The 230686-nt window shown below is 35.6% G+C and carries 225 protein-coding genes, 1 other RNA gene, 2 riboswitches and 1 other annotated feature (1 of these 229 cut by a window edge); of the genes, 175 read left to right on the top strand and 51 right to left on the bottom strand.

Features of this window, described 5'->3' with window-relative positions; translation table 11 throughout:
* From BN3107_RS11820 to BN3107_RS11365, 91 genes are all read left to right on the top strand, one after another.
* A protein-coding gene (locus BN3107_RS11820) for a magnesium transporter CorA family protein (RefSeq protein ID WP_058307831.1) crosses the window boundary here: on the top strand, positions 1–40 show its end. 2009 nt of this gene lie to the left of the window's left edge; only the last 40 of its 2049 coding nucleotides appear in the window; its start codon lies beyond the left edge, outside the window; its stop codon occupies positions 38–40.
* Positions 37–324 carry an EscU/YscU/HrcU family type III secretion system export apparatus switch protein gene (locus tag BN3107_RS11815; protein WP_058307830.1) on the top strand — a complete coding sequence of 96 codons (288 nt, stop codon included), beginning with the start codon at positions 37–39 and terminating at the stop codon, positions 322–324. The genes BN3107_RS11820 and BN3107_RS11815 overlap by 4 nt, the downstream gene beginning before the upstream one ends.
* Positions 325–968: 644 nt before the next feature.
* Positions 969–2135, top strand: a complete 1167-nt coding sequence (sucC, locus tag BN3107_RS11810; RefSeq protein ID WP_058307829.1) for an ADP-forming succinate--CoA ligase subunit beta — start codon at positions 969–971, stop codon at positions 2133–2135.
* A 39-nt stretch (positions 2136–2174) separates the two neighbouring features.
* Positions 2175–3077: a succinate--CoA ligase subunit alpha gene (gene sucD / locus BN3107_RS11805; RefSeq protein WP_058307828.1), complete on the top strand. Its 903-nt coding sequence runs from the start codon at positions 2175–2177 to the stop codon at positions 3075–3077.
* Between the two features lie 69 nt (positions 3078–3146).
* Entirely contained in the window at positions 3147–4043 is an 897-nt protein-coding gene (gene dprA / locus BN3107_RS11800) for a DNA-processing protein DprA (RefSeq protein WP_058307827.1), read from the top strand.
* A gap of 147 nt (positions 4044–4190) precedes the next feature.
* A complete protein-coding gene (gene topA / locus BN3107_RS11795; RefSeq protein ID WP_058307826.1) occupies positions 4191–6269 on the top strand; it encodes a type I DNA topoisomerase in 2079 nt (692 codons plus the stop codon).
* A 968-nt stretch (positions 6270–7237) separates the two neighbouring features.
* Complete coding sequence (xerC, locus tag BN3107_RS11790) at positions 7238–8143, top strand: tyrosine recombinase XerC (RefSeq protein WP_058307825.1); 906 nt, start codon at positions 7238–7240, stop codon at positions 8141–8143.
* A 19-nt stretch (positions 8144–8162) separates the two neighbouring features.
* Positions 8163–8705 (top strand): ATP-dependent protease subunit HslV, encoded by a 543-nt coding sequence (gene hslV / locus BN3107_RS11785; RefSeq protein WP_058307824.1) that lies wholly within the window; start codon positions 8163–8165, stop codon positions 8703–8705.
* 14 nt (positions 8706–8719) lie between these two features.
* Positions 8720–10120 (top strand): HslU--HslV peptidase ATPase subunit, encoded by a 1401-nt coding sequence (gene hslU / locus BN3107_RS11780; RefSeq protein ID WP_058307823.1) that lies wholly within the window; start codon positions 8720–8722, stop codon positions 10118–10120.
* A gap of 16 nt (positions 10121–10136) precedes the next feature.
* Positions 10137–10913, top strand: a complete 777-nt coding sequence (codY, locus tag BN3107_RS11775) for a GTP-sensing pleiotropic transcriptional regulator CodY (RefSeq protein ID WP_058307822.1) — start codon at positions 10137–10139, stop codon at positions 10911–10913.
* Positions 10914–11865: 952 nt separating this feature from the next.
* On the top strand, positions 11866–12258 hold the full coding sequence (flgB, locus tag BN3107_RS11770; protein WP_058307821.1) for a flagellar basal body rod protein FlgB: 393 nt from the start codon (positions 11866–11868) through the stop codon (positions 12256–12258).
* 2 nt (positions 12259–12260) lie between these two features.
* The gene (gene flgC / locus BN3107_RS11765) at positions 12261–12716 is read left to right on the top strand and encodes a flagellar basal body rod protein FlgC (RefSeq protein ID WP_058307820.1); all 456 of its coding nucleotides are present in this window, start codon (positions 12261–12263) and stop codon (positions 12714–12716) included.
* 26 nt (positions 12717–12742) lie between these two features.
* Positions 12743–13045: a flagellar hook-basal body complex protein FliE gene (gene fliE, locus BN3107_RS11760; RefSeq protein WP_058307819.1), complete on the top strand. Its 303-nt coding sequence runs from the start codon at positions 12743–12745 to the stop codon at positions 13043–13045.
* A gap of 43 nt (positions 13046–13088) precedes the next feature.
* A complete protein-coding gene (gene fliF / locus BN3107_RS11755; RefSeq protein WP_058307818.1) occupies positions 13089–14684 on the top strand; it encodes a flagellar basal-body MS-ring/collar protein FliF in 1596 nt (531 codons plus the stop codon).
* 15 nt (positions 14685–14699) lie between these two features.
* Positions 14700–15710 (top strand): flagellar motor switch protein FliG, encoded by a 1011-nt coding sequence (gene fliG, locus BN3107_RS11750; protein ID WP_058307817.1) that lies wholly within the window; start codon positions 14700–14702, stop codon positions 15708–15710.
* Positions 15685–16464 (top strand): flagellar assembly protein FliH, encoded by a 780-nt coding sequence (gene fliH, locus BN3107_RS11745; protein ID WP_231735307.1) that lies wholly within the window; start codon positions 15685–15687, stop codon positions 16462–16464. Before fliG ends, fliH begins: the two co-directional genes overlap by 26 nt.
* Positions 16439–17755, top strand: a complete 1317-nt coding sequence (fliI, locus tag BN3107_RS11740) for a flagellar protein export ATPase FliI (RefSeq protein WP_058307815.1) — start codon at positions 16439–16441, stop codon at positions 17753–17755. Before fliH ends, fliI begins: the two co-directional genes overlap by 26 nt.
* Entirely contained in the window at positions 17755–18201 is a 447-nt protein-coding gene (gene fliJ, locus BN3107_RS11735) for a flagellar export protein FliJ (RefSeq protein WP_058307814.1), read from the top strand. The genes fliI and fliJ overlap by 1 nt, the downstream gene beginning before the upstream one ends.
* 4 nt (positions 18202–18205) lie before the next feature.
* Positions 18206–18790, top strand: coding sequence for a MotE family protein (locus tag BN3107_RS11730; protein ID WP_058307813.1), 585 nt, complete (start codon positions 18206–18208; stop codon positions 18788–18790).
* A gap of 32 nt (positions 18791–18822) precedes the next feature.
* Positions 18823–20229, top strand: coding sequence for a flagellar hook-length control protein FliK (locus BN3107_RS11725; RefSeq protein ID WP_058307812.1), 1407 nt, complete (start codon positions 18823–18825; stop codon positions 20227–20229).
* Between the two features lie 14 nt (positions 20230–20243).
* Positions 20244–20699 carry a flagellar hook assembly protein FlgD gene (flgD, locus tag BN3107_RS11720; protein ID WP_058307811.1) on the top strand — a complete coding sequence of 152 codons (456 nt, stop codon included), beginning with the start codon at positions 20244–20246 and terminating at the stop codon, positions 20697–20699.
* Between the two features lie 10 nt (positions 20700–20709).
* Positions 20710–21072 carry a TIGR02530 family flagellar biosynthesis protein gene (locus BN3107_RS11715; protein ID WP_058307810.1) on the top strand — a complete coding sequence of 121 codons (363 nt, stop codon included), beginning with the start codon at positions 20710–20712 and terminating at the stop codon, positions 21070–21072.
* A 77-nt stretch (positions 21073–21149) separates the two neighbouring features.
* Positions 21150–22100: a flagellar basal body rod protein FlgG gene (gene flgG, locus BN3107_RS11710; RefSeq protein WP_058307809.1), complete on the top strand. Its 951-nt coding sequence runs from the start codon at positions 21150–21152 to the stop codon at positions 22098–22100.
* A gap of 44 nt (positions 22101–22144) precedes the next feature.
* Positions 22145–22369 (top strand): flagellar FlbD family protein, encoded by a 225-nt coding sequence (locus BN3107_RS11705; protein ID WP_058307808.1) that lies wholly within the window; start codon positions 22145–22147, stop codon positions 22367–22369.
* The gene (locus tag BN3107_RS11700) at positions 22359–22775 is read left to right on the top strand and encodes a flagellar basal body-associated FliL family protein (RefSeq protein ID WP_058307807.1); all 417 of its coding nucleotides are present in this window, start codon (positions 22359–22361) and stop codon (positions 22773–22775) included. The genes BN3107_RS11705 and BN3107_RS11700 overlap by 11 nt, the downstream gene beginning before the upstream one ends.
* A 27-nt stretch (positions 22776–22802) precedes the next feature.
* Positions 22803–23804 (top strand): flagellar motor switch protein FliM, encoded by a 1002-nt coding sequence (fliM, locus tag BN3107_RS11695; RefSeq protein WP_058307806.1) that lies wholly within the window; start codon positions 22803–22805, stop codon positions 23802–23804.
* Positions 23794–24987 (top strand): flagellar motor switch phosphatase FliY, encoded by a 1194-nt coding sequence (gene fliY / locus BN3107_RS11690; protein ID WP_058307805.1) that lies wholly within the window; start codon positions 23794–23796, stop codon positions 24985–24987. Before fliM ends, fliY begins: the two co-directional genes overlap by 11 nt.
* Before the next feature lie 24 nt (positions 24988–25011).
* Positions 25012–25374: a response regulator gene (locus tag BN3107_RS11685; protein WP_058307804.1), complete on the top strand. Its 363-nt coding sequence runs from the start codon at positions 25012–25014 to the stop codon at positions 25372–25374.
* A gap of 4 nt (positions 25375–25378) precedes the next feature.
* On the top strand, positions 25379–26038 hold the full coding sequence (locus BN3107_RS11680) for a flagellar biosynthetic protein FliO (protein ID WP_058307803.1): 660 nt from the start codon (positions 25379–25381) through the stop codon (positions 26036–26038).
* Positions 26031–26705, top strand: a complete 675-nt coding sequence (gene fliP / locus BN3107_RS11675) for a flagellar type III secretion system pore protein FliP (RefSeq protein ID WP_058307967.1) — start codon at positions 26031–26033, stop codon at positions 26703–26705. The genes BN3107_RS11680 and fliP overlap by 8 nt, the downstream gene beginning before the upstream one ends.
* Before the next feature lie 25 nt (positions 26706–26730).
* Positions 26731–27000, top strand: a complete 270-nt coding sequence (fliQ, locus tag BN3107_RS11670; RefSeq protein ID WP_058307802.1) for a flagellar biosynthesis protein FliQ — start codon at positions 26731–26733, stop codon at positions 26998–27000.
* Positions 27001–27003: 3 nt separating this feature from the next.
* A complete protein-coding gene (fliR, locus tag BN3107_RS11665) occupies positions 27004–27774 on the top strand; it encodes a flagellar biosynthetic protein FliR (RefSeq protein WP_058307801.1) in 771 nt (256 codons plus the stop codon).
* A gap of 2 nt (positions 27775–27776) precedes the next feature.
* Positions 27777–28856, top strand: a complete 1080-nt coding sequence (gene flhB, locus BN3107_RS11660; protein WP_058307800.1) for a flagellar biosynthesis protein FlhB — start codon at positions 27777–27779, stop codon at positions 28854–28856.
* Between the two features lie 92 nt (positions 28857–28948).
* Positions 28949–30982 (top strand): flagellar biosynthesis protein FlhA, encoded by a 2034-nt coding sequence (gene flhA, locus BN3107_RS11655; RefSeq protein WP_058307799.1) that lies wholly within the window; start codon positions 28949–28951, stop codon positions 30980–30982.
* Positions 30979–32088: a flagellar biosynthesis protein FlhF gene (gene flhF, locus BN3107_RS11650; RefSeq protein ID WP_058307798.1), complete on the top strand. Its 1110-nt coding sequence runs from the start codon at positions 30979–30981 to the stop codon at positions 32086–32088. The genes flhA and flhF overlap by 4 nt, the downstream gene beginning before the upstream one ends.
* Positions 32089–32091: 3 nt before the next feature.
* The gene (locus tag BN3107_RS11645; RefSeq protein ID WP_058307797.1) at positions 32092–32946 is read left to right on the top strand and encodes a MinD/ParA family protein; all 855 of its coding nucleotides are present in this window, start codon (positions 32092–32094) and stop codon (positions 32944–32946) included.
* 6 nt (positions 32947–32952) lie between these two features.
* A complete protein-coding gene (locus tag BN3107_RS11640) occupies positions 32953–34002 on the top strand; it encodes a protein-glutamate methylesterase/protein-glutamine glutaminase (protein ID WP_058307796.1) in 1050 nt (349 codons plus the stop codon).
* Positions 34003–34009: 7 nt separating this feature from the next.
* Entirely contained in the window at positions 34010–36043 is a 2034-nt protein-coding gene (locus BN3107_RS11635; RefSeq protein ID WP_058307795.1) for a chemotaxis protein CheA, read from the top strand.
* 10 nt (positions 36044–36053) lie between these two features.
* Positions 36054–36521: a chemotaxis protein CheW gene (locus BN3107_RS11630; RefSeq protein WP_058307794.1), complete on the top strand. Its 468-nt coding sequence runs from the start codon at positions 36054–36056 to the stop codon at positions 36519–36521.
* A gap of 3 nt (positions 36522–36524) precedes the next feature.
* Positions 36525–37148 (top strand): chemotaxis protein CheC, encoded by a 624-nt coding sequence (locus BN3107_RS11625; protein WP_058307793.1) that lies wholly within the window; start codon positions 36525–36527, stop codon positions 37146–37148.
* Positions 37148–37639 carry a chemotaxis protein CheD gene (locus BN3107_RS11620; RefSeq protein WP_058307792.1) on the top strand — a complete coding sequence of 164 codons (492 nt, stop codon included), beginning with the start codon at positions 37148–37150 and terminating at the stop codon, positions 37637–37639. Before BN3107_RS11625 ends, BN3107_RS11620 begins: the two co-directional genes overlap by 1 nt.
* Before the next feature lie 31 nt (positions 37640–37670).
* Positions 37671–38453, top strand: a complete 783-nt coding sequence (locus BN3107_RS11615) for a FliA/WhiG family RNA polymerase sigma factor (protein ID WP_058307791.1) — start codon at positions 37671–37673, stop codon at positions 38451–38453.
* A gap of 2 nt (positions 38454–38455) precedes the next feature.
* Positions 38456–39832: a FapA family protein gene (locus BN3107_RS11610; RefSeq protein WP_058307790.1), complete on the top strand. Its 1377-nt coding sequence runs from the start codon at positions 38456–38458 to the stop codon at positions 39830–39832.
* A gap of 135 nt (positions 39833–39967) precedes the next feature.
* The gene (locus BN3107_RS11605; RefSeq protein WP_058307789.1) at positions 39968–40273 is read left to right on the top strand and encodes a hypothetical protein; all 306 of its coding nucleotides are present in this window, start codon (positions 39968–39970) and stop codon (positions 40271–40273) included.
* A gap of 16 nt (positions 40274–40289) precedes the next feature.
* Positions 40290–40766 (top strand): DUF6115 domain-containing protein, encoded by a 477-nt coding sequence (locus BN3107_RS11600; RefSeq protein WP_058307788.1) that lies wholly within the window; start codon positions 40290–40292, stop codon positions 40764–40766.
* A 156-nt stretch (positions 40767–40922) separates the two neighbouring features.
* Entirely contained in the window at positions 40923–41672 is a 750-nt protein-coding gene (gene rpsB / locus BN3107_RS11595) for a 30S ribosomal protein S2 (RefSeq protein ID WP_058307787.1), read from the top strand.
* A gap of 78 nt (positions 41673–41750) precedes the next feature.
* Positions 41751–42638, top strand: coding sequence for a translation elongation factor Ts (tsf, locus tag BN3107_RS11590; RefSeq protein ID WP_058307786.1), 888 nt, complete (start codon positions 41751–41753; stop codon positions 42636–42638).
* A gap of 253 nt (positions 42639–42891) precedes the next feature.
* Complete coding sequence (gene pyrH, locus BN3107_RS11585; RefSeq protein WP_058307785.1) at positions 42892–43614, top strand: UMP kinase; 723 nt, start codon at positions 42892–42894, stop codon at positions 43612–43614.
* A gap of 2 nt (positions 43615–43616) precedes the next feature.
* On the top strand, positions 43617–44174 hold the full coding sequence (gene frr, locus BN3107_RS11580; protein WP_058307784.1) for a ribosome recycling factor: 558 nt from the start codon (positions 43617–43619) through the stop codon (positions 44172–44174).
* Positions 44175–44428: 254 nt separating this feature from the next.
* On the top strand, positions 44429–45196 hold the full coding sequence (locus tag BN3107_RS11575) for an isoprenyl transferase (protein ID WP_058307783.1): 768 nt from the start codon (positions 44429–44431) through the stop codon (positions 45194–45196).
* A 14-nt stretch (positions 45197–45210) separates the two neighbouring features.
* On the top strand, positions 45211–45993 hold the full coding sequence (locus BN3107_RS11570) for a phosphatidate cytidylyltransferase (RefSeq protein ID WP_058307782.1): 783 nt from the start codon (positions 45211–45213) through the stop codon (positions 45991–45993).
* Positions 45994–46019: 26 nt separating this feature from the next.
* Entirely contained in the window at positions 46020–47165 is a 1146-nt protein-coding gene (gene dxr, locus BN3107_RS11565) for a 1-deoxy-D-xylulose-5-phosphate reductoisomerase (RefSeq protein WP_058307781.1), read from the top strand.
* 26 nt (positions 47166–47191) lie between these two features.
* Positions 47192–48448 (top strand): RIP metalloprotease RseP, encoded by a 1257-nt coding sequence (gene rseP / locus BN3107_RS11560; protein ID WP_058307780.1) that lies wholly within the window; start codon positions 47192–47194, stop codon positions 48446–48448.
* 75 nt (positions 48449–48523) lie between these two features.
* Complete coding sequence (locus tag BN3107_RS11555) at positions 48524–50224, top strand: proline--tRNA ligase (protein WP_058307779.1); 1701 nt, start codon at positions 48524–48526, stop codon at positions 50222–50224.
* A gap of 150 nt (positions 50225–50374) precedes the next feature.
* Positions 50375–54661, top strand: a complete 4287-nt coding sequence (locus tag BN3107_RS11550) for a PolC-type DNA polymerase III (protein WP_058307778.1) — start codon at positions 50375–50377, stop codon at positions 54659–54661.
* Positions 54662–54936: 275 nt separating this feature from the next.
* Positions 54937–55410, top strand: coding sequence for a ribosome maturation factor RimP (gene rimP / locus BN3107_RS11545; protein ID WP_058307777.1), 474 nt, complete (start codon positions 54937–54939; stop codon positions 55408–55410).
* A gap of 14 nt (positions 55411–55424) precedes the next feature.
* On the top strand, positions 55425–56573 hold the full coding sequence (gene nusA / locus BN3107_RS11540) for a transcription termination factor NusA (protein ID WP_058307776.1): 1149 nt from the start codon (positions 55425–55427) through the stop codon (positions 56571–56573).
* 12 nt (positions 56574–56585) lie between these two features.
* Positions 56586–56855 (top strand): RNase P modulator RnpM, encoded by a 270-nt coding sequence (gene rnpM / locus BN3107_RS11535; RefSeq protein ID WP_058307775.1) that lies wholly within the window; start codon positions 56586–56588, stop codon positions 56853–56855.
* A gap of 1 nt (position 56856) precedes the next feature.
* A complete protein-coding gene (locus BN3107_RS11530; protein ID WP_058307774.1) occupies positions 56857–57177 on the top strand; it encodes a YlxQ family RNA-binding protein in 321 nt (106 codons plus the stop codon).
* Positions 57178–57181: 4 nt separating this feature from the next.
* Entirely contained in the window at positions 57182–59263 is a 2082-nt protein-coding gene (gene infB, locus BN3107_RS11525; protein WP_058307773.1) for a translation initiation factor IF-2, read from the top strand.
* Positions 59260–59538: a DUF503 domain-containing protein gene (locus BN3107_RS11520; protein WP_058307772.1), complete on the top strand. Its 279-nt coding sequence runs from the start codon at positions 59260–59262 to the stop codon at positions 59536–59538. Before infB ends, BN3107_RS11520 begins: the two co-directional genes overlap by 4 nt.
* A 21-nt stretch (positions 59539–59559) precedes the next feature.
* Positions 59560–59913 carry a 30S ribosome-binding factor RbfA gene (rbfA, locus tag BN3107_RS11515; RefSeq protein WP_058307771.1) on the top strand — a complete coding sequence of 118 codons (354 nt, stop codon included), beginning with the start codon at positions 59560–59562 and terminating at the stop codon, positions 59911–59913.
* A gap of 726 nt (positions 59914–60639) precedes the next feature.
* Complete coding sequence (truB, locus tag BN3107_RS11510; RefSeq protein ID WP_058307770.1) at positions 60640–61551, top strand: tRNA pseudouridine(55) synthase TruB; 912 nt, start codon at positions 60640–60642, stop codon at positions 61549–61551.
* Between the two features lie 11 nt (positions 61552–61562).
* Positions 61563–62507, top strand: coding sequence for a bifunctional riboflavin kinase/FAD synthetase (locus BN3107_RS11505; RefSeq protein WP_058307769.1), 945 nt, complete (start codon positions 61563–61565; stop codon positions 62505–62507).
* A gap of 124 nt (positions 62508–62631) precedes the next feature.
* Positions 62632–62901 (top strand): 30S ribosomal protein S15, encoded by a 270-nt coding sequence (gene rpsO, locus BN3107_RS11500; protein ID WP_058307768.1) that lies wholly within the window; start codon positions 62632–62634, stop codon positions 62899–62901.
* Positions 62902–63124: 223 nt separating this feature from the next.
* The gene (gene pnp, locus BN3107_RS11495; protein WP_058307767.1) at positions 63125–65236 is read left to right on the top strand and encodes a polyribonucleotide nucleotidyltransferase; all 2112 of its coding nucleotides are present in this window, start codon (positions 63125–63127) and stop codon (positions 65234–65236) included.
* Positions 65237–65409: 173 nt separating this feature from the next.
* Positions 65410–66630: a M16 family metallopeptidase gene (locus BN3107_RS11490; RefSeq protein ID WP_058307766.1), complete on the top strand. Its 1221-nt coding sequence runs from the start codon at positions 65410–65412 to the stop codon at positions 66628–66630.
* A 19-nt stretch (positions 66631–66649) separates the two neighbouring features.
* Positions 66650–66889: a YlmC/YmxH family sporulation protein gene (locus tag BN3107_RS11485; protein WP_082631288.1), complete on the top strand. Its 240-nt coding sequence runs from the start codon at positions 66650–66652 to the stop codon at positions 66887–66889.
* A gap of 650 nt (positions 66890–67539) precedes the next feature.
* Entirely contained in the window at positions 67540–68421 is an 882-nt protein-coding gene (gene dpaA / locus BN3107_RS11480) for a dipicolinic acid synthetase subunit A (protein ID WP_058307764.1), read from the top strand.
* 94 nt (positions 68422–68515) lie between these two features.
* On the top strand, positions 68516–69106 hold the full coding sequence (locus tag BN3107_RS11475; protein ID WP_058307763.1) for a dipicolinate synthase subunit B: 591 nt from the start codon (positions 68516–68518) through the stop codon (positions 69104–69106).
* Between the two features lie 97 nt (positions 69107–69203).
* The gene (locus BN3107_RS11470; protein WP_058307762.1) at positions 69204–70256 is read left to right on the top strand and encodes an aspartate-semialdehyde dehydrogenase; all 1053 of its coding nucleotides are present in this window, start codon (positions 69204–69206) and stop codon (positions 70254–70256) included.
* A gap of 13 nt (positions 70257–70269) precedes the next feature.
* Positions 70270–71484, top strand: coding sequence for an aspartate kinase (gene dapG / locus BN3107_RS11465; protein ID WP_058307761.1), 1215 nt, complete (start codon positions 70270–70272; stop codon positions 71482–71484).
* Between the two features lie 183 nt (positions 71485–71667).
* On the top strand, positions 71668–72543 hold the full coding sequence (dapA, locus tag BN3107_RS11460) for a 4-hydroxy-tetrahydrodipicolinate synthase (protein ID WP_058307760.1): 876 nt from the start codon (positions 71668–71670) through the stop codon (positions 72541–72543).
* A 620-nt stretch (positions 72544–73163) separates the two neighbouring features.
* The gene (locus BN3107_RS11455; RefSeq protein WP_058307759.1) at positions 73164–73883 is read left to right on the top strand and encodes a ClpP family protease; all 720 of its coding nucleotides are present in this window, start codon (positions 73164–73166) and stop codon (positions 73881–73883) included.
* Positions 73883–74101 carry a YlzJ-like family protein gene (locus tag BN3107_RS11450; RefSeq protein ID WP_231735296.1) on the top strand — a complete coding sequence of 73 codons (219 nt, stop codon included), beginning with the start codon at positions 73883–73885 and terminating at the stop codon, positions 74099–74101. The genes BN3107_RS11455 and BN3107_RS11450 overlap by 1 nt, the downstream gene beginning before the upstream one ends.
* 141 nt (positions 74102–74242) lie before the next feature.
* Positions 74243–76561: an FtsK/SpoIIIE family DNA translocase gene (locus BN3107_RS11445; RefSeq protein WP_058307757.1), complete on the top strand. Its 2319-nt coding sequence runs from the start codon at positions 74243–74245 to the stop codon at positions 76559–76561.
* Positions 76562–76703: 142 nt separating this feature from the next.
* Positions 76704–77426 (top strand): GntR family transcriptional regulator, encoded by a 723-nt coding sequence (locus tag BN3107_RS11440; protein WP_058307756.1) that lies wholly within the window; start codon positions 76704–76706, stop codon positions 77424–77426.
* A gap of 636 nt (positions 77427–78062) precedes the next feature.
* Entirely contained in the window at positions 78063–79349 is a 1287-nt protein-coding gene (yfmF, locus tag BN3107_RS11430; RefSeq protein WP_058307754.1) for an EF-P 5-aminopentanol modification-associated protein YfmF, read from the top strand.
* Positions 79339–80622: an EF-P 5-aminopentanol modification-associated protein YfmH gene (yfmH, locus tag BN3107_RS11425; RefSeq protein WP_058307753.1), complete on the top strand. Its 1284-nt coding sequence runs from the start codon at positions 79339–79341 to the stop codon at positions 80620–80622. The genes yfmF and yfmH overlap by 11 nt, the downstream gene beginning before the upstream one ends.
* Before the next feature lie 9 nt (positions 80623–80631).
* On the top strand, positions 80632–81351 hold the full coding sequence (gene ymfI / locus BN3107_RS11420) for an elongation factor P 5-aminopentanone reductase (RefSeq protein WP_058307752.1): 720 nt from the start codon (positions 80632–80634) through the stop codon (positions 81349–81351).
* Positions 81352–81436: 85 nt separating this feature from the next.
* Positions 81437–81694: a DUF3243 domain-containing protein gene (locus BN3107_RS11415; RefSeq protein ID WP_058307751.1), complete on the top strand. Its 258-nt coding sequence runs from the start codon at positions 81437–81439 to the stop codon at positions 81692–81694.
* Positions 81695–81973: 279 nt separating this feature from the next.
* Positions 81974–82867 (top strand): helix-turn-helix domain-containing protein, encoded by an 894-nt coding sequence (locus BN3107_RS11410; RefSeq protein ID WP_058307750.1) that lies wholly within the window; start codon positions 81974–81976, stop codon positions 82865–82867.
* Positions 82868–83063: 196 nt separating this feature from the next.
* Positions 83064–83642, top strand: coding sequence for a CDP-diacylglycerol--glycerol-3-phosphate 3-phosphatidyltransferase (gene pgsA / locus BN3107_RS11405; protein ID WP_058307749.1), 579 nt, complete (start codon positions 83064–83066; stop codon positions 83640–83642).
* Positions 83642–84889, top strand: coding sequence for a competence/damage-inducible protein A (locus BN3107_RS11400; protein WP_058307748.1), 1248 nt, complete (start codon positions 83642–83644; stop codon positions 84887–84889). The genes pgsA and BN3107_RS11400 overlap by 1 nt, the downstream gene beginning before the upstream one ends.
* Positions 84890–85082: 193 nt before the next feature.
* The gene (gene recA, locus BN3107_RS11395; protein WP_058307747.1) at positions 85083–86123 is read left to right on the top strand and encodes a recombinase RecA; all 1041 of its coding nucleotides are present in this window, start codon (positions 85083–85085) and stop codon (positions 86121–86123) included.
* Positions 86124–86326: 203 nt separating this feature from the next.
* Positions 86327–87889 carry a ribonuclease Y gene (gene rny / locus BN3107_RS11390; protein WP_058307746.1) on the top strand — a complete coding sequence of 521 codons (1563 nt, stop codon included), beginning with the start codon at positions 86327–86329 and terminating at the stop codon, positions 87887–87889.
* A gap of 176 nt (positions 87890–88065) precedes the next feature.
* Positions 88066–88863 (top strand): TIGR00282 family metallophosphoesterase, encoded by a 798-nt coding sequence (locus tag BN3107_RS11385; protein WP_058307745.1) that lies wholly within the window; start codon positions 88066–88068, stop codon positions 88861–88863.
* A gap of 125 nt (positions 88864–88988) precedes the next feature.
* Positions 88989–89249: a stage V sporulation protein S gene (locus tag BN3107_RS11380; RefSeq protein WP_058307744.1), complete on the top strand. Its 261-nt coding sequence runs from the start codon at positions 88989–88991 to the stop codon at positions 89247–89249.
* Positions 89250–89341: 92 nt separating this feature from the next.
* Positions 89342–90259 (top strand): dipeptidase, encoded by a 918-nt coding sequence (locus BN3107_RS11375; RefSeq protein WP_058307743.1) that lies wholly within the window; start codon positions 89342–89344, stop codon positions 90257–90259.
* Between the two features lie 110 nt (positions 90260–90369).
* Entirely contained in the window at positions 90370–91947 is a 1578-nt protein-coding gene (gene miaB, locus BN3107_RS11370) for a tRNA (N6-isopentenyl adenosine(37)-C2)-methylthiotransferase MiaB (protein WP_058307742.1), read from the top strand.
* On the top strand, positions 91948–92367 hold the full coding sequence (locus BN3107_RS11365) for a RicAFT regulatory complex protein RicA family protein (RefSeq protein ID WP_058307741.1): 420 nt from the start codon (positions 91948–91950) through the stop codon (positions 92365–92367).
* Positions 92368–92993: 626 nt separating this feature from the next.
* Here BN3107_RS11365 and ltrA read toward each other — a convergent pair.
* The gene (gene ltrA / locus BN3107_RS11360) at positions 92994–94322 is read right to left on the bottom strand and encodes a group II intron reverse transcriptase/maturase (RefSeq protein ID WP_058307430.1); all 1329 of its coding nucleotides are present in this window, start codon (positions 94320–94322) and stop codon (positions 92994–92996) included.
* Between the two features lie 877 nt (positions 94323–95199).
* Between ltrA and BN3107_RS11355 the strand changes: the two genes are divergently transcribed.
* From BN3107_RS11355 to BN3107_RS11310, 10 genes are all read left to right on the top strand, one after another.
* A complete protein-coding gene (locus tag BN3107_RS11355) occupies positions 95200–95763 on the top strand; it encodes an outer spore coat protein CotE (protein WP_058307740.1) in 564 nt (187 codons plus the stop codon).
* A gap of 109 nt (positions 95764–95872) precedes the next feature.
* On the top strand, positions 95873–98467 hold the full coding sequence (mutS, locus tag BN3107_RS11350) for a DNA mismatch repair protein MutS (RefSeq protein WP_058307739.1): 2595 nt from the start codon (positions 95873–95875) through the stop codon (positions 98465–98467).
* Between the two features lie 6 nt (positions 98468–98473).
* Positions 98474–100303, top strand: coding sequence for a DNA mismatch repair endonuclease MutL (mutL, locus tag BN3107_RS11345; protein ID WP_058307738.1), 1830 nt, complete (start codon positions 98474–98476; stop codon positions 100301–100303).
* 71 nt (positions 100304–100374) lie between these two features.
* Positions 100375–101310, top strand: a complete 936-nt coding sequence (miaA, locus tag BN3107_RS11340; RefSeq protein ID WP_058307737.1) for a tRNA (adenosine(37)-N6)-dimethylallyltransferase MiaA — start codon at positions 100375–100377, stop codon at positions 101308–101310.
* Positions 101311–101348: 38 nt separating this feature from the next.
* On the top strand, positions 101349–101573 hold the full coding sequence (gene hfq / locus BN3107_RS11335) for an RNA chaperone Hfq (RefSeq protein WP_058307736.1): 225 nt from the start codon (positions 101349–101351) through the stop codon (positions 101571–101573).
* Between the two features lie 91 nt (positions 101574–101664).
* Positions 101665–102918: a GTPase HflX gene (gene hflX, locus BN3107_RS11330; RefSeq protein WP_316245028.1), complete on the top strand. Its 1254-nt coding sequence runs from the start codon at positions 101665–101667 to the stop codon at positions 102916–102918.
* Positions 102915–104135: a methionine gamma-lyase family protein gene (locus tag BN3107_RS11325; protein WP_058307735.1), complete on the top strand. Its 1221-nt coding sequence runs from the start codon at positions 102915–102917 to the stop codon at positions 104133–104135. The genes hflX and BN3107_RS11325 overlap by 4 nt, the downstream gene beginning before the upstream one ends.
* 241 nt (positions 104136–104376) lie before the next feature.
* Complete coding sequence (locus BN3107_RS11320) at positions 104377–104772, top strand: MerR family transcriptional regulator (RefSeq protein WP_148434714.1); 396 nt, start codon at positions 104377–104379, stop codon at positions 104770–104772.
* 24 nt (positions 104773–104796) lie between these two features.
* The gene (gene glnA / locus BN3107_RS11315; protein WP_058307733.1) at positions 104797–106128 is read left to right on the top strand and encodes a type I glutamate--ammonia ligase; all 1332 of its coding nucleotides are present in this window, start codon (positions 104797–104799) and stop codon (positions 106126–106128) included.
* 165 nt (positions 106129–106293) lie between these two features.
* The gene (locus BN3107_RS11310; protein ID WP_058307732.1) at positions 106294–107712 is read left to right on the top strand and encodes an NAD(P)H-binding protein; all 1419 of its coding nucleotides are present in this window, start codon (positions 106294–106296) and stop codon (positions 107710–107712) included.
* Between the two features lie 38 nt (positions 107713–107750).
* Here BN3107_RS11310 and BN3107_RS11305 read toward each other — a convergent pair whose 3' ends face one another.
* Positions 107751–108683, bottom strand: a complete 933-nt coding sequence (locus BN3107_RS11305; RefSeq protein WP_058307731.1) for an aldo/keto reductase — start codon at positions 108681–108683, stop codon at positions 107751–107753.
* A 13-nt stretch (positions 108684–108696) separates the two neighbouring features.
* Positions 108697–109689, bottom strand: coding sequence for a Gfo/Idh/MocA family protein (locus BN3107_RS11300; RefSeq protein ID WP_058307730.1), 993 nt, complete (start codon positions 109687–109689; stop codon positions 108697–108699).
* A 111-nt stretch (positions 109690–109800) separates the two neighbouring features.
* Here BN3107_RS11300 and BN3107_RS11295 point away from each other — a divergent pair, with 111 nt between their 5' ends.
* The gene (locus tag BN3107_RS11295; RefSeq protein WP_058307729.1) at positions 109801–110634 is read left to right on the top strand and encodes a helix-turn-helix domain-containing protein; all 834 of its coding nucleotides are present in this window, start codon (positions 109801–109803) and stop codon (positions 110632–110634) included.
* A 91-nt stretch (positions 110635–110725) separates the two neighbouring features.
* On the opposite strand, the gene lexA is transcribed toward BN3107_RS11295, so the two are convergent.
* A complete protein-coding gene (gene lexA, locus BN3107_RS11290; protein WP_058307728.1) occupies positions 110726–111346 on the bottom strand; it encodes a transcriptional repressor LexA in 621 nt (206 codons plus the stop codon).
* Between the two features lie 261 nt (positions 111347–111607).
* On the opposite strand from lexA, the gene BN3107_RS11285 reads away from it, so the two are divergent.
* From BN3107_RS11285 to BN3107_RS11260, 6 genes are all read left to right on the top strand, one after another.
* A complete protein-coding gene (locus BN3107_RS11285) occupies positions 111608–112270 on the top strand; it encodes a YneB family resolvase-like protein (protein ID WP_187371023.1) in 663 nt (220 codons plus the stop codon).
* A 117-nt stretch (positions 112271–112387) separates the two neighbouring features.
* Entirely contained in the window at positions 112388–112615 is a 228-nt protein-coding gene (locus BN3107_RS11280; protein WP_058307726.1) for a DUF896 domain-containing protein, read from the top strand.
* A 163-nt stretch (positions 112616–112778) separates the two neighbouring features.
* Positions 112779–114779, top strand: coding sequence for a transketolase (gene tkt / locus BN3107_RS11275; RefSeq protein WP_058307725.1), 2001 nt, complete (start codon positions 112779–112781; stop codon positions 114777–114779).
* 128 nt (positions 114780–114907) lie between these two features.
* A complete protein-coding gene (locus tag BN3107_RS11270) occupies positions 114908–115132 on the top strand; it encodes a YneF family protein (protein WP_058307724.1) in 225 nt (74 codons plus the stop codon).
* Positions 115133–115241: 109 nt separating this feature from the next.
* Positions 115242–115946: a cytochrome c biogenesis CcdA family protein gene (locus BN3107_RS11265; RefSeq protein ID WP_058307723.1), complete on the top strand. Its 705-nt coding sequence runs from the start codon at positions 115242–115244 to the stop codon at positions 115944–115946.
* A 41-nt stretch (positions 115947–115987) separates the two neighbouring features.
* The gene (locus BN3107_RS11260; protein ID WP_058307722.1) at positions 115988–116413 is read left to right on the top strand and encodes a Na(+)/H(+) antiporter subunit B; all 426 of its coding nucleotides are present in this window, start codon (positions 115988–115990) and stop codon (positions 116411–116413) included.
* 22 nt (positions 116414–116435) lie between these two features.
* On the opposite strand, the gene BN3107_RS11255 is transcribed toward BN3107_RS11260, so the two are convergent.
* Positions 116436–116921 carry a DUF2621 family protein gene (locus BN3107_RS11255; RefSeq protein ID WP_058307721.1) on the bottom strand — a complete coding sequence of 162 codons (486 nt, stop codon included), beginning with the start codon at positions 116919–116921 and terminating at the stop codon, positions 116436–116438.
* 201 nt (positions 116922–117122) lie between these two features.
* Between BN3107_RS11255 and BN3107_RS11250 the strand changes: the two genes are divergently transcribed.
* From BN3107_RS11250 to BN3107_RS11220, 6 genes are all read left to right on the top strand, one after another.
* Positions 117123–118220 carry an ATP-binding protein gene (locus tag BN3107_RS11250; protein WP_058307720.1) on the top strand — a complete coding sequence of 366 codons (1098 nt, stop codon included), beginning with the start codon at positions 117123–117125 and terminating at the stop codon, positions 118218–118220.
* 158 nt (positions 118221–118378) lie between these two features.
* Positions 118379–121081, top strand: coding sequence for an aconitate hydratase AcnA (gene acnA, locus BN3107_RS11245; protein ID WP_058307719.1), 2703 nt, complete (start codon positions 118379–118381; stop codon positions 121079–121081).
* Between the two features lie 596 nt (positions 121082–121677).
* Positions 121678–122268, top strand: a complete 591-nt coding sequence (locus BN3107_RS11235) for a TlpA family protein disulfide reductase (RefSeq protein ID WP_058307717.1) — start codon at positions 121678–121680, stop codon at positions 122266–122268.
* A gap of 15 nt (positions 122269–122283) precedes the next feature.
* On the top strand, positions 122284–124566 hold the full coding sequence (locus tag BN3107_RS11230) for an AAA family ATPase (RefSeq protein WP_058307716.1): 2283 nt from the start codon (positions 122284–122286) through the stop codon (positions 124564–124566).
* A complete protein-coding gene (locus tag BN3107_RS11225; protein WP_058307715.1) occupies positions 124566–124991 on the top strand; it encodes an acyl-CoA thioesterase in 426 nt (141 codons plus the stop codon). The genes BN3107_RS11230 and BN3107_RS11225 overlap by 1 nt, the downstream gene beginning before the upstream one ends.
* Positions 124991–125290 (top strand): hypothetical protein, encoded by a 300-nt coding sequence (locus tag BN3107_RS11220; protein ID WP_058307714.1) that lies wholly within the window; start codon positions 124991–124993, stop codon positions 125288–125290. The genes BN3107_RS11225 and BN3107_RS11220 overlap by 1 nt, the downstream gene beginning before the upstream one ends.
* A gap of 194 nt (positions 125291–125484) precedes the next feature.
* Here the strand turns inward: BN3107_RS11220 and BN3107_RS11215 are convergent, their stop codons facing one another.
* The 4 genes from BN3107_RS11215 to plsY form a co-directional block, all read right to left on the bottom strand.
* Entirely contained in the window at positions 125485–126354 is an 870-nt protein-coding gene (locus BN3107_RS11215) for an AraC family transcriptional regulator (protein ID WP_058307713.1), read from the bottom strand.
* 499 nt (positions 126355–126853) lie between these two features.
* The gene (gene yidD / locus BN3107_RS11210) at positions 126854–127090 is read right to left on the bottom strand and encodes a membrane protein insertion efficiency factor YidD (RefSeq protein ID WP_058307712.1); all 237 of its coding nucleotides are present in this window, start codon (positions 127088–127090) and stop codon (positions 126854–126856) included.
* A gap of 8 nt (positions 127091–127098) precedes the next feature.
* Entirely contained in the window at positions 127099–128022 is a 924-nt protein-coding gene (gene folE2 / locus BN3107_RS11205) for a GTP cyclohydrolase FolE2 (RefSeq protein ID WP_058307711.1), read from the bottom strand.
* A 165-nt stretch (positions 128023–128187) separates the two neighbouring features.
* Positions 128188–128772 (bottom strand): glycerol-3-phosphate 1-O-acyltransferase PlsY, encoded by a 585-nt coding sequence (plsY, locus tag BN3107_RS11200; RefSeq protein ID WP_058307710.1) that lies wholly within the window; start codon positions 128770–128772, stop codon positions 128188–128190.
* Between the two features lie 221 nt (positions 128773–128993).
* On the opposite strand from plsY, the gene BN3107_RS11195 reads away from it, so the two are divergent.
* The 4 genes from BN3107_RS11195 (at position 128994) to BN3107_RS11180 (ending at position 137948) form a co-directional block, all read left to right on the top strand.
* Positions 128994–129407: a CoA-binding protein gene (locus BN3107_RS11195; RefSeq protein WP_082631286.1), complete on the top strand. Its 414-nt coding sequence runs from the start codon at positions 128994–128996 to the stop codon at positions 129405–129407.
* 74 nt (positions 129408–129481) lie between these two features.
* A complete protein-coding gene (gene parE / locus BN3107_RS11190) occupies positions 129482–131437 on the top strand; it encodes a DNA topoisomerase IV subunit B (RefSeq protein WP_058307708.1) in 1956 nt (651 codons plus the stop codon).
* A gap of 21 nt (positions 131438–131458) precedes the next feature.
* Positions 131459–133915, top strand: coding sequence for a DNA topoisomerase IV subunit A (gene parC / locus BN3107_RS11185; protein ID WP_058307707.1), 2457 nt, complete (start codon positions 131459–131461; stop codon positions 133913–133915).
* A gap of 448 nt (positions 133916–134363) precedes the next feature.
* A complete protein-coding gene (locus BN3107_RS11180) occupies positions 134364–137948 on the top strand; it encodes a dynamin family protein (RefSeq protein ID WP_058307706.1) in 3585 nt (1194 codons plus the stop codon).
* A 48-nt stretch (positions 137949–137996) separates the two neighbouring features.
* Here BN3107_RS11180 and hisJ read toward each other — a convergent pair whose 3' ends face one another.
* Entirely contained in the window at positions 137997–138803 is an 807-nt protein-coding gene (hisJ, locus tag BN3107_RS11175) for a histidinol-phosphatase HisJ (protein WP_058307705.1), read from the bottom strand.
* Positions 138804–138983: 180 nt separating this feature from the next.
* Here hisJ and BN3107_RS11170 point away from each other — a divergent pair, with 180 nt between their 5' ends.
* The 16 genes from BN3107_RS11170 (at position 138984) to BN3107_RS11095 (ending at position 149611) form a co-directional block, all read left to right on the top strand.
* Positions 138984–140108 carry an ATP phosphoribosyltransferase regulatory subunit gene (locus BN3107_RS11170; protein WP_058307704.1) on the top strand — a complete coding sequence of 375 codons (1125 nt, stop codon included), beginning with the start codon at positions 138984–138986 and terminating at the stop codon, positions 140106–140108.
* Positions 140105–140725, top strand: coding sequence for an ATP phosphoribosyltransferase (gene hisG / locus BN3107_RS11165; protein WP_058307703.1), 621 nt, complete (start codon positions 140105–140107; stop codon positions 140723–140725). Before BN3107_RS11170 ends, hisG begins: the two co-directional genes overlap by 4 nt.
* A complete protein-coding gene (gene hisD / locus BN3107_RS11160; protein WP_058307702.1) occupies positions 140722–142005 on the top strand; it encodes a histidinol dehydrogenase in 1284 nt (427 codons plus the stop codon). Before hisG ends, hisD begins: the two co-directional genes overlap by 4 nt.
* Entirely contained in the window at positions 142005–142592 is a 588-nt protein-coding gene (gene hisB / locus BN3107_RS11155) for an imidazoleglycerol-phosphate dehydratase HisB (protein ID WP_058307701.1), read from the top strand. The genes hisD and hisB overlap by 1 nt, the downstream gene beginning before the upstream one ends.
* The gene (hisH, locus tag BN3107_RS11150; RefSeq protein WP_058307700.1) at positions 142589–143206 is read left to right on the top strand and encodes an imidazole glycerol phosphate synthase subunit HisH; all 618 of its coding nucleotides are present in this window, start codon (positions 142589–142591) and stop codon (positions 143204–143206) included. Before hisB ends, hisH begins: the two co-directional genes overlap by 4 nt.
* Positions 143203–143961, top strand: coding sequence for an imidazole glycerol phosphate synthase subunit HisF (gene hisF, locus BN3107_RS11145; protein WP_058307699.1), 759 nt, complete (start codon positions 143203–143205; stop codon positions 143959–143961). The genes hisH and hisF overlap by 4 nt, the downstream gene beginning before the upstream one ends.
* The gene (gene hisIE, locus BN3107_RS11140) at positions 143951–144598 is read left to right on the top strand and encodes a bifunctional phosphoribosyl-AMP cyclohydrolase/phosphoribosyl-ATP diphosphatase HisIE (protein WP_058307698.1); all 648 of its coding nucleotides are present in this window, start codon (positions 143951–143953) and stop codon (positions 144596–144598) included. The genes hisF and hisIE overlap by 11 nt, the downstream gene beginning before the upstream one ends.
* 186 nt (positions 144599–144784) lie before the next feature.
* Positions 144785–144994, top strand: coding sequence for a hypothetical protein (locus tag BN3107_RS11135; protein WP_058307697.1), 210 nt, complete (start codon positions 144785–144787; stop codon positions 144992–144994).
* A gap of 47 nt (positions 144995–145041) precedes the next feature.
* Entirely contained in the window at positions 145042–145359 is a 318-nt protein-coding gene (locus BN3107_RS11130; RefSeq protein ID WP_058307696.1) for a hypothetical protein, read from the top strand.
* 134 nt (positions 145360–145493) lie between these two features.
* Complete coding sequence (locus tag BN3107_RS11125; protein WP_058307695.1) at positions 145494–146204, top strand: nucleotidyltransferase domain-containing protein; 711 nt, start codon at positions 145494–145496, stop codon at positions 146202–146204.
* Positions 146205–146244: 40 nt separating this feature from the next.
* Entirely contained in the window at positions 146245–146436 is a 192-nt protein-coding gene (locus BN3107_RS11120) for a hypothetical protein (RefSeq protein ID WP_058307694.1), read from the top strand.
* 33 nt (positions 146437–146469) lie between these two features.
* A complete protein-coding gene (locus BN3107_RS11115; protein WP_058307693.1) occupies positions 146470–147027 on the top strand; it encodes a GNAT family N-acetyltransferase in 558 nt (185 codons plus the stop codon).
* A 176-nt stretch (positions 147028–147203) separates the two neighbouring features.
* The gene (locus BN3107_RS11110) at positions 147204–147626 is read left to right on the top strand and encodes a hypothetical protein (RefSeq protein ID WP_058307692.1); all 423 of its coding nucleotides are present in this window, start codon (positions 147204–147206) and stop codon (positions 147624–147626) included.
* A 432-nt stretch (positions 147627–148058) separates the two neighbouring features.
* The gene (locus BN3107_RS11105) at positions 148059–148541 is read left to right on the top strand and encodes a DUF4825 domain-containing protein (RefSeq protein ID WP_058307691.1); all 483 of its coding nucleotides are present in this window, start codon (positions 148059–148061) and stop codon (positions 148539–148541) included.
* A 97-nt stretch (positions 148542–148638) separates the two neighbouring features.
* Positions 148639–148989 carry a hypothetical protein gene (locus BN3107_RS11100; protein ID WP_058307690.1) on the top strand — a complete coding sequence of 117 codons (351 nt, stop codon included), beginning with the start codon at positions 148639–148641 and terminating at the stop codon, positions 148987–148989.
* Positions 148990–149113: 124 nt separating this feature from the next.
* Entirely contained in the window at positions 149114–149611 is a 498-nt protein-coding gene (locus BN3107_RS11095; protein WP_058307689.1) for an AAA family ATPase, read from the top strand.
* A gap of 253 nt (positions 149612–149864) precedes the next feature.
* Here the strand turns inward: BN3107_RS11095 and msrA (BN3107_RS11090) are convergent, their stop codons facing one another.
* Positions 149865–150392, bottom strand: a complete 528-nt coding sequence (gene msrA, locus BN3107_RS11090; protein WP_058307688.1) for a peptide-methionine (S)-S-oxide reductase MsrA — start codon at positions 150390–150392, stop codon at positions 149865–149867.
* 97 nt (positions 150393–150489) lie between these two features.
* Here msrA (BN3107_RS11090) and BN3107_RS11085 point away from each other — a divergent pair, with 97 nt between their 5' ends.
* Entirely contained in the window at positions 150490–151389 is a 900-nt protein-coding gene (locus BN3107_RS11085) for a 5'-3' exonuclease (protein WP_058307687.1), read from the top strand.
* A gap of 521 nt (positions 151390–151910) precedes the next feature.
* On the opposite strand, the gene BN3107_RS11080 is transcribed toward BN3107_RS11085, so the two are convergent.
* A complete protein-coding gene (locus BN3107_RS11080) occupies positions 151911–152813 on the bottom strand; it encodes a LysR family transcriptional regulator (RefSeq protein WP_058307686.1) in 903 nt (300 codons plus the stop codon).
* Positions 152814–152940: 127 nt separating this feature from the next.
* Here BN3107_RS11080 and gltB point away from each other — a divergent pair, with 127 nt between their 5' ends.
* On the top strand, positions 152941–157494 hold the full coding sequence (gltB, locus tag BN3107_RS11075; RefSeq protein WP_058307685.1) for a glutamate synthase large subunit: 4554 nt from the start codon (positions 152941–152943) through the stop codon (positions 157492–157494).
* 16 nt (positions 157495–157510) lie between these two features.
* Positions 157511–159007, top strand: a complete 1497-nt coding sequence (locus BN3107_RS11070; protein ID WP_058307684.1) for a glutamate synthase subunit beta — start codon at positions 157511–157513, stop codon at positions 159005–159007.
* Between the two features lie 65 nt (positions 159008–159072).
* Here BN3107_RS11070 and BN3107_RS11065 read toward each other — a convergent pair whose 3' ends face one another.
* A complete protein-coding gene (locus BN3107_RS11065) occupies positions 159073–159807 on the bottom strand; it encodes a CBS domain-containing protein (protein ID WP_058307683.1) in 735 nt (244 codons plus the stop codon).
* 133 nt (positions 159808–159940) lie between these two features.
* Here BN3107_RS11065 and BN3107_RS11060 point away from each other — a divergent pair, with 133 nt between their 5' ends.
* The 5 genes from BN3107_RS11060 to BN3107_RS11040 all read left to right on the top strand — a co-directional run bounded on the left by BN3107_RS11060 (position 159941) and on the right by BN3107_RS11040 (position 165576).
* Complete coding sequence (locus BN3107_RS11060) at positions 159941–161017, top strand: branched-chain amino acid aminotransferase (RefSeq protein WP_058307682.1); 1077 nt, start codon at positions 159941–159943, stop codon at positions 161015–161017.
* 55 nt (positions 161018–161072) lie between these two features.
* Positions 161073–161293: a binding site (T-box leader), on the top strand.
* A 56-nt stretch (positions 161294–161349) separates the two neighbouring features.
* Positions 161350–162477, top strand: coding sequence for a glutamate 5-kinase (gene proB, locus BN3107_RS11055; protein ID WP_058307681.1), 1128 nt, complete (start codon positions 161350–161352; stop codon positions 162475–162477).
* Entirely contained in the window at positions 162470–163714 is a 1245-nt protein-coding gene (locus tag BN3107_RS11050) for a glutamate-5-semialdehyde dehydrogenase (RefSeq protein WP_058307680.1), read from the top strand. The genes proB and BN3107_RS11050 overlap by 8 nt, the downstream gene beginning before the upstream one ends.
* A gap of 74 nt (positions 163715–163788) precedes the next feature.
* Entirely contained in the window at positions 163789–164712 is a 924-nt protein-coding gene (locus BN3107_RS11045; RefSeq protein ID WP_058307679.1) for a manganese-dependent inorganic pyrophosphatase, read from the top strand.
* Between the two features lie 87 nt (positions 164713–164799).
* Positions 164800–165576: a class I SAM-dependent methyltransferase gene (locus BN3107_RS11040; RefSeq protein ID WP_058307678.1), complete on the top strand. Its 777-nt coding sequence runs from the start codon at positions 164800–164802 to the stop codon at positions 165574–165576.
* Here the strand turns inward: BN3107_RS11040 and BN3107_RS11035 are convergent.
* Entirely contained in the window at positions 165573–166097 is a 525-nt protein-coding gene (locus tag BN3107_RS11035; RefSeq protein WP_058307677.1) for a DUF6944 family repetitive protein, read from the bottom strand. The two genes, BN3107_RS11040 and BN3107_RS11035, sit on opposite strands and share 4 nt — an antisense overlap.
* Before the next feature lie 152 nt (positions 166098–166249).
* Between BN3107_RS11035 and BN3107_RS11030 the strand changes: the two genes are divergently transcribed.
* The 3 genes from BN3107_RS11030 to BN3107_RS11020 all read left to right on the top strand — a co-directional run bounded on the left by BN3107_RS11030 (position 166250) and on the right by BN3107_RS11020 (position 170779).
* The gene (locus tag BN3107_RS11030) at positions 166250–168259 is read left to right on the top strand and encodes a beta-galactosidase (protein ID WP_058307676.1); all 2010 of its coding nucleotides are present in this window, start codon (positions 166250–166252) and stop codon (positions 168257–168259) included.
* Positions 168260–168420: 161 nt separating this feature from the next.
* A complete protein-coding gene (gene ilvA, locus BN3107_RS11025; RefSeq protein WP_058307675.1) occupies positions 168421–169680 on the top strand; it encodes a threonine ammonia-lyase IlvA in 1260 nt (419 codons plus the stop codon).
* 118 nt (positions 169681–169798) lie between these two features.
* On the top strand, positions 169799–170779 hold the full coding sequence (locus BN3107_RS11020; protein WP_058307674.1) for an AraC family transcriptional regulator: 981 nt from the start codon (positions 169799–169801) through the stop codon (positions 170777–170779).
* Between the two features lie 455 nt (positions 170780–171234).
* On the opposite strand, the gene BN3107_RS11015 is transcribed toward BN3107_RS11020, so the two are convergent.
* The 3 genes from BN3107_RS11015 to cadC form a co-directional block, all read right to left on the bottom strand.
* A complete protein-coding gene (locus tag BN3107_RS11015) occupies positions 171235–171852 on the bottom strand; it encodes a CadD family cadmium resistance transporter (protein WP_058307673.1) in 618 nt (205 codons plus the stop codon).
* Positions 171853–171990: 138 nt separating this feature from the next.
* On the bottom strand, positions 171991–174402 hold the full coding sequence (locus BN3107_RS11010) for a heavy metal translocating P-type ATPase (protein ID WP_058307672.1): 2412 nt from the start codon (positions 174400–174402) through the stop codon (positions 171991–171993).
* The gene (gene cadC, locus BN3107_RS11005; RefSeq protein ID WP_058307671.1) at positions 174395–174763 is read right to left on the bottom strand and encodes a Cd(II)/Pb(II)/Zn(II)-sensing metalloregulatory transcriptional repressor CadC; all 369 of its coding nucleotides are present in this window, start codon (positions 174761–174763) and stop codon (positions 174395–174397) included. Before cadC ends, BN3107_RS11010 begins: the two co-directional genes overlap by 8 nt.
* 580 nt (positions 174764–175343) lie before the next feature.
* Here cadC and rhaB point away from each other — a divergent pair.
* The 7 genes from rhaB to cysK all read left to right on the top strand — a co-directional run bounded on the left by rhaB (position 175344) and on the right by cysK (position 184780).
* A complete protein-coding gene (gene rhaB, locus BN3107_RS11000) occupies positions 175344–176735 on the top strand; it encodes a rhamnulokinase (protein WP_058307670.1) in 1392 nt (463 codons plus the stop codon).
* A gap of 16 nt (positions 176736–176751) precedes the next feature.
* Entirely contained in the window at positions 176752–178011 is a 1260-nt protein-coding gene (gene rhaA, locus BN3107_RS10995) for an L-rhamnose isomerase (protein ID WP_058307669.1), read from the top strand.
* A 117-nt stretch (positions 178012–178128) separates the two neighbouring features.
* Positions 178129–180195 (top strand): bifunctional rhamnulose-1-phosphate aldolase/short-chain dehydrogenase, encoded by a 2067-nt coding sequence (locus BN3107_RS10990; RefSeq protein WP_058307668.1) that lies wholly within the window; start codon positions 178129–178131, stop codon positions 180193–180195.
* A gap of 293 nt (positions 180196–180488) precedes the next feature.
* Positions 180489–181214, top strand: coding sequence for a (Fe-S)-binding protein (locus tag BN3107_RS10985; protein WP_058307667.1), 726 nt, complete (start codon positions 180489–180491; stop codon positions 181212–181214).
* Entirely contained in the window at positions 181214–182653 is a 1440-nt protein-coding gene (locus BN3107_RS10980) for a LutB/LldF family L-lactate oxidation iron-sulfur protein (RefSeq protein ID WP_058307666.1), read from the top strand. The genes BN3107_RS10985 and BN3107_RS10980 overlap by 1 nt, the downstream gene beginning before the upstream one ends.
* Positions 182640–183344 (top strand): LutC/YkgG family protein, encoded by a 705-nt coding sequence (locus BN3107_RS10975; RefSeq protein ID WP_058307665.1) that lies wholly within the window; start codon positions 182640–182642, stop codon positions 183342–183344. The genes BN3107_RS10980 and BN3107_RS10975 overlap by 14 nt, the downstream gene beginning before the upstream one ends.
* A 521-nt stretch (positions 183345–183865) precedes the next feature.
* Entirely contained in the window at positions 183866–184780 is a 915-nt protein-coding gene (gene cysK, locus BN3107_RS10970; protein ID WP_058307664.1) for a cysteine synthase A, read from the top strand.
* A 133-nt stretch (positions 184781–184913) separates the two neighbouring features.
* Here cysK and BN3107_RS10965 read toward each other — a convergent pair whose 3' ends face one another.
* Complete coding sequence (locus BN3107_RS10965) at positions 184914–185249, bottom strand: DUF3221 domain-containing protein (RefSeq protein ID WP_058307663.1); 336 nt, start codon at positions 185247–185249, stop codon at positions 184914–184916.
* 177 nt (positions 185250–185426) lie between these two features.
* Here BN3107_RS10965 and BN3107_RS10960 point away from each other — a divergent pair, with 177 nt between their 5' ends.
* Together BN3107_RS10960 and BN3107_RS10955 are read left to right on the top strand one after the other, a co-directional pair.
* Positions 185427–185903, top strand: coding sequence for a hypothetical protein (locus tag BN3107_RS10960; protein WP_058307662.1), 477 nt, complete (start codon positions 185427–185429; stop codon positions 185901–185903).
* Positions 185900–186487 carry a hypothetical protein gene (locus BN3107_RS10955; protein ID WP_058307661.1) on the top strand — a complete coding sequence of 196 codons (588 nt, stop codon included), beginning with the start codon at positions 185900–185902 and terminating at the stop codon, positions 186485–186487. Before BN3107_RS10960 ends, BN3107_RS10955 begins: the two co-directional genes overlap by 4 nt.
* A gap of 44 nt (positions 186488–186531) precedes the next feature.
* Here the strand turns inward: BN3107_RS10955 and BN3107_RS10950 are convergent, their stop codons facing one another.
* Entirely contained in the window at positions 186532–186813 is a 282-nt protein-coding gene (locus tag BN3107_RS10950; RefSeq protein WP_058307660.1) for a hypothetical protein, read from the bottom strand.
* 179 nt (positions 186814–186992) lie between these two features.
* On the opposite strand from BN3107_RS10950, the gene BN3107_RS10945 reads away from it, so the two are divergent.
* Together BN3107_RS10945 and BN3107_RS20015 are read left to right on the top strand one after the other, a co-directional pair.
* Complete coding sequence (locus BN3107_RS10945) at positions 186993–187793, top strand: alpha/beta hydrolase (protein WP_058307659.1); 801 nt, start codon at positions 186993–186995, stop codon at positions 187791–187793.
* Positions 187793–187942 (top strand): hypothetical protein, encoded by a 150-nt coding sequence (locus BN3107_RS20015; RefSeq protein ID WP_187371022.1) that lies wholly within the window; start codon positions 187793–187795, stop codon positions 187940–187942. The genes BN3107_RS10945 and BN3107_RS20015 overlap by 1 nt, the downstream gene beginning before the upstream one ends.
* Here BN3107_RS20015 and BN3107_RS10940 read toward each other — a convergent pair.
* Entirely contained in the window at positions 187939–188382 is a 444-nt protein-coding gene (locus tag BN3107_RS10940; protein WP_058307658.1) for a YaiI/YqxD family protein, read from the bottom strand. The genes BN3107_RS20015 and BN3107_RS10940 overlap by 4 nt on opposite strands.
* Positions 188383–188488: 106 nt before the next feature.
* Between BN3107_RS10940 and BN3107_RS10935 the strand changes: the two genes are divergently transcribed.
* Positions 188489–189640 carry a M20 family metallopeptidase gene (locus BN3107_RS10935; protein ID WP_058307657.1) on the top strand — a complete coding sequence of 384 codons (1152 nt, stop codon included), beginning with the start codon at positions 188489–188491 and terminating at the stop codon, positions 189638–189640.
* A 55-nt stretch (positions 189641–189695) separates the two neighbouring features.
* Here BN3107_RS10935 and dapA (BN3107_RS10930) read toward each other — a convergent pair whose 3' ends face one another.
* Entirely contained in the window at positions 189696–190586 is an 891-nt protein-coding gene (gene dapA, locus BN3107_RS10930; RefSeq protein ID WP_058307656.1) for a 4-hydroxy-tetrahydrodipicolinate synthase, read from the bottom strand.
* A 137-nt stretch (positions 190587–190723) separates the two neighbouring features.
* Positions 190724–190906, bottom strand: a riboswitch (Lysine riboswitch).
* A gap of 188 nt (positions 190907–191094) precedes the next feature.
* On the opposite strand from dapA (BN3107_RS10930), the gene BN3107_RS10925 reads away from it, so the two are divergent.
* The 7 genes from BN3107_RS10925 (at position 191095) to BN3107_RS10895 (ending at position 198980) form a co-directional block, all read left to right on the top strand.
* Positions 191095–194019: an EAL domain-containing protein gene (locus tag BN3107_RS10925; protein WP_058307655.1), complete on the top strand. Its 2925-nt coding sequence runs from the start codon at positions 191095–191097 to the stop codon at positions 194017–194019.
* 48 nt (positions 194020–194067) lie between these two features.
* Positions 194068–194174: riboswitch (TPP riboswitch) on the top strand.
* Between the two features lie 78 nt (positions 194175–194252).
* Positions 194253–194936 carry a thiaminase II gene (tenA, locus tag BN3107_RS10920; RefSeq protein WP_058307654.1) on the top strand — a complete coding sequence of 228 codons (684 nt, stop codon included), beginning with the start codon at positions 194253–194255 and terminating at the stop codon, positions 194934–194936.
* Positions 194936–195526 (top strand): ECF transporter S component, encoded by a 591-nt coding sequence (locus BN3107_RS10915; protein WP_058307653.1) that lies wholly within the window; start codon positions 194936–194938, stop codon positions 195524–195526. The genes tenA and BN3107_RS10915 overlap by 1 nt, the downstream gene beginning before the upstream one ends.
* A 4-nt stretch (positions 195527–195530) precedes the next feature.
* Positions 195531–196976: an ABC transporter ATP-binding protein gene (locus BN3107_RS10910; protein ID WP_058307652.1), complete on the top strand. Its 1446-nt coding sequence runs from the start codon at positions 195531–195533 to the stop codon at positions 196974–196976.
* Positions 196966–197760: an energy-coupling factor transporter transmembrane component T family protein gene (locus BN3107_RS10905; RefSeq protein ID WP_058307651.1), complete on the top strand. Its 795-nt coding sequence runs from the start codon at positions 196966–196968 to the stop codon at positions 197758–197760. Before BN3107_RS10910 ends, BN3107_RS10905 begins: the two co-directional genes overlap by 11 nt.
* 93 nt (positions 197761–197853) lie before the next feature.
* Positions 197854–198585: a YkgJ family cysteine cluster protein gene (locus BN3107_RS10900; protein ID WP_058307650.1), complete on the top strand. Its 732-nt coding sequence runs from the start codon at positions 197854–197856 to the stop codon at positions 198583–198585.
* A 74-nt stretch (positions 198586–198659) separates the two neighbouring features.
* Positions 198660–198980: a DUF2680 domain-containing protein gene (locus BN3107_RS10895; RefSeq protein ID WP_058307649.1), complete on the top strand. Its 321-nt coding sequence runs from the start codon at positions 198660–198662 to the stop codon at positions 198978–198980.
* Between the two features lie 31 nt (positions 198981–199011).
* Here BN3107_RS10895 and BN3107_RS10890 read toward each other — a convergent pair whose 3' ends face one another.
* On the bottom strand, positions 199012–200136 hold the full coding sequence (locus BN3107_RS10890; RefSeq protein ID WP_058307648.1) for a CAP domain-containing protein: 1125 nt from the start codon (positions 200134–200136) through the stop codon (positions 199012–199014).
* A gap of 91 nt (positions 200137–200227) precedes the next feature.
* Positions 200228–200572, bottom strand: a complete 345-nt coding sequence (locus BN3107_RS10885; protein ID WP_058307647.1) for a hypothetical protein — start codon at positions 200570–200572, stop codon at positions 200228–200230.
* A 158-nt stretch (positions 200573–200730) separates the two neighbouring features.
* Here BN3107_RS10885 and BN3107_RS10880 point away from each other — a divergent pair, with 158 nt between their 5' ends.
* The 5 genes from BN3107_RS10880 (at position 200731) to BN3107_RS10860 (ending at position 204394) form a co-directional block, all read left to right on the top strand.
* A complete protein-coding gene (locus BN3107_RS10880) occupies positions 200731–201270 on the top strand; it encodes an RNA polymerase sigma factor (RefSeq protein ID WP_077065095.1) in 540 nt (179 codons plus the stop codon).
* A complete protein-coding gene (locus BN3107_RS10875) occupies positions 201270–201692 on the top strand; it encodes a hypothetical protein (RefSeq protein ID WP_058307645.1) in 423 nt (140 codons plus the stop codon). Before BN3107_RS10880 ends, BN3107_RS10875 begins: the two co-directional genes overlap by 1 nt.
* Entirely contained in the window at positions 201689–202765 is a 1077-nt protein-coding gene (locus BN3107_RS10870) for a hypothetical protein (protein WP_058307644.1), read from the top strand. Before BN3107_RS10875 ends, BN3107_RS10870 begins: the two co-directional genes overlap by 4 nt.
* A complete protein-coding gene (locus BN3107_RS10865) occupies positions 202762–203682 on the top strand; it encodes a hypothetical protein (protein ID WP_058307643.1) in 921 nt (306 codons plus the stop codon). Before BN3107_RS10870 ends, BN3107_RS10865 begins: the two co-directional genes overlap by 4 nt.
* Before the next feature lie 151 nt (positions 203683–203833).
* Positions 203834–204394 (top strand): DUF4256 domain-containing protein, encoded by a 561-nt coding sequence (locus BN3107_RS10860; protein ID WP_058307642.1) that lies wholly within the window; start codon positions 203834–203836, stop codon positions 204392–204394.
* 342 nt (positions 204395–204736) lie between these two features.
* On the opposite strand, the gene BN3107_RS10855 is transcribed toward BN3107_RS10860, so the two are convergent.
* Positions 204737–206233, bottom strand: coding sequence for an FAD-dependent oxidoreductase (locus tag BN3107_RS10855; protein WP_058307641.1), 1497 nt, complete (start codon positions 206231–206233; stop codon positions 204737–204739).
* A gap of 153 nt (positions 206234–206386) precedes the next feature.
* Here BN3107_RS10855 and BN3107_RS10850 point away from each other — a divergent pair, with 153 nt between their 5' ends.
* Positions 206387–206662 (top strand): acylphosphatase, encoded by a 276-nt coding sequence (locus BN3107_RS10850; protein WP_058307640.1) that lies wholly within the window; start codon positions 206387–206389, stop codon positions 206660–206662.
* 33 nt (positions 206663–206695) lie between these two features.
* On the opposite strand, the gene BN3107_RS10845 is transcribed toward BN3107_RS10850, so the two are convergent.
* From BN3107_RS10845 to BN3107_RS10790, 12 genes are all read right to left on the bottom strand, one after another.
* Positions 206696–206935: an indolepyruvate ferredoxin oxidoreductase subunit alpha gene (locus BN3107_RS10845; RefSeq protein ID WP_058307639.1), complete on the bottom strand. Its 240-nt coding sequence runs from the start codon at positions 206933–206935 to the stop codon at positions 206696–206698.
* A gap of 109 nt (positions 206936–207044) precedes the next feature.
* The gene (locus BN3107_RS10840; protein WP_058307638.1) at positions 207045–207620 is read right to left on the bottom strand and encodes a histidine phosphatase family protein; all 576 of its coding nucleotides are present in this window, start codon (positions 207618–207620) and stop codon (positions 207045–207047) included.
* A gap of 96 nt (positions 207621–207716) precedes the next feature.
* A complete protein-coding gene (locus BN3107_RS10835; protein WP_058307637.1) occupies positions 207717–207920 on the bottom strand; it encodes a DUF6501 family protein in 204 nt (67 codons plus the stop codon).
* 81 nt (positions 207921–208001) lie between these two features.
* Entirely contained in the window at positions 208002–209051 is a 1050-nt protein-coding gene (locus BN3107_RS10830; protein ID WP_058307636.1) for an AbrB family transcriptional regulator, read from the bottom strand.
* A gap of 64 nt (positions 209052–209115) precedes the next feature.
* Positions 209116–210078 (bottom strand): peptide-methionine (S)-S-oxide reductase MsrA, encoded by a 963-nt coding sequence (msrA, locus tag BN3107_RS10825; protein WP_058307635.1) that lies wholly within the window; start codon positions 210076–210078, stop codon positions 209116–209118.
* Between the two features lie 320 nt (positions 210079–210398).
* Positions 210399–210881: a VrrA/YqfQ family protein gene (gene vrrA, locus BN3107_RS10820; protein ID WP_058307634.1), complete on the bottom strand. Its 483-nt coding sequence runs from the start codon at positions 210879–210881 to the stop codon at positions 210399–210401.
* Between the two features lie 73 nt (positions 210882–210954).
* Entirely contained in the window at positions 210955–211308 is a 354-nt protein-coding gene (locus BN3107_RS10815) for a hypothetical protein (RefSeq protein ID WP_058307633.1), read from the bottom strand.
* Between the two features lie 81 nt (positions 211309–211389).
* Positions 211390–212139, bottom strand: a complete 750-nt coding sequence (locus BN3107_RS10810; protein ID WP_058307632.1) for a class I SAM-dependent methyltransferase — start codon at positions 212137–212139, stop codon at positions 211390–211392.
* Positions 212140–212191: 52 nt separating this feature from the next.
* Positions 212192–212668 carry an AAA family ATPase gene (locus BN3107_RS10805; RefSeq protein ID WP_058307631.1) on the bottom strand — a complete coding sequence of 159 codons (477 nt, stop codon included), beginning with the start codon at positions 212666–212668 and terminating at the stop codon, positions 212192–212194.
* Positions 212669–212899: 231 nt separating this feature from the next.
* Positions 212900–213724 (bottom strand): dihydrodipicolinate synthase family protein, encoded by an 825-nt coding sequence (locus BN3107_RS10800; RefSeq protein WP_058307630.1) that lies wholly within the window; start codon positions 213722–213724, stop codon positions 212900–212902.
* A gap of 393 nt (positions 213725–214117) precedes the next feature.
* A complete protein-coding gene (locus BN3107_RS10795) occupies positions 214118–217222 on the bottom strand; it encodes an AAA family ATPase (RefSeq protein WP_058307629.1) in 3105 nt (1034 codons plus the stop codon).
* A gap of 1 nt (position 217223) precedes the next feature.
* Entirely contained in the window at positions 217224–218375 is a 1152-nt protein-coding gene (locus BN3107_RS10790) for an exonuclease SbcCD subunit D (protein WP_058307628.1), read from the bottom strand.
* Between the two features lie 111 nt (positions 218376–218486).
* On the opposite strand from BN3107_RS10790, the gene BN3107_RS10785 reads away from it, so the two are divergent.
* On the top strand, positions 218487–218825 hold the full coding sequence (locus BN3107_RS10785; RefSeq protein ID WP_058307627.1) for a YolD-like family protein: 339 nt from the start codon (positions 218487–218489) through the stop codon (positions 218823–218825).
* 18 nt (positions 218826–218843) lie between these two features.
* Here the strand turns inward: BN3107_RS10785 and BN3107_RS10780 are convergent, their stop codons facing one another.
* The 6 genes from BN3107_RS10780 to BN3107_RS10755 all read right to left on the bottom strand — a co-directional run bounded on the left by BN3107_RS10780 (position 218844) and on the right by BN3107_RS10755 (position 221857).
* The gene (locus BN3107_RS10780; protein WP_058307626.1) at positions 218844–219065 is read right to left on the bottom strand and encodes a YozE family protein; all 222 of its coding nucleotides are present in this window, start codon (positions 219063–219065) and stop codon (positions 218844–218846) included.
* Positions 219066–219085: 20 nt separating this feature from the next.
* Entirely contained in the window at positions 219086–219841 is a 756-nt protein-coding gene (gene tatC / locus BN3107_RS10775) for a twin-arginine translocase subunit TatC (RefSeq protein WP_058307625.1), read from the bottom strand.
* A gap of 76 nt (positions 219842–219917) precedes the next feature.
* Positions 219918–220091 carry a twin-arginine translocase TatA/TatE family subunit gene (locus BN3107_RS10770; protein ID WP_058307624.1) on the bottom strand — a complete coding sequence of 58 codons (174 nt, stop codon included), beginning with the start codon at positions 220089–220091 and terminating at the stop codon, positions 219918–219920.
* A 32-nt stretch (positions 220092–220123) separates the two neighbouring features.
* The gene (locus BN3107_RS10765; RefSeq protein ID WP_058307623.1) at positions 220124–220303 is read right to left on the bottom strand and encodes a twin-arginine translocase TatA/TatE family subunit; all 180 of its coding nucleotides are present in this window, start codon (positions 220301–220303) and stop codon (positions 220124–220126) included.
* An 89-nt stretch (positions 220304–220392) separates the two neighbouring features.
* Positions 220393–220887 (bottom strand): dihydrofolate reductase, encoded by a 495-nt coding sequence (locus tag BN3107_RS10760; RefSeq protein ID WP_058307622.1) that lies wholly within the window; start codon positions 220885–220887, stop codon positions 220393–220395.
* 16 nt (positions 220888–220903) lie between these two features.
* A complete protein-coding gene (locus BN3107_RS10755) occupies positions 220904–221857 on the bottom strand; it encodes a thymidylate synthase (RefSeq protein ID WP_058307621.1) in 954 nt (317 codons plus the stop codon).
* A gap of 121 nt (positions 221858–221978) precedes the next feature.
* Here BN3107_RS10755 and BN3107_RS10750 point away from each other — a divergent pair, with 121 nt between their 5' ends.
* A complete protein-coding gene (locus BN3107_RS10750; RefSeq protein WP_058307620.1) occupies positions 221979–223028 on the top strand; it encodes a C40 family peptidase in 1050 nt (349 codons plus the stop codon).
* A 92-nt stretch (positions 223029–223120) separates the two neighbouring features.
* On the opposite strand, the gene BN3107_RS10745 is transcribed toward BN3107_RS10750, so the two are convergent.
* On the bottom strand, positions 223121–223969 hold the full coding sequence (locus tag BN3107_RS10745) for a DUF72 domain-containing protein (protein ID WP_058307619.1): 849 nt from the start codon (positions 223967–223969) through the stop codon (positions 223121–223123).
* A gap of 320 nt (positions 223970–224289) precedes the next feature.
* On the opposite strand from BN3107_RS10745, the gene BN3107_RS10740 reads away from it, so the two are divergent.
* The 3 genes from BN3107_RS10740 (at position 224290) to BN3107_RS10730 (ending at position 225775) form a co-directional block, all read left to right on the top strand.
* On the top strand, positions 224290–224490 hold the full coding sequence (locus BN3107_RS10740; protein ID WP_058307618.1) for a cold-shock protein: 201 nt from the start codon (positions 224290–224292) through the stop codon (positions 224488–224490).
* Between the two features lie 152 nt (positions 224491–224642).
* The gene (locus BN3107_RS10735) at positions 224643–225332 is read left to right on the top strand and encodes a queuosine precursor transporter (protein ID WP_058307965.1); all 690 of its coding nucleotides are present in this window, start codon (positions 224643–224645) and stop codon (positions 225330–225332) included.
* Positions 225333–225382: 50 nt separating this feature from the next.
* A complete protein-coding gene (locus tag BN3107_RS10730; protein ID WP_058307617.1) occupies positions 225383–225775 on the top strand; it encodes a ribonuclease HI family protein in 393 nt (130 codons plus the stop codon).
* Here BN3107_RS10730 and BN3107_RS10725 read toward each other — a convergent pair.
* From BN3107_RS10725 to BN3107_RS19825, 8 genes are all read right to left on the bottom strand, one after another.
* Positions 225772–226065 carry a DUF6123 family protein gene (locus BN3107_RS10725; RefSeq protein WP_262359950.1) on the bottom strand — a complete coding sequence of 98 codons (294 nt, stop codon included), beginning with the start codon at positions 226063–226065 and terminating at the stop codon, positions 225772–225774. The two genes, BN3107_RS10730 and BN3107_RS10725, sit on opposite strands and share 4 nt — an antisense overlap.
* Before the next feature lie 191 nt (positions 226066–226256).
* A complete protein-coding gene (locus tag BN3107_RS10720) occupies positions 226257–227396 on the bottom strand; it encodes a THUMP domain-containing class I SAM-dependent RNA methyltransferase (RefSeq protein WP_058307615.1) in 1140 nt (379 codons plus the stop codon).
* 147 nt (positions 227397–227543) lie between these two features.
* Positions 227544–227925: RNase P RNA component class B (gene rnpB / locus BN3107_RS19415), an RNA gene on the bottom strand.
* Between the two features lie 81 nt (positions 227926–228006).
* Entirely contained in the window at positions 228007–228294 is a 288-nt protein-coding gene (gpsB, locus tag BN3107_RS10715) for a cell division regulator GpsB (RefSeq protein ID WP_058307614.1), read from the bottom strand.
* Positions 228295–228356: 62 nt separating this feature from the next.
* Entirely contained in the window at positions 228357–228923 is a 567-nt protein-coding gene (locus BN3107_RS10710; protein WP_262359949.1) for a DUF1273 domain-containing protein, read from the bottom strand.
* Between the two features lie 746 nt (positions 228924–229669).
* On the bottom strand, positions 229670–229966 hold the full coding sequence (locus tag BN3107_RS19410; protein ID WP_077065094.1) for a CotD family spore coat protein: 297 nt from the start codon (positions 229964–229966) through the stop codon (positions 229670–229672).
* Between the two features lie 89 nt (positions 229967–230055).
* Complete coding sequence (locus BN3107_RS10700; RefSeq protein ID WP_082631283.1) at positions 230056–230409, bottom strand: DUF1798 family protein; 354 nt, start codon at positions 230407–230409, stop codon at positions 230056–230058.
* 70 nt (positions 230410–230479) lie between these two features.
* Positions 230480–230626, bottom strand: coding sequence for a hypothetical protein (locus BN3107_RS19825; RefSeq protein ID WP_156416116.1), 147 nt, complete (start codon positions 230624–230626; stop codon positions 230480–230482).
* Between the last annotated feature and the right edge of the window lie 60 nt (positions 230627–230686).

Raw genomic sequence — 230686 nt, 5'->3', positions numbered from 1 at the left:
TCCCGCAACGCCAAAAGAAGGGATTGATTTTAGAGTATGAATGAACAGGATAGATATCGAAAAAGAGCGGCAGCCTTACAGTATGATTTTGAAAGTGATGATGCGCCTAAAGTTACGGCAACAGGTAAAGGTTATGTAGCAGAAGAGATAATCGAAAAAGCGAAAGCAAACAATGTCCCGATTCAATCAGATCCTACGTTAGTAGAGTTGCTTTCACAGTTGAATATAAATGAGCACATTCCAGAAGAACTATACCAAGTGGTAGCAGAAGTCTTTGCCTATATCTATCAAGTCGATCAAAAAGTAGGCAAAAAAAACAGATAGCATTCCTTACCTCTTCACTAACATAACTTCAGCAAAGACACAAACTGCGAATTTGTGACAATTCGTTTAAAGGACTTAGATGAATGTAAATCCAGCGCTACGGAAAAACACTCCCTTTCCGGGGGCACGGCTTCAGCTAACTTTGGAAAGAAGAACACTTTCCAAAGTGGATCTTCAGCTCGTGCTGTTCCCCCAGGAGTGTCGCATTTTTCCTCCGCTTTGTATAGACGTCTGTTCAAGTACGATGAAATAATCTATCATATCAATATTCTTGCAGCTACTTTATTTGTAGAACATTACTAAAGCGTAGTCCATTTACATAGACTCCAGCGGGAACAGCGTCTTCAGAAGACCCCGCAAGAAAAGCGCTCTTTTGCTTTTCTGAGGAGGCTGAGGTGACGCCCGCGGAAAGCGAAGTAAATGGACGGAGCTTTTTGCATACCACTTATCATAATTTCAAAGTGAGCAGTAACTCTTACTTCGCAGTTTAGTTTTACAGTCCCTTAAATGACATTTTCTTTAAAAAAGTAGCGCTTTTATTGCTATCTCAAAAAAACATTGGAATAATCATAGTATTTTCTAGACAATTGTCGATAGTTTTCTTACAATGAGAATGCAGTGATTAATTGATGGGAGGATGAAAGATGAATATTCACGAGTATCAAGGCAAAGAGATTTTGCGTAGTTACGGTGTAGCTGTACCGAACGGAAAAGTAGCATATACAGTAGATGAAGCTGTAGAAGCTGCAAAAGAATTAGGTACAAAAGTATCGGTTGTAAAAGCTCAAATTCACGCTGGGGGTAGAGGAAAAGCAGGCGGTGTGAAGGTAGCGAAAAATATCGATGAAGTCCGTACATATGCAGATGAAATTCTAGGTAAAACACTAGTAACACATCAAACAGGTCCAGAGGGCAAAGAAGTAAAGCGTTTACTAATTGAAGAAGGTTGTGACATTCAAAGAGAATACTATGTCGGTCTTGTATTAGACCGAGCTACTTCAAAGGTGACAATGATGGCCTCTGAAGAAGGCGGAACAGAAATTGAAGAGGTGGCAGCTGAAACACCTGAAAAAATCTTTAAAGAAGTGATTGATCCTGTAACAGGCCTATTACCATATCAGGCAAGAAGACTAGCTTTCAACATCAATATTCCAGCTGAATATTTGTCGAAAGCCGTTAAATTCATGATGGGATTATACCAAGTATTTGTCGAAAAAGATTGTTCAATTGCCGAAATCAATCCATTAGTAACAACTGGTGATGGTAATGTTTTAGCATTAGATGCAAAAATGAATTTCGACGATAATGCTTTATTCCGTCAAAAAGATATTGTCGAGTATCGTGATCTCGATGAAGAAGATGAAAAAGAAATCGAAGCATCTAAATATGACCTAAGCTACATTGCATTAGATGGCAATATCGGCTGTATGGTTAACGGTGCTGGTCTTGCAATGGCTACAATGGATATTATCAAACACTATAATGGCGATCCGGCTAACTTCTTAGATGTTGGGGGCGGCGCTACTGCAGAGAAAGTAACAGAAGCATTTAAGATCATCTTATCCGACGACAACGTAAAAGGTATTTTTGTTAATATCTTTGGCGGTATTATGAAATGTGATGTTATTGCAGAAGGTGTCGTAACAGCAACGAAGGAAGTTGGTTTAACCATTCCTTTAGTAGTTCGTCTTGAGGGTACTAATGTTGATGCTGGAAAGAAAATTTTAGCGGATTCCGGTTTGAATATTACGCCAGCAGAATCAATGGCAGACGGTGCAGAAAAAATTGTTGCACTTGTTAATGAAAACTAAAAAAGTTTATCTCTAAAGGAAAAAGGAGGATCCATTTACATGAGTGTATTTATTAATAAAGATACAAAAGTGCTTGTACAAGGTATCACTGGTTCAACAGCACTTTTCCATACAAAGCAAATGTTAGATTATGGTACAAAAATTGTTGGTGGGGTAACACCTAAAAAAGGTGGTACAGAAGTGGAAGGTGTACCCGTTTTTAACACAGTTATCGAAGCTGTTAACGAAACAGGCGCAAATGCCTCCGTAATTTATGTACCTGCACCGTTCGCAGCAGATGCGATTATCGAAGCAGTAGATGCTGAATTAGATTTAGTTATTTGTATCACCGAGCATATTCCGGTTATGGATATGGTAAAAGTAAAACGTTATATGGAAGGCAAGAAAACGAGATTAGTAGGTCCAAACTGCCCGGGTGTCATTACACCTGAAGAATGTAAAATTGGTATTATGCCTGGCTACATTCATAAAAAAGGACATATTGGTGTTGTTTCACGTTCAGGTACCTTAACATATGAAGCGGTACATCAATTATCAGAGAACGGTTTTGGTCAGTCTACTGCGGTAGGTATTGGTGGAGACCCTGTTAATGGCACAGACTTTATCGATGCTTTAAAAGCGTTTAATGAAGACCCTGAGACAGAAGCAGTTATGATGATAGGTGAAATTGGTGGTACGGCAGAAGAAGAAGCTGCTGAATGGGTAAAAGCCAATATGACAAAACCAGTTGTTGGGTTTATTGGTGGCGCTACAGCACCTCCTGGGAAACGCATGGGACACGCTGGTGCGATTATCTCGGGTGGAAAAGGTACTGCTGAAGAAAAAATTAAAACAATGAATAATTGTGGCATTGAAGTGGCAGAAACACCATCGGTAATGGGTGAAACACTAATCGGTGTTTTAAAAGATAAAGGCTTATATGATAAATGTAAAACACATTAATTAATAAGTACATGGATAGGCTGGGATTGATCCTGGCTTATTCATGTTTTAAAAAAAGGAAGTGGATATATGGATAAAAGAGAGTGGCGACTGATACACCTTCATCACATTAAAGGAATGAGCAGGTCATTATTAAGAAAAGTAATCAATTATGATCCTAATTTAGAACAAATTTATCATTGGAAAAAAGAAAAGTGGCAAGATCTATTTAATATAAGTGACCAAAAGGCGAAATATATAGTAGAACAACTTAACAATAAGTCCATTCAAAGAAAAGTAGTTCGTCACGTTAAGACATACCAGGTCATCACTATTTTTAGTGAGAATTATCCCGCAAGTTTAAAAGTCATCCCAGACCCACCTCTCGTTTTATACCTCCATGGCAATCCGTCATTACTTACAAATTCACCTAACCTTAGTGTTGTTGGAACCAGATACCCTTCTAAATATGCTTTGTCTATTATGAATCAAATTCTAATCCCATTATTTAAATTCAATATTGTGATTACAAGTGGTATGGCAAAAGGGATTGATGGATTCGCACATCAACTAGCATTGCAACATAATAATCCTACAATTGCTGTATTAGGTGGTGGGTTTCAGCACATTTATCCAAAAGAAAATCTATCTTTATTTAATCAATTAGCAAAAGAAAATCTTATTATATCTGAATATCCACCAGACCAGCCCCCCAAAAAATATCATTTCCCAGAAAGAAATCGAATCATAAGTGGCTTAAGTTTTGGAACGCTTGTGATCGAGGCAAAAAAAAAGAGTGGTACACTTATAACGGTAGATCAAGCTTTAGAACAGGGGAAAGAAGTGTTTGCCATCCCAGGATCTATCCTTGCAGAAACAAGTTCAGGCTGTAATCAGCTTATTCAAGATGGGGCTAAACTGATTCAATCGAGCAATGATATATTAGAAGAATGTAATTTGACACAACCTTTTGAAATCAAAAATTAACCTTTTTATACATTTTTTCTGTTGCTTTGTTTGACAAACACTAACAAAGTATTTAATAATAGGGAAGATTTATCATATCTAATAACAAACTATTATAGTATAAGAGAATATGAACTTGAAACTACCTCTTGGGAGGGTTAAAAATTTATGGCACAATATCTAGTTATCGTTGAATCACCAGCAAAAGCAAAAACTATTGAAAGATATTTAGGCAAAAGGTATAAAGTAAAAGCATCTATGGGACATGTAAGGGATTTACCCAAAAGTCAAACAGGTGTGGACGTAAAAAATGATTATGAACCTAAATATATAACCATACGTGGAAAAGGTCCCGTTTTAAAAGAATTAAAAACTGCTGCAAAAAAAGCAGATAAAATCTACCTCGCAGCCGATCCCGATCGTGAGGGTGAAGCTATAGCATGGCATTTAGCACACAGTCTAAATATTGATTTGAATTCCGATTGTCGTGTTGTATTTAATGAAATTACCAAAGACGCGGTTAAGGATTCTTTTAAGCAGCCAAGAAAGATTAATATGGATTTAGTGGATGCTCAACAAGCGAGAAGAATTTTAGACCGCTTAGTAGGTTACAATATTAGTCCATTATTATGGCAAAAAATAAAAAAAGGTTTAAGTGCAGGTCGTGTGCAATCAGTAGCAGTTAAGATGATCATTGATCGAGAAAATGAAATTAAAAACTTCAAACCAGAAGAGTATTGGAGTATTGAATCGATATTTAAAAAAGGCAGACAATCTTTTGATGGAGCTTTTTATGGTATTGATGGTAAGAAAAAAGCCTTACATTCTAAAGCCGATGTAGAGCAAATTTTATCGACACTAAAAGGCAATGACTTTTTAGTAGATAAAGTAAACAAAAGAGAACGCAAAAGAAATCCTTCTCCAGCATTTACTACTTCATCATTGCAACAAGAAGCTGCCAGAAAATTGAATTTCCGAGCGCGTAAAACAATGATGGTAGCGCAACAACTTTACGAAGGTATTGATTTAGGAAAAAAAGATGGTGGAATCAATGGTTTGATCACATATATGCGTACAGATTCAACCAGAGTCTCCAACACAGCTAAAGATCAAGCAAAAGAGTATATTGAACATAAATATGGAAAAGAATACAGTGGTTCGAATAGAAAATCAAAAAATTCAGAAGGTGCTCAAGATGCTCACGAAGCAATTAGACCGACGAATGCTCTAAGGGATCCTCAATCATTAAAAACGGTGTTATCCAGGGATCAACTTAAATTATACAAATTAATTTGGGAGCGATTTATTGCGAGTCAAATGGCCCCAGCTGTTATGGATACAATGACGGTTCACCTAACCAATCAAGGTGTTGAATTTCGAGCGAATGGTTCGAAAATTAAATTTAAAGGATTTATGTCAGTCTATATCGAAAGCTCTGATGATCAACAAAAACACAAAGATAAATGGTTACCAGATTTAAAAGAAGGCGAAACTGTAAAATCAGAAAAAATTACACCAAATCAACACTTTACACAACCGCCACCAAGATATACGGAAGCAAGACTAGTAAAGACAATGGAAGAAAAGGGTATTGGTAGACCATCTACATATGCCCCGACATTAGACACGATTCAAAGAAGAGGTTATGTTGCTTTAGATAATCGTCGTTTTGTGCCAACCGAGTTAGGTGAAATTGTTACAGACGTGATGGAAGAATTTTTCCCAGAGATAATTGATGTAGCATTCACTGTTAAAATGGAAGGCGACTTAGATGCTGTAGAAGAAGGCAAAACAGAATGGATCAAGATCATTGACCAATTCTATCAAGGTTTTGATAAACGATTAGAAAAAGCAGAAAAAGAAATGGAAAAGGTAGAAATTCGCGACGAACCTGCTGGTATTGATTGTGAAAAATGTGGTCATGAAATGGTTTATAAAATGGGCAGGTACGGAAAATTTTTAGCTTGTTCTAATTTCCCTGATTGTCGTAACACAAAACCAATTTTAAAAGAGATTGGTGTTAATTGTCCTGATTGTAAGGATGGAAACATTGTAGAAAGAAAGACAAAGAAGCGCAGAACCTTTTATGGTTGCGATAATTATCCGAAATGTGAGTTTATTTCGTGGGATAAACCTGTTGGAAGAAGCTGTCCAAAATGTAATAAAATGCTCGTCGAGAAGAAATCAAAGAAAAAAGCACAAGTCCAATGTTCCTCTTGTGATTATAAAGAAGAAGAACAAGGCTAATAGTTGAATGAGTAAAAAACTATAGATCTTGCAATTAATAAAATCCAAACGATCGATCGAAATCCCATTCGATATCGCTTGGGTTTTTTTTATATATGATAGAAGGGAAAGTACGATATAAACTTGAGGTAATTATGAGATTTTGTATGTGCTATGAAACCGCTCCGGCTTGTCCGCTTTCCTTTCCGCAGGTTTTTCATCTCAGCTAACTTTTTAAAGCAAAGAACGCTTTAAAAAGTGGATCTTCGAAGAAAAACATCCTGCAGGAGAAAAAGCAGACGCCTGCGCTTTGTATACTCTACAACTCAAGAAAGAATAATCATGTTGGCTTTATTCACCATTATCTTTGAATTTTCTATTAGAGTACTTTTTATGGTTATCTTTATAATTTGAGCAATCATTTTAGTAATCATCCAAAATATTAGCATTTGCAAGCTTTGTACAGTTGTATTGAGCGTAGGCGGCCATTTCGACTCCTAAGGGATCAGCGCGATCTGAAGATCCACTTTGCAAAGTTAGCTGAAGACGCGCCCCTAGGAAAGCGAAGTGGGCAAGCCGTAGCGTTACTTCGCACATATAACATTTCAAAATTACCATATGTCTTGCTGAACATTATTCTTCTTTTGTACATTATATTATTTACGTTGTTTGTTTTTGTGGAAGAATGATATTTATCGTGGATTCTTTCTGTATTTTTCAAAATAACTTAGTGTTACATCTACATGCTGATTGATGATGTTAGATTTTTCTTGATTTTCATTTAATGTTACTATATATATAGATAGATTTAAATTATGTAAACTAAAACATATTGAAAGTTAAGATTGCAATACGAGCATTTGTTTAAGTATGCAAAATCCAGGGGAAAATTGTATTATTAAATAACTTTAAAAGCACATTTAATTAGTGTATGTAATTGCAGTGTTTAATCTGTTGTGTTACTATTTTAACGCATTTAGAGGTGGATAATGAATTTTTATAAAGATTGGTTGGCGTATTTAGATTATTTACAAATTGAAAAAAATGCTTCTAAAAGTACAATTGAAGCATATGAAAAAGATTTATCTCATTTTTTTCGTTTTTTAAGATCTGAAAATTTAGAAAGTTTAGATGCGGTAAATTATGCGATCATTCGGACCTATCTAACTACATTACATGAACAGGGACTAGCCAAAAAGTCAATTAATCGCCACATTTCAACTTTAAGAACTTTTTATAACTTTCTTGTTAGAGAGCAGACTGTGATAGAAAATCCGTTCGTTCATTTACATTTACCTAAAACAGCTACTACCATTCCAGAATTTTTATATCAAGAAGAGATCGAAAAACTTTTTGACTCAATTGATCGAAGTTCAAGCTTAGGTAAAAGAAATGCAGCATTATTAGAAGTTTTATATGGCACAGGGATTCGTGTAAGTGAGTGTGTCAATATAAAACTTGATCATATTGATTTTGATCTTCAAACTATATTAGTTTTAGGTAAAGGAAATAAAGAGAGATATGTTCCCTTTGGAGGGTTTGCGAGTCAAGCTTTGCAACTATATATTAAAGAGAGCAGGTCCTTGTTAATAACTGAAAAAAGTCAACCACAGCATTTCGTATTTTTAAATGCAAGAGGGAATCCGCTAACTGCTAGAGGTGTACGTTTAATTATTAATAAGCAAGTGAACGAAGCGGCATTGACATTACATATACACCCTCATAAATTAAGACATAGTTTTGCAACCCATTTATTAGACAATGGTGCCGATTTACGTGCCGTTCAGGAATTATTAGGTCATTCACATTTATCATCTACACAAATCTATACACATGTTTCTAAAGATCGTCTAAGACAGGTTTATCAAACAGCACATCCACGTGCTAAGCGGTAATAAGTGAGGAGGAATAAAAATGGATGGATTTCATGCAACAACAATATTTGCAGTTCAACATAATGGCAAATCTGCAATGTGTGGTGATGGTCAGGTAACTTTTGGAAACCAAGTCGTTATGAAACATACGGCTAAAAAGGTGAGGAGGCTATTCCAAAATCAAGTTCTAGCAGGATTTGCTGGATCTGTAGCTGATGCGTTTACCCTTTTTGAAAGTTTTGAAACAAAACTTGAAACATACGATGGTAATCTTTCACGAGCAGCAGTAGAACTAGCAAAAGATTGGAGAAATGACAAATATTTGCGAAAATTAGAAGCGATGTTGATAGTAATGGATAAAAAAGAAATATTACTTATTTCTGGTACTGGTGAAGTAATAGAACCTGATGATGGTATTTTAGCGATAGGTTCTGGTGGACACTATGCATTAAGTGCTGGAAGAGCATTAAAGAAACATGCATCTAATATGGAAGCCAAAGAAATTGCAAAAGCATCTTTAGAAATCGCTGGAGAGATATGCGTATTTACAAATGATCAATTAATTCTAGAAGAGCTAGAGTAAGAAAGGATGAGTTTATGTCAACGAATTTAACGCCTAAAGCAATAGTTGAGAAACTAAATGAGTATATAATAGGTCAAGAAAGTGCCAAAAAGTCAGTAGCTGTCGCGTTGAGAAACCGTTACCGAAGGATGCAATTACCTGAGAATTTAAAAAATGAAGTTGTACCAAAAAATATTTTAATGATCGGACCGACCGGTGTTGGAAAAACGGAAGTAGCTAGAAGGTTGGCAAAATTAGTGGGCGCACCATTTATAAAAGTGGAAGCGACTAAGTATACAGAAGTAGGATATGTAGGACGAGACGTCGAGTCAATGGTCAGAGACTTAGTTGAAACATCGATCCGAATGGTAAAAGAAGACGCGATGAAAGAAGTTCAAGGAAAAGCTGAAACCCTAGCTAATAAACGATTAGTTGAATTATTGGTACCTTCAAAAAAGAAGAATAATACAACAAAGAACCCCTTTGATATTTTCATGAATCCTAATCAACAACAAACAAGTAATGACCAGGCGAATGATTCAGAAGAAAAAGAAACGATTAGAGAACAAAGAAAACAGACGAAAAAATTATTAGATCTTGGTGAATTAGAAGATCGTGAAGTAACGATTGAAGTAGACGAACAAACGCCAAATATGTTTGATATGTTACAAGGCTCTGGTATGGAACAAATGGGAATGAATATGCAAGATGCTTTAGGTTCATTATTTCCTAAGAAGAAAAAGAAAAGAAGTCTCCCTGTAAAAGAAGCAAGAAAAGTGTTAAGAGAGCAGGAGGCAAATAAATTAATTGATATGGATCAAGTAACTCAACAGGCTATTGAGAAAGCTGAACAAACAGGTATTATTTTTATCGATGAGGTCGATAAGGTCGCAGTGAAACAAGAGCAATCTGCTGCTGTTTCAAGAGAAGGTGTTCAAAGAGATATTCTTCCAATTGTAGAAGGATCTTCTATTGCTACCAAATATGGTTCTGTGAAAACAGATTACATGTTGTTTATTGCAGCAGGTGCTTTTCATATGTCGAAACCATCAGATTTAATACCAGAATTACAAGGGAGGTTTCCGATTCGAGTAGAATTCGAGAAACTAACAATAGCCGATTTTAAGAGAATACTAAAGGAGCCTTCAAACGCACTTCTAACCCAATATAAAGCTTTATTAGAAACGGAAGGAATTACCATATCATTTACAGATGAAGCGATAAATCGTTTGGCAGAAATAGCTTATGAAGTGAATCAAGAGACAGATAATATAGGAGCAAGAAGATTGCATACCATTTTAGAAAAGTTACTTGAGGAACTGTCCTATGAAGCGTCAGATATAGGTGTTGGAAATATTGAAATTACTGAACACTATGTGGATGAAAAGCTAAAAACGATTGCAAAAAATAAGGATTTAAGTCAATTTATTTTATAACTTGGATGGTGAAAAAATGCAATTATTAGAAAAAACTAGAGAAATTAATGCTATGCTTCAAAAAACACAAGGAAAATCCGTTGATTTCACTGACATGTCTAAAACGTTACGAGATGTAATCGGAGCAAACATTTTTATTGTCAGTAGAAAAGGGAAACTATTAGGTTTTTCGATTAACCAACAGATTGAAAATGATCGGATGAAAAAAATGTTGGAAGAAAGACAATTTCCGGAAAACTATACCGAAAACTTATTTAATATTACGACAACTACAACTAATTTAACTATTGATAGCGAATATACAGCATTCCCGATAGAGAATCGTGACTTGTTTCAAAATGGCTTAACAACGATTGTGCCTATTATTGGTGGCGGACAACGTTTAGGAACACTAATATTAAGTCGGTTGTCTGATAGCTTTAAAGATGATGATCTAGTTCTTGGAGAATACGGTGCAACCGTGGTCGGTATGGAAATACTACACGAAAAAACAGAAGAAATAGAAAAAGAGGCAAGAAGTACTGCCGTTGTGCAAATGGCGATAAGTTCATTATCGTATAGTGAACTTGAAGCAATTGTGCATATTTTTGAAGAGCTAGATGGTAATGAAGGATTATTAGTAGCGAGCAAAATTGCTGATCGTGTAGGGATTACTCGTTCGGTTATCGTTAATGCATTAAGAAAATTAGAAAGTGCCGGTGTAATTGAATCTAGGTCATTAGGTATGAAGGGAACGTATATAAAAGTACTAAATGACAAATTTTTACACGAATTAAACCATCGCCAATTCTAAGTAAAAAAAGACCGGATTTACCCGGTCTTTTTTTATAAGCAAGTAAAGTATATAATCCGCGGTATCAAGGCATTTGTTATCAATGTAGTCATTTTGAATTGTAGTGTATATGAATCCACCGCTCCGGCTGTCCACTTCCCTTTTACCACAGGCACAAGTGCAACATCTACTCAATCAAGCTTTCGTAGTGTTTTCTATGCAGTGGCGTTTTCCCTTCAGCTAACTTTTTCGAGCAGAAACCGCTCAAAAAAGTGGATCTTCAGGGAAAACGGATGCCACAGGAGTGGAAGCGGACGGCCTACGCTATAAAGTGGTTCTACAACGTTTGTGACAGCTAACTTCTCGAGGTTTATAAACAATATGAGATAAAAGTCGCTATACCACTACTTATACCCATTGTAGCGAATTATTTAGCGCAGGCGGCCACTTCGACTCCTGAGGGATCAGCGTGATCTGAAGTTCACTTTACAAAAGTTAGCTGAAGACACGCCCCTTGGAAAGCGAAGTGGGCAAGCCGAAGCAGGTGTTAAATCTATTATCCATTTCAAAATTACTACTAAAAAGGAGCGGGTGGGCTTATCCCGGTTTTTCTTACTTTTCAAGATTATGAATCGATACGTAAGCTACCTTTAACTAATCCTCATTCAAATCAATTTTTAAAACCTTTACAATTTACATTATCCTATCATTATGTCATCTCTTCTTTTATGCATGTTTAATCACTAACAGATAGTTTTTCTCACACATAAGTCCTTCTTCGACATTTACTATCAAATTTTCACAAAAAACAAGCAAAAAACTAGACTTTAGACCTAAGTTCATAAAAAAATAACCCTACTTTAGTAAGAATATGACGATAAGTCATAGACAGTTCTTATTATTTATCATACAATATTCGATAGATAAGTAATTTTTGTGACGGTTAATTTTAAAAAAATGGAGGTTCTCTATAATGTCATTATTCTCAGGTACCATTCAAACGTTAGAGAATTCATTAAATTATGCAACTGTAAAAAATAGAGCTATTGCACATAATATTTCTAATGCAGATACACCAAATTATAAAGCTAAAAATGTTCAATTTAACGAAGTACTTAAAAATCAATTGTCGAATCAATTCGAAGCGAAACAAACAAACGAAAGACATCTTCCTTTTTCGACAAATAATTCTGGGATTAAAGTCACTACAGATCGTTCTACTATGTATAACCATAATGGTAATAACGTCGATATTGATAAAGAAATGTCAGAATTAGCTAAAAATCAAATTTATTACCAAGCACTAGTGGATCGTATCAATGGAAAATTTAATAGTTTACAAAGCGTCATAAGAGGGGGCAATTAAGTATGTCGATTTTTAATGGGATTAATACAAGCGCTAGTGGTCTGACCGCTCAAAGACTGAGAATGGATACCATTTCATCTAATATTGCAAATATGGATAGTACGAGAGCAACTATTAATGAAGATGGTGAATATGAACCATATCGTAGAAAAATGACTGTTTTTTCTCCGAAAGATCAAAGTTTTTCTTCAATTCTCCAACGATCGACCTACGGAAGTCAAGACGAAGGCTCTGGTGTCAAAGTCACAGAAATTGCAGAAGATGATGAACCATTTAAACTTGTATTTAATCCTAATCACCCTGATGCAAATGAGGATGGTTATGTGGAAATGCCTAATGTTGATCCATTGAAAGAAATGGTGGATATGATGAGCGCCACCCGATCTTATGAGGCAAATGTCACATCCTTAAATGCATCTAAGACAATGTTAATGAAGGCATTGGAAATCGGTAAGTAACTTAATGGAAAAGGAGGAAAACAGCAATGAACATCTATTCCTTACAAAATATTCAATCTAATCCTAATCAAATACATACAAATGAGCAACAAACAGTTGGTGAATCACAACAAGCTTTTGCAAATAACCTTAAAGAAGCAATTAACAATATCAACAGTGCACAAAAAGCTTCAGACCAAAAAACAGAAGCACTTGCAAAAGGTGAAATTGATGATCTCCATGATGTTATGGTTACTGCTCAAAAATCAAGTATTATGTTACAAACGGGTGTGCAAGTTCAGAAAAAAGTAGTCGATGCCTACAACGAAGTAATGAGAATGCAAGTATAATAGTTAAATAGTTGTAAGCAAGTAATGATTTTGGGGGCACAAAATGAACGAGAAATTCAAACGATACAAGGAAAAAGTAACTACATATTACGCATCGATGTCCAAATTGCAAAAAGGGTTACTTTTTGGCGGAATAGCTTTATTACTAGCTCTAATTATTCTTACGACGGTATTGACGACTTCAAAAGGTGCAATGGTAACATTGTACAATGATTTATCCTTACCGGAAGTTGGTCAAATCAAGCAAGAATTAGATGTTAGAGGTGTAGCTTATGATATCACAGCAAATGGAACTGCTGTACAAGTTCCTGAAGCAAGTGCAGATTCACTGTTAGTAGACTTAGCTGCTCAAGGAATACCTGATAGTGGTAGTATTGACTATTCCTTCTTTGCTGAAAATAGTTCCTGGGGTGTGACAGATAATGAATTTGATGTCATGAAACTCGATGCAATGCAAACTGAATTATCAACACTAATTACTCAAATCAATGGAATTCAGGCTGCAGAGGTTATGATAAACATGCCAGAAGATCCAGTTTTTATTAACGATCAACAACAGGAGGCAACTGCATCGATTGTGATTGAAACACAACCAGGTTATCAATTTGAACCTACACAAATCAGCACACTTTATCATTTGGTATCAAAATCAATACCTAATCTACCTACTGATAATATCGTCATTATGAATCAACATTTTGAGTATTTTGATTTAAATAATGAAAATTCTTTTGCGAGTGGAGATACATATACATCTCAACAACAAATTAAAAGTGATATTGAGAAAGATATCGAACGACGTGTTCAACGTATGTTAGGTTCAATGATAGGTATGAATAAAGTAGCTATTTCTGCGACAGCTGATATCGATTATACACAAGAGCAACGTACTGAACAGTTAGTGGAACCTGTGGATGAAGAAAATGATACGCTACCAGTCAGTGTCGAAACAATCACTGAATCGTTTACAGGGGCTCAACCAGAAGATGGTGCTGCGGGTGTTGAAGAGGGTGAAATTGCGAATTATCCGGCTGGACTCGATGGAAATGTTGGCGATTATGAATTGGTGAAAGAATCAGTTAATAATGAGTTTAATCGAATCCAACGAGATATTGTAGAAAGTCCATATAAAATTAGAGATTTAGGAATTCAGGTAGCGATCGATAATACGAGAGAATTAGAAAATGGTGAAGTGGAGGAATTAACTCCACAAGAACAAGCTCAAGTGGAAGAAAGTGTAGCGTCGATTTTAGATTCGATAATCACAACATCGATTGATAAATCTTATGGTGAAATTGCACCAGAAGAGAAAGTATCAATTGTTCTGCAACCATTTGAAGGAACAAATAAAACGCCTAACACAACGGTAACTCCAGCTATTCCAACATGGGTATATGTTGTTGGAGGAATTCTCTTAGTTGCTGTCATCGTTTTAATGATCATGCTAAGGAGAAAACGTCAAACAGAAGAAGTCGTGGAAGAAGTTGAGACAACAGAGGTTCAAGAACAAGATATTCCACCAATTACACATACAGATGACTCAGACTCATCTGTAAGGCGTAAACAACTTGAAAAATATGCTCAAGATAAACCAGAGGAGTTTGCTAAATTGTTAAGAAGTTGGATTTCAGAGGATTAAAGGAGGTTAATTAGCATGGCAAAGAGACAACAACTTACTGGAAAACAAAAAGCTGCTATTCTATTAATCTCTTTAGGTCCAGATGTTTCTGCACAAGTTTATAAACATTTAACACCCGAAGAGATCGAAAAATTAACATTAGAAATTTCATCCGTAAAAAAAGTAGAAGGATCACAAAAAGATGAAATTTTAGAACAATTTCATGAAATAGCTATGGCACAGGACTATATCTCACAAGGTGGGATTAGTTATGCAAAAACAGTTCTAGAAAAAGCATTAGGAGAAGAGAAGGCTGGAGAACTTCTTAATCGATTAACATCTTCTTTGCAGGTGAAACCATTCGACTTTGCAAGAAAAGCAGAACCAGGTCAAATTATTAATTTTATTCAAAATGAACACCCGCAAACAATTGCACTTGTTTTATCTTATTTGGATTCTGAACAGTCAGCACAAATCCTGTCAGAATTACCACAAGAAATGCAAGCAGATATTGCCAAAAGAATAGCTGTAATGGATTCGACTTCACCAGAAATTATTGCGGAAGTCGAGCAAATTCTAGAGAGAAAGTTATCTACTACCGTTTCACAAGATTATACACAAACTGGTGGAATTCAAGCTGTAGTGGAAGTCTTAAATGGTGTAGATCGCAGTACAGAAAGAACGATTTTAGACACCTTAGAAATCGACGATCCAGAACTTGCTGAAGAGATTAAGAAAAGAATGTTTGTATTTGAAGACATTGTTACGCTTGATAATCGTGCAATTCAGCGTGTGATTCGAGAAGTGGAAAATGATGATTTAAGGCTATCGCTTAAAGTTGGAAGTGATGAGGTTAAAGAAATTGTCTTTAATAACATGTCTACTCGAATGGCGGAAACCTTTAAAGAAGAAATGGAATTTATGGGACCTGTTCGCCTGCGTGATGTTGAAGAGGCACAGTCAAGAATTGTTTCTACGATTAGACGTTTAGAAGAAGTGGGAGAAATTGTCATTGCCAGAGGTGGAGGGGATGATATTATTGTTTGATAATACACTACCTAAAAGGCAAATTCAAATACGTAAGATAGATGTACCAACATATGACTATTCCGAAGAAGAAGCAGAAAATCAACTGCAAAAAATCTATAAACAAATAGAATCAGCTAAAACACAGCTTGATAAGGTAAAAGAAGAAACGCAGCAATTACAAGAAGCAACAAACAAAGAAATTACAGAAGCAAAAGAAAACTGGAAAGAAGAAAAATTACAATATATCGAACAAGCCCAGCAAGAAGGATATCAACAAGGGTTTGAACAAGGGCAAAAAGATAGCCTGGCCCAATACCAATCGATTATTACAGAAGCAACAGATGTATTAGACAACGCTAAGCAAGAGTATTACAAAATTGTCGCCGAGAGTGACGAGACAGTACTAGAAATTGCAATGGCAACATCGGAAAAAGTTCTTCATCAGACGTTAGAAGAAGACCCTACTAAATTCATAGGGATAGCTCAAACATTAATAAATCAAGTGAAAGATCATCCGCAAATAAAATTGTTGGTTTCAAGTAAATATTATGCTCTCTTGTTAGAAAATAAAGATGAACTTAGCTCGATTCTTCATAATCAAATGGAATTCATGATTTATCCTTCTGTAGATCTGACAGAAGAACAAATTTTAATTGAAACGCCTTACGGCAGAATTGAAGCTTCTCTTGATACGCAGTTGGAAGAAATAAGAACTAGACTTTTTCATGTAGTGGAGGAGATCACACGTGAAAACACAAATGATACTCAATGAAATTGAACGGGTAGATTCTTACAAACGGTATGGAAAAGTAGATCGAGTAGTCGGGTTACTAATTGAAGCAAGAGGCCCTGAAGCAAGAATCGGAGAAGTTTGTTATATCCATACTAAGATGGCTAATGAGAAAATCATGGCAGAAGTTATCGGTTTTTATGAAGAGAAAGTGTTATTAATGCCATACGCCTCATTGCAAAACATTGCTTCTGGTTGTTTAGTAGAGGCGACAAAGCACTCTTTACAAATTAAGATTGGTAGATCGTTAATCGGCAAAGTGATTGATTCTACCGGCAAAATGTTAGATGGAGCGAATTTACCAAAAGGGTTAAAAGAATATCCAACAGAACAATCACCACCTAATCCATTAGAGCGACCTAGAATAAATGAGCCAATCCAAATTGGAGTAAAGGCAATAGACTCGATGTTAACAGTTGGAAAAGGTCAAAGAATAGGGATTTTTGCAGGTAGTGGTGTCGGGAAAAGTACGTTGCTCGGTATGATAGCTCGAAATAGTAGTGCCGATATTAATGTCATTGCACTAATAGGTGAGCGAGGACGAGAAGTAAAGGAATTCATTGAACGTGATTTAGGTCCAGAAGGATTAAAGAAATCAATTGTTGTTGTGGCAACCTCAGACCAATCAGCGCTAATGAGGATAAAGGGTGCTTATACAGCAACAGCAATTAGTGAATATTTTCGTGATCTTGGATATAACGTTAATTTAATGATGGATTCAGTAACAAGAGTTGCTATGGCACAACGGGAAATTGGTCTTGCTATAGGAGAGCCACCAACAACCAAAGGGTACACACCTTCTGTTTTCGCCTTATTACCTTCGTTACTTGAAAGGACAGGTACTAGTAAGAATGGTTCAATTACAGCATTTTATACGGTGTTAGTTGATGGTGATGATTTTAATGAGCCAATAGCAGATACAACAAGAGGTATTTTAGACGGGCATTTTATTTTGGATCGAAAGTTGGCAGAAAAAGGTCAATTTCCAGCAATCAATGTCCTTCAGTCTGTAAGTAGGGTTATGCCAGAAATTGTATCAAAAAATAGGTTGAATATTGTTCAAAAAATAAGAACTATTTTAGCCACCTATCATGATAATGAAGAATTGATTCAGATCGGCGCCTACAAAAGAGGATCTAATAAAAGCGTGGATGAAGCAATCCAACTGCAACCACATATTATGAATGCTTTAAAACAAGATATGGATGAAAATGTTGAGGACCAAGCCGGCTTTACGCAATTAGAACAATTGATACAAAGGAGTACCTCCTAATGAAGCAACTTGAAGGTTATGAAAAAATAAGACTTTTAAAAGATAACCAAAAAAAAGAAATTCAATTGAAGTATCAAGAAGCTGCTGGTCAGTTTGAACAATATGCTACTAACTTATATGAATTGTTGAAAAAGAAAGAAAAAATAGAGGAGAGTTACAAACAATCCTTAGCTGATAGATCGCAGGTAGAGACATTACAATCCTATCATCAATATCTAGACTTTCTTACACCTAGTATATTAAACACACAACAAAAAGTGGAAAAGGCTAGAAAGAAAATGAATCAATTGCAAGAGCAAGTTACAGAACAATATATTGAAGTGAAAAAGATCGAAAAAATAATGGAAAATAAACAAAACGAATTTAACCAATACGAAAAAAGAAAAGACTTGATGTTTATGGATGAATTGTCCATTCGTAAGTATTCAGAGAGTAAGGATAGGTGAAGAAATGGCTCCCAATCCATCTAAGAACAAAGAAAAAAAAGCTGGAATTTTCCAATGGCTGATCGTGATTTTAGTCCCACTTTTATTTGCTAGTTTAATTACAGTCATTATCTTATATATGATGGGCATTGATATTAGCAAATATACGAGAGAAACTTTAAATAAAATTCCTTTTATCGAAGAAAGTGTAACAACCGACCAAGAAGAATTATATCAGAACAACATGGCAAAAAAAGAAGAAGAGATTGCAAGCCTAGAGGAACAATATGAAACAGTACAAGTTGAGGTGCAATCAAAAGATAGCACGATTGAAGAATTAGAGGAAGAAATAGAGAATCTTACTACTCAATTAGCGGAACTTGAGCAACAAAAAGCTGAAAATACAGATGATAGTAGTGCATATCAGGGTTTAACTGAATCATTTTCTGCAATGAAACCAAAGACAGCTGCACCAATTATTGAAAATATGGAAAATACAGTTGCATTACCACTGTTAAGAGAACTTGATCCAGAAATACGTGGTGAAATTTTAGGTGAAATGGATCCTGAAATTGCAGCAGATTATAGTGACTTGTTAGTAAATGAATAGTTTTCATTTTACTTTGAAAGGAGGTGAAAAATATGTTTGTCGCAGCCAATTTGTTAGCAAATGCGGTAACCCCGGATATGAAAGGCTCAATTAGGTCCGAGCTAAAGGGAAGTAATATATCCTTTCAACAGCAACTAATGAGTATTAGTAATAGTGAAACAGGTCAATTAAACAATAGTGAGTTAGCCACTCTATTATCTAATTTACCCGAAGGTTTTGATCTTGAAACATTAAAAGAAATAAAAGAGCTATTAAATAGTATCGATATAAATCTTGAAGAACTTGTGTCACTTCTTAAGGAGCTTGAACAAGAGAATCATTCAGCAACAGATTCAAAAGAATTATCTTCATTATTCTCAGATAAACAGTTGGCTTTACTAAAAGAATTCTCTTCCAATACTAGTGAAGGTAATAACTCTGCTAATGAACAATTAATTAATGACCAACAGCTTAGTATTCTTACTGAAATTATGAAACTAATTGAGACAAAAGAACTGCAAGCTAGTGATACTTTTATCAACCAGTTCTTGTTAGCTCCAATACAAGACAAGAATGCTGAAGTCGATTTAGAGAAAGTCGAGTCAATTGTGAAACAAGTTGAAGCACTTCTTACTAAATTAGAGCAAAATAAGCTCACTCACCAGGATTTTAAGCAAATACATGAAATGCTGAAGCAATGGTCACAATTAGACAGCAACGCTAAAGGGAATGCACAGGCTTTATTAGCAGCAATGACACCTACTAAAACAAACGATGTCTGGAACAAACTTTTAGAAAATTTCCAAAACAGAATAGCTATGGAAAAGAATTATGGACAGAGTCAAAAAGTAACACAACAAGATATTGCCAAATGGATTACTAGTGCGATGGAAAATCAAGGTGGAAACATCAATCAAGAACAAGGGCAATCTCAGACTAAAAGTGAGTTACAAACACTAATGAATCAACAGGTTAATTCCAAGGTACAGCAATTTGTGATCCACACACAACAAACGAACACAGATCAACAAATGGCACAAAAACAATTAATCGATCAATTTCAACAAGCGATGCAAAAAAGTAATTTCATGAAAATGCCAAATGGCACAAATCAGTTAATGTTGAGATTACAACCAGAACATTTAGGTGATGTTATGGTGAAATTGACACAAGTAAATGGTGAAATGGTCGTAAAAATGATGGTTGCTTCACAAGGTGCTAAAGAATTACTAGAAGGCAATTTAAGTCAACTTCGTCACATGTTCACTCCACAGCAAGTGGTAATCGAACGTCAAGAAACATTGACGCAAACAGGTCAAGAGAAATTAACAGACGAAAACCAGGAATCATTGGATGATAACAGTCAAAATGAAAATGACCAATATGATGGAGAACGCTCAGATTCAGAGGAACAAGACAAAAAAGATTTTCATGATTTATTAATGGATGCGAAAGTGTAGGTGACTAATCTAATATGACTACCATTGATCCAACTTATTATTTAGCAAATCAAAACAAATCAAGAGAAGCAAGTAGCAGTTTAGGTAAAGACGAGTTTTTAAAAATTCTAATGACACAGTTACAAAACCAGGACCCATTAAATCCGATGGAAGATAAAGAATTCATTTCACAGATGGCGACATTTTCTTCTTTGGAACAAATGATGTCAATGTCCAAATCAATTGATACATTAGTTCAGAACCAGACGGTTTCACCTGTGATTCAATACAGCCATCTGATAGGAAAAGAAGTAGAACATTATAAAATTGACGAAGAAACAGGAGAAATAGCTGAACCGAAAGAAGTTGTCACTGGTCAAGTGCAATCTATTTCACAGCAAGAAGGATATGCTGTCATCGAATTAAAAAATGATGTGAAAATTTACACGGATGAAGTTCTAAGAATCAAAGAAGCAAGTCAAAAAGAATAGGAGGGAGACAATGGATCACAGAATTCATGCCTTACACCCAAACATCCTTCCAAATCAACAAGTAGAACGGCAAAAAAACGTTGAAACGTCATTCAAAGAAGTATTAGGTCAACAACAATCAGTACAGATTAGCAAACATGCAGAGCAACGGATGGCTTCTCGTAATATCGAAATCACCGCTGACAAATGGCAACAGGTAGAAAGTAAGCTAGAAGAAGCGAGTAAAAAAGGTGTCAGAGAGTCATTAGTCATAACAGATCAAGCGGCATTTATCGTTAATGCCAAAAATAAAACTGTTATAACCGCAATGGAAAAATCAGAAATAAAAAGCAAAATCTTCACCAATATTAACGGAACGATATTAATAGATTAAGCTGGACTCAAACAGAGAGGCTTAATGTCGTGGACTGACAGAAGCGACATATTAATGAAAAAGAGGAGTGTATTCGTATGTTAAGATCAATGTATGCTGGGATTTCAGGGATGAAAGGCTTTCAAACGAAATTAGACGTAGTTGGTAACAACATCGCAAACGTAAATACAGCAGGTTTCAAAAAGGGAAGAGCTACTTTCCAAGACATGATGAGTCAACCAATTCAAGGAGCAAGTGCTCCAACAGATATTCGTGGTGGTATTAACCCTTCGCAAGTAGGTACTGGTGTACAACTAGGTTCCATTGATAATATTCATACACAAGGTAATCGCCAAACTACCGAAAGACCATTGGATCTTCAATTAGAAGGAGATGGAATGTTTGTGTTTGGATCAGGTTTTGATGTTGAAAATATGGGTGGGGCCAATCCCCAAGATCCTCCATTCAATTCAAATGGCATTTCTGTAAACGAAAATTTAGAACTGCAGTATTCTAGAGCAGGGAATATGTATTTAGATAATAATGGTTACATTGTAAATGCAAATGGGCAGTATCTAATGGGATTTCAATCTGATGGTGCTAATGAAAATATTGATAATAGTCAGGCTGGTCCTATTCAAATCCCTGCAAATGCCGAAAGTTTCAGTATTCAAGGGGATGGAGTAGTTAATTTTATAGAAGACGGTGTAACAAAGATTGCTGGTCAAATTTCCATATCGAAATTTTCTAATGCTGGTGGTTTGCAAAAAGTAGGATCTAATATGTTTCAGTCATCTGTGAATGATGGGCAAATTTATATGGATGGAAATGCTGATGAACAATATAATGCTGCAGATGATACAGTTCTTTTTGCTCCAGAGTCAGCTGGTACTGCTTCTATTGTCGCCGGTGCTCTCGAAATGTCTAATGTTGACCTTTCAGAAGAATTTACTGAGATGATTACGGCGCAACGTGGTTTCCAGGCAAATACTAGAATCATTACGACATCAGATGAAATTTTACAAGAACTCGTTAACTTAAAACGATAAAAGGGAGGCTGAGAGTTAAGGGATATCCTTAACTCTCCCAAACCATGATAACTTTAACTAAAATAAACAATGAACAAATTACAGTGAATGCGATATACATAGAGCGTATTGAATCATTTCCAGATACAACGATCACTCTAGTAAATCAAAAGAAACTGTTTGTCAAAGAGTCGGAAAAAGAAGTGAAAGAAATGATGATAGAATTTTATAAGCAGATTGGTCTTTATCAACTTCAAAAAGAAGTAGGTGAACAAACGAATGAATCCTAAATTAATTAAAATCCTGGTAGCCATTTTATTGATAATCACAATTGCTGGGGCTGTAACATTATATCTTGTATTAAATAATGCTTCGAATGATGGTGAGGCAATGACGATAGACGAGATGGTAGATTACTCTTATACAACCGAAGAAATCAGAACCGATTTAAATGATGGTAATTTCGTACTTATTCAGTTTCAATTTATAGCAAATAGTAAAGATGCATTAAGAGAAATTGAAAAACGAGAATTTCAAGTTAAAAATATTTTTATTAAGCAATCTGTCGATTTAACTGCAACAGATCTGCAAGAAAACTTAACAGAAATAGAAGATAATATGAAAAATGCAATAAACGATGAAATGACGGACGGTCAAATTGTGGATGTATTTATTACAAGTAAAGTAATTCAGTAATTTAAACTCCGGAATGGAGGTGGAAAAATGGCAGATGAGGTTCTTTCACAAAATGAGATTGACGCCCTTTTATCAGCACTATCTTCAGGTGAAATGGATGCGAATCAACTAAAAGAAGAAGAAAAAGAAAGAAAAGTGAAAGTATATGATTTTAAAAGAGCATTACGATTCTCAAAAGATCAAATTAGAAGTATATCGCGGATTCATGATAATTTTGCAAGAATGTTATCAACCTACTTTTCTGCACAATTAAGAACATACGTACATATTTCCGTTGCGTCAGTTGATCAAATACCATATGAAGAATTTATTAGGTCGATTCCGACTAAGACAATTCTAAATGTTTATAGTGTGGAACCATTAGATGGCAGAATCATTTTCGAATTTAACCCTAATATCGCTTATGCGATGTTGGATCGAATGCTTGGTGGTAAAGGAAGTAGTGTAAACAAGATTGATAGTTTAACAGAAATAGAAACTACATTAATGTCGCAATTATTTGAAAGAGCATTAGATAACTTGAAGGAAGCTTGGGGATCTATCGCAGATATCGACCCAATGCTTGAAGATTTTGAAGTGAACCCACAATTTTTACAATTAGTCTCACCAAATGAAACGGTGGTTGTTGTCTCATTGGATACAACAATAGGTGATAGCAGTGGCATGATCAATATCTGTATACCACATGTTGTACTCGAACCTATTATTCCAAAACTTTCGGTACACTATTGGATGCAAAATGAAAATACCAAAGAACGCAAACCAGAAGAGTACCAATCATTATCAAGAAATATAAAACAAACAAGCCTAGATTTGTCCGTTATATTGGGTGAAACTTCAATAACATTAGAAGAATTGTTGTTTCTGGGAAATAACGACACTATTGTACTTAATAAAAGTATAGATCAACCATTAGATTTAATGGTTGACCAAGAACCAAAGTTTTATGTGCAGCCAGGTAAGAAAAAACAAAAATTGGCTGTGCAAGTTTTAGAGGAAATTAAGGGAGGGGATCAAGATGATGAATGATGGAATGTTATCCCAAGATGAGATTGACGCACTATTAAACGGCTCAGATGATAGCGATGAAGAAGTTACTTCGAATGAGGCTCCTTCCTCGGAGGAATTTTTATCATCTATAGAAGAAGATGCGTTAGGTGAAATAGGAAATATCTCCTTTGGTAGTTCTGCAACAACTCTATCTACTATTTTGAATCAGAAAGTAGATATTACGACTCCGACTATTAGTGTTATCGATAAAGGAGAATTAAAAGAAGAATTCCCTGTACCTTATGTTGGAGTGGAAGTTAAATACACAGAAGGTTTTACTGGAGCTAATTTATTTATTTTAGAGTCAAAAGATGCCGCCATTATTGCAGATCTCATGTTAGGTGGAAATGGTGAACCAGATACCAATGAATTAACTGATATTCATTTGAGCGCAGTACAAGAAGCAATGAATCAAATGATGGGAACTGCGGCAACTAGTATGTCTACGGTTTTTAGTAAAAAGGTAGATATCTCACCGCCTACTACATCTGTCATGGATGTGACAGCAGAAGAAACTCAGTCTCTTACACCAGATGATGATGTTTTAATTAAAGTATCTTTTCAATTGAAAATAGGAACGTTAATTGATTCTAAAATTATGCAGTTATTACCTGTAACATTTGCGAAAGAGTTAGTTGATCAGCTCTTGAATGCCTCTGATGAACCAGAAATTGAAAATGCACCTGCAAGTCAAGTTAGTGAAGGTGAACAAGATAATAGTAATTCACCCGAAACTAGTGCAGTTGAACAATCAGGACAAACTGAGCAACAACCAATGCAACAAGCAAATCCACAGCCACACCAACCGAAACAACTTGGTGGTAATATGGCTGGAGCAAATTCTGAAGTGCAATCAGCAACATTTTCTAGTTTTGAAGATGTACCACTACAAAATAATGAAAAGCGCAATTTAGATTTATTAATGGATATACCTCTTCAGGTAACAGTTGAATTAGGAAGAACGAAACGAACGGTTAAAGATATTTTAGAATTGTCTTCAGGTTCGATTGTTGAATTAGATAAGTTAGCAGGTGAGCCTGTCGATATATTAGTAAATCAAAAATTGATAGCTAAAGGTGAAGTTGTCGTAATTGATGAAAACTTTGGAGTTAGAGTCACAGATATTGTAAGTAAAGAAGATCGATTAAAACAATTAAAATAGATAATTCGAAAGGGATGTATTGATATGGCTAAAACAGTATTAATTGTAGACGACGCAGCGTTCATGAGAATGATGATAAAGGATATTCTATCTAAGAATGGATATGATGTGGTAGGGGAAGCGCAAGACGGTCAGGATGCAGTAGAAAAATATAAAGAATTGCAACCAGATTTAGTAACTATGGATATTACAATGCCAGAAATGGACGGGATTGCTGCTTTAAAAGAAATTCAAAGTACTAATCCAGAAGCAAAAATTATTATGTGTTCAGCGATGGGGCAACAAGCAATGGTTATCGATGCGATTCAAGCAGGGGCAAAAGACTTTATTGTTAAACCGTTCCAAGCTGACCGAGTAATTGAAGCAATTTCTAAAGTAATAGGTTAATGATATGGTCAGCATTACCCGTAAATTAGTTGTTGTATTTGTAATAGCACTAATTTCGTTGGCGATTATTCCCCCTATTGGTGCTTTTGCTAGCGTATATGATGACTATGAAAATCAAACTGAGAAATCAGATGAAGAAGAAAATCAAACTGAGAATCCTGGTGAACCGATAGATAGTGGTATTGAGGATCCTGTAGTTGATTCCCCAAACCTATTTTTTAGTTTCTTACAATTGTTTATAGCATTAGCTTTTGTAATAGGACTAATTTTCATTATTTCCAAGTTTCTTCAGAAGAAAAATGGTTTTCTAAAGAGACATAAAGTGATAGAGAATTATGGTGGAATAACAGTAGGTTCTAATAAATCGATTCAAACTATTAAGATTGGTGATCGCTTCTATGTTGTCGGTGTGGCAGATAATATCGAGTTACTAATGGAAATTACAGATGAAAACACGATTGAACAACTTATTTCTCAGGAAGAAAATACGAATGACTCATTCAACAAAATAAAAGAAAAGTTAACAAAATCCAGTTCGGACTTTCAAGATCAAAATAAAAATAATTTCGAAAAGTTGTTTAGTAAGGAGCTTCATACTATGAAAGAAGGCCGAAAAAACGTATATAAAAAGCTGAAAGAGAGAAAACAGCATTATGATGATTAGTCTAATTGATGTCTTTTCAGGGTCTGATGCAGAAAGTGTATCGACTTCAGTCCGATTACTATTATTATTGACGGTACTTTCGTTGGCTCCTAGTATATTAATTCTAATGACTAGCTTTACTAGAATTTTGATAGTCTTATCATTCGTAAGAACATCATTAGCTACACAACAAATGCCACCGAATCAAGTGTTAATAGGCTTAGCGCTTTTCATGACTTTCTTTATTATGGCACCAACTTTTCAAGAAGTGAATGAAGAAGCATTACAGCCATTATTTGAAGAAGAAGTAACATTAGAAGAAGCATATGAAAATGCAAGTGTTCCAATAAAAGAGTTTATGTCAAAGCACACAAGAGAAAAAGATTTAGCATTGTTCATGAATTATGCAGAAATTGAACGTCCTGAAACTATTCAAGATATTCCTCTAACAGCCTTGGTTCCTGCCTTTGCTATTAGTGAGTTAAAAACAGCGTTTCAAATGGGTTTTATGATATTTGTTCCATTTCTCGTTATTGATATGGCTGTGGCAAGTGTTTTAATGTCAATGGGGATGATGATGTTGCCACCAGTAATGATTTCATTGCCATTTAAAATATTATTATTTGTTCTTGTAGATGGTTGGTATTTGATAACACATTCATTGCTCGATGGGTTTCTACCGCTATGACAGGTATTGAGAGGGGATAGATAGAGTGAGTGGAGAATTTGTCATTTCATTAGCTGAACAAGGAATATTTACAATTCTGTTAGTAACAGGACCACTCTTACTACTTGCTCTGGTAGTTGGTCTATTAGTTAGTATATTTCAGGCTACTACTCAAATACAAGAACAGACCCTTGCTTTTATTCCGAAAATTGTTGCTGTCTTATTAGGAATTTTAGTATTTGGACCGTGGATGTTGTCCACGATGGTCGAATTTGCAGCAAATTTATTTCAAAATTTAAATCAGTTTGTAGGATAGAATATGTTTGAATTAATAGATATCAATCGTTTTCCAGCATTTATATTAATTTTAGTACGAGTTTTAGCATTTTTTGCAACTGTACCGATTTTTTCATATCGAAATATACCTACGCATTTAAAAATTGGGATGGGTGTATTTATAGCATGGATTATGTTTTACACACTTGAGGTTCCGGAATTGGCTTTTGATGGTATGTATCTATTGTTTATCATGAAAGAAGCCATTATAGGATTGTTTCTCGGTTTAATTGCTTATCTCATTTTAAGCGCAATCCAAATCGCAGGTGGATTTATCGATTTTCAAATGGGTTTTGCGATTGCTAATGTTGTCGATCCGCAGACAGGTGCACAAAGTCCATTAATCGGTCAATATTTCTATACAATTGCGATTCTCTTTCTATTAACCGTAGATGGACATCATTTATTTATTAACGGTATTATGTATAGTTTTGAAGAAATACCGTTAGATCAGCTGATTGAGTTTAATAATATTGAGTTGATACTTCAAACATTTAGTAAAATGTTTTTAATGGCGTTTCAATTGGCATTACCGGTTGTTGGTTGTTTGTTTTTAGTCGATGTTGCCTTAGGGATTATCGCTAGAACGGTTCCACAACTTAATGTATTTGTAGTTGGTCTTCCTTTGAAAATTTTAGTATCTTTTCTTGTCTTATTTATGTTTGTAACGTTTTATATGATGATCGTTGAGAAATTATTTCAATTCACATTGGAAACTATGAGAAATCTAATGCAATTGTTCGGGGGTGCTTAACAATGAGGTTACAGTTGGATCTGCAATTTTTCGCTGGTGAAAAAACCGAAAAAGCAACTCCGAAAAAAAGACAAGACGCTAGAAAAAAAGGTCAAGTAGCTAAAAGTCAAGATGTTAACACTGCTATTCTACTATTTTTTGTTTTTATTATTTTATTGGTAACAGGTAGTTCATTAAAGGATACTATGACAAGCATGTATAGTAAATCTTTCACTGAATATATCCATCATGAAGTAACAGAAAAAGAAGTATTTAGCATGTTATTCGATGTTTTGACACAAATTAGTATAGCGATTGCACCAATTATGTTAATCGCAATCGTTGCTGGACTTGCTTCGAATTTTTTGCAGATTGGTTTTCTCTTTACAGCAGAACCGTTAAAAATGAAGCTAAATAAAATAGATCCAATTCAAGGTGCCAAAAGAATATTCTCAGCCAGAGCACTTGTAGAATTAGTTAAATCCTTACTGAAAATTACGTTGGTAGGGGCGATTACTTTTTCTATTATTTGGATGAATCGTGATGAAATGATGATGTTAGCAGATAAAGAGGTGAACAGTGCACTAGCTTTCTTTGGACAAATGACGATTCAAATGGGAATAGCTGCTGCCATTGGTTTATTAATTATTTCTGTTATCGATTATACTTATCAAAGATACGATTATGAAAAACAGAATAAAATGTCGAAAAATGATGTGAAAGATGAACATAAAAACATCGAGGGTGACCCTCTAATTAAATCAAAAATTAAAGAAAAGCAAAGGCAAATGGCGATGCAAAGGATGATGAGTGAGGTTCCAAATGCAGATGTGGTCATTACCAATCCTACCCACTATGCGATTGCTATTAAATATGATGAAAACAAAGCAGATGCGCCATATGTTGTTGCAAAAGGTGTTGATTTCGTCGCAATGAGAATAAAAGACATAGCAAAAAATCACGACATTGTAATGGTAGAAAATCGACCTTTGGCAAGAGCATTATATGACCAAGTAGAGATAAATGAAGTAATTCCGGAAGACTTTTTCAAAGCGGTTGCCGAAATACTTGCATATGTCTACAGAATCCAGAAGAAGATCTAAAAAGTAACAGATAATTTTTATTCGTAAGATAACAAAATATATTAAAATCGTTTGTGCAACCAGTGGTGTGACTGTAAAGGAGTTGTAAGAAAATGAAAGCTAGAGATTTTTCCGTTTTATTCGGTGTTATATCGATCATTATCATGTTAGTTATTCCCTTACCAGGGTGGTTATTAAGTATATTAATTTTAATCAATATATCTCTAGCATTAATTGTTATTCTAGTGTCAATGAATACAACGGAAGCTTTGCAGTTTTCCGTTTTTCCGTCCTTGTTATTATTATTAACATTATTCCGATTAGGTTTAAACGTATCGACTACTCGTTCGATTCTTTCTGAAGCAGATGCCGGTGGGGTTGTTGAAACATTTGGTACATTTGTTATCGGTGATAATCCATTAGTAGGTTTTGTAGTGTTTGTTATTTTAGTCATTATACAATTTTTAGTAATAACCAAAGGTAGTGAACGTGTATCAGAGGTTGCAGCACGTTTCACATTAGATGCGATGCCAGGTAAACAAATGAGCATTGATGCGGATTTAAATGCAGGTATGATTAATGAACAGCAAGCAAAAGACCGCCGGGAAAAAATAGAGCATGAAGCAGACTTTTATGGTGCAATGGATGGGGCAAGTAAATTTGTCAAAGGGGATGCCATTGCAGGTATTATTATCGTACTGATTAACATCATATTCGGGCTCATTATTGGGATGGCTCAATTAGGTTTAAGTTTTAATGAGGCAATTGATACTTATATGCGTCTTACAGTTGGTGATGGGTTGGTTAGTCAAATACCAGCATTACTAATTTCAACGGCAACTGGTATTGTTGTTACGAGAGTAGCATCTGAAGGAAATTTGAGTGCAGATGTATCCAAACAATTATTACGTTACCCTACCTTGTTATATATAGCTGGTGGTACGATATTTTTCCTAGGTCTTACACCGATTAACTTTATGTTAACAACAACAATTGCCCTTGTTTTAATTGGTAGTGCATATATGTTATCGAGAAAAGCAAAAGTGGAGGAACCACCAACACCAGATGAAGTGGATGAATCCGAGTCAGAAGAAATGAAATCACCAGAAAATGTGGTAGGGCTTATTAATATGGACCCCATTGAATTTGAGTTTGGCTATGGTCTAATTCCTCTAGCGGACTCTAATCAAGGAGGAGATTTGTTAGACCGAGTTGTTATGATTAGACGTCAGCTTGCTATTGAACTAGGTTTAGTCATACCAGTTGTAAGAATTAGGGACAATATTCAACTCAATCCAAATGAATACCGTTTAAAAATCAAAGGTAACGAAGTGGCACGGGGAGAATTGCTTTTAGATCACTACCTTGCGATGAGCCCTGGCATTGAAGATGATGAGTTGGAGGGTATTGATACAGTAGAACCAGCATTTGGACTGCCTGCAAAATGGATTACAGAAGAAGCTAAAGATGATGCCGAAATGTCTGGTTATACGGTTGTAGATCCACCATCAGTGGTATCGACACATATAACAGAGTTGATTAAGCGTTTTGCACATCAATTAATTGGCCGTCAAGAAACACAACAATTATTAGATCATTTGAAAGAAAGTAACCCGATTTTAGTAGAAGAGGTCACACCAGAACCATTAGCAGTTGGTGATGTGCAAAAAGTGTTGGCAAAATTATTACGTGAACATGTCTCCATCAAAAACTTACCAGTTATTTTTGAAACATTAGCAGACTTTGCAAAAATGACCACGGATACTGATCTATTAACAGAGTATGTTAGACAGTCTTTATCAGCACAAATAACCAATGATATTGTGCAAGGTAGACAGCAGTTAAAAGTAATAACTGTATCAGGAGAAGTGGAAAAGTTAATCGCTGAACATATACAACAAACAGAACATGGAAGTTACTTAGCAATGGATCCAGATACCCAACAAAAAGTGATTCAATCGGTATCTGAAAATGTAGAAAACATTAGCTTGCAAGAGGAAACACCAGTTATTTTATGTTCGCCGACGATCAGAATGTATTTCAAACAATTATTAGATCGCTTCTATCCGCAAGTTATCGTATTATCTTATAATGAAATTGAACCAACAGCAGAAATTCAAAGCATCGGGATGGTGAATGTAGCATGAAGGTAAAAAAATTTAAAGGAGCAACAATGCCCGAAGTCATGCAAGTTGTTCGAAAAGAATTAGGTTCAGATGCTGTTATTTTAAATTCTAAAGTGATACACGAAGGTGGGTTCCTCGGTTTATTTAAAAAAAGAAAGATCGAAGTATTAGCAGCTATCGATAAAACAACGTTACCTAAGAAGAAAACAGATCAACCAATAAAACCGGAAATGCAACAATCAAAGATACCGCCAAATATGTCATCATCAAATCACGATGCCGTGTTGAAAGAATTAAGAGATATGAAAAAGTGGATGCAACAAAATAACAATCAAACAGCTGAATTCCAACCAGTTTTTCAACTTGTATACGAAAAATTGTTAGATCAAGAGGTAGACCAAGAAATTGCTTATGATTTAATCGAGACCATCCAAGCGAGATCAAATAATGAAGAAATGGAAGAAACAAATATCTGGAGCCAATTATCTTTTGAGATCAAACATCGGTTATCTAATAAGGGTACATTTGGCATACCTACTTTTGATAGAAAATATATTCATTTAGTTGGACCAACAGGTGTTGGCAAAACAACGACGATAGCTAAGTTGGCTGCGCATTGTGTTTTAAAACAACAGAAAAAAGTTGCTTTTATCACGACAGATACCTATCGAATTGCAGCTATCGAACAATTAAAAACATACTCCAAGATTTTAGATGTTCCGATTGAGATAGCCTACAATTTAGAGGATTATCAAAAGGCAAAAGAAAAATTTGATGATTATGATTTTGTGTTTGTTGACACCGCTGGGAGAAACTTTAGAGACGAAAAATACATTAAAGAGCTTGGAAAAATTGTGGACCTAAACCATGAAGTTGACACTTTTCTTGTTTTATCTTTAACGACAAGAGGAAGTGACCTAGAGGATATTTATCAGCAATTTCGAAACATTCCTATCAAGCAATTAATATTTACAAAAAAGGATGAAACTAAGACATATGGATCAGTCTTGAATCTCTGTTTGAATCACAATATTGGGGTAGCATATATTACGAATGGTCAAGACGTACCAGATGACATCGAAGAACTCTCGATCGAAAAAATGGCAAAATTAATAGTTGGTGATTAAAAAATGTCCGATCAAGCAGCAAAGTTAAGACAAAAAATAACAGGACTACACAATCAGTATCATGCAAAAACAATTGCAATTGTAAGTGGTAAAGGTGGCGTAGGGAAATCGAATATTGCGCTGAATTTTTCGTTATCTCTTGCAAATAAAGGTAAGAAAGTACTTCTCTTTGATTTAGATATTGGTATGGGAAATATCGATATTTTATTAGGGAAATCTTCTAGGTATTCCATCATAAATATGTTCGAGAATAATTTGTCAATTTATGATATTATAGAACCAGGACCAAATTCACTATTTTATATTGCGGGTGGTAGTGGACAAGATCATATTTTTTATTTAGATCAAGATAGGTTGAACTATTTTCTTGAACAATTAGAACTATTATTTCGTCAATATGATTATATTATTTTTGATATGGGGGCAGGTGTTACCAGAGAAACAATTCACTATATATTGGCAGTTGACGAATGTATTCTTGTTACAACGCCAGAACCCACATCGATGACAGATGCTTATTCAATGGTGAAACATATTCTATCCCAACAGTCTATTCATTTTCATCTAATTATTAATCGTTCAAAAAACGAAAAGCAGGGAATCGATATCATGAATCGTATGTCGAGTGCAATAAAGCGTTTTTTGCATCATGATATAACACCACTTGGAACTATACCAGATGACGAGTCTGTTGTAGAAGCAGTGATTAACCAACAGCCATTTATACTACATAACCCTAAATCAAAAGCCTCAAAAGCAATTGAACAAGTGACCAAACAATTTTTAGGGGAAGCACCGAGACCAAAAGAAAATTCAGGATTTCTAAGCAAACTTAAAAGATTAATAACAGAAAGGTAGAAATCTATGAACAAAAAAAACGTTTTAGTTGTTGATGACTCAGCTTTCATGCGAAAAATGATATCAGATATTATTAATACTTCATCTACACTAGTGGTTATGGATACAGCTAGAAACGGACAAGATGCTTTAGCAAAAGTAAAGACACTAAAGCCTGATGTGATTACATTAGATGTTGAGATGCCTGTAATGGACGGGATTTCAACTTTACGAGCCGTTATGAAAGAAGTGCCTACTCCAGTTGTCATGTTATCAAGCTTAACTAAATCTGGGGCAGATAAAACAATGGAAGCAATGTCCTATGGAGCGGTTGATTTTATTGCCAAGCCGTCTGGATCGATTTCCTTAAATATAAAGGACATTCAAGCAGAAATAGTGAAGAAAGTTGAACATGCTACACAGTCTAATTATAATTTGGTCACTAAGCCAGTTCCAAAAGTAAACAATTTGACTTATAAACCTATTTTAAGTAGTCGACCAATTGTAGCTATCGGATCATCAACAGGAGGACCGCGTGCATTGCAACAAGTCATAACACAGCTTCCTTCCTCTTTTCAAGCACCGATTGTGATTGTTCAACACATGCCAAGAGGCTTTACCAAGTCATTAGCAGAGCGTTTGGACAAACTTTCTGAGGTTTCTGTTAAAGAAGTGGAAGATGGAGATATCATTGAAAAAGGAAAAGTTTATTTAGCACCAGGGGGCAAACAATTCAGGGTAAAGGAAGTAAATCAACAATTTGTGGCAGAAGTTAATCAAGAACAGCCTGTTAACGGGCACCAACCTGCAGTAGATGTATTATTTGAATCGATTTCACAATTGCGTAATTGTCATCCGCTCTCCGTTATATTAACAGGAATGGGTAGTGACGGGGCAAGAGGCATTATCGAACTGAAAAAAAAGCACCCAAGAACTATTACGATTTCACAATCAAAAGAAACATGTGTTGTATATGGAATGCCGCAGTCAGCTGAAAAGACTAGTTTAGTAGATTATGTAGAGGATTTAGAAAATATAAGTGAAGTATTAGTGCAAAAAATTCCTAAGAAGAGGTGAAGCAGTCATGGAAAATAATGAGTACCTAGAAGTGTTTATTGAGGAAAGTAAAGAACATATTCAATCGTTGAATGATCAATTATTAATCTTAGAAAAAGAGCCAGAAAACATGGACACTGTTGGAGAAATATTTCGGTCTGCTCATACATTAAAAGGTATGGCAGCAACAATGGGTTTTCAGGATTTAGCAGATTTAACACATAAAATGGAAAATGTTTTGGATTTAGTACGTAACGATCAATTAAAAATTACAACAGCAATTATCGATGTCATTTTTCAAGCCGTTGATCAATTAGAGGGTATGGTATTAGATGTTGCGGACGGTGGCGATGGTTCATCAGATGTTCAAGAATTGGTCAATAAATTGCAAGCAATAGAAAATAAAGAAAATCCAGATGAAATGACGACACAAGAACCATCAGCAAAAAGTGAAAAAGCGGGTCCAAGCTTAGACGGACATTTCGGACAGTTGGATCAATTCGAATCAGCAATCTTAGACCAATCATTAGAAAGTAGTCACAATAATTTAGAAATTAAAGTAAAACTCAATGAGAATTGCTTATTAAAAGCCGCTCGAGTTTATATGGTATTTGAGGTTTTAGAACAAGTTGGTGAAGTGATTAAATCAGATCCAAGCGTGCAAGAATTGGAAGAAGAAAATTTCGAATTAGAATTCCACGTACTACTAGTCACAAAAGATGATCCTGACGAAGTGAAAAAGAAAATATTAAAAGTTTCAGAGATTGAGGAAGTTGTAGTCGCTATTTTTGATCATCATAAAAATGAATCTGCTTCTGAAACTACTGAAATCAATAATGATGAATTAAATACAATTGAAATAACAGACAATAAACAACAAGAAGATAATAAGAAGAAATCTTCAAAGGCTGTAACAAGTAAAACGATAAGAGTAAATATTGATAGACTAGATGGATTGATGAATTTATTTGAAGAACTAGTCATCGATAGAGGTCGTTTGGAGCAAATTTCATCCAATTTAAAGCACGCGGAACTTCAAGAAACAGTAGAGCGCATGACTCGGATTTCAGGCGATTTACAGAATATTATCTTAAATATGCGCATGGTGCCAATTGAGCAAGTATTTAACCGGTTCCCAAGAATGGTAAGACAATTATCAAAAGATCTTGGTAAGAAAATTAACCTTGAAATTGTTGGTGCGGAAACGGAATTAGATCGAACCGTTATTGATGAAATCGGAGATCCTTTAGTGCACTTAATCCGTAATGCACTAGACCATGGAGTAGAAACACCTGAGAAGCGAAAAGCAAACGGTAAGGACGAAGAAGGACACCTCTTGCTAAAGGCTTATCATAGTGGTAACCACGTATTCATAGAAATATCAGATGATGGTGCAGGTATAAATCGCGATAAAGTAGTAAAAAAAGCGATAGCCAATAACGTTATAACGGAAGATGAAGCAAGTCAACTTTCCGATAAGCAAGTTTATCAGCTGATCATGTCCAGTGGCTTTTCTACAGCTGAAGTTATAAGCGATGTGTCTGGCCGTGGTGTTGGCTTAGATGTCGTAAAAAATACAATTGAATCATTAGGTGGCTCGATTACAATCGAATCCGAAGAAGGACGAGGTTCACTATTTTCAATCCAATTACCTTTAACACTATCGATTATTTCTGTGTTGCTAGTCGAAGTTGAAAAAGAAAAATATGCAGTTCCTTTATCTTCGATTATTGAAACAGCAATCATTAATAAATCGGACATATTAAATGCACATAATAAAAAAGTAATCGATTTTAGAGGGAAAGTAGTACCATTAATAGACTTGAAAAATGTTTTTGAAGTTCCGACAGAAGAAGATGATGATGAGCTTCAATCTGTAGTCATCATTCGCAAAGGTGACAAAATGGCAGGACTGGTTGTAGATACATTTATAGGCCAACAAGAAATCGTTTTAAAATCACTTGGCGATTATTTAGGTAATGTGTTTGCGATTTCTGGTGCTACAATTTTAGGTGATGGGCAAGTTGCTTTAATTGTTGATACCAATACATTAATAAATTAGGAGGGGTAGTATGGAAGAGGTAACAAGTAATCATAAATCGATTATTATCGAATTGGATAAAGAAGAATATGCCATTCCAGTCGAAGTGGTAGGTGCCATTGAGCGGATGCAGCACATTACAAGAGTTCCTAAAACCGCTTCTTTCGTCAAAGGTGTAATTAACCTTCGAGGGGTTGTAACACCGATCATTGATTTAAGAGAACGTTTTGGAATGCCAAGTATAGAACCAACAGATAGTACTAGAATTATCATTGTCCACATGGATAGCTTCGCTGTTGGATTTATTGTAGATGCTGCTTATGATGTACTAGATATTCCTGAAGAATCTATAGAGCCAGCCCCACAAGTGATCGGAACAGTCGATGCAGATTATATTGAAGGCGTGGCAAAGGTTGAAAAAAGGTTAATCATGTTATTGCAATTAGAAAAAGTGTTATCCCAAGAATCTTTTGCTGCTGCTAAAGGACAAGAAGGTTAAACAATGGTGGATATGGATAATTTATCACAACAACATTTAGATGTATTGAAAGAAGTGGGAAATATAGGTGCTGGAAATGCAGCAACTGCATTATCTGGCTTATTAAATAAAAAAATTGATATGTCTATTCCATCGATAAAAATTGTGGATTTTAATGAACTGATGGAATATGTTGGTGGACCAGATCAGGTAATTGTTAGTGTGTTTTTAAGAATACAAGGGGAAGCACCAGGAAGTATGTTTTTTGTATTATCACCAGAAGAATCTCATTCATTAGTAGAACAATTAATCGGTACATCAGCTGACAATATTGAAGAAAATGAATTAGCAATCTCGGCGATATCTGAAATCGGCAATATTTTATCTGGATCCTATTTATCAGCTTTATCCGATTTTACCTCGATTAATTTGCAGCCAACTGTACCAAATCTAACAATAGATATGGCAGCTGCAATATTAATGCAAGGTCTAATTGAGATTTCGCAAGAGAGTGACTATGCCATAATAATTGATACAATGATTGAAGAGGAAGATCAGTCAAACGAGTCAGTCAAAGGTCATTTTTTCTTATTACCAGATCCAGACTCTTTTGATAAAATTTTTAAAGCACTAGGGGTCGAAGATTAATGACAATCACAACAACTGTTGTAAAAGTTGGAATTGCTGATTTAAAAGTAACTAAAATTCCAAATACATTAAAGACATCTGGCTTAGGTTCATGTGTAGGTGTCGTCATTTTTGATCAAAAAGTGGCTGGACTTGCGCATGTGATGTTACCTGATTCAACTGCATCTAAGAAGAGTATACATAATGAAATGAAATACGCTGACACGGCGATTGATATGCTGATGGACTTACTACTAAACGAAGGTGCTAGAAAAAGCAGGTTAAAAGCGAAAATAGCTGGTGGGGCCCATATGTTTTCTTTTCAATCGGACAATAATATGTTAAAAATTGGAGATCGTAACGTCGAGGCAGTAAAAGCAAAATTAGCGGAATATAAGATTGCGATCGTTTCAGAGGATGTCGGAGGCAATAAAGGCAGAACAATCGAATTTGATATTGAAACAGGAATGTTGGAAGTAAGAACAGTCAATAGTGGAATTTGTGAAATATAATTTTAAAGAAATTTGGAACTGAGGTGATTCGATGGTCAAGGATAAGACAATAGAAGATAATTTGTGGAGAAAATGGTTAAACAACAAGAATGAGGACAACACTAACGAATTAATTGAAAACTATATGTATCTTGTTCATTATCATGTCCAACGAATTGCTATCAACTTACCGAAAAGTGTAAATAAAGATGATATAAAAAGTTTAGGTTTGTTTGGTCTATACGATGCAATATTAAAATTTGATCACAGTCGAGAACTCAAATTTGATACGTACGCTTCTTTTCGTATTAAAGGAGCAATCATTGATGGTTTGCGTAAAGAAGATTGGTTACCTCGAACAACTAGAGATAAAGTGAAAAGAATAGATCAAACTATTGAAATATTAGAACAGTCGTTGCAAAGAGAAGTATCTGTGCAAGACATTGCGACATATTTAGACTTAAAACCTGGAGAAGTTGAAGAAGTATTAAAAGATAGTTTTTTTGCTAACCTATTGTCAATGGAAGAAAAAAGTAAGCATAATACGGAGGATACTAAGGAAGGAATAGGCTATCTTATTCCTGATGAAAGAGAGCCACAACCTGAAGCTACTATTGTACAACAAGAGAATTATCAGGAATTGTCACAATGCATTAAAAAGTTAAATGAGAATGAACAAATGGTATTAAGCTTATTTTACGAGAAGGAATTAACCTTTACAGAGGTAGGAAAAATATTAGGCTTAACGACTTCAAGAATTTCACAGATCCATAAACAAGCCATAATGAAAGTTCGTCAGTTATATCAAAATTATAATAGTATAGGCGGGGCTTGATCATGAGTGAAATACAAGAATTAAAAGAAAAAATTGATATTAAAATCTCACAAGATAGATTGACTGCTACTATGGTAGTGAAAGATATTGAGAAATTAGAAGAAGTAGCAGAAGAAGAGATTGAAAGTCTACTTGATGACTATAAAATAACTTATGGTATTTTACCTTGGAATGAAATGGATTGGAAACAAAAATTACAGGAGAAAAATGAGCTAATCATTGCTGAAGGGAAGAAACCAAATAATGGTGAAAATGGAAGTTTAGTTGTGAAACAATCCATTAATAATGAAGTTAGCGAAGAAGAAAAAACGAACTTTAGAGATGTAGCTAAAATTCCGATGGTAGACGAGAATGATGTGTTAGCACAATTAATTCCTCCTACAAATGGTGAGGCAGGTATAGACGTTTTAAATCAAGCGATTAAGCAAAAAAAAGGAAGCATTTTTAAGTGTAAAGCGGGAGAAAATGTTTCGTTTAATGAGTCGGAACAAACCTTTATAGCAACTTCATCTGGTCAACTTTCAGTAGGTGATTCAATTATTAATGTTTACCCACTTTACGAAGTTAATAGTGATTTATCGCTTGAAACCGGTAACATTGATTTTAATGGGTCTGTTACGATTCGTGGTAACATACCAACTGGTTATAAAGTTAAAGCAAAAGGAGACGTTGCGGTATATGGTATCGTAGAGGCATCATTTATTGAAGCTGGAGGCAATGTATTAATTAGAGAAGGAATCGCAGGAATGGAAAAAGCTGTTATCTCTGCTGGTGAGGATTTAGAGGTAGGCTATATCAATCAGGCTGAAGTATATGCGGGCAATAATTTAAAAGTTAGAAAATCGATAATGCATTCAACCTGTGTAGCCCAAGGTGATATACTTTGTCAAAACGGAAGCATCATTGGTGGTAGTTGTTCGGCCGGTAAGGTTATAGAAGTAAAAACGATAGGAAATATGGCTAATTCAAAAACTGAGTTAGCTTTTGGAATCAGTAAAAAAACAGTAGATCGTATTAGCAACTTACAAAAGAAACAAAAAGAATTGAAAGAAAATAAAGCGAAATTAAAAGTGCTTGGTGATCAGCTACAACAAAAGAAAGATGCTGTGGGTGAGTTATTGGCTAAAGAACGTATCATGTTACTTAAGCAACGTAATATGTATGAAAAAACTGTTGAACAACTAAGTGAAATTCAAGAAGAATTAAAAGAACTACAATTTGAAATTGGCAATTTTCAAGACATGAAATTAATTGTAAAAAATAAAGCTTTTGAAAATGTTGAACTAATTTTCGGTAAATATAAGCGTGTTTTGCATCAAGAACATAAGCATTTCCAAGCATATTTAGACGAGAAAGAAGTAACGATACAACCTTTATAAAAAATCTGTGATCTTGGTAATGAATTTCGCGAATAATCTAGAAGGAATTTTAAACTTTCTTTGACCGCAGCCTCACGTTATAATATATATTATTAATGTAAAAAATTTCTTTCATTTCATATAGGAGGTTATCCTATGAGTTGGAAAGCTGTTGAGATGCAGGTGGCGTTACCACGAACACAAGATGCCGGAAAAATACAAGATCAAATGCAACAGCAAGGCCGAATTGATCAGAACCAATTAGCACAAACATTGGCAAAAGATGAGCTTAGAAAACGAAAACAGGTTTTAGAACAAGAAGCTAGTGAAAAATTAAAAAACGATAAAAAGAAAAGCGGATTCAAGGAACAAGAAACAAGTCGATTTACGGCTAAAACAAATCAACAACACCAACAATATAAACATCCTTATTTAGGAAATAGAGTGGATTTCAACGGATAAGAAGAGAAGGTTGATTATGCTATATTTATTATTACTTATTAGTTTTATGATTCATGTCATCACATTTATTATCATCAGGCAACTAAAGCAGAGACAGGATAACATAGAGACAATTGAAGACAACGTCAATCTGCAAGTGAAAAACTTGGAAGATACGCTTGCTATCTATTTAATCGAATTAAAAGAAGAGAACGAACATTTTATGAAACAAATAGAACGTGTTGATGTCCCTATACAAATGACAGAATCAAAACACCCTGTGAATGAAGAGATTGCAATTAAATCAGAGACAATGAAAGAAAAAGGGCAAGAAGTGAAAGAATACCAACCTATTTCACCGGTAGAGAGCCAAGAAGATGTTGTCGAAAACTCTACGACAGCTTCTATCTTACATTTAGATGCAAAGGGCTACACGATTGATGAAATTGCCAAAAAGTTAAATAAGGGTAAGACAGAGGTTGAACTTTTATTGAAATTTCAACAAAAAAATTGAATTATAGCTTGATTGCGCATTTTTGTTATGGTATATTTGTTTTTGGTGTTAAATACACACGTTTGTGGAAAGTACAAGTGGTGCTAAACAATTAGTCCTTGTACTATATGAAACAAATGGAGGAATAAAAAAACCAATTTATTAGGAGGAAACATCATGGCAGTTATTTCAATGAAACAACTACTTGAAGCTGGTGTTCATTTTGGACATCAAACACGCCGTTGGAACCCGAAAATGAAGAAATATATCTTCACGGAGCGTAACGGTATTTACATTATCGACTTGCAAAAAACAGTGAAAAAGGTCGAAGAAGCGTATAATTTCGTAAAAGAAATTGCAGAAAATGACGGAACTGTTTTATTTGTTGGTACAAAAAAACAAGCACAAGAATCTGTGAAAGACGAAGCAATTCGTTCTGGAATGTATTTTGTGAATCAGCGTTGGTTAGGTGGAACATTAACTAACTTTGAAACTATTCGTAAACGTATCAATCGTCTAAAACATATTGAAAAAATGGAAGAAGACGGAACTTTTGAAGTATTACCTAAAAAAGAAGTAGTAGGTCTTCTTAAAGAAAAAGAACGCTTAGTTAAATTCTTAGGCGGTATTAAAGAAATGAATAAAATTCCTGATGCTTTATTCATTATTGACCCAAGAAAAGAACGTATTGCTGTTGCAGAAGCACATAAATTACACATCCCAATCGTAGGTATTGTGGATACAAATTGTGATCCAGATGAAATTGATTATGTGATTCCAGCAAATGATGATGCAATTCGTGCTGTGAAACTTCTTACTGGTAAAATGGCAGATGCGATTTTAGAAGCGAAGCAAGGAGAAGTAACAGAAGAAGCTGCTGAACAAGTAGAGGATACAGAAGAGAAAGCTGAGTCTGTAGAAGAGTAATCAAAGGTTTTGGTGATAAGAGGGAGACCTTTTATCACCTTTTTTTCAGCAATACATGATATCTAAGGAGGAACTCTAATGGCAATTACAGCAAAATTAGTAAAAGAACTAAGAGAAAAAACTGGTGCAGGAATGATGGACTGTAAGAAAGCATTACAAGAAACAGATGGTAACATTGATCAAGCAATTGATTACCTACGTGAAAAAGGTATCTCTAAAGCTGCTAAGAAAGCAGATCGTATTGCTGCAGAAGGATCTGCATATGTAGAAATTTCTGGAAATGATGCAGTGCTTTTAGAAGTGAACTGTGAAACAGACTTCGTTACAAAAAATGATCAGTTCAAAACGTTAATGCAAGACCTTGCTAAACACATTCTTTCTGAAAAACCAGCATCAGTAGAAGCTGCACTAAAACAACCACTTCATGGTAACGGTGAATCTTTAGAAGAATTTATTAATAGTAATATTGCAAAGATTGGTGAAAAATTATCACTACGTCGTTTTACATTATTCACGAAAACAGATGCTGATGCATTTGGTGCATACATCCATATGGGTGGAAATATTGGTGTGGTAACTGTACTTGAAGGTACAACAGATGAGCAAGTTGCAAAAGATATTGCGATGCATGCTGCAGCTGTAAACCCTAAATATTTATCGCGCGATGCTGTGTCAGAAGAAGATGTAGAAAAAGAACGTGAAGTACTTAAAACACAAGCGTTGAACGAAGGAAAACCAGAGCACATTGTTGAAAAAATGGTAGAAGGTCGTCTTAATAAATTCTTTGAAGAAATTTGCTTGTTAGAACAAAGTTTTGTTAAAGACCCAGACCAAAAAGTGAAGCAAGTGGCTAAAAATGCTAACGCAGAAGTAACAACTTTTGTGCGCTATGAAGTTGGCGAAGGTATTGAAAAACGCGAAGATAACTTTGCTGAAGAAGTAATGAGCCAAGTAAACAAAAAATAAATGATAACCGCAAAGAAAAGGGGCACATGGTGTCCCTTTTCTTTGACAAAAATTGACATAAATGATCATTTTGATGCATATTTATTCGTGGTATGATAATAGACAAATCGTATTATAGCGCTAACCGATCGTTTATGTTTTAATAGATAAGATACGTCTATTAAAATGGATAGTTCATTTTTAAAAATATCATCATTATCATTGGCGTATAAAGGCATTTTATTTTATAATATTTACATATATGGAGGTAATTATGGCTACTGCTAACTACAGAAGAATTGTTTTGAAATTAAGTGGTGAAGCTTTGAGTGGTGAGCAAGGTTTTGGCCTTGAACCAACCATTATTCAATCTGTTGCCAAACAGGTGAAAGACATTGTTGAATTAGGTGTTGAAGTTGCAATAGTTGTTGGTGGTGGCAATATATGGCGAGGTAAAGTAGGAAGTGAAATGGGAATGGATCGTGCCAATGCTGATTACATGGGCATGCTAGCTACCGTTATGAATTCACTAGCACTACAGGATAGTCTTGAAAATGTCGGGATTCCAACAAGAGTTCAAACATCTATTGAAATGCGTCAGGTTGCAGAACCTTATATTCGACGTAAAGCGATACGTCATTTAGAAAAGAAGCGTGTTGTTATTTTTGCAGCAGGTACAGGAAATCCATATTTCTCAACAGATACTACCGCGGCACTGCGAGCGGCAGAAGTGGAAGCAGACGTTATTCTAATGGCTAAAAACAATGTTGATGGCGTCTATACCGCTGATCCGAAAATCGATAAAGATGCCAAAAAGTATCAGGAATTGTCCTATTTAGAAATATTAAATGAAGGTTTAGGTGTGATGGATTCAACTGCATCATCATTGTGCATGGATAACAATATTCCTTTACTCGTATTCTCCATTTCAGAAGAAGGAAATATTAAAAAAGCCGTAATCGGTGAAGATATCGGAACAATTATAAGGGGGAACTAAACATGTCAGAACAACTAATCAAAGATGCTAAAGCAAAAATGGATCAAGCTGTAAAAGCCTACTCAAAAAGTTTAGCAACTGTAAGAGCTGGTAGAGCAAATCCAGCAATATTAGACAGTGTGCAGGTTGAATATTATGGTGCTTTAACACCATTAAATCAATTAACATCTATTTCTGTTCCTGAAGCTAGATTGTTAGTGATTACACCTTTCGATAAATCATCTTTGTCTGATATTGAAAAAGCTATTCAAAAAGCAGACTTAGGATTATCACCTTCCAATGATGGAAATGTGATTCGTATTAGTATTCCACCATTAACGGAAGAACGTCGTAAAGAACTAGTCAAAGTTGTAGGTAAGTATGCGGAAGAATCTAAAGTACAGATTCGCAATATTCGTCGAGACGCCAACGATCAGTTGAAGAAAGATGAAAGAAATGGTGATCTTACAAAAGATGATTTAAAAGCTTATCAAGATGATGTTCAAGATGAAACAAATACACATATTAAGAAAATTGATGATTTAACCAAAGAAAAAGAACAAGAAATTATGGAAGTTTAAGCAAAAAAAAGGTAGAATATATGGTGAGTGTTAAAGCCCTCTTATTAGAAGAGGGTTTTTGCACTTTATACATTAAGAAAATGTAAAATTATAGCGATCAAGTAATTAGACGAAGTAAAGATTTTGAATGCACAAAATATAAGTGAAACTTCGCGACACACTAAAAGATAAGATGTATTTCCAGTTTTTAAAAAAAAGATAGATAAACTAAACTTAAATGAATAGAACGGTTTTTGAATGGTGGAGGATAATTTATGCGTTTGTTTAAGCTTCCTTTTAAAAATAAAAAAAATCATGCTAGACTTGAAAGTACAATTCAGCTAGATAATATTCCTAAACACATAGCAATTATTATGGATGGGAATGGACGTTGGGCTCAGAAACAAGGTCTTCCTAGAGTCGCAGGACACCGCGAAGGAATGGACAACGTTAAACGAATTGTAAAAGCAGCCAATCACTTCAAAGTAGAAGTTTTGACGTTATACGCTTTTTCAACAGAGAATTGGAAAAGACCAACGCAAGAAGTTGAATACATTATGAAACTGCCGATCGATTTTTTACAACATTATTTACCTGAATTAATAGAAGAAAATGTAAGAATTCAAACAATTGGAGAAGTTAATAATCTACCCAAGAAAACAAAATCAGCTATCATGAGGGCAATTGATGAAACGTCAAATAATACAGGTTTGATTTTAAATATTGCGATTAATTATGGTAGTCGTTTTGAGATGGTAAGAGCGATTCAGGATATTTGTAGAGATGTCACAGATGGAAAGTATGATATAGATGATATAACAGAAACTGCGCTAGCTGAACATTTATATACTTCTCATATTAAAGATCCTGACTTATTAATTCGAACAAGCGGAGAATTACGACTAAGTAATTTCTTGCTTTGGCAAACGGCCTACACAGAATTATGGTTTACAGATACATTATGGCCTGATTTTAGTTTTGAAGAATTCGAAAAAGCTATCAACGATTTTCAAAATAGAAAACGTCGTTATGGTGGAATATAAGGTGTGAAAATATAATGAAAACAAGAATTATCACTGCAATAGTTGCAATATTACTTTTCTTCCCATTTATATTTTTAAGTGGACTACCATTTCAAATTGTTATGTACTTTATTGCCACAGTGGGTTTCTTAGAACTATTACATATGAGAAATATGACCAAATATCCCATCCCTACAGTATTAGGTGTTATTTTAACTTGGTCATTATTATTCCAAAGTGATTATATCTTTTTCTCTACAAGATTAGAATTGCTTATGTTTTTTGTATTAGTCTTATTAGGTTACACGGTTTTAGTTAAAAATAAATTCACGTTTGAAGATGCTGGATTTCTCATCTTAGCAGCAATCTATGTCGGTTTAGGTTTTTATTACTTTATCCAAACTAGAGAAGTCGAAAATGGACTAGTTTATATTTTTTATGCTATTCTAGTGATATTGTCAACAGACACAGGAGCGTATTTCTTTGGAAGGGCATTTGGAAAACATAAATTATGGCCAAAGATTAGTCCAAAAAAGACAATCGAAGGAGCGTTAGGTGGTATTCTAGTAGCATCTATTGTTGCGATTATTTTCCATTATTTTTTCCCGGTACATGATTCACTAATATTAGTTGTTCTTGTTACCATTATTGCTTCCATATTTGCTCAGATTGGTGACCTTGTAGAGTCAGCAATCAAAAGACATTATCATGTAAAAGATTCTGGAAAATTATTGCCTGGCCACGGTGGGATATTAGATCGTTTCGATAGTTGGTTATTTGTTTTTCCATTGTTACATTTTATCCATTTTATATCATAGACTATTAGTAATTGGGGCGTTTAAAGATGAAAAACATAACACTGCTGGGAGCAACAGGCTCGATTGGTTTGCAAACATTAGATGTTTTAGCAGAACATCCTGATCAATTTCAATTGTATGCAATCGCATTTGGCAGGAATATTAAGAAAGCTCAAGAGATAATAAATAAATTTAATCCAGCTAAAGTGGTTGTACTTGACGATACAATTAGACAAGCTTTAAAAATACATAACAGTGATACTACTATCTTAGTTGGAAAAGAAGCGTTACAAGAGGTCAGCGCTGATCCGAAAACCGATGTCTTAGTTAACGCGGTAATGGGAAGTGTCGGATTAGAAGCAACCTTGACAGCGATTGAGCATCGAAAACAAATTGCTATTGCAAATAAAGAAACTTTGGTTACTGCCGGACATTTAGTTATGGACGCAGCTGCAAAATATGGTGTTGATTTGTTACCAGTGGACAGTGAGCATTCTGCTATTTTTCAAGCGTTAAATGGTGAAGCGTATCGAGATGTTAACAAAATTATTTTGACAGCTTCAGGTGGAAGTTTTCGTGATAAGTCCCGAGATGAATTACAAGGCGTAACAGTAGCAGATGCACTGAAACATCCTAATTGGAGTATGGGTGCAAAAATAACGATAGACTCTGCTTCCATGATGAATAAAGGCTTGGAAGTGATTGAAGCCCATTGGTTGTTTAATATTCCTTATGAAAAGATTGAAGTTATTCAACATAAAGAAAGTATTATTCATTCGATGGTGGAATATGCTGATAAAAGTGTGATTGCCCAGCTTGGAACGCCTGATATGCGTGTGCCTATTCAATATGCTTTAACATATCCTCATAGACTGCCTTTGTCATCTTCCAAAAGTCTTGACTTAGTTGAGATGGGCGAACTTCACTTTTCTAAAATGGATCTGAATCGTTTTCCGTGTTTAGATTTTGCCTATCAAGCTGGTAAAAAAGGTGGATCGATGCCTACCGTTTTAAATGCAGCAAACGAAACTGCCGTTGACTTATTTTTGCAAGAACAGATAACATTTTTAGAAATTGAAAATGTAATTGAACAAGCTATGTTAACACACTCTAATATTCAAAGTCCAAATTTGGATACTATTAATGCAATTGATTCGGAAATTCGAAGAAAAATAATGGAACGTTATCGTTAATTGGAATAGGGGAAGGAGTGCTTTATTTGAATACAGTAATTGCCTTTATATTAATGTTTGGCCTACTTGTATTTGTGCATGAATTTGGTCATTATTATGTAGCAAAAAAAACAGGGATGCTTGTTCGAGAATTTGCAATCGGATTTGGTCCAAAAGTATTTTCGACGGTAAAGAATGAAACACTTTATACAATAAGGCTTTTACCGATGGGGGGATATGTTCGTGTTGCAGGGGAAGATCCCGAGATAATCGATATCAAACCAGGACAGCATATCGGCTTGACTTTTAATGAAGCTGGTGAAGTTGACCAAATTATTGTAAACAATAAAGCGAAACACCCTGATGCACTAGTGATTGAAGTAGAAAGAATTGACCTTGATCATGATTTAATAATTGAGGGTTATGAAATCGATGAAGAAACAAAGTATTCCTTCCGTGTTCATGAGAAAGCTGACTTTATCATGGACGAAAAAGCTACACAAATTGCACCATATAATCGTCAATTTGCTTCGAAAACAGTTGGCCAAAGAGGTTTGCAATTGTTTGCTGGTCCTTTAATGAATTTTGTCTTAACCGTAGTTATTTTTCTTATCTTAGCCAATATTCAAGGTGTACCGGTAGACGATGTTCGAATAGGTTCGGTCGTGGATAACAGCCCAGCAGAAGAAGCTGGTTTTGAGCCAGATGATACCATAATAGAAATTGAAGGACAGTCGATTGGTGAATGGGATGAATTCCAAGAAATTGTACAAGCCAGTCCTGAGGAATCTTTAGAGATGACAGTTCTTAGGGACAATCAAGAAATTCCATTAGAAGTTACACCAGCATTGGTTGAAACTCCAGAGCAAAATATTGGTCAAGTAGGTGTCACTCTCGCATTAGAGAAGTCATTTATCCGATCTATTCCATATAGTTTAGAAGAAACGTACAGATGGTCAACATTGATTCTAACTAACTTAGGTAAACTCGTTACCGGTCAGTTTTCGATCGATATGTTATCAGGACCGGTAGGTATTTATGATGCTACCGATCAAGTAGTTAAAACAGGATTTCTTAACTTTTTAACATGGACAGCGGTTCTTAGTGTCAATTTAGGTATAATAAACCTAGTACCTTTACCAGCTTTGGATGGTGGAAGATTGATATTTGTCGGTTTGGAGGCAATACGTAGAAAACCAATTGATCCACAAAAAGAAGGTGTCGTTCATTTTATCGGTTTTGCATTATTGATGTTGCTGATGATTATTGTGACATGGAATGACATTCAACGATTATTTTTGTAGTATGATAAATCAAATGTAATATATTGTAGCAATTCGAAATATAACAATACCAAATCATTGGGGTGAAAATGTAAGATGAGACATAGTCAGACGTTAATTCCAACTTTAAAAGAAACCCCTGCAGATGCTGAAATTAGAAGTCATCAACTTTTATTACGAGCAGGGTTTATTAGACAAACCGTATCAGGTGTTTATAGTTTTTTACCATTAGGAAATAAAGTGTTAAAAAATGTAGAAAAAATTGTTCGGGAAGAGATGGAAAGAGCAGGAGCAGTAGAGATGCTGATGCCAGCCTTACAGTCATCTGATCTATGGAAAAAAACAGGACGCTGGTATAAGTTAGGCTCCGAGTTAATGCGACTACATGATCGTCATGATAGAGAATTTGCTTTAGGAGCGACTCATGAAGAGGTCATTACTAGTTTAATTGGGGAAGAGGTAAAAAGTTATAAAAAGTTACCACTTAGTATCTACCAAATCCAAACGAAATTCAGAGATGAACAACGTCCGCGCTTTGGTTTATTAAGAGGTAGAGAATTTGTTATGAAAGATGCTTACACGTTTCATACTTCTCAGGATAGCTTAGATGAAGCATATGATAAAATGTTCACGGCCTATAAAAATATATTTAGCCGATGTGGTTTGAATTTCAGAGCCGTAATTGCTGATTCTGGAGCTATGGGTGGTAAAGATACCCATGAATTTATGGTTCTATCTGAAATAGGAGAAGATACGATAGCCTATTCAGATCAATCTGATTTTGCTGCCAATATCGAGATGGCACCTGTAAATGTATCGTATGAAGAAAGTAATGAAAGCTTACAGGAATTAGAATTAGTTGATACACCTGGTTATAGAACAATGAAAGAAGTTTCTGAATTCTTAGATCAACCAATTGAAAAAGGTATTAAATCATTACTTTTTAAAGTAGATGATCGATTTGTTTTAGTATTAACTCGTGGTGACCATGAAGTAAATGATATTAAGCTTAAAAATGCGCTAGGTGCATCGGAAGTTGAATTAGCATCAGAAGAGGAAACAAAACAACAATTACAAGCAGAGGTTGGTTCTATTGGACCGGTTAATGTGCCAGAAGAAATCGAAGTAATAGCAGATCATGCAGTTGCAGTAATGCGAAATGTCTATTGTGGTGCAAATCAGACGGATAAACATTATCAAAATGCAAATATTGAACGTGACATTAAAGTAGCTTCTTATGAGGATTTACGATTTATTCAAGAAGGTGATCCATCACCAGATGGTAGTGGAACAATTCAGTTTGCAAAAGGTATTGAAGTTGGACATATCTTTAAATTAGGTAAGTTTTATGCTGAGAAATTAGGAGCTCAATACTTAAATGAGCAAGGCAAACAAGAAACAATGATCATGGGTTGTTATGGAATTGGCGTATCGAGAACACTTGCTGCTATCGTCGAACAATTCAATGATGAAAATGGTATAAAATGGCCACAAGAAATAACACCATATCAAGTACATTTGATTGCGGTAAATCCTAAAAACCAAGAGCAACTAGATCTGGCTGAGCAGATATATGAGCAATTACAACAAAATGATGTCACTGTATTATTTGATGATCGTAAAGAAAGACCTGGTGTTAAATTTGCGGATAGCGATTTAATTGGGTTACCTGTTCGGATAACGGTTGGTAAGAAAGCTTCAGAAGGTATAGTAGAATGTAAGCTAAGAGAAAGTGGAGAGCAAGATGACCTTCATGTTAGTGACTTAGTTGAGAAAATATCTTCATTGATTAAATAACAAAATTCCCTTGTCTCAACTAACAGGCAAGGGAATTCAATTTATATGCTAAGTTTCGCGAGCAATGCTTGACTATGAAACTCCAAATCATTTAAAAACTCACTTAATAAGTTGTTGATTATTCGAAAAACTGTGAAAAGGAGATCGAAAATGTGTATCTCTAATAAAGAAAAATTTCAATTACTCCTGAAGCAAATCGGAATAGCTGATGATATGAAAAATAAATACCTTCAGGAGGGTTCTATAGAAAAGTTAGAAGTTTATCGGTCGAACCAAAAGTGGCATTTTCATTTTAATCTAGATAAGACGATCCCTGCTGATGTTTATCAAGTATTTATTCTAAAATTAACTGAAGCATTCTCTTCAATTGCCAAAGTATCTTGGACGATAAAAGTCGATGAACCTACTATCGATGAGAAAGAGTCAAATCAGTATTGGCAAATTTTCCTGTCTGAGCTTACAACTGATTCACCTAAGTATCGAACATTTGAGAATAAAAAACCTTTATTTAACGATAATAATATTATGTTAACTGTAAGTAATCAGATCGAGGAACAAATGAATAAAGACATTCAGTTACGATATGATCAATTTTGTATAAAGGTAGGTATACCTAAACAAATCATTCATTTGGAAATAGGCAATCAGCAAGAAGAATTAGAAAAATTTCAACAAGAAAAAGCGTTAGAAGATCGAAAAAAAGTGGAAGAAGCTTTTAAAGCGCAAGCGCAAAAAGCCAAAGAAGCAAAACCAGAAAGTCCTACTGGTCCTGTACAATTAGGTTATCCGATTAAAGAGAATGCAATCAGTATGAAAGAAATAGTAGAAGAAGAGAAAAGTGTCGTTTTCCAAGGGTATTTATTTGATGCAGACATTCGTGAATTACGATCTGGAAGACATTTATTAATTATTAAAGTAACCGATTATACAGATTCCTTTCAAATTAAAATGTTCTCAAAAGGTGATCAAGATGTCGAAAAGTTCAAGCAGTTAAAAGAAGGCATGTGGGTAAAAGCCAAGGGTATGATTCAAACCGATAATTTTTCGAATGAATTGACAATGATGGCAAAAGATATTCAACAAGTGCCTTCTGTTACTCGAGAGGATCCTGGTTTCCATGACGAAAAACGGGTCGAATTACATGCACATACGTTAATGAGTCAAATGGACGCTGTTGTATCCGCATCAAAGCTGATTGAACAAGCTGGTAAATGGGGACATAAAGCAATTGCTATCACCGACCATGCGGTTGCTCAGGCTTATCCAGAAGCATATGCAGCAGGCCAAAAACATGGTGTGAAAATCCTTTATGGGGTAGAAGCGAATGTTGTCGATGATGGTGTGCCGATTGCTTATAATGACGCAGATCGGGACTTAGCGGACGCTACCTATGTTGTTTTTGATGTGGAAACCACAGGACTATCGGCAATTTATGACACGATAATTGAACTAGCGGCAGTTAAAGTACATAACGGCGAGATTATTGATCGATATGAATCATTTGCTAATCCACATCATCCTCTGTCAGAAACGACTACCAATTTAACTGGTATAACAGACGACATGGTGAGAGATGCTCCAGAAGTAGGAGATGTCCTAAAGGAATTCCATCAATGGATGGGAGATGCCATTCTTGTAGCACATAACGCAGATTTTGATATGGGCTTTTTGAATACCGGCTTTAAACGGATCGAGTATCAAGAAGCAAGTAATCCGGTAATCGACACGTTAGAATTAGCGCGTTTACTATTTCCTGAATTAAAAAATCATCGATTAAATACGTTATGTAAAAAATTAGATATCGAATTAACCCAGCATCACCGCGCCATTTATGATGCGGAAGCAACTGGTTATTTATTGTGGAAGTTTATCAAGCTTTCTTTAGAACGTTCTATTACAAATCATAATCAATTCAATCAACATATGGGCGAAGGCAATGCTTATCAACGTTCAAGGCCTTTTCATGTGACGTTACTTGCAGTGGATCAGGAAGGGTTAAAAAACATCTATAAACTTGTCTCGTTGGCACATATCGATTATTTCTACCGTGTTCCACGAATTCCTCGGTCAAAATTACAAGAGTACCGAGAAGGTATTCTCGTTGGTACAGCTTGTGATCAAGGGGAAGTTTTCGAAACGATGATGCAAAAATCGAAAGAACAAGCGGAAAACGTAGCAAAGTTTTATGATTACATTGAAGTGCAACCAACAAGTAATTTTGTTCATTTATATGATAGAGAATTAGTACAAAACGAAGCACAGCTAATGGATATTATTCGTAATATCGTCCAATTAGCCGATGATTTAGAAAAACCTTGTGTAGCAACCGGGAATGTTCATCATTTAGAGAAAAATGATCAATTATACCGACAAATCTTAATATCATCACAAAGTGGTAACCCACTAAATCGGCAAACCTTACCTAACACTTACTTTCGAACAACTGCTGAAATGATCGAGGCATTTTCCTTTTTAGGTGAAGAGAAGGCAAAAGAAATTGTCATCACTAATCCGAATCAATTAGCAGACCGAATCGAAGAATTGAAGCCAGTTAAAGAAGATTTATATACTCCAAATATTGATGGAGCAGAAGATGAAATCAGAGAATTGAGTTATAATTTCGCGAAATCAGTATATGGTGATCCTATTCCAGAAATTGTCGAAAAAAGAGTCGAAAAAGAATTGAAAAGTATTATTGGTCATGGATTTGCCGTTATCTATCTAATTTCTCAAAAATTAGTGAAAAAATCATTAGATGACGGTTACTTAGTAGGTTCGAGGGGCTCTGTTGGTTCCTCATTAATTGCAACTTTTACCGAAATAACGGAAGTGAATCCATTACCACCTCATTATGTTTGTCCATCTTGTAAATATAGCGAATTTTTTGATGATGGTTCAGTTGGTAGTGGTTTTGACTTACCTGATAAAAACTGTCCCGAATGTCAGGAAGCAATGAAAAAAGATGGACAAGATATTCCGTTTGAGACGTTCCTAGGCTTCAAAGGGGATAAGGTACCCGATATTGACTTGAACTTTTCTGGCGAGTATCAACCAAAAGCACACAACTATACGAAAGTGTTATTTGGTGAAGACAATGTATATCGAGCAGGAACCATTGGTACCGTTGCTGAAAAAACAGCATATGGTTATGCGAAGGGTTATGCTAGTGATAAAGAATTAACGATTAAACAAGCTGAAGTTGATCGACTTGTTAAAGGTTGTACTGGTGCTAAACGTACTACAGGTCAGCACCCTGGTGGGATTATAGTTGTACCAGATGATAAGGAAATTTATGACTTTACACCGATTCAATTTCCGGCAGATGACCGGAATTCTGAATGGAAGACGACCCATTTTGATTTCCATTCGATTCACGATAATTTATTAAAGCTAGATATACTTGGTCATGATGATCCGACAATGATTCGTATGCTTCAAGATTTAAGTGGGATCGATCCACAAACCGTTCCAACCGATGATGAAGAAGTCATGAAAATATTCTCAGGTCCTGACGTTTTAGGTGTATCTGCCGATCAAATTATGTGCAAAACGGGAACATTAGGGGTACCAGAGTTTGGTACAAGATTTGTTCGCCAAATGTTAGAGGATACCAAACCAAAAACATTTGCTGAATTAGTCATCATTTCGGGATTAAGTCACGGTACCGATGTATGGTTGGGAAATGCACAGGAATTGATTAATAATGGTATCTGTGGATTACCAGATGTTATTGGTTGTCGTGACGATATTATGGTTTATCTAATGCATAAAGGGCTAGATGCGTCATTAGCATTTAAAATTATGGAGTTTGTGCGAAAAGGGAAAGGTTTAGACCCAGAGTGGATTGAAGAGATGAAAAAACATGATGTCCCTGATTGGTATATCGATTCATGTAAAAAAATTAAATATATGTTCCCGAAAGCACACGCAGCTGCATATGTGTTAATGGCTATACGAATTGCTTATTTTAAAGTCCATTATCCACTTTATTTTTATGCTTCTTATTTCACTGTAAGAGCAGATGACTTTGAGTTAGATACGATGGTAAAAGGTTCTGAAGCAATTCGACTGCGCATTAAGGAAATCCTTGATAAAGGAAATGACGCACCACCGAAAGAAAAAAGTTTACTTACTGTTTTAGAGATTGCCTTAGAAATGAATGAACGCGGTTTTCATTTTCAAAAGGTTGATTTATACAGGTCGACCGCAACAGAGTTTTTAGTGGATGGGGATAGTTTAATACCGCCATTCAATGCTGTCGATGGTTTAGGTACTAACGCAGCGATTAACATCGAAAAGGCGCGGGAGGATGGAGAATTCCTTTCAAAAGAAGATTTAAGAGAACGAAGTAGAATCTCCAAAACGGTCTTAGAATATTTAGATCAGCATGGATGTTTAGAAGGAATGGCCGACAAAAACCAACTATCGTTGTTTTAATTTGTGAAGAATCCATTAAATTCCTTGCATTATTTCGTAATTCATGCTATATTTTATACAGATTTCATTTGATGCGGACGAAAAAAGAGTGGGGATACCCACTCTTTCTTCTTACCTATCAACGTTGCAACGATATAGGGTTTTGATAAATCCCTTGCCATTCATGGCAAGGGATTTATCATTCCATTTCCCAAGTACATAGTTATAGATGTGTATCAACCAGCAATTATGGGAAATATATCTTAAAGTGTGTAAGCAGTAGAGGAGGTATCAAGATGTCACACAAAGTCACAGAACAAACAGAAGAATTAGTCCGACCGATCTTAGATAAACTTTCATTAGAACTGGTTGATGTTGTTTTTGAAAAAGAAGGCCCTAATTGGTTTCTGAGAGTATATATCGATAAAGAAGGCGGAGTAGATATAGAGGAATGTGGTCAAGTCTCCGAGCAACTAAGTGCAAAATTAGACGAAGCAGACCCGGTAACTGATGCCTATTTTTTAGAAGTTTCTTCACCAGGAGTGGAAAGACCTCTCAAAAAGGAAACTGATTTTGAGTCTAATATCGGTAAACATGTTTATATCAAATTATATGAACCGATTAGTGGAGAAAAAGAATTTACAGGAGACTTAATCGATTTTAAGGACGGTTATGCGAATATCCGATATAAGGATAAAGCGAAACAGAAAGAAATTGAAATTCCGTTTAAGAAAATAGCGAAAGCTCGTTTAGCTGTTACTTTTGATTAAAGGGGGAAAAATTTGTGAACAGAGAATTGTTCGATGCAATGGATTATTTAGAAAAGGAAAAAGGAATCAATAAAGAAGTATTGATGGAAGCTTTAGAAGCTGCACTTATTTCCGCTTATAAGAAAAATTTTAAATCAGCGACAAATGTACGTGTTGATTTAAATGCCGAATCAGGTACGATGGGTGTATTTGCGCAAAAAGAAATAGTGGAAGAAGTAGATGATCATAATCAGCACATGTCAATCGAAGAAGCACATACCATCAATCCTGCTTATGAGATTGGTGACGTAGTGGAAATCGAAGTTACACCTAGAGATTTTGGGCGAATTGCCGCACAAGCAGCTAAACAAGTGGTGACTCAACGTGTACGTGAAGCAGAACGTGGTATTATTTTTAATGAGTATATTGATCGTGAAGAAGATATCATGAACGGAACGATCCAACGTATGGATGGCAGATTTATATATGTCAATCTAGGTAAAGTAGAAGCAAAATTACCTGAGTCTGAATGTATGCCCACTGAAACATATAACGTACATGATAGAATTAAAGTGTATGTAACGAAAGTAGAGAATACAAATAAAGGTCCGAATATTTTCGTCTCAAGAACACATCCAGGATTATTAAAGCGATTATTCGAAATGGAAGTTCCAGAAATTTATGACGGTACTGTGGAAGTAAAGTCTGTCGCTCGTGAAGCAGGAGACCGCTCGAAAATCTCTGTCCATGCTGAAGATCCAGAAATTGATCCAGTTGGTTCATGCGTTGGGCAAAAAGGTCAGCGTGTTCAAACCATAGTTGACGAATTAAAAGGTGAAAAAATAGACATTGTTGAATGGTCCGAAGATCCAGTAGTCTATGTGTCCAATGCACTTAGTCCTTCAAAAGTAGTTCAAGTAAAAGTCGATGAAGAAGAAAAAGCAACTACCGTCATTGTACCTGACTATCAGCTTTCACTTGCTATTGGTAAGCGTGGACAGAATGCCAGGCTAGCAGCCAAATTAACGGGTTGGAAAATAGACATTAAAAGTGAAACAGAAGCAAAAGAAGAAGGATTAATCACTGAAGAAGAAATACAAGACAGTTTAGAAGAGCTTGAATATGAGGATAACTTAGATTATGAAGATTCCTACGAAGATATGGATGAAGATCTGTTTAAGTAAGGAGGAATTCATATGACTAAAAAACGAAAAATCCCATTAAGAAAATGTATAGTAAGTCAAGAAATGATGCCAAAGCAATCTTTAATTCGAGTGGTGAAAACAAAAGAAGGCGAAATTTTTGTAGATCCTACTGGCAAAAAAAATGGTCGCGGTGCCTATGTTTCAAAAGACTTAAAGGTAGTCGACCAAGCTGAGAAGAATGGTGCATTAGAAAAACAGCTTGAAATGAAAATTCCAGAAACGATCTACCAGGATTTAAGAAAACAGATTGAAGGCGAATAATATGGCAAGTAATAAAGCCTATTTAAATATTATTGGATTAGCAAATCGTGCTGGAAAATGCACGTTCGGTGAAGAATTAATTGTAAAAGAAATTCAATCCAAAAAGTCTAAAGTAGTATTAATTGCTAGTGATATAGGCGATCAGACACGCAAGAAATTAACGGATAAATGTACGTATTATAATATTCCTTATTTCTTTGTGGATGAGCGTGAAACACTGTCACAAGCAGTTGGCAAGTCAGGTCGTGTAGCAGTATCAATTCATGAGCATGGATTTGCGAAGAAATTGATGACATTACTTGATGAAAATAATCGGGGGTGAACGTATGTCAAAAATACGAGTATATGAATATGCAAAGCAAGTTAACAAATCAAGTAAAGAAATTATCAATAAACTAAAAGAGTTGGAACTACCAGTATCTAATCACATGTCAACACTTTCAGATGATATGAAAGCGAAATTGGATCAATCTTTTCAACCTAAACAAAAGGAACAAACACAAAAAAATCAAGGATCTACTAACCAAAAAAATAAACCTAAACACAATCCTAAACAAAATAATAATCTGAAAAAGCAGAATAATAATAAACAACAAAATAAACCAAAAGAAAATCAGCAAGAAGCCAAAAAACCAGAAAAAGTACAACCAAAAGAGCCGAGTAAAATCACTTATTCAGGAACATTAACCGTAACTGAGTTAGCAGATAAATTAAACAAAGAAACAAATGAAATTATTAAAAAACTATTGTTCTTAGGTGTTATGGCAACCAAAAACCAAGACCTTGATGAGGATGCTTTGGAATTAATTTGTGGTGAGTACGGAGTAGAAGTAGAACAAGAAGTGGAAGTAGATAAAGCTGATCTTTCTACTTATATTGAAGAAGAAAATGCGGATAAATTGAAAGAACGCCCACCAGTTGTAACCATTATGGGTCATGTAGACCACGGTAAAACTACATTATTAGACTCAATTCGTCATACGAAGGTAACAGCAGGTGAAGCTGGAGGTATTACACAGCATATCGGCGCATATCAAGTAAGAGAAAATGACAAAAAAGTTACTTTCCTTGATACACCAGGTCACGCAGCATTTACTAGTATGCGTTCACGTGGTGCACAAGTAACAGATATTGCTATCTTAGTCGTTGCAGCGGATGATGGCGTTATGCCGCAAACGATTGAGGCTATTAATCATGCGAAAGCAGCTGAAGTACCAATCATCGTTGCAGTCAACAAAATGGATAAAGAAGGCGCTAATCCAGATCGTGTTATGCAAGAGCTAACAGAATATGAACTTGTACCTGAAGACTGGGGTGGCGAAACCATTTTCGTACAATTGTCTGCACTTAAAGGTGAAGGTATTGACGATTTATTAGAGATGATCTTGTTAGTAGCAGAAGTAGAAGAACTCAAGGCAAACGCAGACCGTCGTGCAAATGGTACCGTAATTGAAGCACAATTAGATAAAGGTCGCGGTTCTGTTGCATCATTATTAGTACAAAATGGTACACTAAAAGTAGGGGACCCAATTGTAGTTGGACATACGTTTGGTCGTGTCCGTGCAATGGTTAATGATTTAGGTAAACGTATTAAATCAGCTGGCCCTTCTACTCCTGTAGAGATTACAGGTCTAAATGATGTACCACAAGCAGGGGATCAGTTTGTTGTCTTTAAAGATGAGAAGCAAGCTCGCCAAATCGGTGAAATGAGACAACAAAAACAGATTGAAGAAAAACGTGGTAGTCAGTCACGTGTTAGTTTAGATGATTTATTCGAACAAATTAAACAAGGTGAAATTAAAGATATTAACGTCATTCTTAAAGCAGATGTACAAGGTTCAGTAGAAGCTTTAGCTGCATCCTTAAAGAAGATTGATGTAGAAGGTGTTAAAGTTAATATCATTCACACTGGCGCAGGTGCGATCAAAGAATCTGATATTATCTTAGCTTCTGCTTCTAATGCAGTTGTTATCGGATTTAATGTAAGACCTGACAACAATGCGAAAAAAGCAGCAGAATCTGAGAAAGTTGATATCCGCTTGCATCGTGTTATCTACAAAGCAATTGAAGAAGTAGAAGCAGCGATGAAAGGTATGTTAGATCCAGAATTTGAAGAAAAAGTAATCGGCCAAGTAGAAGTAAGAGAAATATTCAAAGTTTCCAAAATTGGTACAATTGCTGGTGCATATGTAACAGATGGTAAAGTAACCAGAGATGCAGGTATTCGTTTAATTCGTGATGGTGTTGTTATTTATGAGGGTGAGATTGACACACTAAAACGTTTCAAAGATGATGTGAAAGAAGTCGCGCAAAATTATGAATGTGGTATAACCATTAAAAATTATAATGATATTAAAGAAGGCGACGTAATTGAAGCGTATGTGATGCAGGAAATTGAAGTGAAATGATCACGTATGCCGAAGTAGAAATCTTTTTGTATGAATGTCATTCGTTAAAAGATAAGCGATCGATATTAAAAAGATTAAAAAATCTTCTAACAAAAGACTTAAATATTGCCATATCAGAATTAGATTTTCAAGATTTGTGGCAACGATCTAAATTAGGCATTGTAACGGTTTCTGAATCACGTGAGATTGCTGAGCAAGTGATCCAACAAGCACTTGAAGTGATCGATTCATTTACGGAAATAGAAAGAACAATCACAAATGTAGAGATAAGATAGCGTTGGAAAGAGGTGATATAGATGAGTGAATTACGCTCTAATCGAGTCGCCGAACAAATGAAAAAAGAGCTTGGTGATATTATTTCTCGTAAAATCAAGGATCCAAGGGTTGGTTTTGTTACGATCACGGATGTAGAGGTAACGGGAGATCTACAACAAGCAAAAGTATTTATTTCCGTTCTAGGTGATGAAAATAAAAGACAAGAGACATTAATTGGTCTGGCTAAAGCAAAAGGATTTATTCGTTCTGAGATTGGAAAACGAATCCGTTTAAGAAAAACACCGGAATTAATGTTTGATTTTGATGAAACAATTGAACGAGGAAATCGTATTGAGCATATTTTGAGAGATCTAAATGACACAAATGAGAAATAAGTATGGATAAGAGGCTGGAACAGATATATTTTGTAGTGACTAAAAATCCAAACGATTATTCGATTTAGACATCGATATGTCGTTTGGATTTTCATGCATATAAAGAGCATTGTACACAATAGCTGATGTGGTTATTTTGAAATTGATTTAACTGGTTAAAAACCGCTACGGCTGTCCACTTCCCTTTCCGCGGGTTTTTCTCCTCAGCTAACTTTGGTAAGCAAAGATCACTTACCAAAGTGGATCTTCGGATAAAAACATCCCGCAGGAGTGGAAGCGGACACCTTCGCTATGAATAGATGCTACAACGATTGTGAGATTTATCATTTTGAATTTTCTAATAGTATTTCATTTAAATGAAGAGAAAAAATCATTATATCAACTCTTGCATTCATTGTAGAACTATACTTAGCGTAGGCGTCCACTTCGACTCCTGGGGGATTAGCATGATCTGAAGATCCACTTTGAAAAGTGTTTTTCTTTTCAAAGTTAGCTGAAGAGCATGCCCCCCGGAAAGCGAAGTGGGCAAGCCGAAGCGGTTGTTAAGCCACATAGTTTCTGTCAAAATTGTCTCATAATTTAGTGCAGATTGTCCTTATATTGAGTAATGAAATATTCGTGTTTGAAGGTTTTTAAAATCGCATGTTTTGGTTCTTCTGAGGGGGAATAATGAAAAAAGTTTGTGGTTTATTTAATATGTAATGATTGGTGGAAGGAGGATGTTCGATGGATGGGATATTACCATTATGGAAAGAAAAAGGGATGACGTCACATGATTGTGTCTTTAAGGTGAGGAAAATGCTTCAGACAAAAAAGGTAGGTCACACTGGCACGTTAGATCCAGAAGTTGAAGGTGTTTTACCACTTTGTATTGGTGAAGCGACTAAAATCGTTCCATTTCTTACCGATACTTCTAAAACATATCGAGCAACTGCTTTATTAGGGTATTCTACCGATACAGAAGATCAAACAGGCATAAAAAAGGAAGAAACACCAATACAGTCAGCTTTTTCACCTGAAGAAATAAAAAAAGAACTAAAGAGTTTTGAAGGAGAGACTACTCAACAAGTCCCTCTATATTCAGCTGTAAAAGTAAATGGAAAAAAGCTTTATGAATATGCGCGTGCAAATGAACCGGTAACAAGACCTTTTCGACAAATTCAGATACACAATATTCGTTTTTTATCGACTACATATGATAAAGTAAATAAGACACAACGAATTGATTTTGATGTTTCGTGTTCAAAAGGGACATATATTCGCACGTTATGCTTAGATATTGGTAAAGCATTAGGGTATCCTGCGCATATGTCGGCATTAGTTCGAACAGCAACTGGAGATTTTTACGAAAATGATACAATTACACTTAATCAGTTGCAAGATATAATAGATAGAGAGCAATCGATACCACTTTTAGACATTGATCAGGGATTACCACATTTAGATAGCTTAGATGTTGACAATGAAACGATGCGCAAAGTTTCTTATGGGCAAAAGCTACCGTTACCTAATCCAATACCTAAAACAAAATTCTTTCGGATTCTTTTTCAAAAACAAGTTATTGCGATTTATCAAATGCATGATAATAGACAAGAAATAAAGCCAGCCCGTGTATTTAGATTTGATGACAGAAAGTAGGTGACTTACAGATGGAAGTACACTCACTTGTGTATCCGCACCATTTAACCAAAGAAAAACAACTTAATACAGCTGCTGCGATTGGTTTTTTTGATGGGGTCCACTTGGGACATCAAGCCGTTATTGAACGAGCCATTAGAATCGCTAAAAAGACTGAAAAAAAATCAGCAGTAATTACCTTTGATCCACATCCATCTGTCGTTTTACAAAACAAACAAGATACAGTTCGGTATATTACGCCAATTGAAGAAAAAATTAAACAGATTGAATCATTGGGAGTAGATTACCTTTATATAATTCGTTTTGATAAACAACTAGCTAATCTATCACCAAAAGCATTTATCGAGCATTTTATTGAAGCTATCCATATTACTCATATAGTGGCCGGCTTTGATTTTACTTTTGGTCATAAAGGTTCAGGAAATATGGATAATATTCATGATTTAATTAATGATGAAACAGAAGTGACTACTGTAGGTCGTTTAGATTTGAACAACGAAAAAATAAGTTCGACTAGAATTAGAAAAGCTTTAGGACAAGGTGAAATTGAAGAAGCTGAACGTTTACTTGGAAGGCCATACTCATTAACAGGCGAGGTTATCCACGGCGACAAGCGTGGGCGAACAATTGGTTATCCTACTGCAAATATCAAAATTGAAGACTACTATTACTTACCACGGATCGGTGTTTACGCTGTGGAGATTTTGGTTGGTACTAGTGTATATTATGGTATGGCTAATCTAGGATATAACCCAACGTTTTCAGATGATCGAGAAAACACGAAATTAGAAGTACACATTTTTAATTTTGATGAAAATATTTATGGTGAGAAAGTAATGGTCTATTGGAGAAAATATATCCGGGATGAAGAAAAATTTTCAGGGGTAGAGGAACTTATTGACAAATTAACAGAAGATGAAGTGAAATCACGACAATTTTTTTCAATAAATGATTAATACTACTTGCATTTCAACTCGAAAAGTTGTAATCTTTTATGTGGGAACCATCTACTTGGCAATTTGATTTCTCCGTCGATTGCTAGGGGATTGGTGTTTCACGATATTTTAGGAGGTGAACAGGATGGCTATCACTCAAGAGCGTAAAAATGAAATCATTGGTGAATACAAAACACATGAGAACGATACTGGTTCGCCAGAAGTTCAAATTGCTGTCCTTACAGAGGAAATCAATAATTTGAATAACCACTTACGTATTCATAAAAAAGATCACCATTCACGTCGTGGTCTGTTGAAAATGGTTGGTAAACGTCGTAACTTATTGAACTATTTACGTAACAATGACGTTGCACGTTACCGTACGTTAATTCAAAAATTAGGTTTACGTCGATAAACTACTTTAAAAGCGGGAGAGATCCCGCTTTTTCTGTATGTAAAAATCCGAATAATTCAGCAATAAAAACGTGTTAAATTGATTAATTCCATGCAAATTAGAAAATACTAATATTATCTAAAATTGTATTTAAATAAATGGAACTAGTTACATATGAGGAAACAACGTGCTAAAATAAGGAATAGTGATGGACAAGCACAGTTGTTTTGAGAGGAGTACTATAATGGTAGAAGAAAAAAAAGTATTTTCAACAGAAATTGCCGGCCAACCTTTCCGTGTTGAAATCGGTGAATTGGCAAAACAGGCAAATGGTGCATGTATGGTGCATTATGGTGACACTGCAGTATTAGCAACTGCAACAGCGTCAAAAGAACCAAAAGACTTACCGTTCTTTCCACTAACCGTTAATTATGAAGAACGATTATATGCGGTAGGTAAAATTCCTGGTGGTTTTATTAAAAGAGAAGGTAGACCAAGTGAAAAAGCGGTATTGACTTCTAGATTAATTGACCGTCCTATTCGCCCATTGTTCCCTGATGGCTTTCGTAACGAAGTTCAGGTTATAAGTACGGTAATGAGTGTCGATCAAAATTTACCTTCAGAAATTGCAGCAATGATTGGATCTTCTATTGCACTAAGTGTTTCTGATATTCCATTCGGTGGACCAATTGCTGGTGTAGTCGTGGGTAGAGTAGATGGCAAATTTGTAGTGAATCCAACATTAGAAGAACGTGAAAAAAGTGATATTGATTTAACAGTGGCAGGAACAAAAGACGCAATTAACATGGTGGAAGCAGGAGCGAACGAAGTTCCAGAAGAAATTATGTTAGAAGCTATTATGTTTGGTCACGAAGAAATTATACGCTTAATTGAATTTCAAGAAGAAATTATTCAAGCGGTTCAAGTAGAAAAAATGGACATTAAATTATTTGAATTAGATCAAGCTGTTGTTACGGAAGTGGAAAACGTAGCAAAAGAAGACTTAGTAAAAGCAATTCAAGTCTTTGAAAAAAGTGCTCGTGAAGAAGCGATCAATCAGGTTAAAAAAGATGTAATCGCGAAATATGAAGAAGCAGAAGCAGATGAGGACAAGCTTAAACAAGTAGCAAATGTTTTAGATAAGATTGTTAAAGAAGAAGTGCGTCGTCTGATTACGAAAGAGAAAGTTCGTCCAGATGGAAGAAAAATTGATGAAATCAGACCACTCTCATCTCGTATCGGTGTTTTACCACGTACACATGGTTCAGGATTATTTACTCGTGGACAAACACAAGCTTTAAGTATTTGTACCTTAGGTGCTCTCGGCGATGTGCAAATTTTAGATGGACTGGATGCAGAAGAATCAAAACGTTTTATGCACCACTATAACTTCCCATCCTTTAGTGTTGGGGAAACAGGACCAATAAGAGGACCTGGACGTCGTGAAATCGGACATGGGGCATTAGGAGAGCGTGCATTAGAAAAAGTAGTGCCAGACGAGAAGGAATTCCCTTACACGATTCGACTCGTTTCAGAAGTATTAGAATCAAACGGTTCTACCTCACAAGCTAGTATTTGTGCAAGTACGTTAGCAATGATGGATGCAGGTGTTCCAATTAAAGCACCGGTAGCGGGTATTGCAATGGGTCTTGTCAAATCAGGTGAAGATTATTCGATTCTAAGTGATATTCAAGGTATGGAAGATTTCTTAGGGGATATGGACTTTAAAGTAGCAGGTACTGAAAATGGTGTTACTGCCCTTCAAATGGATATAAAAATTGAAGGTTTATCACGTGAAATCTTAGAAGAAGCCTTATTACAAGCGAAAAAGGGAAGAATGCATATTCTTTCACACATGTTAGAAACGATAAAAGAACCGAAAGTAGAGCTTTCAAATTATGCTCCTAAAATTTTAACAATGGATATTAAACCTGATAAAATTCGTGATGTGATTGGACCAAGTGGTAAACAAATCAACCAAATCATCGAAGAAACAGGCGTTAAAATTGACATTGAGCAAGATGGACATGTCTTTATTTCTTCTATAGATAGTGAAATGAATAAAAAAGCACAAAAATTAATTGAAGAAATTGTTCGTGAAGTTGAACCAGGCCAAATGTATCTTGGTACAGTCAAACGAATTGAAAAATTTGGTGCTTTTGTTGAACTTTTCAAAGGAAAAGATGGACTTGTTCACATTTCTGAACTTGCGGAAGAAAGAACTAACAAGGTAGAAGATGTTGTTTCAATTGGTGATCAAATTATGGTTAAAGTAAAAGAAATTGATCGCCAGGGAAGAGTAAATCTTTCTCGAAAAGCTGTACTTCTTGACCAGAAAGAAAAAGAAAATAAGTAATTCAAAAAGAAGCTGGATACCCAGTTTCTTTTTTATACGTTAAGAAAGCATAAAATTTTAGAAATGAAATAGTTCGACGAAGGTAAAATGTTGAATGTTCAAAGTATAAGAAATTCTGCGGTGCAGTAAGAAGTTTTTTTAAAAAAGAAGTTATATACTAGGAGGACTGTTTTTTGTTACATCGTAAAGAATGTCAAAATGGAATGCGAATCGTATTAGAAGAAATCAATACAGTGCGCTCGGTAACGATTGGAATATGGATAAAAACCGGATCGCGGGACGAAACAGCAGAGCAAAACGGCATATCTCATTTTATCGAGCATATGTTATTTAAAGGAACCAAAAATCGCTCTCCTCAAGAAATAGCGGAAGCTTTTGACGGTATTGGAGGAGAGATTAATGCGTTCACTTCGAAAGAATATACCTGCTATTATGCCAAAGTGCTTGATTCCCATAAAGAACTTGCAATAGAAATACTTTCTGATATGTTACTACATTCCACCTTTGACCCAATAGAAATGGAACGAGAGAAAAATGTTGTGTTAGAAGAAATTAATATGACAGAAGATACACCTGACGATATTATTCATGATTTATTAGCGGAAGCAGCATATAAATCAAATACTTTAGCAAGGCCAATTTTGGGTTCGAAAACAACTGTTGCTCAATTGAAACAAGAAGATTTACTAAAATATCAAAAAGAACACTATATCCCTTCAAACATAGTTGTTTCCATTGCAGGTAATGTGCAAGACGACTTTATTAAGACAGTAGAACATTTTCTATCCATCAATACTCATAGTAGTCATCCGTCGAAGAATGAAGCTGAAAAGCCTATATTTTATTCAAATCACGTCTCACAAACCAAAGAAACGGAACAAGCTCATATTTGTTTAGGGTTTGAGGGAGTGGGTATTGAAGATGATCAGATTTATCCAATGATGATGGTTAATAATGTCTTAGGTGGTAGTATGAGTTCTCGTTTATTTCAAGAAGTTAGAGAGAAAGACGGTATGGCTTATTCTATTTTCTCCTACCATAGTTCGTTTTTAGATAGTGGAATATTAACCATTTATGCTGGTACATCGAAACATCAATTAGCGTCAGTTCGTGAAAAAATAGATAAAATTGTACAACAATTGCATTCTGAAGGATTTACGGAAAAAGAGTGGGAGAACAGCAAAGAACAATTAAAAGGTTTATATATGTTAAGTCTTGAAAGTACCAATAGTAAAATGAGCCGTAACGCTAGAAATGAGTTGCTTTTACATGAACATCCTTCACTAGATGATATTATGCAAAAAATAGATAAGGTAACTCCAAATGATATAAATAGTGTTTTAGAGTTATTAAATACGGATAAATCAGCATCAGCCATTATTGCCCCTAACTAAGAAAATGGAGGTGTTACTCTTGCGTTTTAATGATTTGAGTAGTAAAGAATTGATTGATTTAACAACAGGTTCGAGATTAGGAGTACTAGGACAAACGGATCTAGAAATTGATGAAAAAACAGGTCAAATTCTTTCATTTACAATTCCCCAGTATAGTATGTTCGGTTTAAGAAAGTCCGAAACCTATTCTCGAATCGAATGGAAGCAAATAAAGAAAGTAGGCGATGATATGATCATCGTCGAAACCGATCAAATCTAAAAGCCAGCAATTTTAAAGCTTTTATTTTACTATTTATCGTTCGTATAAAAACTAAACTGCGAAGTAACTGTCGTTGAATTATTGGCAAAAGTATTTTGTTGAATGCTAATCCAGCGCTACGGAAAAACACTCCCTTTCCGGGGGCACGGCTGAAGCTAACTTGGCAAAGAAAACCACTTTACCAAGTGGATCTTCAGCTCGTGCTGTTCCCCCAGGAGTGTCGCATTTTTCCTCCGCTTTGTGCAGATGTCTGTTCAAGTACAATGAAATATGAAATGAAATCAATAGTCTAGCAGTTACTTTATTTGTAGAATATTACTAAAGCGTAGTCCATTTACGTAGACTCCGGCGGGAACAGCGTCTTCCGAAGACCCCGCAGGCAGTGATTTTCTGCCGAGGAGGCTGAGGTGGCGCCCGCGGAAAGCGAAGTAAATGGACGGAGCTTTTGCTTAACCCTCATCATACTCTCAAAATCGCTACAAGTTCGCAGTTTGTGTCTAATATGTTTAATGGAGCCGGGCTTGTTTGCCTGGTTTTTCTTTTTTTGGAAGTGAAGACGAACCGTGATATTTGCCTCTTCACTTCTGTTCCCTGCTTACATAAGATAGCTTAGATAAATAAAATGTATTTGATTTTTGTGAGGTGAAAAGATGCAGAAAAAGAAAAATATTGCCATTATTGGGGGAGACGCTCGTTATTTACCCCTAATACATGCACTTAATAAAATGAGTGATTTCCGAATTCAAATATTAGGCTTTGAACAGGTTGAGCAAAGCTATACAGGCGTCATGCAATCAACTATAGATAATTTGGAAACATCTGAACTTGATGCGGTTATCTTACCGATTACCGGTATAGATAATCAAGGCTACGTAGAAACCATGTTTTCCAATCAGCCGATACAATTAACGAAAAAGTGGTTTCAATCTTTGCCGAAAAGATGTCTTGTGTTTACTGGGATATCTAATGATACGTTAAATGAATTTGTTTCATCAAGTAATGTATCTTTGGTTAAGCTAATGGAAAGAAATGATGTAGCGATATATAATTCGATACCAACAGCTGAAGGAGCTATTATGCTCGCTATTCAACATACAGATATTACAATACATCATGCTCATGTTTTTGTTTTTGGATACGGAAGGGTTGGAGAAACAACTGCACATAGTTTTGCCGGTCTAGGTGCCAATATCTCTGTTGTCTCCGATAGTGAATCAGACTTAGCTCGAATTTACGAGAGAGGCTGGAAAGGATATTCTCTTGATCAAATTGAACATGCTATTGATAAGTGTCAAATTTTAATCAATACGATACCAGCACGTGTGGTAGACAAATCTTTATTAGAGAAAATGAATAGTCAGGCGATCATCATCGATTTAGCCTCAAAACCTGGTGGTATTAATTTTGATTTTGCCGAAAAAAGAGGGATTCAAGCGATTCATGCACTAGGTCTCCCTGGAATGGTGGCACCAAAAACAGCAGGTGAAATTTTAGCTGATCGTATTGCCACTATACTTTTGAACGCACAGTAACACCTAAACAACTTAGGCATATACTGGGCATATAACTAGCCCAATGCTTAACCTGAAACGTATGGTAAGGCATGAAATGCTTAGGAGGGATTCTGTGGAACTCAAAGGTAAAAAAATTGGTTTTGGACTTACTGGCTCTCATTGTACGTATGCGGCTGTCTTTCCGCAAATGAAGAAATTAATTGAATTAGGTGCAGAGTTGGTCCCAGTTGTTTCACATACTTTTAAAGAAACCGATAGCAAGTTTGGTAAAGCAAAAGACCATATGGATCAAGTGAAAGAAATCACAGGTCGAGAACCGATATCGACGATAGTCGACGCAGAACCATTGGGTCCAATAGAACCATTAGATGTTATGGTCTTAGCACCATTGACAGGTAATTCGATGAGTCGATTAGCAAATGCAATTACAGATGGACCGGTTTTAATGGCTACGAAAGCTACGATACGGAATGGAAATCCAGTAGTTATTGGTGTCTCAACAAATGATGCTTTAGGTTTAAATGGGGTTAATTTAATGCGTTTAATGGCAACAAAGTTGATATATTTTGTACCATATGGTCAAGACGATCCGTACAAAAAACCAAACTCTTTAGTATCTGATATGACCCTTATTCCAGAGACCGTCAAAGAAGCTTTAGAATTTAAACAAATACAACCGGTAATCATTGAAAGAAATCGCTAAATATGATGAAATAATTAAAGAATGGCCATTAATATGTTATGATAAAAAAGATAATATAATAAATACTCATTGAATCAAATGGAAGGGGACAAATAACATGACAACAACACAACGATATAATGTAGCAGTAGTAGGTGCTACTGGTGCAGTAGGAGCAAAAATGCTAGAAACATTAGACAAAAAGAACTTTCCTATTAATGAACTACATCTTTTATCATCAAAACGCTCAGCTGGTAAAGAGCTAGAGTTCCAAGGCAAAACATATACTGTCCAAGAAACGACACCTGAGAGCTTTGAGGGTATCGATATTGCCTTATTTTCAGCTGGAGGATCTGTTTCCAAGAAATTTGCTCCAGAGGCAGTAAAACGCGGTGCTGTAGTAGTCGACAATACAAGCGCGTATCGTATGGATCCAGAAGTTCCATTAGTAGTACCTGAAGTAAATGAAGAAGATATAAAAACACATAACGGAATTATTGCAAATCCTAATTGCTCTACCATTCAGATGGTAGCAGCATTGAAACCAATTCAAGATCAATTTGGTATGTCTAGAGTAATTGTCTCTACGTATCAAGCTGTCTCTGGTGCAGGGAATGAAGCGCTGGATGAATTGCGTACTCAATCAAAAGCATTTTTAGAAGGTGAAGATTTAGAAGCTGAATTATTACCTGTATCAGGTGAGAAACATCATTATCCGATCGCGTTTAATGCCTTACCACAAATTGATGTATTTCAAGATAATGGCTACACTTTTGAAGAAATGAAAATGATCAACGAAACGAAAAAAATTATGCATGATGACACAGTTCACGTAGCCGCAACTTGTGTAAGGTTACCATTCTTTACTTCTCATGCAGAAAGTGTATATGTGGAAGTCGATAAAGAAGGAGTTACAGTAGACCAATTAAAAACAGCAATTAGCAATGCAGAAGGTATTGTATTAGAAGATGATCCAGAAAACCAAGTATATCCTACACCACTTTCTTCCGCTGGGAAATGTGATGTATTTGTAGGCCGTATTCGTAAAGACTTAGATAATCAAAAAGGATTCCATTTATGGGTAGTATCCGATAATTTATTAAAAGGTGCTGCATGGAATTCTGTTCAAATTGCTGAATCATTAATTAAAAATAATTGGTTACAAAAATAAATGAGGTGGAGTCATGCGGATTCTGGTTCAAAAATTTGGTGGCACTTCTGTAAAAAGTAAAGCATCAAGACAACATGCCATAAGCCATATTAAGGATGCTTTAGCAGATGACTATAAAGTTGTCGCAGTGGTTTCTGCAATGGGGCGTTATCCAGATCCATATGCAACAGATTCCTTATTATCATTGATTAATGGAAATCAATCCAAAATAAGTAATAGAGAAAAAGATTTACTCTTAGCTTGTGGCGAAACGATATCTGCAACCGTATTTTCGCATGATTTATTAGAACACCAAATAGATTCTGTTGCTATTAGTGGAGGAGAAGCTGGAATTATTACAACAAATAATTTCTCTAATGCTCAGATAAAAACAATTGATACGCAACATATTTATCATTTATTAACAAAGCATCAAGTCGTTATAGTAGCAGGTTTTCAAGGGAAAACAGAAAACAATGAAGTGACAACAATTGGCAGGGGTGGTAGTGATACCTCTGCCACAGCATTAGCAGCTGCATTACAAGCTGAGTTTGTTGATATTTTTACGGATGTAAATGGAATCATGACAGCTGATCCTAGAGTAGTATCAAATGCTAAGAAACTAGAAGCAATATCCTATACAGAGATCTGCAATTTAGCCTATCAAGGTGCCAAAGTGATTCATCCAAGAGCTGTCGAAATTGCAATGCAAGCAAATATTCCAATACGAGTGCGATCAACGATTTTAAAAGATAAAGGGACATTGATAACAAATATACCAGAAACAGATTATTCAGAAAGAATTCATGATAAACTTGTAACAGGTATTGCCTATGTAAATCATATTACACAAATCCGGATTCAAGAAGTAAAAAAACCACAACAATTACATGTCTTAGTGTTTAAAGCGATGGCTGAAGCTGGGATTTCAGTGGACTTTATCAATATTTCACCAAATGGTGTTGTATATACGATTTTTGAAAGAGATGAAACTCTAGCAAAGAAAGTGTTAAACGATTTAAAAGTTAATCCAACTTATACGGAAGATTGTGCTAAAATTTCGTTAGTGGGTGCAGGAATGTCAGGATTACCTGGTGTAACGTCGAAAATTGTTCAAACATTGACAAATAAACAGATTCCAATTTTGCAATCTGCTGATAGTCATCGTACCATTTGGGTACTAATCCAAAATAAGAATTTAGAAACTGCACTAAATGCACTGCACGTTGCTTTTCAATTAGAAAAATAATTTTAAATTATTTTTCTTTTTCCTATTGATGAATTTGATTATTCATGGCATAATTATGTTCGCCATTTTTCTATATAATAAGCCATTAATATGCAAAAATTGAAACAATAATTTTAGTGAATATATAAAAAAATGTTTACCGTTTTATAATAAGGTGAAGGAGATTGGAAAGGAGATGGTGACATTATGGATTTTGGAAGACTTTTAACAGCTATGGTAACACCTTTTGATGATAATAACCAAATGGATTTAAATATTACTACCGAATTAGTAGAACACTTGTTGGCAACAGGCTCGGAGGGTCTTGTTGTGGCAGGGACTACTGGTGAGTCTCCGACATTGAGTCACGAAGAGAAGATGCAATTGTTTGAACATGTAGTAAAAGTAGTAGATGGTAGAGTTCCCATTATCGCTGGTACTGGAAATAATGACACACAGGCCTCCATTGAATTGACAAAAGAGGCTGAACAAATTGGCATTGATGCAGCGTTGATCGTGACACCGTATTATAATAAGCCTAATCAGGAAGGTTTGTATCAACATTTTGCTGCAATTGCAGATCAAACAAAGCTCCCTATTATGTTATATAATATTCCATCTAGAGCAGTAGTGCGTCTAAATGTCGAGACAGTTGTTGCTCTTTCACAGATTGAAAATATAGTTTCTGTAAAAGATTCTACAGGTGATTTGGATGGTATTGCTTCGATATTAGAACAAGTAGAAGATGGGTTCACAGTATATAGTGGGGATGATTCTTTAACATTACCTATCCATTCTATCGGTGGATCTGGAGTAGTTTCGGTTGCTTCCCATATTATTGGAAAAGAAATGAGAGAAATGATTGCTTTATTTGAACAGGGCAAAGTTAGAGAAGCTGGACAAATGCATCGTAAACTATTACCAGTCATGCGTGCATTATTTATGGCACCATCTCCTTCGCCAGTTAAATCTGCATTAAAATATCAACAAATCGAAGTAGGGTCCGTACGATTACCACTAGTACCATTATCACCTTTCGAAGAACAAAACCTATTCAGAGTAATCGAACCCTTTCAATAAGTGACTACATAACCGTAGTCACTTTTTATTTTGTCAAAAAGCAGAGTTTAACTAAACAGCAAAGTAATTGACATAGGATTATTGGCAAAAGTATTGAAATGAGTGCTAATCCAACGCTACGGAAAAACACTCCCTTTCCGGGGGCACGGCTTCAGCTAACTTTGAAAAGAAGACCACTTTCCAAAGTGGATCTTCAGCTCGTGCTGTTCCCCCAGGAGTGTCGCATTTTTCCTCCGCTTTGATTAGATTTCTGTTTAAAAACGATGAAATATGCAGTGACATCAATATTCTTGTCGTTACTTTATTTGTAGAACTTTACTAAAGCGTAGTCTATTTACGAAGACTCCAGCGGGAACAGCGCGAGCTGAAGATCCCGCAGGAAAATTGTTCTTTGCTTTTCTGAGGAAGCAGACCGACGTGCCCGCAGAAAGCGAAGTAAATAGACGGAACTTTTGCTAGCACTCATCAAGCAGTCAAAATTGTCACTAGTTCGCAGTTTGTGTCTTATGTTTTTATTCTGAAAATTTATCTTAATGAATTGGTTATTTTTACGTGGTTCGGTATGAATTTTCTGTGGTAGTTCATACTAGGTAATAATATTGCGTAAAGGGGTGTAGGCCATGAACCAACAGAAACAAGAAACAAAGGAAAAAGAATCTCATTCATCATCGATCGTAGAAAAAATACAACAACTCGGTCAATCCACAATACCTAATGCACCAGATTCAAATATTCACGTTTTGTCAATAATTGGCCAAGTAGAAGGTCATGTTCAATTACCACCACAAAATAAAACAACAAAATATGAACATCTTATTCCTCAAATAGTAGCGATTGAACAAAATCCTAAAATAGAAGGATTAGTAGTAATCTTAAATACAGTAGGAGGCGATGTAGAAGCAGGACTAGCCTTATCAGAAATGATTGCTTCGTTATCAAAACCGTCTGTATCTGTTGTATTAGGTGGTGGCCATTCCATTGGTGTACCAATCGCAGTATCAACTGATTACTCTTTTATTGCCCCCTCTGCCACTATGACTATTCATCCAATACGTTTAACAGGACTAGTAATAGGTGTACCACAGACTTTTGAATACATTGATAAAATGCAAGAACGGGTGATTCAGTTTGTTACAGCACACTCTGATATCAAAGAAGAAAAATTTAAAGAGCTCATGTTTGAGAAAGGAAATCTAACTAGGGATATTGGTACAAATGTGGTGGGTAAAGATGCTGTTGAATACGGTTTGATCAATGAAGAGGGCGGTATAAGTGGTGCAATGGCTAAATTGAACGAACTAATCGAAGCACAAAAAGACTCACAGGAGCTGATCCAATAATGCTATATACACCATTAAGTTATCAAGATATAAACGGTTTTGGTGATGAATACCAGCGATATGAAGTTATCACGTACCAGAATAAACAATGTTGTATTGAACGAATGCAAAATGGTGATATCCGGTTAGTTCAATTATTATCTACAGATCCAAATGATTTTCTATTAAACGATTTTATTCCTGGTACTATCCTATCAAATCAAAGATCTGCTCAATAGAATGTTCGTTCTATTCGCTAAACTATGCTATAATAGCATGTAGAAATAACAGATGATGACGCCCTTGCTAACAATTGGCAAGGGTATTTCATACATATAATCAATCATTATATAGTTTAAAGTATTTGAGGAGTGTCCTTCATGGCTAAAAAGAAAAAAACAAGACGAAAAAAACAATCATTAAAATCTAATATAAAAATGGAGTTATTTGGGTTACTATTCATTTTTTTAGCTATATTCGGTAGTGGTGCGACAATGATCAGTGATGGAGCTGTATCTTCATTGTTAGAAAATGTTTTTCGTTTTTTCTTCGGTTCTTGGTACTTTCTAGTATCTCTACTTCTTTTGTTTATTGGTATTTATATGATGATAAAAAGGAAATTGCCCGTACTGAAAACGAGAAAATGGATCGCTACACTTCTTATTTTTTCGGGAGTGCTATTATGGACACATATCCGAACTTTTGAATTAGCTTATTCTTCATCTGATCAGTATCCATCTATTATCGGACAAAGCTATACCTTTTATGTAGAGTATTTACAAGAAATTCGAACTTCTGCCTATCTCGGTGGTGGAATGTATGCTGCTCTATTATTTGCGATTAGTAATTTTTTATTCTCTGAAAACGGGGCAAAGATTTTTGTTTTCTTTCTTCTCGTAATTGGGGCTATTATTTTTAGTAATCTATCAATGGGAGATTTGCTTTCAAAGTTGTTTCATAAAATACAAGAATTGATGAAAGCGAGCAAACAACGTATGGTAGATCGGAAAGACAATCGACTCACGCAGAAAAACAACAAAGCTGAGAGTGATTTATTGGTGGAAGAAACCAGTAGTAATGAAGAGGAAGATTTACCTGCAATTGCTTATGCTAATCAAGAACTGGAAGTGATCGAACCAATAGATGATCAACCGATGGAAAGAACAGAAACGGAAACAGAGAATAGCAGTACCGCTGAAGATGCTGGTCAAAATTGGGAAACTACCGAAACGGATCAATTGCCAACTACAGAATTTGAGAATCAAGATTACAAATTGCCACAAATGAGTATTTTAGAGTTACCTAAAAATCATGGTAAACAACAAGAAAAGTCGCATATTCAGCGAGTCGTTCGAAAATTAGAAAAGACCTTCCAAAGCTTTGGAGTTAAAGCTCGTGTAACCAAGGTTCATGTCGGTCCGTCTGTGACGAAGTATGAAGTATATCCAGAAGCTGGTGTTAAAGTAAGTAAAATCGTTAATTTACATGACGATTTAGCACTAGCATTAGCTGCAAAAGATATACGAATTGAAGCACCTATTCCCGGTAAGTCTGCTGTTGGTATAGAAGTGCCAAATGAAGAAACAGCGATGGTTACATTAAGAGAAGTATTAGAAACGAAAAAAAATCAAGTGCAGAACAAGTTATCTTTTGCGCTGGGTAAAGACATTTCAGGTGAATCTGTCATATCTGAACTGAACAAAATGCCCCACCTATTAGTAGCAGGGGCAACCGGAAGTGGTAAAAGTGTCTGTATTAACGGCATTATTACCAGTATTCTAATGCGTGCCAAACCTCATGAAGTCAAAATGATGATGATAGATCCTAAAAAAGTGGAGCTTAATGTATACAATGGTATCCCGCACTTATTAACTCCAGTAGTGACAGATCCAAAGAAAGCATCACGTGCGTTAAAAAAAGTAGTTGCTGAAATGGAAAGAAGATATGATTTATTTTCGGAAACTGGAACTAGAAATATTGAAGGATATAACGAATATATCAAACGACATAACAATGATTCAGAAGATCAACAACCACAATTACCATATGTTGTGGTAATTGTAGACGAATTAGCAGATTTAATGATGGTAGCATCGAACGAAGTGGAAGATGCTATTACAAGATTAGCGCAAATGGCTCGTGCGGCAGGTATTCATTTAATTATTGCTACACAACGTCCATCTGTAGATGTTATTACAGGGGTTATTAAAGCAAATATTCCGTCTCGGATTGCCTTTAGTGTTTCTTCGCAAACCGATTCAAGGACGATATTAGATTCGGGTGGTGCTGAGAAATTATTGGGTAGAGGTGATATGTTGTTTATTCCAGTAGGATTATCGAAACCAGTTCGAATCCAAGGTGCTTTTCTATCTGATGATGAAGTAGAACGAGTTGTAGATCATTGTATTGAACAACAAAAAGCACAATATCAAGAAGAAATGATTCCAGAAGAAGAAACAGAAGTCGTTCAGGAAGTAGATGATGATTTATATGATGATGCCGTTCAATTAATCCTGGAAATGCAAAGTGCTAGTGTATCGATGCTGCAGCGCCGATTTCGGATCGGTTATACACGTGCTGCACGATTAATAGATGCCATGGAAGCGCGCGGTGTAGTGGGGCCATATGAAGGCTCTAAACCAAGAACTGTCTTACAAAGTCAGACAACAGATGATATGGCAACAAATTCCTCGAATTAAATATATATATGACGGTGTTAACAAGCAAAGAGAGTTAAAAACTCCCTTTGCTTGAAGTCTCACTTTATTATTAGATATAAAAGTGTTATATTTGATTGTAATACTATTCTTACATTTGAATATAGATTGGTTGGGGGAAACTATGCTATCTAATTTAAATAATGGATCAACTATCACTGTGGTTCAATATATTAAAAAATTAATAGAAGAAGGGCATTTTAAAGAGAAAGACAAATTACCTACGGAATACGAATTAGCCAAAGAACTCGACGTAACAAGAAAAGAAATAAAGGATGCCTTTTCCATATTAGAAGAAGAAAATATTTTAATTCGTCGCCCAGGTGTAGGAGTTTTTGTGCACACAAAACCGATTCTTTCTTCAGGAATTGAACAATTAGGTAGTGTTACCGAAATGATTAGAAAATCTGGTAAGGTACCTGGTGTACAATACATATCAGCTGATATTACAGAACCAACCGACGAGGATAAGCGGCGGTTTGAGCCCTTGGAAATTGAACAGTTCGCTCAATTAGAGCGTGTCAGAACAGCGGATGGTGAACCTGTAGTATACTGTATTGATCGTGTAGATCATCGAGTTATGCCATTAGAGCTGATTCATAGTCAAGAATCTATTTTTCAGGCATTAAAAACATATGCTAAAAAAGAAATAGACTATGCGGTTGCATATATTGAACCCATTGGTTACCATGAACGAATTTCACCTATATTAAATTGTGAACCAGATCAAGCATTATTATTGTTACGACAGATGCATTACACAAAAGAGAACGAACCAGTCTTATATTCAGCAAATTTCTTCAGAGCAGACGTATTTAGTTTCTACGTGTTACGAAAAAGATTTTAATCAAAAAGATCTGGTACCTTACCAGGTCTTTTTCAAAACAAAAAAGTCTCAACAAAACTAAACTGCGAAGTACCTTTAACTACCTAATTTGAGAATTTGATGAGTGGAACGTAAAAGCTCCGTCCATTTACTTCGCTTTCTGCGGGCGTCACCTCAGCCTCCTCAAAAAAGCAAAGAGCGCTTTTTCTGCGGGGTCTTCGGAAGACGCTGATCCCGCCAGAGTCTACGTAAATGGACTGCGCTTAAGTAAGAGTTCTACACCTAAAGTAACAGTTACAATATTGATATTAAAGTTTATTTCATCGTACTTAAACAGAAATCTACTCAAAGCGGAGGAAAAATGCGACACTCCTGGGGGAACAGTGCGAGCTGAAGATCCACTTTGGAAAGTGGTTTTCTTTCCAAAGTTAGCTGAAGCCGTTCCCCCGGAAAGGGAGTATTTTTCCGTAGCGGTGGTAATCCTCTCATCATTATTCTTTAAGTATGAAGTATTCAATACTTCGCAGTTTGTGTATTTTGTGGACTATATTCTAATGATAAGAGTAAGTGTCTTTTTTGATGGGAAGCATAATATTTTGGGTTTTTTGATAGAATATAACAAGAATACTTAATTTCAAGTACAAAGGAGTAATGTTGATGGTAGACAAATTAGAGAAAATTATTGAACAAGACGGTTATGATGTACACCTTATACATACAAAGAAATTTAAGACCATTCATTTGTCATTAAAATTCACGACAACATTGACAAGAGAGAACGTCACCAAGAGAGCGCTGTTACCTTATATTTTGCAGCAAGGAACCAAAAATTATCCAACTGCGATAAAGTTAAGACAACATCTGGATGAATTATATGGAACGGTTTTATCGATAGATAGCAGCAAAAAAGGTGAAAATCATATTTTAACCATTCGACTTGAATTACCGAACGAACAATATATCGCTGGTGCTAAGGATTTATTAGATAATGGAATTGACTTTTTAAGAGAAGTGATTTATCAACCAAAAGTTGAAGATCAATCATTTGATTCAGCAATTGTTGCTCGCGAAAAGCAAACATTACAAAATAAAATAGAAGCACTAAAAGAAGATAAAATGAGTTTTGCTAACAACCGAATGATTGAAGAAATGTGTAAAGACGAAGCATATCGTTTACGAGTGCACGGTTACGAAGAGGATATAGATGAAATTACGGCAGTAGATTTGTATCAGTATTACACCGATATGTTAAAGAATGATCATCTGGATGTATTTGTATTAGGTGATATTGATGGTTTAGCGGTCGAAGAAAAAATTACCAATCTGATTGATGGTGACAGAAGACAACCAGCTATTCAAAAAGAAACGAAGGATATTGATCCGACCGAACAAACTATTATCGAAGAGGACGACATAAAGCAGGCCAAATTACACTTTGGTTATCGAACAAATATTAACTATGACGATCCGGCTTATGCTGCTCTTCATGTGTTTAACGGTTTATTTGGAGGATTTCCTAGTTCCAAATTATTTATGAACGTAAGAGAAAAACATAGTCTTGCCTATTATGCAGCGTCAAGAATCGAAAGTCATAAAGGTTTAATGTTTGTATTTAGCGGAATTGGTCCAGACCAATATGAAAAAGCAAGAGAGATTATTTTAGAGCAAATGGAGCAGATGCGACAGGGTAAATTTACGGATGATGATTTATCTGAAACCAAAGACATGACCATTAACCAATTAAGAGAAACGTTAGATAATCCACAAGGAATGATTGAGCTTCATTATCAAAGCGTTTTAGCTAAATCAACCTTATCGCCAAACGATTTATTAGAAAATGTAAAACATGTAACAAAAGAGCAAGTGATTGAAGTAGCCAATCAAATACAACTTGACACGGTTTACCTTTTGACTAGTAAGGAGGTTGCAGAAAATGAAGCATAATCATTATCAACAGATTGAAGAAAATATATATTCTGACACGCTTGCCAATGGATTACGTGTTTTTATTCTGCCAAAAAAAGAAATGGCTAAAACGTTCGCTATTTTCACAACGAATTACGGATCAATTGATCAAAGTTTTGTGCCACTTAATCAGCAGGATTTTCAAACAGTACCAGACGGTATTGCCCATTTCTTAGAACATAAGCTATTCGAAAAAGAAGATCGTGATGTATTTCAAGACTTCTCTAAAACAGGAGCGTCTGCGAATGCCTTTACATCATTCACTAAAACAGCTTATTTATTTTCTGCAACTTCAAAAATTAGGGAGAACTTAAAAACACTTGTAGATTTTGTGCAAGATCCATACTTCTCAGAGCAATCTGTTGAAAAAGAAAAAGGTATTATCGCACAGGAAATTCGCATGTATGACGATCAGCCTGATTGGAGAGCATTTTTCGGTACGATTAAAAGTTTATATCATCACCATCCGGTCCAAATTGATATTGCCGGAACAGTGGAGTCGATTAACGAAATTACTAAAGATGATTTATATACGTGCTACAATACTTTTTATCATCCAAATAATATGGTGTTATTTATTGCAGGTAACGTGGATCCAGAAGAAACAATGGATTTTATTAAAGAAAATCAGGAACAAAAACAATTTGAAGAGCCAAACCCAATTACTAGAAAATTTCCGGATGAACCTGATCATGTAGCGGAGAAAGAACTAACCATTAATATGCCGGTTTCTGTTCCTAAAGCTCTAATAGGAGTAAAGGAAAACCAGATTCCTAAAGATCCAAAAGTGTTTATGCTAAAGGAATGGATGATGGACATAGCATTAGATCATTTGTTCTCAAGAAGTGGTGTTGCTTATGAGAGGTTGTATGAAGCTGGACTGATCGATCAGTCTTTTAGTTGTGAGTCACATTTGGAACGCAATTTTGGTTTCAGTATTATCGGTGGCAATACAAAAGATCCAGAGAAATTAGCTCAATTAATAAAAGAAGAATTACTAAACTTAAAATCTTCCCCAATCGATCAAGATAGCTTCGAACGTATCAAACGGAAGAAAATTGGTCAATTGTTACGTGCGATGAATTCTCTTGAATTTATTGCAAATCAATATACACACTATCAACTATTAGGCATTGATTTCTTTGAAAGTGTGGAGTGGCTAGAACAATTGACGTATGAAGATATTACCTCATTTACGAAAACGTGGATTAGTGAGCAACAACTTTCAACGTGTTTTGTCACGAACGAATAGAGGTTGATCATGAAAAAAAGAACATTAATTACAGGGGCTAGTGGAGAAATAGGTAAAGCAATCGCAATACAATTAGCTAATGAAGGGCACTCTTTGGTATTGCATTATCATCAAAATAAGCATGCTATCAATGAAATTCTTGAAAAAATCCCTTCAGAACAAGTTATTGATATTATCCAGTCCAACCTAGCAACACCGGTTGGACTGGATCATTTTCTTGAACTGCTGCCATCTCAATTGAATCATTTTATTTATACTAGTGGTATGACCTATTATGGATTGTTACAAGATATGGACGATCAAACAATGGATGAGATGCTGCATCTTCATTTAAAAGCACCGTGGAAAATATCACAGCAATTAATTCCAAATATGATTCAACAGCACTTCGGCCGAATGATATTTATAACGTCTATTTGGGGCGAAGTTGGAGCAAGTTGTGAGGCGGCATATGCCTCTGTAAAAGGTGGTCAACAGGCTTACATTAAGTCATTAGCAAAAGAACTTGGCCCAAGTCATATATATGTCAATGGAGTAAGTCCAGGCTTTATTGATACTAAAATGAACGCTGCATTAACACTAGAAGAAAAAGCTGAACTTATTGAAGACATACCGTTACAACGAGCTGGAACTCCGATGGATGTAGCGGGAGCTGTCCAATTTCTGTGTAGTGACCGTGCAGCTTATATACAAGGAGAAGTGATTCGAGTGAATGGTGCCTGGTTGTAATGGAGAAATTCTCTGTTTGTTAGTATGCATATTTTTCAGGATTTATCGAAAGATAGTAATGTATGCTGATAAAGGAGGAATGAACATGTCTGTTATTGACAATTTTGAATCATGGAAAGACTTTTTAGGTGATCGATTACATGAGGCAGAGAATAACGGAATAAGTAACCAAGCAATTTCTGAACTTGCCTATGACATTGGTGGTTATTTATCAACAGAAGTGGAAGCGAAAAATGATCAAGAACAGATCTTACGAGACTTATGGAATGCAGCAGATCAAAAAGAACAGCATGCCATTGCTAATATAATGGTTAAGCTGGTCCAAAATGAAGGTACAAAATAGTATTCATGCCCTATAGAACTTTACGTTTTATAGGGTATTTCTTTTTTTTATTTTGCTAAAATTGTTATTATGTATCTTTAAAAGAAAAATTTATCATAATTTTCATGTTATCCATTAAAATATCACTTTTCATTCGTATTGTTTTAAGATATGATGAAGATATGCTATTTTTATGAAACAAAAAGCAATGATGAAACGTCATATAATATAGAAACAAAATTGCATTAATATGAACATTTGATTAAAACTATAGATTAATGATTGATGGATGGTGTTACTATGGGAATTGGAGAACGATTAAAGCAAGAGCGTGAACTTAAAAATATGTCTTTAGAAGAAGTTCAAAAAATGACTAAAATTCAAGCTAGGTATTTGGATGCTATTGAACAAGAACGGTTTAATGTGATGCCGGGTTCTTTTTATGTTCGAGCTTTTATTAAAGAATATGCTAATGTTTTAGGTTTAAATGCTGAAGAATTAATGGAAGAATATAAAGACGATTTACCTTTTGAGAAGGAAGAAAATATTGCTTTATCCCGTGTGAAAAGTAGTAAGAAAAATAAACCTACAGTAAATACACCGGTTATTTTTTCATTTTTACCTAGTGTTATTGTAGTATTGTTAATCATTGGTATTGTAGTACTTGTTTGGTTATTTAGACAAGGTTATTTCGGAAATGACAACGACGGTGATCCAACACCTGTGGACGATAATGATACTACAGCTGGTGAGTCTGTCCAACAACGACCACCATCTCAACAGGAAAATCCAGCAGAAGAAGAGGAAGATGAAGAAGAGGATTCAGATGAGGAAGAAGTGGAAGAGAAAGAATTAGAAGAACCAAAAACAGAAATAACGCTAGACAATTACGAAAATAATGAATCTAATTATACAGTGACTACATCAGAAGACGAATTGTCTATTGCTTTAAGTACAGAAGCTCAAAACTGGATAGCAATGGAAGATCAAAATGGAGAACGATTATATTATGAAACACTGACTACAGAGAAAAGTCCAGAAGAGATAGATATTTCAGAAGTAGACGAACTTTATATACGATTCGGTGCTCCGGAAAGTATTAGTATATCTATAAATGATGAAGAACTTACACTTTCCGATGAAATTGGAGCTAGTCAGGTTCAAGACGCATGGATCACCATTCAAAGACAATAGAACTAAAAAAACCCTCTTTGTTAAAAGAAAGAGGGTTTGTTTTTAGCTTCTATATTCAACAAAAAAAGTTAAACAAATAGAATTCACAAAATAGCTAAAGAGAGATCATATTTTCTAATAAAAGTTTGCAAGTCATGTGATAGGGAATAAGCACGTATCAAAGAAAAATGATTTAGATAAAGAAGGAGTGTATGGAGTGAATATTCCAAATAGAATAACCATTTCACGTATCATGTTAATCCCAATTTTTATTTTATTACTTTCGTATCCATTTGATTGGGGGCAACTGTCAATTGCAGATCAATCGCTTCCTATCTCACACCTAATAGCAGTAATTATATTTGCTATTGCCTCTGCTACGGATTGGTTGGATGGTTATTATGCAAGAAAATATAAATTAGTAACCAATCTTGGGAAATTTCTAGATCCAATGGCAGATAAGTTATTAGTTTCAGCAGCTTTTATTTTATTAGTAGCTTTAGAAATGGCACCAGCTTGGGTTGTTATTTTAATTATAAGTCGCGAATTTGCTGTGACAGGCTTACGACTAGTGGCAGCAGGTGAAGGTATTGTGCTAGCGGCTGGTCAAATGGGGAAATTAAAAACAGTACTGCAAATTTTAGCAATTATTGTGATGTTATTACATAATATCCCTTTTTCCGCAATGGGTTTACCTATCGACGTCATTTTATTATATGCGGCATTGATCATTACCATATGGTCAGGAATAGAATATTTTATAAAAAATTGGCATGTGATGGGGGATTCTAAATAATGTCAGATATAAAAACAGAGATCATATCTGTTGGTACAGAACTTTTACTAGGTCAAATTGTAAATACAAATGCTGCTTGGATATCGCAGCGTTTAGCAGATAAGGGTCTTTCCGTTTATTATCATACGGTAGTGGGAGATAACGAACACCGATTAACATCAGTTTTTAGTGAAGCTGAAAAACGCTCTGATGTCATTTTTATTACTGGTGGTCTTGGTCCAACAGAAGATGATTTAACACGTGAAGCATTTCAAAATATTTCTGATTTACCAATTATTTATGATCAAGCGACCTTAACAAAAATGGAACAATTCTTCGCTAAAAATAATCGTAAAATGACACCCAATAATCGCAGGCAAGCACATGTGTTTGAAGGTTCGACCGTTTTAAAAAATTCTGTTGGTATTGCTCCGGGTATTATCGTGGAGAATGATAAAAAGGTTTGGGTTTTTATGCCAGGTGTTCCACGAGAGATGAAGGCGATTATGACCGAAGAAGTCATGCCATTTCTTTCGGAAAAATTTAAATTGGATACGGTAATTCGTTCTCGGATGTTGCGTTTTATCGGAATTGGTGAATCACAGCTTGAACATGAGTTGAAAGAATTGATCTCGAATCAAACAAACCCAACAATTGCTCCATTAGCTTCAGAAGGGGAAGTTGCTTTACGGTTAACAGCAAAAGCAAAAAACACTTCGGAAGCGGAACAATTAATCGATACTGTAGAACATAAAATTACAAAAATAGTTGGTCAATATCTTTATGGTTACGACGAAGTAAATATTGAACAAAAAGTATTGGATCTTTTAAAACAAAATAAACTTACGATTGCTAGTGCTGAAAGTCTGACAGGTGGTGCCTTTGCTTCAAGTATTGTAGACCATCAGGGTTCGTCTGTACTTTTTAAGGGTGCTGCGGTTGTCTATCATCCTTATGCAAAAGAAACTGCACTAGAAATCGATTCCAAATTGCTATCCAAACATGGTACCGTAAGTAAAGAATGTGCAGAAGCAATGTCTTCTCAAGTAAAGAAAATCTATCAATCTGATATTGGTATTAGCTTTACAGGAGTCGCAGGTCCAGATAAAATCGAAAATCAAGCAGTAGGTACAGTATATATATCAATTTGTGATAAAGATAATACGTTTTACACGGAGAAATTTCAGTTTAATGGTGATCGTAAAGCGGTTCGAAATAGAGCTGTCAAAAAAGCATATGAAATGTTTTATTATCATTTGAAAGTATGAAAGAAAATATTTAAAGCTCGGTAAAAAAGCATTTTTTCATGAGAGAATCATATGAAAAAGTGCTTTCCTTATTAGGATTTCATCTTTTATAAGGAATTCTCATGAAAAAAAGGGAACATTTATTCGATTTTTTACTTGTGAAACACGTAAAAAGGTTGTAAGATAGTAATAGGAATATGAAGGAGGAATATATGTGAGTGATAGAAAACAGGCCTTAGATATGGCATTAAAACAAATTGAAAAGCAGTTCGGTAAAGGTTCCATTATGAAAATGGGGGAACAAGCAGAACAGAAAATTGCTACTGTTTCCAGTGGATCAATCGCAGTTGATGTGGCGTTAGGTGTTGGTGGATATCCACGAGGAAGAGTTGTTGAAATATATGGTCCGGAATCTTCAGGTAAAACAACGGTATCGCTTCATGCTATTGCAGAAGCGCAACGAGCAGGTGGACAAGCAGCCTTTATTGATGCAGAACATGCACTAGATCCGATATATGCGAGAAAATTAGGTGTTGATGTAGATGAATTATTATTATCTCAACCCGATACAGGGGAACAAGCATTAGAGATTGCTGAAGCATTAGTTCGTAGTGGTGCGGTTGACATAGTTGTTATTGACTCTGTTGCAGCGTTAGTACCGAAAGCCGAAATTGAAGGTGAAATGGGTGATGCCCATGTCGGTCTTCAAGCACGACTAATGTCACAAGCATTGCGTAAACTATCAGGTGCTATTAATAAATCTAAAACTACCGCGATATTTATTAACCAGATTAGAGAAAAAGTCGGTGTCATGTTCGGAAACCCTGAAACAACTCCAGGTGGTAGAGCACTTAAATTCTATTCTTCTGTCCGTTTAGAGGTTAGACGTGCTGAAACCTTAAAAATTGGTAATGATATGGTCGGTAACAAAACCCGTATTAAAGTTGTAAAAAACAAAGTAGCACCGCCGTTTAAACAAGCTGAAGTAGATATCATGTATGGAGAAGGTATCTCAAGACAGGGAGAACTTCTAGATATTGGTTCTGACTTAGATATAGTTCTCAAAAGTGGTGCATGGTACTCCTACAATGATGAGAGACTTGGACAAGGTAGGGAAAATGCAAAACAATTCCTGAAAGAAAATCCTGAAATCCAAGAAGAGATTCACCGTGCAATACGAGCTCATTATGAATTGGATGAAGTAGAAGAAAAAGAAGGAAATGAAGAAACACCTCAAACTTTACTTGATGAATAAGAATAAAGCTCCGTAGCCAATGGTTGCGGAGCTTTAATATTATATAGAGATATCCTTTACATTCCTTGACATCCTAGTGATAGAAGATTAAAATTAACATGTATAATTTAAAAATATTATACATTAAAATTTATTAAAGAGTATTCATTGTACATGCCGACTTAAAAAAGTTGTACAAGTTTATAGCAAGAGGAGGTGAAGGTGTGGAATATCTAGGATTTATTGTCATCTCCATTTTGCTTACAATTATCGGTATTGTTGTTGGTTATCTGATTCGAAAGAAATTAGCGGAGAAGAAAATCTCTAGTGCTGAAGAGTTAGCGAAACAAATTGTGGAAGAAGGTCATAAGAACGCAGAGGTGGCCAAAAAAGAAGCATTGTTAGAAGCAAAAGACGAAAACCATAAAATTCGTCAACAAGCTGATGAAGAGCTAAGAGAACGTCGTGCAGAAATTCAAAAGCTTGAAAGTCGTCTCATGCAGAAGGAAGAAAATCTAAATCGTAAGGATCAAACTTTAGATAAGCGTGAGCTACTGCTAGAAAAGAAAGAAAGTTCGCTTACAGAAAAACAACAACAAATTGAAGAAATGGAAAGCAAAGTTGGAGCAATGCTAAGCGAGCAACAAGCAGAATTAGAACGGATTTCAGGATATACCACTGATCAAGCAAAACAAATTATTTTGCAACGAGTGGAAGAAGAAGTTACGCATGAATCAGCTATGATCATAAAAGAAGCAGAAAATCGTGCGAAAGAAGAAGCAGATAAAAAGGCGAAAAACATTTTATCTCTCGCTCTTCAACGATGTGCTGCAGATCATGTTGCTGAAACTACTGTTTCCGTTGTCAATCTTCCGAATGATGAGATGAAAGGTCGAATAATCGGTCGTGAAGGTCGAAATATTCGGACTTTAGAAACACTTACAGGTATTGATCTAATTATTGATGATACACCAGAAGCAGTTATCTTATCTGGTTTTGACCCAATTCGTCGGGAAATTGCTCGAATTGCATTAGAAAAACTAGTGCAAGACGGTCGTATTCACCCAGCAAGAATTGAAGAAATGGTGGATAAATCAAGACGTGAGGTCGATGAATATATTCGTGATTTTGGAGAGCAGACAACATTTGAAATAGGAGTACATGGTCTTCATCCTGATTTAGTTAAAATTTTAGGTCGATTAAAATATCGTACAAGCTATGGACAAAATGTGCTAAAACACTCTACAGAAGTAGCTTATTTATCCGGTCTATTAGCTGCTGAGCTCGGAGAAGATCAAACACTTGCTAGACGTGCTGGTTTATTACATGACATTGGTAAAGCTATTGACCATGAAGTAGAAGGTAGTCACGTTGAAATTGGTAAGGAACTAGCAACGAAGTACAAAGAAAATGAAGTTGTGATTAATTCAATTGCTTCACACCATGGTGATGAGGAAGCAACTTCTGTGATTGCAGTGATCGTAGCAGCAGCTGATGCATTATCAGCAGCACGACCTGGTGCACGTAGTGAAACGTTAGAAAATTATATTAAACGTTTAGAAAAGTTAGAAGAAATTTCAGAATCTTATGCAGGAGTAGAGAAATCATTTGCTATTCAAGCTGGTAGAGAAGTTCGAATCATTGTCAAACCAGATGAAATCGATGATGCTGAATCTACAAAAATTGCAAGAGATATCCGAAAACGAATTGAAGATGAGTTGGATTATCCAGGACACATAAAAGTCACGGTAATTCGCGAAACTCGTTCTGTGGAATACGCAAAATAGAGACTGTAATCAATAAAATCCAAACGATACTTCGAGTAGATTTCGATATCGTTTGGATTTTTATGCGTAAGGTGAGTTTCCTCATTATTTTACATACAGCTTTAACTCTGAGATATTTTGACTTTTACAATATAGTATGCAAAACTATGGATACTAAAAAAGAAAGGTAGTCGTTCATGAAGATATTATTTATAGGTGATGTTGTCGGTTCACCTGGCAGAGATATGGTACAAGAGTACTTACCGAAACTTAAATCGAAATATCAGCCACATGTAACCATTATAAATGGTGAGAATGCAGCAGCAGGAAAAGGTATTACCGAAAAAATTTATAAAAGTTTATTAGAATGGGGAGCACAGGCAATAACAATGGGAAACCATACCTGGGATAAGCGTGAAATCTTCAACTTTATTGAGGATGCGACATATATGGTGCGTCCCGGTAATTTACCACCGGATACACCTGGAAAAGAGATAGTTTATATTAAATCAAATGGAAAAGAAATCGCTGTAATAAATCTATTAGGAAGAACCTTTATGCAGCCTGTTGATGACCCTTTTCGCAAGCTAGATGAATTAATAGAAAAAGCCAAGAAGCGTACGAACATCATCTTTGTTGACTTTCATGCAGAAGCAACAAGTGAGAAACAAGCTTTTGGTTGGTACACTGATGGGAAAGCAAGTGTTGTTGTAGGAACCCATACCCACGTTCAAACAGCAGATAATCGCATCTTACCTAATGGGACTGCCTATATATCTGATGTCGGCATGACAGGTCCATATGACGGTATTTTAGGTATGGAACGTGATGCAGTGATTAAGAAGTTTTTGACCGGACTACCCGTTCGTTTTGAAGTTCCAAAAACAGGTCGAAATCAACTAAGTGGCGTAATTATTGACGTAGATGCAACTACTGGTAAAGCAACAAAGATGGAACGAATCCAAATAAATGATGATCATCCATTTTTCTCATAACCAAATATTGCTATCGATTTATTTGAAATTTTCGATTTTATCCTTCATAATTAAAAGGAATATCTTTCATTATCATGAATATAGTTAAAGTGGGATAACAATAGCATTTGAAGGAGGTACCAGGGATGGACATATTAAAAGTTTCAGCAAAATCAAACCCGAATTCTGTAGCAGGCGCACTTGCAAATGTATTACGAGAACGTGGTTCAGCGGAAATCCAAGCGATAGGTGCTGGTGCACTTAATCAATCAGTGAAGGCAGTTGCGATCGCACGTGGTTTTGTTGCTCCAAGTGGAGTGGATCTCATTTGTATTCCAGCTTTTACTGATATTATGATTGATAATGAAGAGCGTACTGCAATCAAGTTAATTGTGGAACCAAGATAATATGAATTTTATGTAACCTGTTTGTTTTATAAACAAACAGGTTTTTGTGTGTATTAAAAATAGAATGCAATCTAGCTTTGGGAGTGAAACGGATGATCATTGATTGCCATTGTGATGCATTATTAAAAATGTGGTTGCATAAAGTAGATTTTACAGATGATCTTGTATTAGATGTGAATCTACCTAAATGGCTAAACAGTCCAGTAAAAGTTCAATGTTTTGCTATTTATGTACCTGAACATATCCCAACGGAGTCAAAATTCATTGTCGCTCTTGAAATGATCGATCTATTCTTTGAAAAAATTATTAAACCTAATCCGGATATAAAATGGATCAAACAAAAGGAAGACATAGAACGATTAAAAGATGATGAAAAAGGCGCAATGCTTACCTTAGAAGGACTAGATTGTATCGGATATGATCTTTTTAAACTAAGGTTACTCATTCGACTAGGAGTGAAGATGATTGGCATGTCTTGGAACACAGCTAATTTGGCCGTAGATGGTTTAGGGGAATCAAGAGCTGCTGGACTAACTGATTTTGGCAAAGAAGTAATTCAACTAGCAAATCAAGAAAAAGTGTGGATTGATTTAGCTCATATTTCCTCACAGGGCTTCAAAGACGCTATTAAGTTAGCAGATCATGTCATTGTCTCACATGCTAACAGTCGATCCATCTGTGATCATGAAAGAAACTTGAATGATCATCATATACAGAGAGTCATTGACAAGAATGGATTAATAGGTTTAACATTTGTGAAAAATTTTGTGGTAAGCAAAGAAAAGGCTACTATTAAAGATTTACTCTATCATATGGTGCACTTTTTACATATAGGCGCAGAAAACCATATCGTTTTTGGCTCTGATTTTGATGGAACAGATCAATTTATCGAGCATTTAAGCTCTATTGCTGATTATCGCTCACTGGAATTAGCCATTCAACAAAGTTTCTCTAAGGAACAATGCCAAAAAGTAAGTTATTTGAACTTTATCAGACATTTTCCAGGATAAATAATAAAAACCGATAAATACGCTTTGTATTTCAAGGGGTTATCCCCTATAATAGATGAAGTAGTTTTATCTTTTAAGATGGATTAGAGGTAAGAAAGGAGTTAAACAAAATGAATGAAAAACAACGACTAGAAGCTCAACAAATCAACCAAAAGAATTCAGCGGACGTAAAATCCGATACGAATGATAATTTGGACCGATTAAAGAACATGTCTAGTGATGATTTGATTTCTAAATATTTTCAAACAACATATGAACCACCTAATATGAGAAAAGCGAAAAAACGTTTGAAAAAAGATGTCGATGTTCATTATGATTTCGATATACCATTAGAAATGAAAGCAATAGGAAAAGGGAAGAAGTTCCTCATCCGTACCTATGGTTGTCAAATGAATGAACATGATACCGAGGTAATGGCAGGTATTCTCACTAACATGGGTTATACCCCAACAGAAGAAACCAAAGAGGCAGACATCATTTTATTAAATACGTGTGCAATCCGTGAAAACGCGGAAAATAAAGTATTTGGTGAAATTGGTCATTTAAAGCCACTTAAATTAGAAAATCCGGATGTGATTTTAGGTGTTTGTGGTTGTATGTCACAGGAAGAATCTGTTGTCAATCGTATCCTTAAAAAACATCCATTTATTGATTTAATTTTCGGTACACACAATATCCACCGTTTACCACAGTTGATTAATGAAGCAATGTTTGGAAAAGAAATGGTGGTAGAAGTATGGTCTAAAGAAGGGGATATTATAGAAAACCTTCCGAAAGTCCGTAAAGGAAAAATTAAGGCATGGGTAAATATCATGTATGGCTGTGATAAGTTCTGTACGTACTGTATTGTTCCATATACAAGAGGTAAAGAACGAAGTCGTATGCCGGAGGATATCATCCAAGAAGTTCGCCATTTAGCAGCACAAGGGTATAAAGAAATTACACTATTAGGTCAGAATGTGAATGCATATGGAAAAGATTTGGAATTCGAATATGGACTTGGAGACTTAATGGAAGAAATGAGTAAAATAGATATTCCGCGTGTCCGCTTTACTACATCCCATCCAAGGGATTTTGATGATCGTTTAATTGAAGTATTAGCACAAGGTGGAAATTTGTTAGATCATATTCATTTACCAGTACAGTCTGGAAGTTCAGATGTTTTACGTGTAATGGCACGAAGGTATACGAGAGAACAGTACCTCGAATTAGTTAGAAAAATTAAAAAAGCAATGCCGAATGCCACTTTAACAACCGATATCATCGTAGGATTCCCGAATGAAACCGATGAACAGTTTGAAGAAACGATGACGCTTATGGAAGAAGTTGGTTTCGAAAGTGCTTATACGTTTATTTATTCACCAAGAGAAGGTACACCATCTGCACGTTGGGAAGATAATATTCCAATGGAAGTCAAAAAAGAACGACTTCAACGTTTAAATGCATTAGTTAATAAGCAATCAGCAGAAGCAATGGAACAATACTTGGGACAAACGGTTAAGGTGCTTGTTGAAGGTGAAAGTAAAAAAGATCCCGAGGTATTATCTGGCTATACAGAGCGTAACAAATTGGTGAATTTTAGAGGACCAAAGTCTATCATTGGTGAAATTGTAGAAGTAAAAATCGTAAATACAAAAACATGGACATTAGACGGCGAAATGGTCGAATCAGCAGTTGAGGTGAATTAAATGGCAAAATATACAAGAGCAGAAGTGATTGAAGAAGCGCATAATTTGGCTAATAAGATGGCTAACATTGAAGAAATTGATCGCTTTAAACACTTAGAAGCAAAATTAAATGAAAATAATAAGATTCAAAGTTCCATTAAAAAAATCAAAGCACTACAAAAGCAGGCTGTGAACTTCCAAGCTTATGGTAAACAGGAGGCACTAAAACGTGTCGAAGCTGAAATTGATCGATTACAAGCAGAAATCGATGAAATTCCAGTCGTTCAAGAGTTTAAAGAATCACAAGTTGTAATTAATGATATCTTGCAGCTAGTTACCAATACAATAGCCAGAGAGATTACCAATGAAGTGATTCGTTCAACCGATGGCGATGTATTATCAGGAGAAACAGGCTCGAAAAAAGGAAAAAGCCACTGCTAACAAAAAACCACGATCAACTAACTAGTTGATCGTGGTTTTTTATATGTTAGGAAATCATTGTGAAAAAAGCATAAAGCCTGTTGGTGAATAAAAACAGGATTATGCGACACTATTGTAGTGGTAATTATGAGATATTATATGTGCTTTGCAATCGCTCCGGCTTGTCCGCTTCCCTTTCCGCGGGTATTTCTCCTCAGCTAACTTTTTAAGCAAAGTACGCTTAAAAAGTGGATCTTCGGATAAATACTTCCCGCAGGAGTGGAAGCGGACGCCTGCGCTTTTTAATGTTCTACAACTCAAGCGAGAATAATCATGTCGGCCTATTCACTATTTTCCATCAATTCATCATTAGATTACTTATCAATGTTAGCAATATAAGCTGATTTATTATCTAAGTGTAACCATCCAAAATATAAGCATTTGCTATAGTTGTAGAGTGCCACTAAGCGTAGGCGGCCACTTCCACTCCTGTGGGATTGTTTTCCCTGAAGATCCACTTTTTCATGCGGTTTTTGCTTGGAAAAGTTAGGTCGAGTAAGCGGGAATACTTGATTACTTAAAGTATTCCTCACTCCTCACAGAACCGTGCGTGCGCTATTCACGCACACGGCTCTTCCTATCACCTTTCACAGAATATACGATATATGCCGTCTCAAGTCATATATGTTCGTTTTCGTTCTCGGATTTGGTAATGGATATTTCACCAAAAATAATTCAAACTTCTCCCAACTGAAGGATTTTCGTTGACTCCTTCGATTCATCCATTTAAATAGTAAATTTTTTATACAACGCAGAAAATAGTGGACTTCGTGAGCATTATCCGTGATACAATAATAATTATAGTAGCCCACTAGCGATTGTTGGATTCGGCGCATGATGTCTTGAATATCCCTCGTTCGATTTGCTTTTAACCAAGCTTTATGTTGTTTAATCTTGGCCCGGACTTTCTTCTTACTACTTTTCCGTTTTACACGGTAATTACCTTTCTTGCTTTTACTACAATAGTGCGTAAAGCCAAGAAAATCGAACGTAGATGGTTTCTTCTTTCCGTCACGCTTTGCATCTTTCCAGGCATAAGGACCAAACGAGATAATCTTCGTTTTATCCTCTGCAATTTCTAGATGAAACTTACGTAACCTTTGAATCAGATTCGTGTAGAATCGGTTGGCATCTTCTTTGTATTGGAAACAACACACAAAGTCATCCGCATAGCGAACCATGTAGGCTTGACCCTTACATTGTTTCTTTACTGCTTTCTCAAACCATAGATCCAACACATAATGAAGATAGATATTCGCTAGAACCGGAGAAATGATACCCCCTTGCGGGGTTCCCCGGTCTGTATCGATAAATTTCCCCTCTTCCATATAACCACCTTTTAGAAATCGAGCGATAATACGAAGTAAGTTGGGGTCATTGATACGATGGCGAAGAAACTTCATCATCCAATCATGACTCACATGATCAAAGAATCCTTTGATATCCGCATCTACTATATAATTGGTTTTCCGTTGTTCCATGTATACATTTAAAATCTTTAATGCATCATGGCAGTTTCTATTCGGACGAAAACCGAAGGAACAATCGAGAAAATCATTTTCATAAATGGCATTCAAAATCTTCGTAATACCCATTTGAACGATCTTATCTTCATGTTCGGGGATACCTAGTGGCCGTTTCTTGTTGGAACCCGGCTTGTCAATGTAAGAACGCTTGACCGGAATCGGTCGATAAGCCTTTCTCTTCATTCGTTTCACTAGGCCTTTGATGTTTTGGTCTAAATTCGCTTCGTACATTTCTTTGGTAGTGCCATTCACACCGGTTGCTTTACCTTTCGGTAATTGGTAATGGCACTGTTTCAAGTTACTTTCATTTAGTAAATGTACGAGAGAATTAAAGACAAGGTTCTTATCCGATTTTGCTAATTCTGTTATCCTATTAAGTTTCGTTTCCATAATACGTTCCACCTCTGGGTATGGATTATGTTTCTCTATCAAGGGTGATGACAGGTAACGGCCTTTCCTCCATCGGCATTACCCAACTTCATCAGTACTACGCCGTTATCCGACTTCCTTTAGGCATTTGACAGCCCTCACTTTATTATCGCTTGTTCGTCATTACTTTCTTTATCCGAAAGACCTAAAGGACCTCCCGAGTTACCGCAACATATCAATGTGTAACGTGCCAGGGTCTTCGACTCCGGAGAAGATAGCATTCTCTCGCCTTTAACGAGAATCCTATTGTTGCCTTCTATGCCTCAGAACACATCGACCTTCTCAGCTTTGGTTTTATTTCAGAGCTCTATCCCTCAGCCACTAGGGCTTTCCGGCCCGTTACCTAACTGTCTACGCTTAAAGGCAATGTGTTACCACTTGCCCTCCAAGACTCGCTACAAGTGATTGGCTAGTTCTTACTTGGCGGGAATCCCACCCGCTATATGTTACGACCTATGCTCGGCCGCACCTGAAGGGAAAACCCCACTGCATAGAAAACACTACGAAAGCTTGCTTGAGTAGATGTTGCACTTGTGCCCGTGGTAAAAGGGAAGTGGGCAAGCCAAAGCGGTTTTCACGCACATATATAATCTCATAATTACCACCAGGGTTATCTCACATAATTCTTCTCTTTTTAAATTATAATCTCATATTTGAACGTTTGTGTGGTTTTTGGATATTAAACAATATCATTAGCCTTGGAATCAAGTACACTTTTCTAGGCATCTGCATAGGATGGAGTAGGATCTATGGTCAACTTATTCTTAAAAGAATAAAGGCACTATAGACGAATATCTCGCATATGATGGAATTGAAATAAGAGGGAGGTTATAATTCCATGTCTTTTCTAGACCAACAATACCGAGAAATTATAACAAAAGCGGTCATTGGCAAGGGTAGAAAGTTTAAGCAAGAAACGAACACCATTACACCATCACATCGTCCATCAAGTATATTAGGTTGTTGGATCATCAATCATAACTATCACGCAAAATTAGTAAAAAAAGAAACAGTAGAAATTCGTGGTCACTATGATGTAAATGTTTGGTATGCATATAATGACAACACAAAAACAGAAGTAGTAACAGAGCGCGTCGAATATTGTGATTATGTACCATTATCCATTCGTGATAAACAACACATTGGTGATGAGTGCGAAGTTCTTGCAAAAGTAATTCAACAGCCAAATTGTTTAGAATGCAGTATTGAAACAAAAGGTAACAAAATTAAAGTAGATGTTGAACGAGAATTTTTAGTTGAAGTAATTGGTGAAACTAAAATCTGTGTCAAAGTAGATCCTGAAGGAAAAGTATACGATGATGAAGATTGGGACCTAGCAATATCAGACGATGAACTAGATGAAATCGATCCAGATTTCCTTGATGACGTAGAAGAAGAATAATACCTACAGTGTGGGGAAAGCTCACACTGTATTTTTTTATAGTATTTATCTATAAAGCAGTTCTGTGCTATAATATGACAAGAATGATAGGATGTTGGGGGATACTATAATGGGTTTTACGCCAATGATACAGCAATATTTGAAAATCAAAGCAGATTATCAAGACTGCTTTTTATTTTTCCGTTTAGGAGATTTTTATGAAATGTTTTTTGAGGATGCTAAAAAAGCTGCCCTTGAACTTGAAATAACACTAACAAGTCGGGATGGTGGAGGTGAAGATCGAATACCGATGTGTGGTGTTCCTTACCATTCAGCGGAAAATTACATAAAAGCGTTAATTGAAAAAGGGTATAAGGTAGCCATTTGCGAGCAGGTGGAAGACCCTAAAGTTGCTAAAGGGGTTGTCAAAAGAGAAGTCGTTCAGTTGATCACACCTGGAACCGTAATGGAAGGGAATATGCTTGATGATAAAGAAAATAATTATTTAGCAGCGGTAACACAAACAGCAGAACATCAATTCGCGTTTGCCTACACCGATATGTCGACTGGTGAAACGTTTGTTATGGAGATCAAACGGGGATGGGATGCGGTATTAAGTGAATTATACAATCGGCCTATTAAAGAAATTGTTGTGGAGCAAAGTCTTTCAGTCGATAACATTAGCGAACTGACCGACAAAATGCAATTAACGGTTTCCTATGCAAAAGAGATCAAGCTACCAGAAGATATGAAATTATTAGTTGACAATGTGGAAGACACATCTTTAAAACAGACCTGTCTTGTACTTTATAATTATTTATTTCATACTCAGAAACGTGCGATTGAACACTTAAAAAAAGCACAAGTTATCGAATTAGAAGAATATATGACATTAGATATGTATTCCAAACGAAATTTAGAAATAACTGCTTCTTTAATGAGGAAAGAAAAGTTTGGAAGTCTCTTATGGGTAATTGATCGCACCGTAACGGCAATGGGTGCTCGGAAATTAAAGAAATGGTTAGAGCGCCCATTATTGACTCAATCCTTAATTGAGAAACGTCTTGATCTTGTTACAGGATTTTATGATCAATTTTTTGAACGTGAAGAAATTAGAGAAGCGCTGCAATCGATTTATGATATGGAACGATTATCTGGTAGGGTGTCATTCGGTAATGTGAATGCACGTGACTTGATCCAATTAAAACGCTCGTTAGCGAAAGTGCCGTATATTAAAGAGCAATTGAAACAATTTGATAGTGAAGCAGTAAAAGAGTTAGCGGATGGTATCAATGGTTTACCGCAATTGTTTGATTTGTTGGAAAAAGCAATTGCGGAAGATCCACCTATTTCGATCATGGATGGCAAAATTTTAAAAGATGGTTATAACAAATCATTAGATGAATACCGTCATGCATCAACAAATGGTAAGGATTGGATTGCAGAATTAGAGCAAAAGGAAAAAGCAGAAACAAATATTAAATCATTAAAAATAGGATTTAATCGAGTATTTGGTTATTACATTGAAGTAACGAGACCAAACCTGCCATTAATCCCAGAAGGGCGTTACCAAAGGAAACAGACCTTAACTAATGCAGAACGATTCATTACAGACGAACTGAAGGAAAAAGAAACATTGATATTGGAAGCAGAGGAAAAAAGTGTTGATTTAGAATATCAGCTCTTCTTAGAAATTAGGGAAAAGGTAAAAGATTTCATTCCAAGTTTGCAACGCTTAGCTGACGTTATCAGTGAGATTGATGTGTTACAGAGCTTTGCGACCGTAAGTGAAGAAAATAATTATGTCAAACCAACCTTTACCACCGATGATCATGTCTATTTAGAAGAAAGTCGTCATCCAGTAGTAGAAAAGGTTATGAAGGATGAATTTGTCCCAAATACGATCGATTTGTCAGAAGATAAGCATTTATTATTAATAACCGGGCCCAATATGTCTGGTAAAAGTACGTATATGCGTCAATTAGCCTTAACAGTTATCATGGCCCAAGTTGGATGCTTTGTACCAGCTAAAAAAGCAAAAATAGCTATTGTTGATCAAATTTTTACTCGTATTGGTGCGGCCGACGATCTTGTATCTGGTCAAAGTACGTTTATGGTCGAAATGTTAGAAGCAAATCATGCGATTCAGCATGCGACCAAAGATAGTTTAATTTTATTAGACGAAATTGGCCGTGGTACCAGCACGTATGACGGTATGGCCTTAGCTCAGGCGATCATTGAATATATTCATGACCATATCAAGGCAAAAACACTATTTTCAACACATTATCATGAACTAACAAGTCTTGATGATCATTTGCCCGCTCTGAAGAATATCCATGTACGGGCAGAAGAGATTGAAGGAAAAGTCGTTTTTCTTCATCAAATTCACGACGGGGCAGCGGATGAGAGTTATGGTATTCATGTTGCACAATTAGCTGGTTTGCCGGATCCATTAATAAATAGAGCGAATGTGATTTTATCGGATTTGGAAGGTATGACGAAAGAAAAACCGCAAACGGACAAGAATAAGGAAGAGCAAGCATTGGCGATGGAACAAATGGCCTTTTTCGCACAAGAACAACCAACAAAGAAGCAAGAAAGTACCGAAAATCAAGCGATTATTAACACGATTAAAAAATGGAATTTGTTAGATATGACCCCGATGGATGCCATGAATGAGTTGTATCAATTACAGAAGAAAGTGGAAGAAAAAAAGAGGTGAAAGTAGATGCAAATCAACGAACTACCGGATTATTTAGCTAATAAAATAGCAGCAGGTGAGGTCGTTGAGCGTCCGGCATCTGTTGTAAAAGAATTGGTGGAAAACAGTGTGGATGCCAAAAGTACATCAATTAAAATTGATATTCAAGAAGCAGGCTTACAAGAAATAAAAATAACGGATGACGGCATTGGTATTCCACATGACCAATGTAAGAAAGCATTTTTACGTCATGCGACAAGTAAAATTCAGAGTGAAAATGACCTCTTTCATGTTCGTACTTTAGGTTTCAGAGGGGAAGCCTTAGCAAGTATCGCTGCAGTTAGTCGACTCGAACTAAAAACGTCAACAGGAGAAGAAGCTGGAACTAAAATGAGTATCGAAGGTGGCCACATTAAGGAAGAAGCTCGCAGTGATGCTCGAAAGGGAACAGAAATTACGGTTCAAGATATCTTTTTTAATACTCCGGCAAGACTGAAATATATGAAAACTGTTCACACTGAATTAGGGCACATCACCGATATTATTAATCGTATGGCTTTTTCTCATCCAGAGATTCGCTTTGAATTAACACATAATGAGAAACGGATTTTTCAAACTACTGGTAAAGGTGATTTAAGGCAAATCGCATCATCTGTTTATGGTATGTCAGTAGCGAAACAAATGATTCCTGTTCAAACAAGAACATTAGATTACGAGATTAATGGTTTTATTGTCAAACCTGAAGTAAATCGTTCTTCAAGAAATTATATAACGACAATCGTAAATGGTCGGTTTATTAGAAGTATTGGATTAGCAAAAGCGATAACAAATGGTTTTCATACTTTTCTACCAATTGGCAGGCAACCGATCGTTGTATTAAATATATCGATGGATCCTTATTTAATTGATGTTAATGTTCATCCAACTAAATTAGAGGTTCGGTTTAGTAAAGAAAAAGAGTTATTTCAAGCGGTGGAACAGATGGTCAAAGATGCATTACACCAGCAGACACTAATTCCTAGTGGTCCCAAAACAAGCATTAAAAAAGAAAAGTCTGATCAACCGCAATTTGAATTTGATCAACCAACACCAACAACAAAACATTTTGCCAAACAAAAAACGGAAATGGAACAAAAACTGGAAGATAGTGCGTTTATTAGGGAAACAGAGCCTGTAGGAACAAGTATAAGCAGAGAAACATCTGATAAAGAACAGACTGAATCGACGGAAGAATCGGTACCATTCCAATCTGAGACCACTGCTGTCGAAGAAGATCGCGTACCTAAAATGTATCCTATCGGACAACATCACGGAACCTATATTTTGGCCCAAAATGATCTAGGGTTATATATCATTGATCAACATGCTGCACAGGAAAGAATTAAATATGAATTTTTCCGTGACAAAATTGGGGAAGTGGAAAGTCATATTCAAGACTTATTAGTACCTTTAACGTTTGAATTCACCCAACAAGAAGCACTTCTTATTGAACAATATTTGGATGAATTTAAGAAGGTAGGTTTATTTTTGGAAGCCTTTGGCCAAAATGCCTATATCGTTCGTTCTCATCCTTATTGGTTCCCAAGAGGGGAAGAAACCGAAATCGTTCGCGATATGGTAGATCAATTGATTCATGATAAGCAAGTGAATATTCATAAATTAAGAGAAGAAGCTGCTATTTTAATGTCGTGTAAACGTTCGATCAAAGCGAATCACTATCTAAATATAGATGATATGCAGCAATTGCTCGATGATTTGCGTCAATGTCAGGAACCTTTTACTTGCCCACATGGTAGACCGATTATTATACAATTTACCAAATATGAAATGGAAAAAATGTTCAAGCGAGTTATGTAAATAGATGAAGGTTTGGCTAAATTCATGTATACTGTAACAAAGAATGTAAAGTCACCATTGGAAGTGATAACTTGAAAGAGAAATTAGTAGTGATTGTTGGACCGACCGCAGTAGGAAAAACTGCACTTTCTATTGAATTGGCCCAGGCTTTTAACGGTGAAGTAATCAGCGGGGATTCGATGCAGGTTTATAAGGGATTGGATATTGGTACTGCAAAAGTAACCGATGAGGAAAAGTCGGGGATAGCCCATTATATGATTGACATATTAGATCCTGCCCAATCTTTTTCGGTAGCTGATTTTCAAAAACGGGTAAACCAACATATTAAATCCATTGTGGCTAATGACAAACATCCGATAATTGCCGGTGGAACAGGGTTATATATTCAATCTGTTCTATACAATTATCAGTTTTCAGATAGTAAACGATCTAATCAGTATCAAGAAAATATTGAACAAGAGATCGAACATAATGGTATTGAAAAGGTTTATCAGCGGTTGAAAAATGTTGACCCACATCAAGCAGAGAAGATTCATCCAAATAATCATCGTCGCGTTATACGAGCATTAGAGGTTTACGACCGTACTGGAATAACGATGACAGATTACCAAAAAGCACAACAAATGGAGTCAAACTATGATTTTCGAATAATAGGACTAGAAATGGATCGTAAATTGTTATATGATCGTATCAACGAGAGAGTAGACAAGATGATTGAAAATGGTTTAATAGATGAAGTAAACCATTATTATCGACAAGGATTAGAAAATGCCCAAGCAATGAGAGGAATTGGTTATAAAGAAATCATTCCTTATCTAAAAGGGGAACAGTCCTTGGAAGAAGTGGTAGATCTATTGAAGCGCAATTCTCGTAGATTTGCTAAACGTCAATATACTTGGTTTAAAAACAAAATGCCAGTCGAATGGTATCCGATTACAGTAGAAACCAAAGATCAAGTTTTTCAAACTATTTTATCAGATTTAGAAGGATTCTATAAAGAAAGATAGAATAATTTAAGTATAGAGAAAATAGAGGAGGATCTACCATGTCTCAATCAGTAAATATTCAAGATCAATACCTTAATCAACTTCGAAAAGAGCGTATTCCATCAACTATCTTTTTGACCAATGGTTTTCAATTACGAGGTGTAATTAAGGCTTTTGATAACTTCACGGTCATGCTGGAAACAGATGGTAAACAACAATTGATTTTCAAACATGCAATATCTACTTTTGTTCCATCTAAAAATGTTACGATTGATAAGGAATAAATGACAGATAGTAGGCGCTATGAAGAAGTAGCGCCTTTTCCTATGCATTAAAATAAACAGATATGTCAAAAATAAGTAGAAAAGTGAGTAGGTGATCGATATCGAGAAAGTATTATTAGTAGCTGTCATGCATGATAAAAGTAATGAGGAACAATTCTACTATTCACTCAATGAACTAGAAGCTTTAGCAAAAACAGCAGAGGGGCAAGTAGTAGATACAATAATTCAAAAGCGGCCAACTCCACATCGTGCTTTTTATGTGGGTGAAGGTAAATTAGAGGAAATTAAAGAGAAATTAGAAGAGCATGAAATAGAAGTAGTCATTACAAATGAAGAATTGTCTGGTGGTCAAATCCGAAATCTCCAAGAACAACTTGACGTTCGTGTGATTGATCGCAGTCAATTAATATTAGATATTTTTGCTGCAAGAGCGCGAACGAAAGAAGGGAAGCTTCAAGTAGAATTAGCACAATACACCTATATGCTTCCACGATTACACGGCCAGGGAACTGATTTATCAAGGCTTGGTGCCGGTATCGGAACGAGAGGTCCTGGTGAAACTAAATTAGAAAGCGATCGTCGACATATTAGAAGACGGATGGATGATATTAAAAAACGGTTAGAGCAAGTGGTAAATCAGCGCGATCAGTATCGTGGCAATCGAAAAAAACAACAATTATTTCAAATCGCAGTGGTAGGTTATACCAATGCTGGTAAGTCGACATTATTTAATAGTTTAACAAAAAGCGATTCTCTTTATGAAGATAAACTTTTTGCCACCCTTGATCCATTATCAAGACGAATGAAGTTACCATCTAATTTAGAAGTGTTGCTGACAGATACGGTTGGTTTTATTCAAGATTTACCGACCGCTTTAATTGCCGCATTTCGTTCGACATTAGAAGAAGTGAAAGAAGCAGATATTATTCTACATGTAATTGATGTAGCGGCACCAAATAAAGACGAGCATGAACAAACGGTTTATCGGTTATTATCCGAGTTAGATGCAGATCAAATTCCGATGTTAACCGTTTATAACAAGAAAGATTTAATAGACGATGCTGATTTTGTACCCGGTTCCCATCCGTATTTACTTATTAGCGCCTTAGATGAGCAAGACATTAGAAATGTAAAAATCGAAACAGAAGCACTGATTAAACAACAATGGACGTACTTTTCTGGATTTGTTCCCGAACATGAGTCAACGAAATTAGCGAAAATACGTCAGTACACGATATTGGAAAAGGAAGAATATCAAGAATCAAGATTAGCTTACCGTGTGGAAGGGTTTGTAGACCCGAACCATGCAATTATGAAAGAGATAAAGGAGTTTCATCAAGAATGAACGAATCGTTATTGATTAGGGAAATCGAGAAAAAGATAGAACCTATTTTTACAAACATTCACCAAATAGAATTGAATAATCAAGAGAAAGTATTGAAAGCATTCCGTAACCATCAAGTGAGTGATAGTGACTTTAATCCAACAACAGGCTATGGCTATGATGATTTTGGCAGGGATAAGTTGGAGGCCGTATATGCAAATATTTTTGGAGCGGAAGATGCACTTGTCAGACCTCAGATCACTTCTGGCACACATGCGATTAGTACAGCGCTCTTTGGTGTTCTAAGACCAGGACAAGAGTTATTATATATTACGGGTAAGCCATATGATACATTGAACAAAGTGATTGGCGACGATCAGCATGTTCCTGGTTCATTAGTGGATTTTGGTATAAGCTATCGTCATATCGAGTTGAAAGATGGAAAAATAGATATCGAAGCACTGTCGAATGCCGTTTCGGAAAAAACACGTGTGGTTGCTATTCAAAGGTCAAAAGGTTATGATGATCGACCATCGATTACAATGGATGAAATGCAAAAAGTGATCGAGAAAATCAAACAGATAGATCCTAACACCATTATATTTGTTGATAATTGTTATGGGGAGTTTGTCGAAACGCTTGAGCCAACGGATATTGGAGCCGATTTAATAGCAGGCTCTCTGATAAAAAACCCTGGCGGGGGAATCGCTAGGATGGGAGGATATATTGTCGGAAAGAAAGAATATATCGAGATGGCGGCCAATCGCTTAACAGCACCGGGGATTGGAAAAGAAGTTGGTGCGAGCATTGGAATGTTACAAGAGATGTATCAAGGTTTATTTTTAGCCCCACATGTGGTAAGTGAAGCTTTAAGAGGAGCTGTTTTCACTTCTGCTTTTTTAACCGAATTAGGCTACCATACTTCTCCAAAATATGATGCAAAGCGCACAGATCTTATACAATCCGTTATTTTTCAAAATGCAGAGAAAATGATAGTCTTCTGCCAAGCGATTCAAAGACAGTCACCAATTAACTCACATGTTTCGCCATATCCGGCACCGATGCCAGGTTATGAAGATGACGTTATTATGGCAGCAGGAACCTTTATTCAAGGAGCAAGTTTAGAATTAACAGCCGATGGACCAATTCGACCTCCATATATTGCTTATGTTCAAGGTGGACTTACATATAGCCATGTCAAACTAGCTGTGATAGAGGCTGCGAAGGAATTAACTTAATATAATAAGAAAAGATTAAAAAGTAGTTTGTAGTTGGATATATTCCAGCTTGAACTACTTTTTTATTTTTATGCAAGATCATATTTTAAAATAATCGCGTGTGGCTTAACTATAAATGGGGAATAGATATTATTGTAGACTTACTATATTTTTATCATGTTAACTTACCTCACATCTCTTGACACAAAAATTACACCGTGTATAATATAGTTATAGAAAACAGATGGAAGGGGTGAAAGAAATGGGTGATATAGATAGACGTTCCATGCCCTTGTTTTCGATCGGAATTGTAAAATCATTAACAGGGTTAACAGCTCGACAAATCCGATATTATGAACAGCATCAGTTGATACATCCATCTCGAACAGAAGGAAATCAAAGACTTTTTTCTTTTAATGACGTCGACCGTCTACTAGAAATTAAAGAATTAATTGAAAAAGGCCTGAACTTAGCAGGTATCAAGCAAGTTCTGCTTATGAAAGATTTGCCGAAGACTGAAAAAGAAGTTTCAGACAAAAAAGCATCCGAAATATCTGAGAAGGATCTCAGAAAAATCTTACAAAAAGAACTATTAGATGCTGGCAGATTAGGGAAAGCTTCGTTAAGACAGGGAGAATTATCACGATTCTTCCATTAAAATATAAAGGAGAGAGTGTAATCAATGGGATTAACTAAAGAAGAAATTAAGCAAAAAATTAATGAGGAAAATGTAAAGTTTATTCGTCTTCAATTTACTGATTTACTTGGTACAATCAAAAATGTGGAGATTCCACTAAGTCAATTGGACAAAGCATTAGACAATCAAATGGTTTTTGATGGTTCATCTATCGAAGGTTTCGTTCGTATCGAGGAATCTGACATGAAGCTTTATCCAGATTTGGATACATTCGTTGTATTCCCGTGGACTTCTGAAAAAGGGAAAGTAGCACGTTTTATTTGTGATATATATAATACAGATGGTACGCCATTTGAAGGTTGCCCTCGTTACAACTTAAAACGTAACTTGAAAAGAGCAGAAGATCTTGGCTTTACAGCATTCAACATCGGTACTGAGCCTGAATTTTTCTTATTCAAACTAGATGAGAAAGGTGAACCTTCATTAGAACTTAACGATAAAGGTGGTTATTTTGACCTTGCACCTACAGATTTAGGTGAAAACTGCCGTCGTGACATTGTACTTGAATTAGAAGAAATGGGATTTGAAATTGAAGCATCTCACCATGAGGTAGCACCTGGGCAACATGAAATTGATTTCAAATATTCAGATGCTGTTAAACACGCAGATGATATCCAGACATTTAAACTTGTAGTAAAAACTATTGCTCGTAAACACGGTTTACATGCTACATTTATGCCTAAACCATTATTTGGTGTGAACGGTTCTGGTATGCACTGTAACATGTCATTATTCAAAGGGAAAACAAACACTTTCTTAGATGAGAATGGCCCACTTGAATTAAGTGAAACTGCTTATAAGTTTATTGCAGGTATTATCAAACATGCGTTATCATTTACTGCTGTAACAAACCCAACAGTAAACTCTTACAAGCGTCTAGTACCTGGATATGAAGCACCTTGTTACGTAGCATGGTCTGGTTCGAACCGTAGTCCACTAATCCGTGTACCAGCTTCTCGTGGTTTAAGTACACGTGTAGAAGTACGTAGTGTAGACCCGGCTGCGAACCCGTACTTAGCATTATCTGTATTATTAGCATCTGGTTTAGATGGTATCGAAAATGATCTTGATGCTCCAGAAGCAGTAGACCGTAACATCTATATTATGGACAAAGAAGAACGCGAAGCTAATGGAGTAAAAGATTTACCAGCAACATTAGCTGACGCTTTAGATGAGTTGAAGAAAGATGAGACAATCATTGAAGCTCTTGGTGAGCACTTATTTGAACACTTCATCGAATCAAAAGAAATCGAATGGGACATGTTCCGTACGCAAGTTCACCCTTGGGAAAGAGAACAATATATGTCTAGTTATTAATAAAAGGAAACCCTTGGCGCTTTTTGGTGCCAAGGGTTTTGTTTATTTCACTAAAAGAAGCGTCTGTCAAAATTCTTATCAGATACTAATTATTCAAGAAAATTTCGATTATTTATTTATATGAAGGGTATCAATTAAGATATAGGATAAAAAGGATGTGTTCTTATGTATGGTGAAAAACCTGTAATCGCGATTGCAGGAGCAAGTGGATATATTGGTCAAAATTTACTTAAAAAGTTCGAAGGTGATGCAACTTTAATAGGTCTTTCTAGAAATGGTGATAAGCGTGAGAGTAAAGATTCAATTCACTGGCGATCATGCGATTTGTTTTCACTTAAAGATGCAGAAAAGGGATTAGCAGGAGCAGATATAGCCGTCTATTTGGTACATTCAATGATTCCATCAGCAAAGTTAACACAAGGGAATTTTGCTGATTTAGATGCGATACTTGCAGATAATTTTGCTTTAGCAGCTAAAAGACAAGGAATCAAAAAAATCATTTATATAGGTGGTATAGTACCAAAAGCAGAAAAAAATCTTTCTGCACATTTGGAAAGCAGATTAGAGGTAGAAAGAATTTTAAGGTCATATGGAACTCCAGTTACTGCTCTGAGAGCCGGCTTAATTGTTGGTCCAAAAGGATCTTCGTTTCCAATATTAGCAAACTTAGTTAAACGGCTTCCGATCATGATCCTCCCGAAATGGACGCGTATGAAAACTCAACCGATTGCACTGCCAGACGTCCTAAATTCTATTAAGAAGACAGCTACTGAAAAGTCATCCAAAAATTCATCATATGACTTGGGTGGACCTGATGTTTTAACATATCGACAAATGATGGAAATAACCGCTGATGTGATGGGGAAGAAACGCAAAATGTATAATGTTCCTTTGTTTTCTCTCTATTTATCAAGATTATGGTTACGACTAATCACAGGAACACCGAAAGAAATGGTTTATCCTTTGGTTGAGAGCTTAAAGCATCCATTAGTGGCTAATCAAGATAATGTCAGGGAAGATATCAGCAGGGGGACTATTTCATTTGAAAAGGCTGCTATTTATTCATTACAGGAAAAAGACGAGAATAAAATACAACTTTTAAAAAAACCAGAATTATCACCGTTAAAAAGAGATGTTCGGTCAGTCCAACGGATTATCTTGCCTGAGGGATGGACAGCGGATGAGGTGGCTAGATATTACGTTCAATGGTTAGAACGATTTCTTAATCCATGGATTCGTACAACTGTTAACAATAACTTTGATTGTCAGATAGGATGGCTAGGTACCAAGCATCCTTTGTTAAAATTGTCCTATGCTCACGATCGAAGTAATAAAGATCGTGCTTTATTTTATATAACAGGAGGACTGCTTTCAAATGATCACAATAACGAGAGAGGTCGGATGGAGTTTAGAAAGATTCCCGGTTCAAATGAAGTAATTATAGCTATTCATGATTTTATGCCGGCATTGCCTTGGTTTATCTATCAATACACCCAAGCAAATGCTCACTTATTTATTATGAATTGTTTTCGCTATCATATAAAACGTTTGAATCGAGAAAGAGGTACAGTTATTACACATTAAAATAAGAAAGCTGACAAGTTAACTTGTCAGCTTTCACATTATTTTACACCTGACTCTAACCAAACTACCTCTTCATTAGATAATTCTATGTTAGATCCTTCTAAACATGATACCAGTTCATTTTCGCTTTGGGCTCCAATTAAAGCAGAGGTTGGAAAGGCTTGATTTAATACATATGCCAATGCTATTTGGATCGCTGTAACTCCTTTTTCCTTTGCCAATTTTTCCGCTCTACTAAAACGCTGCCAATTTGCATCACTATAAAACACTCGAACAAGATCCTCATTACTTCTGTCCTCAGGAGTAAACCTTCCTGTGAAAAAACCTCTCGCTTGAGACGACCATGATAGAATCGGCAATTGTGTTTCTTGATGCCATTTTAAATCAGCACTATCGGTTGAGACACAGCCTTTCCAAAATGGTTCATTTGCTTTAGCTAAACTTAGATTTGGACTACTAAACGTAAAACCTGTTAAACCATTGGCAGCCGCGTAGTCATTTGCTTCTTGGAGACGTTCAATGGTCCAGTTAGATCCACCAATCGCTTTAATTCTACCAGCTTCTATATGTTCGTTCAGTGCATCCATGATGATACTTACCGGAACATTCGGATCATCTCGGTGTAGGGCATACAAATCAACATAATCGGTTCCGAGTCTTTCTAAACTTTCAAAAAGGTCTTTTTTAATGGCTTCAGGATTTACTCTTGGTCCATTTTCGTCATGGTGAGCTCCTTTAGTTAGTATATTTATATCATCGCGGTTATTACGTTCTTTCAACCACATACCAATAGCAACTTCACTTTCTCCTCCACAATAACCGTGAGCTGTGTCAATAGTATTGCCACCGATTGCAACATAACGATCTAATATCTGAGAAACTTTATCATAAATGCTTGGTTTAAAATAATCAGAGCCTTGAATTAAAGTAGTAACTGGTTTATCGAGTCCTTTAATTTGAATTGTTTTCATATGTTTAACCTCCCTAAATTTCTATACGTCTGCGCTCTTCAGCAGAGATAAGGCATGCATCTAATACTTTCATGTTTAAGTGTGCATCTTCGCTAGAATACGGTAACGAAACATCTGTTTGTATGCTTTCACCTAGAGCATCTGCTTGTAATGCATATTGATTTACGTAGGGAACTTTGACCTCTCGAGTCCCATTACTCGTATGAACATAGAAATGATCGGTTTCATTTTGATTCACAATAAAAGCTGAAGGTACTTCAATTCTTCCTTCTGTTCCTAAAATTTCTAATTGATTTCGGAAATCTGCCCACATTCCACAATCGAAAGTGAGGGCCACACCATGATTAAATTCTAAAATACCAGAGGCCATCATATCCACGTTGTCATGCTCTTCCGAGAAAAATGCATGGACTGTTGCTGCTTGGGGCTCCTCTTTTAAGATCATGCGAGCAGCACTTATTGGATATACGCCTACATCATATAAAGAACCACCACCCCATTCCTTTTTGTAGCGAACATTTTCCTTGTCGGATGCATTATTAAAAGTGAATGCTCCATGAATACCACGAATTTCACCGATTTCTCCCGATTCGATCAATTCTTGAATCATTTGATATCTAGGATGATAACGATACATAAAGGCTTCTGCTAGTACGACACCAGATTTTCTACTTACTTCTTCCATTTCTTGAGCCTCTTTAGCATTTAATGCAATTGGCTTTTCACAGAGCACATGTTTACCTGCTTCCATTGCTTTAATCGCCCATTCTTTATGTAGATGATTTGGCAACGGTATGTAAACGGCATCAATAGTAGGATCTTCTAACAAGTCTTCATAGCTTCCATGAGTATTAGGGATATCTAATTTTTTTGCGATATCCTTCGCATTGTCTATGTTTCGACTAGCAATCGCTACAACTTCTCCAGTATTTGATTCCTTTATTCCTGGAATAACAGCTTTTTGAGCAATATTGGCTGTGCTTATAACTCCCCATTTAATTGGCATTAATTTCCCTCCTCATATAACTTTATTGTTATTATAATCGATCCATAGTAATATTAAAATAGAAGCTTTTTGCCATAAGATAAAACAATATTGTCCTAGGGAAGTGTACTGATGTATCGACAGGTTTTGTTACCAACATTCAAAAAACACGAATATATGATTCTTCCTGAATCAGTCGGATCCTACAGGTCAGCAAGCGATCATGAAGTATATCGTGAAGCAAATTCATTAGATAATTTCAGCATTCATTTTGTCTTATCAGGAACTGGTTTTGTGGAAATGGATGGTAAACAATATACTTTAAAAAAAGGGGATGCCTTTCTTTTTTTTCCACAACAAGAACAAAAATATTATAGCAGTAAAGAGGATCCTTGGAGTATTAGATGGGTTCATTTCTATGGAAATACTATACATACCTTTTTATCGGAGACTGGTTTTGGTAGATTTATCTTGTGGAGATTGCCAAATTTAAAAGCAATAGCAGAGAGACATGAGCATTTATTGCAAGAGGCAGAAGTGAATAGCTTTTTACAATTATCAGATTTGTCTACCCTAACCTATTCGTTTTTAACAACATTTACGACAAATGCAGTGCCAAGAGAATCCAATTCAAAACAAGAATTAGATCAAAGGATTCAGTTGATACTACCAAGAATGCAAGAAAAAGCAAGAGAAGCATTTGACCTTACATATTGGGCAAAAGAAACCGGTGTAAGCACGTATTATTTTTGTCGCTTGTTCAAACGTGTAACCCAAATGACTCCGATGGCTTTTGTGACATTATGTCGTTTACAATCGAGCAAAAGGCTACTTATAGAGGAAAAACATCTAACGATCAAAGAAATTGCGGAAAAATCAGGCTACCCGAATCCTAGTTATTATAATAAACTTTTTTTAGAAAATGAAGGGATGACTCCAACAAAATATCGACAAATGTATTTTTAGCAGAATAAAGTGAATGTACAGTAAGTGAGGACGAAATAATACTATAAAATGTAAAAGAAGTGCGTTCAGAACTTATACGCACTTCTTTTTGTTATAAACTTCTATATAAACCTACGACTTTACCTAAAATGCTAACATTTTCATAAATAAAGGCATCCATCGTCGCGTTTTCTGGTTGTAGTCTGATATGGTCTTTTTCTTTAAAGAACCGTTTCACAGTTGCTTCACTGTCTTCTGTCATCGCTACTACGATATCTCCGTTAATTGCTGTGTTTTGTTGTTTAATAATGACTTTATCACCATTTAAAATACCGGCTTCGATCATACTATCCCCTTCAATAATAAGAACGAATAATTGTTCACTCGCATGCATTTCATTATTTGGAATAGGAATGTATTCTTCAATGTTTTCGACAGCAGTAATTGGTATCCCTGCGGTAACTTTACCTATTACTGGAGCAAACGTTGCCTCGGTTTTTGGAATTTCAAATTCTCCTTCTTGCTGAAGAACTTCAATGGCACGTGGTTTTGTCGGATCTCTTCTAATATAACCCTTTTTTTCAAGTCTAGCTAAATGGCCATGAACAGTTGAACTTGAAGCTAATCCAACAGCTTCTCCAATTTCTCTTACTGAAGGTGGGTAGCCTTTAAGGTCTACTTGCTCTTTAATGTAAGCTAGTATCTCCTCTTGTCGTTTTGATAGATTTGTCATATTTGAATCTCCTCATGCGTATTATTTATTAACCAAATTATAGCATAGCATCGTAAGTATTACAAACATTCGTTCGAAAAAACTGTTGACATGAACATTTGTTCGTGTATAATGAAAGTACGAACAAAAGTTCTGTGGAGGGATTTAATATGTTAAAAAATTTATCAAAAGTTGACGTTTTTTATTTAATAGCATTTATACTAGCTCTTGTCTTCTTTTATTTTTCAGCAATTACTAGTATATAGAATGAAGGGGAAAGCAATGATAAAAGCTATCATTTATTGTCGTGTAAGCACAGACAAACATACGCAAGAGACATCGCTTATACGTCAGCAAGAAGAATTACGTTCTTTTGCCGACCGTTACCATTTAGAAGTATCGAAAGTTATTGAAGAAAAGCAAAGTGGCTATGAAATTGAGAGAGAAGGTATTTTTGAATTACTAGATGATTTTCAAAATCAGAAAGCAGATGCGCTTCTTATTCAAGATGAAACGAGACTAGGACGAGGCAACACAAAGGTAGCGTTACTTCATCAATTAAAGAAATTAAATATATCGATTTATACGTTGTCCCATAATGGAGAATTACAACTTTCAGAGGGCGACTCCATGGTGTTGCAAATCGTTTCCATCGTCGAAGAGTATCAGAGAAAGCTGCATAATGCTAAAATTAAGAGGGGTATGAAAAAGGCTGTAAGCAATGGTTACAATCCTGCTGAGAACCTTTCAAATCAACATTTAGCAAATGGAAGAGAACGTAAGGAATTTCCTATTGATGAAGTAGTACGACTTAAATCAAATGACTTAACCTTTAAAGAAATTGCTTCCGTTCTGAAAGGGATGGGCTATGATGTTTCAAAAGCAACAGTCCATCGTCGCTACCAAGAATATCAATCACTTGAAAACTTGCAGAATGAGGATTAAAATAAATGGAGAGTATACAATTTGTGTATACTCTTTTTTGTTGAATGATGCCAAGTACAATTCATTTCAAATATAGAAGCAGTAATAAAATAATACGAGAGAAAAGAGGTGTTAGTGATGTTATCAAAGGAGAAAATTGCTCGTATTAATGAACTAGCAAATAAATCAAAAAATGAAGGATTAAGTGAAGAAGAAAAAAAAGAACAAAAAACATTACGGGAAGCTTATTTAAAGAATGTTAGAAAATCTTTTAAGAACCATATGAAGGGGATGACCGTTGTCGATCCAAATGGAAATGACGTAACTCCTGAAAAATTAAAGAAATTACAGTCAAAGAAAAAGTAATGAGTTGTTCTTTTTCTATCTTATACTGTCATTAATATAGCAAAAACTGATAAAAATTCAGAAAAATGTTGCATTTTTTGTTGATATACTTGTCTTTAACATCATTTCGTTATAGGATTATAAATGTGCGTACATATTTTTGCATATCGAAAGGGGAAAAATCATGTCAAACCAAACGGAACAAATGTCTATTAATGCAATTCGAACGTTGTCTATAGACGCGATTGAAAAAGCTAATTCTGGTCATCCAGGTTTACCAATGGGCGCTGCCCCAATGGCTTACACACTTTGGACTGAACACATGAACCATAACCCAAAGAGCTCTAAATGGTTTAATCGTGACCGTTTTGTACTTTCTGCAGGTCACGGCTCTATGCTACTTTACAGCTTATTACACTTATCAGGTTATGATGTTTCAATTGATGACCTTAAAGGATTTCGTCAATGGGATTCTAAAACACCAGGTCACCCTGAAGTTCATCATACAGATGGGGTAGAAGCAACTACTGGTCCATTAGGACAAGGTATTGCTATGAGTGTAGGTATGGCTATGGCAGAAAAACATCTAGCTGCAAAATACAACAAAGACAATCACAATGTTGTAGATCACCACACGTATGCCATTGTTAGTGATGGAGATTTAATGGAAGGTATCTCACATGAAACGGCATCATTAGCAGGACACTTAAAGTTAGGTAAACTTATTGCACTTTATGATTCTAATGATATCTCATTGGATGGAGAGCTTAATAAATCATTCTCTGAGAATGTAGAAGATCGTTTCAAAGCTTATGGATGGCAAGTAATTCGTGTTGAAGATGGTAATGATACAAAAGCCATTTCAAAAGCAATTGAAGAAGCGAAACAAAACCAAGACCAACCAACACTAATTGAAGTGAAAACAGTAATTGGTTATGGTTCACCAAACAAATCAGCTTCATCAGCTTCACACGGTGCCCCATTAGGAACAGATGAAGTCACTCTAACAAAAGAATATTATAAATGGGAACATGAAGATTTCCATGTACCTGACGAAGTTTACCAGGATTTCAACAAGAAAATTGTAGAAAAAGGTAAAGAAGTAGAACAAAAATGGAATGAATTGTTTGATTCATACAAAAAAGCATATCCTGAAATAGGTAAAGAACTTGATGATGCGATCAATAAAAAATTACCTGAAGGATGGGATAAAAACCTTCCTGTATATGAAGCTGGAAAAGACGAAGCAGCAACACGTGCTACTTCAGGTGAAGTATTAAATGCGATTGCAGATGCAGTACCTTCTTTATTTGGCGGTAGTGCCGATTTAGCAGGTTCAAACAAAACGAATATTAACAATGCTGGTGATTTCTCTGCTGCAACTCCAGATGAGCGTAATATTTGGTTTGGGGTACGTGAATTTGCAATGGCAGCAGCGCTAAATGGTATGGCGTTACACGGCGGACTAAAAGTATTCGGTGGTACGTTCTTCGTATTTAGTGACTACTTACGTCCAGCGGTTCGTTTATCAGCGATTCAAAACCTGCCTGTCACATATGTATTAACACATGATTCTATTGCAGTAGGGGAAGACGGACCAACTCATGAGCCTGTTGAACAACTAGCAGCGTTCAGAGCTATGCCAAACTTGTCTGTAATTCGTCCGGCAGATGGAAATGAAGTACAGGCTGCATGGCGTTTAGCTATTGAATCAACTGACCAGCCAACTGCATTAGTTCTTACACGTCAAGGTCTACCAACACTTGATGGTACAGCTGAAAATGCATATGAAGGCGTTAAAAAAGGTGGGTATGTAGTAAGCCCAGCTTCAAAAGAAACACCAGATGCGATTTTAGTTGCAACTGGTTCAGAAGTACAACTTGCAGTTAAAGCACAAGCAGCATTAAAAGAACAAGGTAAAGATGTTAGTGTTGTAAGTATTCCATCATGGGATCGCTTTGATAAGCAAGATGCTTCTTATAAAGAATCAGTGCTTCCAAAAGCAGTTACTAAACGAGTAGGTATTGAAATGGCTTCATCTCTTGGATGGGAACGCTATGTAGGTATCGAAGGAAAAACGATTACAATTGACACGTTTGGCGCTTCAGCTAACGGAAACAAAATCATTGAAGAATATGGTTTCACTGTTGAGAATGTCGTTAAACACGTTAATGAATTATTCTAATTAATAAATGGGACGAGGGACCGGGTTCCTCGTCCCATTTTTAATAAGTTATCTCGTAAACAAGTGCTTGTATTATTAGATAACTTTTACTATACTGTATAAGAGACGAGTTGAAGGAGGAACAGTGAATGAGTACAATTTGGGTAATACTTATCGCAGTAGGTGCTCTAATTGCTGGTGTGGCATTAGGCTTTTTTATTGCGAGAAAGTATATGATGAATTACTTAAAGAAAAACCCACCAATTAACGAACAAATGCTACGAACTTTAATGATGCAGATGGGTCAAAAACCATCGCAAAAGAAAATTAAACAAATGATGCGTTCGATGAATAATCAAATGGATAACAAATAAACGCATTGTAACATAATTGTCGAATTAGAATCCTTGCTTATTTATAGCAAGGGTTTTATCATATTTATAGGAATAGATAACTATAAATTCTTGGTTTGGAGTGACCAATTTGACAGAAGTGAATATTTTTATTGCATTTGGTGCCGGCTTTTTATCTTTTATTTCTCCATGTGTATTACCACTTTATCCTGCCTTTTTATCCTATATCACAGGAATGAGTGTAAACGATATAAGACAAGAAAATGCTATGTTTAATTATAAAAGTATCTTACATACATTATTTTTCTTGATTGGTTTTTCAAGTATATTTTTAATTCTCGGCTTTACCACTAGTTTTATTGGTGAATTTCTGACAAGATGGGATGATTTAATACGACAAGTTGGAGCGATATTAATTATCTTTTTCGGATTGATTATTATCGGGGCATTGAATTTTGACTTTTTGATGAAAGAAAAGAAAGTACATTTCAAGAATCGTCCAGCAGGATTTCTGGGTTCTTTTATTATCGGTATGGCCTTTTCGCTTGGTTGGACTCCTTGTACGGGACCAATTTTAATGGCTGTAATATCATTAGCTGCAACGAATACGGAAGTAGGTATTCTACTAATGACAGCATACTCGTTAGGATTTTCTATTCCATTCTTTATTTTAGCTTTCTTTGTTGGTAAAATGAAATGGATCAAACGTAATTCACAAAAGCTTGTGAAAATTGGTGGCTACGTGATGATATTTATGGGTTTTTTCTTGTTTTTTGATCTAATGACAAAATTAACATCTTTTCTTGCCGGATTTTTTAATTTTCAAGGATTCTAAAGATACACTTTGGAGAACATAATTGCTAGGAGGAATGGTATATGGTAAAAACAAATGATTTAATTTTAAAAACAATGACGGTATTAATTTCTTTTATTTTATTTGGTTTTTCAGTTAATCTATTTTTTGCAGGGCATAACGCACCAGGTGGTGGATTTATCGGTGGTTTGGTGACAGCAGCTGCAATTATTTTGATGTATATGGCCTATGGTGAGCGAGCGATACACAAAGTGTTACCAATAAACTATCGCACGTTATTAACGATCGGTTTAATCATAGCTATTGCTACAGGTGTTGGTTCCTTTATTTTCGGTGAGCCCTTCTTAAGTCAAACTTATGATTATTTCAATTTCCCTATTTTTGGAAAAATGGAATTAGCTACTGCTTTGTTATTTGATTTAGGTGTATATTTAACGGTTATTGGTGTTACAATGACGATTGTACTGACGATTTCAAGTGACCGGTAATCAAAAACGCAGCAAGACACGTTTAAGGGGTTTCTTTACGTGATCTTGCTGCGTATTTTTTATTTCTATAATCTTCTGGGGAATAATCAAAATAGCTTTCATAAGGTGTAACGTCTATTTTCTTTTCTTTTAATTTCTTTCGTAGGAACTTATGATCTCGCTTTGGTGTAGCCATTATGTAGCCTTGAATCAAAGTGTTTTGTGTAATCTGCTTTTCTTTTTTCTCCAATGCTAACTGCCCCACTTTACCAGCAATTTTTTGCCTCGCTACGTCTCGAAATAATTCTGGGACAGGAGAAACTAATTCTTCTAGAAAGGCTTTCTCAGATTCTTTCCATAAATGTTTTGATTTACTGATATAGAATTTTTCCCAATCTAAATCAGACTTTCCATCATCTTTTGGTAAACTTTTTAAAAATTTTCGAAACATAAAGTAGCCACCGATTGTCATAAGACCTAATAAAATAAATGTCCAAAATACGATGAGCATCATATAACCGAACGTCATGAGCTACACCTCCTAGTTAGTAATATTGCTAATTAATAGAAAGAGCATTTTATTTTGAGGAAAAATATAGTAATATAACAATGAATCATATATTAAGTCATAAAAATCCAAATTTCTCATATAAATTACAAGAACGTTGCTATTATAGCATGATTACACGTATTTATAAACGATACATATTCAAAGTTAGGGGGAAAAGCCTTGCTAAACTATGTCGGCCAGCCAGAAGGCACGAGTGTCAATGACGAAACTACTAAAAATATCATGCTTTCTGAATTACCAAAAGATATCTTAAATAAAATCGAAGTCAATGGATTTGATTTAATTTGTATTAGTGATGATGCGGGCAAAATTAATTATATATCGGAATCAGTTAAGCAAGTACTAGGTTTTACTAAATCACAATTACTTGGTAAGTCTGTTTTTCGTTATATTATGTCTGATGATCAAAAATATCTGAGAACGTATTTTGACATAAAGAATAGTGAAGAACAGAAGTTTTATATACATATCCGTAATCAAATTGGAAGGTATATAGTTTTTGAAACAATGATGCAAGTTATTAGATGGGATGGCCAAAATAAAGTTCTTTCAATTTCGAGAGATATTTCAGATAAGAAGCAAGCAGAAGAAATGTTAATACGATCTGAAAAAATGTCCATTGCTGGTCAACTTGCTGCAGGTATTGCTCATGAAATTAGAAATCCACTTACTTCTCTGAAGGGATTTGTGCAATTATTGCAAAGTGGCGTTGATAGCAAAAGTGAGTATTATAAAATAATGATAGATGAAATTGACAAAATTAACTCGATAACCTCTGAATTATTATTTATCTCCAAACCAATGACAGACGATAAAAATGATGAAAATATGTATGAAATGTTATCAGATGTTATAACATTGCTACGTACGCAAGCTAACCTCTATGATATAGACCTCATATTAGAAGTAAATGACGAATTAATGGTTCATTGTGATCGTTCTCAAATAAAACAAGTATTTATAAATTTAATAAAAAATGCAATTGAAGAAATGACAGAAGGTGGAAAAATCCATGTTTTAATGAAGAAAATAGATCATGAGTGTCTGATTGCGGTTAAAGATGAAGGACCAGGTATTCCAAGACACCTCATCCATAAATTGAAGGAGCCTTTTTTTACCACTAAGAAAAACGGAACCGGATTAGGTCTGATGATTTCTAATCAAATTATTGATAATCATAAAGGCCGGTTAGAGATTGAATCGGAGAATGGTAAAGGGAGTACATTTTGTATATATCTTCCTTATCAAGAAAAATAACTGAACTATTATAGAATTTATTTAAATTTTTGTGATGAAACATTTTACTTATAAACCGATTTCAATTAAAATAGTATGGTGCATACTATATGATATAGTATTTAGAGACGAGAGATCAGATTTCGGTCTAACATTTTTTAAGGGGGTAACTAGACGAGATGACAAATCAGAATCCATTTCAAGCAAAAAAACAATTTGATCTGAACGGAAAAACGTATAACTATTACCAATTAAAAGCTTTAGAAGAAGCAGGGATTGGTAATATCGATCGCTTACCTTTTTCTGTTCGTGTATTACTTGAATCATTAATTCGTCAATATGATGGACATGTTATTAAAGATGAGCATGTAAAAAGTCTAGCAAACTGGGGGAAAGAAAAAGGACAAGATGTACCTTTTAAACCTTCTCGAGTAATTTTACAAGATTTTACGGGTGTACCAGCAGTTGTTGACCTTGCTTCATTACGAAAAGCAATGGTTGATATGGGAGGTTCACCGGATAAAATCAATCCAGAGGTACCTGTGGACTTAGTAATAGACCACTCTGTACAAGTAGATGAATACGGAACAAGAAACGCACTTCAAGCAAATATGGAATTAGAATTTGAACGTAATGCAGAGCGTTATGAATTCTTAAATTGGGCACAAAAGGCATTTGATAATTATCGTGCTGTCCCACCAGCAACAGGTATCGTGCACCAGGTAAACTTGGAGTACATAGCTAATGTTGTTCATGGAGTGGAAAATGATAATGGTGAAGTTGATGCATTCCCAGATACGCTTGTAGGTACTGACTCACACACAACTATGATTAATGGTTTAGGTGTACTTGGTTGGGGTGTAGGTGGTATTGAAGCAGAAGCAGGTATGCTTGGACAACCTTCATACTTCCCTGCGCCTGAAGTAATTGGTGTTAAATTTACTGGTAGCTTCCCTAATGGAACGACTGCTACTGACTTAGCATTAAAAGTTACACAAGTATTACGCGAGAAAAAAGTAGTTGGTAAGTTTGTTGAATTCTTTGGCCCTGGCTTACAGGATATGCCACTAGCAGACCGTGCGACTATTTCCAATATGGCGCCTGAATATGGTGCTACTTGTGGTTTCTTCCCTGTAGATGCAGAGGCGTTAAACTACCTTCGTCTAACAGGCCGTAGTGAAGAACAAATTGCATTAGTGGAGAAATATTGTAAAGAAAATAGTTTATGGTATTCACCAGATCAAGCAGATGCTGACTTTACAGAACTAGTAGAAATTAATTTATCAGAATTAGAGCCAAATTTATCAGGACCTAAACGTCCACAAGACTTGATTCCTTTATCCAATATGCAGAAGTCATTTAATGAAGCCATCACTGCTCCTGCAGGTAATCAAGGTTTTGGCTTAGATAAATCAGAATTCGATAAAGAAGTAGAGATTGATCATCCAAACGGACGTAAATCTGTTATGAAAACAGGTGCGGTTGCAATTGCAGCGATCACATCTTGTACAAATACTTCGAATCCTTATGTAATGCTTGGAGCAGGCTTGCTTGCGAAAAAAGCTGTCGAAAAAGGCTTGGAAGTACCAGCTTATGTGAAAACATCACTAGCACCTGGATCAAAAGTTGTTACAAGTTATTTAGAAGACTCTGGTTTAATGCATTATTTAGATCAACTTGGATTTAACTTAGTAGGTTATGGTTGTACAACTTGTATCGGTAACTCAGGTCCATTAAGAGAAGAGATTGAAAAAGCAATCGCAGATAATGACCTAACTGTTTCTTCTGTATTATCAGGTAACCGTAACTTTGAAGGTCGTATTCATCCACTAGTAAAAGCTAACTACTTAGCATCACCACCATTAGTAGTAGCATACGCTTTAGCTGGTACTGTTGATGTCGATCTTAAAAATGAACCAATTGGACAAGATAAAGATGGTAACGATGTATTCTTTGATGATCTATGGCCTTCTATGGAAGAAGTACGCGATGAAGTAGCAAAAGTTGTTACTCCGGAAATCTTCCGTAAAGAATATGCAAATGTGTTTGAGTCAAATGAAAAATGGAATGCAATCGAAACAACTGATGAACCATTATATACTTGGAATGAGGATTCTACTTATATTCAAAACCCTCCATTCTTTGAAGGTTTAGCTAAAGAACCAGGTAAAGTAGAACCTTTATCAGGTATGCGTGCAATTGGTAAATTCGGTGATTCCGTTACTACCGACCACATTTCACCAGCAGGTGCAATTGCTAAAGATATGCCTGCAGGTAAACATTTACAATCTAAAGATGTATCACCACGTAACTTTAACTCGTATGGTTCTCGTCGTGGTAATCATGAAATAATGATGCGTGGTACTTTTGCCAACATCCGTATCAAAAATCAACTAGCACCAGGTACAGAAGGTGGTTACACTACTTACTGGCCAACAGGTGATGTAATGCCAATTTATGATGCAGCTATGAAATATCAAGAAGCTAACACAGGACTTGTAGTACTAGCTGGTAATGATTATGGTATGGGAAGTTCTCGTGACTGGGCAGCAAAAGGTACAAACCTTTTAGGAATTAAAACAGTTATCGCTCAGAGCTTCGAACGTATTCATCGTTCAAACCTAGTAATGATGGGTGTATTGCCACTTCAATTCAAAGATGGTGATAGTGCCGATTCATTAGGTTTAACTGGTACAGAAACGTTTGAAGTACAAGTAGATGAGTCTGTTAAACCACGTGATATCGTACCAGTAAAAGCTACTGCTGAAGATGGTACAGTGACAGAATTTGAAGTAGTTGCTCGCTTTGAAAGTGAAGTAGAAGTGGATTACTATCGTCATGGTGGTATTCTTCAAATGGTATTGCGTAACAAATTAGCATAAGTAATATTGAAAAAGATAGCCAAAACATTGGCTATCTTTTTTTATACACTAGAAAACATGAGATTATGCGAATCTGCAAGAAGAGCAGCGCGAAATGCAAGAAGGGAAGCTAATCTGCAAGAAGAGCAGTGCGAAATGCAAGAAGGGAAGCTAATCTGCAAGAAGAGCAGTGCGAAATGCAAGAAGAGAAGCTAATCTGCAAGAAGAACAGCACGAAATGCAAGAAGGGAGTAGAATCTGCAAGAAGAGCAGTGCGAAATGCAAGAAGGGAAGAAAATCTGCAAGAAGAGCAGCGCGAAATGCAAGAAGGGAAGAGAATCTGCAAGAAGAGCAGCGCGAAATGCAAGAAGGGAAGCTAATCTGCAAAAAGAACAGTGAAAAATGCAAGAAGGAACAGTATTTGAATAAACTTAAACTGACGTTCTCCAAAAATTTCCTCAGTTGGTGTAGCCTAGCGTTTTGCTGCAGAAAATCAGGAGGAATACACTAGGCTTTTTATATTAGTTGAATCTGGTAGTGAAGAATTTCGATAATTAGACGACCTAGCTTTTATCTTATATAATAGGTATTAGCGCTAAAATAAAGGATGTCATAACATGAAAAAAAACTTTTTCTCTATATTAGTCGTGCTCGTATTGGTTGTCATTTTGTTAGTAATGAATTTTACTAATATTGGAGAAAAACAGTCCAATCCAAATATTATTGATGTTACAGGTGATACTTCAGTTGATGGTGTTACGATTACCGCTCCAAATGCCAAACAACTACAAGAAGGTGAAACTGCAGCTAATTTTACGTTACCTAACCTTCATGGTGAATCGATAAATGCATTAAATCACAATCAAGAATATGTCCTTGTTAATTTCTGGGCCACATGGTGTCCGCCATGCATTGAAGAGTTACCAGACTTACAGACATTTGAAGATCGAAATCCGGACTTAGTAAAAATTTTGGCAGTAAATGTTACGGAGTCAGAAACATCTGTATCGAATGTTCAAGATTTTGTGGAAGATTACACCTTTGATGTAGTTTTAGATAAAGAAAACGAAGTGTATGATCGTTATTCTGTTATTAATATGCCAACTAGTTTTGTTATACGTACAAGTGATCAGAAAATCATGAAACGAATCAATGGAGCTGTATCGCTTGAACAACTCGAACAAATTTTCGAAGAATCCAACTCGTGATGAAAAGGAAGGAGTATGTTTGTGTCAACGATACAATGGAATGAAATAGAAAATAAAATTCAAAGTTGGAATTCATTAGATGAAATTCCACCATACACAGAAATCGAAATATTACGTATACTTGATAAGGTTGAACAAGCTACTTTTTCATTACAAGTAGATTCAAAGGCAATACTGTATAGTATGCTTACCTTTTACCGTTTAAAACGAAATGTTACGGATGATCATCTGAATCGTCATTTAGAAGTTTTGAAAAAAGATAGTGAACACCCAATGGTTACTGAAGTTCAGTCTTTAAAACATTATCTTCATATATTTAATGTGTTACGTGATGTAGAATTAATTCAATATCACATTCGAGAAACTGATTTTGATCCGGTAAAATTAAAAAAAGCAAAGGCACTATTAGAGGAGATGGATAGTTTAGCCGATTTGAAATCGGTACAAGGAACTCCCACTAGTCGACTAAAAAAAACATATGATCAAATTTTTAAACAAATTGAAAAAATAGAAGATTTGGCTGAGGTTATGATTTTTACATTAGAACAACGGAAATCTACTAAAGAAATTCAGCCGTATAATGATTCGATAGAGAAACTAACCTACTATATCACCATCTTTTATGATGCATTACCAGCATTTATTAAAGATGATCAAACGTCGGACCCATTAGATGAATTAAATCAAATGATTGGTCTAGGAGAAGTAAAAGATTATATTAATCATTATTATCAATACTTAAAATATCAACAAAAGCGGAAAGAAGCAGGCTTTCAAATGGTTGATGAGCAAGGATTAAATATGGTGATAACCGGTAACCCTGGCACAGGTAAAACCACCATTGCCCGTTTACTGGCTAATATTTATTATCGTCTCGATTTACTAAAATCGAATGAAGTTATTGAAGTGAATCGCTCGCAATTAGTAGGGTCATTCATGGGTCAAAGTGAAGAAAACACGTTAAACTATGTAAAAAAAGCATTAGGTGGCGTTCTTTTTATTGATGAAGCGTATAATTTAAAAAGAGAAGACCAAACTGGAAATGATTATGGACAAGCTGTTATTGATACGTTGGTTTCGAGTATGACGAGTAAGGAATATGCCAATAAGTTCGCTGTTATAATGGCAGGTTATCCTGAAGAAATGCAACATTTTTTATGGTCCAATCAGGGCTTAAGAAGTCGTTTTCCTGATGGTAATTTTATTAATCTTCCAGACTTTTCAAATGAAGAATTGTTAAAAATTGCAGAAGAAACAGCATTACAAAATGATTATTTTTTTACCGAAAAAGCACGACATCGTTTCCAGTCCTTAATCGAAAAATCTCGTGTCGATGAGTCATTCGGTAATGCAAGAACTGTTAAAGATCTTGTATTGAAAGTTATCTTCCATATCGGTGCCAATCATCAGCTTCCGCTAGAAGATAACTGGATCGAACATATGCGTATTACCGAAGAAGATATTGCAGCATTAGATGATCAAAATGAATCGACAGAACCATTGGATCAACTGGAACAATTAATAGGCTTAGAGAATGTCAAAGAAGAAGTGAAAAAGTTGTCCTCTTTTGTTAAAGCACAACAAAAGAGGAAATCACTTTACCTGCCAACGATCCCTATCCAGTTACATGCTGTGTTTTCTGGAAATCCTGGTACAGGGAAAACAACGGTTGCTAAAATTTTTGCGCAAATATTGAAGCAATGTGGATTGTTAAAGCGAGGACATCTTGTTGTGGCGTCAAGAAGTGATCTTGTGGCTGGATATGTGGGACAAACGGCAATTAAAACGAAAAATAAAGTTCGTGAAGCGTTAGGTGGGGTGTTGTTTATTGATGAAGCATATGCCTTATATCGCGGAGAAAAAGACTTTGGCAAAGAAGCAATAGATACATTAGTAGATGAAATGACAAAACACAATGAAAATCTTGTTATTATATTAGCTGGTTATAAAAATGAGATGAATCAGTTTATTTCCAGTAACCCAGGATTAGAATCTAGATTTAAAAAATATTTTCATTTCAAAGATTACTCAAACCATGAATTATTGGAGATGGTGCACCATCATGTAACAGAGTATCAATACCAATTAAGTGAAGAAGTAGACAATTATTTATCCGATCAATTCGAAGACACGACGATCACAGGGAATGGTAGGTTTGTAGTTAATTTGATAAATGAAGCAATACAATATCAAGCATTACGATTAAATATGGAAGCAGAGGATCGAGATTTATTTCAACAGCTTACAAAAAAAGATTTTGAATTAGCATGGAAATCAATTAGGGGGATCGACCAGTAATGAAAGTAACCACACCAATTAAAGTAAGATATCAAGAAACAGACCAAATGGGTGTTGTGTATCATGCCAATTATCTAATATGGTTTGAAATCGGAAGAACTGCTTTTATAGAGAAGTTAGGATTTAAATACCACGAAATGGAGGCAGAAGGTGTTGTTTCTCCGGTAATAGATGCAAATATTCAATTTAAGCAACCAATCCGCTATGGCGATGATGCGTTTGTTGAAACCTGGGTACAATCCTATAATGGTATTCGCACAACCTATGGTTATAAAATTCTCGATAAAGATAAAAATGTTGCTGTAACTGGAGAGACACAACATGTTATTGTCAAAAAAGATAGCTTTCGTCCATTATCTTTAAAAAAGAAATTTCCGAAGTGGCACCAAGCATATCAAACTGCTTTAGAAGGACATGAAACATAATGGCGTTTGGTATTAATCGAGAGACATTACGGACATGGAAAAAGGATGTACAGGAAGGGCGTATTGCCTTTATTACACATTTTTGGTTAGATGATCGTTTTCCAGGTTGTAAAACTGTTACAAAAGTAGGATGTGCAGATTATCAAAAATTAATTAACTGGGGTACCAAATATGGGCTAAGAAAAGAATGGATCCACCAAGATCCAAGCTTTCCGCATTTTGATTTATTTGGGGAACGTCAGAAAGAAATACTAGAACAAGAAGAGCAGTGGGAACAAATAAAAAGATTTAATCTATAGTATGCTATTGTAACTTTGAAAAAAATGTTGTTCAAATTCTTTTTTTACAACAGACGAAAAGCATCCATTTATTAAAAAATGGATGCTTTTCTTGTGACGTTAAGTGCAATTTTCATAAAAAAGTTTGATCATTTTTTTGCCTTTGATCTCCCACAATCACGCCCGATTGCCGAATACTGTATAAAATAGTGAACTTATTTAATTGGAATCCAGATTTCTGAGTATAAATCTGGACGATTGGGATCTTCATCACTATATGATTCAAATTCCAGAGTACCTGCATGCTCATACCCAGTGGAAGGGAACCATTCGGAGAAAATTTGTTTCCAGGTATTTTGCATCGCAATAGGCATAGGTCCATGCACTTCAAAAACCGCCCACTTGGAAGCAGGAATTTCTATTCCGTGCATCCCTTCTGGAACTTCCCCAGCGTATGAGGTAGCCACCCAATAATCAAATACATTAGTCTTTTTTTGTGCTTCACTGACTTCCCCACAAACACCTAAAACACCTTTTACTTCTCCGTCGTTCAGTTGAAATAGTAGTTCACTTGTTCCGTTTTGGTTAACCTCTTTCCAAAGTTCTGGAATTCCTACTACATTTTCTTCTTCTGCCACACAAGGAAATTCCCGATTAATTCCAACAATTTGAAACGCATGCTTTTCAACTATACTATATTTCATAGGTTCTGCCCCTTTCAAGGTTACCTGAATTATCAGGCGGTTATAGGATTGCAGCTTTCCCTTTTTCTTTCGTGCTTCACTTGGAGTAACCCCGTGCTGCCTGCGGAAAGCTTTTGAAAAAGCCTCGGGGGTGTCATAGCCATATTTATTGGCAAGATCAATAATCTTCTCATCTGTAGTCAGCAAGTCTTCTCCTGCCAATGTTAATCGCCGCCTTCTTATATAATCACCAATCGTAATTTCTGTTAAAACTGCAAACGTTCGTTGGAAATGAAAAGGTGACACATTTGCTTGCTTAGCAATACTGTCTATCGTAATATCCTCCAATATATTTTTTTCCATGTACTCAATTGCCTTTTGTATTGTCTCTACCCATGCCATGGCTTTCAACTCCTTATATTCATCTTAGCAACTTTTAAAGAAGATATCCTGTCAATTTATGCTTTGTTGTGGCAGGTTCGATCCACTTAATGTAATAAAGGACATAGTTAATGCAATGGAAAGGATTTATATCTAGGGGTTTATCTATAATATATATGTAAGCGTTTATAATCAAAATTCTTCTAAATTTGCTCTTACTTTTTGCCTTTGGATAAAGGTATTAGCAATCATTTAATCAAACTTTTCAACAGCTAAGAATAATCAAGTACTATACAATCTGGCCCGTTACTGGAAGAATACTTAATTTTATTGTAACTACAAAAATCCCTTTGGACAATGTAAAATTCAAAGCGGTCGAAAACTTTATTTTATCTATCAAATTATAAATTATCAAACTTTATTTCACATATCACAGAATGTCATGCTTTTATACATAACAAAAAAATCCAAACGACCGGAAAATCTGATCGTTTGGATTTTTTTTGACTCATATCGTTTTTTAATCTTTTTGCTGCTCATTTTTTCCATCTGGAACCGGATCAAAACCACCTGGATGAAAAGGGTGGCATTTTAATATGCGTTTTACTGATAAATAAGTTGCTTTAAACATATTAAATCGCTGAAAACATTCGATGCTGTAGTGTGAGCATGTAGGCTGAAAGCGACAACTTGGTGGAAACATAGGACTAATAAAATGTTGATAAAAACGGATGAATAATATAGCAAGTTTACGCATCATTCACCTCAACTGTGCAATGATTTATCGTAGGAAATCGATGCTATTGCGTCATGTAAATGAATGGACTCTTCATTTTGACATGTCACAGAAAATTTTTGTACAAAAGGCATTTCGTACAGATCTGCAGCTACTAAACGAACCATGTCTTCGACAAAACGAGGGTTCTCATAAGCTTGTTCTGTAACCATTTTTTCATCAGGTCTTTTTAATACAGGGTGTATTCGAGCACTTGCATTACTTTCAGCTGCTTCAAGAAGTGCTTGTTTCCAGTCTACCTCATCTTCATTATATTCACCTGTTAGTTCTGTTTTCATTGAAACAATTCCCCGTTGGTTATGGGCACTATACTCACTAATTTCTTTAGAACATGGGCATAGTGTGGTAATCGTTCCTTGTAACGAGACGGTAATATGATAACCTGCATTTTTATCATAGATTATCGTAATTTCGGCATCTGCGTGATTCATACCAGTTCGATCTGAAGCAGGTCCACTTCGTTCAAAAAACCATGGGAATGAAACCGTAATTTGGTTGTCATCTTGTTCCAATCGTTCGGCCATCTCTTTGGTGAATGTTTTTAATGATGCGATCGATAAATCAAATGTATTGTTTTTACTGTAATCTTGCATCATTTCAGTAAATCGACTCATATTCGTACCTTTATGATCTTTTTGAATCGATGAAGTCATCTTGAAAGTACCTATGGTTGTTTGTGAGGCTGGCATAGTTTTGCTAAACACTTGAACAGGGTGTTTAACATTAGCAATACCAACTTGATCTATATCAAATAAAAAATCTTTTTTTGTGTTTTGCAAATCTGGCATTTTCTCTTTTTCTGTTGGTTTAATTTTTTCACCAGGTTGAACAGAGCCAAACAATTTATGTCTCTCTGATTTGTTTGGAAGTTGTTTGGAACTTGCTTCTTTCATGATTAGACCCCTTTCGTCATCAACTATATCAAAGTATACTTAATCTTTTATTAATATTCAATTTAAAAATCTTATAATAGAGATGTTTTTCCTTAATCTGGTACTTTCGCTTGTCCCAGATAAAAAATTGTACACAAAAGAGGATCTAACGAGGGAGTTAGATCCTTACATCCACTTTATTTTTGGTTCAGTTTTATTTAAAATACGTTTGATATTTGCTTGATGGCGATAAATTACAAAGGCGGTTAGTATAGAGATTACGATAGTTAATGCAAATTCTTGCAGAACAACCGATACAATAATAGTAATGAGTCCTGTTAACATAGATGCTAAGGATACATATTTTGTTAAATAGAGAATTACTAAAAAGCTACAGATCATAATCACGAATAATAATGGGTTTACACCCAATATAACACCTGAAGACGTAGCAACTGCTTTACCACCTTTAAATTTTGCGAATATCGGAAAACTATGACCAATAACTGCAAAAATACCCACGATAAGTGGATGGACCGCTTCTATTTGGAAAATAATAGGAAGCACAGCGGCGAGTGTCCCTTTTAGAATATCAACTACTGTTACAATTATACCTGCTTTCACACCGAGTACACGAAAAGTGTTTGTAGCACCTAAGTTACCACTACCATGTTCTCTTATATCTTTTTTGTAACCAAGTTTTCCAACAATTAACCCAGTTGGTATCGAACCCAATAAATAGGCTAACAGGATAAAAATAATGTATTCCATCGGCAAACTCCTTAAATATAATGTTATGATTGCTACAGTTGTTATTATTTTAGCATGTTATGATAAAAAAGAGTACACCGATTATTTAATTTTTTGTTAAACTGTGTTAAAGATAAGGGGTAAGGTTAGAAATAAATGGGTCTTTAGTTTGATTTATTTGAAAGTTTACTTGCGTGAAAGCTTATTAAATGGTTTAATCAATAAAAATGAGGTGTAACATTATGAATAACGATAAGGAACAATTATTGATGAAAGAAATGTTAGATAATACAAAATCAATTGCAGTAATTGGATTGTCCGACAAACCATCACGAACTTCTTATCAAATTGCAAAAGCAATGCAACAATCTGGTTTTAAGATTATTCCTGTAAATCCTAATATAGATGAAGTGCTTGGGGAAAAAGCATATAAATCTATTTTAGATGTTAAAGAAGACTATCAGCTGATAAATGTTTTCAGACGGTCGGTTTATTTATATGATCTTGCAAAAGAAATTGTAAAAACAGATGCTGATTATGTCTGGATGCAACAAGGTGTAACAGATCAAGCAGCATATGAGTATTTAGTAAAGCATAATAAACATGTGATTATGGACCGATGTATTAAAGTAGCACATTCTGTTTTAATGAGATAATCTTACAACAGAGAACGAATGTTCTATTATTTTAATATAGGTTGGTAGTGTAGGGAAGGAGTAGGGAGAATTTAATGAGTAATAATACAACATATAGTGACGATTCCATTCAAGTATTAGAAGGACTAGAAGCAGTTAGAAAAAGACCGGGTATGTATATAGGCAGTACAGATGCAAGAGGTTTACATCATCTGGTCTTTGAGATAGTAGATAATTCAGTTGATGAAGCGTTATCTGGATTTGGTGAACATATAAACGTAACGATCCATCCTGATCAGAGTATTACAATAGCTGATAATGGACGTGGTATGCCGACTGGAATGCATCAAACAGGAAGGCCAACCCCCGAAGTTATCTTAACGGTCTTGCATGCAGGTGGTAAGTTTGGGCAAGGTGGCTATAAAACAAGTGGTGGTTTACACGGTGTAGGTGCATCTGTTGTAAATGCCTTATCAGAATGGCTAGAAGTGACAATTCATAGAGATGGTCAAATTTTCACTCAACGTTTTGAAAATGGCGGGAAACCAGTAACAACTTTAGAGAAAAAAGGAAAAACGAAGAAGACTGGAACATCGATAACATTTAAACCAGACCGTTCTATTTTTTCTACGGATACTTTTCAATTTGAAATACTAGCAGAAAGATTAAGAGAGGCTGCTTTTTTATTAAAAGGAATCACCATTGAATTAATCGATGAGAGAAATGAAGAACGAGTAGAAGAGTCGTATCAATATCCAGACGGATTAAAAGAGTTTGTTTTGTATTTAAATGAAGAAAAAGATGCTCTTCATGATGTGGTTGCTTTTGAAGGTGAGCAACAAGAGATGGAACTGGACTTTGCCTTTCAATTCAATGATGGCTATGCAGAAAACATCTTGTCTTTTGTTAATAATGTACGGACGAAAGATGGTGGAACCCACGAATCTGGTGCTAAAACTGCGATTACGCGTGTGGTAAACGATTATGCTAGAAAAGTAAATATCTTGAAGGACCGGGATAAGAACTTAGACGGCAATGATATTCGAGAAGGTTTTACTGCTGTTATTTCGGTGAAAATTCCTGAAGAAAAACTTCAGTTTGAAGGCCAGACTAAAGGCAAGTTAGGGACTGCTGAAGCACGTTCAGCTGTAGATGCTGTAGTAGCAGAGCATCTGTTATATTTCTTAGAAGAAAACCCTGATATCGCATCGATGTTAATTAAGAAATCAGTTCGTGCGAAAGAAGCACGGTTAGCTGCTCGTAAAGCAAGAGAGGAAGCGCGTAGCGGCAAGAAAAAACGTCGTAAAGATTCGCTTTTAAGTGGAAAATTAACACCAGCACAATCTCGTAATGCAGATAAAAATGAACTTTACTTAGTAGAGGGGGACTCTGCAGGTGGTTCAGCCAAGCAAGGACGAGATCGAAAGTTCCAGGCTGTTCTACCATTAAGAGGTAAAGTTATAAATACAGAGAAATCGAAATTAGTAGATATAATGAAAAATGAAGAAATCTCGACGATTATTCATACGATTGGTGCTGGAGTTGGAAGTGAATTCTCATTAGATGATGTACAATATAATAAAATTGTTATTATGACAGATGCCGATACGGATGGTGCGCACATACAAGTTTTATTACTTACCTTTTTCTATCGTTATATGAGGCCATTAATTGAAGCTGGAAAAGTATTTATTGCGTTACCTCCTTTATATCAAATTTCCAAAGGTAAAGGTGCTAAGGCGCAAATTGAATACTGTTGGACAGAAGACGAGTTATCAGATGTTACAAAAAAATTCAAAAATGGTTATCAACTGCAACGCTATAAAGGTCTAGGGGAAATGAATGCGGACCAATTATGGGAGACAACCATGAACCCTGAAACTCGTACATTAATTCGTGTGACGATTGATGACCTTGCAAGAGCGGAGCGCCGGGTTACTACTTTAATGGGTGACAAGGTTGAACCACGTCGTAAGTGGATTGAGTCTCATGTTCAATTTAGTTTAGAAGAAGATGAAAATATTATTGACAATGAAAATATACAAATTTAATGCATTATAGGAGGAATACCGTTGGCAGTAGAAGAGAAGTATTTAGATCTCCCGCTTGAGGACGTTATGGGTGATCGATTTGGACGTTATAGTAAATATATTATTCAAGATCGTGCCTTGCCAGATGCACGTGATGGGTTAAAACCCGTACAACGCCGTATCCTTTTTGCGATGCATGAAGAAAAAAACACGCACGATAAAGGCTTTCGTAAATCGGCAAAGACGGTAGGTACGGTAATTGGTAACTATCATCCCCACGGTGATTCATCTGTGTATGAAGCAATGGTTCGTCTCAGTCAAACATGGAAAGTTCGCAATGTATTGGTTGAAATGCACGGTAATAATGGTAGTGTGGATGGCGATCCACCTGCAGCGATGCGTTATACAGAAGCGCGACTTTCTGCGATTGCATCCGAATTAATCCGTGACATTGATAAAGAAACCGTCGATTATATACCGAACTTTGATGATACGATTGATGAACCTGTTGTATTACCAGCAAGAATTCCTAACTTAATCATAAATGGATCGACAGGGATTTCTGCAGGTTATGCGACAGAAATTCCTCCTCACAATTTAGCTGAAGTAATTGAAGCTGTCATTAAACGTATGGATAAACCATCGGTCACGGTAGAAGAATTGCTGCAAATTATTAAGGGACCAGATTTTCCTACTGGCGGTATTATCCAAGGGTATGAGGGGCTTAAGAAAGCTTATGAAACTGGTAAAGGCAAAATAGTCGTTCGTGGTAAAGCGAAGATTGAACCGTTAAAAGGTAGCAGGGAGCAAATTGTAATTGATGAAATCCCTTATGAAGTAAATAAAGCAGTCCTTGTGAAACGTATGGATGAATTACGTTTAGATCGAAAAGTGGAAGGAATTGCAGAAGTTCGAGACGAGACAGACCGAACAGGGTTGCAAATTGTTGTTGAATTGAAAAAAGAAGCAGATAGTCAAGGTGTTTTAAATTATTTATATAAAAACACAGATCTTCAAATCACGTATCACTTCAATATGGTAGCGATTAAAGATAAAACACCACAATTGCTCGGTTTAACAGAAATGATCGATGCTTATGTTGGTCACCAGAAAGAAGTGGTGACACGCCAAACCCGTTTTGACCTAAATAAAGCGGAAAGAAGAGCCCATATTGTTGAGGGTCTTATCAAAGCTGTTTCGATTCTAGATGAATTAATCCAAACAATCAGAGCATCGAACGATAAACAAGACGCCAAAAATAGAATTATGGATGCTTATGGTTTTACCGAAACACAAGCGGAAGCAATTGTAACCTTGCAGCTATATCGATTAACAAATACGGATATTACCGCTTTGGAAAAAGAAGCTGCGGAATTGCAAAAGGCGATTGCTAGTTATCAAGCAATTTTGGCAGATGAGAAAAAACTATTATCTGTTATCAAAAAAGATTTAAAACAAATGAAAAAGCTCTACGCAGAAGAACGTCGAACGAAGATCGAAGAAAAAATCGAAGAATTAAAATTTAATGTCGAAGTAACGATAGCTAGTGAAGACGTCATTACATCTGTTACAGAACAAGGCTATGTAAAACGAACCAGCATTAGATCCTATACGGCCTCAACGGATGATGACTTTACGATGAAAGATAATGACCATTTAATTTCGTTATATGAATTAAATACAACAGATCACCTACTTCTGTTCACCAATAAAGGAAGGTATATCCCTATACCAGTACACCAGATGCCAGACATTCGGTGGAAGGATCTGGGTCAACATTTATCTAACATCGCCTCTTTGGAGAAAGAAGAAACGATTGTCAAAGCAATCCCAATTAGAGAATTTTCTAAAGATAAATATCTCGTATTTTTCACAAAAAATGGCATGGTGAAGCGAAGTACACTGGATTTGTATTATTCTCAGCGATATACGAGACCGCTGATCGCATTGAATTTGAAAAAAGAAGATCAACTGGTTAATGTCTATTTATCTGATGGAAATCAAGACATTTTTGTTGCAACAAGTAAAGGCTATGGCCTCTGGTATCATGAATCAGAAGTATCGGTGATTGGCCAAAGAGCAGCAGGGGTTAAGGCAATCCAGTTAAAAACAGATGAATTTGTCGTAAATGGTGTTTTAATGGATGAGTTACAAGAGAAAAGGCAATTATTCGTTACTACTCAACGAGGCGCATGTAAAAGAATGACGATCGACCGTTTTGAAAAATCATCACGTGCTAAGAAAGGTTTAGTAATGTTACGCGAGTTAAAATCAAAACCACATCGTATTGTCGGATTTGATTTGGTTGAGAACGATGATGTGATCAAATTAATGACAACAAAAGGGGAACATCACACAGTAAAACCGATGGAACTCCCAATTAGTGATCGTTATAGCAATGGCTCATACGTAATTGACACGGATCTTACTGGTGAAGTAACAACGATTCATCAAAAAAGAGGCCTATCGAAAGCATTTGATCAAGATTTAAATGAATAATGTGATGGTGTAGTTCAGTTTTGTTGTACAGAAGACATTGTGTACACTTAATTGAGCTACTTTTTCTATTTTTAATGAAAAAAATTTAGCTTATGTCGTATTAGATCACTTATCGCCCAAAAGAAGTGAAAACGGATGGTGTTTCTGTCCGATAAATGGATATATCGCCCAAAAGGAGTGAAAACGGATGGTGCTTTTGTCCGATAAATGGATATATCGCCCAAAAGGGTGGAAATGGAAGGTGCTTCTGTCTGATAAATGAGTATACCGCCTAAAAGAAACAAAGCCTGATAATTCTTAAGTAAGATAAATAAAATAGCGACTAAACTACTCGGTATTTATATTCTTTAACAATTTCAAACTAAAATTCTAACCCCTTACATATAGCCATAATAAGAAAAAAACCGTATAATGGGAAAATAGAATGATCAATCAAGGAGTTTATATAATGTTGACAACGAGTAAAAAAGCTGTAGATAAACAGCAATTAGCAGACTTGCACCATTTTTATGATCAAAATAACGAAAAAAAATACCAGGAACAAATTGTAGACTATTATGCTAAATTAGAGCAAAAAATGATTCATATTTGTTTTAGTGGCCATTTTTCAGCAGGAAAGTCAACTTTAATCAATAATTTGATGAAGGAGGAACTTTTACCACAAAGTCCGATTCCAACCAGTGCAAACATTGTTGAAATAAAACAAGGAAAAGAACAGGTAATCGTTCATTTTAACCATCAACCAGCGATTAAAATGGAGACTCTGCCATCAATGGAAAAACTTCATCAATTATGTAGAGACGGTGATGAAGTAAAAAAAGTCGAAATTTTTAAAGAAATGGCTGAATTACCCGATGGTGTAACGTTAATGGACACGCCAGGTATTGATGCCGCAAATGACGCAGATCGATTAATGACAGAATCAGCTCTACATCAAGTCGATGTTTTGTTTTATGTTATGGATTATAATCATGTTCAATCAGAGGTGAACGCCAGATTTCTTAAGCAGATTGACGCCATGAATAAGCCATACTATGTCATCATTAACCAAATGGATAAGCACGATGAAACGGAAATTCATTTTACAGAATTCAAGCGTAGTTTAGAAAGTGTTTTCGAGCAATGGCATATTCGACCGAAAAATGTTTTTTATACATCTATGGCTAATAGTGATACAGGTATTAATGAATTCGCTTCATTACAAGCACGTGTTCATCAAATTGTAAGTGATAACCATCAAATAACCTTAGAAGAGACTTTGTTAAACGGAACGAACCATACGGTACAATCTAGTATTCAGGAACAGCAAAAACAAATGAATGATGCAATAGAAGAACTTGATGCAAGATTGAAGCGTATTGATTTACCGACTGATGTTAATGTTAATGCCATTCAGTCTACTTATGATTCCCTAAAAGCAGAGCGAGATCATCTTGAAAAAGAATACATGGATATGATCGAGCAAACTACAAAAAATGCCCAAATCATACCTTTTGATATTCGTGAAAAGGCGCGAATTCTACTGGAATCATATGAACCAAAATTCAAAACCGGTTTGATCCGTAACCGCAAAAAAATAGAGGGAGAGCGTGAAAAGCGATTAAATGATTTATATAAAGTATTGAAAGAAAAGGCTGAAATTAGCTTAGAATGGAAGTTGCGCGATAAAGTGACAGAGTTTTTGAATCCTTACATTTCTTTTACTGTATCGGAACCTATCTTTGAACAACAATTCCAGGCGGAGCATTTAATCAAATTAATAGAAGAGGGTGCTACAGTTAATGGCGAATACATCTTAGTGTACACAGATCAGGTAGCCGCTTCGATTAAGAAAATGTATCGTCAATTTTACAAAAATAAATGGCAAGAGATCGGGCAAAGCGTATTAACACCACTTGATGAAAAACTAAAAGAACACAAAACCTATATAGAGCTTTATCAACAATACACCAAAATAGAGAATGAAATTTCAGAAGTTAAACAAGCATTTATTGTATATAAGAATCAATTAGAATCCATTTGCGATAGAGAATCGATAGGTAATGAGGCTGAAATCGCAACAATACAGGAAAAGCTAACAGAAAGAAAAGTAGACAAAATAGTCGATATAAATGCCATTACATCGAATCAAACAAAAGAAACGAAGGAAGAAAATATAGAAGAAAATATCGAACAAGCGGCGACATACTCTTATCAACAAACGTTAACGGATGCAGAAAATGCTAATCTTGTAATGGAACCTATTAACGGCTTGGACTCGATCAGACAAGAAATCACGAATAAAATAGACAGGCTAACGGATCGCCATTTTACGATTGCTTTATTTGGTGCATTCAGTGCTGGAAAATCTTCGTTTGCTAATGCACTTATTGGTGAAAAAGTGTTGCCGGTTTCACCAAACCCAACAACTGCCGCTATTAACAAAATTAGTCCTGTAAGGGATGGTTATCAGCATAAAAACGTATACGTAATATTGAAAAATGAAGAAGAATTAGTAGCGGATATCAATGACATTACCGAAAAAGACTTTCACCAATTAGATGAAGGATATCGTTGGATTAAAAAAACAAAACTAGCAAAATTAGATATACCGGATCAACATAAGTCTTTCCTTAGTGCGTTTTATCAAGGTTATCAAGAAATTAAAGATCGAATTGGAACGTCTTATATTATTGGGTTTACAGAATTCGAGCGCTACATCCGTGAGGAAACGATCGCTTGTTTTGTCAAAGAAATGGAACTTTTTTATGATTGTCCTCTGACGAACAATCATGTCACGTTAGTCGACACACCTGGTGCTGACTCTGTTAATGCTAGACATACTGATTTAGCATTCTCTTATATTAAAGATGCAGATGCTATTTTATTTGTAACGTATTATAACCATCCATTCTCGAAACCAGATCAACAGTTTTTGGAGCGTTTAGGTCGAGTTAAGGATGCCTTTGAATTAGATAAAATGTTCTTTATGATAAATGCGATTGATCTTGCAAAAAATGAAGACGAAAAAAATCTAGTCGTTGATTATGTTCGTAATGAATTGCAGCGATTTGATATCAAAAGTCCAAGAATGTTCCCTGTCTCAAGTAAACAGGCAATCGACGATAAGAGTGATCACACTGGTCTCCCACAATTCGAAGATCATTTCTATCGTTTTGTTAAGGAAGAGTTAACCCAAATGTCGATGCGTTCCGTTTATACCGATTTAGCTAGAGCTAATAGCTTAGTCTCAAACTGGTTATCGATGATTAATAGTGATCAGCAGGAAAAAGATCGACTGATTAAACAAAATAAGCAATATCAGACAGAAATGAAAAATGTGCTACATGCGCGTAAATCAGAAGACTATCTAGAAATGGTAGCCCAAAAATTAAATAAGCAAACTTTCTATGCCAAACAACGATTCTCGATTCAGTTTACAGACCTTTGGAAAGATCATATTCATCCAGGTGCTATTCAAACCAATGGCAGAAAAGGAAAGAAAGAATTGGAACTAGCGATTCAAGCTTTGTTCAAAACCATTTACAATCGTATGAAGCATGAATATGAAGCAATATCTATTCGCATTGAACAAACATGGAATCAATCGTTGCATGAAATAAAAAAAGATATCGAACGCCAATTCATCCAAATTGATTCAAGTTTTTCTTTGTCACAGTTTGAGGATATTCGCCTTGATCCACCAGAAGTCGAACTACAAGCAATAAATACGGATGAGTCACTGTTATCCAAATGGAGTCAGTTTTATAAAGACACGAAAACATTTTTTGCAGAAGATGGCAGAAAGCAATTAGAAGAGCAGGTCTCTGCCTTTTTGAGAGTTAAATGGCAAGAGAAAATCGATCAGATTGAAAAAGAATTATTGAATTTTTATCATCAACAATGGAATCATTACGAACAAAAAGTATTCAACGATTATCTAGAAGAAGTTCAAAGCTATTACCGTCAAGTGATCCATGGCATTGAAGGGCAAGAGGAAAATAAAGAACAATTAGAAAAAATCAACAAAACATTAAAAGAAATGCTAACTTAGAATAAAAAACACGAGATAAATTTTTCTTTTATCTCGTGAATTATTTCTCTAAAAAAAACGAGCAATAAGATCGAACCCTCTCGCAATTGTTTTGGATTCATGACTATCAGAACCTGGCTTAAGTACAATGCCTTTTGCGATTGCTTGTTCGATAATTTCTTCTGGTGGATAAAGCATTTGGCAATCTTCTTTATAGAGACCAGCCGTATTTAAATCTAACTCTAATTGTTCTTGTTTTATCAAATTTAGCAGGTGATCAATGGTAGCTTGATAACTTTGATCAACTGCATATTTTTTTTGATATTTCTGAATCAAGGTTAGATGGCCAATACGCTTAGGTTTGAAAGCTCCTAGATCAGATAAAACAGCTTTTTCTAACGTCTGATAGTATTGATAATGGACCGCTTCAACACTACCAAATTGTTGAATAATCTTAGCAAATTCTTCACTGCTAAAATCGATACATACATAACCATCGTCAGGACTTTTGAGCATATGCACCGATAAGATCGCATCATCAATAACACGACCATACTCATTGAGAAAAGAAGTTGTCTCTTGCTCATAGCCTTCGATATAGTCTACTTCAAATCCTAAATTTATCTTAATTTTGGATTGATATGATTTTTTAGCTGTTTCAATCGTTTCCAAATAAGCATCAAGATCCTCCCAAGCCATCGCACTATCTTGTTCAGGTGTAGGGTCAGTAAAGTTTTTTGGTAATGGAGCATGTTCCGTAAACGTTATTTCAGTCAAGCCTTTTTTTATCGCTTGTTCGATATACATAGAAACCGCATCATTCGATCCATGCGGACAAAATGGTGTATGGATGTGATAATCTCCTTTGAGTGTCATCGTAAAAACTCCCTTTTATCTATTTTCAGTCGGTTGCTCATTCTATTGTAAACCGAAGTGATTAAATTTAAAAGTGAGGATTGACAGACAACAAAGCGATATGATAATGTTAAAATACAAATAGACGCTTTACCACGGTAGAGTGGTAAATTGATAAAGTGCGAATAGGATGTGAACGAGATGTTTTTACCAGCAGGAAGTCAAGATGAAACAGGAATTCAAATCTCAAACCGCTTAAGAGCGGCTGAGAGTTTTCGTTTAGTGACCAAAAAACGTAACTTTAAAACCATTTCTACACCTGTAGTGGAATATGCCAATACATTTACGAATCAAATGGCAGGAATGGATTTACACTCGATGTTGAAATGGTTCAGTGGTGAAGGTGAAATAGAAGTATTACGTCCAGATTGGACAGCAGCTATCGCTCGAGCAATTGCGGGGCAACACCCATCCGAACAAAAATGGTCCTATCAAGGCAGTGTTTTCCGCTTCGATAAGGATGAAACAGAGAATAGACAAGCAGGCATCGAAATCGTCCATGCGGACCGATTTTTAGGGGAAGCGGAAAGCTTGCTTACAGCGATTGCTTACTTAAAGAATTTAACGATTGATGCGTATGTAATCGAACTTGGTCATACAGGTATTTTCGATGCGATCGTCGGACCGTACCATTTTGAGGAAAAACAAGAGTTAGCGCTACTGAACGCTATGCATGATAAGCGATCTGACCTTGTCGAAGAGATTGTAAAACAAGCAGGACATTCTGCCTTAGCAGAACCATTGGTAGCTCTGATTGATGCATACGGATCGAGAGAAATTATCAATACCTATCGTGAGCGCTGGAACAATCATCAAGATTTGTTAGCTATATTGAATCATATTGAAAAATTAATGGATTTATTAGAAGCTGCAGGTGTAACAGAAGTAATCGTCGATCTTGGTCGTGTTAAAAACTTGCCATATTATGATGGTATTATGTTTAGAGGCTTTCTGACAAACGATGGTTCCACCTGTTTTTCTGGCGGAAGGTATGACCGGTTATATGAACAATTCCAACAAAGTACTTCAGCGGTCGGGTTAGCATTTGATGTTGATACCTTAGCAAAGCATATGGATGCTGAGCAAGAGCCGGAAAAAATTTGTATCCTTGCTACTCCTGCTACTCATGCAGTTGCAGAACAATTTCGAATGGATATGGAGGAACAAGTGGTCGATATCCAATACGAATTAAAAAGTGATGCGAACTATCAAAAAATCTATCAAGTTGTCGAAGAAGACAGTCAGTATAAGGTGGTTGAAAAATGAAGCCGGTAATAGCACTAACGAAAGGTAGATTAGAAAAACAATTCTTGAATTTTTTTGCTGAGTTAGGATTTGAAGTAGACCCTTTATTAGAAAAGGGGAGAAAACTTCAAATTGAAACCAGTGAATTTTCCTTCTTTTTTGCAAAAGGAGTCGATGTTACCACTTACGTTGAAAATGGAATTGCGGACATCGGAATCGTAGGTGGCGATATTTTAATTGAACATCAACCGGATGTATATAATTTATTTCCTTTACCATTTGGTCACTGTCGGATGGCCTTGGCCACAAAGGCAAATTATCAGTGGCCAGAACAGAAGAAAAGAATTGCAAGTACGTTTACCAATATCACTAAGAACTATTTTAAAGAAAAAGGTGAGTCCGTTGATATTATTAAGCTAGAAGGATCTGTTGAACTTGCACCAATCTTAGGTCTTGCAGATGCGATTGTTGACATTGTCGAAACAGGTACAACATTAAAAGAAAACGGCTTAGTAATCGAAGACGAATTTATATCCTTTAGTGCACGATTAATTGCCAACCGTTCTTCACTAAAAATTAAGAGAGATCAATTAGTTCCCGTCATTGAGCGATTTAAGGAAGGAGCAAAAAAAGCATGATTCCTTTATTAACAATCGAGAAGTTTTTAGAAAAAGCAGCACCTGAGAAAACGAATAGCAGTGACCAACAAAAATTCTTGCAAGCTGCCAGTAGTATTATTGCAGATGTGCAAGAAGATGGTGATCAAGCTGTTATTAAGTATATTGAAAAATTCGATGGGAAAGCACCGTCATCTTTTCTAGTTTCAGAAGAAGAACGAAAGGCTGCCTGGGATATAGTAGATAATGAAGTGATTCAATCGTTGCAGCGTGCAGCAGATAATATTCGAGCTTTTCACCGAAAACAATTAACAAATTCCCGTATGATGCAAGCAGAAGGTGACATTATTTCTGGTCAATTATATCGTCCAATTGACCGTGTCGGCATCTATGTTCCTGGCGGCACTGCTGTTTATCCTTCTTCGGTATTAATGAACGCCATTCCTGCTGTACTTGCTGGAGTAGGCGAAGTAAATATGACAACTCCAGTGAAGGACGGGGAAGATCTTGCACCAATATTAGCGGTAGCAGCTGACATAGCAGGTGTAACCAATATTTATCGAGTTGGAGGAGTTCAGGCCGTTGCTGCCTTAGCATATGGAACTGAATCGATTCCGAAAGTAGATAAAATTGTCGGACCTGGAAATGCCTATGTAGCTGCAGCTAAAAAATTAGTTTACGGTGATGTAGGGATCGATATGATTGCTGGTCCAAGTGAAGTAGCGATCATAGCAGATGATACAGCAAACCCAAAATACGTCGCTGCAGATTTAATCGCTCAGGCAGAACACGATACGATTGCTCGTGCCTTTTTAATTACAACTTCGGAAGCATTGGTTGAGCAAGTGAATAAAGAACTTCAAAAACAATGTGACGCGCTACCTAGAAAAGAAATCGCGTCCCAATCTCTCCAAGATAAAGGTGCAAGTGTTGTGGTATCGTCACTGGAAGAGGCTTTTTCCGTTTCCAATAAGTTGGCGCCAGAACACTTAGAAATCCAGGTAGCCGATCCTTTAAGTTATTTAAGCAAAGTAAGACATGCAGGTTCCGTCTTTTTAGGACATTATACCCCGGAAGCACTGGGTGATTATTATGCAGGACCAAATCATGTTTTGCCAACTTCAGGTACAGCTCGTTTTTCTTCAGGTTTATCAGTTGATGATTTTGTTAAGAAAACAACGTATTTATATTATTCTGAATCTGCATTGCGTGAGGCAAGTCAGGACGTCATCCAGATTGCCAACCAAGAGCAGCTAGAAGGACACGGCTTAGCGGTAAGTAAACGTTTGGAGGATAAATAATGAGAACTGCGACAAAAAAAAGAGAAACTTTCGAAACAAAAATTGAAGTAGCTGTTAATTTAGATGATCCAATTCAAGTAAGCATTGATACGGGGGTTGGCTTTTTTGATCACATGCTAAATGCTTTCGCCCGCCACGGTCGTATTGGCTTAACGGTTAAAGCAGAGGGTGACTTGCACATTGATAGTCACCATACCGTAGAAGATGTCGGGATTGTACTGGGTCAGTTAGTAAAAGAAGCATTAGGTGATAAAAAGTCAATCAATCGTTACGGAACGGCTTATGTACCAATGGATGAAGCATTAGGATTTGTTTCTTTAGATATTAGTGGGAGACCTTTTCTTGTTTTTGACGCAGAATTTTCAAACGAGAAATTAGGCAATTTTGATACAGAATTAGTGCAGGAGTTTCTACAAGCTTTTGCTTTCCAATCAGCGATTACACTTCACGCTAAAGTATTATATGGTGACAACACGCATCATAAAATTGAAGCTATTTTTAAAGCATTAGGCCGCGCTTTAGGTGAAGCAGTCCGAATTAACCCGGATATTGAAGGGGTTAATTCTACAAAGGGGTTAATCGAATGATAGCTATTGTAGATTACGGCATGGGTAATGTCGCAAGTGTTAAAACCGCTTTTTTACGTTTAGGGTATGAAGTAGAAATAACAGACTCCGTTGAGCGATTAGAAGAAGCTAGCCATATTATTTTACCTGGTGTTGGTTCTTTTCAAGCAGCCGTTGAGGAGATCAATCAACGTAATTTGGCTGAACCACTAAAAAAATTAGCAAAACAAAAACCTTTTTTGGGTATTTGTTTAGGCATGCAATTATTATTTGAAAAAGGTTATGAAAATGGTATTTCTGATGGTCTAGGATTGATTCCAGGTGATGTAAATGTAATCGAAACAGAATATATATTACCTCATATTGGTTGGAATCAGCTGCAAATAGAGAATAATAATCAACCTTTTCAAGTTTTTCAAGATAAACATGTCTATTTTGTACACACGTTCCAAGCACGTACCGAACAAAAGTATTTGGTCGCAACCGCAGATTATGGTACAACGGTTCCTGCAATTGTCCAGAATGGCCATGTGTACGGCATGCAATTTCACCCAGAAAAAAGTGGAGAAGTCGGCGTAGACTTGTTGAAAGTATTTATGGAACAAACCACTTCTGTTAGGGGGCTGGAAGCATGATTGCAAAGCGAATAATTCCTTGTCTTGATGTCAAGGAAGGAAAAGTGGTAAAAGGGACAAATTTTGTCGGATTACGTGAGTTAGGTGATCCTGTTGCCATGGCATCCAACTACTCCAAAGCAGGGGCAGATGAAATCATCTTTTTAGATATTTCAGCAACCAATGAAGGGCGCCAAACCATGGTGGATATTGTAAAGCGAACGGCAGAGCAAGTATTCGTGCCGTTTACGGTAGGTGGCGGCGTTAAAACAATTGAAGATGTCAATCGCTTATTAAAGGCAGGAGCGGATAAAGTAGGTATGAATTCTGCTGCGGTTCAAAATCCGCAATTAATCACAGAATCATCGGATCGGTTCGGTGCCCAATGTACGGTTGTTGCTGTTGATGCCAAAAGAGTCGGTGATAAATGGCATGTAATGACCCACGGTGGCAGTAAAGATACTGGTATCGATGCGATTGAATGGGTAAAAGAAGCAGAAAAAAGGGGAGCAGGGGAAATCTTGCTAACGAGTGTCGATACAGATGGAGTAAAGGATGGATTCGACATTGCTCTAACGGAGGCGGTAGTAAACTCGGTAAGAATCCCAGTAATTGCATCTGGTGGAGTTGGAAAGCCTGAGCATTTTCCTGAAGTATTTCAAAAGACAGACGTATCTGCAGGTTTAGCAGCTTCCATTTTCCATGAGAACACGTTTACCGTACAACAAGTAAAAGATGTATGCCAACAGCAAGGAGTGAATATTCGTGAAGCCTGATTTTTCAAAAGGGTTAGTACCAGCAATCGTAACAGATTATCATACAAAAGAAGTATTAATGCTTGCCTATATGAACGAAGAAGCATATCAAAAGACTTTAGAAACGAAACAAACATGGTTTTATTCCAGATCACGTGATGAATTATGGAACAAGGGTGCTACGTCTGGTAACACACAAGAAGTCCAATCAATTGATTTAGATTGTGATCAGGATACATTATTGATTCAAGTGTTACCAGCAGGTCCAGCTTGTCATACGGGAGAGGTCTCATGCTTTTTTAACAGAGTGGCCGAAAAGGAAACCAATTATGACGCTGCGATTATTGATAACGTGATGCAAGAAGTAGAACAACGGAAACAAGAGCGTGTTGAAAATTCCTATACCAATTATTTATATGACAAAGGTGTCGATAAAATTGGTAAAAAAGTAATTGAAGAAGCCGGCGAAGTAGTAATTGCCGCTAAAAATGAGGATAAAGAAGAATTAACAAACGAAGTAAGTGATTTGCTTTACCACACCTTCGTGATGATGGCGAATCAAGAAGTTTCATTAGAAGATGTCAAACAAGAATTATCCAATCGATTCGCTAAAAAAGGGAACAGCAAAGGCGACCGTGCAGAAATAGAAAAATGGTAATATGCGTGAGAAACACCCAGACTATCTGGGTGTTTTTTTGTTTTGCCAGAAAAGGTATTGATATTAACAAACAAAATCTCATGTAATGGAGATTAACTTATACATATTTTTCTAGTTTTGTTATAATGAAGGCATCTTAATAAAATGCAATGTTTCCTTTCAAATGTTTGATCAGGAGGGTAATAAGTGAAAGAAACTACTAAAATAAATGACTACAAGTTAATGGAATGGTTTGGGTTCATGATTGTCTTGATAATGCTCTTTACAGAGGAAATTACTCGTAACTGGTTGGGTGAAATATGGAATCTGTCCTTGTTTGCTTTTATAGGTATCTTGGTAGGTTCGTGTATTACCTTCTTATATACTTGGAAACGAAGGAAATTAATCAATAAATAAGAATCTATGCTCATACTGTAAGTTGTCTAAAATGAGGAGTGAATTTAATGAAGATAGTAGAGAAGATTCGTGACAAGGTAAGTGAGAGACATAAGCTATTTTTAGTTTTGGATATTTTATTCAGTCTTTTTGCGATTTATTTTGCAGTACACGGTCTATTCATTTCTATACCTGGCTTACTAAACCCAAGTGTATCTAATGATATTCCGTCGTGGATAATGTTTGGTATGGTTTTTTGTCTAGGCTTAACTTATGTAATACGGGTTGTTGAAATGGTAGTTACCGGCAAAAGAGAATATTTCATTCTATCCCTGTTCGCTGCTATCTTTATCATGAGTGTATCCGTATACATGTTTGTATTATAGTATATTAAATGAAGATAACAAATTACTCTGGAGAAAAAAATGTCCAATTTAGTAAGTAATTTGAAGTATCATGTACTCTTTTTTCGCTAAAATTATTGTCTATTTATAATATTCAGATAAGAGGGGGGAAGTGAATGCGAAAAGTTAATTCAGTGGCAGCAGCTAAACAATTTATTAATCAAAAATTCTCTCATTGCCAGGGGGCTATATTAGCAGGAAGCGTAGTCCGTGGTGAAGAAACAGCAACCTCTGATCTCGATATTGTGATTTTTGATAACAACCTTAATAATTCATATAGGGAGTCTATGATTGATAATGGGTGGCCAATAGAAATTTTTGTTCATAATTTATCCTCATATAAATATTTTATCGAAATGGACTGCAAAGCAGGGAAACCCTCAATGGCAAGAATGATCTCTGAAGGTATTACATTAAAAGATGAAGGAATCTTACTAGCTATAAAAAAGGAAGCGAAAGAGATATTAGAGAAAGGTCCTGAAAAATGGTCTGATGAAATGATTACACAGAAGCGATATTTTATCACCGATGCTTTAGATGATTTCATAGGCAGCACTAACCGAGCTGAAGCGATATTTATTGCTAACAATTTGGCAGAACTAGTCCATGAATTTGTTTTACGAACAAACCGTCAATGGATCGGTTCCTCAAAATGGATTATTCGAGCTTTGAAACAGTATGATGAGAAATTTACTGAAGAATTTATAGCAGCATTTAATGCTTTTTACGAAACTGGAGAGAAAAAGAAAGTGATTCAATTGGTTGATAATGTTTTACAGCCATATGGTGGACGTTTATTTGAAGGGTTTACTTTAGGGAAATATTAAAACTTAAAAATAAAAATTTGATAGATTAGGAGAACTCGAAATGCATAAAAGTCCTTTGTTAGATCAAATGTTAGAATTGGAAAAGGAATATGTGGGTTTATTTTCTGAAGCAATTGAAAACGATGGAACGATTAGATACATTGACTCTGCGTTACCGGATATGCATACGCACAATTTTATATGGTATAACTCTAAACAAGGTTTGGGTGAATTTGTCACTGAACAAATATAAAAAAAAAACACAAAAGATAAAGGATTTTTCAGGGTGGAGACACCATATCCGATAAGTAGCAAATTAATTGAAAATTTCCCCCTTCAACCAAAAATATGTACTTATGACTTAATGTTTATTGAAACTAAAAATTTCTCACAACTGAAAGGAAACCCAGCTTGTAATATATACAGTGCAGAAGATCATAAGGTTTTAGAAGATGGAATTAAAGTGGATATAACAGCCAATCAAACAGAGATGGGGCTAGATTTCGCACAAAGACGAATTAATAGGAAAGCTGAGATTTATAAAGATAATAATAAAGAGATACAATTTTTTGTTTGCTATTGTGACGGGGTTCCTATCGGTAATATCGAGTATATGCCGTTTAACGGAATGGTAAAATTAGAGGATTTCGATATCATAGAGGAACACCAAAGTAAAGGATTTGGAACATCCGTTTTAAAGCACTTATTAGAAATTGCTTATAACGATAATATCGAAATAGTATATCTAATTACAGATAGTTCTGATACTGCAAAAGAAATGTACAAAAAGAACGGTTTTATGAAAATAGGTGAAAAAACGGAGCTGCTATTTTTTCTTGAATAAAACAACAAGAAAATAGCGTTCTGATTCTTTATTAAAGCAGCACTAAAACTACATTTTGTGATTATAATTAAATCTATACAAAAATTCGAATTAATAATTCTGTTCGAATAATTAAGTTTAGTTAAATAACGAAGATGTCTTGGACTGGGTAACTATGAAATAGCGAGGTGGTGAGAATGGCAAAAATGAATGCGAGGGTTATAAGAAAAAATAATTCAAATAAAAAATTGGTTTACGCGGTATCTATTGCTTCCATTGTTGCAATTATGATTCATTGTTTATATCAATGGTCAGTACATCAAGTTGTTAGACCTGATGGGATTTTTACTATTTCTATAATTTTAGCTAACTTGTTGCATTATATTGCAAATGAAAACGCTGATAGTGACAAGGATGAGCGAGACGAGAGTCCAGCTAAACATGCTGCGGATATTAGTTACTTTATTTTGATTATAAGTATCGGGGTTATTTTGTTTATAAGTGAAGGAACAGGACTTTTTGTGGAATTAGAAAATATTCCTTTAGTGATAACTTTTTCTTTAAGTATAGTTATTTATCCATTAGTTCGTGCTATAGTATTTTATAAAATCAATAATTGACACATTGATATTGCCGATAATATTTAAATAGGATTATTGGTCTGAAGATGAGGAGACCAGTGGCCCTTTTAAAACCGTAACCACAATAGCCTACTAATTTTGGATCATTTATGATCAAATGCATTCTAATACTCCTCCTGCCGAGCATATGATAACGGTTGTAAAATATTAGTAACCGAACGGTAGTTGAACGATAATCATATAGTGGTGCTGAAGATGTGAGGGACGTTTTGGTGAATAATTATACAAAAGTGTCATTTTACATTATTTATTCACCAGTATTCAACGGGGTGCTTTAGCTGAACAAAGAGTGTTAGATTTAGCATCCCCTATTGCTTATTAAAGTAAAGAAGCAGGATAGTTCAATAAAGGATTTATATTATATGATAGTATTTATTAAGATAGATAGTTAATTATTAGGGGGCATAAAGAGTGACAAAAGCAATTAGATTTTTCTTCTTTTCATTATTGATTTTATTATTCGTGAATGGTTGTAATTCAAATAGTGCTAATGAGGATGTATTTGAGTTTAAAGGTTCTTACATTGGAGATAACAGTGCGGTAGGAAGCATTGTCAAACAATTACCCTATGGTGGTAATTTTAAAGGGTTTGAACTTAAAACTAATGAAGAACCGTATGGAATGATTTTAGATTATGAAGGGATAGTAGCAGAGGAAATAGAAAAAAAGTATAAAGAAACGGCAATTTATAATGCAACATTTATATTTTCTTTAGTTCAAAACGGAGAATGGGTTACCTTTAATTTTGAACATCAGGAATACCAATTAACCAAAGAAAATCTACAAAGTTGGTATGGGAAAGAATTAAATGAGTATTCGAGTGAAGCTGAATTAAGAAAACTAACACAAGAATATTTAGAAGATGAAAATAAAGTAAACGACTTATTGAAGTAACGGGGGCAATAGCTGAAAAAACGTTGTCGTTTTAGTCGCTTTTAAAGAAGCAGAAGCACTAGTCTTAAGTATGAATACCTGAGGGGAGAGTTTCTTTATGAAAGGTTTTCTTTTGAGTTTGGTTTTGTTATTTTCAATTCTAATGGGATGCTCTTCTGAAGATGAGACTTTAATTACTGAACTAAGGTCAAAAGAAGAAGGTAAGTACAATGTAGCAGTTTTTAATAACGAGATAACTTCTGAAGATTATCAAGCAGCAGTTCTCAAAGTTACAAACAAGTTAATGGAGGATAGTATTTCATCGGTTTCATTTGACTTTTCTGCTGAAGATTCTTCAATATTTGAGACATTAGATATAACTCATTTTCCTGTAATTATTGTGTTTGATAATAGAGGGTTAGTTTTCCGAACATATGAAGTTAACGAATTGGAAAGTTTCTTGAAATGAAAATTCATCTTGTTAAACAAACGGGTGTCTTTAGTGGAACAAGGCGTCGTTGATGTCGTTGCTTTAATTGCTTATTAAGCTAATGTGTAGAGTTATCCAACAAAGAAGCCTGGGAGGTTAAAATATGAAACAATTTGGAAAGCTATACTTTTTCTGTGGAAAAATGGGTGCAGGAAAATCAACTAAATCAAAACAATTGAGTATAGAAAAACATGCAGTACTGATCTCTGAGGATGAATGGCTTTCATCTCTTTATCCCAATCAGATTGCAACCTTTGAAGACTATCTAAAATTCTCTGCGCAGCTTAAGCCGTTGGTGAAAAAGCATGTCCAAAACATATTAAGTGTCGGTACAGATGTAGTGATGGACTTTCCAGCTAACACTCAAAAACAGCGAAAGTGGTTTTTGGATATGGCGTCAGAGATAAATGCAAGCCATCAATTAATTTTCCTTAATCTAAATAACGAGAAATGCTTACGTCAAATTGCACAAAGACGTAACGAACAACCCGAAAGAGGAGATTTTGACACGGAAGAGGTGTTTAATCATGTTACTAAATTTTTTGAAGCACCAGAGTCATCCGAGGGTTTGAATATTTTGGAATTTAGCGGAAGAGAATAACAATTAGTTCATTGATTCTTATGTACAGAGTACCTTCTATTTCTGTATGGTAGTCAATAAAATATAAAATGAAATGTGTTTACGAAAAGTCTCAAATAAATATGTTAAAATCGATCTAACTTTGTGAAGTGGCACAAAAAAAAAGGTGCAATAGTTAAACAGAGAGCATCGATTATGGCAACCCTGTATAAGGTCAATAAAATTAGTATGCCTATAATACGGCATACTAATTAATCTTTGGCTGTATATACTCTTAATCCCAATGATTCTCAATAAATTCGTCTCTACCAGATTGTTCACGATCTAATTTATATTCCTTTTCATTTTTCTTATAAAACTCCTGATGATATTCCTCTGCAGGATAAAAGGTAGCTGCAGGCAAAATTTCTGTAACAATCTCTTTCTGGAATCTATTTTCATTTTCTAATGCTTTTTTGGAATCTATCGCTAGTGATTGTTGTTCTTCATTATGATAAAAAATGGCCGTCCGGTATTGTGGACCTCTATCGTGAAATTGACCACCATCATCAGTTGGGTCGATTTGTGGCCAATATAAGTCTAATATTTGTTGGTAATTAATTTTTTCTGGCTCATATTTTATCTGAACAGCTTCATAATGTCCTGTTGTCCCTTTTTTAACTTCTTCATATGAAGGATTTTTTAGATCACCACCAGTGTAACCTGAAATGACACTTTCCACACCATCCCACTGATCAAACGGCTTTACCATGCACCAAAAGCAGCCACCAGCAAATGTTGCCTTTTCAAATTTTTTCTCCATCAATCTTTCTCCTTTATATTGCAAAATCTAAGTCTAGCATTTAATATACTAATTATGTATGTAGAAGTAAATTAATTAATCTTAGAAGGTGAATTGAATGACAAATAAATCAAATGTTTTAATCATAGATGGAATGGCGTTGCTGTTTAGAGGTTTCTTTGCAACGGCATTTACCGGCAATTTTATGGTCAATAGTAAAGGAATTCCGAGAAATGGATTATTTGGTTTTTTAAATTATTTTTGCAATGCGATCGAAACATTCCAGCCCACACATGTAATTTGTTGTTGGGACATGGGAAGTCAAACTTTCCGAAATGATTTATACAAAGGTTATAAATCGAACCGCGATGCACCGCCAGAGGAGTTGGTTCCACAGTTTGATTTGGCAAAAGATATTGTTTCTGCCTTTCAAGTTCCCAATGTAGGTGTTGTGGGGTATGAAGCTGATGATTGTATCGGTACTTTAGCGAAACAACTACAAGCAGATCATAAAGTGACAGTAGTAACTGGGGATCAGGATTTACTGCAGCTTGTAGACCAGCAGATCAATATTGCCATCATGAAGAAAGGCCAAGGCAATTACGATGTGTTTAATATCGATAACTTTTATGAAAAAAGAGGGCTTACCCCTGCTCAAATTATTGAATTGAAAGGGTTAATGGGCGATTCCTCCGATAATTATCCTGGTATTAAAGGTGTTGGTGAAAAAACTGCCTTAAAGCTTCTGCAACAATATGAAACAATTGATAACATGCTAGCTGATAAAGATAATCTAACAAAAGGGATGCAAAATAAAATAGAGCAATATGCTGAAGATCTTGAAATTTCTCGTAAACTAGCAGAAATATATACAGAGGTACCTTTAACATTTTCGATTGAAGATGCTTTATGGAATGAAGACCATAGTAGTATTCACACCTTTTTATTAGAAGAATTAGAATTTAAGAATCCTGAACGTTGGTTAGATAAATTGATCATGGTAAAAGTAAGTGAATAAATTGTAAATACCAATGAAAACCCTAAACTATGATTCGGAATAGTTTGGGGTTTTTTAGTAATATTAGAATTTATCCGTAAAGGTTTCGATTTTTGTAAGGCAGAAAGGCATATAATTAGTGGAATACAATCAATTTGTTCCCCTATTCCTGTTATTCCTTTTGAAAGCTATCGTGTGCGAGGAAAAAGCTGCGGTGGTCTACTTTCCTTTCCTCGTTTTTTTGTCCTCAGATAACATTGCAAAGCAAATCTCCTGCTCCTTATGCCGACTTTTCATGCATTACTTCATTTTTGTATGAAATCTCGCTCCGGTAGTGCTGACTTTCCATGCAATGTTTCGTTATTCCATGAAAACCCTCTCTCCTGGTTCCGAGCTTTCACGGAATTATTTCCTTTCCTATGAAAACTCTCTGACCCTCAGAAGTAAAACAGATGGCTTCCGCTAATATAGTGCTTTTCAACCGTTTCACTATGTTCCCTATTCTTATACATTTCTCCTTCGTTAGTACCTATCTATTTTCTTTATTGAAATCTTTGCAGAATCGAAAAGAATTCCTTAATAAACTCATAGAATACTTGTTCAGATGGAGCAAGCTTTCTGTTTTTTGGAATAATAATTCCTACTGTACGTTTTAATTCTGGATTCTGTATAGCTACTTTTGCACTGTAATACGGATTCAAATCATTAAAAGCACTTTCCGGTAATAATGTGATACCAATACCTGCAGCGACTAACCCCTTAATCGCATCTAAATCTTCCCCTTGTGATGATATATTTGGTGTAAATCCAGCTTGTTTACATCCATCTATTACTAGTTGATGTAAAACATACCCTTCTGGAAATAACACAAATGATTCATCATGTAAGTCTCTTAAGTTCACACTGCTCTGTTCTGCGATAGGGTGTGAGTTCGGAACTAATGCATAAAAGTTTTCTGTAAATAAAATATCACCCAAGATATCGGGATGCTCTGTTGGAACAGGTCCCAAAAATGCAACATCAATTTCGCGATTTTCTACTGATTCAATTAAAAAGTTGTACGATCCCTGTCGCAACTGGAATGCGATTTTGGGATGTTTCTTTTTAAATTCCGATACCACTGTCGGTAATAGATTACTTGCTAAACTGGTAGGAAAACCAATTTTAATCGAGCCTCGTTCTGGATCAATATATTCATCGATTTGTTTTTTGGCATGGTCGATTGCTTTTAATGCCGTTTTGGTATGTGTTAAAAAAATCTTTCCTATATGTGTTAAACGCACATTTCTTCCTTCTCTTTCAAAGAGCTCTACACCTAGCTCTGCCTCTAAATTAGCAATTTGTCTACTTATAGCAGATTGAGCAACATGCAATTCTGCTGCCGCATCTGATACGTGTTCACGCTCCGCTACTTCAACAAAATAACGCAATTGACGTAACTCCACAGGTTTCACCTCATAATATATATCAGAATTAGAACAATATCATATTTATTATATATTGTTTCGATCAATAATAAAACTTACAATGTTATTAGACACCTTAAAGTATATTTGAATGGGGGCGACATATATGACGTATCAAGATTTGCCTAGTGCCCAAGGGTTATACCATCCGGATTTTGAACATGATGCTTGTGGTATTGGCTTATATGCGCATATAAAAGGGAAACAAACACATGAAATCGTAAAAAAAGGTTTAGACATGTTATGCAAATTAGAACACCGTGGTGGACAAGGGAGTGATCCACTTACAGGTGACGGATCTGGATTAATGGTACAGATCCCTGATTCTTATTTTAGAAGAGTATGTAAAGACTTTCAACTACCAGCTGTAGGTCGTTATGGAGTTGGTATGTTATTTCTATCTCAAAATAAAAAAGAACAAGAAGAAGCGATCGATGAAATCAATCAATTAATCGAACAAGAAGGTCAAAAATTAATCGGCTGGAGAGATGTTCCAGTAGATGCTACAGACATTGGTAAAGGTGCGATTGAAACCTTGCCAAATGTACGACAAGTTTTTATCGAAGCGGCAGATGAATTAGAAGATGATCTTGCCTTCGAAAGAAAGTTATATATTATTCGTAAACAAGCTGAAAATTGGGCGAATGAAAAAGGATATCGTTTTTATTTCCCAAGTTTATCTACTAGAACAATTGTCTATAAAGGGTTACTAACTCCAGATCAAGTTGATAAATTTTATTTAGATCTTCAGGAGGAAGACTTTGTATCTGCCTTTTCGTTAGTTCACTCACGTTTTAGTACCAATACCTTTCCTTCTTGGGAGAGAGCGCACCCAAACCGTTATCTGATTCATAATGGTGAGATTAATACAATGCGCGGGAATGTGAACTGGATGCGTGCAAGGGAACAACAATTTGTTTCAGAAGCATTTGGTGATGACTTGGACAAAGTGATGCCGATTATTAATGGTGGAGGAAGTGACTCTGCCACATTAGATAATGCACTGGAATTTTTCACTTTAGCTGGACGTAAGCCTGCTCATGCTGCCATGATGTTGATTCCTGAACCATGGGAGAAAAATCCACACATGGATCCAAAAAAACGTGCCTTTTATCAATACCATAGTATGATGATGGAGCCGTGGGACGGACCAACTTCGATTACGTTTACGAATGGGAAGCAAATTGGTGCCATCTTAGATCGTAACGGGTTGCGACCTGCGCGTTATTATGTGACGAAAGATGACTATATTATCTATTCATCTGAAGTGGGCGTCATTGATTACGAAGAAGAAAATATTTTATTAAAAGAACGTTTAAGCCCAGGGAAAATGTTATTAGTAGACATTGAAGAAGGACGAATTATTTCTGATAAAGAAATAAAAGAGGAAATTGCAGGATCTCATCCTTATCAAGAATGGTTAGAGGAACAAATTGTACCATTAGAAGTGGATGCGGAAGATGATGCGTATTTAGATCCTCAACTTCTACAAAAACAGAAAGCATTTGGCTATACAACAGAAGATGTCGAGAAATACTTGCTTCCGCTTATTGAAGGTGGTAAAGATCCAATAGGGGCAATGGGAAATGATATGCCATTAGCTGTACTATCAGAACGTCCGCAAAGCTTGTTCAATTATTTTAAACAGTTATTTGCACAAGTGACAAATCCACCGATTGATGCTTATCGTGAGCAACTAGTAACCTCTATGTTGACATGGATAGGTGGAGAGGGAGATATTCTTCATCCAGCAAATACAAAAGAATATCGAATTCGATTAGATTCACCAATCTTATCTAATTCGCAGATCGAAAAATTAGAGAGTAATAAAATCGAAGGATTTCAAACTACCGTGATCGACACACTTTTCACACAAGATATGGGGAAAGCCCTTGATAAAGTGTTCGCAGATGCGAAAGCAGCGATAAAAGCGGGGAGTAATATCATTATTCTTAGTGATAAAGATATGGATGCACGTTCTAAGGCAATTCCTACTCTTTTAGCTGTTAGTGGATTACATCAGTTTTTAGTACGTGAAGGACTGCGTACAAAAGCAAGTATTATTGCACAAACTGGTGAAGCTCGCGAAGTACACCATTTTGCAACAATGTTAGGTTATGGTGTCGATGCGATTCATCCATATTTAGTTTATCAAACGTATTATGAAACGATTTTAAACAATGAATTAAATATGACCTTAGCAGAGGTACAAGACAAATTTATTAGTGTGGCAACGGAAGGTATTATCAAAGTAATGTCTAAAATCGGTATATCGACGGTTCAAAGTTATCGTGGTGCACAGATATTTGAAGCAGTAGGGATCAGCAAACAAGTGATTGCCGATCATTTTACAGGTACGGCTTCACAAATCGATGGTATTGATTTAGACGTGATTCAAGAAGAAACAGAAAAACGCCACCAAGACGGTTATAAAAAAGCAATTGAACAGTCACTAGAATCAGGAAGTGATTTTCAATGGCGTCAAGTAGGTGAGCACCATGCCTTCAATCCAACAACGATTCATACATTACAATGGGCATGCCGTCGTGGCGATTACAAGTTATTTAAAAAGTTCTCAAAAACGGCGAATGAAGAGCGAATTGGTTTCTTACGTAATTTATTTGACTTCAAGAAATCGAATAGTATTCCAATTGAAGAAGTGGAATCTGTTGATTCGATAGTCAAACGGTTTAAAACAGGGGCGATGTCGTTTGGCTCGATAAGCAAGGAAGCCCATGAAGCATTAGCTATTGCAATGAACCGCTTAGGTGGAAAAAGTAATAGTGGTGAAGGTGGCGAAGATGCGGATCGTTTTACGGTTGATGAGAATGGTGATTTACGTTCTAGTGCAATCAAGCAGGTAGCATCAGGACGTTTCGGTGCCAAAAGTCATTACCTTGTGAATGCCAAAGAATTACAAATAAAAATGGCGCAAGGGGCAAAACCAGGTGAAGGTGGACAGTTACCAGGTATGAAAGTATATCCATGGGTAGCAGATGTTCGTGGTTCCACACCAGGTGTTGATTTAATTTCGCCTCCACCACATCATGATATCTATTCGATTGAGGATTTAGCACAACTCATTCATGATTTAAAAAATGCCAATCGTGATGCACGAGTCAGTGTCAAACTAGTAGCAAAATCCGGTGTAGGTACGATCGCTGCAGGTGTCGCAAAAGGTAGTGCAGATGTTATCTCTGTTGTTGGTTATGACGGTGGTACAGGTGCTTCGCCAAAAACAAGTATTAAACATGCAGGCTTACCGTGGGAATTAGGTCTTGCAGAGGCACATCAAACATTAATGTTGAATGGGCTTAGAGATAGAGTCATTTTAGAGACAGACGGAAAATTATTAACAGGTAAAGATGTCGTGATGGCTGCACTACTTGGTGCAGAGGAATATGGTTTTGCAACAGCGCCATTGGTTGTTGTTGGGTGTATTATGATGCGTGTTTGTCATAATGACACATGCCCAGTAGGGGTAGCAACCCAAAACCCAGAACTACGCAAGAAATTTACTGGAAACCCCGATCATGTCGTTAATTACATGACATTCATTGCAGAAGAAGTTCGTGAAATCATGGCTGAACTTGGTTTTAGAACAATTGATGAAATGGTTGGAAGAACGGATGTCTTGGAGGTTTCTGAACGTGCTGAGGCGCACTGGAAAGCAAAACATCTTGATTTAACCACCTTGTTATATCAAGCAGAAGGTACTCGTACAAATACAACAAAACAAGATCACAAGCTTGATCAATCATTAGACCTTAAATACATTTTACCGACTGTACAACATGCGATCGAAACGGGAGAAGCGTTAGAAGCCTCTTTCCCGATTAAAAATACCGATCGCGTAGTGGGTACGATTGTTGGTAGTGAAATCTCGAAAAAGTATGGTGAAAGAGGATTGCCGGAGGATACGATTAATCTACATTTCAGAGGTTCAGCAGGCCAAAGTTTTGGTGCCTTTATTCCTTCTGGTATGACATTAACCGTAACAGGAGATGCCAATGACTATGTTGGTAAAGGCTTATCGGGTGGAAAGGTGATTGTACGTGCATCCGAAAAATCTACTATCGATCCTGGTAACAATGTGATCGCTGGTAATGTTTCCTTCTATGGTGCAACTAGTGGTGAAGCCTATATTCAAGGATATGCCGGAGAACGGTTTGCTGTAAGAAACAGTGGAGCAAACATCGTAGTTGAAGGTGTTGGTGATCACGGTTGTGAATATATGACAGGTGGACGCGTAGTGATTTTAGGAAATGCAGGTAAAAACTTTGCAGCAGGTATGTCTGGCGGGATTGCTTACGTGAAACCTGATAATATCGAGAAATTCAAACGACTGTGTAATGATGAATTAGTCCAATTTGAGTCACTGACAGATTCAGAAGAAATCGATGAAGTTAAGGAATTAATTATGAATCATCAAGAATATACAAACAGTGACAAAGCTGCGATTGCTCTCGAAAATTGGGAGGAAGAAGTAGCGAATTTTGTCAAAGTTATACCAACGGATTATAAATTAATGTTACAACAAATCGAATGGTTCGAATCTCAAGGATTATCAGTGGACGAATCAAGATTAGAAGCATTCACTGCAAAAAAAGATAACAAGATGACAGTAGAACTAAATCAAGAAGAAATGGTGAGCAAATAGAAAGGAGACAGATGATATGGGGAAAGCAACAGGTTTTATGGAGTTTGAAAGACAAACGGCAAATGAGCGTGATCCTTTAACAAGAATTCATGACTGGAAAGAATACTCTGCTCCTTTCTCAGATGAAGTAGCAAAAACACAAGGAGCACGATGTATGGATTGTGGTACACCATTCTGTCATATTGGTATGGATATTGATGGGGCAACTTCGGGTTGTCCTGTCTACAACTTAATTCCGGAGTGGAATGATTTGGTGTACAAAGGGAAATGGAAAGAAGCTTTGGATCGTTTAATGAAAACAAATAATTTTCCGGAATTTACTGGAAGAGTTTGTCCAGCGCCATGTGAAGGTTCTTGTACAGTGGCCATCAATGACCCGGCAATTACAATCAAAAATATTGAACAGAAAATAATTGATAAAGGTTTTGAAAACGGCTGGATCCAACCTCGTGTACCAGTTAAACGCACAGGTAAAACAGTAGCGATTATCGGTTCTGGACCTGCTGGTTTAGCTGCTGCGGATCAATTGAACCAAGCAGGACATCAGGTAACGGTATATGAACGTGCAGATCGAGCAGGGGGACTTTTAACATATGGTATCCCTAACATGAAGTTAGATAAAGAAGTAGTAGAACGACGTGTGCAGTTATTGCGTGATGAAGGAGTTACCTTTATCTTAAATACGGAAGTGGGGAAAGATATTGCTGCTGACGAAATCCAAGAGCAGTTTGACTCCGTTATTTTATGTACAGGAGCTCAAAAGCACCGTGACTTACCTATCGAAGGTCGTGAAGGTAAAGGTGTACGTTTTGCAATGGATTATCTAACAAAAGCAACGCAATCACTTTTAGATGACAGTGTGAAAGTAGAAGACGAATTAGATGCAGACGGAAAAGACGTTATTGTGATCGGTGGCGGGGATACAGGTGCTGATTGTATTGCGACAGCGCTTCGTCAAGGAGCAAATAGTATTGTACAGTTTGGTAAACACCCACAATTACCGATTAAACGATCAGATGATAATATGTGGCCAGCATTTCCACAAGTTTTCAGTTTAGAGTATGCTCATAAAGAAGCGAAAGAAAAATTTGGAGAGGATATTCGTCAGTATTCGATCCAAACAAAGAAATTCGTTACAGATGAAAATGGTAAATTGAAAGAGTTACACACAGTAGAAATGAAGAAAACACGTGATGAGAATGGAATGTTTGTATTTGAAGAAATTCCTGGAACGGAGAAAGTATGGCCAGCACAATTAGTATTAATTGCAATTGGTTTTGAAGGGGCTGAACATCCAGTACTTGAGGCATTCAATGTGAAAACAGACAGAAATCGTGTCGATGCAGCGTATGGTGACTTCCGCACAAATGTTGATCATGTTTTTGCTGCAGGTGATTCAAGACGCGGTCAAAGTCTAATCGTATGGGCGATTAACGAAGGCCGAGAAGTGGCTTGTCATGTTGATGAGTTCCTAATGGGTGAGACAGCCTTGCCATCGGTTGCGAATATGTAATAAAGTGAGGGATACAAATGGAAAGTTAATTTGTATCCTTTGTTTTTTTGGTTTCAACTCGTAGTTCAAGTATGTTTTAATAATGGAAAAGTATGTGTTCTCATTCGGATAAGATCCCAAGAGGAAATAAGTCCAACTGGTAATTCCGCTGCATTGCCTGTTTCTGTAAGGATTATTGCTTCCAATTTTTGATTTTCCTCTATACACTTTTTGAAAATACTTTCAATCTCCATCACACTTGTATCTTTTCCAGTAACCACTGTATGTGCTTTTTTCTCAATCTTAAATATATCACCGATTGTTGCATTGGATGATATATTTAAAGAACTATCAATATTTTCAGCAAGCCAATTTGCGATATCTCCATCCGTTAAAAGTCCAATAAACCGTTCTTCATGATATACAGGGTATTGGGAATAACCTTTGTCTATTAAACAATCCATTACCTTTTTTAAAGGGGTATCTAAGTAGAAAAACTCTACTGGTTTAGAAGCAATCGAGAGTGCAGACGGAGGCTCGCTTAAAAGTTTAGCGAGTGTTTCTAATTCATCGACCACTTCTTGATGTGGCTCTGCAATATAAAAATCCTCTTTAATTTTTCGATGAACGATTGCATTACGTAATTTGCTACATTGTTTTAAAAGGTCAAAATACGGATCAATTAGCGGGTATTGATGTTTTGCTTTTGTTAATACTTCGGTAAAAGAAGCATGGTTATTATTTTCGTTGGCATAATCACATAATTTGTCATGTATTTGGTTAAATGCTGTTTCAAATCTTTCGGATAATTCGAACGCCATGGTCATACTCCTTCAATTGTTTGAAAATTTTCAAATTTAATGGTTGTCATATTGACTTGTTTAGTAATAAAATATAGTTTATAGGTTATTTTGCCAAACATGTATCGAATTCATTCAAATAAGGAGTCTTTTTATGTCAGAGTATACAATCACTTATATTAAAAACGAACAACCAAAAGAAAAGCCGCAATCAGATCAGCTTTCTTTCGGAAAATATTTTACGGATCATATGTTTATTCAAGACTATAATCCTGATAAAGGGTGGCATAATCCACGTATCGTACCCTATCAACCACTTGTGCTAGATCCTGCTGCGATCGTCTTCCATTATGGTCAAACCGTTTTTGAAGGATTAAAAGCATACCGTACAAAACGAGATAAGATTCAATTATTCCGTCCTGATAAAAATATGGAACGCTTGAATCGTTCCAATGATCGAATGTGTATCCCTGAAATTGATGAAGAGTTTGCGATTGATGCGATTAAACATCTTGTACATATTGATCAAGAATGGGTACCAAATGCACCTGGCACTTCTTTATACATAAGACCGTTTGTTATTTCTACCGAACCATACTTGGGTGTTTCACCATCTGCTACCTATCAGTTTATCGTAATTTTATCACCAGTTGGTGCGTATTATGAAGAAGGGATTAATCCTGTGAAAATTGCTGTTGAAAATCAATTTGTACGTGCCGTAAAAGGTGGTACAGGGGAAGCAAAAACTGCTGGTAACTACGCTTCAAGTTTAAAAGCGCAAGAACAAGTAGCTGGCGAAGGTTATGCTCAAGTTTTATGGTTAGATGGTGTCGAGAAAAAATACATTGAAGAAGTAGGTAGCATGAATGTATTCTTCAAAATTAATGGAGAAATCGTTACACCAGCTTTAAACGGCAGTATTTTAGAAGGTGTTACGAGGAATTCTGTTATCGAATTATTAAAACATTGGGATATCACGGTTAATGAACGAAAAATTACCATGGATGAACTTTATCAACATTATCAAAACGGGGAATTGGAAGAAGCATTTGGATCCGGAACAGCAGCTGTCATTTCACCTGTTGGCGAGTTAGCCTGGGAAGGTAAGAAGATGCATATTAACAATGGTGAAACAGGTGAGATTGCCAAAAAGTTATATGATACATTAACAGGCATCCAATATGGGGAAGAAAAAGATCCATTTAACTGGATTATTAAAGTGAAATATTAATAAGCGGAAACACTTGAGTTTCTGGCAACAATTTTCTATAATAGCAATAGAATAAATAAAAGTTATGATTAGAGCCATTAGTTGGTGATATGGTGATAAGAGATTGGAATTCAGAGGCTGAAAAATTCCAACACCCAATACACGGACGAACCTACTCTAAGAACTGTTAAGGATAAACTTAATCGTTACTCTGCGTTAAAGAGTAAAGTGGATCATGTTGGAATGATATGATCAACATAAGGTGGTACCGCGGAAAAGACCCTTTTCGTCCTTTGTATGAAGGATGAGAAGGGTTTTTTTTATTATATGAAATAAACGAAGGCGTGAATAGGATGGCAAAACAGCGAATCGTAGTCAAAATAGGAAGTAGTTCACTTACTAATAAAAACGGTGGATTAGATTTGCTTAAATTAAAAGAGCACTCTCAAGCGATCGCCGCATTAAAAAAAGAGAACTATGAAGTCATTTTAATTTCTTCAGGAGCAGTTTCCGCTGGTTTCTTTGATCTCGGTTACCCAACAAGACCTGTTACCGTTTCAGGAAAACAAGCAGCAGCGGCAGTGGGGCAAGGATTATTAGTGCAAGCATACACAGATGCCTTTCGTCAATATGGCATGGTGACTGCGCAACTACTTTTAACGAAAGATGTCTTTAGTAATGAAATGCAGTACAGCAATGTTTACTCCACCTTAACCGAATTATTAAAAAGAGACGTGATACCTATTATTAATGAAAATGACACGGTTGCCATTGATGAGCTAACATTTGGCGACAATGATATGTTGTCAGCTTTAGTTAGCGGACTGGTACATGCAGACTTTTTAATGATGCTAACCGATATTAACGGTTTATATGATAAGAATCCCAAGACAGATCCTACTGCCCGAAAATATCATCAACTACCAAGATTAACTACTGAAATATTGCAACAAACCAAACATGAATCAGGTTCTAAATTTGGAACAGGTGGTATGAAATCAAAACTTCTAGCAGCCAAAACAGCCCTTTCTTTAGGTGTTCGTGTATTTGTTGGTACTGGAGAAGGAGAAGACAAACTGGTTAAGATTATCAATCATCATGGTGATGGTACTTATATTGGTGAAGAACTTACTAATAGTTTTCGCAAACAAAAACAATGGATTGCCTTCCATTCATCTGTTTCTGGAAAACTACATGTTGACAAAGGGGCAAGTGAAGCGATCTTACATCAAGGAAAAAGCCTATTGCCAGCAGGAATTAAATGGGTGGATGGAGAATTCAAAGTAGGTTCAGTTGTAGAAATTGTCTTTGATGATGATGTGATAGCAAAAGGGCAGGTAAATTATTCTTCCGAGGAATTAATTAAATCAAAAGGAGAATCGAGTAAGATTGCGATGGAACAATCAGCAAGCAAACGACCGGAAGTCATTCATCGTGACCGACTCGTTTTATCAATTAAGGAGGCTTATAATTATGAGTGATTTATTGCAAAAAGCTAAATTAGTACGTGCAACAACTACAGCATTAGCTACCAAAACAACAGAACAAAAAAACAGTGCCTTAAAGCTTTTATCTGATCAATTAAAGGAACAAAAAAGCTTCATTATTGAAGAAAATACTCGTGATATTGAGAAAGGTAGAAATAATGGATTGAATGAATCGTTAATCGATCGTTTGATTTTAAATGAAGAGCGAATCGATGATATGGCGGATGCCTTATTACAGCTAGTAGAGTTAAAGGATCCTATTGGAGAAATAATGGAAGAATGGTCACGCCCCAACGGATTAAATATTCAAAAAAAACGAGTTCCAATTGGAGTAGTTGGAATGATTTATGAAGCAAGACCAAATGTTACGGTTGATGCGGCAAGTCTTTGTCTGAAGACAGGAAATGCTGTATTACTTCGTGGTAGCTCATCTGCGATTCATTCTAATACAGCATTAGTAAAAGTGATTCATGATGCCTTAAAACAGTCAGATCTTCCACATGATGCAGTCCAATTAATTGAAGATACAAGCCGCGAGACCGCATCTGAAATGTTTAAATTAAATGACTATTTAGATGTTTTAATTCCACGTGGTGGCAAGAAGTTGATTGACACTGTTGTAGCCAATGCATCAGTTCCTGTTCTCGAAACGGGGGCAGGCAATTGTCATTTATTTATTGACGAAACAGCGCAGAAACAAATGGCTATTGAGATAGCGATTAATGCCAAAACTCAAAGACCTTCTGTTTGTAATGCAATTGAAACGATCCTAGTTGAGAAGGAATGGGCAAATAATCACCTGGAAGCGTTAATTGTTTCCTTACAAAAAGCAGATGTGGAAATCCATGGTGACGAATTTGTCGTTGCAAAAGGTGAAAATATTATCGAAGCTACAGAAGAAGATTATGAAACCGAGTATTCGGATAACATAGTTGCTCTAAAGATTGTTGATTCTGTTCAAGAAGCGATTGATCACATTAACAAGTATGGCACCAGCCATTCTGAATCAATTATTACAGAGAATGAGCAACATGTGGTAGCGTTTATGAATGAGGTAGATGCTGCTGCAGTTTATCATAATTCTTCCACCCGTTTCACTGATGGTTTCGAGTTTGGTTTTGGTGCAGAAATTGGTATTAGTACACAAAAACTGCATGCACGTGGACCTATGGGATTAGAAGCATTAACTTCTACAAAATACCTTTTACATGGAACTGGTCAAATTAAGTAAATGATTTTTCTTTAACAGTAATTCCTGTATAATGGAATTGGAAATTAAAAATGGTAAAAAAAGGAGTTTTAATCATGGCAAACACTTTAATTTTTGGACACAAGAATCCTGATACAGATACGATCTGTTCAGCAATTGCCTATGCAGAATTAAAAACTGCTTTAGGTGAAGAGGTAGAAGCAGTTCGGTTGGGGGAAGTCAATAATGAAACCCAATTTGCATTAGATCATTTTAGTCAATCTGCTCCACGAATGGTAGAGAATGTATCGGATGAAGTCGACCAAGTTATTTTGGTAGACCATAATGAACGTCAACAAAGTGCGGAAGATATTGATCGTGTGCAAGTTCTAGAGGTAATTGATCATCATCGTATTGCGAACTTTGAAACAAAAGATCCTGTCTATTATCGTGCAGAACCTGTTGGTTGTACGGCGACGATTCTTAATAAGCTTTATAAAGAAAATAATGTAGAAATAAAGAAAGAAACAGCAGGACTTATGCTTTCAGCCATTATTTCCGACTCATTATTATTTAAATCTCCAACATGTACAGATCAAGATGTAGCGGCTGCTAAAGAACTAGCGGAAATTGCCGGTGTCGACAGTGAAAAATACGGTCTAGATATGTTAAAAGCAGGTGCAAACTTAAGTGACAAATCGGCTCAAGACTTGATCACTATGGATGCTAAGGAATTTGATATGAATGGAAATAAAGTAGAAATCGCTCAAGTTAATACAGTGGAAGTTGACGATGTATTAGCAATGCGCAGCGAAATTGAACCAGCTATTGAGAAAACAGTTGCAGATAAAGGCTTAAAGCTATTTGTATTCGTGATTACCGACATTTTAAACAATGACTCTGTCGTGCTTGCAGTTGGGGAAGCAGAAGACAAAGTAGCAAAAGCATTCGATGTAACACTTGAAAACAAAACGGCAACATTAAAAGGCGTAGTATCACGTAAAAAGCAAGTCGTACCGAATTTACAAAATGTATTTTAAACTTGTAAGTTAAAGTCTTTAAGGATGTTAATCATGAATTGGTTAACATCCTTTTTCAAAAGAAAAGACATATGGGAATGAAAAACAATGATTATAACAACTGCGTCTCGCAAACAATTCAGATTGGAAACAGATGCGAAAGCACTAGCGAACGAGTACCACTTGCAATATGTAGAGAGAAATCAACGTTCATTAAGTAATTTAAAACAAGAATATAAAGCAGATATTCTTGTATTTAGTCATGACGAATTATATATATCACCTATCGATTCCGATGAAAAAATCTTCTTCCATCCTAATCTCTCCATGATTCGTGCTAAACGCTTTATTAAAGGAGAAAGGGAACCGTTTTTGGAAGTAACAAATTTAAAGCAAGGGATGAGTTTTTTAGATTGTACACTTGGTCTAGCAGCTGATAGTATCATAGCCAGTATAGCTGTTGGAAATACTGGAAGAGTCATTGGAGTGGAAGCAAGTAAAACGATGTATATGATGGTGAAGGAAGGATTAATGCGATTTGAAAGTTCGTTAGATATTTTTGATCAAGCAATGAGGAAGATTGAAGTACATAATGATGACCATTATCATTTTTTGAAAAATGCAGCAACTAAAAGTATCGATGTCATTTATTTTGACCCTATGTTTCAACAAGAAATCAAAGAATCTGACGGTATAGCACCTTTACGTATGAATGCTGTAAATAAAGATCTTACGAATGAAATATTGTCTGAAGCAAGACGTGTCGCAAAACAACGGATTGTTCTAAAAGATCATTGGCAAAGTGAACGTTTTAAGGATTACGACTTTACTCAGCATATTCGCAAAACGGCGCAGTTTCATTACGGTACGATTGAATTACATTAAATCGTAACAGCTATTGCTGTCATTAGTGCTCCCGTTGCTTGAATCCAGTTGCCAATTGTATTCCACTCCATTTCACTTTTTTTACTTTGTGTTGACAAAGCTTGCATGCTATTACCGATTACTTGTAACAAATTACCGATTCCACTATACAAAACATTAATTGTTCGTTCTTTATTCCAGTCCTCCGAAAAGCTGATACCTCCTCCGAGTGCTTGAAGCAGATTACCTTTTGTATTAAGTGTATTTTTTATTTGTTTATCAAATGGTAGTATTAGTGAACTTATAACGGTGGTGTTACCGATTGCCTGGATTTCATTTGCGATATTTTCTAACTGTACTGAGGTAAGTCGTTCAACTTGAATTGCGTTTCCGGTAGCTTGTAGAGAATTTCCAATGATTTTTAAGTCGTTTTTTGCGGAAGGTGTGATCGAAAAACTAGGTGTATTTGCTAAAGCAGAAATAACGGTGCCGATTGCTACTACCCATCCTCCAAATAATAGATTATCATTATCCTCTGACATAAGATCACCTCATAAATTATAATATGAAAATTACCTCAAATTGTTTTGGCTTCAAAATCGAAAAATATTAAATAGTTGATTATGATAACGTTTTCTTATAAGATGTACGTATTAGTTAATAAATATAATTAAGAAAGATAGGAGAGATATATATGGTAAAGCAAATAAAAGAGGTTATGCCACATATAGCCTTTGGTGGCGATTATAACCCTGAACAATGGGATGAACAGTTTTGGTTAGAAGATGCAAAATTAATGCAGGAAGCAGGCGTAAACCTGGTTTCTGTTGCGATATTTAGTTGGTCTGTTATTGAACGAAAGGAAGGGCAGTTTGATTTTGTTTGGTTAGATAAAATTTTAGATATATTACATAGTCATGGAATAGGAGTGGCTTTGGCGACTGCAACCGCATCTCCACCAGCATGGTTATCCAAAGAATATCCAGAAGTGTTAGCTGTACAAAAAAATGGTGTAGCTTACCAAGTTGGCTCCAGACAACATTATTCACCAAATAGTAAGCGTTTTAGATATGCTGTTAAACAGTTGGTAACGGAAATGGCTAACCGTTATAAAGATCATCCGGCAGTTAAAATGTGGCATATTAATAATGAATATGGCTGTCATCTATCAGAGTGCTATAGTGAGGAAAGTTTACAAGCGTTCCGTACATGGTTAAAGGCTAGATATCAAACAATTGATAACTTGAACAAGAAATGGGGTACGAATTTTTGGAGTCAGCGCTATAATGCATGGGATGAGATTCAATTTCCAGCAAATTTACCAACCTTTTATAACCCAAGTCAGAAGTTAGATTATAAGCGCTTTATGGATGAAGCGATTTTTGAACTTTATAAAACAGAAAAAGAAGTACTAAGAGATATTACACCTGAGATCCCTGTTTTTACTAATTTCATGTATGAATTTAAGCCACTTAATTACTTTGAATGGGCGAAAGATATGGATTTAGTAACTTGGGATTCTTATCCAGATCCGAGAGAAGGAAAGCCATATCGACATGCGATGCATCATGATTTAATGAGAAGTCTTAAAAATGGTCAACCATTTTATTTAATGGAACAAGTAACCTCTCACGTCAATTGGCGCGATATTAATCTGACAAAAAAACCAGGAGAAATGCGGCTATGGAGTTATTCTACCGTTGCAAGAGGCGGCGATGGGGTAATGTATTTCCAATGGCGACAAGGTAGAGCTGGAGCAGAAAAATTCCATGGTGCGATGGTGCCACACTCGAATAATCCGGAAAGTCGCACGTATCAGGAAATCAAACAGTTAGGGAACGAATTAAAGCAACTTGATGGATTAGTAGATGCTCGAACAAATGCAAAAGTGGCTATTGTATTTGATTGGGAAAATTGGTGGGCAGTTGAACTAGAAGGAAAGCCACATAATAAGCTATCCTATTTAGATCAAGTTTATCAATATTATCGCGTGTTTTATGAGAAAAATATTGCAGTAGACTTTGTAGACCCTACAAGTGATCTCTCAGAATACCAATTAGTAGTCGCTCCGATGTTATATATGATTCGAGAGGGAGAAGAAAAGAATTTAGAACAATTTGTCGATCAAGGCGGCACACTAGTAGTTAGCTTTTTCAGTGGTATCGCAGATCAACAGGACCATATTCACTTAGGTGGATATCCGGCACCTCTACGTAAGTTATTAGGGTTAACTGTCGAAGAGTTTGCTCCAATGGCTGATGACGAAACCAATACGATTGTTGCGAATGGTGAATTGTCGACGGTTGATACATGGGCTGATATCATTAAACTAGAAGGTGCCAAATCAATTGCAACATTTAAAGAAAATTGGTATCAAAACTCTCCAGCAGTGACGATTCATCAGTATGGTAAAGGTAGTTCGATTTATATCGGTACAAACCCATCGGAAGCATATGTAGATAAGTTATTGGAGGGTATATTGCAACAATTAAATATTAGCGCACCTCTTTCAGTACCAAATAATGTAGAAGTTGTCGAAAGAACGAATAACAATCAAACATACCTATTCATTTTAAATCACAATACAGATCCTGTAACGGTTTCTTTGGATAAAGGTGTGACATATACGAATTGCCTGAGCAATCAAAAGGTTACGGATGAAGTTCACATAGAGCATACGGATGTAGCAATCTTATCCTATTGATAAGGCACTACACGAACAAACCTCCTCTTCAAAAATTACGGAAGTGGAGGTTTGTTTATATTTTACCTAATAAAGCTTTATATATGAGGATAAAAATATTTTCTAATTTGCTTGTTTATGTTAGTATAAATCTAACAATTGAAGTAGGAAGGGTTCAAATTATGAGTACAAAAGTTAATCCAATTCAAGTCAGAGATATTATTATAGCAAATCAAGTATTAAAAGATGTTGTAGTTAAAACACCATTACAACGTGATCCGATTCTTTCTGATAAATATGATTGTAATGTATATTTAAAAAGAGAAGATCTTCAAGTCGTGCGTTCCTTTAAGATTCGCGGAGCGTATAATTTAATGCAAGGCTTGACCCAAGAAGAATTGGCCAATGGAGTGGTTTGTGCCAGTGCGGGAAACCATGCACAGGGTGTTGCCTATTCTTGCAAGGCATTAGGAGTGAAAGGTGTCATTTTTATGCCAAGTACAACTCCTAGACAGAAAGTAAACCGTGTCGAATTTTTCGGTGGACCATTTGTTGAGATTCGTTTAATTGGTGATACATTCGATGATTCATTTGATCAAGCAATGGAATACTGTAATGAACATGATGCATCATTTATTCATCCTTTTAATGATACTCGTACCATTACGGGACAAGGTACGATTGGTCTTGAAATTTTAGATTGTATGGAAGAACCGATCTCCCATGTCTTCATGGCAGTTGGCGGCGGTGGTTTAATTTCGGGTGTAGGATCATACTTAAATAGTATTAGTCCAGATACGAAGATTGTCGGAGTAGAGCCAGAAGGTGCAGCGTCAATGAAAGCTGCTTTAGAAAAAGATGAAGTAGTAAAATTAGATAAAATTGATAAATTTGTAGATGGAGCAAGTGTTAAAAGAGTCGGTGATATTTCATTTGATATTGCCAAAGAATTTATCGATGATATTTCTGTTGTGCCAGAGGGTAAATTATGTACCACTTTATTAGATTTATATAACGAAAATGCAATCGTTGCAGAACCTGCTGGTGCATTACCTATTTCAGCACTTGACTATTACCGTGATGAAATTAAAGGAAAAAATGTCGTGTGTATCGTAAGTGGTGGAAATAATGATATTGATCGTATGCAGGAATTTAAAGAACGTTCGTTAATTTACGAAGGATTCAAACATTATTTTATCGTTAATTTCCCACAACGCGCCGGTGCACTTAGAGAATTTATGGATGAAGTCCTAGGTAAAGACGACGACATCACTCGTTTTGAATATACCAAGAAAAATAATCGAGATAAGGGTCCAGTTTTAGTAGGGATCGAACTGCAAAGAGCAGAGGATTATCATCAGATTATATCGCGTATGGAGAAAAAAGGATTTACCTATATCGAAATCAACAAAGATGAACAGCTATTCCAATTATTAATCTGATTTTGCGTACCATTTACTTTATGAAAAATTGAAAATAAATGACAGGCTTGTCGCCATTCGTTATGGTGACGAGCTTTTTTTGAAAGTGAAGATAAGGTTTGGTTTGGGGGTAATCTTTTTGAATAAGACTTTACTAAATGAGTTAATGTTGGAAACAGATGAAGAACGTGGGATTTTACGAGGAGACAAAGCTGTTAATAAGGAAATCTATACGAACCTAACATCTGATTTTATCATCCAAAGTGAGAAATTTTTAGAAGATGATTTAATTATGATTCGTAAGCACCCTAGATATATCGATTTTCCTAAACACTCTCATGATTATATTGAAATGAATTATGTGGTTCATGGTCAATTTCATCAAAAAGTTGCAAACCAGCCGATGACGTTGAAACAAGGTGATATATTACTTCTAAATCAACATATTGAACATGAATTAACAGCATGTGAAAAAGAAGATATCATTATTAATTTTATAATCCATCCAGCATTTTTTGATTATATCCTATCCAATCTTTCTACAGGTTTTATTCAAAGTCAGATGATTCATTTCTTAATGAATAGCATGTTTGATTATAATCAGACCGGGCAATTTTTGTATTATCCTGTGTCAGATTCGATTCGGATTCAAGAGATTATGAGTCAAATATTGGAGGAGATGTTTGAGGAATCGATTCTGTCTAAATCAAAAATTAAATTTCTTATGGGGCTATTAATTTTAGAATTAATTGAACAACAAAACCAGTCTCAGCAAAATAATATACATACAGAAAAACATACATTTCTAACGGAAGTATTTCGTTATATAGAAGAAAACTATCGTGAAGCTAACTTACAAGCATTAGCCACACAATTTAACCAAACTGCTTATTGGGTAAGTAAACAAGTAAAAGCATTGACGAATCAGAATTTCAAAGATTTAGTTCAGGAGAAAAGGCTATTAGTGGCGAAGAACTTATTACTCTATAGTGATTTATCTATGCAAGCAATCGCTGAAGAAGTAGGTTACGAGAATATCAGCTATTTTTATCGTTTGTTTAAACAAAAATATAAATTGACGCCAAAAGCATATCAAACACAACTACATAAGAAAGAATAACCACTAAGAAATAGATGACTTTCTATTTTCGTAAGTAGTTCAGTTTTTGAGTACAAACAATAAAAATGTATTATAAAAATGAGCGTTGCGTTGCATTGCATAGCAATTTGATGCTCATTTTTCATTGTTATATAAATGTTCATTTGTATCTTGAGTAGTTATTTGCCCTGGAAAATGCAACCCAACACGAAAAGCCATAATAATTATTGAATACCTGTAAAATCAGTTGTAAAAACTTATGAAATTTTGACTACAAAAAAAGAACAAATTCCTTATCGGAAAATACTCACATTTCTTAAACTAACGCACCCGATAGTTTAAGTGAAATCCTTCACAATATTTTTTACACCTTAATATGACTCCAATCCTTTAAATGTGTTGCTCCAGAATCTGATTGATTTGAAAAGACGCCTTCTTATAAAGAAAAGCGCCCGATTGCGGTTGGATTTGTCACTTCAAAGAAGAAATGAAATCAAAGCATTGAATGTGCCATTTTCAAACATTATATATATCCCTAACCCTACAAATACAATTGGTACAATCCAACGTTCATATTTCTCAATTTTTTCCGATACAAAATCTAAGGAAGCTAAGCGATAGCTGACATAACATAAAACCCCAACCATAATTAAAAAGACAATAATAGCAACAAAAATTTCGATCATATTTAACGTCGTGAAGTACGGTATATAAATGGAAAAGTCATCCGCACTGGAAGCCAATACAATGAAAGTAACCGTCAAAAATAATTGATTAAATTTACCTGAGGAGAATAAGGATAAAATGCTACTTTCATCTTCATCCTCTTCCCCTTTAATCCATATTTTTACACCTAAGTAAAGTGGTAAAAGTCCAAGTAGTCCTATAATCCATTGCTGAGGAATTAAATTTGCAACCCCAAGAGCAACTAAAAGACTTACTCCTATAATAATTGCAGTCCCTATATATTGTCCTATCCAAACATGTTTCACTTGATCTTTTTTTATTTGCGAAAACAAAAGAATTAATATAACGAGATAATCAATTCCTGTTGCTACATAAACCGCAGCAGCTGTAAGCGCCGTTACAATCATTTTTTCCATCTCCAATGTTTTGGGATAATAAGGACCTTTCTTCAAATTGAAAAGCCCTTAAATTGAAACACTTATATAGATATACTAAAATATTAGTTGGTAGGCGTGATTTTATTATTCTGTTTTTACCCCTTAAACCTATTCATCTTCATCCACGCGCATAAGCCTTAGCCCATTTAACGCTACTAAAAGAGTTGCACCCATATCCGAGAGAATGGCAATCCAAAGTGTTAACCAGCCCGGAATCACTAGCAGTAAGGCAATAAATTTAATAGCAATGGCAAAAGTAATATTAGCTTTGATGATGTTTAGAGTTTTTCGGCTAAGTTTGACAGTGAATGGAAGCTTCCTTAAATCGTCTCCCATTAAAGCAACGTCTGCCGTTTCTAATGCTGTATCTGTACCAGCCCCACCCATTGCAATTCCAACAGAAGATGCAGCAAGCGCGGGAGCATCATTGACACCATCACCAACCATGGCTACATTCCCATATTCCGATCTTAATTGTTTAATATAGTCCAACTTATCCTGTGGCATCAATTCTGATTGAATATCCGATACGCCTACGTGTGAACCGATTGCATCTGCAGTACCTTTATTATCACCGGTCAACATAATTGTCTTTTTAATACCCAACTGATTTAACTTTTGAATCACATCTTTGCTTGTTTCACGTACTTCATCAGCAACTGCAATAACGGCAAGTATATTTTGTTCAGTTCCAATAATCATGGCAGTTTTCCCTTGATTTTGAAGGTTTCTAACCTTATCTTCGAACTCTTGGCTAAAATCAGGAACAAATAATTCCTTGAAGAGTTTTGGACTTCCTATATAATAGGTTGTTCCATTTACAATTCCTTTTACACCTCTACCCGTAATGGAAGAGAAGTCATCCACTTGTACATCTGAATAGGAGATATTCTCTTGTTTTGCCTTCTTCAGAATGGCTGAAGCAAGAGGGTGTTGCGAACGATATTCAAGTGCTGTAATGATGGAAAGTAGCTCTTTTTCGTCTACCTGTTTATTTAATAAGTTAAAATCTGTTACAACTGGAACTCCTTTTGTAAGTGTTCCCGTTTTATCAAATGCAATGGCTTTTAAAGCTCCCATTTCTTCTAGATAAATACCGCCTTTGACAAGTACTCCTTTTTTTGCAGCATTTCCAATAGCTGAAACGATAGCGATTGGAGTGGATATAACTAATGCACAAGGACAACCAACAACAAGAACAGCTAAACCTTGATAAACCCACGTTTCCCAACTTCCGCCAAAAAAGAGAGGAGGGACCACAGCAACTAGCGCAGCAATAACCATAATAATAGGCGTGTAATATTTCGCAAATTTATCGACAAAGGCTTGAGCTGGGGCCCGTTCCCCTTGTGCTTCTTCTACTAGATGGATAACCTTAGAAATTGTAGTATCTTCTACCTGTTTGGTTATTTTAACCTCGAGTAAACCTTCTTCATTTAAAGTACCAGCAAATATATCATCATCGAGTGTTTTGGCAACTGGGACAGATTCACCTGTGATAGCAGCCTGATTGACGGCAGAGTTACCATTTACCACCACACCATCCATTGCAATCTTTTGACCCGGTTTGACAATCATGATGTCACCAACAACGATATCATTCACATGAATCATTATTTCTTGTCCATTACGCCTAACGAGTGCTTCTTTTGGTGCAATGTCCATTAATGAACTTATCGACTGTCTTGCTCTATCCATAGAGAATCGTTCCAGTGCCTCGCTGATTGCAAAGAGAATAACAACAACAGCAACTTCAGCCCACTCACCTATAATAGCGCCACCAATAACAGCAACTGTCATAAGGGTTTTCATGTCAAATTCAAAGCGTAATAAATTTTGTAAGCCGACTTTAAAAAGGGATAAACCTCCAATAACCATGGAAGCTAAAAACAATAAAGTAGTCACAATGTTTTCTTCACCGTTGACAAACAAGGATAGGTAACCGAAAACAAGAAATAATGCCGAAGTAAGTAAAGTACCATGCTTTTTATAAAAAGGTACTTTCTCTTCTTTTTTCCCTTCTTGAATCCCTTCTGAAGCCTGTTTTCTTCGTTCATCAGGAGCTACCTTGAGGTTTTCAAAAGCGCCGGCCTTTTCTAATTCTTCGATTGAAGTTTCACCATAAACGGATATTTTTGATGCTCCAAAGTTTACCTTTGCATCTTGAACTCCTGGAAGCTCTTTAACATTTCTTTCAAATTTCCCCGCACAATTTGCACATGAAAATCCTTGAACTTGATATACATTTTTTTCTTGATTCATCTCTTGTGGTACTTGACGTCTAGGTTTTTCAGGAGCCACTTTTAAATTTTCAAAAGCACCAGCTTTTTCTAATGCTTCAATGGAGGGTTCGCCGTAAACGGATATTTTTGATGCTCCAAAATTCACTTTTGCATCTTGAACGCCTGGAATCTTTTTAACATTTTTCTCAAACTTACCTGCACAATTTGCACATGAAAATCCTTGGACCCGATAGACGTTCATTTCTTCTTCCATTAGTTTTACCTTTTGTTCAGACATTGACCTTCACTTCTTTCTTATGCGCTAAGGCGATCATCATTATCTGCCTGATATGTTCATCATCTAACGAATAGAAAGCGAGTTTTCCTTCTTTTCTAAAGTTGACAACCCCTTGCTTATAAAGCGTTCGTAAATGATGAGAAGCATTTGCTACCGTAACACCTAATATATTTGCTATATCACAAACACATAACTCTTCATCCTGACACAGAGCGTAGGTGATTTTTGCTCTATTTTCATCAGCAATAGCCTTTAACATTTGGCTTACACCAAAAATATCAACTGTTTGTAAATCCCCTTGTATTCGATTAACCTTTTCTTCGTCATAACAAAAAATTTCACAAGTTTCTTTCTTATTCATATTATCACTCCATCTTATTCAAGTATTTGCTTGAATATATTATAACCATTTTCAATTTATCATTCAAGTAAATATTTGATTAAAATAAAAAGAAAAAGAAGAACCTGGGATCGTACCCCGATTCTTCTTCGTTATTCTAGATGAATACGTAAAAACTTTCTTCAACGAATGGCCCGATTGTTGCACACAAGTTAAACACCACTCTTCAACAAAACTGCCCGTTAGTTGAAGAACGTCTTTTAACTTATTTTACCATATGTAAGTTAATTATCCTAAATTTATCTCAATTAGTTATACAATTTGGATTGCAAAAATCCTTGCATTTTAGCCTACAATTCCATATAAAAAAAGCAGTTCAATTATGAGCACAAATTACATTTTTATACTCCAAAAACTGAACTACTTTCTATTTTTGTAGTGGTTTTTATAATTAAAGCTAAATTAATTAGCTCGTTACAAATGTTATTTGCTTTCGTCATTGCAAAAATAGACAATAATTATGTAATTTTCGTTATTAAATTAAAAATATAATTACTTTATAATTAGTTTATAAATCGCTTACAAGAAGGAAGTGATACATATGCAAAAATGTAACTTAGCAGTGGATATCGGTGCATCTAGTGGCCGTGTTATCGCTGGTTATCTAGAGAATGGCAAACTTATTTTAGATGAAATTCATCGTTTTGAAAACAAAATGGAAGAAAAGAACGGTCACTTATGTTGGAATATTGATCGACTTTTTCAAGAAATAAAAACAGGTATAAAACAAAGTATCACACAACAGTATCAACCAATTACAATTGGTATCGATACATGGGCCGTTGACTTTGTTTTATTAGATCAAGAGAAGAAAAGAATCACAGATGCTGTCGCCTATAGAGATCATCGGACAGATGGTGTGATGGAAGAAGTGTTTCAGCACATCGATAAACAAAAAATTTATCAAGATACAGGAATTCAATTTCAACCATTTAATACCATCTATCAATTATTTGCTCTAAAAAAAGAGAATCCAGACATATTTAAAGAAGCAGCACACTTTTTAATGGTTCCGGATTATCTTCATTACTTATTAACAGGGATCATAACGAACGAGTATACAAATGCTACTACGACGCAATTACTAAATGCAAAAGACAAAAAGTGGAATTCATCTTTTTTAGAGATATTAGGAATTCCAAACGATTTGTTTGCAGAGCCCAAAGAACCGTTACAACAAATCGGTATGCTCACAAAAGAGTTACAAGAAGAACTAGGAACCAATCTTAAAGTGGTTTTGCCAGGTACACATGATACCGCATCAGCTGTGATGTCGGTTCCGAGTAAGGAAACGATCTATATTAGTTCAGGGACATGGTCGTTAATGGGTGTAGAACATGACGAACCGATAAGTACGTCACAAGCATTCAACTATAATTTCACCAATGAAGGTGGTGCAGATGGTAATTTTCGTTTCTTGAAAAACATCATGGGTCTATGGATGATTCAAGAAGTAAAACGAGAATGGAATGACCAAATAAGCTTCATCGAGTTTGTCGATTTGGCTTACCAAACAAAAGACTTTTCATCTACAGTTGATGTCAATGATCAACGATTTTTAAGTCCTTCAAGCATGAATCAGGCTATTCAGAAATACTGTCAAGAAACAGATCAGTCGATACCAGAAACAGCTGGTCAATTTGCCAAATGTATATTTGATAGTTTAGTTAATAGCTACGATCAAACCGCCAAAGAAATTGAACAATTAACAGGTAAAAGCTACGACACAATTCATATTATTGGGGGTGGCAGTAAAAACAACTATATGAATGAAAAGTTAGCCAAAGTTTCAGGAAAAAAAATTTACACAGGTCCAGGTGAAGCAACAGCGATAGGGAACCTAATAGCTCAAATGATAACAACAGGACAAATTAAGTCAGTCGAAGAATCCAAACAAATTATAAATCAATCGTTCGATATCCAAAAATTTTAATCAAGAGGTGAAGACAATGAGTGTACAAGAAAATTTTGAAAGAGCAAAAGAACAATATGAAAAATGGGGCGTTTCCGTCGAGGAAGCATTTGAACAATTAAAAAAAGTAGCAATTTCGATCCATTGCTGGCAAGGTGACGATATCGGTGGATTTGAGGTAAACCAACAAGAGTTATCTGGAGGTATTGACGTAACTGGTAACTATCCTGGGAAAGCAACTACTCCTGAACAAATGAGAAGTGACTTGGAAAAAGCGTTATCGCTAATACCTGGGAAACATAAAATCAATTTACATGCTATTTATGCTGAAACAGATGGTAAAGTGGTCGACCGTGATCAGCTAGAACCGAAACACTTTGAGAATTGGGTGAAATGGGCCAAAGATAATGAATTGGGATTAGACTTTAATCCTACCCTGTTTTCTCACCCAAAGGCTGAAGATGGTTTAACATTAACACATCCAGATAAAGATATCCGTGATTTTTGGATTAAACACTGTATTCAATCACGTAAAATTGGTGAGTATTTTGGAAAAGAGTTAGGACAGCAAGCATTAACGAACATTTGGATTCCAGATGGATATAAAGATATACCGAGTGATCGTCTAACACCAAGAAAACGATTAAAAGATTCTTTAGATGAAATTTTCGCAGCTGATGTTGATGAGTCACTTAACGTAGATGCTGTAGAAAGTAAATTATTTGGGATCGGTTCAGAAGCTTATGTTGTAGGTTCCCACGAATTTTATATGGGTTATGCTTTGAAAAATAATAAATTGTGTTTACTAGATACAGGTCACTACCACCCAACAGAAGTGGTTTCTAATAAAATCTCTGCCATGCTTTTATTCAGTGATCAATTAGCTTTACATGTATCACGACCAGTTCGTTGGGATAGTGACCATGTGGTGATATTGGATGATGAGTTACGCGAAATTGGTCTTGAGATCGTACGCAACGATGCGCTAGATAAAGTAATGATTGGTTTGGATTTCTTTGATGCGAGTATCAATCGTGTCGCAGCCTGGACGATAGGTACACGGAATATGATTAAGTCGTTATTATATGCTTTATTATTACCTAACGATCATTTGAAAAAACTACAAGAAGAAGGGAATTTCACCGATCGTTTAGCATTATTGGAAGAGTTCAAAACCTATCCATTTGGGGCGATTTGGGACTATTATTGTGAGCAAATGGGAGTTCCTTCCCAAGAAAAATGGTTAGATGAAGTAAAAGAATACGAAAAAAACGTATTGTCTAAACGAGAAGCGTAATAAAAAATAAATCAACACAATAATATTTGTTTGTGTTGATTTATTTTTGATTTATAGTATAATATAAAAAGAAACAACGAACATAAAAATAAACAAAGATTAAGAGGAGGAATTTCTTTGGTTCAAAACAAATGGGATGATAGTAAAATCAAACAAAATGATGGCTTGGAATCATTAGTGTACCGTTCAAACTTATTAGGTTCTGATCGTTCTGTTGTAAATATTGGTGGAGGCAATACGTCATCAAAAACGATTGAAAAAGACTTTAAAGGTGACGATGTGGAAGTAATGTGGGTGAAAGGTAGTGGATCTGATTTAGCTACTATGAAATCTCACAACTTTACCGGATTAAAATTAGAAGACATCCGCCCGTTACTTGAACGTGAAGATATGACGGACGAAGAGATGGTGGAATACCTATCACATTGTATGATTGATGCGAAGCACCCTCGCTCATCAATCGAAACACTTTTACATGCATTTTTACCTTATAAACAAGTCGACCACACACATCCAGATGCAATTATTAGCATTGCCTGTGCAGATAACGGAAAAGAAATTGCAAATGAGATTTTTGGTGATCGTTATGTGTGGGTTCCGTATATCCGACCAGGATTTAAACTTTCGAAAATGATTGCGGAAGGTGTTCAAAACAATCCGAACGCAGAATTAGTGATTATGGAGAAACACGGACTTGTTACATGGGGAGAAACGTCTAAAGAAAGCTACAATAAAACAATTGATATAATTAATGAAGCTGAAGATTTCATTAATAAGAAAGCTGAAGGTCAAACATTATTTGGTGGTGCTAAATATACATCACTTTCTGCAGATAAAAGAGAAAGTCTATTTGCGAAAGTTATGCCTGTTATTCGTGGACAGGTTAGTCAAGAGAAAAAAATGTTAACAACCTATAATGATAATGATAGTGTTTTAGAATTCGTTAATAGTAACGATGCTAAAGAATTATCACAAGTTGGTGCAGCATGTCCGGATCACCTAGTACACACAAAAAGAGTACCATTATTTATAGACTGGGATCCACAATCTGAAGACCTAGACTCTTTGAAATCAAAAATAAAAGAAGGTCTTGCAACATATAAAGAAGAATATACCGCATACTTTGAACGAAATAAAAATGAGGGTGATCAATTAGTAGAAACGGCACCACGTATTATTCTGATACCTGGGCTAGGAATGGTCAATACCGGTAAAAGCTGGACTGCAGCTAATATTAGTGAACAACTGTATCATCGTGCGATTGCGGTAATGACTGGTTCTACTATTTTAGGAAACTTTGTATCATTAGACGAAGCAGAATCCTATGGTGTGGAATATTGGCCACTTGAGCTTTATAAGCTAAGCTTAGCTCCACCGGAAGTAGAGTTCTCACGTCAAGTAGCTTTTGTAACAGGTGGTGCAGGTGGAATTGGTACTGCTACAACGTATCGTTTGCTAGACGAAGGAGCACATGTTGTTATTGCAGATATTAACCTAGAAGGTGCTGAGAATCTAGCGAATGAAGTCAATGAAAAATATGGCGCAAATCGTGCATTCGCCGTCAAGATGGATGTAACAAAAGAAGAAGAAGTACAAGCAGCAATCCAAGCATCTGTCCGTAAATATGGTGGTATCGATATATTAGTAAATAACGCAGGGCTTGCAAGTTCCAGTCCATTTGAAGAAACGACCATGGATCAATGGAACTTAAATATCAATGTATTAGTAACAGGCTACTTCCTGGTAGCTCGCGAAATATTCAAACTGATGAAAGAGCAAGAAATTGGTGGTAATATGGTATTCATCGGTTCGAAAAATTCCATCTATGCAGGCAAAAATGCAGCAGCATACAGCACGGCAAAAGCAGCTGAAGTGCACTTAGCTCGTACGATTGCAGCAGATGGTGGTTCTTTAGGAATCCGTGTTAACTCTGTTCTTCCAGATGCGGTTATTCGAGGATCTAAGATCTGGGACTCTTCATGGAAAAAAGAACGTGCATCGTCTTACGGTATTGGAACAGATGATTTAGAAGCGCACTATCGTAAACGTACGATTTTAAATGTAAACATTTTACCAGAAGATATTGCAGAATCAATTGCATTCCTTGCTTCATCGAAATCTGCGAAAACGACAGGTTGTATGGTAACAGTAGACGGCGGAGTTGCAGCAGCATTCACACGATAGTAAAAGAGAATGGATAAACTCTCATTTTAGAGGGTTTATCCATTCTACTATATAACGAAAACGTGCTAGAATAGACAAAAGGCTAAGGCTTGTTCGAAGTAAAGAAAGTATATAATCGGCGTCATGTCTAGCTCCGAGCGCCAGAAACTAGGCGACTTCACAAATCGCCCTACGATAAGTCATCATCGGTTCGCAAGCTCACCGTGATTCCTTTATCTCAGTCGATTCGTTACAGTCGCTACGTTTCTAAGCGGGCGCTCTGCGCTTTTCTTACTAAAAGGGGAGTAAACAAAATGAAGGTGTCATTTTTTATTACATGTTTAGGGGATATGTTTTATGTGAATGCGGGAAAAGCAGCGGTTGAGTTATTGGAACGTCTTGGATGTGAGGTGGATTTTCCGAGAGCCCAAACATGTTGTGGTCAACCCGCTTATAATAGCGGTTACCGAAAAGAAACTGTTGAAGTAGCGAAACATTTAATCGAAACATTTGAACATGCGGAATATGTTGTTGGTATTTCCGGTTCGTGTGTTTATATGATTCATGAATATACACAGTTATTTGAAGAAGGATCGGATTGGCAAAAACGAGCGATTGCTTTGAAAGATAAAACCTATGAATTAACACAATTTATTGTAGATGTTTTAGAAGTAGACGATGTCGGTGCACGTTATCAAGGGGTGGCAACCTACCATACCTCTTGTCATATGACTCGCTTATTAGGTGTAAAAGAAGCACCATTTCGTTTATTAGAAAATGTAGAAGGATTGGAATTAATTGACCTACCAAATCGTCATGATTGTTGTGGATTTGGTGGAACTTTTTCAATTAAAATGAGCGATATTTCGGAACAAATGGTAGATGAAAAAGTAGCACATATTGAAGAGACAAATGCGGATCTTTTGTTAGGTGCTGACGGCAGTTGTTTGATGAATATTGGTGGGCGTTTATCCAGAAATGGAAGTCCGGTTGAAGTGAAGCATATTGCAGAAATTCTGAATAGCAGAGGTGACGTATAATGCCGATGCACATTGGTGAGAAAGATTTTAAAAAACGAGTAACAAAAGGAATTGAAGATGACTTTATGCGTGGTGCTGTGCGCTCAGCTCAAGGGAGATTGCAAGATAAACGTGCAACAGCAGCGGATGAGTTAGGAGATTGGGAAGATTGGCGCACGCTTGGTTCAGAAATTCGTAGTCATACGATTGAGCATCTCGATTATTATTTAAATCAATTGAGTGAAAAAGTAGCAGAATTAGGTGGTCATGTCTTTTTTGCCGAAACAGGTGAAGAGGCAAATGAGTATATTCAAAGAATAGCAAAAGAAAAAGATGCTAAAAAAATAGCGAAATCAAAATCGATGGTAACGGAAGAAATTTCGATGAATGAGGCTCTAGAGGAAATAGGGTGTGAAGTGATAGAAACAGACTTAGGGGAATACATTCTGCAAATAGATGATCATGATCCCCCTTCCCATATTGTTGCGCCAGCACTTCATAAAAATAAAGAACAAATACGGGATGTATTTAATGAAAAATTAGGTTATCTGAAGACCGAAAAACCAGAAGAATTAGCACTGTTTGCTCGCGAAAAACTACGTGAAGAGTTTCTTTCTGCTGACCTTGGCATCACAGGGTGTAATTTTGCTGTAGCAGAGTCTGGTTCATTTGCTTTGGTAACCAATGAAGGAAATGCAAGAATGGTCTCTGCTTTACCGAAAACACAAATTACGGTGATGGGGATGGAACGTATTGTACCTGGTTGGGAAGAGTTAGATGTTGTAGTTAGTTTATTGACGCGTGCAGCAGTTGGTCAAAAGCTGACAAGTTATATTACCGCTTTAACCGGACCAAAACAATTAGAAGAAGCGGATGGCCCTGAGGAATTCCATCTTGTGATTGTCGATAATGGTCGTTCGAAAATTTTGGGCACGGAATTTCAAGAAGCATTGCATTGTATTCGTTGTGCCGCTTGTATCAATGTTTGCCCTGTGTATCGCCATGTAGGTGGTCATGCTTATGGATCGATTTATCCTGGCCCAATTGGTGCTGTACTGTCACCACTTTTATCTGATTATGATGAATATAAAGAACTGCCTTATGCCTCTTCTTTATGTGGGGCTTGTACGGAAGTATGTCCAGTTAAAATTCCACTTCATGAACAACTGATCATGCATCGACGTAAAATTGTCGAAGATGAAAAGAGGTCAACCTTGTCAGAGAGAGTTGCTATGCGAGGATTTGAACAACTCATGAATTCAGCTAATCTGTACAGGACAGCAACAAAAATGGCGCCATTTATGTCTACACCGTTTGCTAAAAAACAAATGATTACCAAAGGACCTGGCCCATTAAAGCACTGGACGCATGCAAGAGATTTTCCAAAACCGGAGAATGAACGTTTTCGTGATTGGTTTAAGAATCGCGAGAAACGAGGTGAACAAGATGCCAAAAGGTAACATAATCAATCGAGACCGCTTTCTAGAAAATATAAGAGCAAAGATTGGCGGGATAGCAACTGATAAGCCAGTGGAGAAACCTACCTGGTCTGTTACACCACAGCGAAATGTATTGGAAGGGTATGACCAAGATCAGTTAATTACGGTATTAAAAGAGCAGTGTGACAATATCCATACCGATTTTTTTCAGACTAATGTAAATGAACTATCCGCAACTATCGAGTCGATTATGAACCAATACCAATCAAAAACAGTGGTGTATTCTGAAGATAAGCGATTTGAAGAAAACAATATCTCTGATTTTCTGGCACAACTAGATTCCTTTAAGTGGAATCGACACGATCGAGAGGCTTCTGTACATTTTGCGGAGCGAGCAGATATTGGGATTACTTTTAGTGATATTACCTTGGCAGAGTCTGGTACAGTAGTTTTGTTAAATGATAAGGGCCAGGGCCGATCTGTTAGTTTATTACCAGCTAACTATATCGCGATTATACCTAAATCAACGATTGTCAAAAGAATGACCCAAGCGACAGATTACATTCATCAACAAGTAGAAAATGACGAGGATATTGCAACCTGTATAAATTTCATCACTGGGCCTAGTAATAGTGCCGATATTGAGATGAATCTAGTCGTCGGTGTACACGGTCCGATTAGAGCTGCTTACATTGTGGTAGACGACATATAAAAGAATACAGCAAAATTAGAAGAATCCAAGCGATTTCAAATAACTATTGAAATCGCTTGGATTTTCTTGCGTATAAGGAAGATACTAGCAATAAACTGTGTGGTAATTTTGGAATAATCTTAACTGGTTAACCTCTGCTCCGGCTGTCCATTTTCCATGGGTATCTTCATTTTACTAAATTACTGTGCACTAATCGAAATAGTTTATTAAAAGTATATATCGCCCAAAAGGAGGAGTGCGCATCTGCTCAAGTGTCCGATAAAAGCATATATCGTCCAAAAGAGGAGTGCACATCTGCTCAAGTGTCCGATAAAAGTATATATCGCCTAAAAGGAGAAGTGTGCATCTGCCTAAGTGTCCGATAAAAGCATATATCGTCCAAAAGGAGAAGTGTACAAGTGCAACATCTACTCAAGCAAGCATTTGTAGTGTTTTCTTTTGAACATATCAAAGCATGATCGTTGGTATTATCATTAATTATTGGTAAGATAGGCTTATATGGTTAGGAAGGGGTTAAAAAAATGAATGTATATCAAAATATGACAGAGTTGATTGGAAATACACCAATGGTAAAATTAAATCGGATTGTACCAGAAGATGCAGCAGATATATATGTAAAATTAGAGATGTTTAATCCTTCTAAAAGCGTCAAAGATCGTGCCGCTTATAATATGATTGTAGAAGCAGAAAGATTAGGTTTATTAAAAGAAGATTCTACGATTATTGAGCCTACCAGTGGTAATACTGGCATCGGTTTAGCGATGACAGCTGCAGCGAAAGGTTATAAGGCGATTTTGGTAATGCCTGATAACATGACCCAGGAACGAATCAATATTTTAAAGGCATTTGGTGCAAAGGTAGTATTAACACCTAGTAGCGAGAAAATGCCAGGAGCGATAAAAAAGGCAAAAGAACTGGTAGATGAAATTCCCAATAGTTTTATACCGCAACAGTTTGAAAATAAAGCAAATCCAGATATTCATCGCAAAACAACCGCATTAGAAATTCTAGAACAAATGGATGAACAATTAGATGGATTTGTAGCAACTGCTGGAACAGGAGGTACGATTACCGGTACAGGTGAAACCTTAAAAGAAAGACTTCCACATTTACATATAGCAGTTGTCGAGCCTCAAGGTTCTCCCGTATTATCAGGTGGTAAACCAGGTAAACACAAGCTCGTAGGCACAAGTCCAGGTTTTGTGCCAGATATTTTAAATACGTCTATTTATGATGAAATTATTCAAATAGGTGATGAAGATGCGATTAATACATTTAAACGCTTAGCTTCAGAGGAAGGTATCTTTGTCGGACCTTCAGCAGGTGCAGCAGTATTTGCAGCGATACAAGTTGCCCAAAAACTTGGTAAAGGCAAAAAAGTTGTCTGTGTCGCACCAGATACAGGAGAACGTTATTTAAGCATGCACTTGTTTTAGAAACGTGATTATTGCACGTATATATGGACAGGTTATTTTGAAAATAGTTCACTTAATTGGATATTTAATGTCAAATCGTATAGTTAATGCTATACGATTTTTACTGGCTAATTACCCCGGACTGTTGAGAAACTTATTCTTTTAATTGAATTTTCTTAGCCTTAGCTTGCTCAGGAGAAGATGTCATTATATCTCCATCAATCCATCCTTTTACCTCATCACCTTTTGACCATTCCTCTGTATTGTCATATGCTAAATAAATTAAGGAAATACTCTTTTCTTCTTCCTGTATCTCTGAAATTGATTTGTTTTTTACATCTTCATACTTGTCCAGAGAAAGATTTTCTGAAAGTAATATCTCATTTTCTGTTACTTCTAAAATAATACCTTCCATGTGAGAATTGCCACACCCTACGATTGAAATACTGAACAATATAACAGCAAAAGCAATGAATACTTTTCTTTTCATTAGCCACACTCCTTCTCTTTACATGATAAGACGATTTTAATATTATATAGGTTTCATTATTTGATTGTTTGTCAGTCCTATCTCTCGTTATAATGACGGAGAAATACATTTTCCCTATAGAATTACCAATTTTAGTATGGTAAAGTAGAGTCAACTATTAATAAAAGGAGTCTTTAGATGGAGAAATTCATAAGAAGAACTCTCATTATTGTTGCCTTATTACTTCTAGTTCCAGATATTTTAGCAGGCATAAAGGGAGTACTTCCAGTTTCTATACCCGATAATTTAGAAGCTAAAATTAATGCAAGTGAAGCGATTCATTATGAAATAGATAAAGAAGCTCAAGTTGGCGCTGATCATATTTATTTTAAACATTTGATTATATCGGACGAGGCAACCATATTAATTTATAAGATAAAAAAAGGTGAACAAGGTTGGAGTTTTTCTGAAAGCGCCATGTACTTAACAACTGCAGAAGGAAAATCATATGAATTTAATGGAGGCTCAAGCTCACATTGGGGTTACATAAGTTCTTCGGTGTCTGGATTTGAAAAAATACCTATCGATACAGAATCAATTACAATCGAATATGAATGGTATGATCGTTCTTTTCAAGTAGATGTACCTATAGATAATGGAGGTACAATTGAATGAAGAAAGAGAAACACAAGTCCATTATAGAGTGGACTTTTGCAGTCTTATTAATTGTTTTTGTTGTTTCTAAATCTTCATTTTTTCAATATTACCACTTATCACCGTCAGCTGCATATGAGCAGTCGGAACGATCGTATCATTATGGACCTTCGGAAATCATAGAAGAAGTTGAACTTGGTGATGTCCGAATATATTTAGGAAAGTATAAAGAATGGTTCTCTGCTAATATGATTGAGAGAAGATTTGGTTTTCTTTGGACTCCTGGTAGTGGAGTTGGAGGTATCCCCATAGATACTTCTGAGGAGCTTAATTACTCATGGCAAGCTACACAAACAAACGATCAGTATGTTTGGAATTTCTTTGGTATCGTTCATAATCAGGACATTACCCAGATAGAAATTGATGTTGTCGACGATTATCAATATGAAAAAATGTATGCTCAAGAACAAATTGAAACCTATACATATCAAGTCAATTCAGAACGAATGTTTCTAATAAATTGGTCTGGAGAAAATAGACATGCAGTAAATTTAAGAGGGATAAATGACAATAATGAAGTTCTTTATGAAAAAGATCTGAATTAGTGCTCAGATGACTAAAATCTGAGCACTTTTTTTATCATAACAGACTAAAAAGGTCCGAAATAAGGTCCTGGTCCATAAGGGCCTGGACCCGGTCCTATACCTGGTCCTGGAGGGAAAGGTGGACCGTATGGTGGATAATTGTAATAGGGTGGGTAAGGCGGATATGGATAGGGGCCAGGTGGTCCATCGATTAATTCTCCGCCTAGAAATCCTAATCCAAACCCTAATAAACCTGCACCTAGGGGGCCAATTGGGCCAAAAAACCTTTCTTGCGGGTGTGGTTGATGCCTGAATTGTTGAGGTCTCATTGGTTGCTGACGATACATGATGAATTCTCCTTCCTGTAATAAACTTTCATCACTTGGTAGTAGCCTATGCAGCAACATTAATTTGGATAGGGTATTCACCTATATAACGAGAAGTTTCTAATGACTTTGACTAGATACAATTACAGATCCCTTATGATATACTAGTACAAAATGGTAGATAAAGGTGGTTTGTTCCGTTGAATATTTTAGATAAAATAGAAGTTAATTGGGAAGAGGATGCATTACATCAAAATTGTCCCAGTATTACACCTTATGTTTTAGAGAATCGGCCAGATGCCCCTTTAGTTTTAGTGATTCCTGGAGGTGGTTATCAGCATCGTGCTTATCATGAGGGAGAACCTGTTGCCGAGTGGCTCAATCAAAATGGTTACCATGCTTGTGTATTGAGGTATCAAGTAGCACCGATACAAAACCAAATAACTATTAAACAAGGACAACTTGCTATTCAGTTAATTCGCTCCAATTTAAGAGAATGGGGATTGTCTTGTGATAGTAAGGTAGGGGTACTTGGTTTTTCAGCTGGAGGTCATTTAGCAGCCACTATTAGTAATCATTTCAAGGAAACCTCTGTACCTGATGATCTACCTAATGAATATTCATCTAGACCAGATTTTCAAATTTTATGTTACCCGGTAATCACAATGGAAGACCATACACATCAAGGCAGCAAACAAAATTTATTAGGTTTAAATCCTGATCAAAAATTAATGGATCAATTCTCTTGTGAAAAAATTGTCCATAAAGATACACCACCAGCATTTATTTGGACGACTGCAAATGATCAAGCAGTACCAGCATTTAATAGCTTGAAATATGCAGAAGCATTGCAAGCGCATGACATTCCTTATGAATTACATATTTATCAAGATGGCCGACATGGCTTAGGTCTTGCAGATGAACATCCAAACACAAGAGAATGGAAGAATGCTTGTCTTGATTGGCTTAAGGGATATATCCACCAAGGAGCGAAAAAATAATGACAAAAGTAAAAATGCTAGTTCAATCAACGTATAACAAAGAAGTATTACGAGCAGGTAAAATTTACGAGGTGAACGAGGAAACAGCAAAACGCTGGCAAGTAAGCACAATTGCTGAGATTGTTTCACAGGATAATGAAGAAAACTAACTATTCATTAAAAACTTTCGTAATTTGATACGGAAGTTTTCTTTTTGCTCTTCCGTAAATTTTTTTGGACCTTTTGTTCGGTATCCAGCTTTTCTGGCTTTTGCATTTATATGTCGTTCCTGCAACATTTGGTCCATTTTTTCTTTTGTATAACGAAAGCCTTTATGATGCATGCAGAAGCACCCTTTTTCCAAGCATAAAGAAGCTAATCCATAATCCTGAGTGATTAGAAGGTCATTTTTCTGAATCATTTGGACAATGCGATAATCAGCTGAGTCTGCGCCATCATCTACATACTTAACCGTAACATGAGCTGGATGCTCTTTCATGGAAAAATGGTTATAGCTTTTTACTAATGTTACCTCAATCTCCTTGGCGTTAGCTTCCGCGATAATAATATCTACAACCGGACAAGCATCCGCGTCTACAAAAATGTGCATCTGGAAATCTCCTTCTTTAAAAGTAGAGTTACGGTTAGTATAGCAAAAACAGTCAATTTATAGTATGATTTTGTTAATCTATAAAGAAAGTAAGGGAAACTACATTATGAAAACATATATAGAAAAACATCAGGATCAAATGCTGCAATTGCTTGAAAAATTAGTGAATATCGATAGTGGATCATATGATAAAGCAGGAGTCGATCAAGTAGGTAAACTGATGAAAAAGTTATATCAAGAACTTGATTTTGAGATTAAGGAAATAGAACAAGAAGAATTTGGCAATCATTTAATAATAAAAAAGAAAAAACAGGACAACACAAAACCAACCATTTTAATTATGACCCATATGGATACCGTATTTGAAAAAGGTACAGTAAAAGAGAGACCGTTTCGAACGGATGAAAATCGTGCATATGGGCCTGGTGTAATTGATATGAAAGCAAGCCTTGTGTCTGTTTATTTTGCGATAAGAGCATTGTTAGATAGTGAAAAAGATTCAGTTTATCAAGTAGAAATTTTATTAACAAGTGATGAAGAGATAGGTTCGTTAACATCAAGAGAATTAATTGAGAAACGTGCAACGGATAAAAAATATGCATTAGTAATGGAACCAGCTCGTAAAAATGGAGCGATTGTCTCAGCGCGTAGGGGTAAAGGGCTTTACACGTTAGAAGTGATTGGTAAAGCTGCTCATTCAGGGATAGAACCTGAGAAGGGGAGAAGTGCAATCGAAGAATTAGCACATAAAATTATTCAATTCTATGAGATTACCGATGAGGAAGAAGGTATTCATGTTAATGTAGGCTTGATAGAAGGTGGAACGTCGGTAAATACGGTTTCTGATCATGCCACCGCTCAGATCGATGTGCGTTTTCGAACACAAGAACAAGTAGTCGAAATTAAAGAGCAAATAAAATCAATCATTGAAAGTACGGAAGTCGATGGAACGAAAGTAAAGATCGAAGGCGATATTAATCGTCCGCCAATGGAAAAAACAGAGCAAACCGAACAACTGTTGCGTATTATTAAAAAAGTAGGGGATGAACTCGATATTTTTATTAAAGATACCGAAACAGGCGGTGGGTCGGATGCTTCTTTTACATCTGCACTTGGTATACCAACGGTTGACGGCTTAGGACCTATTGGAGGACGGGCACATCGTGAAAGTGAATATTTAGAATTAAACTCGTTTGTACCTAGAACCGTACTGCTTGCTTATGTGATAGATCAGTTAGCAAAAGTGAATAATGAATAGGTCCACTATTGAAATGTCAAAAAGCCGCAGATTATCTTAATCTGCGGCTTTTAGTCTATCCTGCATAATAGTTCTCTTGGGTAAAATGTAGTTCATGACGTAATAAGCTCATTTCCTGTTCATTTAATGGTACTAATGGTAATCGAACACTTCCTACGTCGATTCCATTCATCGCTAATGCTGCTTTGACAGGTGAAGGGCTTGGAGCCATAAAGATAGATTTCATACTAGGCAATAAATAGTGATGTAGTTCTTGAGCTCGAAGCATATCACCTTTTTGACAAGCAGAAACCATGTCATTCATTTCATTGCCAACAATGTGAGATGATACCGAGACAATTCCGTTTGCACCGATTGCCACTGCCGGTAGTGTTAAATTATCATCTCCTGAATATAGTGAAAAATTATCGTCTGTCTCACGAATGATCGTTGCCATTGCATCTAAGTTTCCACTAGCTTCTTTTACAGATACGATATTTTCAATTTTAGATAAATCAATAATGGTAGCTGGTTCAATGTTAACGCTCGTTCTACCTGGGATATTATAGATCATCACTGGTAATGTTGTAGCTTCGGCAATTACTTTGAAATGTTGGTACAACCCTTCTTGTGATGGTTTATTATAATATGGTGCAACAAGCATAATCGCATCAACACCAATCATTTCCGCTTTTTTGGTAAGTTCGATCGATTCTCTCGTATTATTAGAACCAGTACCAGCAATCACGGGAACTCTGTGATTTACAGTTTTAACCACGAATTTTAATAAAGAAATTTTTTCTTCTTTTGATAAAGTTGGTGACTCACCAGTAGTTCCAGCCACAACTAATGCATCTGTTCCATTTTGTAATAAATGATGAATTAATCTTTCTGTTTTTCCGTAATCAATCTCTCCATTCGAATCAAACGGAGTTACCATTGCTGTTAATACACGACCAAAATTCATGTCATATCCACCTCTATTCAAAGATTTAAAACAATTCGAACTTTCATTTGAATAGAGGGTATCTCATCACCATTGCAAACAAAAAGATGCAACAATGAGGGTCTCATTGCTGCATCTTGGATTCACATGGTATCGATGCGTGAGATAGCCCTCCATATAGTGTAGCACTATATGACAGCCCGACATTTATTCAATGTAGGACCAGTGATAGAGAAGAATGTAATTCTAAATCACTTCGGCAAATTCCCCTTTCAATAATCATCACAGGCTACATCGTCCTCCGATTATTTACTAATGGTTTTTGCACCTCTATTCTCACTTCAATTAATATTGAAGTAAAATATTATGAAATTGTTTTACGTGTGATTATTTTAACAAATATAAAATGTAAATGCAAGTTGATCAGAAGATTTGTGAAAAATCAACTAGACCTTCAGTTTTGTATATAGTAAAATAAGACTATGCACTGATATTGTAAACGCTCTCGGTACAAAAAGAGGTGAATCAATTGCCAACTCAACAAATATATGGAGTACTATCACCAATATTAGAAGGAAACTATTTTGGAAATATACTACAAAGTATTCGAAATGAAGCAAAAAATAATAATATCAAAGTGGTTATTATGGGTACTAAAGCTGAATATTACCAGCATATATATGGTCAGGATTTTATAGATGGCTGGATTATAATCATGGACGCAGTTGATCAAAACTATGTAGACCAATTGATTAAATTGGGGAATCCTGTAATAGGGATTAATACAAAATTGAGGTGCACTGATTACGTGCATGTCAATAACAAAGATAGTATCAAGCAATTATTTGAGCACTTGTTATCACATCAGTATAAAAAAATAGCTTATATTGGAGATCGACATTTTTATGATGCAACAGAACGATACGATGCAATTAGTGAATATTTAAAACATTATGGGCTAAAGAAAGGAAGATGGTATTATGATGTATACCATCAGACACCAGAACAAGTTGTTAAAAGTATAACAGAACAAGGAATAGAACATGATGCACTTATTTGTGTGAATGATTTTATTGCATACAAGGTCATTCACGCTTTAAAGGATAAAGGTATAAGTGTACCAAATGATATAGCCGTTGTAGGATTTGATAATAGCTATGCATCAAAGTATTCCCTTCCACCTTTGACAACTGTACAACTTCCTGTACAGAAGATTGGTAAAGCCGCTTTACAAAAATTAATCCATTATAATTCACACCAGGAGTTTTTATCATTTTCAGATTCACAAATAAAAGGTGAACTAATTGTTAGACAAAGTTGTAATTGTATGATGCCTATCACATACGAGGAAGGTGCAGATCCCTCTAGAACATTTAATTATTTAACGAATATGGTCTCCCGAAATTATAATCTGGGACAAATTATGCAATCTTATAAATACCACGACATTATGAAAATGGAATGGTTACGCTTCACTCCATATAACAAAGGCCTTATTGGTTTGAAAACGAATGCTAAGGAAGAATTAAATGTTATTCGTTTTGATATTAATGATTCAAGACAACCAAGCGTAGTGATGGATAATATGACCTTTACTGAATTTCCTTCTAAGTATTTTATACTTGATCAGTTATTTATGGAAAATGAAAATACTGTCACTGTGATTCCTATTATTCAAGATGAAAAAGAAATTGGAGCTTTTTTATTTGTTGGTTTAGACGATGATAATACGGTGATAACGCCTTTGAATACGACCTATCAGTTAGTTACATTCTTTTCTGCAGCATTGAAGCGTGCAAATATGGTGGAAGATTTACAGAATTATTCTAATAAATTGGAATTAATATCTGATATTATGTACGATGGAATCTGGGAAATGGATATAAATAGCGGGATTGTAACTAGTAATGGTGGAATTCATCGTATATTAGGCTTTCAAAAATCAAATAGTGCTTTTTCCTATTTTCGTTTATTGAAACTAATTCACCCTAGGGATCGAAGAGAATTTCAAAGTAAATATGAAGATCATATTAATAATGGAAAACGATTTGAGGTAGAGTGTCGCTTTAAACATAGAGAAGGACATTATATTTGGATGTACATAACAGGTAAAGCAGAGAGAAATGTATTTGGCTCTATTGTAAAAGTATTAGGTTCCATTATGGATATTTCTGAACGGAAGTACCAAGAGGAAAGAATTAAACGTTTAATTTATTTGGATTCCTTAACACAAACGTATAACCGCTTTTATTTAGAAGAGAATTTACCAATGTTTATTCAGAATTCTACTGATCAAAATAAGAAACTAGCACTAATTATGTTTGATTTAGATCGTTTTAAGCTTGTTAATGATACATACGGTCATCAAGCAGGTGACCAGTTATTGAAACTTGTATCGCAGCGTGTGAGGGACATATCTAGTAAAAATGAAATGATATGTCGATTAGGTGGTGATGAGTTTATTATCATTATGCCTTATGTTACTTCTCTAAAGGATATAAAAGCTTATAGTGAAAGATTAAGACAAGTAATTAATGCGCCTTTTTATCAGGAGAATATTCAATTTGATGTATCAGCTAGTATCGGTATTACTATTGCTCCAGATTTAACAGTAGAAGCAGAAAAATTAATTTTACAGGCAGATATTGCTATGTATAAAGCAAAAACTACTGGTAGAAATCGTATCCAGCTATATAATGCTCAAATTAATGAAGAGAACTTTGATAAGGTTGATTTTGAAAATCAATTAAGAAATGCACTTGGTAAAGAAGAACTAACCATTCTATTTCAACCAATATATTATTCACAAACATTGGAACAAGCAGGTAAAGAAATTCTTTTACGTTGGCATTCCGAAAAATATGGTGAAGTTATGCCAGGAGTATTTATCCCTATCGCTGAAGAAACAGGACTTATTAGTGAGATAGGTGTCTGGGTCATGAAAGAAGCGTGTCGTTATACAAATCAGATTGAGGATAATCAAAAAATATTTATTAATATATCTTCCCAACAATTAAATCATCCAGATTTCATAGCACAGACTAAAAACATACTAACATATCATAACTGTATACCAGAGAAATTGTGTCTGGAAATCACAGAAACGGCTATGTTGAAAAATACTGAGCATTCCCTGAAGGTGTTGGAGGAATTAGGCCAAATGGGCATTCAGATTGCAATTGACGATTTTGGAACAGGTTATTCCTCTTTTTCTTTATTGCGAGACTTGCCAATTCAGACGCTGAAGATTGATAGAGCATTCATCCAACATATTACATCCAACGAGAAAGATTTAGCAATCATTAAAGCAATTATTGAACTATCACACATACTTCAAATTGATGTAGTCGCTGAAGGTGTAGAAACAGAAGAGCAATTAAGATTACTGGCTGATTTACAAGTAGATTTTGTACAAGGTTTTTATCTAGCCAGACCTGCACCTTATCATTCTTGACAAACTGGAAAATTTTGATATGATGAATGGGAATAAAATAATAAAGCGAGAAACCACTAGGGGTGTCTTTTAAAGACTGAGATTAAAGTATTACTTTAAGACCCTTAGAACCTGATCTGGTTTATACCAGCGTAGGGAAGTGGCAAGAAGTAATACTTATGTCTATGAGTATAGCCACTATCTTTACGTCTGCGTATGGATAGTGGTTTTTTGCGTTTTAGGAGGAATTTTTCATGAAGTTTTCGAAAGTAATTAGACAAGAAGCAGATCCAATTTGGCAAGCTAGCTTAGCTCATCCATTTGTTCAAGGTATTGGAGATGGAAGTTTGCCGATTGAAAATTTTAAGTATTATGTACTGCAAGATTCGTATTATCTGTCACATTTTGCTCGTATTCAGTCTTTAGGTGCTGCAAAAGCTGAAACACTAGAAGTAACAAAAAGCATGGCAGCCCATGCACAAGGAACATATGAGGCGGAGCTAGCTTTACATCGAACATTTACCGATATGCTCGGAATTACGGAAGAAGAGAAACGTGACTTTAAACCTTCTCCAACCGCATATGCTTATACGTCCCATATGTATCGTGCTGCATATCAAGGACACTTAGGAGACGTAATAGCAGCGATATTACCTTGTTATTGGGTTTATTATGAAGTTGGCGAAAAATTAAAGCATTGCCAACCTAAACATCCAGTATATCAAAAATGGATAGAAGCATATGGAGAAGAGTGGTTTAAATTACTTGTAGAAGAACAAATTAATCGATTAGATGAGATTGCAGAACAAGTGAACGACAAGGATAAAGATAGAATGAAAGAACATTTCCTTATTAGTAGCCACTATGAATTAATGTTCTGGGAAATGGCTTATCAACAAGAAGATTGGCATGCTCTCGTAACAAAGGAGCGAGGATAATGAGAAAAGGACTTACAAGAACAGATATTTTAGTAACGATCATGATTGCTTTAATATTTAGTGTGATTTATAAAGTGTGGGGTCCTTTATATAATCTACTCTCCGTATTTGGCCTGCATATCGATCAGTTAATTTACGGTATGTGGTTTATCGCAGCAACAGTTGCCTTTTTAATTATTCGAAAACCTGGTGTTGCATTACTTGCAGAACTTGCAGCTGCTCAAGGGGAATTTTTGTTTGGTGGTCAATGGGGGGTCTCCTTATTACTTTACGGTTTCGTACAAGGTATTGGTTGTGAAGTCGTTTTTGCTATCTTTAAATATAGAAGCTACCATTTGTTAACGGTATGCTTTGCGGCAATTGGTGCTACCATTGGTTCGTTAGTGTTAGACATTTTTTATGGTTATATTGATCAACTTGCACTATGGAATTTAACCTTATTAATTGTGGCTCGTTTGATTGGTGCGATTATGATTACAGGTGTATTTGCATTCTATCTTGTGAAGGCTTTAGAAAAAACGGGTGTAACAAAATTAATTCGTCCGTTGTCTTCCAAGGACTATCAATCATTAGAAGAAGAAACAGGGTGAGCACATGTTAGAAATGGAGAAACTTCGAGTCAAATTTCCTGGTAGTGATAATTTCTTATTTAAAGATTTGTCTTTTTCCATACCAGATGCTCAAAAAGTGTTGATCGTGGGCCCATCTGGATCAGGAAAATCAACATTACTACAAATACTGGCAGGTTTAATACCGAGTGTGATAGAAGTTCCTCTAAAAGCTGAAAAATTACAGGTAGCTTCTAAATATGGGATTGTTTTTCAAGATCCTGAATCGCAATTTTGTATGCCATATGTAGATGAAGAAATAGCGTTTGTTCTTGAAAATAGACATGTTCCTCCTAGTGAGATGAAGGAAATGATTGAGCGTTTACTTACACGTGTGGATTTACAGCTTGAACATATCCATACGCCGATCAATCAATTATCAGGAGGAATGAAACAACGACTGGCTATTGCCTGTGCACTAGCATTGCAACCAGATGTATTATTTCTGGATGAACCTACTGCTTTATTAGATGTTGAAGGAACCAAACAGGTATGGGATTCAATCAAATCGATTCAAGGTGAACAAACCATCGTAATTATTGAACATAAGATCGAGTTTGTCAGCGATATAGTTGATCGTGTGATAATGTTGAATGATCAAGGTGAGTTGGTCGCAGATGGTTCACCATCTTATGTGTTTAACCATCATGAGCAAATGTTTGATCAATTTGGTATTTGGCATCCATCTTCATGGAGCAATTATCTTGATTCCCGAACTTCACAACACAAAGGAAATGACAGAGCAGTTCATCCATTAATTAAATTAGATCAAGCTAGTGGTTATTATCATAAAAACAGAAAGATCTGTGTAGATAAAGCTGTCATAAACAAAGGGGATTGGATTGCGATAACCGGACCTAATGGTTCTGGAAAAAGCACCTTAGTTCAAATGATCATGCAATTAATCAAAACAAAAGGATCGATACATTACTTTTTCGCTGAACAAAACCTTCCTATTTATCAAAAAATAGCATTTGTTTTTCAAAATCCAGAATTGCAATTTGTAACAGATAGCGTCTATCAGGAGTTGGCTTTTTCTCTAACCTCGAAAGATACTGATAAAAAAGCGAAAATAAAAGAATATTTAAAGAGATATCGTTTGGAACAAGTAAATGATCATCATCCATATCAGTTATCGATTGGACAAAAACGCAGACTTAGTGTGGCAACAGCGACGATTATGGTTGAGGATATTATTATTTTAGATGAACCAACCTTTGGACAAGATGCTATCAATACCTTTATGATGTTAGATTGTTTAGAAGAACTGAAACAAAAAGGTATTACCATAGTGATGGTTACACATGATCAACAAATTGTCGATCATTTTGCTACTAAGGAATGGAAAATAGAACAAGGTGAATTAGTAGAAGAAAAGCATCATGATCTGTTTCTATCTAAAAAGGTAGGTGTAAGCAGTCATGCACTTTGAATTAAACTATCAGCAAACCTGGCTACATCTACTTCACCCGGTTTTGAAGTTTATGATATTGCTTGTACTGTTTATTGCGATATTGTTTATCCATAATCCAAATGTTTTGTTATATATGTTAATAGGTTTTGGATTCATATACATTGCAGCGACAGGTCATTCCTTGAAATTGATTAGCATATTGTCGATACCTTTTTTGATTATATTTGTTTCCTCTGCTACATCCATGATGTTTTTTGGAGATGGCCATACGACATGGTATCAATTCGGATTGATTCATATCACAGAAGAGAGTTTTTACAGGGGTCTTCATTTAGGTTTTAGAGGTATTCTCTTTGGTTTATTGGGCTTACTTTTTGCATTAACAACCAGACCCGTATTATTATTCTATTCCTCGATGCAAAGTCTCAGATTAAAACCAAAATATGCGTATGCATTTATGGCCGCAATCAACCTTTTACCGATTATGGTGAGTGAATTTCAAAACTTACGTAATGCTTTAAAGGTGAGAGGTGTTACTTACAATAGAGGAGTAAAAGGTTTCTATCAACGAATCCAACGTTTTTCCATTCCTTTACTGGCCCAGAGTATACGTAGAGCTCATCGTACTGCGATCGCAATGGAAGCAAAGCAATTTTCTAATGAAAGAACGTATTATTACCAAGTGTCCTATTCGCGTAAAGATCTTTATTTTATTGTTTTGATCACAGCTATTACTGCTTTTTCTTTCTGGTTAAGCACTCTCTATCCGATATTTCCAATCGATAATGTCAGATTGAATTAAAAGCTGCCACTCAAGTGGTGGCTTTTTTGCTATAATAGAAAATACGTGAAAGCGGACATGCAAATTTAATTTTTAAAAATAGGGGATTTTAGAATGGGTTTTATGGATTATCAGGAAGTCATCGATAAATGTCAGCAATTAAATGAGAAATATCAAATAGAAGAAGAAAAGTTCTATTCGGTAATTGAAAATTTAGCAAACACAAATTTGTCGACAGATCAAAAGTTAATGGCTAGTTATCAGCAACTGTTACAAGTGGTTAGCAATGAAATCACGGAAATGGAAGAAATGGTAGATTTACAGCCAACCTGTCAAATGGGATGTGCTTTTTGCTGTTATTTTCCGATTGTTATTAATGAAATGGAAGCTAAAATAATGAAAGCGGCTATGGAACAGTTTCCCAAAGAGCGTAAACAAGCATTACAGCAACATTTTAATGACTACTATCAAACGTATAAAAGTGAGTTACAACAAATCGATGCCATTGATGAAGTGGATGATGATTTTAAATATAGCTATAAAAAGAAAATGTTACCTTGTGTTATGTTAGATACGAAGGAAAATAAGTGTTTGGCTTATGAAATTAGACCGATACCTTGTAGAACATATGTAAACTATATTACTCCTAAAGTTTGCGAAGATAATCTGATGCCTAAAGAAACAATTAGTTATGAATTCTTCTATCAAGAATATATGGGAGCACTCAATGAATTTTTGCAATATTTATATGAAGAAGAGGATACTGGTATGGTGACCTATCCAGATGATTTGTATCGTGAGGATCTACTAATAAATTGGATGAAGGATGTGCAACTCCATTCTTAAACATAAAATCACTCTCTTTTAGTGTATAGTGCTAGAAATACAACACATATTAATCATAAAAGGAGAGTGATTTCATGCGTTTCAAAAAATTATGGATTATAGGCATCACACTAATGTTGTCTATGGGAGTCCTTAATACCGTTCATGCCGAAAAAAGTGATGAGGTAACACTAACTGACGTACAGATAGAAGAAATGAAAAACTTGCAACAACAAGCACTCGAAAACGAAATATCGATTATCTCTAAATATGTAGAGTATGGTGTTTTCTCTAAAGAAAAAGGAGAAAAAATAATTGAACACTTAGAAGGAAAATATCAAACATTAGAAGAGAACAAGTTTATTCCAAAGTGGAATCGTAAGCATCACAAAAAGAATGACGAATTAAGTGAATAATTAAAATAATGCTTACTTTTTTTAGTAAGCATTATTTTGTGAGATATGTTTCTGTATAGAATGGTTGGTCGTCTTCATTAAATGCAACACCGACTGACATTAAGCGAAATTCGTTTTTTAAGATGTTTTCACGATGCCCTTTCGAATTCATCAATCCTTGGTGGGCAAAAATACTACTTGATTGTCCGGCTGCTAAATTCTCTCCAGCCATACGAAACGAGACATTATCCTCTTCTAGTCGATCAAACGGGGACTGACCTTCCAAATTAGTATGAGCGAAATAATTTTGTTCCGCCATATCCTGACTATGATTTTTAGCTGTGTTTTGCGATTCTTCATGCCATTCTAACAATGGCTGTTCAAACTTAGATCGCGCAGCATTTGTTAAATCAAATAATTGATATTCCAAACCTTCCGCTAAGTGACTATTTGCTTTAGCAAAATAATCTTCTTTCTGATTTTCTAATTGTTTTGTTATGATTTGAACTGCAGCTACCGTACCGTTTTGATGAATATCATAGAAGATGGTTACATAATTATCGTCGATTAAATAAGTATCTTGTTCACTGTCATCATTAATTCGGTATTTCACAAAACCTTTTTGAATAGAATCGAGCGGTTCGTCTAATTGAGTAGTCACTTCATTCTTCGTACTTCCTAAACCAATATCGATCGATGAACTTATCAAATCCTGGTTGGTATATAAACCGGCCACTTGATTATCAGAATTATAAGCAACCATTATGAAATTTTGATAATGTTCATGGTATGTATGCCATTCAACACCGTATTCATTCATTGTAGTGCGCTTGGCCTCTCCAAGTAAATCTTCCACTTCAGCTTTTGCATCCATTATTTCTACATTATGAATAGAAAATGTTTGTTTTTCAGGTTGATTTAATTTTGGTGATTCAACCTTTGGTGGGGTGGATAACTCAGTTTGATTGTCAGTAATCATATTATATAAACGTTCGATTTGATATTGGATATTGCTAAGGGCACTTGTAACAATAGGGCTTTCTTTGATAGTTTCAAAATCGCTTTTCATCTCTTGCCAGACATTATCAATCCCTGCTTGTTGATAATCATCACCATAACGAAACCAAATAAATCCAACAATTATTAATAGTAAAAGAATATTTCTTATTCTAGGCAATTCCTCACTCCTGACGTCATCTTCCTATTACTACAGTATAACATGATTCAGCTATTTTATAATCTAAAAGCTAGAAATGCATTTAGTTTAGCTATTCGCCCCATTTTAAAAAGATCGTAAATAAACAACAAGGTGTATTTTGAACATTTGTATGAAGTTTAATCGATATTCCACTAGGTGTGTATGTGGATGAGATGGAGGAGTCGACTTTAATAGAATCCAAGAGACGATCAACTTCTGGTTGATTACCATTTTGCGCAGCCGACATAACTTGATAAGCGAAATCCTTGTTGGAAAATGCATTCAACATGATGAGACAATCATTAGCGATTTTTTGTGATTGTTGTATAGATTGTTCAAACAATGCTGTATCAATCTCTGGATATAATCGGTAGTAATTCATAGGAATATAAGGATAATATCGATGATAGTACATTTGATCACTCCTTTACTATTGATAGTGTATGGTGACATATTCAATCTGTGAAAGTCTTATAATTAGAAATAAATAAAATTTTTAAAGCAAATGTGTAGTAGTTCTTCATTTTTAATCGTCTATAGAAGTGGGAGTAAAATGAAAGGGGGGAGAGTGCTATTCATGATGAGCTGTTAATCAAAAAGATACAAGCAGGAAATAAGCAAGCATTGAGAATCTTGATTGAAAGATATAAACATCATGTATTTAAAGTAACATTAAGTGTTGTACATAATGAAAAAGATGCAGAAGATCTGGCGCAAGAAACATTTATAAAGATGATCGATGCACTCTCTACCTATCAATCACAAGGGTTCAAGACATGGATTAGTCGAATTGCCCTTCACAAAGCAATCGACTTTAAAAGAAAGAGACAACGCCAGCAAGAAGATCTCGACGCCTTTGATCAGGACTATCAATGGAGTGCTGGAAATCATGTTGAAAAGGAAGTTTTGGAAAAGGAAAAAAACTTGCGTGTTCGAAATTCACTCGAACAAATACCGGAAAAATTACGATTAGTCGTTCATTACTACTATTTAAAAGACTATAGTTATAAGCAAATTGCTGAAAAGTTAATGTTAGAGGAATCTACTGTTAAAATGCGCTTATATCGAGCTAGAAACTGGATGAAACAACATTGGAAGGAGGAGGATTTTTAATGAATCATGTTAAGAAAAGTTGCTTGAAGAAGTATGTTAGCAGGGAATTAGATGTAGACCAACAAGAAATCATAGAAAATCATTTATATGAATGTGAAAGATGTATGGATGCTTACTTTGAATTATTGGAAAATCAATCGATATCAACTATTTTATCAGAAGACTTTACAAACCAAGTAGTAACAAAAGCTAATAAGCAACTTCCAAAAAGCAATCCTCGCCAATTCAGTCCAAAAAAGGCAATAGCTCATTACTTTTTAGCTGCGGGATTAACAGTTGTACTAATGTTAACGGGGATTTTTCAAGGGGTTTTAGATGTATCAACGGACCATCCATTAGAAAACAAATTATCGATAACAGAACAAGCATTGCAACAAGCAAATCAATTATTAGATCATATTAAGGGGGAAGTTAATCAATGAAATCACCTATATTAGCCTTTATCTTAGCTTTTTTCCCTGGTCTTGGCCATATATATCTTGGTTTTAAGATTCGTGGGGTGCTTTACCCAATTTTCTTTATTGGTATAGTCGGTTTAGCATTAGTAACAGGTGTCTATGTGTATAGCGACTATGTATTTTTATTCTTTTTTGCAATAGCAGCTTTAATTTGGTTAATTAACATGTTTGACATTGTCCTTACATTAATTACACGTTCCCATAAGCAATCTGATCTTAAACAAGAAGATACAAGTGATGAAAATCTAAAGCAAAATGAACGCTTCTCAACGATTTTATTATCGCTAATTCCAGGTGTCGGCCACTTTTATCTCGGCTTAACACATAGAGGATTAACAATATTAACTGTTTTCTTCGGGATCATTACGATGGTTTTTTTCGTCAGTTTTATAACGAGTGCCGTATTTTTAATCTTCTTATTAGCACTACCAATTATTTGGGTCTATAGTATGTTTGATGCAATACAACTATTAAATAAAAAACAAAAAGGAAATAAGTTAGAAGATAAAACAATCATGGATGATTTTGATAACTTTAGAGAAGAAGGTACGAAAAGTAAAATGTTAGCAACCGCTTTATCAATATTCCCGGGAGCCGGACATATGTACTTAGGCTTGCAAAAGCGTGGACTGCAATTAATGGTGGCATTTTTACTATCGATCTATATTTTAGATGTATTAAACCTATCGATTTTCTTGTTTTTAATACCAATTATATGGTTTTTTAGTTTTTTTGATGCTCTCCAACTGGCTAACAAAATAGAGTATGAAATTGTCGACGATGTACCTGTTATAAAGTACTTAGTAAATCAACAAAAATGGATCGGAATCGGGCTTTTGGTACTAGGTTTCTTTTATTTATTTGATGCGGTCTTATTACCAACTATGGCAAATACGGTTAGAGAGTTGTTTAACTTTGATATTTGGCATTATTATCACCAATATTTTCAAGTAACTATCGTTTCCTTATTGTTAATTGGTGGTGGTTTCAAATTGATTATCGGTTCGAAAAAAAATAAAAAGGAGGATTTTGAATGAGACAATGGCGTGTAGGTTCTATATCGATGGGAATTACGTTAATTGGCTTAGGCATTATTCTTATAATGACCACTTTCAATAAAAGTTGGGATGCCGTTACGCTGTTCCAATCATGGCTTCCGTGTTTACTCATTATATTAGGTGCTGAAATAGTAATCTATTTAGTTTTTTCTAAAAAAGAACAGCCGCTTGTGAAATATGATATTTTATCCATATTTATGATCTTTTTTATTGGAATTGTTTCCACAGGGGCTTATCTGTTATCTTCTACTGGATTATTAACTCAGATTCAGTATGTAGTGAACGCTGAGGAGGTAGAAGTCTCTATACCAACAATAGTGGAGCCAATTGATCACACGATCGAAAAAATTGTTATCGATAGCAAGCACGGAGACCTTGCAGTAGAAGCAAATAATGGAGATCAAGTTAGTATTTTTGGCAGCTTCCGCTCTAATATTGAAGATGAAATATCTATGGATGAAGCAGTCACAATCAATCAAGTTGAAGATGTTTTATATATTCGCTCCTTACAACCTCGGACTCAACATGGAATTGGCAATATGTATACGGATTATGATTTAACCATCTCAATACCAGGTGATATCGAAGTAGAGGTCCGTTCTTTTATTAGTGAGGTGAATGTTGACTTGAATAAACTTAAGGCAAACTGGTATGTGAATGCTGCAGAATCTGCAACATTCAGTGAATTAACGGAAGCAAATGTAAGTGTGTCGGCCTCAACAGATCAATCGAACGAGCTAGAAGTGAGTAATTGGAAGCAGGAATCATTAGACAATCCTTCCAGAAACGATTTGAATAATGAAGGAAATTTTAGTGTGACAAAGACTTATGGCGATGGGGAGCATTCACTAATTTTCGGACATGTCTATAATATAAAAGAAATTTCTATCCAATAGACTATTAGATTATAATTAACTATAATTTTATTATGTAAACTAAATTATATGATAACTCTATTTGTGATAAGGAAAAACGCTTTTTATCATGTTATAATAGAACATTATATTCCATTTAACTATTTGATTAAATAAAATTGGAGGGAAGACAATGAAAAATAAAGAATTATCTCCAGAACAACGTGATGAATTAATAGACGTATTGAAAGACCGTTTTGAAAAAAACATGCATCGACATGAAGATGTTGATTGGGCTAATGTTCAAGCAAAAATTGAAAACAACCCGGTTAAGCTTTGGTCGCTCAGTGAAATGGAACGGACTGGTGGTGAACCTGATGTAGTGGAACATGATCAGAAGCATGATGAGTACATATTTTATGATTGTGCAGCGGAAAGTCCTAAAGGGCGTAGAAGTGTTTGTTACGATCGTGACGCTCTAGAATCGAGAAAAAAACATAAACCAGCAACTAGTGCTATTGATATGGTAAATGACATGGGAATTGAACTATTAACGGAAGAACAATACCGCAAGCTGCAAACTCTCGATAACTTTGACAGAAAAACATCAAGTTGGGTGAAAACCCCTGATAATATTAGAAAATTAGGTGGTGCCATCTTTTGTGATCGCCGCTATGACACGGTATTCATGTACCACAATGGAGCAGATTCCTATTATGCTGCAAGAGGTTTCCGTGGATCATTAAGAGTATAAGTTTTATATAGAAAATAAAAGATAAAAAAGCCTTCTATATCAATAAGAATCAATAAGATTTTTTCATGGTATTGAAGGCTTTTTATATTGATGCTTAACATCTGGTTGGAATAATCAAACTTCGAAAACATCATCAATGTAGGTTTAGGTGAAATAAGAGAACCTTTAAAGGTAAAAGCAAAAGAGGAAATGGGTTTTGAATCATATAATAATAAGTAAGTAATTCTAAATGTTAAAAAAATTTACTAGTTTACATAATACATATTATCGGAAGTTAAGAATGGATTCATCTCAATATCTCAAATGTAAAGTATACTTAAGATATTGAGACAAAATTATTTTTTAAAGATCAATTTGGCTTAAATCTTTCGTTGCTGGACCTTCAATTACTTTCCCATCATATGAAAATCTTGATCCATGACATGGACAATCCCAACTTAGTTCTGCTTGATTCCAGTTACATTCACATCCCAAATGTGTACATGTGGTATCTACAGCGTGTATTTGATTATTGTTATCTTTATATAAGCCAACTGTCTGTCCATCTATTTTTGTTTTCGTTGCTTTATTTTGTTCGATTTGTTCGTATTTTGTGTTCGTTACTTTTCCTTTCGCAAATTCTTTTGCTACATTTGTATTGTAACTAACAAACTTTTTTACATCCGGATCTGCATGAAATCTCCGTGGTTGATATATTTCTTTATATGGATTATTCGAATCTAAGATTACATCTGTCAATAATTGTGCGGCGACCGCGCTATTTGTCATTCCCCATTTTCGATAACCAGTTGCTACATAAACATTAGGGTGTTTCTTGTTTAAAACGCCAATATATGGCACTTTATCTAAGGTTGTGAAATCTTGTGCCGACCACTTATATTTCCATTCTTGAACAGGAAAATGTTTGTTAGCGTATTTCTCTAAGTCACGATATGGATCATCGTCTTCTTTACGATATTGGCCTGTTTTATGTGATTCGCCGCCTAATATCCAGATGTTTTCACCGTTGTGTTTTACATATCGTAAGGAATGCTTTGGTTGATCTATATCTAAGTACATTCCTCCTGGATAAGTATCCTCAGAAGTAAAGGCTAAACAATATGATCTTGAAGGATACATTCTCGTACTATAAAATGCTTGAGCTTCATAAAAAGGAAATTGAGTAGCAACAATCACTTTTTCTGATATAATATTGTATTCTTGAGCAGTTCGAACAATTGTTTTTTCTTGTACATCAATATCAACTGCAGTGGTGTTTTCATAAATTTTCACACCTTTTTTGACCAGATGATTCACGATCACTTTCAAAAATGCTAATGGATGAAATTGCGCTTGATCATTCATCGTTAATCCTTGTTTTACAGGAATTGAAAACGGTAGTTCATCTTGTAATTGACCACTTATTTTTAACTTTTGATAAGCTTCTGCTTCATGTAATAACTTCTTTTCATTTTTACTCTCATTAGTGTATAAAATTGCTTGTTGATGTTCAAAATCGCAATCAATTTTATAATCGTCAACGATTGTTTTGATTAGATTTATTGCATCCAACTGGCTTTGATAATATAGTTGAGTATTTTCTAAACCGATGTGCTCAATTAATTCATGATAAATTACACTATGCTGCGCCGTAACTTTAGCTGTAGTATGTCCTGTGGTACTTTGTGCTAAGCGATTTCTCTCCAATAAGACTACATTGACTCCTTTTTCGCTTAAAAGATATGCAGCAAGGATGCCTGTCATACCTCCCCCAACAATGGTTACCTCAGTTGATACACTTTCATTTAATGCTGTAAATGGCTTAAGGCTATAATTGTCTTGCCATATTGTTTTATGCATGTTCATATCCTTTCTTTTATATGAGTTTTTTTACGGATGTATACACTGTGAGCATTTTGTATTAGCTTTACCCAAGAAGAATGGATTATGAAATTTTTCTACTCTTTGAATTAAAATGGAAAGAATGATAGTATTTCTCTAAGAGGTGATGTTATGAGACGTATACATCTAGTTGTTTCAGGTAGAGTTCAAGGTGTAGGTTTTCGTTCTTTTACTCAACAAGCTGCTGTTGAAAATGATATAGTTGGCTGGGTAAGAAATCTTAATGATGGAGCAGTTGAGGTAGATGCGGTCGGAGAAGATAAAAAGGTAGATCATTTCATAAAAAAAGTGAAGAAAGGCCCTTCGTTTTTTGCTAAGGTAAAAAATATCGAAGTTACAGAATGTGAAGAAGATCATGATTATCAAAAATTCGAAATAGTGTATTAAAAAAACCGCTAGCTGATAGCGGTTTTTTTAATCTTATTTATCCTCGAAAAATTTACGGTTTAATGAAATATATTCATGTTCATTCTCCGGAACTTCATCTTCCATGTAGATTGCTTCAACAGGACAAACTGCTTCACATGCTCCACAATCAATACATATATCTGGATCGATATAAAACATATCTTTCCCTTCCTCTATACAATCTACAGGACATACTTCTACGCATTCTCCTGCTTTTTCTTCTTCACAAGGCGATGTAATTACAAATGCCAAGACGATCCCCTCCTTTAACGATTCATCGTTATGTATCTCTATACATAGTCATTCTATCATAATTTAGAAAGTTCGAATACCATTATAGCTTATTTCATAGAGATTGCAACTAATATTTAATGTCATTTGTTTGATGTTCTTCCCAGATCCGTTCTGTTATATATTCTCCACCAATTCGTTGGATAAGAAATACATCAGGATTAGTAAGGGTCTTCCACTCATGAAAACCAAAATCAACATTGAATTTTTGCAGCATTAATGCAAGTAGATTACCATGTGTTACGATGATAATATTCTCATTTTCTTCGTCTTCCATACATTCTTTTAATAATGCCTCTGATCGAGTATAGGCATCACTCGAAGACTCTCCACCAGGTAATTTAAAATGGAAATTTTGAAAAGACTCTTCTAAAATATCGATCCAGTCATCGATAGGTTGTTCACTTAATAAGCGTTCCTTAAGTCGTTCATCTGTTTCAATCGTTATATTTTGACGAGCTGCAAAAGGTTTAATACTCTCTTGCGCACGTAAATATGGACTAGTAATAATACGATGTATTGGAAAACTAAGGTGTTCTAATTTTCTTGCTAATTCATAAGCCTGTTGATTCCCTTTTTTTGTTAAAGGTGAATCACTATGTTGACCTACTGCATGGCAATGACGGATCATAAGAATTCTTTTCATTTTATCAGCTCCTATGGAGAATCTTTGAAAAGTTTCGTAGTATAAGAATAAGTCTATTATCTATTTATTCCCAACAATTAGCTGGTGTAAACAGGATTATATTTGCTCGAAATAGTCCTTTTTAAAACCGGCTATGCGATTTGTATTATCGATTACAAAATAAAACTCATCTGTTTCATTTTTCACATCATATATTTTTCCTTCTGTAAGTACAGAATTGACTTTGTATTTTTTCGCATTCGTGTGAATACACTTTATTTTCTTTATTGTTTCGTTATTTTCCCAATTTTGATGAATCATGCTAACGTCCCTCCTCTCTTTCAATGATAAACATTAATCGTTGAATATACAAGGATTTCTATTTTAGTTAACATAATATAATTATTGTTCATTTGTTCTCTGGACATACATTTTCTGTAATATAAATGGTAACAATAAGATAATAAAAAGCATTCGTACTAATTGAAGCGAACCTACGATAGCAGGATCTGCACCTGTTTCCCCGGCAGTAATTGCCATTTCCACTAAGCCTCCTGGTGCTAAGCTCAGCATAGCTGTTGAAAAGCTTATTTCAGAAAAGACAGCAAACAAATATCCTAATCCGGTAGAGATTGTAATAATAAGACACGTAAATAAGAAGAAAATCCAAGAAAAATTGCCTGCTTTTTTTAAGTCTGCCATTCTGATAGACAGTCCCAAATGAATACCTATAGATAATTGAGCAAAATGATATAAACTTAATGGTACATCACTTATTGGCATTGATAAAAGTTTTATGACGGCAATAATCAACATTGGTACCAAAACAAATGAAGCTGGAATTTTAAAACGCAATAAAAAGGCTAAGCCAAAAAGAAATATATATATTAGAAATGTCCATCCACTAAACTCTGACGATGGTTCAGGCGCTATCGCTAGCTCCGAATGATTATCAGTGAAAAATAAGGAAGCTAATAATGGAACGATAAATAAGACAGCCATTAAACGAATCGTGTGGAATATAGCCACTAAACCTGTATTAGCTTTCATCGAATCACTCATTGCTACCATCACAGATAACCCACCAGGAACGCTGCCTAAGATACCTGTTGTTTTTTCTATATTTGCATATTTCGCTAAAAGCGTTCCACTTTGAACACAAATAGCTATTAGTAACAGGGTAACAATTAAAAATGGAATAAAATAAGGTATAACCTTCTCTAATGTGCTTGAAGTAAACGTAGAGCCAATTTGAGCTCCGGTAAGTAGAAAACTAATATTCAAGATGGTTTTATTTTGTTCCAAATCAATTTTGGTCATAAAATTGAGTAAGAATACAGCAACCAAGGGTCCTAAAATCCACGGCAACGGAATATATAATACGATAAACAGACCAGTTGTGACCAATGAAACAGCATACATTAACAATAGATAGTAGATAGTTTTGGTCATAATGACGCACATCCTTTAAACGGATCAATCTCTAAATGAGAAAACTTCCCGTTCAGACGGGAAGTTATTTAAACAATGATAGATATTGGTCAAGTCCTTCCTCTTCTAATTTATCTTTTGGAATAAATCGAAGAGCTGCGGAATTGATGCAATAACGCATTCCGCCTTTATCAACAGGACCATCATCAAAGACATGACCTAAATGAGAATCAGAATCCCCACTTCTCACTTCAATACGACGCATACCATGAGAAGTATCCATATTCTCTTCAATTGCATTATGATTTAATGGTTTGGTAAAGCTTGGCCAACCGCATCCTGCATCATATTGATCTTTTGTAGTAAAAAGTGGTTTACCACTAATTATATCTACATAGACACCTTCTTGTTGGTTATTCCAATACTCATTGTCAAAGGGTCTCTCGGTTCCATTTTCTTGCGTTACATGATATTGAATAGGAGTTAGCTTTTCTTTTAAATCTTGCTTAGAAAAAGAGTTTCCCCAATTTCTTTTAATAAAATCCGCTCGACCTGAACCTTTTTTATACATTTGGTAATGGAAACGTTGCTTTTTATAATAATTTTGATGTTTTTCTTCTGCTTCATAAAATGTTTTAGCAGGCAAAATATCGGTTACAATTGGTTTATTAAATTTTCCGCTTTCTTCTAATTGTTGCTTCGATGCTTCTGCTAATTGTTTTTGTTGTTCCGTTGTATAATAGATTGCTGTTTTGTAGGACTCACCACGGTCATGAAATTGACCACCTGGATCTGTTGGGTCAATTTGCTGCCAAAAGAGGTTTAATAGTTTTTTATATGGAAAAACTTCTGGATTAAAAGTGATTTCAACAGCCTCGCGATGGCCGGTTGTATTTGTACAAACTTCTTCATATGTTGGGTTTGGCTTGTCTCCCCCTGTATAACCTGAAACAATTTTTTCAATACCAGGTTGTTGATCAAATGGTTCCACCATACACCAAAAACAGCCACCTGCGAATATTGCTGTTTCTAAAGATTGCTTTGTCATAGAAAAAGCCTCCTAATAAACGATTTACTTTTATTGTGCTCTTCGCAACAAAAAAATGCAAGTGGTCTGTTTTTAATTCTAAATTAGGGAAGCATAAAATTTTCGCGGATGTCTAGCTCTGAACGCCCAAAAACTAGGCGACTTCACGAATCACCCTACCATAAAGAAGACTTGCCGATTGGTGAAACCAGAGGCTTAGTCGCACTTATGCCTTCAGGTGAAAGTCATCATCGGCTCGCTTTTCTCAGTGATTTCTTTATCTCAGTTGATTCTGAAGTCGCTACGTTTTTAACGGACGTTCTGCGCTTTTCTTAAGTTTATTAGATGAAAAGTTTTGGTTGTGAACCCTTTGTTTCTAACTTTTGTGGTGCGGAATTCGTTTGTGTTTGCTTTTTAGATGAAGTTTCTACCTTTTCTTCTATGTTCATTGATTCTTCCTCTTCTACATCATCTTCTACGTAATCTTCATTATTTATATCATTTAAAGCTTTCATCATATTAATTAGTTTTGGGGCATTTTTAATCATTGGACCATATTCTTTTATTAATGGTGTGGCTTGTTGTGCCACTTTTAAAACCTGTTGCACATTATTTAATGTGCCCATTAAATTAGACCCTCCACCAGCAGATGAAGCTACATTAGCCGCTTGTGAAGGAAAAATTCTCTGAAGTATTCCTTGCAGCCCTGTTGGATTTGTCATTTGACTGGGTAGAGGTGACCGTTGCGGAAACCCATTAAGGAATGACTGTGGTGGCATTTGTTGTTGGTTGAAAAAAGGTGGTTGATTTGGTGGTCGAAACATTACTCATTCTCCTTTCCGTATACATGTTGATATAGTCTATGTAAGTAGACCATGATGTGTATAGGCATACCATTTATGACTGGTACATTTTACCGAGAATCGTTTTTTTATCCAACGCAACAAAAATTACAAGGTTTCCATTAGTAGCTGTCTCCGTGTTGTTAAATGTAACAGAATGAACCATGTCTTTATCATAAGTTTTAGGAATGGATTTTTTTATATCGTTATTTATGGGTACTTTTTTTACAATTGAATCCTTTGGGCTTACAGGTATTAAAGCACTTTCTTCATCTGTTAAGCTGTTGAAAGCTATCATCTCTATTGGCAGCTGGTTTGTGGTCTCGGTAGTCGAAGAGAAAGAAACGATTCCTAAAACAATAAATATGGAAAGAAGCCCTATTGTCACAATTAAAAGAAGCTTTTTCATAATTGTCCTCCTTGTGATGAGTAAAACCTAAACAAAAAGTAAAAGAAGCTTTTATTCTACTTCTTACTTTTAGTATTTTATTCACTTCTTGGCCATGATGAGAAATCTTTTAGAATTTGTTCGAATACCTTTAGCATATTGATTACTTTTAATAAATTCAAACAGTATTTCATAGTCCTTATTCTCTTTCCCAAAACTATGAATGATCGGAGTGTTTGTCAGTAAAAATATTAAGTCTTCTGGTCGTTGAAAATATTCGATGGCATCATATTCAAAAGATTGAACTTCAGAAAAACCTGCTTCTTTTAGTTCACGAATATATTTTCCTTTTAATGTTCCATCCGTTTTGTCATAATCTTGCCCACGACTAAAGGCATTTTTTATATTTAATTTATCCGCTTCACTTACTTGTTGTGTCAGAAACCATCCACCAATTTTTAAGACCTTAAATATTTCTGTAGAAGAAAAAGGTGCATGACGACTTGAAACCAGATCAAAAAAACCGGAAGGAAATTGCAAATGATCAGATGACATCTGAAAAAATTTCACGTTCGAAACATTCGAATGCTTCAGGTTTGATTCTGCAGTTTCTAACATGCCATTTGATAAATCGATTCCAATTGATAGCAATAATGAAGATGAAATTCGAATTATATTTTCTCCTCCACCTGTACCTATATCTAAAAGGACATCCGTTTTTTTACTTCTTTTCTGGACTTCATCATAAAAGTTCCACGTAACACCTTCAGAGAAAGACTTTATATTGCTAAAATCCCAACCATTAACTTTTCCGACCTTATTGTAGAAACTTTCATAATCAAATTGTTTCATAACCTAACCGTCTTTAAACTACAAAATATAAAAAAATGCTACTAGTTTTGTATTAGTCAAGCTCGTCTGCTGAGGGTGGTTCGAAGATTTTTATCCATTCTTCTAGTTTTGCTTCAGGAATAATAAAAGTCGCTTCTGGTTTCTGAGCATTTCTAGTTCTTAAACGTTCAAATAGTTCATCTTTTGACATATCGTTATAATGGATTTTAAATTGAACTCCTAGTGTATTAGCTCGAAAACGAAATTCCTCTCGCTCCTTTTTAGTCCAAAATCCAAAATCTAAGATAACATCAACACCAAGAACTAACATTCTAGCTGCAATATCCCACATTAGAGATTCCACCGCATCATGTCTTTCGTTGTGGCTAGCCTCATCCGCTTCAGTCATGTTATATCCAAAATCATGACCTAATCGCGTATGCCATTCATCCGGAGTAAGTCGTAAAGCTGAATGCTTTTTTTCAAGTTTTCGAGCATCTGTAGTCTTGCCACTACAAGGGAGCCCAACCATTAAATGGAGAGTTGTCATGCAGTTCCATCTCCTATTCTTAGTAAAACTAATGAGTCCTTTTGTGAACAACTAAATCTTGTTATGCATTTTTACTTAAATTTTATATTATTAAAGCAAATCATTATTATGGAATAGATACACCAATTATTTGATAATGCTTATGAAAAAATTTTGATTTGTTCATATATAAACTCATATTAAAAGATGAATTAAATCGCTAAGGAATCAGTTAAAAGAATTCACAAACTATTAATTTCCAATTGGACTCCTGCAAAATCCAATTGGAATACCATTTTTATTTAGGATTCTTTTTACATTTGCTATAGCATTATCTTTATAAACCTGCTCCAAAATGTTTTTTATTTTTATTTGTTCTTGCTTACTTACATTTTGCTTCCCTACTAATTTGTGAAACCATTGACTAATTTCAGTTGGAGCAACATTTCCAGCAATTGAAGAAAGTCGATCATATCCATTCAATATCTTTTCTTCTACATTCACTTCTCCACCAGCGTAAAAATAAAACTCTTTTCTATTTATATCATTTTTTAATTGTTCCACTTTTTCTTTATTGCCAGCATCTTTTATGCCAACGACTAAGTCTATTTTACTTAATTGAATAATACTCTTTTCTGATAAATCGAAGCCTGTTCTTCTAGGATTATTATAAATAATTGTAGGTTTATTGCTAAGCTGTATAATACGCTCTGAATATGCTAATGCTTCTTCTTGTGTTGGTATAACATACGGTGGATAGCCAAGCATTACGCTCGATATATTTGTGTGGCGAATTTTTTTAGCTAATTCTTCTGCCTCTTTCTGTCTAATTGAAGCAACTCCAAAAATTATTTCCATGTTACGCAGGAGTTCTTTTTCCAATAATAAACCGTTAATTAACTCAATTTTCTCCTGCAAGTTCAGACTATGTTGTTCACCAGTAGTTCCTGAGATAAGAACAGATTTTATTCCTTGATTATAAAGGTTTCTTACATGACTTATTGTTCCTTGAATATTTAAAGATTCATCTTTTAAAAAAGCTGTGGGTACAGCAATATGAACTTTTTCTGTTAACATATCGTTACCACCTTTATCCATTATATCTACTTCAAACGCATGTTTTTTAAATTGATATACTTCTAAAAGGAAAGGTAATGCAAAGTTGTTATATTAAACGCTAAATAACACTTAATGTAATATAGATCTTATTTTCTTAACTGATTTTATCATATAAGTGCTAAATGTAGTTCAATAAGGAGTACAAATTATCCGTTTGCACTCCCAAAATTGAACTACTTATTGTTCATCAGCGTTTTTTATATGTTTTAAGAGCAGAAGTTATAGCTATGTTTATGAATTAGATTAAAATTAGTTGGAAATAACGTAATGACACATAAATATTTCCTGGGTAAGCGCATGATTTGACAGTATGGAAAAAATTAATGTTGGAATTTGTAAGCTTTTGACTATCTAACCAATTTTAAAGGATGCAGTAGATCCATCTGGAGAGGTTTCTACTACTAATTTGGCTTTTATTTCCTCTTTCAATTGCGCTACATGGGAAATAACACCGATAATACGGTTGTCTTGTTGTAAATCTTTTAAACATTTGATCGCTTGCTCAAGGGAGATCTCATCAAGAGTTCCAAACCCTTCATCGATAAATAGAGTATCTAACTGCACACCACCAGCATGTGCTTGGACAATATCTGCCATTCCCAGTGCAAGACTGAGGGCCGCTTTAAAGCCTTCTCCTCCTGATAATGTTTTAACAGATCTTCTTTTGCCTGTGTAATGATCAAGAACCTCTAAGTCAAGTCCACTTTGAGCTCCGCGTTTTGCGATCTCATCACTGCGAATGAGTTGATAGCGATGATCGCTCATTTGATCGAGACGGATATTTGCCTGTAGTAGAATCTCATCTAAGAAAGTAGATAAAACGAATCGTTCAAATGAAAGTCTTGCTGTATTGTCACCTCTTGCAAGGTCTGCTAACTCGCCAACATGGAAATAGTCATCATTAATTTCCTGCATCTGTTGTTCTATTTTCTTTAGTCGTTTGATCGAGTTCATTAATTGGTCGATATGAATCGAATTCGTCTGCTGTTGTTTGGTTATCTCTTCTTTTTCTTTCGTTTTCGCTTGGATAGCTTCTTCCACGATCGTTAAGTTTGGTTTAGTAGCATCCTTAATCTCATTCTTTAATCTTTTTAATCGGTCTTCCACTAGATATTTCTGTTCGTAGAAGTAATTAATGTCGTTTTCTAATTTTTGCTGTAGTTCACTTGCCAATACAGCTTTCTCATACGACTCAAGCGATGAAAATTGATATTGATCCAGTGCTTCTTTAAATTTAGCTTCTTGCTCTTTGTACTTTTGCTCAGTTTGTACTAAGTAATATTTTGCTTCCTCACACTTGGTCACTGTTGTATTCTTTTGCTCTAACGCTTTCTCATAATACTCTTGTACATCTTTCCAATATTGAAGTGCAGCTTGGACTTCTCCTTCTAATCGAGCTACTTTTTCTTGAAAGGCCTCAACAGATTCAAAATCACTTGGTAATTGTGCTTTTAGTTGTGTATAGGTAGCATCAAGCTGATGAAATTCTTGTGAAAATTGTTGATAGTTTGCTTGTAATTGCTTCAGTTCCACTTTCAAAGGTTCAAGTTTTGTAAGCATTTCTTCTGTTTGTTTTAATCTTTCTTTTAGTTTTTTTAACTCATTCGTTTGGGTCTGCTTTAATTGTTTCTTAGAATGTACTTCTTTTGTTAAGGTTATTGCTAGTTTGCTTAAAGCATCTTCGGATAATTGTTCTTTCCCAAGTTTACTAGTTTTCATTAAGCGAGAGACTAGTTGATTTTTCCCCTCTCCCTGTTCCTTAATCTGCAATAATTTCATTTCCATTTCTTTCGTTTCTTCTTCCAATGAAGCTAATTTTTTTGTTTCTTTTTCTATTTTTTCATCAGATGCAACTTGATCGGGAAAGTTAGCAAGTTTTGGATGATGGTCTGATCCACAGACAGGGCAGGCTTCACCTTCTTTTATTTGTTGTGCAAGATGACTAGCTAAATGGTTTTTACGCTCTACTTCTAATTTTTCACAAAGTTCCTTTTGATCAGTTATTTCTTTCTTTAATTTATCTACTACTTTGTTATATTGCTGGTAGTCTTTTCTCAAGACTAATAAATAATCAAATTCTGCTTGTAATTCTTTTACATTGTCTAACTGATTGTTTAACTGGTCCAGGTCATAAACTGCTTTTTGAATCACTTCATTCGTTTGATGTAGTTGATCCCGAACTTGATAACTTTCTTCTTTTGTTTTTTCTAATTTCGTTATGTTTTGTTCTGTGGTTGACAGTTTGGTTTCGGTTCGTTGGACATTTTTCTTAGCATTTTCCAATTGATTTGTGATGGTTTGGAAGTTATCCAATTTCGATAATAATTGTTTTTGTTCCTTTAGATGATATTGTTGTTGCTCTCGTTTCTTTTCATTTTGCTGTTCATTTGTAAATTGCAGTTTTGCTTTTTCGAAAACTTCTTGCTGCTTTTGTTTTTCTAATTCAAGCTTTTTATAGTTCGTTTGTAGTTCTTGCCATTCTTGTTTTCTAGTAGCCATTAAATCTTCTACTGGTTTTATTTTATCGGCTGTTTTAGCTAATTCTAATCGTTGATTCTTTTGGTTTATGTCTTGTTGGCTTGCTTCGAATTCTTTCTGTTTCTCGATTTGTTGTGCATACTCGTTAAAATAATCGACGAGCTGTTTCTGGTGATAATATTTTTCTTGTAAGGAGTTTAATTGCTCTGCGACATTGTTCAAATTCTTTTTTAAGTTGGCTCTTTGTTCATCAAGCTTTATTAATTGATGCTCTAATTGCACCTTAACTTTTTGATCTAATTCTTCATCGACATACCCTTCAGGTAATTTATCTTTTTCCTGGTTCCATTGCCATTCTAATTTTTCCATTTGTTCTTTTAGAGATTTTGCTTTGTCCTTTAATTTTTCTGTGATATTTTTATAAAAATAAGTTCGGAATATTTTTTGTAAAACTTCTTCTCGTTCCTTACTATTTTCAGAGATAAGCCTTCTGAATTCTCCTTGTGGAATCATGATCATTTTCTTGAATTGCTCATAATCAAGACCAATCATTTCTTCTATTGTTTCATTTACTTCTTTTATTTTTGACACAAGCAATTCCCATTGATTATTTTCGTCCTGACGATAGAGACTCGCACTTGCCACTTCTTCTGTATACCCCTCTCCTCTGGCTTTTGGTTTTTGTTGCTTTGGGCTTCTTGTTATACGGTATTTTTTTTGGTGCAACTTAAAGATAAACGTAACCGTTGTAAGTTCAGATAAAGGGGCAAAATGACTGCGGAATGCGTCTTGATCGCGATCAGTCCCACTAGCTTTTCCATATAAACTAAAGCAAATAGCATCAAATATCGTTGTTTTCCCTGCACCAGTAGGTCCTGTGACTAAAAAAATCGGTTCATCACCGAGTTCGGTAAAATCTATGCGTTGTTTGTTTTTATATGGTCCAAATGCCGTTAATTCAAGTTCTAGAGCTCGCATATTATTTCCCCCTTTCTTCAACGATTACGTCTTGAATGATTTCTTTTATATAGTCTGCGCGTTTCTCTGTTAACTCAGTTCCTTTAATTTCCTGATAGAAAGCCGCAAATAACTGTTCGTGAGTCATTTCTTGTTTTTCCTTTATTGTGTCTATTTCTTTTAATGATTGATGGATCAGATGGTGTTTTCGTTCTAATCGTAAAAGATTCGGGAAACGTTTTCTAAGTTTAGAAACAGGGTCTATGATCTGACCATCGTCCAATAGTTGTATTTGCAAATAATCTTCTGTTGGTTCAATAACTTGTCCATCTAAAAAATCTTGAAAGTAGCCTTCCACCTTTCGTAAGTCTCGTGGAGGTGTTAGCGGAATCGTAGTGAGTTTTTTTTCAGCTTTATCAAGTTCAAGAATGGTGATGGATTTATTGTGATGCGCTTCCGAAAATGAATATTTCATAATAGAACCACTATAGCGGATAAAGTCATCCGTTATGCGTTGGGCTTGATGAAGGTGTCCGAGTGCTACGTAATCGAAAGAACGAAATAAGTCTGCCTCAATATAGGGTGAACCACCAATCATCGTTAACCTTTCTTCTGATTCGGATTCCATTCCGCCAGCGATGAAGGCATGTCCGATTAAAATATGTTTCGTATTTTCTGACATTTCTTTTTTTATTTCTTCAACAATACGTTTCATTGCATCATGGTGAGTGGTGATTGAATCATCTTCAAAATAGTTTTTTACTTGTTCTGGTTCTACGTATGGTACTAAATGAAAGTAATAATCCGTTTCCTGATCGGAAAATTTGATTGGCTGAAATATTTCTTTGATCGATGTTGCTAAATATAATTGTTGAGATCGAAATATACTAGCACCAAAACCTAATCGGTCCGGGCTATCATGATTTCCTGCAATAGCGAGAATCGGAATCTCCAATTCTACCGATACTTTTGTAAAAAAACGGTTTAATATTTCTACCGCTTCACGAGGCGGAACTGCTCGATCATATAAATCACCGGCAATGATAATAACATCTGGTTTCTCTTGTCGGATGATATCTATTAATTGTTGTAAAACAAGATCCTGTTCTTCTGTCATATGCAGGCCATGGACAATCTTTCCTAAATGCCAATCTGCTGTATGTAAAATCTTCATGAAGCATTCACCATCCCTTCCATAATTTTAAATATATTATACACGAACAAATGATCGAAGTCTATTGAAATAGAACATGCGTTTGTGTATACTATTGCTGAGGTGATAAGTGTGGTACACGACCGCGGGAAAATTAAATGGGCATCTCTGATGTTACCAGAACACGTCACAATGTTACAGCAATTATTTGAAGAAGATCCACCAGTTGAAAAACCCATATTGAGTGAAGATTATTTATTAGAAATGGAATATACGTTACAAAAGGCCGTTAGCGTCAAAGAGAAAGTTGAAATTGAATATTATTCAGGTGGTAATGTGAAGGTGTTTATTGGAGAAATTGATAAAATTAAACATAACCAGCCACCTGTTCTTCTTCTTCGGAATGAGCATGAGCATAAAACAATACAGCTCAACGACGTCCTTGCTGTCGAGATTCTAATCGATCAATAAAAGCCATGAGTTGATCACTCATGGCCTTACTTCTTCGATATAAAGCTCCCATAGCTGATCAAACGTTACAATTGCTTCAGGAAATGGCGTATGCCACTCAATATAATCGCTAATTTCATCATAATCTTTCGCATGTTTGGGAAAGCTGTGATCATAAAACATCCAATCCGCTAACTTTTTTGGGTCATCTAATTGTTTATTCCCTCTATATTGCATCATAAAATGATAAAAAGACTTCATTGTGTGCAAACATTCCTTTTTTATTGGTTTTCCATAAATTCTCGGTGTTTCTCTGCTTTTTTGCGATAGACAATTCGTGAAAGTACAATACTAATTTCATATAAAACGATCAATGGAATGGCTACAACAATTTGTAAAATAAAATCTGGCGGTGAAATCATAGTACCGATAATAATCAAAATAAAGTAGCCGTATTTTCTAGTTTTACTTAAAAATTGCGGTGTTACAATACCAAGACTGGTTAAAAACATCGTAATCACTGGTACTTCGAAAAAAATCGCAAATGGTAATGTAACCCGGAAGATAAAACGGAAATAATTTTCTACCGTAAACATGGTATCGAACATACCATCATTTAAAGATAACACAAAAGGTAAAATGAGCTGAATAAAAATATAATAACCAAATGCTAAACCGGATATAAAAAGTACGAATACGATGGGGATATATCCCAATGACACACGTTGTTCTCTCTTGGTGAGACCCGGCTTCACAAAAAGCCATAATTGAATACATAAAAATGGCAGTGTTGCTGCGAAGGCAACAACAAATGCAATCATAAAAATAATCCAGATTATTTCTTCAGGTGATATTAAATTTAAGGTAATATCAATATCATCTAAAAAGAAATCTCTTATATCTTCAACAAAATACAGGCCACCAGCAAAGAAAATGACAAATATAAGCGCGGTCCATAATAATCGGTTTCTAAGTTCAGCGAAATGGTCTACATAGCCCATTTCTTTTTCATTTGGCATTGACTTGTCTTGCTCCATAACTAACGTCCCTTCATAAAAAACACTTGCATTCATGAAAAAGATGTAAAAGAAGTCCTTTTACATCTTTTTCAAATTATTTGCTTGATTTATCCTTGTCGTCATTCATAAGGTCGTTCGTTGCTTTTTTGAATTCACGCAATGAACTACCAACCGCCTTACCAATCTCAGGTAATTTAGATGGTCCAAAAATAACTAAAGCAATGATTAATATTAACATTAAACCAGGAAAGCCAATATTAGATAACATAACTTTCACCTCGATTGTCATTCATAAAGATATTATGATTTATTTTCTTTTGGTTCATTATCATCTTCCGTGATATCTTTTGCTGAATTTTTAAACTCTCGTAACGTCTCACCTGTTGCTTTACCGATTTCTGGTAGTTTCTTTGGACCAAAGATAACTAAGGCAATTACTAATATTAAAATTAAACCAGGTATTCCGATTCCAGATAACATATATTGCGCTCCTTTAATTAAAAGTCATAAGATAATTACTCTCATCTTATCATGATTTAACAGACTTGTCTTTACAAACGATGAAAATATTATGACTTTTTACGGTCATATTGGATAAAGTAATAATCGTATCTATTTTTTTCGTCCTTTTCACCTTTTTCCTTAGACGTCACAGTCCACTTAGATTCATCAAAATCAGGGAAGAAAGTGTCACCTTCGAAGGCTTCATCAATATAGGTCATATAAATGCGATCAGCAAAGTCAATTACTTGCTTAAATATCACTTCCCCACCAATCACAAACCATTCTTTTTCGGGATCTTCCTTGTTCCATTCTTTAATCTTGTCGATCGAGTTAATAACCTTGCAGTTTTCATGTTGAAAATCTTTATTTGAAGTTAAGACAATATTGTCGCGCTTTGGCAAGGGACCGTTCATCGATTCAAACGTTTTACGTCCCATAATAATGGAATTACCTAACGTAAGCTCTTTAAAAAATTTTAAGTCTTTTGGTAAATGCCATGGTAATGTATTATCTTTTCCAATTACTCGGTTTTTATCCATTGCAAAAAGTAACGAAATCATTCAACTTCTCCTCCTTTTACACAGCCACTGGAGCTTTAATGCTTGGATGCGGATCATAATTTTTTAATTCAATATCCTCGATTTCCACATCAAAAACAGACACGCCGTCTTTAATCGATAGTGTAGGTAAGTCTTTTGGTTCACGTTCTAATTGTGTTTGTACTTGTTCTAAGTGGTTCGCATAAATATGGGCATCACCAAATGTATGTATGAATTCCCCTGGTTCTAAACCACATTCTTTTGCAATAAGATAAGTTAGTAACGCATAACTTGCGATATTAAATGGCACGCCTAAAAAGATATCACCACTCCGTTGATATAGTTGACAGCTTAATTTACCATCCGCTACATAAAATTGAAACATGGTATGACATGGCGGTAATGCCATTGTTGGTATATCTTCGGGATTCCAGGCTGAAACAATGTGTCTTCTTGAATAAGGGTTATGTTTTATGGAATCAATAACCTCTTTTAATTGGTCAATCGTTTCGCCTTGAGTTGTTTTCCATTCCCTCCATTGTGAACCATATACAGAGCCAAGGTCACCAAATTTTTGAGCGAAATCATCATCTTCAAGAATTTTCTTTTTAAATATTGCCATTTGTTCATCATAATCTTTTTTAAATGTTGGATCTTTAGTGGAACGATGACCAAAATCGGTCATATCCGGACCTTTATAGTCCTCACTTTCCACCCAGTTTTTAAATGCCCATTCATTCCATATATTATTGTTATGACGTAATAAATAACGGATATTAGTATCGCCTTTGATAAACCACAATAATTCACTGACAATTAATCGAAATGGTACTTTTTTAGTTGTTAACAAAGGAAAACCTTCCGCTAAATTAAAGCGCATTTGGTGTCCAAATATAGACAATGTACCAGTGTTTGTTCTATCATCTTTTTTGGTGCCTTCTGCTAAAACCTTCTTACATAAATCTAAATAACTTCTCTCACTCGCCGACATTCTATTCTTCCTTCCTATTGCATAATTATTACAAATTCGTAACAATACTAACAAAAAATCATATTTTCATCATTTTAACATAAATTTTTCGTAAGTAATACTATTCGTAAGGGGTGGTTTTATGATGTTACAAGATCAAATATCACGAGTAGTAAAACACTCCGTCGCTTACAGCTTTGCATTTAGTCAACCATTTTCTTTTTATGTCGATGCGTATCCTATGATGCAAAATGAAATTCTAGAACAATCAGACATGTTAAAATACGGCATGCAGCATGAATCAATTCGGATGCTACAACATAAATTACAAAAGTTATCGTACTATGATTCGTCGATTGATGGGGAGTTTGGTGTCTTAACGGAATACGCCTTAAAAAAATTTCAAGAAGACCAAGTGCTAGATCAAAATGGAAAGGCGGATCAGCAAACAGTCAAATCAATTATTGATAAGGAAGAAAAACACCATCTTCAACAATTAAAAGAAAGTGATTTGGAGTTTTCCATCGGTGATACAGGTGATGAAGTGAACCACCTACAAGAAGCATTACACTATTTTGGATATTACCGAGCAAAGATTGACGGTATATATGGAGAAAAATCAGACCAGGCATTACAAGCATACAAACAAGATAAAGGCTTAGAGATTCACCACATTGAAGCAGAAATCAAAGAAGAAAAAGCGGTTGAACCTCAAATTGCTTCTGTTGAAGTAGTAAAGCAGGAGGAAAACACATCAGAGTCAACGGAAAAACAACAACAAAAAAACACAATTGAAATAGAGCATACTAATAATTCTGCAAAAACAGCAAACCTCAATGGACTGCTGACAAATGCTAAAGCGGTCATAGGCACCCCTTACCGTTGGGGTGGGACTACAACTTCTGGTTTTGATTGTAGTGGCTATTTACAATATGTCTTTCAGCAAACAGGTATAGCTTTACCTCGTACTGTTAGTGACATATGGAATGCTACGAAACAGGTAAACCAACCTTCTATAGGTGATATTGTCTTTTTTCAGACATATAAACCAGGCCCATCTCATGCCGGCATCTATTTAGGGAACGGCCAATTTATTCATGCAGGTGAGTCAAATGGTGTCGAAATTACGAGCTTAGACAATAGTTATTGGTCGGAAAGATACTTAGGTGCAAAACGAGTTACCTTACAATAAGTGAGACTTTGAAATAGCGTCCGTTTATCCCCATTTAGCTTTCTTGCCAAAGCTCGAATTTTGAAGTGGTGGTATTACGGACGATTACACCGTTATAAATCAAAAAAATCAATTTGCTTAGGATTTAAACCTGTATAATGGATATCCAATAAATCTAATAACTGTTTAGCATTATCGGCCGCATCCCCTCCAGAATTATTATTAAACAACACTGTGACCGATTTTGCTCTTTTTGTTAATGTTTGAATACGATCGGCCCACTCATGTAATTCATTGTGATTATAGCGATACAAAAAACGAACCTCTCGCCACTTGTCTTGCCCGTGATTATTCCAGCCGTGAACATTTCTGCCGTGAAAACGAATTAATACATGATCATTTGTCATCTCCGCGACTATCGGAACAGACCCTTCCCCCGCTTGCGGCTCGTCACATATTACATGTGTAACACCTAATTCTTTCAGTAAAGACAGCGTTTCATTTAGGTAGCCCTCAAACCAGGTACGATTCCGAAATTCTATCGCAATAGGAATATCTCCCATCCATTGCTTTATTTTTCTGATTTTTTGAAGATTATGTGGTTTCACAGAAAACCAAGGCGGAAACTGAAATAACACCGTGTTTAACTTATTTGCACGGATTACAGGTTTAATAGATTTAATAAAGTCATCCACTATTTGTTTAGCTTCACGGTTAGTTAATGACTTGCGGTCATGACCAGTTAGTGTTTGAAAGGCTTTTATTACAAAAGAAAAATTTTCAGGAGTTTCGTCTACCCACTTTTGATAATTTGCCGTCGACTGAATCGCATAAAAAGAACTGTCAATCTCCACTACTGGAAAATGTGAACTGTATGTATATAATTTGTGTTTCCTGTCTTTAACATTTTGATAGAGGGAAGCATGATCTCCCCACCCGGTTAAGCCAACTAAAATTGACATTGTGAACACCTCGTTAATGACTTGGTTTAGTACCGTGTTAAATTACTGCTAATAAGATACCATTTTTAAAGGTGTATGAAAAGGATTTATTCCTTATCTTCAAAGGACTTTGATACTATAGTAACCTTGACGTTTTTGGTAAAATAAGCTATATTAGACACAAGCAAAGAAGATGTTTTGGTTTCATTATTATCAGGTAGCTTCTATAGAAGTCGATGGAATGATGATCCTTAACTTCTGTAGTTGCTACCTTTTTCATATCGATCATCTTTTTTGTATTACCACGTTTTTGCGTGAAAGGTTTTAGGAGGAAAGATAACATGGAAAACGGTGTAGTAAAATGGTTTAACGCAGAGAAAGGCTATGGTTTTATTCAATTGGAAGAAGGAAATGATGTATTTGTACATTATTCTGCTATCCAACAGGAAGGTTTTAAAACGTTAGAGGAAGGTCAAGAAGTAACGTTTGAAATCGTAGAAGGCGAAAGAGGTCCTCAAGCTGCTAATGTAGAAAAAAAATAAATATAAAGACCAAGGCGATGATCACTGTCATCGCCTTTTATACTGTTTTCATTTGTTTTTTTTAGATGAAACACACGTTTCACTTACATATTTACACGATCTATGGTAATTTTATTTATTGACTATATGTACGAAGAAAGGTAGGAAAAATGTTGGAAAATGAACTTTTATGGCTTATTTTTGCCATTATAAATTTTGCACTATTAATTATTATGTACCGATTATTTGGTAAAGCTGGTCTTTTCGTATGGATTGGCATGTCAACTGTGCTTGCCAATATTCAAGTATTAAAAGCAGTTGAAATGGTAGGTCTTGTTGCTACACTCGGCAATATCACATACGGTACTGTCTTTTTAGCAACCGATATTTTAAATGAAAATCATGGAAAAAAGGAAGCGAAAAAAGCAGTCTGGATGGGGTTCTCCTCCCTGCTGATAATGACAATCGTCATGCAAATTGCTATCCGATTCACCCCACATGAAGATGATTTTGCTCAAGGGGCATTAGAAACAATTTTTGAGTTAATACCAAATATTGCAATTGGTAGTATGCTTGCCTATGTAGTTAGTCAGTATTTAGACGTGTGGATATATGGCAAACTGAAGCAATTGCTACCGTCTAATAAACATTTATGGATTCGGAACAATGGTAGTACAATGATTAGTCAATTTGTAGACACCTTAATATTTTGCTCTATTGCCTTTTATAATGAGTATGAATTTGATGTTTGGCTAAGTATATTATTTACCACTTATGTCATAAAATTTGTAGTATCAGCCTTGGATACACCATTTTTATATATTGCAAAGAAAATGAAACCACAACTTAAAGAAAATCTATAAGGTTTATAAGCAGATAACTACTTTTCTCACCTTTTAGGAGGTATGCAACAATGATTGAAGTGTATACAGATGGTGCAAGTAGAGGAAATCCGGGTCCAAGTGGTGTAGGTATCTTTATCAAACATGGCAAGATACAAATAGAAGAATCTCATTATATTGGGGAATATACAAATCATGAAGCAGAATTCATTGCATTAATCAAAGCATTAGAATACTGTAAAGAGCATTTTCCTGAGGAAATTATTTCTTGTCGTTCAGATGCAAAAGTAGTCGTTGATGCTACAGATAAAAGTTATGTAAAAAATAAAAATTTTCAAGTGTATTTAGATAGAATTACGAACTTAACAAGTACATTTCCTTATTTTTTTATTAAATGGATTCCAGAAAAACAAAATAAACGTGCTGATCAATTAGCACGAAAAGCTATCATAGATATCGATTAATCCATTAAGCCATTTTGTTTTAGTATCAAGATGGCTTGCTTTTTATTTGCGACGTTTTGGCGTGAAAATAATTCCAATAAACTTATGTAAAAGCTACGATCAAATGTCATTTGTAATTGTAATGTATAAAGTAATGCTAATTCGACATGTTCAACAGACGTATTGGTGTATTTTTGACCAAAATAAATAAAATGTACTTCTTCATCTGTTAGTTTAAAGCCTTTTGACCATAATTTTTCCAAAAAATGAGCCAACTTTTCACTGTCCTTCACTATAAATCCCTCGCTCATATAACACTATTTATTACGCTGTATCGGTCCATAAAACTCCTGCTTCAAGTCTCAATTCTCATATATCTCAGATTTAAAATGATTCTAACGTTAGTATAGATTTTTTCTAGTTAGAAGTCTAGTGTCTTTTCTATAATAATGTACTGCACCTCGAATGTTTTATCTAAGAGGTGCAGCTAACCATGAAATAATTATTTCATTGGCTTTTTACCGAAGTATTGATAGTAATCGGTTTTAATGAACGCATTAAAAAGCTTTCTCTTCTTTGATACTTTTTGGCCAAATAATGACTCGAATTTTTCGTTGGCTGTTAGAATGTAAATACTCCAGGTTGGATAATCCTTTAATACTTTTCCAAGCTTTTGATAAACAGCTTCTACTTGTTTCTTATCGCCTAATCGTTCGCCATAGGGAGGGTTACTAACAATGTAGCCTCCCTCCTTGTTTGAATGAAAATCAGTTGCCTGCATTTGCTTCCAACTTACTAAATCAGCTAATCCAGCTTCAATTGCATTATTTTTTGCTATTTCGACAACTTTCGGATCAAGATCTGATCCATAAATAGCAAGCGGCTGATCATAATTTGCTAAATCTTCCGCTTCTTCTAACGCCTTATCCCAAATTGTAGAAGAAATAAATTCCCATTCTTCTGCAGCAAATGAACGATTAAAGCCTGGTGCAATATTTTGTCCAATCAAAGCTGCTTCAATAGGAATTGTCCCAGAACCGCAGAAAAGATCATGAAATGGTTCATCGACTCGCCAATTTGTCAGTTGAACAAGTGCTGCTGCTAACGTTTCTTTTAATGGTGCATCCCCTTGTCCAATTCGGTAGCCCCGTTTGTGGAGACCGGCACCAGAAGTATCTAATGTTAATGTCACTTTATCTTTTAATAAGGCTACTTCAATTTTATACTCAGCACCTGTCTCTTCTAACCAGTTTGCAATACCATGTCTTTGTTTTAATTTTTCGACGATCGCTTTTTTTACAATGGATTGACAGTCAGGTACACTAAATAATTTTGATTTATGTGACTTACCTATAACCGGAAATTTCCCATCCTCTGGGATGAAGGTTTCCCAGTCTAATGCTTTTGTTCCCTCAAAAAGTTCGTCATATGTTGATGCTTCAAATTCTCCAACGACTAGCTTGATACGATCAGCGGTACGTAACCATAAATTACATCTTGCAATTGCTTGATGATCCGCTTCAAAGATTACTTTACCGTTCTCAACTGTTACTTCTTGATATCCAAGCTGACGTACTTCTTTTGCTACTAGGGATTCTAGCCCCATTGCTGCAGTTGCAATTAATTTCACCGTTTTCTTCATGTCTGCATTCCTTTCTCTTTACACATCTCATATAATTAGTTTTTCCAAGTTTTCAACTTAAGTTCCTGATAAGTCACTCTTTATGTATAACAAAACCCCTTTTAACAAAAAAGGGGTTTTTCTTCTTAATTAAATGACCGAATGAATGTCGATAAGCCATGTTCTGTTCTTTCGTACTCCAAGCGGTGGTCAGCCTCGTACCAAAGGTGTAATCATCTGTCTACAAGCATACGCTTGTCCTTCATTCGGTTGAATTCCCTACTAGAAGATGCCCCTACCAATATTTGGGTTGCTCACTCGAGGGGTTTACCTCGTTCCACCTAAATAGTTTCCTATTTAGCTACGTCACTGTGGCACTTTCAAGGTATTCACACCATATCAAAAGACGTAGGTGTTTTCCCTGCCGTTAACCATGTATAGGTTACCTTGACTTATGATTTCGTCAAGCACGAACACTACAAGCATCTCAGCTTGTGTGAGCATGGACTTTCCTCTACATATTCAGGATATGCAGCGATTACTTAACATTCATTCCTTCTCTGATTAAGCCTTCATTATTGTAACATGTATCGTTTATTAGTCAATGGAAAACATATCTTTCCTTTCCATATTACTCTTCATACTTTTTTCCAAAAACGGCTTTTTCTAAATTAGAAAGACGTTTTAAAATATCATAATTGACTTGATGATTAGATGTGCTCGGTCTAATTCTTGTATTGTCTGATTGTTTCTTCAAACGATCATTCTCTTGTTGCAATCTCGAAATCTCTTGTTGAAAAAATTCATAATCTTGAATAATAACATCTAAATATTCGTCTACATCTTCCTGATTATAACCTCTCATTGATGTTTTAAAACTTTTCTCTAAAATATCTTTTCCATTCAATTGGTTTGCCATTATATCCACCTCATTTAATCATTACTTCTCATTTTTTCAAAAAAGATATAAGTTGTCAATTTTTAATCCAATTCCATTTGATCGTTAACTTGCTGCTCTCTGACGATGTCTTCTAGGTCATTTGGTGTAATAAATACTATCATATAACTGCTCTTTTCTTGGTGTTGCTTAGCTTTATCTAAAAAATATCCCACACTACCGGGGTAATCCTCATCCACAAGCATTAAACATCCTTCCGATTTTTCTAATAACCAATAATCTTTTTTTATGAATTGGTATGGGGCTTTGTAATTTTCATTGTATAAAGGTTGGTAGAAATCTGCTTGTTCTGTAACTTGTAAAAAAGCTTCCTGATAAACTTCCGGCCATCTTGATTCATATTCTAGAAAAGGAGGAAATATTCCTAGCTTTATAGGATAAGTCGATTTCAATTCTATAATTACTTGTGCCGCCCATAATTCAACGCCCATTTGTCCAGACATGATCACCCATTCTAATCCTTCATCGATTAGAGATAATAGCCTTTGTTTAAATGCAGTTTTTACAAACTCAATACGTGTGTCTTTTTCATTCTTAATATTCAATTCCATCGGCTTGTTACCTGCTATTGTTATGACCTTCAATTTCACACACACTACTTTCTCAAAAAAAGAAACTTTAAGTACTAGTATAAAACATATCACCATGATATTCTAGTCATGGTCAAAATTTCTATGTATAGAAGCCATATTTATGTTGTGAAAATATAATTAATGAATCAAAGCTGAATTATACGTCGTAACTTAGGAGTGGAAGTGGCCGCCTACGCTTAGTGGGACTCTGCAACTATTGCAAATGCTCATATTTTGGATTGTAAAACTTAGATAATAAATCAGCTTATATTGATAACAATGGTGAATAATCTAACGACATATTGATAGGAAATCGTGAATATGGCCAACGTGATTATTGTTGCTTGAGTTGTAGAACATTAAAAAGCGCAGGCGTCCGCTTCAACTCCTGCGGGATGTTTTTTCCACGTTGATAACTGTCCGTAATCCCATTCATAAAATTTTTATTAGACAAAAAAATAACTTATGGGATACGGTCAGTAACAACCTGATAAGTTTCGCTAACAATCAGTGGCAAACCTCCACTGATTGAAGTCTCACTTTATCCGAAGATCCACTTTTTAAGTGTACTTTGCTTAAAAAGTTAGCTGAGGAGAAAAACCCGCGGAAAGGGAAGCGGACAAGCCTGAGCGATTGCAAAGCACATATAATATCTCATAATTACCACTACAATAGTGTCGCACAATCCTGCTTTTATTCATCAAATAAGTTGATTTTTTAAACAAAACAAACTGTCATGATTGGATCATGACAGTTTTGTTGCTTTAGCGTGGCATATTGTTTTGTGGGTTCCATTGTCCTGGTTGATTAAAACCCCCGAATTGCCCCGGTCCTTGCATTGGTCCACCATATACATTAACTTGATCTACCGTATTTTGATAAGAAGTCGTGTGTGGGAAATAATGAGTATTTTTCACAAGGTGATGATTAACACAAGTTGTATGGGATGGGTGAATATGCTTTACTTCACTTTCGGTACAAGTGTTTACTTGATTACATTTCGTAGGATGGACAACAGTTTGCGTTGGCATTCCACAGCCAAAAGGTCTTCGATGTCTCATAAATAGTCACCTCACTAATATTATTCTATACTAGCGTATGTCATACTAGTGAAGATTGTCTAAGACATCAACCTATAAACCCCACATTTTTATAAACGTATATCATTTTTTAACAGATCAAAAACATAAAATACAGATTGATATAACTCCATGTATCTTTTTTTTCGTACATCTATGTAATAGCTATGAAGTAGCAATAATTTTATGTTCTCTTCTGTAGACTCTACTTGCTGTGGATGGACTTGTACCTCTCGATTTTTGACAAATAGTAAAGCTTCTTCATACCATTTATCTACTTTATTGAAAATAGGTTCCGTTTGTTCTTTTACAAAAGCAAAAAATTCCGGATCACGTTTATTTTTAGGTTTTTCATGTGTTAGATAATATTCTTGTAATGCGGACAACTCTTTTTCTAATTCTTCCATATATGTTAACAGTAACAATGAATTACCGCCTTTCTTAAATAGTTGTAATCAACCATACTGTAACATGATTTAAAAGAAAAAAATACTGTTAAGCCCCCTCTTGATTATTCCAATAGGTTATATCAGGAGAAGTCTTTGTTTCTAATGTCTGTTCCATCTCTTCAACTATATTGATCAAATGCCCCAATTTGTTTTCACATGTTTCTTTTGTGAAAATATATTGACTGTTGTTCATAGTAATTCCTCCCACTCTTTTTTAGTACTATTCGAGTTTGATGTTTGAAATACCTTGTTA

The organism is Gracilibacillus massiliensis, assembly GCF_001458115.1.
Lineage (GTDB): Bacteria > Bacillota > Bacilli > Bacillales > Amphibacillaceae > Gracilibacillus > Gracilibacillus massiliensis.
The sequence above is the reverse complement of the archived record's forward strand: the minus strand, read 5'-3'. Positions and strand labels throughout refer to the sequence as shown.

Excerpts from the sequence above, each read along its gene's own strand:
- BN3107_RS11815 (WP_058307830.1), top strand. The coding sequence starts at position 37 with ATGAATGAACAGGATAGATATCGAAAAAGAGCGGCAGCCTTACAGTAT.
- sucC (WP_058307829.1), top strand. The coding sequence starts at position 969 with ATGAATATTCACGAGTATCAAGGCAAAGAGATTTTGCGTAGTTACGGT.
- sucD (WP_058307828.1), top strand. The coding sequence starts at position 2,175 with ATGAGTGTATTTATTAATAAAGATACAAAAGTGCTTGTACAAGGTATC.
- dprA (WP_058307827.1), top strand. The coding sequence starts at position 3,147 with ATGGATAAAAGAGAGTGGCGACTGATACACCTTCATCACATTAAAGGA.
- topA (WP_058307826.1), top strand. The coding sequence starts at position 4,191 with ATGGCACAATATCTAGTTATCGTTGAATCACCAGCAAAAGCAAAAACT.
- xerC (WP_058307825.1), top strand. The coding sequence starts at position 7,238 with ATGAATTTTTATAAAGATTGGTTGGCGTATTTAGATTATTTACAAATT.
- hslV (WP_058307824.1), top strand. The coding sequence starts at position 8,163 with ATGGATGGATTTCATGCAACAACAATATTTGCAGTTCAACATAATGGC.
- hslU (WP_058307823.1), top strand. The coding sequence starts at position 8,720 with ATGTCAACGAATTTAACGCCTAAAGCAATAGTTGAGAAACTAAATGAG.
- codY (WP_058307822.1), top strand. The coding sequence starts at position 10,137 with ATGCAATTATTAGAAAAAACTAGAGAAATTAATGCTATGCTTCAAAAA.
- flgB (WP_058307821.1), top strand. The coding sequence starts at position 11,866 with ATGTCATTATTCTCAGGTACCATTCAAACGTTAGAGAATTCATTAAAT.
- flgC (WP_058307820.1), top strand. The coding sequence starts at position 12,261 with ATGTCGATTTTTAATGGGATTAATACAAGCGCTAGTGGTCTGACCGCT.
- fliE (WP_058307819.1), top strand. The coding sequence starts at position 12,743 with ATGAACATCTATTCCTTACAAAATATTCAATCTAATCCTAATCAAATA.
- fliF (WP_058307818.1), top strand. The coding sequence starts at position 13,089 with ATGAACGAGAAATTCAAACGATACAAGGAAAAAGTAACTACATATTAC.
- fliG (WP_058307817.1), top strand. The coding sequence starts at position 14,700 with ATGGCAAAGAGACAACAACTTACTGGAAAACAAAAAGCTGCTATTCTA.
- fliJ (WP_058307814.1), top strand. The coding sequence starts at position 17,755 with ATGAAGCAACTTGAAGGTTATGAAAAAATAAGACTTTTAAAAGATAAC.
- BN3107_RS11730 (WP_058307813.1), top strand. The coding sequence starts at position 18,206 with ATGGCTCCCAATCCATCTAAGAACAAAGAAAAAAAAGCTGGAATTTTC.
- BN3107_RS11725 (WP_058307812.1), top strand. The coding sequence starts at position 18,823 with ATGTTTGTCGCAGCCAATTTGTTAGCAAATGCGGTAACCCCGGATATG.
- flgD (WP_058307811.1), top strand. The coding sequence starts at position 20,244 with ATGACTACCATTGATCCAACTTATTATTTAGCAAATCAAAACAAATCA.
- BN3107_RS11715 (WP_058307810.1), top strand. The coding sequence starts at position 20,710 with ATGGATCACAGAATTCATGCCTTACACCCAAACATCCTTCCAAATCAA.
- flgG (WP_058307809.1), top strand. The coding sequence starts at position 21,150 with ATGTTAAGATCAATGTATGCTGGGATTTCAGGGATGAAAGGCTTTCAA.
- BN3107_RS11705 (WP_058307808.1), top strand. The coding sequence starts at position 22,145 with ATGATAACTTTAACTAAAATAAACAATGAACAAATTACAGTGAATGCG.
- BN3107_RS11700 (WP_058307807.1), top strand. The coding sequence starts at position 22,359 with ATGAATCCTAAATTAATTAAAATCCTGGTAGCCATTTTATTGATAATC.
- fliM (WP_058307806.1), top strand. The coding sequence starts at position 22,803 with ATGGCAGATGAGGTTCTTTCACAAAATGAGATTGACGCCCTTTTATCA.
- fliY (WP_058307805.1), top strand. The coding sequence starts at position 23,794 with ATGATGAATGATGGAATGTTATCCCAAGATGAGATTGACGCACTATTA.
- BN3107_RS11685 (WP_058307804.1), top strand. The coding sequence starts at position 25,012 with ATGGCTAAAACAGTATTAATTGTAGACGACGCAGCGTTCATGAGAATG.
- BN3107_RS11680 (WP_058307803.1), top strand. The coding sequence starts at position 25,379 with ATGGTCAGCATTACCCGTAAATTAGTTGTTGTATTTGTAATAGCACTA.
- fliP (WP_058307967.1), top strand. The coding sequence starts at position 26,031 with ATGATTAGTCTAATTGATGTCTTTTCAGGGTCTGATGCAGAAAGTGTA.
- fliR (WP_058307801.1), top strand. The coding sequence starts at position 27,004 with ATGTTTGAATTAATAGATATCAATCGTTTTCCAGCATTTATATTAATT.
- flhB (WP_058307800.1), top strand. The coding sequence starts at position 27,777 with ATGAGGTTACAGTTGGATCTGCAATTTTTCGCTGGTGAAAAAACCGAA.
- flhA (WP_058307799.1), top strand. The coding sequence starts at position 28,949 with ATGAAAGCTAGAGATTTTTCCGTTTTATTCGGTGTTATATCGATCATT.
- flhF (WP_058307798.1), top strand. The coding sequence starts at position 30,979 with ATGAAGGTAAAAAAATTTAAAGGAGCAACAATGCCCGAAGTCATGCAA.
- BN3107_RS11645 (WP_058307797.1), top strand. The coding sequence starts at position 32,092 with ATGTCCGATCAAGCAGCAAAGTTAAGACAAAAAATAACAGGACTACAC.
- BN3107_RS11640 (WP_058307796.1), top strand. The coding sequence starts at position 32,953 with ATGAACAAAAAAAACGTTTTAGTTGTTGATGACTCAGCTTTCATGCGA.
- BN3107_RS11635 (WP_058307795.1), top strand. The coding sequence starts at position 34,010 with ATGGAAAATAATGAGTACCTAGAAGTGTTTATTGAGGAAAGTAAAGAA.
- BN3107_RS11630 (WP_058307794.1), top strand. The coding sequence starts at position 36,054 with ATGGAAGAGGTAACAAGTAATCATAAATCGATTATTATCGAATTGGAT.
- BN3107_RS11625 (WP_058307793.1), top strand. The coding sequence starts at position 36,525 with ATGGTGGATATGGATAATTTATCACAACAACATTTAGATGTATTGAAA.
- BN3107_RS11620 (WP_058307792.1), top strand. The coding sequence starts at position 37,148 with ATGACAATCACAACAACTGTTGTAAAAGTTGGAATTGCTGATTTAAAA.
- BN3107_RS11615 (WP_058307791.1), top strand. The coding sequence starts at position 37,671 with ATGGTCAAGGATAAGACAATAGAAGATAATTTGTGGAGAAAATGGTTA.
- BN3107_RS11610 (WP_058307790.1), top strand. The coding sequence starts at position 38,456 with ATGAGTGAAATACAAGAATTAAAAGAAAAAATTGATATTAAAATCTCA.
- BN3107_RS11605 (WP_058307789.1), top strand. The coding sequence starts at position 39,968 with ATGAGTTGGAAAGCTGTTGAGATGCAGGTGGCGTTACCACGAACACAA.
- BN3107_RS11600 (WP_058307788.1), top strand. The coding sequence starts at position 40,290 with ATGCTATATTTATTATTACTTATTAGTTTTATGATTCATGTCATCACA.
- rpsB (WP_058307787.1), top strand. The coding sequence starts at position 40,923 with ATGGCAGTTATTTCAATGAAACAACTACTTGAAGCTGGTGTTCATTTT.
- tsf (WP_058307786.1), top strand. The coding sequence starts at position 41,751 with ATGGCAATTACAGCAAAATTAGTAAAAGAACTAAGAGAAAAAACTGGT.
- pyrH (WP_058307785.1), top strand. The coding sequence starts at position 42,892 with ATGGCTACTGCTAACTACAGAAGAATTGTTTTGAAATTAAGTGGTGAA.
- frr (WP_058307784.1), top strand. The coding sequence starts at position 43,617 with ATGTCAGAACAACTAATCAAAGATGCTAAAGCAAAAATGGATCAAGCT.
- BN3107_RS11575 (WP_058307783.1), top strand. The coding sequence starts at position 44,429 with ATGCGTTTGTTTAAGCTTCCTTTTAAAAATAAAAAAAATCATGCTAGA.
- BN3107_RS11570 (WP_058307782.1), top strand. The coding sequence starts at position 45,211 with ATGAAAACAAGAATTATCACTGCAATAGTTGCAATATTACTTTTCTTC.
- dxr (WP_058307781.1), top strand. The coding sequence starts at position 46,020 with ATGAAAAACATAACACTGCTGGGAGCAACAGGCTCGATTGGTTTGCAA.
- BN3107_RS11555 (WP_058307779.1), top strand. The coding sequence starts at position 48,524 with ATGAGACATAGTCAGACGTTAATTCCAACTTTAAAAGAAACCCCTGCA.
- BN3107_RS11550 (WP_058307778.1), top strand. The coding sequence starts at position 50,375 with ATGTGTATCTCTAATAAAGAAAAATTTCAATTACTCCTGAAGCAAATC.
- rimP (WP_058307777.1), top strand. The coding sequence starts at position 54,937 with ATGTCACACAAAGTCACAGAACAAACAGAAGAATTAGTCCGACCGATC.
- rnpM (WP_058307775.1), top strand. The coding sequence starts at position 56,586 with ATGACTAAAAAACGAAAAATCCCATTAAGAAAATGTATAGTAAGTCAA.
- BN3107_RS11530 (WP_058307774.1), top strand. The coding sequence starts at position 56,857 with ATGGCAAGTAATAAAGCCTATTTAAATATTATTGGATTAGCAAATCGT.
- infB (WP_058307773.1), top strand. The coding sequence starts at position 57,182 with ATGTCAAAAATACGAGTATATGAATATGCAAAGCAAGTTAACAAATCA.
- BN3107_RS11520 (WP_058307772.1), top strand. The coding sequence starts at position 59,260 with ATGATCACGTATGCCGAAGTAGAAATCTTTTTGTATGAATGTCATTCG.
- rbfA (WP_058307771.1), top strand. The coding sequence starts at position 59,560 with ATGAGTGAATTACGCTCTAATCGAGTCGCCGAACAAATGAAAAAAGAG.
- truB (WP_058307770.1), top strand. The coding sequence starts at position 60,640 with ATGGATGGGATATTACCATTATGGAAAGAAAAAGGGATGACGTCACAT.
- BN3107_RS11505 (WP_058307769.1), top strand. The coding sequence starts at position 61,563 with ATGGAAGTACACTCACTTGTGTATCCGCACCATTTAACCAAAGAAAAA.
- rpsO (WP_058307768.1), top strand. The coding sequence starts at position 62,632 with ATGGCTATCACTCAAGAGCGTAAAAATGAAATCATTGGTGAATACAAA.
- pnp (WP_058307767.1), top strand. The coding sequence starts at position 63,125 with ATGGTAGAAGAAAAAAAAGTATTTTCAACAGAAATTGCCGGCCAACCT.
- dpaA (WP_058307764.1), top strand. The coding sequence starts at position 67,540 with ATGCAGAAAAAGAAAAATATTGCCATTATTGGGGGAGACGCTCGTTAT.
- BN3107_RS11470 (WP_058307762.1), top strand. The coding sequence starts at position 69,204 with ATGACAACAACACAACGATATAATGTAGCAGTAGTAGGTGCTACTGGT.
- dapG (WP_058307761.1), top strand. The coding sequence starts at position 70,270 with ATGCGGATTCTGGTTCAAAAATTTGGTGGCACTTCTGTAAAAAGTAAA.
- BN3107_RS11455 (WP_058307759.1), top strand. The coding sequence starts at position 73,164 with ATGAACCAACAGAAACAAGAAACAAAGGAAAAAGAATCTCATTCATCA.
- BN3107_RS11450 (WP_231735296.1), top strand. The coding sequence starts at position 73,883 with ATGCTATATACACCATTAAGTTATCAAGATATAAACGGTTTTGGTGAT.
- BN3107_RS11445 (WP_058307757.1), top strand. The coding sequence starts at position 74,243 with ATGGCTAAAAAGAAAAAAACAAGACGAAAAAAACAATCATTAAAATCT.
- BN3107_RS11440 (WP_058307756.1), top strand. The coding sequence starts at position 76,704 with ATGCTATCTAATTTAAATAATGGATCAACTATCACTGTGGTTCAATAT.
- yfmF (WP_058307754.1), top strand. The coding sequence starts at position 78,063 with ATGGTAGACAAATTAGAGAAAATTATTGAACAAGACGGTTATGATGTA.
- yfmH (WP_058307753.1), top strand. The coding sequence starts at position 79,339 with ATGAAGCATAATCATTATCAACAGATTGAAGAAAATATATATTCTGAC.
- ymfI (WP_058307752.1), top strand. The coding sequence starts at position 80,632 with ATGAAAAAAAGAACATTAATTACAGGGGCTAGTGGAGAAATAGGTAAA.
- BN3107_RS11415 (WP_058307751.1), top strand. The coding sequence starts at position 81,437 with ATGTCTGTTATTGACAATTTTGAATCATGGAAAGACTTTTTAGGTGAT.
- BN3107_RS11410 (WP_058307750.1), top strand. The coding sequence starts at position 81,974 with ATGGGAATTGGAGAACGATTAAAGCAAGAGCGTGAACTTAAAAATATG.
- BN3107_RS11400 (WP_058307748.1), top strand. The coding sequence starts at position 83,642 with ATGTCAGATATAAAAACAGAGATCATATCTGTTGGTACAGAACTTTTA.
- BN3107_RS11385 (WP_058307745.1), top strand. The coding sequence starts at position 88,066 with ATGAAGATATTATTTATAGGTGATGTTGTCGGTTCACCTGGCAGAGAT.
- BN3107_RS11380 (WP_058307744.1), top strand. The coding sequence starts at position 88,989 with ATGGACATATTAAAAGTTTCAGCAAAATCAAACCCGAATTCTGTAGCA.
- BN3107_RS11375 (WP_058307743.1), top strand. The coding sequence starts at position 89,342 with ATGATCATTGATTGCCATTGTGATGCATTATTAAAAATGTGGTTGCAT.
- miaB (WP_058307742.1), top strand. The coding sequence starts at position 90,370 with ATGAATGAAAAACAACGACTAGAAGCTCAACAAATCAACCAAAAGAAT.
- BN3107_RS11365 (WP_058307741.1), top strand. The coding sequence starts at position 91,948 with ATGGCAAAATATACAAGAGCAGAAGTGATTGAAGAAGCGCATAATTTG.
- ltrA (WP_058307430.1), bottom strand. The coding sequence starts at position 94,322 with ATGGAAACGAAACTTAATAGGATAACAGAATTAGCAAAATCGGATAAG.
- BN3107_RS11355 (WP_058307740.1), top strand. The coding sequence starts at position 95,200 with ATGTCTTTTCTAGACCAACAATACCGAGAAATTATAACAAAAGCGGTC.
- mutS (WP_058307739.1), top strand. The coding sequence starts at position 95,873 with ATGGGTTTTACGCCAATGATACAGCAATATTTGAAAATCAAAGCAGAT.
- mutL (WP_058307738.1), top strand. The coding sequence starts at position 98,474 with ATGCAAATCAACGAACTACCGGATTATTTAGCTAATAAAATAGCAGCA.
- hfq (WP_058307736.1), top strand. The coding sequence starts at position 101,349 with ATGTCTCAATCAGTAAATATTCAAGATCAATACCTTAATCAACTTCGA.
- BN3107_RS11325 (WP_058307735.1), top strand. The coding sequence starts at position 102,915 with ATGAACGAATCGTTATTGATTAGGGAAATCGAGAAAAAGATAGAACCT.
- BN3107_RS11320 (WP_148434714.1), top strand. The coding sequence starts at position 104,377 with ATGGGTGATATAGATAGACGTTCCATGCCCTTGTTTTCGATCGGAATT.
- glnA (WP_058307733.1), top strand. The coding sequence starts at position 104,797 with ATGGGATTAACTAAAGAAGAAATTAAGCAAAAAATTAATGAGGAAAAT.
- BN3107_RS11310 (WP_058307732.1), top strand. The coding sequence starts at position 106,294 with ATGTATGGTGAAAAACCTGTAATCGCGATTGCAGGAGCAAGTGGATAT.
- BN3107_RS11305 (WP_058307731.1), bottom strand. The coding sequence starts at position 108,683 with ATGAAAACAATTCAAATTAAAGGACTCGATAAACCAGTTACTACTTTA.
- BN3107_RS11300 (WP_058307730.1), bottom strand. The coding sequence starts at position 109,689 with ATGCCAATTAAATGGGGAGTTATAAGCACAGCCAATATTGCTCAAAAA.
- BN3107_RS11295 (WP_058307729.1), top strand. The coding sequence starts at position 109,801 with ATGTATCGACAGGTTTTGTTACCAACATTCAAAAAACACGAATATATG.
- lexA (WP_058307728.1), bottom strand. The coding sequence starts at position 111,346 with ATGACAAATCTATCAAAACGACAAGAGGAGATACTAGCTTACATTAAA.
- BN3107_RS11285 (WP_187371023.1), top strand. The coding sequence starts at position 111,608 with ATGATAAAAGCTATCATTTATTGTCGTGTAAGCACAGACAAACATACG.
- BN3107_RS11280 (WP_058307726.1), top strand. The coding sequence starts at position 112,388 with ATGTTATCAAAGGAGAAAATTGCTCGTATTAATGAACTAGCAAATAAA.
- tkt (WP_058307725.1), top strand. The coding sequence starts at position 112,779 with ATGTCAAACCAAACGGAACAAATGTCTATTAATGCAATTCGAACGTTG.
- BN3107_RS11270 (WP_058307724.1), top strand. The coding sequence starts at position 114,908 with ATGAGTACAATTTGGGTAATACTTATCGCAGTAGGTGCTCTAATTGCT.
- BN3107_RS11260 (WP_058307722.1), top strand. The coding sequence starts at position 115,988 with ATGGTAAAAACAAATGATTTAATTTTAAAAACAATGACGGTATTAATT.
- BN3107_RS11255 (WP_058307721.1), bottom strand. The coding sequence starts at position 116,921 with ATGACGTTCGGTTATATGATGCTCATCGTATTTTGGACATTTATTTTA.
- acnA (WP_058307719.1), top strand. The coding sequence starts at position 118,379 with ATGACAAATCAGAATCCATTTCAAGCAAAAAAACAATTTGATCTGAAC.
- BN3107_RS11235 (WP_058307717.1), top strand. The coding sequence starts at position 121,678 with ATGAAAAAAAACTTTTTCTCTATATTAGTCGTGCTCGTATTGGTTGTC.
- BN3107_RS11230 (WP_058307716.1), top strand. The coding sequence starts at position 122,284 with ATGTTTGTGTCAACGATACAATGGAATGAAATAGAAAATAAAATTCAA.
- BN3107_RS11225 (WP_058307715.1), top strand. The coding sequence starts at position 124,566 with ATGAAAGTAACCACACCAATTAAAGTAAGATATCAAGAAACAGACCAA.
- BN3107_RS11220 (WP_058307714.1), top strand. The coding sequence starts at position 124,991 with ATGGCGTTTGGTATTAATCGAGAGACATTACGGACATGGAAAAAGGAT.
- BN3107_RS11215 (WP_058307713.1), bottom strand. The coding sequence starts at position 126,354 with ATGGCATGGGTAGAGACAATACAAAAGGCAATTGAGTACATGGAAAAA.
- yidD (WP_058307712.1), bottom strand. The coding sequence starts at position 127,090 with ATGCGTAAACTTGCTATATTATTCATCCGTTTTTATCAACATTTTATT.
- folE2 (WP_058307711.1), bottom strand. The coding sequence starts at position 128,022 with ATGAAAGAAGCAAGTTCCAAACAACTTCCAAACAAATCAGAGAGACAT.
- plsY (WP_058307710.1), bottom strand. The coding sequence starts at position 128,772 with ATGGAATACATTATTTTTATCCTGTTAGCCTATTTATTGGGTTCGATA.
- BN3107_RS11195 (WP_082631286.1), top strand. The coding sequence starts at position 128,994 with ATGAATAACGATAAGGAACAATTATTGATGAAAGAAATGTTAGATAAT.
- parE (WP_058307708.1), top strand. The coding sequence starts at position 129,482 with ATGAGTAATAATACAACATATAGTGACGATTCCATTCAAGTATTAGAA.
- BN3107_RS11180 (WP_058307706.1), top strand. The coding sequence starts at position 134,364 with ATGTTGACAACGAGTAAAAAAGCTGTAGATAAACAGCAATTAGCAGAC.
- hisJ (WP_058307705.1), bottom strand. The coding sequence starts at position 138,803 with ATGACACTCAAAGGAGATTATCACATCCATACACCATTTTGTCCGCAT.
- BN3107_RS11170 (WP_058307704.1), top strand. The coding sequence starts at position 138,984 with ATGTTTTTACCAGCAGGAAGTCAAGATGAAACAGGAATTCAAATCTCA.
- hisG (WP_058307703.1), top strand. The coding sequence starts at position 140,105 with ATGAAGCCGGTAATAGCACTAACGAAAGGTAGATTAGAAAAACAATTC.
- hisD (WP_058307702.1), top strand. The coding sequence starts at position 140,722 with ATGATTCCTTTATTAACAATCGAGAAGTTTTTAGAAAAAGCAGCACCT.
- hisB (WP_058307701.1), top strand. The coding sequence starts at position 142,005 with ATGAGAACTGCGACAAAAAAAAGAGAAACTTTCGAAACAAAAATTGAA.
- hisH (WP_058307700.1), top strand. The coding sequence starts at position 142,589 with ATGATAGCTATTGTAGATTACGGCATGGGTAATGTCGCAAGTGTTAAA.
- hisF (WP_058307699.1), top strand. The coding sequence starts at position 143,203 with ATGATTGCAAAGCGAATAATTCCTTGTCTTGATGTCAAGGAAGGAAAA.
- BN3107_RS11130 (WP_058307696.1), top strand. The coding sequence starts at position 145,042 with ATGAAGATAGTAGAGAAGATTCGTGACAAGGTAAGTGAGAGACATAAG.
- BN3107_RS11125 (WP_058307695.1), top strand. The coding sequence starts at position 145,494 with ATGCGAAAAGTTAATTCAGTGGCAGCAGCTAAACAATTTATTAATCAA.
- BN3107_RS11120 (WP_058307694.1), top strand. The coding sequence starts at position 146,245 with ATGCATAAAAGTCCTTTGTTAGATCAAATGTTAGAATTGGAAAAGGAA.
- BN3107_RS11110 (WP_058307692.1), top strand. The coding sequence starts at position 147,204 with ATGGCAAAAATGAATGCGAGGGTTATAAGAAAAAATAATTCAAATAAA.
- BN3107_RS11100 (WP_058307690.1), top strand. The coding sequence starts at position 148,639 with ATGAAAGGTTTTCTTTTGAGTTTGGTTTTGTTATTTTCAATTCTAATG.
- BN3107_RS11095 (WP_058307689.1), top strand. The coding sequence starts at position 149,114 with ATGAAACAATTTGGAAAGCTATACTTTTTCTGTGGAAAAATGGGTGCA.
- msrA (WP_058307688.1), bottom strand. The coding sequence starts at position 150,392 with ATGGAGAAAAAATTTGAAAAGGCAACATTTGCTGGTGGCTGCTTTTGG.
- BN3107_RS11085 (WP_058307687.1), top strand. The coding sequence starts at position 150,490 with ATGACAAATAAATCAAATGTTTTAATCATAGATGGAATGGCGTTGCTG.
- gltB (WP_058307685.1), top strand. The coding sequence starts at position 152,941 with ATGACGTATCAAGATTTGCCTAGTGCCCAAGGGTTATACCATCCGGAT.
- BN3107_RS11070 (WP_058307684.1), top strand. The coding sequence starts at position 157,511 with ATGGGGAAAGCAACAGGTTTTATGGAGTTTGAAAGACAAACGGCAAAT.
- BN3107_RS11065 (WP_058307683.1), bottom strand. The coding sequence starts at position 159,807 with ATGGCGTTCGAATTATCCGAAAGATTTGAAACAGCATTTAACCAAATA.
- BN3107_RS11060 (WP_058307682.1), top strand. The coding sequence starts at position 159,941 with ATGTCAGAGTATACAATCACTTATATTAAAAACGAACAACCAAAAGAA.
- proB (WP_058307681.1), top strand. The coding sequence starts at position 161,350 with ATGGCAAAACAGCGAATCGTAGTCAAAATAGGAAGTAGTTCACTTACT.
- BN3107_RS11050 (WP_058307680.1), top strand. The coding sequence starts at position 162,470 with ATGAGTGATTTATTGCAAAAAGCTAAATTAGTACGTGCAACAACTACA.
- BN3107_RS11045 (WP_058307679.1), top strand. The coding sequence starts at position 163,789 with ATGGCAAACACTTTAATTTTTGGACACAAGAATCCTGATACAGATACG.
- BN3107_RS11040 (WP_058307678.1), top strand. The coding sequence starts at position 164,800 with ATGATTATAACAACTGCGTCTCGCAAACAATTCAGATTGGAAACAGAT.
- BN3107_RS11035 (WP_058307677.1), bottom strand. The coding sequence starts at position 166,097 with ATGTCAGAGGATAATGATAATCTATTATTTGGAGGATGGGTAGTAGCA.
- BN3107_RS11030 (WP_058307676.1), top strand. The coding sequence starts at position 166,250 with ATGGTAAAGCAAATAAAAGAGGTTATGCCACATATAGCCTTTGGTGGC.
- ilvA (WP_058307675.1), top strand. The coding sequence starts at position 168,421 with ATGAGTACAAAAGTTAATCCAATTCAAGTCAGAGATATTATTATAGCA.
- BN3107_RS11015 (WP_058307673.1), bottom strand. The coding sequence starts at position 171,852 with ATGATTGTAACGGCGCTTACAGCTGCTGCGGTTTATGTAGCAACAGGA.
- BN3107_RS11010 (WP_058307672.1), bottom strand. The coding sequence starts at position 174,402 with ATGTCTGAACAAAAGGTAAAACTAATGGAAGAAGAAATGAACGTCTAT.
- cadC (WP_058307671.1), bottom strand. The coding sequence starts at position 174,763 with ATGAATAAGAAAGAAACTTGTGAAATTTTTTGTTATGACGAAGAAAAG.
- rhaB (WP_058307670.1), top strand. The coding sequence starts at position 175,344 with ATGCAAAAATGTAACTTAGCAGTGGATATCGGTGCATCTAGTGGCCGT.
- rhaA (WP_058307669.1), top strand. The coding sequence starts at position 176,752 with ATGAGTGTACAAGAAAATTTTGAAAGAGCAAAAGAACAATATGAAAAA.
- BN3107_RS10985 (WP_058307667.1), top strand. The coding sequence starts at position 180,489 with ATGAAGGTGTCATTTTTTATTACATGTTTAGGGGATATGTTTTATGTG.
- BN3107_RS10980 (WP_058307666.1), top strand. The coding sequence starts at position 181,214 with ATGCCGATGCACATTGGTGAGAAAGATTTTAAAAAACGAGTAACAAAA.
- BN3107_RS10975 (WP_058307665.1), top strand. The coding sequence starts at position 182,640 with ATGCCAAAAGGTAACATAATCAATCGAGACCGCTTTCTAGAAAATATA.
- cysK (WP_058307664.1), top strand. The coding sequence starts at position 183,866 with ATGAATGTATATCAAAATATGACAGAGTTGATTGGAAATACACCAATG.
- BN3107_RS10965 (WP_058307663.1), bottom strand. The coding sequence starts at position 185,249 with ATGAAAAGAAAAGTATTCATTGCTTTTGCTGTTATATTGTTCAGTATT.
- BN3107_RS10960 (WP_058307662.1), top strand. The coding sequence starts at position 185,427 with ATGGAGAAATTCATAAGAAGAACTCTCATTATTGTTGCCTTATTACTT.
- BN3107_RS10955 (WP_058307661.1), top strand. The coding sequence starts at position 185,900 with ATGAAGAAAGAGAAACACAAGTCCATTATAGAGTGGACTTTTGCAGTC.
- BN3107_RS10950 (WP_058307660.1), bottom strand. The coding sequence starts at position 186,813 with ATGTATCGTCAGCAACCAATGAGACCTCAACAATTCAGGCATCAACCA.
- BN3107_RS20015 (WP_187371022.1), top strand. The coding sequence starts at position 187,793 with ATGACAAAAGTAAAAATGCTAGTTCAATCAACGTATAACAAAGAAGTA.
- BN3107_RS10940 (WP_058307658.1), bottom strand. The coding sequence starts at position 188,382 with ATGCACATTTTTGTAGACGCGGATGCTTGTCCGGTTGTAGATATTATT.
- BN3107_RS10935 (WP_058307657.1), top strand. The coding sequence starts at position 188,489 with ATGAAAACATATATAGAAAAACATCAGGATCAAATGCTGCAATTGCTT.
- dapA (WP_058307656.1), bottom strand. The coding sequence starts at position 190,586 with ATGAATTTTGGTCGTGTATTAACAGCAATGGTAACTCCGTTTGATTCG.
- tenA (WP_058307654.1), top strand. The coding sequence starts at position 194,253 with ATGAAGTTTTCGAAAGTAATTAGACAAGAAGCAGATCCAATTTGGCAA.
- BN3107_RS10915 (WP_058307653.1), top strand. The coding sequence starts at position 194,936 with ATGAGAAAAGGACTTACAAGAACAGATATTTTAGTAACGATCATGATT.
- BN3107_RS10910 (WP_058307652.1), top strand. The coding sequence starts at position 195,531 with ATGTTAGAAATGGAGAAACTTCGAGTCAAATTTCCTGGTAGTGATAAT.
- BN3107_RS10905 (WP_058307651.1), top strand. The coding sequence starts at position 196,966 with ATGCACTTTGAATTAAACTATCAGCAAACCTGGCTACATCTACTTCAC.
- BN3107_RS10900 (WP_058307650.1), top strand. The coding sequence starts at position 197,854 with ATGGGTTTTATGGATTATCAGGAAGTCATCGATAAATGTCAGCAATTA.
- BN3107_RS10895 (WP_058307649.1), top strand. The coding sequence starts at position 198,660 with ATGCGTTTCAAAAAATTATGGATTATAGGCATCACACTAATGTTGTCT.
- BN3107_RS10885 (WP_058307647.1), bottom strand. The coding sequence starts at position 200,572 with ATGTACTATCATCGATATTATCCTTATATTCCTATGAATTACTACCGA.
- BN3107_RS10875 (WP_058307645.1), top strand. The coding sequence starts at position 201,270 with ATGAATCATGTTAAGAAAAGTTGCTTGAAGAAGTATGTTAGCAGGGAA.
- BN3107_RS10870 (WP_058307644.1), top strand. The coding sequence starts at position 201,689 with ATGAAATCACCTATATTAGCCTTTATCTTAGCTTTTTTCCCTGGTCTT.
- BN3107_RS10865 (WP_058307643.1), top strand. The coding sequence starts at position 202,762 with ATGAGACAATGGCGTGTAGGTTCTATATCGATGGGAATTACGTTAATT.
- BN3107_RS10860 (WP_058307642.1), top strand. The coding sequence starts at position 203,834 with ATGAAAAATAAAGAATTATCTCCAGAACAACGTGATGAATTAATAGAC.
- BN3107_RS10855 (WP_058307641.1), bottom strand. The coding sequence starts at position 206,233 with ATGCATAAAACAATATGGCAAGACAATTATAGCCTTAAGCCATTTACA.
- BN3107_RS10850 (WP_058307640.1), top strand. The coding sequence starts at position 206,387 with ATGAGACGTATACATCTAGTTGTTTCAGGTAGAGTTCAAGGTGTAGGT.
- BN3107_RS10840 (WP_058307638.1), bottom strand. The coding sequence starts at position 207,620 with ATGAAAAGAATTCTTATGATCCGTCATTGCCATGCAGTAGGTCAACAT.
- BN3107_RS10835 (WP_058307637.1), bottom strand. The coding sequence starts at position 207,920 with ATGATTCATCAAAATTGGGAAAATAACGAAACAATAAAGAAAATAAAG.
- BN3107_RS10830 (WP_058307636.1), bottom strand. The coding sequence starts at position 209,051 with ATGACCAAAACTATCTACTATCTATTGTTAATGTATGCTGTTTCATTG.
- msrA (WP_058307635.1), bottom strand. The coding sequence starts at position 210,078 with ATGACAAAGCAATCTTTAGAAACAGCAATATTCGCAGGTGGCTGTTTT.
- vrrA (WP_058307634.1), bottom strand. The coding sequence starts at position 210,881 with ATGTTTCGACCACCAAATCAACCACCTTTTTTCAACCAACAACAAATG.
- BN3107_RS10815 (WP_058307633.1), bottom strand. The coding sequence starts at position 211,308 with ATGAAAAAGCTTCTTTTAATTGTGACAATAGGGCTTCTTTCCATATTT.
- BN3107_RS10810 (WP_058307632.1), bottom strand. The coding sequence starts at position 212,139 with ATGAAACAATTTGATTATGAAAGTTTCTACAATAAGGTCGGAAAAGTT.
- BN3107_RS10805 (WP_058307631.1), bottom strand. The coding sequence starts at position 212,668 with ATGACAACTCTCCATTTAATGGTTGGGCTCCCTTGTAGTGGCAAGACT.
- BN3107_RS10800 (WP_058307630.1), bottom strand. The coding sequence starts at position 213,724 with ATGTTAACAGAAAAAGTTCATATTGCTGTACCCACAGCTTTTTTAAAA.
- BN3107_RS10795 (WP_058307629.1), bottom strand. The coding sequence starts at position 217,222 with ATGCGAGCTCTAGAACTTGAATTAACGGCATTTGGACCATATAAAAAC.
- BN3107_RS10790 (WP_058307628.1), bottom strand. The coding sequence starts at position 218,375 with ATGAAGATTTTACATACAGCAGATTGGCATTTAGGAAAGATTGTCCAT.
- BN3107_RS10780 (WP_058307626.1), bottom strand. The coding sequence starts at position 219,065 with ATGAAGTCTTTTTATCATTTTATGATGCAATATAGAGGGAATAAACAA.
- tatC (WP_058307625.1), bottom strand. The coding sequence starts at position 219,841 with ATGGAGCAAGACAAGTCAATGCCAAATGAAAAAGAAATGGGCTATGTA.
- BN3107_RS10770 (WP_058307624.1), bottom strand. The coding sequence starts at position 220,091 with ATGTTATCTAATATTGGCTTTCCTGGTTTAATGTTAATATTAATCATT.
- BN3107_RS10765 (WP_058307623.1), bottom strand. The coding sequence starts at position 220,303 with ATGTTATCTGGAATCGGAATACCTGGTTTAATTTTAATATTAGTAATT.
- BN3107_RS10760 (WP_058307622.1), bottom strand. The coding sequence starts at position 220,887 with ATGATTTCGTTACTTTTTGCAATGGATAAAAACCGAGTAATTGGAAAA.
- BN3107_RS10755 (WP_058307621.1), bottom strand. The coding sequence starts at position 221,857 with ATGTCGGCGAGTGAGAGAAGTTATTTAGATTTATGTAAGAAGGTTTTA.
- BN3107_RS10750 (WP_058307620.1), top strand. The coding sequence starts at position 221,979 with ATGATGTTACAAGATCAAATATCACGAGTAGTAAAACACTCCGTCGCT.
- BN3107_RS10745 (WP_058307619.1), bottom strand. The coding sequence starts at position 223,969 with ATGTCAATTTTAGTTGGCTTAACCGGGTGGGGAGATCATGCTTCCCTC.
- BN3107_RS10740 (WP_058307618.1), top strand. The coding sequence starts at position 224,290 with ATGGAAAACGGTGTAGTAAAATGGTTTAACGCAGAGAAAGGCTATGGT.
- BN3107_RS10730 (WP_058307617.1), top strand. The coding sequence starts at position 225,383 with ATGATTGAAGTGTATACAGATGGTGCAAGTAGAGGAAATCCGGGTCCA.
- BN3107_RS10725 (WP_262359950.1), bottom strand. The coding sequence starts at position 226,065 with ATGAGCGAGGGATTTATAGTGAAGGACAGTGAAAAGTTGGCTCATTTT.
- BN3107_RS10720 (WP_058307615.1), bottom strand. The coding sequence starts at position 227,396 with ATGAAGAAAACGGTGAAATTAATTGCAACTGCAGCAATGGGGCTAGAA.
- gpsB (WP_058307614.1), bottom strand. The coding sequence starts at position 228,294 with ATGGCAAACCAATTGAATGGAAAAGATATTTTAGAGAAAAGTTTTAAA.
- BN3107_RS19410 (WP_077065094.1), bottom strand. The coding sequence starts at position 229,966 with ATGAGACATCGAAGACCTTTTGGCTGTGGAATGCCAACGCAAACTGTT.
- BN3107_RS19825 (WP_156416116.1), bottom strand. The coding sequence starts at position 230,626 with ATGAACAACAGTCAATATATTTTCACAAAAGAAACATGTGAAAACAAA.